The following is a 201604-nucleotide window of genomic DNA, read 5'->3' as shown; positions in this document are numbered from 1 at the left end:
ACCGCCCAGGCGGCGCAGGGCATCGTGGCCGAGGTGGCGCTGGCTGGCCTGGAGGGTGAGGAAGCCGAGCCGGCTGAACACGCCGAGCGGGAACTCGGTGGGACTGTCGTCGATCGATTCGGAGTAGTCGACGTAGTCGGCGTCGATCTGGTGGAAGTCGTGGTAGCTGAACCGTACGTCGAGCAGTCGGGTGTCCTGGCCGATCTCCCGTTGCAGGGTGGAGAGCGGGTAGCGGCGGTGCGGCCACAGCTCCAGCTCGGCGGCGAAGGTCCGCCGGATCAGCTCCGCCCAGGTGGCGGGCGAGCCGTCGTAGCCGATCGGCACGGCGTTCAGGTGCATGCCGTACACCCGGTCCGCGCCGGCCACCTCGGGCCGGATGTTGCAGACCAGGCCGGTGTAGAACCGCCCCGCGTCGGTGAGCTGGCTCATCACCTTCAGGTGCGCGGCGAGCATCACCGACTTGAACGGCACGCCGAGGCGGCGGGCCAGGTCCCGCAGCGCAGCTTCCAGGTCTTGGAGCGGCACCCAGTGCTCGTGCTTGGCCCCTTCCGGCGCGTCGGCGTCGCCCCAGCCGGCCGGCAGGTCGTGCCGGGTCCGGCCGACAAGTGCGCGGCGCCAGAACTCGCGGTCCACGTCGCCGGTGACCGACCGACGCTCGGCGGCGACTGCGTCGGCGAACCGCACCGCCGGGGCCTGCCGCGGCGCCTCCGGCGCAGCGGCGCGGATCCGGTGGTACTCGCGGAGCAGTTCCATGATCAGTGAGTGGTAGCTCCACCCGTCGAGGATCGGGTGGCACTCGGTAAGGGTGAGCCACCAGCTGCCGTCCGGGCAGGTACGGGCGTGCAGCCGCAGCAGCGAGGGCCGGTCCAGGTCGAACAGCCGGTTCCGCTCGACGGCGATGAAGTCGCGCAGTTCCCGGTCCAGCTCGGCCGGCTCGGTGGCGGCGCTCTGGTCGTGGCCGACGGTCAGCTCGGCGGTGGCGTGCACCAGCTGCATCGGCACCGAGTAGCTGGTCAGGTCGAACGAGGTACGCAGCACCTCATGCCGCTGCACCAGCAGTGCCGCGGCGGCGCGCAGCGCGTCCAGGGAGAACTCCCCCTCGCCGCGCACCCGGTAGCTGGTCACGTTGTGGTAGTGGTTCTGCTCGGTGTCGGCGAGCAGCTCGACGAGCATGCCGAGCTGGCCCTGGGTGCACGGGTAGGCGTCCACCAGGCCGGCGGGCAGCGCGGCCCGGTCCGCCTCGTGCACCAGCTCGAACGGGGCGACCGTCGGCTCCGGCCCGGCGGCGGGCCGCGCGGTGAGCAGTTCGGCCAGTTCGGCGATGGAGCGTCGCTCGAAGAGGTCGCGGACCTCCACGTCGAAGTGTGCCTCGCGCAGCGCGCCGGCAAGTGCCACCGCACGGATGGAGTCGCCACCGAGATCGAAGAAGCCGTCGTGCACGCCGACCCGGTCCAGCCCGAGGGTGGTCGTCCAGACGTCGGCGAGCTGCTGCTCCACTGTGGTACGTGGGGCCACGTACGGGCGGTCGACGGCGGCCACCGAGCGGTCCGGGGTGGGCAGCGCGGCCCGGTCGAGCTTGCCGTTGTTGGTAAGCGGGATCCGGACCAGCGGCACGAACGCCGCCGGAACCATGTAGTCGGGAAGCGTCCGGCTCAGCGCCGTGCGCAGCTGCGAGGGCCGCAGCAGCACCGCGTCGTCGCCGGTCACCAGGTACGCGACCAGACGCTGGTCGCCCGCGCTCGGCTCGTGCAGCACCACCACGGCCTCCCGGACGCCGGGCAGGGCGGTGAGCGCCGCCTCGATCTCGCCCAGCTCGACCCGGTAGCCACGGATCTTGACCTGCTGGTCGGCGCGGCCGAGGAACTCCAGTCGCCCGTCGGCGTGCCGCCGCGCCAGGTCGCCGCTGCGGTACAGCCGGGACCCGGGCGGGCCCCACGGGTCCGGGACGAAGCGCTGCGCGGTCAGTTCGGGGCGGCCGAGGTAGCCTCGGGCCACGCCGGGACCGCCCACGTGGATCTCGCCGGGCACGCCGAGCGGCACCGGCCGGCCGTCGGCGTCGAGCAGGTAGACGCCGAGGTCGGCCAGAGGCTCGCCGATCGGGCTGGCCGTACCGCCCACCTCGGCGGCGGTGACCCGGTGGTGGGTGGTGTGCACGGTGGTCTCGGTGATCCCGTACATGTTGATCAGCTGCGGCGCGTCCAGGCCCCGGCGGGCCACCCAGGGCGCCAGCTCGGCGAAGTCCAGCTTCTCGCCGCCGAAGGTCACCACCCGCAGGGCGAGCCGGTCCACCCTCGGGTCCGCGTCGGCGGCCAGGCCGACCAGGGCGCGGAACGCCGAGGGCGTCTGGCTGAGCACCGTGACCCGGTGCGCGATCAGCTGGTCGAGCAGTTCCTGCGGTGAGCGGATCACCGCCCGGGGCAGCACCAGCAGCCGGCCGCCGTGCAGCAGGCAGCCCCAGATCTCCCAGACCGAGAAGTCGAAGGCGTACGAGTGCAGCAGCGCGAAGACGTCGTCCGGGCCGTACCGGTAGTCGTCGGCGGTGACGGTGAGCAGGCGCAGCACCTGCCGGTGCGCCACCGCGACCCCCTTCGGGCGGCCGGTGGAGCCGGAGGTGTAGATGACGTAGCAGAGGTTGTCCACCGCCATCGGCACGGCCGGGTCGCCGGCCGGCTGGGCGGCCAGTTCGGCGGCGAAGCCGGGGTCGTCCAGCAGCACCACGGTCCCGTCGAAGGTGGCGAACCGGTCCCGCGCGGCGGTGGTGGTCAGCACGATCTGCGCGCCGGCGTCGTCGACAATGAAGTCCAGCCGCTCGGCCGGCGAGGCCGGGTCGAGCGGCAGGTACGCCGCGCCGGACTTGAGCACGCCGAGCAGGGCCGGCAGCAGTTCGGGGCCGTGGTCGAGGTGGACTCCGACAAGCCGCTCCGGGCCGGCACCGTGGCCGCGCAGCCAGTGCGCGAGCCGGTTGGCGTCGGCGTTCAGCTCGGCGTAGCTGCGGGTGGTGTCGCCGACGGTGAGCGCCCCCGCCTCGGGTTGCGCGGCGGCGACCGCCTCGAACCGGCCGTGCACGGTGCCGGTGACCGGGTCGGCGCGGCGCGGCCCACGGGTCAGCAGGGCCAGTTCTGCCTCGCCGAGCAGGTCCAGCGTGGAGAGCCGGGCCGTCGGGTCGGCCGCCACCTGGTCGAGCAGCCGTACCAGGTGCGCGGCTACCCGCTCGACGGTGGCGGCGTCGAAGAGGGCGGTGGCGTACTCGAACCGGCCGCGCAGCCGACCGTCGGTGCCTTCCACTACGTGCAGGGTGAGGTCCACCTTGGCCGAACGCAGGGGCAGCTCGACCGGTTCCACCGCCAGCTCGCCGCTCCAGTCGCTTACCGGCGGGTCGGACTGGAGGGTGAACGCGACCTGGTAAAGCGGGGTACGGGAGAGGTCCCGCTCGGGCTCCAACTCGTCGACAAGCAGTGCGAACGGGGCATCGGCGTGGTCGAAGGCGTCCAGCACGGTGCGCCGGTTCAGCTCCAGCAGGCTGGTGAACTCGGGGTCGCCGCTCCACCGGCCGCGCAGCACCAGGTTGTCGATGCCGTACCCGACCAGGTTGCGCAGCTCCGAGCGGCTCCGCGCGGACGACACCGTACCCACCGCGAGGTCGGTGCGGCCGGTGTAGCGCGACAGCAGCACCTGGAAGGCGCTGAGCAGGGTGACGAAGACGGTGGTGCCGGCGGCGCGGGCCACGCCGCGCAGCGCGGCGGAGGCATCGGTGGTCAACGTGAACGGTACCGACGAGCCGTGCCAGTCCCGGATCTTCGGCCGGGTCCGGTCGGTCGGCAGCTCCACCGGGGTCAGCCCGGCGAGCTGATCGCGCCAGTAGCCCAGCGACCGGGTCACCGGCTCGTCGCGGAGTCGGCCGCGCTGCCAGGCGGCGAAGTCGGCGAAGTGCACGGTCGGTTCCGGCAGCCGGGATTCGGTGCCCGCGCGCTGGGCGGCGTACAGCTCGGCCAGCTCGCCGATGAGCACCGCCACCGATGGTGCGTCGCAGGCGATGTGGTGCAGTACCAGGGCCAGCACGTGCTCGTCGGCAGCCAGCCGGACCAGTACGGCCCGCACCGGCCACTCCCGCGCCAGGTCGAACCCGGTCGCCGTGGCCTCGTCGAGGACCGCGTCCAGCGCCGCCGGCCGGTCGGTCAGGTCGACCACCGGCAGCTCAACCTGCGCGGGCGCGTCGATCATCTGCACCGGTGCGGCACCGGCGAGCGCGTAGCGGGTACGCAGGATCTCGTGCCGGGCGAGGAGTGCGTCGAGGGCGCGGCCCAACGCGTCGACGTCCAGCCGGCCGCGCAGCCGCAGCGCCGAGGAGACCAGGTACTCGGCGCTGGTGGGGTCCATCCGGTTGAGGAACCACATCTGCTGCTGGCCGTGCGACAACGGCAGCGGAAGCGAGCGGTCGACGGTCGGGATCCGGTTGCGACGCCCGGTACGGCGACCGGCCAGCCGGCGCTGGACGAGTTCTTCACGCAGGTTCGGCTCGTTTGCGGTGCTGGTCATGCCGGGGACTCCTCGGATCGCGACAGGTCGTGGGCGAGATCGGCGTCGGTGAGCGCGTCGATTTCGGCCCGGATCAGGTCTTCGATGGCGACCGCCTGGGTGCGCACCGTGGGGTGCTCGAACACCAGGCGGATCGGCAGGTCGAGATCGAACTCCTCCTGGAGGCCGGCGACCAGCCGGGCGGCGAGCACCGAGTGCCCGCCGAGGAGGAAGAAGTTGTGGGTGGCACCGATCCGGGCGTCCAACAGCTCCGCCCAGCAGTCGGCGATGCGCTTCTCCACCACGCTCTGGGGTGCGACGAACTCGGTGATGTCGGCGGTGCCGTCGGTGAGTGCCGCGTCGAGCCGGCGGCGCAACGCCTCCCGGTCGACCTTGCCGTTGGTGTTGAGCGGGATCCGCTGCACCGGCACGAAGAGGCTCGGCACCATGAAGTCGGGCAACTGCCGGGCGCAGTGCGTGGCCAGGTCGGCGGCCTCGCCACGGTAGAAGGCGACCAGCCGGTCCTGGTGGGCGAGGACCACGCAGTCGCGTACGTCGGGATGTTGGGCCACGACGGCGGCGACCTCGCCGGGCTCGATCCGGTAGCCGCGGACCTTGACCTGGTCGTCCACCCGGCCGACGAAGGCCATCGTGCCGTCGGGCAGCCAGCGGCCCAGGTCGCCGCTGCGGTAGAGCCGGGCGCCCGGCGGGCCGAAGGGATCGGGCACGAACCGGTCAGCGGTCAGCGCCGGCCGGTTGACGTAGCCGGTGGCCAGGCAGTTGCCGCCGATGTACAGCTCGCCGACCGCGCCGACCGGCAGCAGCCGCATCGCGTCGTCCAGGATCCGCACCACGGTGTTCGCCATCGGCGCGCCGATCGGCACGATCTCGCTGTTCTGCGGGACCACCACCGGGTACGCCGACATGATCACGGTGGTCTCGGTGGGACCGTACGAGTTGATCAGGCCACCGGGGCCGAGCAGTTCCAGCCACCGGTTCGCCACCGACCCGCGCAGCACCCCGCCGGCCACCCAGAGCTGACCGGCCAGCCGCTGCGCCTGCGCCCGGTCGACCTGTTCGGCAAGCAATTCCAGGTGCGGTGGCGTCATGATGAACCGGTCGTACGGCCCGGCGGCCAGCAGCAACGCGCCGAGTTCGGTGAGGTCGAACTCGGGCGGCAGCAGGGTCACCGGCTGCCCGGCCACCAGCGGTCCCCAGAGATTCGAGATCGACAGGTCGAAGGCGATTGTGGAGAAGAGCGGGGCACCGCCGCCGGCCGGGCGTCCGCCCCGGTCGCCGAGCGCCGCGGTCTCCGTCGCGCAGGCCAGGAAGTTCGTCACCGCCGCGTGGGAGAGCAGCACTCCCTTGGGCCGGCCGGTCGAGCCGGAGGTGAACAGCACGTACGCCGGCTGCGCCGGATCGAGATGGCGGGGCGGGGTGCCGGTCGGTTCGGCGCTGACCATGAGCCGGTGGGTGTCCACCTGGAGGGTGGGTACCCGGAACCGGTCGGCGTAGCGCGAGTCGGTGACGGCGAGACCGGCGCCTGCCGTGTCGAGCATGTACCCGATCCGCTCGGCGGGGTACGCGGGATCCAGCGGTACGCAGGCCGCGCCCGCCTTCCAACAGCCCAGGATCGCGGCGACCAGGTCGGGTCCCCGGTCCAGCAGCACGGCGACCGCCGCGCCCGGCTCAATGCCGGAGCGGCGCAGGTGGTGGGCGAACTGGTTGGCCCGGCCGTCCAACTCGGCGTAGCTGGTGGTCGCACCGGTCTGGCGCAGCGCCACGGCCTGCGGGGTCGCCGCCCGGCGCGCCTCGAACAGGTCGACCACGGTGCCGGCGGGGCGGGGCACCGTCGGCCCGTTCCACTCGTGCAGCAGCCGGTGCCGCTCCTGCGCCGAGTACGGGTCGAGTTCGTCGAGGCGGGCCTCGGGCCGGTCGGCGGCGGCCCGGAGCAGCCGGACGAAGTGGTCGGCCAGCCGCCGCACGGTGGTCTCGTCGAAGAGCGCGGTGGCGTATTCCACGGCGCCGGCGAGTGAGCCGTCCGGTTGCGGCCAGAGGTGCATGGTCAGGTCCGTCTTGGCCACGGTGGCGGCCTGCCGCAGCGCGTCGACCGCCGCCGGGTCGTCGGCCATCCGGCCGGTGATCCCGCCCTCCTGGTAGTTGAGCATCGCCTGGTAGAGCGGGGTGCGGGAGAGGTCCCGCTCGCCGAGCAGGTCGTCCACCACCCGGTCGAAGGGCAGGTCCTGGTGGGCCAGGGCGGTGACCACCCGGGCGCGGACCTCCCGGACCGACCGTGCGAAGTCCGCCGCCGGATCCAGCGTGCAGCGCAGCACCACCGGGTTGAGGAAGACCCCGGCGATCTGCTCGACCTCGGGCGGCCGGTGCCCGGAGGTCGGTGTGCCGACCGGCACGTCCCACTGTCCGGTGTAGCGGGCGAGCAGGGTGGCGAAGGCGGTGAGCAGCGGTACGAACGGAGTGGCGGCGCAGCGCCGGGCCAGCTCGGTCAGGGCGGTGGCGACCTGCGCCGGCACGGTGAAGCCGAGCATCGCGCCGTGCGCGTCCCGCTCGGCGGGGCGCGGGCGGTCCAGCGGCAGCGCCAGCTCCGGCAACCCGGCCAGCGCCTCCCGCCAGTACGCCAGTTCCCGCTCGACGACCTCGTCGGTGAGCTGCCGGTGCTGCCAGACCGCGTAGTCGGCGTACTGCACCGGCAGCGGGGGCAGGTCGGCCGGGCGTCCGGCCACTTCGGCGAGGCAGAGTTCCCGCAGGTCCCGTTCGAGGACCAGGGCGGTACCGGCGTCGGAGGCGATGTGGTGCACGGCCAGCACCAGCAGGTGGTCGCGGCCGGCCGAGGTGGCCAGCCCGGCCCGCCACAGTGGTCCGGTGCGCAGGTCGAAGCCCTTGCCGAGTTGGGCCGCGACCAGCTCGGCCAGTCCGCCGTCGCTGACGTCGCGGACCAGGAGCGGGGCCGGTCCGGGCGGCACCATCTGTTGCCGGGGCACGCCGTCGGCGACCAGGTAGCGGGTGCGCAGCGGTTCGTGCCGGGCTTCCAGGGCGTGTAGGGCCGCCCGGACCTGGTCGGGATGGACGGTGGCGGGTAGCCGCACGTAGAGCGGGACGACCCACTCCTTGCTGCCCGGGTCCAGCTGGTCGAGCATCCAGAGCCGGTGCTGGGCGGCGGAGAGCGGCAGTGGCCGGTCGCGTCCCACCGGCAGCACGGGTGCGGCCGGCGTGGCCGCTGCCACCAGCCGGGCCTGAGCGGCCACGGTGGTCGCGGTGAGCAGGTCGCGCAGCGCCACCGCGCCACCCGCCGCCGCGCTGAGCCGGTTCTCCAGCAGCAACGTCTCCAGTGAGGTGCCGCCGAGCTGGTAGAAGTCGTCGTCGACGCCGACCTCGTCGACGCCGAGCAGCTCACCCCAGATGGCGGCGACGGCGCGCTCCGCGCTGCTGCGCGGTGCCCGGAACGCCGACCGGTCGACCGGTTCGATGGCTGGCAGCGCGGACCGGTCGATCTTGCCGCTGGCGGTGAGCGGGAACTCCGCGACCGGTTGGAAGACGGCGGGTATCAGCGCCTCGGGTAGCCGGCCGAGGCAGAAGGCGCGCAGCTGCGCCGGGGTGGGCGCGGGCCGGCCGGCCACGTACGCGGCGAGCTGCCGGCGGCCGGCCGGGTCGGTGTGCCCCACCACCACGGCCGCGCGGACGTCGGGGTGGGCGGCGAGCACCGCCTCCACCTCGGCCGGTTCGATCCGTACGCCGTTGATTTTGAGCTGGTGGTCGACCCGCCCGACGAACTCCAGGCTCCGGTCGGCCCGCCAGCGGACCTGGTCGCCGGTGTAGTAGAGGCGGGCGCCGGGCGGCCCGTACTCGTCGGGTACGAACCGGTCGGCGGTGAGGTCGGGCCGGTTCAGGTAGCCGCGACCCAGGTTGGCCCCGCCGACGTAGAGTTCGCCGACCACGCCCACCGGCACCGGTCGCCGGTCCGCGTCGAGCACCTGGAGCCGGACGTCGGGCAGCGGACGCCCGATCGGCACCGGTCCGCTGTGCTGCTCCGGGTCGACCGGGTGGGCCGTCACGTCGATGGCGCACTCGGTCGGGCCGTAGGTGTTCCAGACCCGCACGTCGGGCGTGACCGCCAACCGCCGGCACAGCTCGGCGTGCAGCGGTTCGCCGGCCGAGAAGATCAGCCGCAGGCTGGTGCAGTCGGTCCAGCCGGGTTCGTCGACCAGCCGCCCGTACACCGACGGCACGCCTTGGAGGACGGTGATCCGGTGCCGGGCGACGGCGGCGACGAGGGCGGCGGGGTCACGGTGCGCGCCGGTCGGGGCGAGCACCACCGTGCCGCCGCTGGCGAGGGGGGCGAAGAACTCCCAGCCCGCCGCGTCGAAGCTGACCGAGGTCTTCTGGAGCACCCGGTCGGCGGGGCCGAGGTCGTGTTCCCGGATGGTCCAGGTGACCCGGTTGCCGATGCCGCGATGGGTGATCTGCACCCCCTTGGGGCGGCCGGTGGAGCCGGAGGTGTAGATGGCGTAGGCGACGGAGTCCGGGTCCGGTGCCGGTACCGGCGCGGTGGGTGGCGCGGCGGCGATCCGGGCCCGCTCGGTGTCCAGGCAGACCACCCGGGCGGGTGCCGCCTCGTCGCGCAGCGTGCTCTCGGTGAGCAGCAGGTCGACGCCGCTGTCGGTGAGGATCGCCTGCCGCCGCTGCGCCGGATGGGTGGGGTCCAGCGGCAGGTACGCGGCGCCGGCCCGCCAGATCCCCAGCAGCGCGACCACCAGGTCGACGCCACGCTCCAGGTTGACCGCGACAGGCGTTTCCGGGCCGACGCCGAGGTCGGCCAGGTACTGCCCGAGCTGGTTGGCCCGCCGGTCCAGCCCGGCGTAGTCCAGCCGCTCGACGTCGCCGCGGACCGCCGTGGCCGTGGGGGTCAGCGCGGCCTGTCGGGCGATCAGTTCGGAGAGGGTGCCCGCCCCCGGGGTGGCGGCTGCGGCTGCTGGCGCCGCCAGCGGGACGATGCTCATCGGTGCTCCTCCTCCAGGGGACCGGGCGCGGGCGTCTGGTCGGGTCAGCCGGTCAGGCAGATGCCGCCTGGGCGGCCATCCGCTGGCGCAGGCTCAGCGGTCGCATGTCGGTCCAGATCTCGCCGATGCGGGCCAGGCACTCCTCGCGGGTGCCTTCGGTGCCCTCGGCCCGCCAGCCGGCGGGCAGCTCCCGGTCGGTCCACCAGACCGAGTACTGCTCCTCGTCGTTGAGCACCACGCGGTAGCTGCGGTCGTCGGTCATAGCCACTCCTTCGGTGATCCGGTGGACGCCACGGTGGCGCCCGGCACGGGTAGGAAGTCGTCGACGCGTACGCCCAGGCCCCGCCGGGCGGCGGTGGCGCGGACGTGTTCGGCCAGGACGAGGTCAAGCACCCCGAGGCCGAACGGGGACACCACCACCGGTACGTCGTCGGCGGGCAGCCGGACCCGGCCGTCGGCGAGTTCCGCGATGGTGGCGGTGATGAAGTCCCGGCCGCCGGTGAGCTGCTCGGCCAGGTGCAGCGAGGTGCGTTCGCGGCAGACGTGGTCGGCGTCGTCGACCACGTTGCGGGCCGTCAGCAGCGCCTCGGGACGCAGGTCGCGCAGGGACAGGTGCAGCAGCACCGCGCCCGGGCGGCAGGCGTCCAGATCGAGGTGGGGTTCGGTGGCCGTGGTGGCGATCGAGACCAGCCGATGCGCGGCCAACGCCTCCTCGGCGGTCCCGACCACTGTGGTCGGCACGCCGGGTAGCAGCGCGCGGGCGGCCTCGGCGAAGGCCGCGGCCCGGGGCCGGTCGGTGTCGAACAGCGTCAGGGCCGGCGGCGGGGTGACCGTTTCGGCCACGAACCGCAGCACCTGCCGGTTGATCAGGCCGCAGCCGATCAGGGCCAGGCCGTCCGGGCGACGGTCGGCGGTGAGCAGGCCGGCCGCGAGTGCCGCGCTGGCCGCGGTACGGCGGGCCGAGACGATCGACCCCTCGACCAGAGCCACCGGGTGGCCGGTGTGCATCGAGTTCAGCACGATTGCGGCGCTGGCCCGGGCCAGGCCCAGGTCCAGGTTGCCGGGGAAGGAGGAGATCCACTTCATCCCGGCCACCGGCGGGTCGGTGCCGAGGTAGGCGGGCAGGCCGATGACCCGGTCGCGGGGTCGTTCCGGGAAGCGTAGGAAGACCGAGTGCGGCAGGCTGCTGCGGCCCTGCCCGTGCAGCAGGTACGCGTCCCGGACGAGCGCCACCACCCGGGCGTCGTCGCCGTCGAGGATGTCCCGCACCACGCGCTCGCCGATGATCAGCATGACTCGTCCTTCCACAGATGGGTGATCTCGCCGAAGTGCCGCACCACCCATTGATCGGAATAGATCGTGTCGAGGTAGCGGTCGCCGTTGTCCGGCAGGATCAGCACGGCGGTGGCACCCGCCGGGAGCTGCGCGATCCGCCGACGCAGCGCGGCGACGGTGGCACCGGAGGAGCCGCCGGCGAGGATGGCCTCCCGGTTCAGCAGCAGCCGGCACCCGACCACGCAGTCCAGGTCGGAGACGTGCACGATCTCGTCCGGTGCCGCCTGGGCCGCCAGCGGCGGCACGATCGAGGCGCCGTGCCCGGGGATCAGCCGGGATTCCGGCTGACCGCCGAAGATGGCGCTGCCCACCGCGTCCACCGCCACCACCCGGGTGGTAAGTCCCGCATCGCGCAGGTATCCGGCGCAGCCGACAAGCGTCCCGCAGGTGCCGGTGGAGCAGAACAGGTAGTCCACCTGCCCGTCGAGCGCGGCCACGATCTCGGCCATGGTCCGCCGCTGGGCGGCGGCGTTGAGCGGGTTGGCGTACTGGTCCGGGCGGTAGGCGTACGGGATGCGCTCGCACAGCTCGCGGACCCGGCGCTGGCGCACGGGCAGGTACTCACCGGTGACCGGGTCGGGCTGCTCGACCATCTCGATCTCGGCGCGGTACGCGGTCAGGATCGCCAGGTTCTGCCGGGTGGTCTTCGGGTCGACCACGCAGATGAACCGGATCGCGTAGTACGCGCAGACCTGGGCCAGGCCGATGGCGAGGTTGCCGGAGCTGGACTCGACGACCACCGAACGGCCCGGCACCAGCTCCCCGGATTCGATCTTGTCGCGCAGCATGCTCAGCGCGGTGCGGTCCTTGATGCTGCCGCCCGGGTTGAAGCGTTCGAGCTTGACGAAGATCCGGGAGGGGGACTCCGGAAACAACCGGACCAGCTGTACCAGCGGGGTGTTCCCGACCGTCGAGAGGATGCCCTCGCGCACCGTTCCTCCCTCCACAAGTGATCTTTTAGTGCCACGAAGTTGTCAAGCGGCGCTATATCGCCCCTATACCGGTGCGTGATCGCCGTCGCGCCGGCTAGCGCGTGCCGAGCGCCAGCAGGTCGCGCAGTTCCGTCTCGTCGACCATCGCGGCCCGGGAGACCACCGTCTGCGGTGCCGTGCAGGCCACCCGGAGCAGTTGGATGAAGTGCCCGGCCAGCCGCTGCACGGTCGGCTCGTCGAAGAGGTCGGCGTCGTAGCCGAACTCGGCCTCCAGCCGGCCGTCGTGGTGCTCCGTGAGGGTCGCCGAGAGGTCGAACTGGCCCTCGTCGTAGGGGATGTCCAACAGCCGGATCCGGTGCCCGGCGAAGGGGTGCCGCCCGCTGGCGAAGTCGTCGCCATGCTGGTGAACCAGCAGGCTGACGGTCGCTCGCACCACCGGCTCCTGGTTGCGCCGGCCCGCCTGGACCAGCGGGAACGGGTAGCCGGCGTGGGCCACGCTCCCGGCCACCTGCCGGCTCGCGGCGGCGATCGCCGCGGCGAAGGTGGTGTCCGCGGCGAACGACGCGCGCAGCGCGATCGTGTTGACCAGCAGTCCCACCACCCCGCGCAGCGCGCGGCCCCGACGCAGCGAGGCGGGACAGCCCACGGTGAACTCGGCCAGTCCGGTGTAGCGGTACATGGTGGCCTGGAACGCGGCGAGCACCACGCTGTACGGGGTGACCCCGGCCGCCGCCGCAGCCCGCCGCAGTTGGCCGGCGAGGTCCTCCGGGAGTGCCCGGCTGAACGCGCCGCCCCGGAACGAGCGCACCGGTGGGCGGGGCCGGTCGGTCGGCAGGGTCACCGCCGTGGCGCCGTCGCAGACGCCGTTCCAGTACGCGCGCAGCCGCTCGCCGCGCTCGCCGGAGATCGCCGCCTGCTCCCGCGCCAGGAAGTCGTCGTAGCTGCCGGTGACCGGCGGCAGCGCCACCGGTCGCCCGGCCTGCAACGCCCCGTACGCCTCAGCCAACTCCTGCCACACGATCCGCTGGGAGTGGAAGTCGGTGGCGATGTGGTGGATGACCAACATCAGCACGCAGTCGGTCCGCCGCAGCAGCAGCGCCACCCGCATCGGGCCGTCCTGCCCCAGTCGCAGCGGCCGGTCACCGAACTCCTTGCAGCGGCTCAGCAGTTCGTCGTCGTCCAGGTCCGGCACGTCGAGGACCTCGACCTCGCCGGGAAGGTCGGGGTCCACGATCCGCACCGGCCCCTGGTCCGTCTGCACGAACCGGGACCGGAGCAGGTCGTGTCGGGAGCGCACCGCCGTCATCGCCCGGCGCACCAGGTCAGGATCGAGTGCCGGCTCGACGCGCAGGCCGTGCACCACGTTGCTGGCCGGGCTCTCCGGCGCCAGCCGGTGGATCAGCCACAGCGCCCGCTGCCCGACCGACAACTGCCGGACGTCCTCGGTCACACCGAGGACCTGGCGGCGAGGACGAAGTTGGTCAGGTCCTGGACCTTCGCGAAGTTGCCGACCTCCTCGTCCGGTACCTCCAGATCGAAGTGGTTCTCCACGGCGGCGAGCAGGTCGACGAGCTTGAGGCTGTCCAGGCCGAGGTCGACGAAGGTGTCCTCGGGGCTGATCGTCCGGTCCACGTCCTCGGTCATCAGCTTGCGGGTGAGCCGCACGACGTCTACGGAAACCTGGTCCACGGTCATGGTCATGGTGCTGTTCCTTTCGAGGAAATGAGGTGGTCAGGGCATCCGGATGAGCTGGCCGGCGTAGGCGAGGCCCGCCCCGAAGCCGAGCAGCAGCACCCGGTCGCCGGGGCTGGTGCGGCCGCTCTCGTACAGCCGGCTGAGCGCCAGCGGCACCGAGGCGGCCGACGTGTTGCCGGTGTCGACGACGTCCTTGGCGACCTTTTCGGCCGGGATCTCGAGGATCTCGGCCAACTGGTCGATGATGCGCAGGTTCGCCTGGTGCGGTACGAACCAGTCGATGTCCGCCAGTTCGACACCGGCGGAGGCGCACACCTTGCGGGCCACCCTCGGCACGTTCTTGGTGGACCACCGGTAGACCAGCGGGCCGTCCATCTTGGCGAACTCGCGACCGTTGGCGTCCCACTTGGTGCCGAGGATGTCGGCCCGCCGGCCGTCGCTGCCCCACACCACCGGGCTGATGCCGTCGGTCTGCGCCGGGGAGACCACCGCCGCGCCCGCGCCGTCGCCGAAGATGACGTACGTGGCCGGGTCCTCCGGGTCGATGAACCGGCTCAGTTGTTCCGCCCCGACGACAAGCACGTTGCGGGCGCCACCCACCCGGATCTCGTTGGCCGCGATCCCGATCGAGTACGCGAAGCCGGCGCAGGCGGCGTTCAGGTCGAACGCGCCGGTGGCGGTGATGCCGATCCGGCTGGCCACCTCGGGTGCTCCGCCCGGGATGCGGTCCTTCTTCGTCGCCGAGGCGAGGATGACCAGGTCCACGTCGGCCGGGTCGACGTTCGCCATGGCCAGCGCCTTGCCGCCGGCCTCGGCGGCCATCATCGTCACGGTCTCCTCCGGCCCGGACCGGTAGCGCGACCGGATGCCGGTCCGCTCCTCGATCCATTCCGGGGTCACCCCGGTCTCCTTGGCGATCTCCTCGTTGGTGATCAACCTGCTCGGCCGGTACGCCCCGAGCCCGGTGATTGCCGCGCCAGTCATCTGTGCCATCGCTCCCTCCGCACCACGTCGGTCGGTGTCCTGGTGGCACCGTCTGGTGGGAGTGTTCGACGGCCTCCTCATAACTTCTCTACATCGCCTCCGGTATGGAAAAGAGATAGCCCGCACCGCGACCGTCCGGCGGGAGCCGGGTCGCCACCGGGGCGGCCCGCCGGATCGAGAGGGTGCGTGGATGAAGGATTTCCGGGGCAAGGTCGCCGTCGTCACGGGAGCTGGTTCGGGGATCGGTCGGGCCCTCGCCGTCGAGCTGGCCGCCCGGGGCGCCCGGCTGGCCCTCTCCGACGCGGCGGAGGATGGCCTGGCCAAGACGGCGGCGAGTTGCGCCGAACGGGGTGCCGAGGTGCGCAGCTACCGGCTGGACGTCACCGACCAGGCTGCGGTGCAGGAACACGCCAAGTTGGTCCGCGCCGACTTCGGCGGCGCCGACCTGGTGATCAACAACGCCGGGGTGAACCTGCTGGCCTCGGTGATCGAGGCCAGGTACGAGGACCTGCGCTGGGTGCTCGACGTCGACTTCTGGGGCGTGGTGCACGGCACCCGGGCGTTCCTGCCGCTGCTCGTCACGTCCCGGGGGCACCTGGTGAACATCTCCAGCATGTACGGGCTGACCACCGCGCCGGCGCAGTCCGCGTACAACGCGGCCAAGTTCGCCGTTCGCGGCTTCACCGAGGCGGTGTGGCAGGAGATGCGGGTCGGCGGGGTGCCGGTGACGGTCAGCTGCGTCTACCCCGGCAACGTACGCACCGACATCTTCACAAGCGCCCGGACCGGTCGAGGGCTGGGCTACGAAGGGGTCCGGGAGCGCTTCGCCCAGGAGGCGGCGACCTCGGCCGAGCAGGCCGCCCGGCTCATCCTGGCCGGGATCCGGCGCAACCGACTGAAGATCATCGTCGGGTCGGACGCCCGGCGGGTCGACCTCTTCACCCGGCTGCTCGGCACGCTCTATCCGAGGATCACCGCACACCAGGCCCGGACGCGGGCGAGCCGGCTCCGCCTGGAGGTCATGCGAAACCGGCTCGCCGCGCAGCGGCTCAGAACGTCAGACCACCGTCAACCGTGACCACCTGACCGGTCAGGTAGGAGGCCCGCCCCGACAGCAGGAAAGTCACCACCGGGGCGATCTCCTCCGGCTGGCCGAGCCGGCCGAGGGCGGTCCGCTGCCCGACGCCCTCGGTCAGCCCGGCGGGCAGGTCATTGAGCATGTCGGTCTCGATGAACCCCGGCGCCACCGCGTTGACCCGGATCCCGTACGGGCCAACCTCCTTCGCCAGGGCCTTGGTGAAGCCGATGATGCCGGCCTTGGACGCCGAGTAGTTGGTCTGGCCGGGACTGCCGGTGATGCCGGCCACCGAGGAGACCGCGACGATGGCCCCACCGCGCCGCCGCATCATCCGGCGGATCGCCGCCCGGCACACGTGGTAGACGCCGCCGAGGTTGACGTCGATCACCGATTGCCAGTCCTCGTCGGCCATCATCGCCACCGGCCGGTCCCGGATGATCCCGGCGACGGTCACCACGGCGGCCACCTCGCCCAGGTCCCGCTCCACGCCGGTGACGAAGTCGCGTACCCGGGCCGGGTCGGCGACGTCCACCTGACGGGCCAGCACCCGGGCACCGGCCTCGCCCGCCTCCGCGGCCACCTTCTCGGCGGCCTGCTGGTTGCTCTGGTAGCAGAAGGCCACGTCGTACCCGTCGGCGGCGAGCTGCCGGACCACGGCCCGGCCGATGCCCCGGGACCCGCCGCTGACCAGCGCGACGGGGCGTCGGATCTCACTCATGTGTTGGCTCCTTCACCTCGGATGTGCGGGCCGGGCGCAGCGCGGCGGCCGGGCGCACCGCGCCGACCAGCCGGCCGACCCGCATGACCACCTCGGAGCCGACCAGGCTCTCGCCCTGGACGAAGCCGGTGTCGGCGATCAGCCGGATCAGCTCCACCCGGTGCTCGACCGTCTCGCCGGGGCGCACCGGCCGGCCGAAGCGGATCTCCTCGAAGGCACCGGCGACCGGCACCCCACCGGTCAGCACGTCGGGCAGCGGCCGGTCGTGCCGGATCAGCACCAGCGCGGCCTGCCCCCACGACTCAAGCAACAGCACGGCGGGCAGCGGCCGGGTCCCGGTGACCGTGTAGCTGCCCACCAGCCGGCGCCGGGGCAGCAGCTCGCTGACCCGGTCGACCAGTAGCATCGGTGGCCGGTGCGGGATGAGCCGCCGGATGTCGTCGCCGTCGAGCATCACGCGCCTCCGTTCTGGTAGCGCAGCACCACCTCGGCGGCGGGGGCACCGGCCACGGTGATCGTGCCGCGGCGCGCCCCACCGTCGTTCCGGACGGTGATGACCAGCTCGTCGTCGAGGTCGATGGTCTGGAGGAACCGGCAGGAGACCAGTTCGATGAGAACCGCTGCCGGCGTGGCCGCGAGCACGGTGCGGTGCACGTACTCCACGATGTACACCCCCGGCAGCAGTGGGAAGCCGGGATAGTGCCCGGCGAAGACCGGGTCGTTCCGGTCCGGCCGGACCCGGGCGACGAGCTCGCCGCCGGTGTCCTGGGTCAGGTCGATCCGCGCGGTGGTCGCGCACTCGGGCGGGATCAGGCTGCTCACCAGCTGACCGTGCCGGCGTCGGCTATATCTTCTCCATACCGCCGACCGGCGGCCCGACGCGACCGGCGGCCCGTCAGGCGGGGACGCGCGACAGGTCCGCGAGCGGGAAGCGGCCGGCCATGGTCCGGCGGTCCACCGGATCGGCCTTCTCCCGGGCGAAGACCCGCACCAGGTCGTGGAAGCGGTGTCGCTGCCGCCGCGCGCCGTCCGAACCGGCGATCTCCAGCAGCCGGGCGTCGACCAGGCTCTCGGCCACCTCCTCCCCCACCCGGTGCGGCACGCCGAGCACCCGGGCGGCAGCCCCGATCGGGAACTCGGCAGTCGCCAGCAGGGCCAGCCGGCGCAACGCCACCTGGCTCTCGGCCGCCAGCTCCTGGTAGCTGCCGTCGATGCGGGCCCGGACGTCCAACGTCCCCAGCCGCAGCTCGTTGAGGCGGAACCGTTCGTCGGCCAGCCGCTGCGCGAGGTAGTGCAGCGACCAGTGCGGGCGAGCGATGAGCCGGGCCGCGGCCACCCGCAGGCCGATCGAGAGCCGTCCGCACAGCTGCACGATCCGGTGTGCGGCATCGGGCTCAGCGGCCACCCGCCGCGCGCCGACGATCGTGGCGAACAGTTTCAGCGCCTGCGCCGGATCGAGGATGCCCACCTCGACCCGGGTGGCGCCGGGCAGCTCGGAGAGGCGGCCCCGGCAGGTCAGGATCACCCGGCACGACGGGTCACCGGGCAGCAACGGTCGGACCTGTGCATAGCTGGCGGCGTTGTCGAGCACCACCAGCACCCGGCGACCGGCCAGCTGGCTGCGATAGAGGCACTCCCGTTCGTCGAGCCGTCTCGGGATGACCTGCTCGGCGTTGCCCAGGCCACGCAGGAACCAGCCCAGCACGTCGCCCGGGTCGATGGCGTTGCCCCGGGTGCCGCCCAGGTCGACGTAGAGCTGCCCGTCCGGGAAGTCGCCGCGGGACAGGTGGGCGGCCCGCAGCGCCAGCGCCGTCTTGCCGACACCGGCCATCCCGGTCAGCAGGGTTCGCGGCGGTGCGGAGGGCGACGGCTCGGCGAGCAACGCGACCACCTCCCGCAGCTCCTCCTCCCGGCCACAGAAGTCCTGCGCACCGGGCGGCAGCATGGCCGGGCGCACGTCCCGCCAGCCCGACTCGTCCCGGGACGTCACCTCGGCGGGCGGCCCGGGGCGGGCCAGCACCGTCCGGTACGCCTCGGTCAGGGCCGGCCCCGGGTCGACGCCCAGCTCGTCGGCGAGCGCCCGCCGGCCCTCGTGGTAGACCGCCAGTGCGTCGGCCTGGCGGTCGCAGCGCAGCAGGGCGGTCATCAGCAACCCACGCAGCTGCTCGTGCAGTGGCTGCGCGGCGACCAGGTCGGTCAGCTCGGGCACCAGCTCGGCCTGCCGCCCCAGCATCAGATCGGCCCTGATGCGGTCCTCCAGGACCGCCATCCGCGCCTCGGTCATCCGGTGCGCCTCCGCCTCGGCCAGGTGCTCGGTGACGTTCGCCAGCGTCGTGCCGCGCCACAGCCCCAGGGCCTCGTGCAGGCAACGGGCGGCCTCCTCGGGCCGGCCGGCGCGCAGCGCGTCCCGGCCCAGTGCGGCCAGCCGCTCGAACTGCTCGAGGTCGAGTCGGCTCTCCCCCAGCCGGAGCACGTACCCGGACCACTGCCGGAGGATCTCCACCTCGGCACCGAGGTACTTGCGCAGCCGGGAGACGTAGTTGTAGAGCTGGGCGGCGAAGGTCGCGGGCGGGTGCTCGTCCCAGAGCAGCTGGCAGAGCTGGGTGTCGGAGACGTTGCGTCCCCTGGCGAGCAGCAGCGCGGCCAGGACGGTGCGCTGTTTGGCACCATCCAGCGGGATCTCGGCACCGTCGCGCCAGGCGCGCACCGGCCCCAGTACGCAGAACTCCACAGTCGCTCCGATCGGGTCGCCGTCGACAGGTCGGAGACTCGGCCACCGGCGCACACCGGCGCATGTGTACCCGACACCCAAGTTCCGTCGCCCGGCCACGCGGGTCGGCACCGGGGCACCGACATCCGACGCCGGACCGACCGGCCCGGATACCGACACCGCCCGCCGGTGACGAACCCGCAGGTCACGCCCGGCATACCGTCCCGACCAGCCGGGACGACGAGAATTTGGGTGGATCCCACGCATGAGTTCGTCGGTGCCGCTTGGCACCCTCTATCCGGTGAACATCACGACGGCCGACGATCCGCACAGCCGGGTTCCGGGGCAGTCGCACCGGCTCCCCCCGGGGTGGTGGGCGCGCAGCCTGCCCCGGCACGAGCGGGCGGGCGACGACACCGGCCCGGTCGACGGCGCGCGGCTCGACCCGCCGTGCTGGGTGGAGCCGGTCGAATCCGCGGTACGCGCCGCCGTGCCACTGCCCCCGTCGGTTCCGGTGCCGACGGACTGGCGGGCCGCGTTCGCCCTGCCGTTACGCCCACTGGTCGAGCACGCGACGGCCCGCTTCCGCCGCGGTGCCCGGCTGGTGCCCACCGCCGCGCAGGTCGACCTGGCCGCGCTGGAGACCGAGCTGGGCGTCACCCTGCGATGGCAACTGACCTCGCTCGCCGTCCGCAGCTTCGTCGCGGAACTGCACCGCCAGCGGGTGGCCGGGCAGCTGAGCGGTGCCGACGGTCGCGCCCGCTTCGCCGACTTCGTCCGCCGGCTGGCCGGGCCGGCGGAGCTGGCCGCGCTCTTCACCGACCGTCCGGTCCTGGCCCGGTTGCTCGGCCAGGCCACCGGGTACGTCACCGAGGCGCGGCTGGAGTTGGTCGACCGGTACGCCGCCGACCGGGCCGAGCTGGTGCGGACCCTGCTGGACGGCATTGATCCCGGCCCGCTGGTGGCCGTCGAGGAGAACCGGGGTGACCCGCACCGCGCCGGTCGGACCACCGCCATCCTGCGGTTCGCCGACGGTCGGCGGCTGGTCTACAAGCCCCGCGACCTGACCCACGACATCCGACTGACCGCCTTCGTCGACTGGCTGAACGAGATGGTTCCCGAGGTGGGCCTGCGTACGGTCGCCTGCCTGGTACGCCACGAGTACGGGTGGACCGAGTTCGTCGAGGCCGCCGCGCTGACCGGCCCGGACGGCGCGGACCGCTTCTACCGGCGGCAGGGCGCGCTGCTCGCGCTCGCGCACGCGCTGAACACCACGGATCTGCACTACGACAACCTGATCGCCAGCGGCGAGGATCCCGTGGCCATCGACGTCGAGACGCTGTTCCGGCCGCGCTGGGAGAGCGCGACCGACAGCGGTGATCCGGCCAGCGACCTGCTCACCGCCTCGGTGCAGCGGACCTCGTTGCTGCCGATGATCGTCGTCGGCGAGCAGGGCATCATGGACCTCTCCGGCTCCGGCGGTGACCAGGGCCGGCAGAGCCCGGCCAGCCGGGTCGACTGGGCCGACCCGGGCACCGACCGGATGCGCCTGGTACGCCGGGCTGGCACCTTCGACGGCGCGTCGAACCGGCCCCGGCTCGGTGACCGGGTGGTCGATCCGGAGGAGCACGCCGCAGCGATGCTTGCCGGTTTCCGGCTCGGCTACGACGCCATCGAGGCGCACCGCGCGGAGTTCGGCCGGCTGGTCGAGGAGTCCTCGGCGATGACGGTGCGCCTCGTCGTCCGGCCCACCTGGACGTACCGGATGCTGCTCGACGAGTCCACCCACCCGGATCTGCTGCGCGACGGCCTGGACCGGGACCGTTTCCTCGGCCAGCTCCACGATCAGGCCCAGTTCCCCGGTGATCCGGCCTTCGCACACCACGACCTGGTGGCGCTGTGGCGCGGCGACGTGCCCTACTTCCACGCCCGGGCCGACGGCCGGCAGGTGTGGGCCGACGGCGAGCCGACCGCGGTGCCGCTGCACCGCAGCGGCGTGCAGACCGCGCTGGACCAGCTCGCCCGGCTCGGCGAGGCCGACCGGCAGGACCAGGAGTGGATCATCCTGGCCAGTCTGGCCACCCGCCGGCCGGTCGGCGGTCATCGGGACGCCGCCCCGCTGCCGGGTCCGTTGCACGGCACGGCAGCGCCCACCGAACGGCTGGTCGCGGCGGCGTGCGCGATCGCCGACCAGCTCGTGGCCCGGGGCGCGCCGGGCCGGGATCGGGTGAACTGGCTCGGCCTGGAGCTGGTCGACGACCGGCAGTGGCTGCTGCTGCCGATGGGCGCGAGCCTGGCCAACGGGTACCTCGGCGTCGCGCTCTTCCTCGGCCAGCTCGCCCAGGTCAGCGGCGTCGCCCGGTACGCCGAGGTGGCCCGCCGGGCGGTCACCGCGACGCCCCGCCTGCTCGACCTGCTCTCCGCGCGGCCGGAGCTGGTCACCGCGATCGACTGCGGCGGCCTGCACGGCCTGGGCGGGGTGGCCTACGGCCTGGCCCGGCTCTCCGTCCTGCTCGACGACCCCGGCATCGGCCGGTGGGTCGACCAGGCGGTCGAGCTGGCCGAGGTAGCCGCCGTCGACACCGCCGCCGACGACTGGGCCACCGGCCGGGCCGGCTGCCTGGCCGCGATGTCCGCGATCCACGCCGAACTGGGCCATGACCGGGCGGCGGCGCTGGCCGGCAGCTGTGCCGACCGGTTGGCCGAGGCGGTGGAGGGTTTCGACACTCCGCAGCGCCCGGCCGGCTTCGCGGCCGGCACGGCAGGCATCGCGTACGCCCTGCACCGGTACTACGACACCGGCGCAGGGTCCCCCCGGCACGCCGACGCCGCGCGGGTGGCGCTGCGGCACGCCGTACGCACACCGGCGGACTCTGCCGGGTGGTGTGTCGGCAGCGCCGGTCTGGCCCTCGCGCTCACCGGCTGCGACGCCGGTGCCCCCGGCGGAGCCGCTGTCCCGGAGCTGTCCCGCCTGGTCCGGGGGTTGGCCGACCGGCCACCGTCGCGCGACCTCAGCCTCTGCCATGGCGAGGCGGGCATCGGCGAGGCGCTCACCGCGCTGGCCACCGGGCCGGCCGGGCCGGCGGCAGCCGCCGCGCTACGTCGGCGGGCGACCCTGATCCTTGACGCGTTGCAATGGCAGACCCGCTACTGCGGTACGCCCGACGGAGTGCTCACCCCGGGCCTGCTGACCGGGCTCTCCGGCATCGGCTACGGGCTGCTGCGCTTCGGCCTACCCACGCGGATACCGTCCGCGCTGCTGTTGGAACCGAACCCACGGTCAGCCGAAGCCGCTGACCATCGTGCACCAAACCACCCGATTGAGGAGAAAGAACATGTCTGACGACCTCGCCACCGACCTCGCCCGTATCGACGACACCGCCGAGGCGCACCCGGTCGGGGAGCCGCGGACCAGCCCGCTGGTCACCTTCGGACTGCGTACGGCGGCGCTGGCCGGACTCGCCGTTCCGGTTGGCCTGCTGGTGGGGCAACTGATCGCCGGGGACGCCGCAGGTGGCGCCGACGTGTCCACCGCACCGGTCATCACCTGCTGCCCGACGTTCGAAATGTAACGGCGAAAACCGTCCGGTCAGCGCGGCGGTCCGTCCGATCGCGGCAGAAATCCGCCTGTTTGGATCCACTGTCGACCGTGGTGAATCACGGACCGCCTCGCTATCGTTACCGCCGTGCAGTGCCGATCCCGCATGATGGTAGGTCGCGATGCGGAACTCGGCGTGTTGCACGATCTGCTCGAGTCTGCCCGCGCTGGCCGCGGCGGAGCGGTCTTCGTCGTCGGAGAGGCCGGCATCGGCAAGTCGCGGCTGGCCGCGGCGGCGGTGGAGCTGGCCTACTCCGCCGAGATGAGCCTGTTGCGGGGGCGCGGCAGCACGCTCTGCACCGGGGTACCGCTGCGACCGCTCACCGAGGCGGTGCTCTCCCTGCTCAGGTCCGCCACAGTGGACGTCGCCGCGCTCGGCCCGTACGGTCCGGTGCTCGGGCGGCTGGTGCCCGACTGGGGCACCGTGTCCCCTCCCGACCAGGAGAACGGGTCGGTGGTGATCCTCGCCGAGGCCGTCCTCCGGCTCGCCGCTCTCGCCGGTCAGGACCGTGGCAGCCTGATGGTCCTGGACGATCTCCAGGATGCCGATGCCGAGACGCTGATGGTGGTCGAATACCTCATCGACAACCTCGACCACCAGTCCACGCTGTTGCTGGGGACCATCCGGGCCGACGACTCCCCGGCGCTGGAGGTCGCCCGCGCGGCGGCCCGCCGGGGCCGCTGCACCCTGCTGACGCTGGACCGGCTCGGCCCCGGTGACCTGCGTGACCTGGCCGGGGCGTGCCTGGACGTGCCGGGCGACGAGCTGCCGTCAGCCGCGACCGAGCTGCTCTGGGGCGGCAGCGGCGGCAACCCGTTCCTCATCGAGGAGATCCTCGCCTCCATGGTGGAGGACGGGCTGCTGCTGCGCGGGGCGCAGGGGTGGGAGCTCGTCTCGCAGCCGCCCGCCACACTGCCGGCCGCGTTCACCCGGAGCATGGCCCACCGGATCGGGAAGCTGGCTCCGCCGGCCCGTGAGCTGCTCTCCTGCGGCGCCCTGATCGGGCAGCGTTTTCCGGTGACCGTGGTGCAGGCGGCGACCGGCCTCACCGACCGTGACCTGCTCAATCATCTCAACGGTGAGCTGGTCGCCCAGTTGGTGACGCCGGACGACCAGTTGAGCGACTGGTACGCCTTCCGGCACCGGGTCACCCAGGAGTCGCTGCTGGCCCTGGTCGGCTCGGCCGACCGGCGGGAGCTGGCCCGCAGGGTCGCCGACGCGGTGGCGAAGGTCCATCCGGAGCTACCCGGGGAGTGGTGCCAGATCTCGGCCGCGCTGCGCCTCGACGCCGGTGACACCCTGTCGGCCGGTCAGCTCTTCGCCGAGGCCGGCCGGCGGGCGCTGGCCCAGGGCGCCGCCACCTCGGCCGTCGCCCTGCTCGACCATGCCTGGGAGTTGCAGGCCGGGTCGTCGGCCGAGGCCCGGGCGGACACCCTGGACACGCTGCTGCAGGCGCTCGCCGAGGCCGGGCTGGTCGGGCGGGCCCTTGACCTGGTCAACAGCCCGGAACAGGTCGGCGTCCTGCCCGCCCGGCGGCGGGCCCGGCTGCACACCCGGCTGGCCTGGACCGCGATGGTGGCCGGGCAGTTGACCGACGCGTTGGGCCAGGTGCGGATCGCCCGCGAGTTGCTCGGTCCGACGCCAGCTCCTGAGGACGAGGCGCCGATCGACATCGTCGCCGCGCACCTGGCCCTGGACACCCCCGGCAAGGACCAGCTGGAGGTCGCCGAGACCCTGACCCGTCGGGCCGCCACGGTCGGCGTGGCGGTGCCCCTGCCGGTGGTGGCCTGCCAGGCCTGGCAGCTGCTCGGTGCGCTGGTCCGGCACCGCGACCCGGCCGAGGCGACCCGCTGCCTGGAGCGGGCCCGGTCGATCGCGGCCGAACACGACCTGCCGATCTGGGAGGTCCACTCGCTGATCCGGCTCGGCAACGACGACGCGTTGCTGCACGGCGCGCTGGACCGGCTCGAACAGGCCCGGGAGCGGGCCCGACAGGCCGGCGCGGTGACCGCCCGTCAGCAGGCCGAGGCGAGCATCGCGCTGCACCTGATCATGCGAGGTGCGTACGACCCGGCACAGGACCTGATCGACCAGGTGCTCACCGCGACCACCCGCCTGAAGCTGATGGAAACCACCCAGTACACGCTGCTGCTGCGGGCGGTGCTCGCCGCGCATCGGGGCCAGCGGACGCAGATGCGGGACGCGTTGACCGAGTTCCAGCACTGGGGCGGCGACGAGAGCCTGCACATCCAGCGGGTCCACGGCCTGGCCGGCGCGTTCTGCGCGCTGCTGGAGGAGGACCGCCCGCAGGCGCTTGCCGAGTTGTCGCTGGCGGTCCGGGCGGAGGAGACCAGCCCGACCGTGTTCCACCTGAGCGGGCGGTTCGGTCTCCATCTGCTGCTGCGGGCCATGGCCGACGAGATCAGTTGGGCGGAGTACGAGCAGATCACCGCCACTCCCGCGAGCCAGCTGCGCTGGGATCGGCAGTTCGCGCTCTTCGCTCGGGCGGTCCTGCTCGGCCGCGCCGGCCGGCACGAGGCCGCCGCCGCCACCATGGTCGAGGCGATCCAGGTCGCCTCCCTCTACGCGATGGGGCGGCATCTGGCACTGCGGCTGGTCGCCGAGTCGGCGCTCGCCGACGGCTGGGGCGCCCCGGTGGAGTGGCTACGGGCCGCCGAGGACTACTTCCACCAGGCGAACGTCGCACCGGTCGCGCACGCCTGTCGTACGCTGCTGCGCCAGGCGGGCGCCCGGGTGGCCCAACGTCGGCGGGGTGCCGGGGAGATCCCGTCGACGCTGCGGGCGGTGGGCGTCACCGTACGCGAGCTGGAGGTGCTGCGGCTGCTGGCCGGCCGGTTGAGCAACCGCGAGATCGCCGAGCGGCTGCACCTGTCGCCCCGTACGGTCGAGCGGCACGTCTCCAGCCTCATCGTCAAGACCGGGCTGCCGAACCGGATCGCGTTGAGCGACGTCGCCGCCGAGGCCGAGAAGGACTGATCAGGACGGGCGACACCGCGGGTCGGTGCCCCGGCCGAACCGGGACACCGACCCCGCCGGAGGGTTATTTGAGGGCTTCGAGGATCATGTCGGCGACCTCGGTGGGCTGGGAGACGCTCAGCGCGTGTGAGGCACCCGTGATCTCGCGTACGGCGTGGGCGCCGGCCCGCTCGGCCATGAACCGGTGCAGGGCGACCGGGATGTTGCGATCCTGGTCGCTGAAGACGAACCAGGAGGGGATCGTCGTCCAGGCCGGTTGCTCGGCGACCAGGCCGGCAGCTAGCGCCTCCTGGGTGACCGGGCGTTGGGTTGCGGCCATGACGGCGGCCTCCTGCTCGGGCACGTCGGCGGCGAACTGCTGATGGAACGCGTCCGTGCGGATGGCCAGGTCGGTGCCGCCGGTCGAGAGCGGGTACGTGGCGAGCGCGTCGCCGAGGGTGCTGCCGGGAAACTTCGTCGACAGCTCCAGCGCGGACTCGCCGGTCGCCGGCGCGAACGCGCAGACGTAGACGAGGGCGGTGACGGCGTCGGAGCCGGCCGCGGCCTCGGTGATCACCATGCCGCCGTACGAGTGGCCGACCAGCACCACCGGGCCGCCGGTGCTGGCGATCACGTCGCGGACGTAGGCGGCGTCGCCGGCGAGGCTGCGCAGCGGGTTGGCGACCGCCACGACGTGGTGACCGGCCGCGGTCAGCTCCTCGACGACGCCGGACCAGCTCGCGGATTCGGCGAAGGCGCCGTGCACCAGAACAACTGTGGACATGTCAGTTCCCCTCTCGGCGGAAGGCCTTGCGCAGGACGTGGCTGGCCTGCTCGATCGCGGCGGTCGTGGCGGCGGTGCCACGGACCGGGTTGAGCATCATGAAGTCGTGGATCGCGCCGTTGTAGCGCGCGCTCGTGGTGCGGACCCCGGCTGCGGTGAGCTTGCGGGCGTAGGCCTCCCCCTCGTCGCGGAGCACGTCGTTCTCGTCCACGACGACGAACGCCTCCGGAAGGCCGGCGAGGTCGTCGAGGGTGGCCCGGAGCGGGGAGGCGGTGATCTCCGAGCGCCTCTCCACCTCCGGGAGGTAGGCGTCCCAGAACCACGCCATGCTCTTCGCCAGCAGGAACGGCCCGTCGGCGAACTCGCGGTAGCTGTCGGTGTCCTGTCCCGCGTCGGTGACCGGGTAGTACAGCGACTGGTGAATGAAGGTGACGTCGCCGCGCCGCTTGGCGAGGATGGCCAGTGCCGCGGCCATGTTGCCGCCGACCGAGTCGCCGGCGACGGCGAGCCGGGAGGCGTCGAGCCCTTCGGTCGCGCCCTTCTTGGTGATCCACTGCGCGGTGGCGTACGCCTGCTCGATGGCGACCGGATAGCGGGCCTCGGGCGAGCGGTCGTACTCCACGAAGACGACCGCGGCGCCGACGCCGACCGCCAGCTCGCGGACCAGCCGGTCGTGGGTGCCGGCGTTGCCGAGGATCCAGCCGCCGCCGTGGACGTACAGGATCGCCGGTAGCGGGCCGGTGGTGCCGACCGGCTTGACGATGCGTACCCGGACGTCACCCACCGCGGCCGGGACGGTGATCCATTTGTCGGCCACGTCGGGCTTGTCGATCGGCGCGGCCTGGAGGTCGTCGAGCACCTGGCGGGCGGCGTCGACACCGATCTCGTACAGGAACGGGGGTTTGCTTGTGGCGTCGGCGATCTCCTGCGCCGCCGGCTCCAGAACGTGCTCGGTCATGTGCCTGCCTCTCGCTGATGACGTGCCTGTCGATGGTGGAGACCGGGCGGCCCCCGGGTCTGTGACAGGCGGATAGCCTGTGCGCACGGGTGACCGTGGGGAGGAACGGTGGCGGGGGATCTCGACGAGGCTGCGTCGGTCTTCACGGCGGTACGACCACGCCTGTTCGGGATCGCGTACCGGATGCTCGGCAGCGTCAGCGAGGCCGAGGACCTGCTCCAGGACGTCTGGCTGCGGTGGCAGGCGACGGATCGCACCGTGGTGAGCAGTCCGCGGGCGTTCCTGGCGACGACCACGACCCGACTGGCCATCAACGAGCTGCACTCGGCGCGGGCGCGCCGGGAGACCTACCTCGGGCCGTGGCTGCCGGAGCCGGTCGACACGAGTGCGGATCCGCTGCTCGGTGCCGAGCGCGGGGAGGCGCTGGAACTCGCGGTGCTGAGGCTGATGGAGCGGCTGACGCCGCACGAACGGGCGGCGTACGTGCTGCGCGAGGCGTTCGTCTACCCGTACGCGCAGATCGCCGAGGTCCTGCACTCCACCGAGCCGGCGGTCCGCCAGCTGGTCAGCCGGGCCCGTCGGCACATCGCCGACGAGCGGAAGGCGACGGTGCCGGAGGCCGCCCAGCGGCAACTGCTTGCGGCCTTCCTCGACGCCGCCCGCAGCGGTGATCTCGACGCGCTGGAGCGGCTGTTCGCGGCCGATGCGGTAAGCATCTCCGACGGTAACGGCGCCCGACGGGTTGCCCGCAGGTCGATCGTTGGTGGAGCCCGTCTGGCGCGGTTCGTCGCGACGGTTTCGAGCTGGTTCTGGGTGGGGGTGGACGTCGGTTGGGTCACCACGAACGGGCAGACCGCCGCCGCGCTGCGCCGGGGTGACCGGCTGATCGGCATCCTCACGGTCATGGGCTCCGAGGCCGGCATCGAGCAGTTGTGGTGGCTGCTGAACCCGGACAAGCTCGGCGCCTTCGCCGACGCCGGCATTGACCCGAACGGCCCGTCCTAGCTGCGCTCCGCGGCCTTCGCCAGCTCGACGAGCGCGGTCGGGTCGCCGGTGTGCGCGACGTCCCAGAATGCCGCGAGCAGCCTGATCTGTTCCACCGGCGGGGCCGGTCGGCCGGTGTCGGAGGCCAGCCGGACCCGGGCCCGCCGGTGCAGCTGGCGGGCGTTGGCCTCGGTCAGTCCGAGCACGTCGCCGATCTGCCGGTGCGGATAGCCGAATGCCTCCCGCAGCATGTAGACGCACCGCTCCCGGGGTGCGAGTCGCTCGACGAGCAGCCGGATCGCGCCGCGCAGTTCCTCCGCCCGTTCCACAACCGTCGCCGGGTCGTCGCCCCGGTCCGGCCGCTCCACCTGCCAGGCCGCCGTCGAACTGCGGTGGCGTACGTGCGCCGTCTGGATCGCGTTGATCGACAGCAGGGTGGTCGTCCGGTAGAGAAAAGCCGGCGCGTTGCGGACGTCGCGGTGGTCCGAGCGATCCCAGCGCAGCCACGCGTCCTGCACGACGTCTTCGGCGTCGCCCTCCTCGCCGACGATGCGGCGGGCGATCCGCAGCAGCCGGTCGCGTACGTCGAGGAAGTCGGCGAGGTGGTCGGGGTGGGTCGATTCGAGAACGGCTTGGGACATCGACGCCTCCTGGTCGGTGACTCTCGGTGTCCCTGACGCTAGGAGCGCGCAGTGCGGAAGAAGTTCCGAAGAAGTGCCGGCGAAAGTGACCGCCAAGTGACGTCGGCACTACCCGCGACACCGGCCGGGAAGTATGGCCTGGATCACTCCCGGTTGGTGTCACAACCCGGCACTCCACCATGTCTCGGCTGCCGACAGCGGTGAACGGAGGCATCACGTGGGAACGACTCTTGACGACCGGCACCGTCCGGCTCGGGAAGGCGCACCCGGCGCATGACGGACGTCCAGTTCAGGATCCTTGGACCGGTACGCGTCCAGCGCGGCTCGACCGACCTCGACCTCGGCGGCCGGCAGCAGCGACTCGTACTCGCCCTGCTGCTGGCCGGGACCGGGTCGGTGGTGAGCCTGACCGAGCTGATCGACGCGGTCTGGGACGAGGACCCACCGGCGAGCGCGGTAAACGTCGTACACCGCTACATCGGTGCGCTCCGCCGGCTGATCGAGCCCGACCTGCCGGTCCGGGCCACCGGCCGATATCTGATCCGGCAGGCGGCCGGGTATCAGCTCCGGGTCGACGAGGATTCGCTGGACCTGCTGCGTTTCCGCAGGTTGACGGCACTGGCCAGGGCAGCGACCGATCCACACCAGGCGGTACGGCTGCACCTCGAGGCGTTGGCGCTGTGGCAGGGCCGGTGCGCCGCCGGCCTGGAACCGACCTCGCGTACCCATCCCACATTCGTGGCCCTGGAGGCCGAGCGGGCCCACACGGTGCGGGACGCCGCCGACACCGCGCTGCGGACCGGGCAGGTGCACCCGGTGATTCCGGTGCTGCGCCAGGCGACCGGCCAGGATCCGCTGGACGAGGCGTTGCAGGCCCGGCTCGTGCTGGCGCTGGCCGCCGACGGCCGGCAGGCGGAGGCCTTCGACCTGTTCCAGGAGATTCGCCGGCGGCTCCGCGACGAACTAGGCATCAGTCCCGGCCCGGAACTGCTCGACGCGTACGACCGGCTGCTGCACCAACGCGCCGCGGTGCCGGCTCCGGCGGCACCCGTACCGCCTCGACCGTCACCCGAGGCCCCTCGACGCAACGGCCGGGACGGCACCGGTCACGCGCCCGCCGCGTCGACGATGATCGGCCGGGACGTCGAGCTGCGGGCCATGCGCCGGCTGCTCGCCGAGGCGGCCGCCGGGCGCGGGTCGACGCTGCTGGTGCACGGCATGGCCGGCGTCGGCAAGTCCGCACTGCTGCGTACCGTCGCGGCCGACGCCACCGCGCACGGCTTCGTCGTGCTGTCGACGGCCGGGGTGGAGACCGAGCGGTGGTTCCCCTTCGCCGCGCTGCACCTGCTGCTGCAACCCGTTTCCCGCCACGTCGAGGAACTGCCGGAGGCACACCGGCTGGCCCTGCGCGGTGCGTTCGGTGGCGCGGAGAGCCAACCGGACGCGTACCGGGTGGCCTTCGCGGTGCTGGAACTGCTCGCGGACCGCGCCGACCGGCAGCCCCTCCTGCTGCTCTGCGACGACCTCCAGTGGTTCGACTCCCCCAGCCGGGAGGTGCTGGGCTTCGTCGCCCGGCGCGCCCGTGACCACGCCATCCTGGTGCTGGGCGCCGCGCGTACCGACGGCTCCGACTGGCGCGGCACGATGAACCAGCCGGAGCTGCACCTCGAACCCCTCGGCCGGACGGCCGCCGCCGAGCTGCTCGACGCCGGCGCGCCGGACCTGTCGCCGACGGTGCGGGCGCTGATCCTGGAACGTTCCGCGGGCAACCCGCTCGCCCTGGTCGAGCTGCCCAAGGCGGCGCAGGGCGCCCACCAGGGGGTGCGGGAACTGCCCCTGACCCAGCGGCTGGAGGCCGCCTTCGCCGCCCGCACCGACGAGGCCAGCGCCGCCTGTCGTACCTTCCTGCTGGTCCTGGCCGCGGAACCGACCGCGCCGATGGACCGGCTGTTGGCGGTGTCGAACCAGCTCGTCGGCCCGGTGGTGACCGAGGACGTGCTGCGGGAGGCCGTCGACGCGGAACTTGTCGCGTTCGTCGAGGGAAAGCCCGAGTTCCGGCATCCGTTGATGCGCTCGGCCATCTACGAACGGGCGGCGCTCGCCGACCGGCTCGCCGTGCACCGGGCCCTGGCCACGGTGCTGGGCGATGTTCCCGAGCGGCAGCTCGCCCATCTCGTCGCGGCCACCCTCGGCCCGGACGAACAGCTGGCCGACCGGCTCGAACGCTTCGCCGAAGCCGCGCAGGCCCAGGGCAAGGTGGCTGCGGCCGTACCGGCGCTGAGCCGGGCGGCGGGTCTGGTGACCGGTACCCGTCGCCGCACCCGGATCCTGGTCCGGGCGGCGGAGCTGTCCAGCGACCTCAACGACCGCCAGCACACCCGGATGCTGCTGGCCCGCGCTGACCTGAACGTGCTCGGTCCGGTCGAACGCGCCCGTCTCCTGCTGGTCTCCGACAACGCCGCGTTCGAACCGGACCAGCCCCGCCAGCGGATTCGGGACATGGTCCGCGCGGCGGCCGGCGCCTTCGACGAGAGGGCTCGGGACGTCGCGGAGAACCTGCTGTGGCGGGCCGCGGCACGCTGCTTCTTCCAGGACGGTGACGCGCAGACCCGGGCGGAGGCGGCCGCCGAGCTGGACCGGTGGGACGCCGACCGGGACAGCGCGCACGTGCTGGCGGTGGGGGCGTACACCGAGCCGTACCGGCGGGGCGCCGACGTGCTGGCCCGCCTCGACGTCGGCGCGCCGGAGCATCAGGACGGCAGGACCATGCACTTCCTCGGTACCGGCGCGATGGTTCTCGGCGACTTCACCCGCAGCACCCGGTACCTCGCCCAGGCTGCCGCGACCTGGCGGGCACAGGGGCGGCTCGGGCTGCTCGCCCGCGCACTGGCCGGCTCGTGGCCCCGCGTCTACCTGGGTCAGCTGGATCAGGCGCGGGCCGAGTCGGAGGAGGGTTACCTGCTGGCCAAGGAGACCGGCGAGACGATCGCACTGTTGGGGCTGACGGCGACGGCAGGGCTGGTGGCGGCGTTGCGGGGCGAGACGGCGACGGCACAGCGGCTGGTGCAGGAGCTACGGGCCGCCGAACTGTTCCGGTACATGCCGTTCGCCACCGTGATGGCGCAGCAGGTCGACGGCCTGCTCGCCCTCTTCGCCGGGCAGGCCAGCACCGCGTACGACCTCCTCGCTTGTGCCTTCGACCCGGCCGACCCGCACCACCACTCGGTGAGTCGCTGGCTGGTGGCGCCGGACCTGGCCGACGCTGCGGTGGCCGCAGGTGCCGTCGAGGCGGCCCGGGAACTCCTGGCCGACCTGCCCGGGCTGGCCCGGATGCTGCCCTCGGAGATGATGACGGCGGCGCACGCCTACACCAGCGCCGTGCTCGCTCCCGACGGCGAGGCGGGGCAGCGGTACGCCGCCGCGTCGGCCGAGCTACCGGCCGGCTGCCGGCTGATCCGGGCCCGGTTGCGGTTGCATCATGGGCGCTGGCTCCTCGCCCGACGCCGGCACCTCGACGCCCGCGAGCCGCTGCGCACGGCCCGCGACGAGTTCGACCGGCTCGGCGCCCGATACTGGGCCGAAGCGGCCCGGGAGCAGTTGCGGGCCACGGGTGAGACGGGCGGCCGGCGGCACCGGCACATCGGCGAGCGGCTCTCCGCCCAGGAGCTGCGGATCGCGGTCCTGGCCTCGCGGGGCATGAGCGACCGGGAGATCGCCCAGCGCCTGTTCATCTCGCACCGCACCGTCGGATCGCAGCTGGAGCACATCTGCCCCCGGTTGGGGGTGACCGATCGGAACCAGTTGGCCGCCGTCCTCGCCGGGGCCGGCGCGGCCGCGAGCGAGGACTGAACCGGCCGCGTGCGCCCGGCCGGTCAGCCGTCAACCCGGACGGCGAGCAGCGCGATGTCGTCCGAGCGACGATGGAGAGGCGCTCACCATTGCCACGCGATCTCCCGAGCCAGCCGGACCGCGTCCAGCACCTCCCCACTGGGACTGGCCGCGTCCACGAGGTCCGGCAGGACGGCGGCGAGCTGCCAGGCGACCGCGCCCGGGCTGCCCCGCATGAGCAGGGCAAGGTCGCCGATCGCCCGGTCGCCGATGGCCAGCCGGACCTGTTCGACGGTCATCGTCCGGTTTGGCGCGTCCGCCGACAACCAGCTGTGGTACTGCTCCGGCTCGGTGGCCTGGGCGAGCCGGAGGACGACGGCGCGCAGTCGCGGGGCACCGGGCCGGGCGGATGAGGTCGCGGTGACGACGTGCGCCAGCCCGAAGATCAGTTCATGTACTTCCGGGTCATCGAGCAGGGTGGACAGGGTGCCGAGTCGACTCATGACCATTTTCCGTTCCGGTGGGCGGGCCAGTTGGCGCCGGGGCTGCCGATGGTCGGTGGCCGGCAACGCGCAGGACGTGCCGGCCACCGCCCGCGTCGGTCAGCGGGTCGCCAGCCACTCCCGGTAGGCGGTCGACGCGAGGAACGCGTCCTCGGGGGCGATCAGCGCGTCGCCGGGCACCGCACCGAACATGCCGGCGGTGGGGTCGACGACGACGGGGCGGCGGTCGCCCTTGGCGGCCAGGGTGACCCGACCGAGTTCGGCGAGCCGGAAGACCTCGGGGCCGGCCACGTTCCGGATGCCGTTCAGCGGCGCGCCCACGGCGACCTCGGCCACCGCCTTCGCCACGTCGGCCGAGGCCATCGGCTGGAGCGGGGTGTCGGGCAGCCGTACGGTGTCGCTGTCGCTGGTCCAGGAGAGGATCGCGTCGACGAACTCGAAGAACTGGGTGGCGCGGACGATCGAGTACGGCAGCCGACCGGCCTTGAGCAGTTCCTCCTGCAACACCTTGGCCTGGTAGTAGGGGTTCTCCGGCACCAGGTCGACGCCGACGATGGAGAGCATCACGGCGTGCCCCACCTCCGCCCGCCGGGCGGCACCGAGCATGTTCTCCATCGTGGTGCGGAAGAAGCCTGCCGATTCCTCGTCGAAGGTGGGCGAGTTGGTCAGGTTCACCACGACGTCGGCGCCCTTGAGCCCGGTGTCCAGGCCTTCGCCGGTGAGCAGGTCCACCCCGTTGGCCGGGGAGAGCGGCGTGGCCTCGTGCCCCTTGCCCTGGAGGATCCTGACCACCTGCGACCCGATGAGCCCGGTACCACCCAGTACGGCGATCTTCATGTCTCTCACACCCTCTGTCTCGGTCGGGACGCCAGGCGTGTCCGCCCGGCGACGCCAACCAGGACCGGACAGCGCCGCCGGATGTGACGGGCGCGCTGCGTCACGGACCGGACGATCGCCCGACCCCTGACGCGTCAGCGCGACCGGTGGGCGTTGACCCGGGCGGCCTGACGGGTCAGGTGGTCGCGTTCGGCGAGGTTGGGTACCTTGCGGGCGGCCTCGGCGTACAGCCGCGCCGCCGTGGTCAGGTCGCCGTCGCGCTCGTGCAGATACGCCGCCACCGCCGCGTACCGTGGCAGCGTGTCGTCCAGCGCCGCGAGCGCCGCCAGCCCGGCGCGCGCTCCGTCGGCCTCGCCGACGGCCACCGCGCGGTTGAGCCGGGCGACCGGGCTGTCGGTGAGGCGCACCAGTTCGTCGTACCACTCGACGATCTGCACCCAGTCCGTCTCCTCGGCCCTCTGCGCGTCGGCGTGCAGTGCCGCGATCGCGGCCTGGGCCTGGAACTCGCCCAGCCGGTCGCGGGCGAGGGCCGCCTGGAAAATCTGCACTCCCTCGGCAATCGACCCGGTGTCCCAGCGGCCCCGGTCCTGCTCGGCGAGTGGCACCAGGCTGCCGTCGGGCGCGGTCCGGCTGGCCCGCCGGGCGTGGTGCAGCAGCATGAGGGCGAGCAGGCCCGCCACCTCCGGATGGTCGATCGCGGCGGCGAGTTGCCGGGTGAGCCGGATCGCCTCGGCGGCAAGGTCGACGTCGCCGGAGTAGCCCTCGTTAAAGACCAGGTAGAGGACCCGCAGCACGGTGGCGACGTCGCCGGGCTGGTCGAACCGTACGCCGGTGACGGTGCGCTTGGCCCGGCTGATGCGCTGCGCCATTGTCGCCTCCGGCACCAGGTAGGCCTGGGCGATCTGCCGGGTGGTCAGCCCGCCGACGGCACGCAGCGTGAGCGCGACCGCGGAGGAGGGCGTCAGCGACGGGTGGGCGCAGCGGAAGTAGAGCTGGAGCGTGTCGTCCACCTCGGGCACGGGCCCGGGCGGCGGCTCGTCGTCGACGAGATCCTCCCGTCGGCGGCGGGCCGCGTCCGCCCGGGTCGCGTCGAGGAACCTGCGCCAGGCCACCGCGACGAGCCAGCCCTTAGGGTCGCGCGGCGGGTCCGCCGGCCAGGCCCGGACCGCCTCGACCAGGGCGTCCTGCACGGCGTCCTCGGCCGCCGCGAAGTCGGCGCCGCGGCGGACGAGGATACCGAGCACGCTCGGGGTGAGGCGCCGGAGCAGGGCCTCGTCCATCGGGTGGGTCACTCGGTGATGGTGGGCGGCGCGGTCAGGAAGGGGCGCAGCTCGATCCACTCGTGGATCGGCTTCCCGCCCGCCCCGGGCGCGGCCGACAATTCCCCGACCAGCTCGACGGCACGCTCGTAGCTGTCGACGTCGATCACCATCCAGCCGGCGATGAGATCCTTGGTCTCGGCGAACGGGCCGTCGGTGACCGGCGGGCGCCCCGGGCCGTCGTAGCGGACGAACGTCCCCTCGGGGGCGAGCGCCTGACCGTCGACGAACTCCCCGGTCTTCTCCAGCCGGGCCGCGAAGTCGTGCATGTACTGCACATGCGCCGAGATCTCCTCCGGCGTCCACTTCTCCATCGGCACGTCGTTCACCGCAGCCGGAGCGCCCCGGTAGTGCTTGAGCAGCAGGTACTTGGCCATCGTGGTTCTCCTCGGTGCTGGTGCGACCCATTCTGGTCACTCGCACCCCTGGGACGGAGCCGACCACCGGTTCTCGACATCGCCGGCCAAAAATCTGCCGGACAGCGGCTGGCGTAGCGGAGGCGCCACGGTGCCAGGGGCGCGGGCGCGGGCGCGTCATCGAACAGCCGTGATTTCACAGGGAAATCAAAATTTCACAGTGAAATCACGCTACAGCTGACCATCGCTCCCCCGATGCCGGCCCGGCGTGGATGTTGGTCACCGAGCCGGTCGCGGGACCTGCCACCGTCACCGCAGGCTGTCCGCCTTGAGTCCCACGACGAAGGCATCTCCTACTTCTCGCCACGCGGCGACCAGGGGTCGATGGGCATCTCCCGCGCGACTCGGCTGCTACTGCGGGCTCGTGCCCGCCGCCTCGCGGAGCGCGGCGAGCGCGGTCTGCACCGCCGGGGTGTGCTCGACGGCGTCGTGCACCGCCACGTAGATCGACCGGATCGGCGTGGGGCGGAGCAGCCGGACGCGGGTCACGCCGTCGGGCAGCTTGGCCGTGCCGAGTGCGGGGAGCACAGTGAGGCCGATGCCGGCTGCGACGAAGGCCAGCGCGGTCGGGTAGTCGTGCGCCTCGACCTGGAAGGCCGGGCTGAAACCTGCGGCGGTGCAGGCTTCGATGAGGTTGGCGCGGCACCAGCCGCGCGCGAAGTCGTTGTCGATCCAGCGCTCGTCGGCGAGGTCGGCCAGGTCCATCTCCTGCCGGTCAGCGAAGCGGTGCCCGGCGGGCAGCACGGCGACGTACGGGTCGTCGAGGAGATGGTGGGCGGTGAAGCCCGAGCCGGGTTCGAAGCCCTGGGGTCCGACCACCACCTGGAGGTCGGCGCGCTCCTCGCGGCTGTCCGGGATGTGTTCACGCAGTTCCAGGTCGAGTCGGACGCCGGGCAGTTCGGTGGTGACCCGGCGCACCACGAGGGGCATCCACGCCGCGCCGACCGAGGCGAAGTACGCGATGGACAACGCGCCGGTACGACCCGAGCGCAGGTCCGCGATCAACGCCTCGGCCTCGCCGAGGCGGGCGAGCACCCGGTCCGCCTCGGCGGCGAGGGCATGCCCGGCGGCCGTGGGCCGCAGGCCCCGTCCGGCCCGGGAGAGCAGGGCCAGGCCCGTTTCGCGCTGTAGCGCGGCGAGATGCTGGCTGACCGCGGAGGGGGTGTAGCCCAGGTTGGCGGCGGCTGCCTGAACGGACCCGGAGGCCACGACGGAGCGGAAGACCCGGAGGCGATGCACGTCGAGCATCCGACAACTATAAAGCGCGGCTTAATCGTCGTGAAGAAATAGTCGCTGGTACTGAAGAGTCGCGCGGACGAGAATCAGCGCATGACCTACCTGGAGACCGTTGCCGAGGGGGCCGCCCCCACCCGGGCCGCCGCCGAGGAGGCCCGACCCCGGGCGTCCGCCCCGCCCGCCGGGCGGCCCCGTTCCTGGCCGATCGTGGCCGCCGCCGGCACGACGGTGCTGCTCTGGGCGTCGGCCTTCGTCGGCATCAGGTTCGCCGGGCACGACTACTCCCCCGGCGCCATGGCGCTGGGCCGCATGCTGGCCGCGTCGATCGCGCTTACCGCGTTCGTGGCGGTCACCGCCGCCCTGCGGCACCGCAGCGGACGATCCCGGCCCGGCACGGTCGAGCCGGATGGGCCGACGTCGCGGCGGCCCGGCGCACCCCGTGGCGGGACGCTGGCGCTTATCGCGCTCTGGGGCGTGGCCTGGTTCGGCGGCTACAACGTGGCGCTCAACGCCGCCGAGCGGCTGGTCGACGCGGGAACGGCCGCGTTGCTGGTCTCGGTCGCGCCGATCCTGGTCGCGGTGGCCGCGGTGCTCGTCCTGGGCGAGCGGCTCACCCGCCGACTCGGCGTCGGGGTGACGGTCGCCTTCGCGGGCGTGGCCCTGATCGCCGCCAGTGGCTTCACCGGGCACGCCGACAAGGTGGGCGTCGCGCTGGCGGTGCTCTCCGCCATGCTGTACGCCTTCGGCGTACTCCTTCAGAAGCGTCTGCTGGCCCGGGTGGACGCGGTGACGATGACCTGGCTCGGCGCGCTGGCCGGCACCGCGGCCCTGCTCCCCTTCGCCCCGGCGCTCCTCGGCGAGCTGACCGCGGCCCCGGCAGCGGCCACCCTCGGCATGCTCTACCTGGGCGTGTTCCCGACCGCGATCGGCTTCCTCACCTGGGGTTACGTGCTGTCCCGCTGGACCGCGGGCCGAACCACGGCCGCGACCTACCTGGTGCCGCCGGTGACCGTCCTGCTGTCCTGGACGTTGCTGGGCGAGGTGCCGGCAGTGCTCGCCCTGCTCGGCGGCGCGCTCTGCCTCAGCGGCGTGGTCCTCGCGACCCGCCGCTGACCGCCGTCATGTCGGAACGGCGATCCGTACACCACAATCGGCTGGTGAAGATCACCGAGATCGAGCCCGGCGGCGACGAACGCCTGGCGCAAGCGCTGCACTCGATACAGCAGGCGGCGTACGCGGTGGAGGCGTCGATCATCGGCGACGACCGGATCCCGCCCCTGCACGAGACGCTCGACGAGCTGCGCAGGGCGCCACTGCGCTGGCTCGGCGCCTTCCAGGAGCGGCGACTGATCGGCGCGATCGCATGGTCCGAGGAGCACGCGGAGGTGGACATCGACCGGCTCGTGGTCGATCCGGCGGCGCACCGGCAGGGGGCGGGCAGAGCCTTGGTGGGCGCGCTTCTCGCCACAGCCGGTCACCGTCGGACCATCGTCTCCACCGCAAGAGCGAACCTGCCGGCGAGGACCCTCTACGAGGCCCTCGGCTTCGTACCGGTCGCCGAGCAGGAGGTCATCCCGCGCCTCTGGATCACCCGGTACGTCAGGTCGACGCCGAGTCCTTCTGCTGCGCGTTGAGGTCGCGCAGCGCGAAGCGGAGGTGCTCCCACTCCTCGTGCAGGATCACGTGCAGGCAGCGCAGGACCGACACCTCGCGCTCGGGTGACCACGGGTGCTGACGCGGCTCGGTGAGCTGTTCCGGGGTGACGCTCGCGAGAAAGTCGCGCACCATGGCCTGCCGGTCGGCCCGCAGGTCGAGCACCTCAGCCAGACTCGGCCAGGGACGGAGCGGGTCTGCGTACCATCCGGGTCATGTCGATAACCGTCGACCGCCTCATCAGGGCCGATCGCGCCTCGCTGTGGCGGGTGATCAGCGACCTCGACCGCTGGGCGGAGTTCCTTCCCACCGTGGACGAGATCGAACGAGTCGACGGTCCCGGGCCGATCACGGTCGGCAGCGGTTTCCGGATTCGCCAGCCGGGCCTCCTGGCGGCAACCTACCGGATCACCGAGTGGCACCCCGAGGCGGACTTCACCTGGGTGGCCCAGTCCCCTGGGGTCCGGACCACGGCCACGCATCTGTTGCGTCCGGCCGGCTCCGCCGTGTCGTTGCAGCTCGGCATCTCCTGGTCCGGGCCGGGTGCCCCGCTGGTACGACTGCTGTTCGGCCGGCGGGCCCGACACTTCCTCGATCAGGAGGCCACGGCCTTCGCCCGGTTGGCCGAGCACCGCGCGGACGACTGACAGCCCCCGCGCGCGAACCGAAGTGGCGATGAGCGTGCCGGCGCTCCGCATGCTGTGGAACAGAACACCGGCCACCACCCATCCAAAAGATGTGTGCCGCCCCTCCGGGCGGCACACTTCAAAGTCTTACTACGCCATTACAGAGCGTCACTAAACCCACTTGATCCAGGCCAGGACCTCTACACCATCGTGGATGGTCGCCTGTTCCGCAGCAGGCAATGCGACGGCAGCAAGGTTGGCGGCGAGGTCGGCGGCGACGGCGACAAACGTAAAGATCATTACCACGGCGGAAGGCTATGCGATCGAGGCGACACATGCAAGATCCTTCACGATATGTGATGGCATAGCCCGTCAGGCGCAAACAAGGTGGGCAATAGCTGCACATGACTGATAATTGAAAGTCAACACTATCTGCACGTACGGTCAAAGTTCGGCTCACGCAGGGTAGGCTGACCGTCACGACACTGAGGTCGGCCTATCTCCAGCTCGGCCGGGGGGCGCCGATGGAAGATCAGCTCGTTCTGGCCGTCGCGACCACGCTCGCAACCAAGGGTGCCGAGGCGCTCGCGTCGGGCGCGCGCACGGCGACGGCTGCGCTCGTACGCGTGGTCCGGTCCCGCTTCCGGCCGGGGACCCGGGAGGGCGACGCGTTGACCGCCGCCATGGATCACCCGGACGAGCGGTCCCACCAGGCCACCCTGGCCGCGTTCCTGACGAACGAGATGTCCCGTGATCCCGCCTTCGCTGCGGCGGTGACAAGTGCCTGGCGCCGGCTGTCGAATTCACCGGGCGAGAATCACCAGCACAATGTGGTAAACAATTTCAACGGCACGGCAGAGCGGGTGGTGCAGGCACATGACATCCGTGGAGACATCAATTTCTAGTCTTCGACGGCGGATTTCTGGCCAGCCGCAGGCGAAGGGCGTCGTCGATTGGAATCCGAACATCCCGGAGTCGGGCGAGGCGCGCCTCAGGTGACGGCGAATGAGCTTTCCGGAACGGTGCTCGGGCCGAGTGTGCAGGCCGGGGTCATCCACGGTGACGTGCACGTCACCGGCCCGGTACGCGAACGGAACCCGATTCCCCGGCAACTTCCGGCAGCCTCGACGAATTTCATCGGCCGGTCGGCGGAGATGCGCGAACTGGATCAGACTCTCGGCCAGGGCGGGAACCTCGTCGTACTCTGCGGACCGAGCGGCGTGGGCAAGTCCGCATTGGCCAGACAGTGGGCGCACGGCGTACGCGAAAAATTTGTGGATGGGCAGATCCACGCCGACCTTCGCGGCTTCAGTGGTGACGCGCCGCTGGATCCCGGCGCGGCGCTCGCGGCTTTCCTGCGGGCCCTGGGAGTGCCGCCGGAGCGGATCCCGGTGGACCTGCCGGAGCAGGTCGCGCTCTACCGGACGGTCACCGCGAACCGGTCGATGCTTGTGCTGCTCGACGACGCGTTCTCCGCCGCCCAGGTCAGGCCGCTGGTGCCGGCGTCCGCGTCCGCGATGGTCGTGGTGACCAGCCGCCGCCGGTTGACCGGACTGGTCCCCGACGGCGCCCGGTTGTTCGAGGTGAACCCGCTTCCGTCGACAGCCGCCGTGGAACTGTTGGCGCGTACGGTCGGCCGGCAGCGGATCGCCGACGAGCCCGGGGCTGCTGAGGAGCTGGTCCGGATCTGCGCCGGTCTGCCGCTCGCACTGGTGGTGGCCGCCGGCCGCCTGGCCGGTCGACCACGGCTGACCGTCCGGCGGATGGTCACCGAACTCGCCGACGAGACCGAACGGTTGGCGCGCCTGTCCGCCGTGGAAGGGCTCTCCATCAGAGCGATGATCGAGGTGTCGTACCAGGCGCTGACGCCTGAGGGCGCGGCGCTGTTCCGCAGGTTGGCGCTGCATCCGGGGCCGGAGTTCTGCGCCGAGCTCGTCGCCGCGGTGGCCGGGGCCGATGCCCGGGTGGCGGGCCTGGTCGAGGAGCTGCTGGAGGCGAGCCTGTTGGAGGAGGTCGCCGAGGATCGGTTCCGCTACCACGACCTGCTGCGACTCTACGCCCGCGAGATGGCCGAGCGGCACGATCCGGAGGTGGAGCGGCAGGCGGTGCACCTGGCGATGGCCGAGTTCTACTTCGCCGCCGCGCACCGCGCCGATCTCGTGGTGACGCCGTATCGCCGCCGCCTGCCCTACGTCCACAAGCGGCCGCCCGAGGTGCTCCCGGATTTCGGCGACCGCGCCGCCGCCCTCGCCTGGTTGCAGCGGGAGCGGAGCAACCTGCTGGCTGCCGGGCGAGCCGCGTTCCGGCTCGGCTGTCACGAGCTTGCCTGGCAGCTCAGCGACGTGATGTGGCCGTTGTTCCTCTACGTCAAGGACTACACGGATCGCCTCGAAGTGGACGAGCGGGGCCTCCAGGCGGCGCGGGCCTGGGGAAACCTGCTGGCCGAGGCGAACATGCTCAAGCGGCTGAGCAGGGTGCACAGCAGGATGGGCAGGCACGACGCCGCGGAGTCGTACGGGCTGGCGGCGGTGGACCGGTATCGGGCCGCCGACGATGTGCAGGGGGCCGTCGACGCCGAGGAAGGACTGGCCACCCTGTACGCCGACACCGGCCGGGACCAGCAGGCGGTGGCGGCGTACACCCGGATCCTGTCCGCCCGCAGGGACCTGCCAAACCCGCGCAGTCTCGGCCTGACCTGCCTCAACCTGGGCATGTTACTGACCCGGACGGGTCGACCGGCGCAGGCGCTGCCGCTGCTGGCCGAGGCGGACGAGATCTTCCGCGGCCTGACCGAGATCGACCCCTACAACGGCGCGCGGGTGTTGCTCGGATTCGCCGATGCCGAACTCGGTCTCGGTCATCTCGATGCCGCCGCCGAGGCGGCGGCCGAGGCAGCTCGGCGGATGACTCAGCTCGGGTCCGCCAACGAGCGGGCAGAGGCACTGGACCTGCTCGGGCGCGTCGCCGAGCGGCGGGGTGACGACGAGCAGGCACGGCGCCACTATCTCGCGGCCGTCGAGGTCTTCGACGCGATCGGCTCGCCCCGACTCGCGGCGGTACGCGGTCGACTCGATCGACTCGACAACCCGTAGCGGGTCCCGCGGTCCCGGCGGCCGGCGGGCAAGCTCGTCGGTGACCCAGCGGTGGTGGAGTTCCCGGGCCAGGGCAGCCAGGGCCGGAACGGCCAGCCGTACCGGTGGCGTGCCGGGGTCGAGGCGGTGCCGGCGGCCGTCGCGGGTCTGCGCCACGACCTCGCCCCCGGGTCCCTGCGTGACCACGAGCGACACCCCGGGGTAGGCGCTGAACACGTCGTCGCAGACGGCGGCCGGAGCCCCGTGCTCGATCGTGGTGAGGACGACGTCGGCCAGTCTGGTGAGCCGGGACGTCGGCCGGAACGGCAGGAGAGCCATCACAACGAGATCAGTGCAAGGTGTCACGGCACGGCCTCCCGGCGGTCAGATGCGGCACGGGTACGGGATCGATTCGTCGGTGCCGACCCGGCTCGGTGAGCCCGAGAAGGCGGTACATGGTGCGGCGCAGCAGCGTGCCGGCCCGTCCCGGGTGGTCGGTCAGGGCGGCCAGCACCGCCTGTTTGTCGAGTACCCGGGACGCGTCGAGTTGAGGTGGCAGCGCCTGGTCCGGATCCAGGCGGGAGGCGGTGGCGGTGACCAGGTGTTGTGGCGACCCGGCGGCGGGTGCCGACCGCCGGCCGGGCAGCACCAGGATCGGTCGCCCGACGGCTGCCGCGTACGCGGTGACCGAACCGTGGTCACCGATGACGTGGTCGGCGGCGACGACCAGGGCACGCCAGTCCTGGGTGGGGTCGAGTAGCAGTAGCCCCGCCTCGCGGCAGTGCCGCAGCCACGCCCTGATCTGACGGTGTCCGTGCGCGTCCCAGACGGCCGGGTGCAGCAGCGCGGCTATTCGGTAGCGGTCGGCCGGAAGCTGGGTCATCAGCATCGGCAGCAGGTCGGGGCGGTGTCCGAACAGGCCGTCCGGGCCCCAGGTGGAGCTGACCACGACAAGCTCCTGATGGTCCTGCACTCCCATGCCGTGGCGGTAGGCGCGGCGCATCGGAAGGCTGGCGACGAGACGGTCGAGGCAGGGATCGCCGACGACGGTCGCGACCGCCAGCGCCTCCGGGCACTGGGCGCGCAGCACCTCCAGTTCGTGTGCGTGGGAGAGGGCGAGGGCGGTCGGCAGCACCCGGCCGCCATGGGTCAGCCGCTGCGGGTCGAGACCGTAGATCGCAGGTTCGGCAAGCGTCGGGCCGCCGTACGACCCCGGCCGTACCCGCTTGCTGCGGCCGGCGCCGTGCGCCATCACCAGCAGGGGGGCGTGCAACTGGGGCAACCCTCCCCAGGAGGCGGCGATGCCGAGGTCGAATCGTTCCCGTACCGCCTGCCGCCAGGGCAGCAGCAGCGCGCCGAGCCGTTCCAGGTGGCGGTGCACCTGCTGGTTGAACACGTCCGGTGCCACTGTGAAAACCACCTGCACCCGGGAATCCCCCTCGACGTGATCGATTACGTCGAGCAGCCGGTGGCAGCTGGCGATCGTGTGCGCCACGGCGAGCACCGTTCGGCATCCGGCGCGGGTAACCCACTTGTCTGCGTCGATGCCAACCGGCGCGGATAACCATTCCAGTGACGTCATTTCTTTCCTCCCCTGTCATGAAGCCGAGGAGGTCAGCGTCCGAAGGAGAACTTGCGATCACATTGCCAGCGACCCTGCAACCGGCTCACCCGACACTAGACAGTGGAATGTCCGGTTTCAGACTCTGAGCAGGAGGGTTGGCGCTCTCGACAGCATCGAACAGAATGAAAATAGCCGATCATTGATCAGATCCGGCGAGGGGTGAGGTCTATGGAGTTCACGATTCTGGGGCCCACGGAACTCAGGATCGGAGGACGATCTGTACCGCTCGGCACCGCGAAGCAACGCGGCCTCCTCGCCATCCTGCTCTATCACGCCGGCGATCCGGTACGAGCAGAGACCATCGTGGAATTTCTATGGCCGAATCGCACCATGGATGCCTGCCGTTCCATGCTTTACACGCTCGCCAGTCGGCTGCGTACCGTGCTGCGGACCGCCGGTCTGCCCGAGGCGCTGGAACGGGTACCCGGCGTCAACGCCTACCGCCTGGACGTCGAAGCGACCCTGGTCGACTACCACCGGTTCCGGCGGCTGGCCAGCCAGGCACGCCGGGCCGCCGCAGCGGACCAGCACGACCGGTGCATCGCCCTGCTCACCACGGCGGTGCAGTTGTGGCGGCACGACCCCCTGGCCGAACTGCACGGTGCGCGCGGCGAACATCTGCGGCGGGACATGCAGGAGCAGTTGCTCGCCGCCGAGAAGCTGCTCGCCGCGAGCGAGTTGGCCGCCGGCCAGCACGACCGGGCGTTGCTCCGGCTGGAGCCACTCCTCGCGGACAATCAGTTCGACGAGGCGTTGGCCCGACTACAGGCGACCGCACTATGCAATGCCGGCCGCAGCGATGACGCCCACCGATTCGTCGTCGCCTTCCGGCGCCGCTACCGGCGCAGGATGCGTACCGACCCGCACCTGGACATCGCTGAGTTGGCACCCTCCTCCCCTGGCCCGGATCGGGACGACCCCGCCCCGGCCCAGGAGACGGCAGTGCCCCGACAACTGCCGTACGACGTACCGGATTTCACCGGACACACCGATCTGTTGTCCGAGCTTGACGTTCTCGCCACTGACAGCGGCACCCCGAATGTGATCGCGCTGACCGGAATGCCGGGAGTGGGCAAGACGGCCTTTGCCACCCGCTGGGGTCATCATCGTCGCGACTGGTTTCCCGATGGTCAGCTCTACCTGAACACCGAGGCATACAGTCAGCTGTCCCCCGTACGCCCGGAGGACGCCCTACGACGCTTCCTGGTCGGCCTCGGTGTCCCCGCCGATCGGATCCCCGCCGACCCCATGCAGCGCGGCGAGCTGTACCACCGGCTACTGAGCGAGCGACGCATCCTCGTGGTGCTCGACAACGTCCTCGATTCCGATCAGGCACAACAGCTCATCCCCCGCTCCGCGACCAGCCTGACGATCGTGATCAGCCGCAATCGGCTCAGCGGACTCAGCGTCCGGCACGGCGTCCGGAGCCTGACCGTCACACCGCTGCCGTACGCCGACCGGCAGAACCTGCTCACCCGGATCATCGGATCGCAACGCGCCCACGCCGAACCCGCCGCGATGCGCACCCTGGGGCGGCTCTCCGGCGGGCTGCCGATCGCGTTGCGGATCATCGGCGAGCACGTCGCCTCCCAGCCCCGGGCCGCGCTCGGCGAGCTGGCCGACGAACTCGCGGACCGGCTGCTCGACATCGACGGCGACGACAGCAACGAACTCACCCTGCGTACCGTCTTCGCCTGGTCGGTCAATGCGCTGGCCCCGCTGCCGGCCCGACTCTTCCGCGGCCTGGGCCGGTTCCCGGGCACGACCATCGGGGTCGAGGCGGCAGCCGCGTTGCTGGGGACGGAGCCGACGGAAGCCGAACGGGCCCTGAACCGGCTCGCCCGGGCCCACCTGGTCAACCACGACGCCATCGGCCGGTACCGGATGCACGACCTCCTGCACCGGTACGCCGCCGACCGTGACCGGCTCGACGGGCCGGCCGACGAGCGGTGCGCCGCGCTGCGTCGGCTCTTCGACTGGTACCTGCTGACCGCCGTCAACGCCGTCAGGTGGTTGGCGCCGCAGCGGCCAGCCGTGCCGGACCTTCCCGAGAGCGCGGTCCGCCCGATGGAGTTCCCGACCGAGGGCGACGCGCTGCACTGGTGCGAGGCGGAACGCACAAACCTGCCCGGCGTGGTCCGGTCCGCCGCCGGTGCGGGCTTCGCCCGCCACGCCTGGCAGATCGTCGACACGCTCCATGAGGTGTACGACCGTTCCGGCCCGCAGGACGACGTGCGGGACATGCTGGAGGTCGCCCTCGACGCCACCACCGCGGACGGTCACCTCCCCGGCCGGGCCGGCACGTTGGCCAACCTCGGTGCCGCCCACTTCGCCAGCCACGACTACCAACGCGCCGGCGAACTCTTCACGCAGGCCCTCGACCTGGCCGTCGAGAACGGCTTCCCCGAGATCGAACTGGCCTGCCTGCACAACCTCGCCTCCGTCCACCTGCGCACCGGCCGCATCGCGACCGCCGTCGAGGTCTTCGACCGGGTGCTGGCCGGCTGCCGGGCGGCCGGCAACTCACACGGTGAGGCCTCCACCCTCCACCAACTGGGCGAGGCCCATCGACAGCTCGCGCGCTACGACCAGGCGCGCCGCTTCTACCAGGCGGCACTCGCCGTCTGTGACCAGGCGGGCGCGCTGCGCGGGCAGAGTCTCAACCATGTCCGGCTGGCCGAACTGAGCGTCCAGACCGGCCACCCCGAAGCCGCCCTCGCCCAGGCGCAGGTCGCACTGGACCTGCATGGCCGGGTCAACGACGACGTCGTCCGGTGTGACGCGCTCCTCGTCGCGGCCGAGGCCCGGCTGCGGATGGGGCAACACCGCGACTGCCTGACCGACGCCACCCTCGCCCGAGCCGTCAGCGAGGAGCTGACCGATTCCGTACGCCGGGCGCGGGCGCTCGACATTCTCGCGGAAGCCCTGGTCGCCGCCCGGCGATGAGCCCGGGCAGGCCGTCGGGTCGTCGGGACAGCTCCGATGGCGTCGCGAAGGTTACCGGCGCGTCGAACGCGGCCCGGCGGGCGGCACGCCGCAATGCGGCCAGGACGGCGGGTCCGACCAGGATGATCGCGACGGCGGTGGTGATGGCGCGGCCGGTGTCCCAGCCGAAGGTGGAGGTGACGGCGGTGAACACGGCGAAGCGGTGCAGGTTCTCCAGCACCGGTGCCCCGGCGACGTAGGAGAGTTGAGTCTCCGCGCCGATGCTGAACGGCCAGAACCAGAGGTTCATCAGCAGCCCGTAGCCGTAGGCGGCGATCGTGCCGTAGCCAGCCAGCACGGCGATCTCGACCCGACCGCGCAGCCGGGCCGGTAGCAGGCCGGCGCCGAGGCCGATCCAGGCGGCAGCCAGCATCTGGAACGGCAGCCACGGGCCGACACCGGCGGTGAGCAGGGCCGAGGCGAACAGCGAGATCGCGCCAAGCAGGAACCCGAAACCGGGCCCGAAGACCCGGCCGGCGAGCACGAGCAGAAAGAACACCGTCTCGATGCCGGCGGTGCCGGCGCCGAGCGGACGTAGGGCGGCGTTGACGGCGGCAAGCACACCCAGCATGGCCAGGGCCTTGCTGTCGATGCCGCCGGAGCTGAGTTCGGCCAGGACGAGAGCCAGCAGAACCGGCAGTACGACGATGAAGACCAGTGGCGCCTCGGCGGTACGAGCCATCGTCTCGGGTCGGGCGGGCACGAAGAACGGCCAGGTGAAGGTCGCAAGCGCGGCGACAGAGGCGAGGGTCAGGATGACAGCGGTACGCGGAGCCACCCGCAGCACGTTCACGCCGGCGGCCCGGCCAGCGCGGCGGTGACCTGGTCCACGGTCAGCCAGGGCTGCGGTGCCAGGACCTTGGCGACCTGTGGGGCGAAGGCGGGTGAGGCGAGCATGACCTCGGCAGTTGTGCCGTCGGCCACGATCTCGCCCTGGGCCATCACCACGACCCGGTCGGCGAGGGCGGCGACGAGTTCCACGTCGTGGGTGGCGAGCACGACCGCCCGGCCGTCGGCGGCCAGCCGTCGGACGATCGCGGTGAACTGTTGTTTGGCCAGGTAGTCCAGTCCCCGGGTCGGCTCGTCGAGCAGGACGGCCGGCGGGGCGGCGGTGAGCTGGACGGCGAGCGCGAGGGCGAGCCGCTGTCCCTCGGACAGGTCGCGCGGATGCTGGTCGCCGGGCAGCCCGGGGGTGAGCTGGTCGACCAGGGTACGGCAGGTGCCGGCGGGTGCCTCCGATTCCCGGTCGGCCTGGACGCATTCGGCCTCCACCGTCTCCAGGTAGAGCAGATCCCCGGGGGTCTGCGGGACCAGCCCGACGCGTCGTCGGGCCCGGGCGGCGGTGAGGGTCTTCGGGTCGGCGGCACCGTCCGGGCCGGTGACGGTGACCGTGCCGCCCTGCCGGGGGCCGCTGCCCTGCAACGCCCAGAGCAGACTGGACTTGCCGGAACCGTTGCGGCCCATCAGGGCGACGACCCGACCGGGGTGCAGGTCGAGGTCGACGCCGGCCACGGCCACGGTGCCGGGGTAGCGGACCACGACCTCGCGGGCGGTCAGCGCGGGAACGCCGTCCGGTGGCGGCGGTGCCGGCGGTGCGGTGGTGCCGGCGAGCCGCTGCCGGAGATCCGCCGCGCGGCGACGGGCGTCGCGTACGGACAGCGGCAAGGGTGCCCAGCCGGCGACGCGGCCCAGTTCGACAAGGGGTGGGGCAAGGTCGATGTCGGCGAGCACGACGGCCGGTTCGCCGTTGACGACGGTACCGTCGCCGGGCAGGTAGAGCAGCCGGTCGGCGTACTGCACCACGCGTTCGAGCCGGTGTTCGGCGATCACGACGGTGACGCCGAGGTCGTGGACCAGCCGGGTGACGGTGGCCAGGACCTCCTCGGCGGCGGTGGGGTCCAGGGCCGAGGTCGGCTCGTCTAGGACCAGCACCTGCGGATGGCTGGTGAGCACGGCGCCGATGGCGACCCGCTGCTGCTGCCCGCCGGAGAGGGTCCGCAGCGGACGGTCCCGCAACTCGGCGATGCCGAGCAGGTCGAGGGTCTCCTCGACGCGTTTGCGCATGACCGCTGCGGGCAGGGCGAGTTGTTCCATCCCGTACGCGAGTTCCTCCTCGACGGTGTCGGTGACGAAGCCGGCGAGCGGGTCCTGGCCGACGACGCCGACGACGTCGGCCAGGTCGCGCGGTGGGTGGTTGCTGGTGTTTCGCCCCTGCACGGTGACGGTGCCGTACAGGGTGCCGCCGGTGAAGTGCGGCACCAGCCCGTTGATGGCCCGCAGCAGGGTCGACTTGCCGGTGCCGGTACGACCGGCGACCAGGCACAGCTCGCCCTCCGGGATGTGCAGGTCGACATCGCGCAGCATCGGCTCACGCGCTTCGGCGTAGCGTACCGTGACCCGGTCGAACTCGATCATCGTTTCGCCTCCGGTCGGGGCGCGGGGTTCGCCGCCAGCACCGGCGGCGGCGCCAGCCAGGCCGGAGCCAGCGCGACCACGACGGCGAGGAGCACCAGCGGGGTCAGCTCGGGCCAGCTGAGCGGGCTGACCGGCGGGTAGAGCCGGGCCGGGTCCACGGAGCCGGCCAGCATCATCAGCGCGGCGGTGGCCACCCCGCAGCCGGCGACGGCGAGTTCCGTGCTCCGCCAGCGGTCCGGCCGGTAGCGGCTACGCCGGACCCGACGGCCGGCGAGCAGCATTCCGGCCACGGAGGTGGCCAGACCCGCCAGCAGCATGGGCAGGCCGAGGTGACCGGGCACGGTGGCATCGAGCAGCCCGTACGTGCCGACGCAGACGCCGACCAACCCGGCGAGCACCAGCCCACCGGTGAGGAGGCGCTGGCCGGCCGGTACCGCGGCGCTGCGGCCGTAGCCGCGCGAGTCCATCGCCGCCGCCAGCACGAGGGAGCGGTCCAGGGCGTCGGCCAGCACCGGCAGGGCGATCCCGCGTAGGGCGCGCACCCCCTGACCGGAGGCGCCCCGCAACCGGCGGGCCCGGCGAACCCGCAGCACGCTCTCCACCAACTGCGGAGCGACCGACAGCGCGACCACCACGGCCGTGCTGACCGCGTAGAGGGCACCGGGGACCGCCTTGAGCAGCCGTTTCGGGTTGGCCAGGGCATTGGCGGCACCCAGGCAGATGAGCATCGCGGCCAGCCGCAACCCGTCGTAGAAGCCGCCGAGGAGTTGTTCGGCGGCGACCGGCCCGAACAGCCGGATGCCGGCCGCCCACGCCGGCAGCGGTATCTCCGGCAGGTGGAACAGGACGAGGTCACCCTGTCCGCCACCGAAGACCAGGCGGAACACCACCCGCATGGTCACGATCAACGCGCCGAGTACCAGGTACATCCGGAACGACAGCGCCCACGGGGCGTCGCCGCGACGGCGGACGACCACGAGCGCGGCGACGGCAATGATCAGCGCCAGGGCCAGCGGGTTCGTGGTGTGGCTGGCCGTGGTCGCCAGACCGAGCGCCCAGCACCACCAGGCACCCGGATGCAGGGCCCTCGGCAGCCGCCCGGTCTCCGCTACGGCGGGCGGGGCCACCGGTGCCCGCCGGGCGACCCTGCTGCCGGTGGCCTGGTCAGTCATCCGGCTCGGCGGTCCGTCTACGGCGGGCCGCGACGATCCCTCCGCCGGCGAGCGCGACCAGCAGGAGCAGCCCGGCCAGGCTGCCCAACGGGAATCCCTCGGTCTCGCGGGCAGCGGTGACCTCGGTCGGCGGGAAGGAGTCCGTCGACCGGTCCGGCGACGCGGCGGGGTCGGCTCCGAGCGGTGGCACGCCGGCGTCCGCCGTCGGCACGACGGGGCCGCCGGTCGACGCCACGCTGGCAGCGGCGGTCGACCCGGTCGTACCGGCCGGTGTGGCAGCACCCGGCACGGTGGGTGCGGAGGCGGGTGCACCGGCGGCCGGTGGTGGTGCGGCCGGCGGCGGTGCCGTGGTGCGCGAGGGCGGCGCGGGCGGGGTGCTGCGCGGCGGGGCCGGTGGGGTGCTGCCCGGCGCCGGTGGCGTGGTGCGTGGCGGCGGCGCCGGCCGGGTGGGTGCCACCGCGGGTCGGGGGGCGTTGTCGGCGCTGCGGTTCAGCGAGAACGACCAGCCTTCGAAGCTGCCCGCCGGTGGCTTGCGGTTGAGCACACCCCTGTCGCTGTACGTCCAGGCACCACCGTTGGGTGCGTGCCAGTACGACCAGTAGGCGCTGGCCGGCGGCGTGTCGACGCATCGTTCCTCGCCGGCCGAGGGCCTCCCCTCGATCCGGCAGATGAACCCTTCGCCCCAGCGCAGCGTGCCGGCGATCTGGAAGCCGGCGTTCTTCAACGCCGCCAGGCCGGTGGCCTGCTCGCCGGGGGCGCAGCGGACGACCGTCCCGCCACCGAGTTCCTTGAAGTCCACCACGACGGTGACTCCGTTGGCGTCCGGGCAGTAGCCGGCGCCGCCGGCAGCCGCAGCCGGTCCCGGTGCGACGAGCGCACTGGCGCTGGCCAGGGTGAGGGCGAGGGCGACGCGGGTTACCCGGGCGGTCATGTGGCCCGCCGACGGCCGAGCGCCAGCAGTACCGCTCCCCCACCGACCAGAAGCAGCGCGGTGAGCACGTACCCGCCGATCGCTGTGCCGGTGGTCGGCAGGCGGCCCACCCCGCCCCCGCCGGGACTGCTGGCGGAGCCGGTGGGGGTCGGCGCGGTGGCGGTAGCGGTGGGCGTCGACGGCGAGTCGCTCGGCGTCGGCCCGTCGCTCGGCGAGTTGGTGGGCGTCGGCGAGTCGGTGGGGGTGGGTGACCCGGTGGGGATGGGTGACCCGGTGGGGGTGGGTGACCCGGTCGGCGTCGGCGAGCCGGTGGCTGAAGGGGAAGGTTCGCCGGACGGCGGTATGTCCAGGCCGATCCGTCCGAGCGGCACCTGGGCCAGCCCGAGCAACGCCTGGGCGGTGGCGCGACGCCACTGGTCCCGGAAGTTCGCGGTGATCCCGGTGTCGAGGGCCGCCGTCAACGCCTCGGTGTTGTACGCGATGGCGCCGGCATCTGCCGCCGCCGTACCACCGCTGTCGGCGGTGAGCTGGAGTGCCGCCAGGGCCTGCGCGGCCCGGGCCGCCTCGGCGTGGTGACCCGCTGCGGCGAGGGCCTGTCCGGCCAGGCCGGTGCTGTTGGAGTTCGCGCCGCTGGTAGGCCCGGAGCCACCGAATGATCCGTCGGCGCGTTGCTGCGCCACCAACCAGTCCGCGCCACGCCGCGCCGCCTCGTCCGCACCTGCGGCGAGGAGCGCTTGAACGGCCATCGCTGTCGAGTCGACGTCCAGTGTGGCGTTGGGCTGGGCGTCGCAGGACGGCGACGGCGCCCCGTCGGCGTCGGGATAGAGCCGGAAGCCACCGGCCGCGCACTGCTGGCGGGCCAGGAAGTCGACGGCCTCCTGCGGTGCGCCGCCGCTGCGGGCCAGGCCCAGCACGGCGAAGGACTGGTCGAAGGTGTTGCTCGGGTCCGGGCCGGTCTCCTCGGTGATCCGGCTGGTGATCCGGCCGTACCGGTGACCGGTCTGCGGCCCGGAAACCAGCGCGAGGGTCTCGGCGCGCAGGTCCCACCCGCCGAAATCGGTGGGATCGGCACCGGCGGCGGAGGCGGCGTAGAGCAGTTTCGCGGTGGCGCCACCGTCGGTGAAGCCCTCGATGCCCCAGTCGTCGTAGCTGTTGTACGACCGCACGTTCGCGGCGATCCGCGCCGTCGCCGCCTGCCGGGTCGAGGTCGCCACCCCGGTGGCTGCGAGGGCGAGCAGGCCGTCGATGCTCAGCCCCCAGTCATTTCCGCCGAACGGGCCGGGCAGGACCCCGCCGACGTACTCACCGGCGAGCCAGGTAGCGGCGTCGCGGCCAGCGGCGGTGTGCACGGGTGTGGGGGCAGCCACCCCACCGAGGGGTACGCCGACGGCGGTGGCGAGCGTCGTGGCGGTGACCATGGCGAGGCCGACGCCGATGCGCCGCAACGAGGACATGGACATGATGAGGGGTGCCTTTCGCAGCGGGATCCGGCAGGGGTACACGCCCGTCAGGGGGCGGTGATGCCGGGTGGCGCGCCGGCGCCGAAGGACCAGCCCTCGACCGTGCCCGGTGCTGGGTCGTAGCTGCTCGCTCCCAGTGTGCTGTAGGTCCAGGCGGCACCGGTGCCGGAGGCGTGCCAGTACGACCAGTACGCGCTGGCCGGTGGGGTGTTCACGCAGGGCTCCGTCGCGGCGGTCGGCTGGCCGTTGATCCGGCAGACGAAAGCCAACCCCCAGCGTTGCGTGCCGGTCACCGCGAAGCCGGCGCCCTGTAGCGCGGCCAGCCCGGTGGCCGGGTCACCGAGAGCGCACTCCACCTGGACGCCGCCGCCGAGTGGACCGTAGTCGACCACCACGGTGACGCCGGACGTGCCGGTGCAGGCTGCGGCCGCATCCGGTTGGACGGCACCGACCTGAGTAGGCGTGGCGGGCGCCGGTGTGGTGAGCGTGAGAGCGGCGAACACGCCGCAGATCAGGGAGAGCAGGCGGTACCGGCTGAGGCGGACGACCATCGGAAGCGCCTTTCCGGCCCGGCGGTCGTCAGAAACCCGGCCCGTTCGCCGAGCAGTCGGCTGGCCGGCCTCCGACCCGTGGGCCACGACGGGTGAGGAGCAGGGATTTCGCGGGTGCGGCAGGTATTCGGGCTCGCCACCGGGTACACCCCCGGCGGCCTACCGTTGCGGGCCAGCGCCGGACTTCGACCGGACTTCCCCCGCACGCACACGCGGTTGTTGAGTTGTCGGGCCAGTCTCGTCCGCCCGCACAGCCGCTGTCAATCGAGCACCACTTCAGCGCGAGCCCAATTCTCGCTGCCGCTCCGACATTCCCAAGGCCGGAGCGGCAGCGAGCCCCCGTTGATCAGGAACGCTCCTGGTGCTCGCGCGACCCGAGACTGGCCCGGACGCCCCCTTGCCTGCACCTCGTCCTCGAAACCTCGCGGAACATCTGCGGGCAGGACTCATCATAGGGCTCAGCCCGGAGAAGCTGTCAACGCCCGTTTAAGGGACACACAGATCACTACACGAGCGTTTATGCTTCCCCCGCCAGTTACGGCGACCCGGTGGCGTCGATGGACGCTGCGGACAGGCGCTAGCGCTCCACCGGCGGCACACCACCCCTCCCATCAAATCAAACATCCGTTTATCCTGCGGTCTGAGCACCTCACGGTTGTTGCGCAGCCGGGCAGGGGCTCATCCCGAGACGGCGGTAGGGTGGCCTACGCGCAGGCGCAGGACCCGGCGCGCACGCACGGCTGTCTCGCGCCGACACGAGGCTGAGGAGTGGGTGATGGTCGAGGATGTCCGAGGGGAGGGCGGGCCACCGTCCCTCGACACGCTCGCCGACAAGTTGAACTACCTGTTCGACAAGATCCGGCCGACGCGGGACGAGTTGGACGCCGACGAGTTCGGTCGCCCGTACACGAACAAGGAGATCGCCGACAAGATCAACCGCAGGTCCGCGACCTCCGGCGTCACGATCAGCGCCGCGTACGTGGGCGAGCTGCGGCGCGGCGTCGCCGACGACCCCCGGACCTCACACATCCTCGCCCTCGCGGCGGCGTTCCAGGTGGACCCGGCCTTCTTCGTCGACGACAAGGTGACCCAACGGGTCCAGGACCAGATCACGATGCTCACGCAGCTGCGGGAGATGAAGGTGCAACAGGTGGCGCTGCGTACCGTCCTCGCCGACACCGGGCTCTCCCCGGCGAGCGCCCTGGTGGTCGAGCAGATGGTCGCCCGACTCCAGGAAGTCGAGCGCGGCCGGGAACAGCCACCGTCCTGAGTGGCGCTCACGTTCTGCCTCGACACCACTTCCCACGGTCGTTAAGATCGCGCGGCACCACGATGACGGCGGCAGCTGCGATCCGGTCCGTGGAGGTGGCTCGGTCGACGTGGCGCGGTGCAGCCCGAGCGCGCGGTCGAACGGGAGGAGACGGGGAGCGTGCACGGCCGAGACCTGCGCAGTTTCTGCGGCGAGCAGGTACGGCGCCTTGAGCGCGAAGTAGGCATACCGGACCCGTTCGTCCTCACCACGCTCGTCCAGCGGATCTCGCAGTGGCGTGGCCGCCCCATCCACCTGCTTCCCTACGACCACGTGGCCGGCGCGATGTGCGGCCTCTGGATGGCTCTGCCCGACGCCGACGTGATCGGCTACGCGCGGACCACCCCGTTGCTCGAGGAACACACGGTGCTGCACGAGTTGGGACACATGCTCTGCGACCACCGGGGCGGCGGCGCCGGCACCGATCTCGCCGCGCTACTCGCACCGGATCTCGATCCGGCGCTGGTGAGCCGGTTCCTGGGGCGGGGGTCGTACTCGGACCGGGACGAGCAGGAGGCGGAGCTGATCGCGACGCTGATCATGAGGAAGGTGGCGGACCGGCGGCCCCGCCCCGCCGCCCCGGCCGACCAGAAGCTCGGCGCCGAGCTGGATCGGCTGCTCTCCACATTCGAGGGATAGGCCGCGCATGCAACGGGCCATCATGGTCACTGCCGGGTTGATCTCGCTGATCTCCGCCCTGCTGAAGATCCGCTCGGTACGCCGGCAGCCGCACGCGCCCGGCCCGAGAGCCATGTGCCTCGGGCTCTTGGCCTTCGGCACCGCCTTCCTCGTCCTCGCCCCGCCGCACACCGTGCTGATCAGCGAGTTCCTGGGCATACCCAACAGCGGGCGCCTGCTGGGCAACCTGCTCACCCTCGCCTCGGCCGGCGCGATACAGGTCATGATGCTGCATCTGGTGCATCCACCGCCGGTGGCGCGGCACCGGGTCCGGCAGCGGTTGACCCTGGTCGGCCTGGTGGCGCTCGCGATGACGGTGCTACTGATCTCCGCGAAGACCGAAAACGTCACGAACTTCGTCGAGCGGTACGCCACCTCCACCCCGATCGCGATCTACCAGCTGCTCTACCTGACCTGCCTGGCGTTGGCGGTGGTCGACCTGATTCACCTGTCCATCAGGTACTCCCGGCACGTCGGGCCGATGCTCCGGACCGGCCTGCGGATGGTCGCCACCGGTGGAGTCGTCTACGCCGTGCACACCACCTACAAGATGGCCCTGATCATCGCGGCCTGGTCGGGGAGTCAGCTGCCCGGCGACGAGTCGGCCATCTCCACGGCCCTGGCGGCGCTCGGCGGCGTGCTGATCGCCGGCGGCACCACGCTGCCGGTGTGGGGGCCCCGCGCGCTGATGCCGTGGCGGCTGCTGCGGCAGTACCGGTCCTACCGGCGGCTGGCACCACTGTGGCGCGAGCTGTCCGCGGCGGTGCCCGAGGTCATGCTGACGCAGCCCGAGGAGGCCGCAGAACCGGCCCGCTGGACGATGGACATCCGGCTCTACCGGCGCGTCATCGAGATCCGCGACGCCCAACTGCTGTTGCAGCCGTACAGCGATCCGGAGGCCGTCGGTGCCGCCCAGGACGAGGCCCGACGCAGCGGATTGCGCGGCGATCCCGCCCAGGCACACGTCGACGCCGTCGCGCTGGTCACCGGCCTGCAACGGTGGCGCTCGGACGGCACCGGCGCGACGCCGGCCGTCCTGCCGCCCCGCAGCGTCGGCGACGCCAGTCTGGCCAGGGAGAGTCGGTACCTCGAACAGGTCGCCGCCGCCTTCTCCCGCATCGCCGCGGACCGGGACAACTCCGGCGACCGGGTGGCCGACCGGAGCAACGCGGCCTGAGGCGGCCCGACAGCCGGCGGTCCGATCACCGCCCCCGAACCCACGACGGAGGAGACAGCCATGGCCGACAACGTGCCGCCCACCGCACACCGGCGGGTCGAACAGCCGATCAGATGGTGGGGCACGGCCAGTTCGGCGGTGCAGGCCGAGGGCGCCTACGCGGCCGACAACTGGTACGCCTGGGAACTCGCGGGTCGCGCCCCGAAGTCGGCGAGCGGCAACGGCTTCACCGAGCGGTACGCCGACGACCTGCAACTACTGGCCCGCTGGGGCTTCACCGACCACCGGTTGTCGGTCAACTGGGCCCGGGTGCTGCCCGAGCCGGACCGGGTCGACCGGGCCGCCGTCGACCACTACCGGGAGGTACTCTCCGCCGGGCGTGCCGCCGGCCTGCGGATGTGGGTCACCCTGTTGCACACCGCGCTGCCCCGGTGGTTGGCGGAGCAGGGCGGATTCCTCGGCCCCGAGGTCGGCGAGCACTGGCGCCGGTGGGTACACCTGGTGGCCGACGAGTTCGGGGACCTGGTCGACGGCTGGATGCCGGTGAACAATCCGACCAGCTTCGCGCAGAAGGCGTACCTGACCGGCACCTTCCCGCCCGGCGTACGCTCGCTGCCGGAGTTTCTCCAGGCGCTCATGGCCGTGCACCGCGCCGACTTCGACGCGGCGTCGTACCTGCGTGGTTCCGGCCGTCCGGTCTGCGCCAACGAGTCGCTTACCCACCTGGTGCCTGCGGAGAGCAGCCCGGAGGCGGCAGCCGCCGTCGCGCAGTGGGACGCGGTGGTGTGGGACTCCTGGTTGGGCCTCGCCCGCAGCGAGGAGTACGCCGACGCCTTCGACCACTACGGCTTCTCCTACTACGCGGCGACCGCCGTCGACAGCGGCGGTCAACCCCGGCCGTACCCGTTCGGGGCGTCGCCCGGACCGCTGGGCTACGTGCCGTGGGCAGACGGTCTGGCGGAGGTGCTGTCGCGGCTGGCCCGCGAGCTGCCAGGGCGGTCGTTCGTGGTGGCGGAACTCGGCTACGGAGGCGACGACGACGAGGCCCGGACCGACTACCTCGGCCGCGCCCTGCGGCACATCGACGACGCCCGGTCCGGCGGAATCGACGTCGACGGCGTCTTCTTCTGGACGGGGATCGACAACTACGAGTGGCTTGCCGGCGACGACGTACCTTTCGGCCTCTTCGACCGGGAGCGTCGTCCCCGGCGCAGCGCCGAACTGGTGCGACGGATGGCACCGGGTGCCCGAGGCCGGCTCGACGGTGCGGACGGCTCCGACGGCGGCTGAGATCCACGCAGTCCACGACGTACGCCGGTTGGTAGCGTGTCGCTCATGTCGGTGGCACTGGTGACGGGAGCTACCGCAGGCATCGGCGCCGCCTTCGCCCGCCGCCTGGCCCGCGACGGCACGGACCTGGTCCTGCTGGCCCGCGACGGCGCCCGGCTGGAGGCGGCGGCCGGCGAACTGCGGACCGCCCACGGCGTCCACGTGGAGACCGTGGTCGCCGACCTCGCCACCGAGGAGGGGCTCTCGGTGGCGGAGCAGCGCGCGGCCGAGGGCGTCGACCTGCTCGTCAACAACGCCGGCTTCGGCCATCAGGGCTGGTTTCTCGACGCGCCGCTCGACGTCGAGTTGACGACCATGCGCGTGCACTGCGAGGCGGTGCTGCGGCTGACCTACGCCGCGCTCCCCCACATGCTGCGCCACCGCACCGGCGGCGTCATAAACGTGGCCTCCATCGCGGCCTTCGTCGCGCGGGGCACGTACGGAGCCTCGAAGGCGTGGGTGGTCAGTTTCAGCGAGAGCGTCGCGGCGGAGACCGTGGGCAGCGGCGTACAGGTCACCGCCGTCTGCCCCGGCTGGGTCCGGACGGAGTTCCACCGCCGCGCCGACCTCGACGTCAACGACGTACCGCGCTACCTGTGGCTGGAGCCGGAGGCCGTGGTCGACGCCGCGTTGCGTGACTTCTCCCGAGGCGTCCGGGTGAGCATTCCGACCGCCAGGTACAAGGCCATCGTCGGGCTCAACCGGGCGGTGCCCCGCCGACTCGCCGCGGCGATCTCCGCCCGCGTCGGCTCCCGGCGGACCGGGCGCCGCAGCTGACTGATCAACTCTGTTCCGGCGGAATGGCGGCATTCCGGTGCTCGGGACACCACCATTCCGCTGCAACGGGGCGCGGGGGGTCGGCCGTTGTACCGCCTCAGCAGCCGAGGCGCTTGGTGGCAAGTGCGATGTCGTCGATCCAGAGGTCGAAGGCTCCCGGCGTGGTGCCGCCCTGGTAGAGCTGCCAACCGATCTTCACGGTGTTCACCGTCGGCAGGATGAAGGGCACGTCGTTGCCGCCGTGCTGGTTGGTGGAGGCGGTCAGCTCCGGGTTCGCCACCCCGTCGATCCAGACCGTGACGCGGTTGTCCGCCGGGTCGAGTTTCCACTCGAAGCACTGCCAGGTGTCCTCGACGACCGGCGCGGACTCCCGCCAGTTGGTCCAGTCGCCGGTCGGCCCGCCGTCCGCGCCCACGCCCCAGAAGATGCCGGGGACCGTCGGCGCGTACTGGCCGCCGATCGGGCGGACGATCTCCGAGCTGCCGCTGCCGGTCGCCTCGACCAGGGTGAAGTGCGCCCAGTCGGGGGCGGTCGGGAAGGCGTCCACACGCAGTCGCATCCGGCCGTAGAACCGGTTGCCCGGTGCGGCGAAGTCGTCGACGCGTAAGAAGGCGCGCCCGTTGTCGACGGTGTGGATGCGCAGCACCTGGTTGCCGCGGTGGGCGCGTTCCACGGTGAGCGTGCCGTTACGCGTGTCGACGCCCCAGTTCAGGCTGGCGGGGCCGCCGCGCGGCAGGCGCTCGAAGTCTTCGCAGAAGAGCATGTGGCGGGTGCAGGAGCCACGCTGGGCGGCACCTGCGGCGTCGGACGGGACGCTGCCGGCCGTGCCGCCGAGCATCAGCGCGGCGGTCAACGCGGCGAGAAGGTTGCGCATGGTTCTCCCTGGAGGACTCGGGGAATGAGGGCGTGGAAGCGTTCCCATATATAGCAGAAGTTGAATGCCTTCGGGTCCGCGCCGACGCTCGACAAGATCGCCAAGGTTCCACTCTCGGAGCAGGTGTTATACGGTCGGGAGGTGAAGACTGAGCGCCACTGGTGGAATGGCAACCGCACCGCACGAGGGCGTCGTGACGTGTTTATCCGCACCGATGGCGAGTCGTGGGAGGTGGAGGCGCGAGCCGGCGGCGACGCCGGTCGCTCCAAGATCTACCCATGCCCCGGCCGGCAGTCGGCGGAGATCCTGGCCCAGGCGTGGATGGGCGGCCAGAGCCGCTGGCAGATCGAGAAGCCCTGATCGACAAGCACCGATGCGCGTACCCCGCCTTCCGGCTGGCAGCGAGCACCGGCGGCGGCTTCGAGTAGACTGACAGCACGGCCCGCCCAGCATGGCGGCCGGGTTCGATGTCCCACGCCACGCGCCGCGGCCGGACGGTCAGCGCCGGGCGGGACGTCCCTTCGACGTTCGGAGCCTTCATGGCGGCACGCCGCCCACGCCAGACCACCTCGTCCGACTCCCGCACCTTCGCCGACCTCGGCGTGCCCGACGCGCTCAACAGCGTGCTGGCCGCGACCGGGGTGGACCGGCCCTTCCCGATCCAGGCCGCGACCCTGCCCGACGCGCTCGCCGGGCGGGACGTGCTCGGCCGGGGGCGCACCGGTTCGGGTAAGACCTATGCCTTCGTACTGGCGGTGCTGACCCGCCTGGCCGCCAGCACCACGCCCCGGCGGGCCGGGCGACCCCGGGCGCTGATCCTGGTACCCACCCGTGAGCTGGCCACCCAGATCGACAGCGTGATGGCGCCGCTGGCACAGGCGCTGTCGCTGCGCACGATGACCATCTTCGGTGGCGTCGCCGCCCGACCTCAGGTCACCGGGCTGCGCGCCGGGGTCGACGTGCTGGTGGCCTGCCCGGGCCGGCTCGCCGATCATGTCGAGACCGGCAACGCGCACCTGGACGCCGTCGAGATCACCGTGCTCGACGAGGCCGACCACATGGCCGACCTCGGCTTCCTGCCCACCGTACGGCGGCTGCTGGCGCAGACCCCGCGCGACGGGCAGCGGCTGCTCTTCTCCGCGACCCTGGACGCCGGCGTCGATGTGCTGGTGCGGCGGTTCCTCACCGATCCGGTCGTGCACAGCGTCGACTCGACGCTCTCGCCGGTCACCGCAATGGCGCACCACGTCCTGCACGTCAACGCCGACGAGCGGTTCGCCGTACTGGTCGAGCTGACCGCCGCACCGGGCCGGACCGTGGTCTTCACGCGTACCAAGCGGGGTGCGAAGACCCTCGCCCGCCGACTCGTCGCGGCCGGGGTGACCGCCGTCGAACTGCACGGCAACCTGGCTCAGGGCGCGCGCACCAGGAACCTCCAAGCGTTCTCCGACGGCGACGCGCACACGCTTGTCGCCACCGACATCGCGGCACGCGGCATCCATGTCGACGACGTGGCCCTGGTCGTGCACGCCGACCCGCCGGTGGAACACAAGGCCTACCTGCACCGCTCGGGCCGTACCGCCCGGGCCGGCGCGGCCGGGACAGTCGTCACGCTGATGACCGACGGGCAGGTGCCCGAGGTGCGGGAACTGACCCGCAAGGCCGGCATCACGGCGACCACGACCCGGTTGCGCCCGGGTGACGCGCTGCTCCGCGAAATCGCCCCCGGGGAACGGACGCTGGTTCCCCAGCCCGCCCCCCGCCCCGCCGGCGTACGGCACGAGGCGCAGCCGGCCTCCGGCGGCCGGGGCCGTCGCGGCGGCAAGCCGGCGGCGAGCACCTCGGCCCGGTCCGCACCGGCACGATCCGGTGCGGCGGCCTTCTCCGCCCGGGCCCGGCCGGCCGCTCGCCGCGGAGGCCGCTGACCCCACCCGCGCTGTCCGATCGGAGGTTGGCCGGCGCCGGGGAAGTCTGGCAGGGTGCCGAGCCATGGGTAGTCAAGTCATCGCGGTGCGCGTCGAAGACGTCGAGTTGCTGGTGGAGACGTCGCGGGTGGCCGGCACGGAGCAGACCTCGGCGCGCAGCCGCGCGCAGACGCAGGTGGTGAACGCGTTCGAGCAGGCGCAGGACGCGATCGTCGCGGTGTCGACGAAGGTGGCGCGGACGGTGACGCGGCTGGCGGCGACGGGTGCCCGCCCGGACAAGCTCGAGGTCGAGTTCGGGCTCAAGTTCACCGCCAAGGGCGACGTGATCGTGGCGAGCGGTTCGGGTGAGGTGTCGCTGAAGGTCGTCGTCGGTTACCACCCGGCGGGCACCTCGGCGGCGGCAGGAACACCGGACGGCGGTGACGAAGACGCCGCTTCGTGACTGACGACGCCGCCGTCCCGGGCTACCTCGGGCGGATTCTCGACGCGGCCGGCACGGCGGTGGGCACCTGCTTCCAGGTCTCCCCCGGCGTACTGGCCACCGCCTGTCATGTGCTCGACGACATCGACGCCGGCCGGGTCGACGTGGCCGTACGGGTCGACGCGCTGGCCGGCGGGTTCGCTCCCGTAGAGGCCCGGGTGGCCGGCTTGGATCAGCTGCGTGATCTGGCGGTGCTCACCACGGACACCCCGCTGCCAAGCGTGGTCGAGGGCCTTGACGCGACCGACACGGTGCCGTTGCAGACCGGCGTGGTGGTCACCGGCGTGGCGCACGTCGATGATCCGGGCCGGGAGTTGCGTTGGTTGACGGCACCTGGGCAGTGGCGCGGTGGCACCAGGCGCCACGACGACGTGTCGCTGGGTCGATTCTCGTCACCGGATCTGATGCCCGGGATGAGTGGCGCACCGGTGCGGCGGATGTCGGACCATGCGGTGGTCGGCGTGGTGTCGGCCCGGTACAACAGCGTCGACGGCTGGCTGCGCGACTCGGTGTGGGTGGCCCGCGCAGAGGACCTGGCAGAGCTGTTGAACAGCCTGCCGTGGATCCGATTCGGTCGCCGGCTCCTGCTCGCCGAGCCGGTACGCATGGTGCGCTCGGTCCAGGCCCCCGTCGCTCGTGCACTGCCGGTGCGCCAGGCGGCGCGCGCCATCGGCGGTCCGCGCGAAGCCGCCGTCGAGGCGGCCAGGGTGCTGGTCGCGCTGGACGACTCCGGGCGCGGGATCGGCGAGATCGGCGAGCTTGTGGAGTTGCTTATCGACAGTGCCGGTCGCGGCGGGCGGTACGGCGACGGGGCACTGCGCAGTTTCCGTACCCGGCTCCGGCTCCGTGGCCTGGATCCACGGCTGCTGCTGCCGTCCATGCCGCAGCACGACGAGGCGGTACGGCGGTGGATCGCGCCCCTGGTCGACGAATCCGAGCCGGACGTCGGATCCGCCACCATGCTGGCCGCGCTGACCCGCGCGTTGCTCGAGGAGTTGACGAACGAGACGTTCGGCAACCTCTCCCCGACCTGCCAGCAGTATCTGGGTGAGGCGCTGCTGAACGTACGCTCCATCGCGCAGTTCGAGTTCCTCGATGCCCTCGCCGCGCTCCTGCCACCGCTGCGATCGACATCGCTCGAGGCGGTGCCACTGCGCTCCAGCCGCGACGTCGACCCCGCATCGCCGCCCGCCGCCCAGCCGGAGGCGGCCACGTCCGGTCACGGTTCCGAGCGGTATCGCCAGCTCGAAATGAGCTACATCGCGGCGCAGATGTGCGGGCTACCGGACGCCGACCCGTGTGTTGCCGGTCGAACCGACCTGATCGCCACGATCGTCCGAGCGGTCAGCGGACGCGTGGAAACCCACCGGTCGGCCACCGCGTTCCTCTCCGGGCAGCCGGGCGTCGGTACGTCGACGGTGGCCATCGAGGCGGCCCGTGAGCTGATTCCGGCATTTCCCGGCGGCGTCCTCCACATCGACCTGCACGGTCTCCAGCCGGACGCGCGACGCGACGCCCTGACGGTGGTCAGGATGGTCGCCGAGGCACTCGACATGAACCTGTCGGAGGCGATGGACGACGCGAGCCGATTCGCCGCGTTCGCCGCGAAGCTACGCGACCGGCAGGTCCTGCTGGTGTTGGACAACGCGCTGGACGCGGCACACGTGGCGCCGCTGGTGAAGGCGCCGACCGGTTGCGCCATCATCGTGACGTCACGCGACCGCCTTCAGGGGTTCGCCGATCCCGGCCTGGTGTTCCGCGTCGAGCCACTGGACAGCCGGTCCGCGATCGAGGTCCTGGCCAGGTGCGATGAGCGGCGTACCCATGACCATGGGCTTCTGCACCGGGTCGCGTACCTGTGTGCGCAGGTGCCCCTGGCGCTACGCATGATCGGCGCGCGGCTGGCCAGTCGCCCCGATCTCGCCCTGGAGTACCTCGTCCAGGTGCTGGAGGAGGAGACCACCCGGCTCGACTACCTCGACGCGGGTGATCGGGCGGTCCGGGCAGCGATCCACCTGAGCTACGACAATCTGGATCCGGTCGCCAAGCGGACGTTCCGGCTCATCGCGGCGACGCCCGGATCCGCCGCGACCGGGCCGGAGTTCGGCTACTGCCTGGACACGGCGGCGTTGCGGCAGGAGATGCTGCTTAACCGTCTCGTCGACCGCAGCCTCGCCAAGCAGGAACTCGGCCGTACGTTCGGTGCCGGCATTCTCGCCACCTTCACCCTGTTCGACCTGGTCCTGCTCTTCGCCAGGGAACGCCTGGCCGAGGAGGAACCGGAGGAGGTCGTACGCGACTTCCAGTTGCGGTCCGTCAGCTATCTGCGGGACCGCCTGGTCGAGGTGGTCGACCAGGAGCCCGGCGCTGACCTCTCCGGCGAGCTGGACCCGGCCCGGTTCTATGCCGCGGTGCGTCTCTGCGAGGAGCGCGAGTGGTTCGACCTCGCCCTGGATCTGGCCGGCAGCCTGCACGTGCTGCATCAGGGGCGCGGCGAGATCGACAGTGTGGTCGCGATCAACGATATCCGCATCCAACTCCATCTTCGCGGGCAGGATCCGGAGGCCGCGGTGAATGCCTGCCTGCTCATGGCGGACCTCATGCGAGCCAACGCCCTCGATCAGGCCGTGGAATACAGCCGCCGGGCGGCCCGTCTCGCCCACGAGTACGGTCTGCCCGCCCGCGTCGCCGAAGCCGACTTCAGGTTGAGCATCCTGCTCTGGGAACAGGGACAGGCCACGGCCGCTCTCAGCGCTGGCGAGAGGTCCTTCACGCTGTTCATGGCGGCCGGTCAGGCGGCGGTCGCGGTGCCCGTGGCGGTAAACAACTGCCTCCTCGCCCGGGACACCGAGGCGGGCGGGGAGGCCCTGAAATGGGGCCGCATCGCCACGGAACTGGCCGATCAGTGGGCAGAGGCCACGCTGCGGGCCTCGGCGTGGTTCGAGCGGGCGCGAGCCGAACGTCAGGCCGGGCAGCATCTTGCCGCCGTGGCCGCCAACCGCCGAGCGGAGGCGCTGTACGCGTCGGTCAAGGACTGGTGGAACGCCGCAGTGGCGTGCGCAAACGGCGCACTCGCCGCCTGCGCGTCCGGCGACCTGCCGACGGCTGTCGAACTCGCACGCCTCGCGGTCGACCACTGGGTCCGCCAGGGCGATTTCCCACACCTGATGGATGCCCTGGTCCAGCTCAGCTCGCTGCATGTCCAGGTGGAGTCGTTCGACCTCGCCAGGCAATCACTGCACGAGGCCGTCGCGGTGGCGCGGGACAACTCCGATCCGGCCACCCGCCTGCTCTGCGACGAGGTGCTGCTACGGCACGCGGCGGTGCTGCTGTTCACCGCCGCCGGACGACCGGCCCCGGACAGTGAGGCACTTCAGCTGGCTCTGGCACCAGCGACCGCCTCGGGTACGCAAGGGGAGGAAGCACGCGACCCCGAGGTGGAACGGGTACGCGATCTGCTCAGGCGCTACCACGATGGTGGGTTGGGTCTCCGCGAGGCGAGGCGGCAGGCGCTGAGCCTGCTCACCGCGGGCACCCGCAACAAGCCTGCGGGGCCGGCACCGTGGCTCCACGAGCAGCTGAACGATCAGACGTCAGCTCGCCAGGCGCTCGGGCGGGTGGCCGAGGGACGGAGGGCAGCCGATGAGCGATCGTGAACAGTCACCGGAGCCGATGACGTCCGCTTCGCGGCGGGCGGTCGGGGCGTTGATCGCGCTCTCCATCTCGGCGTTCTGCTACGTCGCCATGGAGACGCTGCCGATCGGGATGCTCCCGCTCATCGCCGCCGACCTGAACGTGTCGCTGTCGCACACCGGCCTGCTCGTGACCGGGTACGCGGCCACCGTCGCGATCGTCTCGGTGCCGCTGACCTATGTCACCCAGCGGGTACCGCGTCGCCGTCTGCTGACTGTCCTGCTGGGCGTGCTGGTCATCGCCACCGTGGTCTCGGCTGCCGCCCGCGACTACCAGTTGCTGCTCTGGGCGCGCGTGGTCGTCGCGCTCACCCAGGCGCTGTTCTGGGCCATCGTGGCCCCCGCCGCCGCGGGCATGTTCCCCCGGCGGGTACGCGGAAGGGTCACCGCGGTCGTCTTCGCCGGGGCCTCCCTCGGCCCGATGCTCGGTGTGCCGGCCGGCACCTGGCTCGGACAGCACCTTGGGTGGCGGGCGGCGTTCCTGGCCCTGGCCGCGCTGGCGCTGGCCGCGTTCGGGGCCATCGTCACCCTGATGCCCCCGATATCGGAGACCGACACCCACTCGTTCACCGGCACCAGCCCGGACGCCCGCCGCTACGCGACGGTCGTGGTCGCCACCGCCCTCTCGGTGGGCGGGCTGTTCACGGCGTTCACCTACACGGCCGTGTTCCTGACCGACGTCACCGGGTTCGCCCCCGCGGCCATCGGCCTGCTCCTGCTGATCCGGGGGCTCGCGGACTTCGCCGGCATCACCGCCGGCGGCATCGCGAGCGACCGCAACCAGCGCGTAGCGATGGTGACGCCGGTGCTGCTCCTCGCGGTCGCCCTGGTCGGGATGTTCCTCCTGGCCGAGTCGATGCCGGCGATCGGGGCGCTGCTGGCCCTGTCGGGGTTCGCCATGGGTGCGCTCACCCCTGCCCTACAGAACCGGGTACTCGAAGTGGCACCGGGACGGTCCGATCTGGCGGCGGCGGGCAACTCCGCCGCCTTCAACGTCGGCATCGCCGGAGGCTCCCTGCTCGGTGCCGTGCTGCTGCCCGAGTTCGGGGTACGCAGCACGGCGCTGGCCGGCGGTCTGCTGGCCGTCGCGGCGCTCGTCGTCCTGCTGGCGGAGCCGCTGATCGCCAGCACCAGCCAGCCGGCCGCTGTCGCCCACCCGCCGACGACGGCTCTGTGGACCCAGGGAAGCCCTTGACTTCCGACCCTGCCTCAGCCGACCATCGAATTGACTGATGTCGATGGGCAGGGGTTGCCGATGAGGAAACGCCTCGCCGCGCTGGCCGCCGCCGCGCTCGCCGCCGCCTCGGGCGCCCTCGTCCCGGTGCTGCCGGCCTCCGCCGCCAACGGATGCGCCGTGGAGTTCAAGACGCGGTTCCACTACGCGTCGATGCTCCGCGGCGAGTTCACCATCCTCAGCATGGGCCGTCCGCTGCCCGAGTGGACGCTCAGCTTCCAGCTCCGGTACCCGAGTGTGCAGCTCAAACACGTCGACGGCGTGCACTGGGAGCAGCACGGCGGGCAGGTCACGCTGCGCAGCCTGCCCGGCGGCGACCTGCCGGCAGAGCAGCCGAGGTCCTTCTCGTACGTCATGACGTACGGGGTCAAGGGCAGCGCCCCGGACGCCTTCACCCTCAACGGCGTCAGCTGCGCTACCGCGCTGCCGCCATGGACTTCGCCCGGCCCGACAGCACCGGGCACGCCGAACCCCACGGCGAGCCTGTCCCCCGGTCCCAGCCTCTCCCCCAGCCCTGGGCCCGACCCGAACCGGCCGGTCGTGCAGATGACGCGGCCCGAGCACGGTGACCACTTCTTCGCCCCCGCGACGATCATGCTGGCGGCCAATGCCACGCCCGCGCCGGGCCGGCGGATCACCCGGGTGGAGTTCTTCGCCCTGGACCGTTCGCCGGAGCCGGTCCCGCTCGGCACCGACACGACCGCGCCGTACACCGCCCGGTGGCAGGACGTGCCGGCCGGCAGCTACACCCTGCTCGCCTGGGCGTACGACAACCAGGGCGCGAAACAGAGCAGTGCCGCCCCGCACGTGCGGGTGCTCACTCCCGGCGAGGAACGACAAGCGCCCTACGTCAGCGTGGTGCGGGACCGGCTCTGGGGCATCTCCCCGGTCATCGACGAGGTGACTCCCCGCCGGCTGGCACCGCTCGCGCGCACCGGCGCGGAGTCCCGCTGCGTGCAGGGGCGGGGCATCTGGGACGGACCGGTCGACGCGAACGCCGTGGCCCGGCTCGTCGCCCGCGGCATCCAGGCCGTCTACCTCCCGCTCAACGAGGCGTGCTGGCTCGGCCTGCCGTACGTCGACCCGCGCTACGGCGGCGAACCGTACCGGCAGGAGGTCGTGACGTACACGCAGCGGCTGACCGCCGTCGGCATCACGCCGATCGTGGCGCTCGCCTGGAGCCACGGCCGCTACACCGGTCCGGGTGCGATCTGCCGGGACGAGCGGGCGGTCTGCGCCAAGCCGATGCCGGACGCCGCACACGCCATCGACTTCTGGCAGAGCGTCGGCCGGACCCTGGGCACCGAAGCGGTGGTGTACGACCTCTTCACGGCCCCGTACCCGGACCGGGCGATAAACGACCCGGCCCGCGCCTGGACCTGTTGGCGCGAGGGTGACGAGGCGTGTGCCGCGCTCGGCTATCCGACGGTCGGCATGCGGTTGCTACTGGCCGCCGTCCGGACCGGCTCCTACGGCGTGCTGCTCGCGGCCGGCCTGGACGGTGGGAACGACCTCGCACAGTGGAGTCGCTACCGGCCGGAGGACCCGGTCCACAACCTGGCCGCGGCCTGGCGACCGGCGGCATCCGGTGAGTGCCGGCCGCCGGTGCTGGCATCGGCACCCGTCGTCGTCACGGCCGCCTGCCCTTGACGCCTGACCTCGCCACTTTCGGAAGCAGCTGTCGGAAACTGCCTACTCTGGTGGCATGGAGGCTCAGAGGGTCAGCGTCTGGCGGAACCGCTACCGCGTGACGGATCGAGGCCGTGAGATCGCGGTGTGGGACAGCTCGGTGTGGAAGAGCGGTGGCGAGTTCGAGCTGGACGGGCGACGCTATCAGGTCCGCTCCAACGCGTGGGGCAACAAGTACACGATGGTCGACGACGCGGGAACCCTTGTCGCCTCGGCCGACCGGGTGGGCCGCAAGCGGTGGAGCGTCGAGGCGGGCGGAGAGACCTACCAGTTCCGGCGTAAGTCCGTGTGGAGTGGCGAGGAGGAACTGATCCTCGGCGACACCCGGGTGGGCTCGGTCCGGAAGACAAGCGTCTGGCGCGGCGATGTCGCCATCGAGCTGCCGGGCCTCACGACCGCGTTGCAGCTCTTCGTCTTCGCCGTGGTCGTCAGCATGTGGGACGCACAGGCCGCAGCGGCAGGAAGCTGAGACCCCGGCCAGAGTTCGGGTCAGCGAGCCCACTGCATGGGCCGGCGCGCCCGGCTGACGCTGGGAAGGGCTTGACGCGCCGACCGCCAGCGCGCATCGTCAAGTTACATCGACAACCTCAGATGTTTCGACACGGGGAGGACTGATGAAGGCCCTCGTCACCGCCGCCTCGGCTGCCGCCCTGCTGCTCCTGGCCACCGCCAGCGCACCCCACAGCCGGCCGGCGGCCGACGCCCCCTGCGGCGGGCAGATCCACGCGAACCCGGGGTTCGAGCGCGGCACCACCGGCTGGACTGCCGGCCCCCGCATCGTCGTGCTCGGCGACGCGGCCCGGCCCGCACACACCGGCCGCGCGTATGCCGCCTTCGCCGGGCTGGACGTGACGCGTACCGACCTGCTGCGTACCACCGTCACGGTGCCGGCCGACTGCGACCTGACGATCCGCTTCTGGGTCCGGACCACCACCACGGAGATCAGCCGTGGCGACTACCTCAACGTCGGGTTGGCGGTCACCGGGACGCTGCCGAAGACGAGGTTCTCGCTGGCCTTCGACGGCGGGTCGCAGTGGCGGCAGTACTCCATGTCGACGGGTACGGCGCCGACCGAGCGCACCGCGACGGTCAGCTTCCTCGCCAGCGAGACGGCCGGCAACGGAGTCACGGCCTTCGACGTCGACGACGTCACCTTCACGTTGAGCTGACCACAGCGGGGGGACCGCCACGGTGAGCCACGCATCCGTGTTCGGCGGCGTGCCCGAGCCCTACTACGTCCACAACGAGCATCGCGGTGAGACCCTGCACCGCTCCGCCACCGAGTCCATCCACCGCGAGGTGATCGCCCTCGACGTAGCTGACGGGGCGCGCGTGCTGGAGATCGGCACCGGCACTGGATACTCCGGCGCGTTGCTGGCCGCCCTGGCCGGGCCTTCCGGTCGCGTGACAAGCGTCGACATCAGCGACCACCTGGTGGGCTGGGCCGTCCGGTTGCACCGCCAACGCGGCCTGAGCACCATCACATGCCATGCCACCGACGGCCTGGCCGGCTACCCGCCGCACGCCCCCTACCAGCGGGTCGTGGCCTGGTGTACACCGCCACGACTCCCCCGCGCGTGGGTGGACCAGCTGACCCCCGACGGTCGGATCGTGACCTGTCTACCCATCGCCGGGCAGCCATCCAGCACCCTGATCACGACCATCAACCTCATCGCAGGACAACCACGCGTCGACACGATCACCTTCGGTGGCTATGCCCAGAGCACCACAGGCCCGGTGGACGACGCGCTGACCATCCCCGGCCGCTGGGTGGACCACATCCGCCAACATCCCGACATCTGGGCGCCAGGGACGAGGCGTCCGGCGACCCCGGTCAGGAATCTGTTCGTGTTCGCCGGTAGTGCCGACGGGCCTTGAGGCGGTTTCCGCAGGTCGCCATCGAGCACCAGCGGGCGGTGTTCGCCCGGCTGCGGTCGACCAGGAAGAGGCGGCACTCGTCGTTCGCACAGGGCCGGAGGCGGCCTCGCGCAGGCCGGCCCAGGTGATCACCGCTCGGACCACACACCGCTGATCGGGTGGAGCCGTCAACGACCAGTCGAGTCGCGTGGCCGTCAGGTGGGGGATCTGGCAGGCCTCCGCCAGCAGCGGCGCGAGAGAGTCGGCCGTCAGCTCACCACGGGTGACGCCCTGGAGCAGGGGGCGGGCGGATCGGACGGCCGCCAGTTCATCGGGGGTGCCGGTGCCGCCGAACTCCCGCAGGGCCGAGCGGGCCGGCGACGGATCGGCGAGAAGATCGCGCGGCTCGCCGTCGAGCACCGGGGTGCTGTTGAGGATGAACAAGAGGAGGTCTTCGTCGGTCGAGCCGGCCACCACGTCCCCTAACAGTTAAGCCCGTCGGAGCCAGCGCTGACACCTCGGCGCCGAGGGCGCGGAACTGGGCTGTTCCGGGCCCTCGGCTGCTCCGGTTCGAGGTCAGTCGCCCCGGCAGGTCGTGTCCCTGGCCGGCATCGTCCCCTCCACCAGGTACGACGTGGTGAGGTTCAAGGCACAGGCGTTGCCGCTCAGCACGTAGACGCCGTGCCCGCTCTCGTTGGCGGTCACCAGCCGGGCCCGCTGCCCGAACTTCTCGCGCAGCAGCTTGCCACCCGCCAACGGGGTGACCGGGTCCTGCCGGTTCTGCAGAATCAGCACGTTGCGCCGGCCCTCATCCGAGATCTTGACGGGCGGCTCGGCCGGCTCGTACTTCCAGAAGGCGCACGGAGTGATGTTGGCGCTGGCCGCACCGAACAGCGGGAACCGCTCGCGGTCCTGCGCGACCGCCCGCCGGTAGCTGTCCACGTCCTCGGGCCACTCGACATCGTTGCAGGTCACGGCGAGAAACACCGTGAAGGCGTTGTCCGTAGGACTGGGCGTTGCCGCCGTCGCCCGCGGCGCCTGGCCGGGGTCCAGGTACGACTGCCAGATCCGCGCGAGGCTTCCGTACTGCCTCTCGTGGTAGAGGTGGCCGAAGGTGAGGAACCGGAAGATGGGGCCGGTGAGTCCGTCGGGTGTCGGCGTCTCGTCGAGACGTTCGGCGATGGTGAAGTAGGTCCTGCGCACCTGCTGCGGCGTGCGGCCCAGCCCGTAGGAGTCGTGTCGTGCCGCCGCCCACGTCGCGAAGTCGGGGAACGTCTGCTCCATGCCGAGCGCGAACCGGCGCAGACCGGCACGGTCGAGATGGGTGTCGCCGAGGTTGCTGTCCAGCACGACCCGGTCGGTGCTCTCCGGGAACATCGAGACGTACGCCGCACCCAGCGCCGAGCCGTAGGACGCCCCGTAGAAGCTGGCCTTCTCCGCGCCGAGCGCGGCCCGGATCCGGTCCAGGTCACGAGCCATGTTGGCGGTCGTCAGGTGCCGCAGCCGCCCCTCGGTGTCGTTCTCCGCACACCGGGCGGCGACCTCCTCGGCGATCTCCGCCTGCCGGGTCACCGCCGCGTCGTCTGGCGCGTACGGCGGGATGTTGGCCCAGTAGGCGTCGTCGGCGGTGAAGCCGCAGCTCACCGGCGCCGAATGCCCCACCCCCCGGGTGTCCATGCCGATCAGGTCATAGGCGTCCATCACACTGGCCGGCAGTCCCTGGCCGGCCAGGAACCCCGGCTGGTCCAGCCCGGTGCCGCCCGGCCCGCCCGGGTTGAACATCAGCACGCCGCGCCGCTTCTCCGGCTTCGTGCTCGCGATCCGCGACACCATGATCTCGATCTGGGTACCGTCCGGGTCGGCATAGTCCAGCGGAACCGGCACCGTCGTGCACTGCAGTGCCGCCTGCACCACGGGCGGCACCACCACGTCCTCCGGGCACGCCGCCCACTGCAGACCCGCCGTCGGTTTCCCTGCCCTCGGCTCTCCGGCAGTCGCCGGGATGACCGCGGCCAGTGCGCCGACCATGCCGACCATCCCCATCAGGGCGATGCCACTTCTTCGATGCACGTCCAGGTCTCCTGTCCCTCGTTGCGTTGGCCACTGGCTCAGCCGGGATCAGAGACCAGGTCGGTTCTGAATCCGTAGCCGAGGCGGACCTCCTCGATGACAGCGGCCCGCGCGGCATCGCGTCAGTGCCGCCACGTCACCGCCCCGTGTGACATGGCGACACTGGCCGCGGTCCAACACGTCGATAGCCTGAATACGCCGGTATCGACCTGGCCGCGCATGGCGAGGCTGGCCGAGCATGGCGCGAGGATCCGCTGGATCTCCGCTCTCACAGCCAGTCGTGTTCGCGGGCGTAGCGCGCCGCTTCGTGGCGGGTTCGGGTCTGGGTCTTGCGCATGGCGTTGGAGAGGTAGTTGCGGACGGTGCCCGGCGCGAGGTGGAGCCGGGCGGCGATGTCGGCGACCGAGTAGCCCTCGCCGGTGACCCGCAGCACGTCGGCCTCGCGGTCGGTGAGGGGGCAGTCCTCGGTGACGGCGAGCGCGGACACGTCCGGGTCGATCCAGCGTTTACCCGCGTGCAGGGTGGCGATGACCGAGGTGATGTGGGCCGGCTCGGCGGACTTGCTGACGAAGCCCTGGACGCCGAGCTTCAACGCCTTGCGCAGCACGCCGGGGCGGGCGTGCCGGGTCAGCATGAGGACCAGCTGCTCCGGGCGCGCGTGGCGGATCTGCTCGACCGCCTCGAGTCCGTCCATGCCCGGCATCTCCAGGTCGATGACCAGCACGTCGGGCCGGTGCCGCAGGGTGGCCTCGACGGCCGTCTGGCCGTCGGACGCCTCGGCGAGGACGGTGATGTCGCCCTCCATCGGCAGTAGCGCGGCCAGGGCCGTGCGCAGCAGCACCTCGTCGTCGGCGAGCACGATTGTCGTCATCTGCCGGCATCCTCCGATGCTGTCGGGGCCACACCCACCCGAGCCGGCGGAATGACCGCAGCCGTCAGGAACCGCCCGTTGGTCTGTTCCACGGTCAGCTCACCTCCGTCGCCCGCGAGCCGTTGCCTGAGTGCCGCCAGCCCTCGAAGCTCGGGGAGCGTGGCGGCGCTCACCCCGTCGTTGACGATTGTTATTCCCGCCTCGGCCAGGGTGATCTGCACCTGGGTGGCCTGTGCGTGGCGCAGGATGTTTGTGGTGGTCTCCCGCAGCACCTGGCCGAGCAGTTCGCTGGCGCGGGCGTCGACCTCGGCCTCCCGGGTTACCCGCACCCGGATGCCCGCGGCCTCGAACAGGTTCTTCGCGTTCTCGATCTCCGCGGTGAGGTTGAGTCGTCGCTGGGCGTACGCGAGTTCCTTGGTCTGCGCGATGGTGTCACTGACCAGCGCGTACGTCTCCCGCAGTTCCTTCTCCGCCCGCTCGGTGTCGCGGGACAGCAGTCGCTGGGCCAGGGCGATCTTCAGCTTGACCACGTGCAGGGTGTGGCCCTGAATGTCGTGCAGGTCGCTGGCGAACCGGACACGTTCCCGCACCACGGCCAGCTCCGCCGCGCGTTCCCGGGTCTGTTCGAGTTCCCGGATCAGGTCGTAGAAGCGCTCGCCCAGCACCGTGAAAACAGTCACCAGGACGGTGAGAACCGTCGGGACGAGGACGTACACGCGCAACACCTCGCCTACGTCGTCCCGCTCCACCAGCAGCCGCGCCGCGCCGACGGCGGCTACGTAGGTGAACAGGCCGGCAATCGTCAGCGCCCGATGTCGCCGCACCTCGCGCAGGGCGAGGGAACCCACGGCGCAGACGCCCCAGTAGGCGTTGGGGCTACCGGTCACCAGCACCCCCGCCGGCCACACCGCCGCCCCGACGATCAAGCAGGGCAGCGCGAACCGGGCCAGGTCGTCGGCCGTCCACCGTTCGAAGGCCACCACGGCCGCCACGGCACCCGGCGCCAGGATGGCGATGTGCCACCAGGCATGGGCGTCGACGTACAACAGGATCACCGCGGCGACCACCACGGGCGGCAGTGACGTGGCAAGACTGAGCCGGCGCAGCCGTCCCTGCGTCGACTCGGTGAAACGCGGTGATCTCGCCGTCACCACCCCATTATCCGGCAGCCACCGGCCGCGACCAGTGACACCACGTCACGTGCGGCCGTGACACCGCGCCACTGGCGGGCCGGCTACGTCCGCGCTGTCATGGGTGCATGTCCACCACACCAATCATCGAGGTCGACCGGCTGAACCTCACCTACGGCGACTTCCACGCGGTCAAGGATCTCTCCTTCGAGGTACGACCCGGGGAGCTCTACGCGCTGCTCGGTACCAACGGGGCCGGGAAGACCTCGACCCTGGAGGTTGTCGAGGGGCACCGGAGGCCGACCTCCGGCACCGTACGCGTCTTCGGGCACGACCCGCAGGACCGGCGCGCGGTCCGGCCCCGGATGGGTGTCATGCTCCAGGAGAGCGGGTTCTCCCCGGACCTCACGGTCCGCGAGTCCGTCGGCCTGATCGGCCGGCTCAGCGGGCGTACGGACGACGTCGACCGGGTGCTCGACGTCGTCGGCCTGACCGACCGGGCCGGCCGGCAGGTGTCCCAGCTCTCCGGCGGCGAGAAACGGCGGCTGGACTTCGCCACCGCCGTCTACGGCACCCCGGAGCTGATCTTCCTCGACGAGCCGACCACCGGCCTGGACATCCAGTCCCGCGACGCGGTCTGGGCGACGGTGGACCGGCTCCGCGAGAACGGCGCGTCCATCGTGCTCACCACCCACTACCTTGAGGAGGCGCAGCAACGCGCCGACCGGATCGGGCTGATGCACCAGGGCAGCCTCCACCGCGAGGGCACCGTCTCCGAGCTGACCCGCACCCTGCCTGCGGTGATCCGGTTCTCCCTCCCCGCGCCGGCGCCGTCGCTGCCGCTGCCGCTGCCGGCCACGGTCGACGCCGACGGAAAGGTCCTGGTGGAGACCTTCGCCCTCCAGAAGGACCTGTACCTGCTGCTGCGGTGGGCAGAGGACCAGGCGGTCCAGTTGCGGGACCTGCAGGCCGGGCCGACCCGACTCGACGACGTGTTCCGCGCCATCAACAACTGATCGTCCTGCCCCGTAAGGAGCGTCGCCATGTTCTCCATCGCTGCCAGCGAACTGATCCAGATCTTCCGCAACCGGCTGGTGCTGATCACCAGCCTCATCGTTCCGGTGGCCGTCTCCGCCCTCTTCGTACGCCAGCACGAGACCTTCGCCGCCATCGGCAGCCTCGGCTACATCGCGGCGATCGTGATGTTCACCGTCGCCGCGTTCGGGCTCTACGCCACCGCCGTCACCACCCTGGCCTCCCGGCGCCAGAATCTCTTCCTCAAACGACTGCGCTCCACCGCGGCCGGCGACGCCGGCATCCTCACCGGCCTGCTGCTGCCCGTCGCCGTGCTCGCCGTGATCCAGGTGACCGCGATCCTGATCGCGCTGGCCGTGGTCGCCGGTGGACCGGCCAACAGTGCCCTGCTCGTGGCGGCGATCCTCGCGACCCTGGCCATGATGATCGGCCTGGCCCTGGCCACTGCTGGTCTGACCAACTCTCCCGAACACGCCCAGGTCACCACCCTGCCCGTCACCCTCGGCGTGATCGCGGTGGCCAGTTGGGTGGGCATCAGCGGCACCGCGGACCTCGCCTGGCTGAAGCGGCTGCTGCCCGGCGGCGCGGCCACCGAACTGACAATGAACGCCTGGAACGGCGGCGTCGCGGTGACCGAATCCCTGCTCCTGCTCGCGCCAACGATCGGCTGGGTCGTCATCGCCGTCGCGCTGGCCACCCGACTCTTCCGCTGGGAGCCCCGCCGATGACCGCCGAGACCGGTCGGACCATTACCCTCGCCCATGACGTCGACGGCACCGGGCGCCCGCTCCTGGCGATCCACGGCATGACCGAGGACCGCCACTTCTGGGATCGGGTGCCACTGGCCGCGCACTTCCGCACCGTCCGCGTCGACCTGCGCGGCCACGGTGACTCCCCGCGCGTGGGTCCGTACGACCCGCTGACCATGGCCGCCGATGTGCACGAGGTCGTCCGTACCCTGGGCATCGCGCAACGCCCCCTGGTCGTCGGGCACTCCTACGGCGCGGTGGTGGCCACCGCCTACGCCGCACGCTTCCCGGCGCGCGGCGTGGTCAACATCGACCAGAGCCTCGACGTCACGCCCGTGCCGGCACGGATGGCCCAGGCCCTGCGCGGCGACGCCTTCGCCGACGCCATGACCTCGGCCTTCACCAGGTCGTACGGGAAACTGGACCCTGCCGTCGCCGACGACCTCCAGGCACGGCGGAAAATACGCCAGGACGTCCTGCTCGGCATGTGGGCACCCCTGCTCGACCTCGGACCGCAGGAGCTGACCGCGTACATGGCGAACCTGATGCCGACGCGACAACCCATCCCGTACCTGTCACTGCACGGTCTGCCCGTGGCCGATGACTACCCGGACTGGCTGCGCAGCCGCATCCCCGGCGCACTCGTCGAATCAGCGCCCGCCACCACCCACTATCCCCACCTGGCCGACCCCGCCTGGTTCATGGGACGGTTGATCGCCTTCGACGACGCCCACGTGCGGTAATCAGTAGTGCTCCTCGATCGGCCTACGGGCCTCGGCGAACAGCGCCGGCCCGGTCGGCGATGTCGATCGCCTGCCGGAGGAACGTCTCGTCGTCGGGGGTCATCGGTCCTCCATGGGTTGCTGGTCGACGCGGGTCCTGCCGACCCATCGCGTCGCCGACGGCAGTCAGCACCCGGGCGCGCGGGCTGACTGCCACTCCTCGGCCGGCGTGAACGGGACGGGTGCGGGACGTTCGACAGCCGTCGTCAGCTCGATCCGCCGACCCTCGGCGGCGGAACGGAGCAGGGCGGTCATGATGTCGAGTACGTGCAGCGCCACCTCACCGCTGGCCCGTGGCGGACGTATCGCGTCGGCCCGGACCAGGTCGATCAGGCCGATCCCGCGGGAGGCGGCGACGTAGCCGGCGCGCGGTTCGAGGGCACGCCACCCGGGGCCGTCGAGCGCGAGATGGCGGACCTCGCCGTCGAAGTTGTTCGGATCGGGTACGGCGAGGGTGCCGCTCTCCCCGTGCACCTCGATCGGTGCGGCCGTCGTCGCGACACCGTCGAAGCTGGTCGTGAGGGTGGTCAGGGCGCCGCCCGCGTGTTCCAGCACACCGGTCACGTGGGTCGGCACCTCGACCGGGATCCGCTGCCCCTGCCGGGGACCCGAGCCGATCACCCGGGCGTCACGCAGCTGGCTGGCCGCCCCGATCACCGCACGGACCGGTCCGAGCAGGTGGACCAGTGCCGAGATGTAGTACGGCCCCATGTCCAGCAGTGGGCCACCGCCCGGGGCGTAGTAGAAGTCGGGGGCAGGGTGCCAGCGCTCGTGTCCTGCGGTGACCATGACGGCCGATGCCCAGAGCGGGCGCCCGATCAGTCCGTCGTCGATCGCCGCTCGGGCGGTCTGCGTACCGGTGCCCAGGACGGTGTCCGGTGCGCAACCGACGCGGACGCTGGCCGACGCCGCCCGGTCGATGATCGACCGACCCTCCGGGAACGTGACGGTGAGCGGCTTCTCGACGTAGACGTTCCGGCCCGCGTCGATCGCCGCGCCCGAGATCTCGGCGTGCGCCGCCGGAATTGTCAGGTTGAGTACCGTCGCCACGTCGGGATGGTGCAGCAGTCGCTCGACGCTCACCGCCTCGGCGCCGGGAATCGTGGCGGCGGCAGCGTGCGCCCGGGCCGCGTCCAGGTCGGCCACCGCGACGACGCGCACGGTGGGATGGTTGGCGAGCGTGCTCAGGTACGCGCGGGAGATGACCCCGAGACCTACGATGCCGACGCCGTGCGGGTCGCCCACACCATCCCCCTTTCGATTACGGTACGGACGCAGGGGTGCTCCAGCACGTCGAGGCTGTGCCCCGGAGTCGTCACGACGATCCGCCCGGCGCCCCAGTTCCGGGTCCAGATCGCCGGCGAGGTGACCGGGCGGTGCCACGGGTGCCACGCCCGCGTCGGGTGGGTGGTGGTGGCCAGTACCTCGATCAGGTCGTCGTGCAGCACCCAGTACTGCTCGGTGACCAGGTCGAAGTCCTCGATCCCGGCGGTGATCGGATGCTCCCGACCGAGCTCAGTGATCTTGACCGAGTGGGGCAGGAAGTTGTCCTTCTCCCCGCCGCCACGCTCGCACGGCTGAACGCCCGGATGGGTGGCGAACTGGCCGCCCACCAGGTGCAGGTACTCCGAGCAGGCGCGGAACGAGTCGACGATGCCGCCGTGCCAGCCGGTGAAACCGGTCCCGGCGACGACCGCCGCGGCCAGACCGGCCGCCTGCTCCCCGGTGATCTGCGACATCGTCACGCACTGCACGATGAGGTCGGTGGCGGCCATTTCGGTGGCGTCGGCGTAGATCTCCGTCGACCCCTCCACCCGTACCGCGTATCCGCCGCGTTCGAGGAACGGGATGAACAACTCCGTCGCCTCGACCGGCCGGTGGCCCTCCCACCCGCCCCGGACCACGAGGGCTCTCCGCTGCACCACACCCGCTCCCTCCCCGGTCCGTCACCCGGGCCACCGCTGTCGCCCGGCCGACGCCCGCACCTTGCGATCATCGATAACCGTACCGGGCCGCCACACTGTCCAGCAGCACCAGACGACCGGCCGGCGTGACAGCGACCTGCCGGTGTCACGCCACCGATGTGCCGCAGAAGGAGCAGGACTCCCGCTCCGACCAGCTCACCCGGTCCGGGCCGTCGCCCCGCCGGCCGGCATTCGGCGGCGCGCGAATGCCGTTCCGGTCACTGAAACAAATGGGCAAAGAATGTTCGCGCAGCTCAATGCCGAGGACGACCGCGAGGATCCGGAGAACGGGGCCGCCGGCTTCAACGACGCAGGATGAAACCTTGACGACACCGGGCGTGTTGCATCCTGGAAAAGGGGCCCTACTCCGGGGCGCGGAACCATTTAAACGGCTGGGAAACCCGGTCAGAACAACGACAGGGGTCAGGGTGCGGGTACTGCTCATCGAGGATGACGAGGAACACGCCCAGGTCATCGCGGCCGGGTTACGCCGGATGCGGATGAGCGTCGACGTGGCGTTCGACGGGACGCTCGGCCTGGAACGCGCCGAGACCAACGACTACGACGTCGTGGTCCTCGACCGGGACCTGCCCGGCATCCACGGCGACGACGTCTGCAAGAGTCTGATCGCGGCCGGCCGGCGCAGCCGGGTGCTGATGCTCACCGCCGCCGCCACCACCGAGGACCTGGTCGAGGGATTCGGCCTGGGCGCCGACGACTATCTGCCGAAACCGTTCGACTTTCCGGTGCTGGTCGCCCGGATCAGCGCCCTCGCCCGGCGGGCCCAGCCCGCACACCCACCGCAGCTGCGGCACGGCGATCTGCTGCTCGACTCGGCCCAACGGGTGGCCTACCGCGACGGACGCGAGCTGGATCTGACGCCGAAGCAGTTCGGGGTGCTGGAGCTGCTGCTGGCCGCGCAGGGACGGGTGGTCTCGGCCGAGGAGCTCCTCGAGCGGGTCTGGGACGAGACGGCCGACCCGTTCACCCACGCCGTCAAGATCACCATCAGTCGGCTGCGGGCGAAGCTGGGTGATCCGCCGATCATCCAGACCGTCGCGAAGTCCGGCTACCGGATCTGAGGTTCGCCCATGCCCACCCTCCGCCGCCTGACCGCCGCGTTCAGCCCGCCCCGACCGACCCTGCGGCTGCGCCTCGCGCTACTGCTCGCCGCGTTGTTCACCCTCTTCGGCGCGGGCCTGCTGGCCGCGACCTACGTACTGGTCAACCACGCCACCCAGGACACGCTGAGCTATCGCGGCTCAGACGGACTGGTCGGCACGATCGACCTGGGCCCGGCCGGCGGGATCAACGGGCAGAGCCCGAGGTTGCCCAGCCCGCCACCCGGCGGACCGGACACCGACTCGCTGCGCGACCAGGCGATGGCCCAGCGGTCCGACCAGATGCGGATCCTCCTGGTCCAGTCCGGGGTCGCGCTGGCCGGGATGGCCGCGTTCTCGGTGCTGCTCGGCTGGTTCGTCGCCGGCCGGTTCCTGGCCCGCCTGCGCACCATCACCACGGCCGCGCAGACCATTTCGGCGACCAACCTGCACGAGCGGCTCGCCCTTGCCGGGCCGGACGACGAACTCAAGGAGCTCGGCGACACGTTCGACGGACTGCTGGCCCGGCTCGAGTCGTCCTTCACGGCCCAACGCCAGTTCGTCGCAAACGCCTCGCACGAACTGCGCTCCCCGCTGGCCCGGCAGCGGTCGATCTCCCAGGTCGCGCTCGCCGACCCGGACGCCGACGCGGACTCGTTGCGCGCCGCGCACCTACGCGTGCTGGCCGCCGGTGAACAGCAGGAACGGTTGATCGAGGCGATGCTGACGCTGGCCCGCAGTCAGATCGGCTTCGACACCACCAGCCCGTTCGACCTGCGGGACCTGGCCGAGCGGGCGCTCGAGGTCCGGCGCGGCGAGGCCTCGGCGCTCGATCTGCGCCTACGGGAGCGACTCGACGGGGCACCGGCGTCCGGCGATCCGCGGCTGGCCGAGCGGTTGATCACCAACCTCGTCGATAACGCACTGCGGCACAACGTGGCGGGCGGCGACATCGAGGTCACCACCGAGGTCCGCGCCGGTCGCCCGGTCCTGACCGTCGCCAACTCCGGCCCGGTGCTCACCGAGGACGCCATCCACCGGATGATCCAGCCGTTTCAGCGGCTGACCGCGGCGCGCACCCGCAAGACCGACGGGCTCGGGCTCGGATTGTCAATCGTCGAGGCGATCGCCAAGGTGCACAACGCGACGCTGGAGGCCCGCCCCCGCCCCGGCGGCGGGCTCACCGTGGAGGTGACCTTCCCGGCTCGCGCCCGTACCGGCAACGAGTCCGCCCCGGGCTGACCGGCCCGGTCAGCTCGGGGCGCCGGACTCGACGACCTTCGGCCCGCCGGCGACCCTGGACAGGATCGGCTGGCACTTGGCGTCCGCGTCGCGGAAGATCTGCCCGTTCGGATCGACACCGAGAGTGTCGCCGTTGATGTTCAGACCCCCCTCGGCCGTGGGGTCCGGGAACTTCGGCACGCCGTTCTCCCGCATACATTTTGCATACTCCAGGGTGGCCTTCGCGACGTCCGGCGGCGGTGCGCCCTGGCCGTTGGCCACGGCCGGTGGCAACTTCGACCGGCACGCCTGATCGGCCGACTTGAACTGCACCGAGTTGGTGTCCAGCTTGTTGCCGTCGAGGTTGAACCTGCCGTCCGCGTTCGGGTCCGGGAAGTCCGCGACGCCGTTGTCCCGCATGCACTTCGCATACTCGATCATGCTGCCCTCGCCGCTCGCGTTGCCCACGCCGGAGGAGGCGGCCGCCGACGAGCTCGGCACGGAGGCGACGTTCTGGCCACCGTCCGAGGATTTGTCGCCACACGCGCCGGCAAGCATCACCAACCCGGTGAGCCCGGCCAGCAGGCCGGCCAGCGCCGCTGGGCGGCGGCGCCCCCCGGACCGGAGGCCATGAACAGTGTTGCTACCCATCATCTTCACCTTTCCTAACGACTACCACAAATAGGAACTTCTTGGATATATCGACCTAATCACCGCGCCCGGATCCCACCCGTGACGTACGGCCGCCACGCCGCCGTCCAACCGTTCACTTTGTTCGCTGGACGATGCCCGCAGCCCGCCAGGGGCCGGGGCACGGCCGCCGCCGTGGGGGCAAGGACGGCGGCCGTACGTCTACCCGGTGCGGAGCGCCTCGGTGGGCGCCAGCCGTGCGGCCCGGATCGCCGGGAGCAGGCCGGCGACCGCACCGATCGCCACCGCCGCCCCCAGGCCTCCGCCCCAGGCCAGCATGGGCACCACGATCTGCCAGTTCCTGCTGGCTGCGTAGCCGGCGGTGGCGATGGTGCCGCCGAAGACGCCGAGCAGCCCGCCGAGTGTGGAGAGCAGCACCGCCTCGGAGAGAAACTGGTTGCGGATGTGGCCCTTGGTTGCGCCGAGCGCGCGGCGGAGCCCGATCTCCGAGCGCCGCTCCAACACCGAGATCACCATGGTGTTGGCCACCCCGATGCCGCCGACCAGCAGGGCGACCGCGCCGAGACCGAGGAACAGGCTGTTCAGCGCGGACTGCGCCGCGGCGCGGGCGACCAGCACTGCGGAGGGTTGGCTGACCGCGACCTGACTGGGATTCAGCGGGTTGGCGGTGGCGGCCAGCACCCCGTGCACCGCCTTCACCTGATCGGTGTCGGTGCGTACGTAGATGGTCGAGGGGTGACCGTCGTAGCCCAGGTACCTCTTCGCTGCCGGATATCCGACCAGCACCGAGGAGTCGATCTCCGGTGCCAGCACCGCGGGGTTGAGAATGCCGGCGATGTAGAACCATTGGTTGCCCACCCAGATCCGCGCCGACGGATGGACCCGCTCGATGCCCAGCCGCCGGGCCGCGGTCGCGCCGAGCACCGCGACCGCTTCCTGAGACGTCGCCTCGTTCAGGAACCGACCGCGTGCCACCGTGGTGCTCACCGCGGCCGGCAGGTCGAGGCTGGTGGCATTGACGTTCAGGCCGTTCGAGTTGACGCTGGGAATCAGTGGGCTGCGGTAGACGCTCGCCCCGGTGTCGCCGATCGACTGCACCTGGTTGACCGGCCCGATCCGGGCGATCATCGAGGGCGCCTCCGCCGGCAGCTTCGCCTCGGTGCCGGTCAGCGTGGTGCCGTTGCTGACCGTGAGCAGGTCGGTGCCGAGCCGGTCGATCTGCGCCAGCAGCCCGGCCTGCGACGACGCCGACAGGCCCAGGACCGCGACCATGGCGGCCACCCCGATGGCGATGCCGAGCGCCGAGAGCGCCGCCCGCATCCGCCGGCTGCGCAACCCGACGCTGGCGACCCGGGCGAGATCGGACAGCCGCAGCCGACCGCTGCCGGTCGCCCTCATGACTCCTCCTCGCGATGCTGTGCCCGGGCGCCGGTCACCTGCGAATCAATGTGCCCGGTGACGTCCTGTTCCACGTCCGCCACGATGTGCCCGTCGAGCACCTCGATCCGGCGTGGCAGCCGGGCGGCCAGGTCCCGGTCATGGGTGATCACGACGATCGTGGCACCGTCGTCGTGCAGTTCCCGCAGCAGCTGGAAGATCGCCGCAGCCGCGTTGCTGTCCAGGTTTCCGGTCGGCTCGTCGGCGAGCAGGATGTCCGGGTTGCCGATCAGCGCGCGGGCGATGGCGACGCGCTGCCGCTCGCCGCCGGAGAGCTGCGAGGGCCGATGGTCCAACCGGTGGGCCAGGCCAACGCGGGTAAGCGCCTTGGCCGCGGCAGCGTTGCGGTACGACCGGCGCACCCCGGAGTAGAGCAGGCCGTCGGCCACGTTCTCCAGCGCCGTGGCGTGCTCGGCGAGGAAGAACTGCTGGAACACGAAACCGATCCGGGTGGCCCGCAGCAACGCGAGGTCACGGTCGGACATGCGCGCGGCATCGCTGCCGACGACCCGTACGCTGCCCGCGCTCGGCCGGTCCAGGGTGCCCATCACGTGCAGCAGGGTCGACTTGCCGGAGCCCGACGGGCCGACGATGGCCACCAGCTCACCGCGGTAGATGGTGAAGTCGACGCTGTCCAGCGCGGTCACCGGCGTCGCGCCCGGGTAGGTCTTGCGGACTCCGGCCAGCTCCAGCACCGGAGTACGGGGAAACCCGTCTCCGTCCACGCCGGCGCCGATCCGGTCGCCCGTCTGCCAGGCCACGCTCGTCATGACGCCGGCACCACGATTGACTGACCGGCTTCGATGCCGTCGCCGATGATCTGGACCAGCCCCGCGCCGTCGTCGAAGAGCCCGAGCTCGACCGGCACCAGGGTGTGCGTGCCGTCGGTCTGCACCATCTCCACCGCGTACCCGCCGCCGGCCAGCGCGAGCAGCGAGTTGACCGGCACCGCGAACGCGTCGTCCACACTGCCGCTGTTGATCGCCACCTGGACCGGCGCCTGATCGAGCGAGTCGACGTCGCCGGGCCTGTTCAGCGAGATGTGGACGTCGATGGTGAGCGAGCCGGAGTCCGACTTCTTCGCGACGGCGCCGATGTGCCTCACCTTGCCGGGGGTGTTCTTCAGATTGGGCAGGGTCACGATCACGCTGTCACCGCGCTTGACGGTGGACGCCTGCGCCGCCTCCAGGGCGACCGTGACGTGCCGGTCCGTCGACGTGGCCTGCATGATGGTCCCGGCCGGCGCGGACGCGCCCCGCTTACCGCTGGTCTTGGTGATCCGGATCTTCTTGGCGCTGAGGAAGATCGCGTCGGCCGGGTCGAGCGTGCCGTCCCGGTCCATACCCAGCGCCTTCTGCATACGCAGCAGGCCGTAGTAGGTGGCGGCCCCGAAGTATTCGGAGTCCGGGTCCAGGTTCTCCTTGTCGGCATAGCCCAGCGCCACCAGTTCGGCGTTCAGCTGGCGGACGTCGGAGCCCTTCATGGCCCAGGACAGCGGCCGGTAGAGCGGCACCGTGGAGCCGTAGAGCAGCACCACCGGCTTGTCGGCGACCCGGTAGAGCGCCTTGCCGCGCGCCACTACCTGACCCTCGGACGGCATTTTGGTGACGGTGCCCTGAGCGGTGTTGACGATGTCGAAGGCCCCCGCATATCCCAGCGTGCCGTTCACCCGGGTCTGCGAGGTGAGTCGCTGCCTGGTGATCTGCACCGTGCTGCTGGGCGCGCCGCTGTCGATGGACGCCGGCTTGGCCGGCGCGCCGACGTCGAAGACCTGCGTAGCGCCCAGGAAGCCGGCCGTGCCGAGCAGGACGACGACGCCGGCTGCGGCGCCCCAGCGGGGTCTGCGTCGCCGTACGGGTGTCGCACGATCGGCTTCGTCCGCCGCGACCGGCCGGGTGACAGTGGTCATGTCAGTCATCTCCTCGGCCGTACGGATTGCCGTGATTTGGATTCATCGCTCCCACCTCGGCCAGGAATTGCCAGTTCGACACACGTTCTATCGAACTGACGGTTTCGGCGACGTATCGCGCCGACACCCCTTCCAGAAACCGAGGAAAAACCGCAGGAGGCGATTCCCCGCGCCCCGCCGACCGACCGGTCGTCGTCCGCCCGCTACCGTTCTTCTCGCCCCTGCGACAGCGCGGGCGGCCAGTTCTGCAGGACGGCGTCGACGATCAGCTCAAGGTCGGCGCGGTCGGCGCCGCCGGCAGCCTGCACCGCGACGCCGTTGCCGATCGTCATGACGTACCTTGCCAGCAGCGCCGGGTCGGTCTCCGCGGGCAGGTCACCCTCGTCGACGGCCCGCCGGAAGCGCCCACTCAACAGGGCGCTGGTCTCGTCGCGCCACGAGGCCAGCAGGTCGCGGATCACCCGCGTGTCCTCGCCGCCGATCAGGGAGGCCCGCAGGCTCAGGCACCCCGTCGGGTAGCCCGGCAGGGTGCTGCTGCGGACCGCGCCGTGGAGGAACACCGTGGCCACCCGGCGGGCGGTGGGCTCGGCCACCGCCTCGACACCGTACGACGCCGGGCCGGCGGCGTAGCGCGGGCGGTCTACCTGCTGACCGCCGCCCTGGCACCGAAGATGGCCGAGCGGGGCAGCGGCAGCGTGATCAACGTCAGCAGCGGGTCAGCCAGACTCGGAGACTTCTACAACGCGGTCTACGCCGCCACCAAGGGAGCGGTGGACTCCCTGACCCGCGCCTGGGCCGCCGAGTACGGCCCGTCCGGCGTACGCGTCAACGCCGTCGCACCCGGACCGGTCTACACAAGCGCGCCGGTCGAGTATCTGGACAGGTACATCCCCCTCATCCCGCTGCGCCGCGTTGCCCAACCGGAGGATGTCGCCGAGGTGATCGCCTTCCTCGCCAGTCCAGGCGGCTCGTACGTGAACGGGGCCGTTGTCCCCGTGGACGGTGGCCTCACCGCGGTCGAGCCCCCGAAGTCCCCCGTGTCGAACGGCTGAGAGTAGAGACGGACGCAGGACACCGGCGCCGGCTCGGGCAGACGCTCCGCACGTGAGTGCCGGCTCGAGCCGGCCGACCGGCTCACCGACCACGAGCTTCGATCCCGCCGGGCGGCCAGCGGAGCTGGCCGATGAGCGGACGTTGAGGTGGCAGCTCAATGCTCAGCCCTCGATGGTGAGGTCGGCCGTTCCCGTCAAGGTCGCGGTGACGTCGAGGAGGTTTCGCAGTACCGGTTCTTCCCGGTTGGGCATCCATGCGACGACGGTCTCGGCGTGTTCATCGGCCAGCGGCACGAACACGACCCCGGTGCGTCGGATGCTGCGGGCCGAGCGGGCGAGGCGGGTCACTCCGACGCCTGCGGCGACGAGGCCGAGCAGATTCGGTACGCCGGCGGCGCGTTGGACGACTCTTGGGGTGAATCCGGCGGCGGCGAAGTCCCGGTCGTACTTGGCGTGCCAGGGCAGCCACGACTCTCGCGGGGTGAGCACCCAGTTCTCGGCGGCAAGGTCGGCCAGGTGCAGTACGTCGCGGGTGGCGAGTCGGTGCCCGGCGGGTAGTACCGCGCAGACCGGTTCGACCGCCAGTGCTCGGGTCGCCAGGTCGGCGACCAGCGGCGGGCGGGTGAATGCGGCGTCGAAGCGCCCTGTACGCAGGCCGGCGACGAGTTCATCGATCGGGACGTTGTACGTCGTCAGTTCGAGGTCGGGGAACCGCTCACGCATGGCTCGCACGACCGGCGGCAGCATGTAGTTGGCGGTCGAGGTGAGAAATGCCAGGTTGAGGCGGCCCATCTCACCGCGGCCAGCGCGCTGCACGACTACGACGGCAGTGTCGAAGCGGGCGAGGACGACGCGTGCTTCCGGTAGGAACACCTGTCCGGCGGCGGTCAGCCGGGTGCCGCGGGTATCGCGGTCGAACAGGCGCACGCCGAGACCGCGTTCGAGGGCTCTGATCTGCTGTGACAGCGATTGTTGAGCCAGGTTCAGGTGTTCCGCAGCGCGGCTGAAGCTGAGGTGCTCCGCCACGGCGACGAAGTATCGCAGTTGCCGCAACTCGACGGTCACAGGCTCAGACTGTAACCGCTGAAGGAAGGCTGTGTTGGCGGTGTCTCGGGACGGTTGGGCAAGGTAGTTCCGAGATGTGGACGACGCAGGCGGGAGCGATCGTGACGATGACGGAGACGGGCCGGGTGTGGCTGATCACGGGCGCTTCGGCCGGATTCGGTCGGGAGCTGGTGTTGGCGGCCCTCGCCGCCGGAGACCGGGTGATGGCCACCGCGCGCCAACCGCACCGGCTGGCGGATCTCATCACCCTCGGACGAGGTCGGGCGCGGACGGCGCCGCTTGATGTCACCGACGATGCGCAGGTGGTTGCCGCGGTCGAACGGACGATCGCCGAGTTCGGCCGGCTCGACGTGCTGGTGAACAACGCCGGCCACGGCAGCGTCGGCGCCGTCGAGGAACTCGACCTTGCCGACCTGCGGGCCTTGATGGACGTGATGTTCTTCGGTGCTGTCGCGGTGACCAAAGCCGCCCTGCCGCACATGCGCGCCCAGCGCAGCGGAGCGATCATCCAGCTCAGCTCGATGGGCGGGCAGTTGAGCATGCCGGGCTTCGGAGCGTACTGCTCGGCGAAGTTCGCGCTTGAGGGCCTGTCGGAGGCGCTGGCGGCGGAGGTCGCACCGTTCGGCATCCGGGTATTGATCGTGGAACCAGGAGCGTTCCGGACCGAATTCGGCGGCCACCGGATGCACAGATCGCGGATTATTGAGGAATACGCCGTGTCAACGGCGTCCACCCGCGCCGCAGTCGACGCCATGGACGGCACTCAGCCAGGCGACCCGGCAAAGGCGGCACGGGCCATACTGAAGGTGCTCGACAGCGCTGAGCCACCGCTGCGGTTGGCGCTCGGCAACGACTCGGTCGACCACATCACCGCCCACCACGAACTGCTGCGGTCGGACCTGGCAAGGTGGGAAAAACTTAGCCGTTCGACAGACCTGGATTAGGTGCGGTCACGTCAGACCGATCTTCTGAGCCTGGCTGCAAGGAACGCGTGCCGAACTGCGGCACCGACGGCACAGGTCAGCGAGTCTTCTTTGTTGCCCGCTTGCGCGGTGGCGTCAACAGGTCAGCGATCGCGGCGATGGCGGACGGCACGAGCCGGTAGTACGCCCAGACGCCGCGCTTCTCGCGCTCCAGCAGGCCGGCCTCGGTGAGGATCCGAAGGTGGTGACTCACCGTCGGCTGAGAAAGCCCGAGGGGCGCGGTAAGGTCACTGACCGACGCTTCCCCCTCCGGGGCCGACTGGATCAGACTGAGCAGTCGCAGCCGGGCCGGATCGGCGAAAGCCTTCAGCACTCCCGCGAGCCGCTCGGCGTCGGCACGCTTGATCGGCTCGCCGGAAAGGGGCGAGATGACGGGCGTCGCAGTCTTCACAGTTCCCACGCCTTGCATCGTTGCACCAATAGCCACCGCGGAACGGTAAAACGAGGGCAGGATCACCATGGAACGCCGCAAACCGGAGCGCGACTTGCCGATCTGCTCGAACTCGGCCACCTCGCCAGCGGCTACGGCGCGGATGTCGCTGACGGCGCAGGGGCGCGGTTGACGGCGGCCGCGACCGCGGCGCCGATGCGCGTCAACGTTGCCAGTTCGTGGGGTTCGAGCTGGTCGATCAGGTACTCGCGGACCGCCGTGACATGTCCGGGCGCCGCGGCCACGACCACCTCGTAGCCGGCTTCGGTCAGGATCGCGTTTGTCGCTCTGCCCCGGCCGGGGATCCGGGCCCGCGCGAGCAGTCCGCTCTTCTCCAGCCGTCCGACGACGTGTGACAGGCGGGACAACGAGGCCGCCGTCCGTGCGGCGAGGCGGCTCATCTGCATCGTGCGGTCCGACTCCTCGGAGAGCACCGAGAGCACCATGTACTCGAAGAAGGTCAGCTGGGACTCACGTTGCATCCGCGCGTCCAGGGCGGCCGGCAGGCTGATCATGAGCGCGGAGTTGGCCAACCATGCCGCCCGCTCGTCGTCGCTCAACCACCGCGTTCCGGCAACGGGTCCGGTGGGCTTCCCCGCCTCCTTCTTGGTCATGAGCGTCAACGATACAAGCCATTTGTTGACGACTCAAGTTTGAGTGTGTAGAACTTGAAACGTCAAGTTTGTCGGGAGGGTCGGCAAAACCTACTGAGGAAGGACCACCGGATGCACACCACATCGCTGGGCAGGCTCGAGGTCTCGCGCATCGGCCTCGGTGCCATGGGGATGTCCGCGTTCTATACCGGCGCCGGCCGCGACGAGGCCGGGTCGATCCGTACCATTCGGCGCGCTCTGGACCTCGGCGTCACGCATCTGGACACCGCCGAGGTGTACGGGCCGTACGTCAACGAGGAGCTGGTGGGTCGCGCGATCAGAGGCCGCCGGGACGAGGTCGTCCTGGCCACCAAGTTCGGCCTCGTCTCCCATAGCGGCAGACCGGGACCGGACAGCACCCCGGCCACCATCCGCGCTGCCGTGGAAGGTTCGCTGCGGCGGCTCGGCACCGATCACATCGACCTGTACTACCAGCACCGGGTCGACCGCGAGACCCCCATCGAGGAGACGGCGGAAGCGCTACGCGACCTTGTCACCGCGGGCAAAGTGCGCCACATCGGGCTCTCCGAGGCATCGGTGACGACGATCCGACGGGCGCACGCGGTCCATCCGGTGGCTGCCGTCCAGACGGAGTACTCACTGTGGACCCGCGACCCCGAAGCCGACGTGTTGCCCGCGCTGCGGGAACTCGGTATCGGCCTGGTGCCCTACTCGCCGCTCGGGCATGGCTTCCTCACCGGCGACATCCGCTCGCTCGACGGCCTGGACGCCACCGACTGGCGGCGCACCAATCCCCGGTTCACCGGGGGCAACCTCACGTGCAACCTGCGCATAGTCGACGAGGTCCGCGACGTCGCCGACGAGGTGGGTGCCACGCCCGCGCAGATCGCCCTGGCCTGGCTCCTCGCGCAAGGCGAGGGCATCGCGCCCATCCCGGGCACCAGGCGCTTCGACCGGCTCGAGGAGAACTGCGCCGCCGACAGCATCCGACTGAGCGCCAGCCAGATCGCCCGGCTGAACAACCTGGCCCCAGCGTCCGGCGATCGCCATGCCGAGCCCGACATGGCCGCCATCGACGCTCGTCACGATGGTCCGTGAGCGCTGGTCGCCTGCCGACAGGCCGATAGACTGAACCTCACACGGACGTTAGGTTGAGCACGGGAGGCAGCGATGACCGCGACCATCAGGATCGGCGAACTCGCCGCCCGCACCGGGGTCAGCGTGCGATCCCTGCGCTACTACGAAGAGCAGGGGCTGCTGACCAGTCTGCGCAGCCCGAGCGGCCACCGCCGCTACCTGGAGGGTCAGGTCGAGCGGATCCTCTTCATCCAGCGACTGTTCTCCGCCGGCCTGAGCAGTCGGACGATCGTCGACCTGCTGCCCTGTGTCGAGTCGCCGAGTGCCGACACCTCCGAGGCGGCCCTGGAGCGGATGCGTCAGGAACGGGATCGGCTCGACCGGCACATCGAGGACCTGATCCGGACTCGGGCGGTCCTCGACGAACTGATCGCCGCCAACCGCGCGCACCGCAGGGAACTCACAAACGCATGAGCCGAGTCGTACGCGGTGCCCATGGTCGCCGCTCGCGCAGCCAGACCAGCACCACCATGGCGATGTTGACGGCGCCGAGGATCAGCAGGGACGCGTCACCGGAGTCGGTGGGCCGGTCGCCTCCCCGTCGGCCACCAGCGTGTTGACGGTCGTGAACAGGACGTTGTTGGCGACGTGGAAGGCAACCGGCGCCTCGATACCGCGGCTGATGATGGCCATCAGGCCGGTGCTGATGCCGACCGCCGTGTAGTAACCGGAGAGCCAGAGGTCGGTCGACCCGTGGACCACGGCGAAGCCCAGGCCGGAGACGACGAGCCCGACGACCAGGGCCGGGCGGACCGTCAATGCTTGGCGGCTCGCGCGATCAGTTCGGCGGTGGCCCGGGGTTGCGACATCATCACGACGTGCGAGGCTCGGACCTCCATGATGGACGCATTGGCCCGCTGGGCCATGAATCGCTGCCCAGCGACCGGAATGAGGTTGTCGTCGCGGGCGATCAGATACCACGACGGAACACGCCTCCAGGCCGGCACGCCGGATGGCTCGTCGAGCGTGTGAACGTCGCCCGGACGCTGCGTCGCCGCCATGACGTCAGTGGTGCTACGAGGCAGGTCACCGGCGAAGATGTCCCGGAACAGCGCCGCCTTGACATAGCCGTCGACGCTGGCCGTGCCATCCGGCAACGCGTACGGACGGAAATCCAACGCCTGTGGGCTGAGCTTTCCCGGGAAGCGCGTCTGCAACGACTGCACCGTCTCGTGCTGGTCCGGGGCGAAGGCAGCGACGTAGACGAGCGCCCGGACGCTCGGGTTGTCGGCACCGGCGTTGGTGATGACCATCCCGCCGTAGGAGTGCCCGACCAGGACGATCGGACCGCTGATGGTGGCGAGGATGCTCGCCAGGTACGCGGCGTCCGAGGCCAGTCCGCGCAATGGGTTGGCCGGGGCCAGCACGGGGTACCCGCTGCCAAGCAGGCGGCGGGTCACCTCGTTCCAGCCGGATGCGTCGGCGAACGCACCGTGCACGAGCACGACTGTCGGCTTCGCGGTGTTGCCGCCTCCGCCGGCAAACGCCGGTGATCCCGGCCCGAACGCGCCGGACGCGACGACTGCTGCGGATCCAGCGAGTACGGTGCGACGGGTGGCCTTCTGCGTCATCGTGTTGCCTTTCCTGTCGATGTGACTGTTGTTCAGCGCTCAAGGCGAAACAGATCAGGCTGACGAGGTGCGCCAAGGCTGGTCGGTGCGGGCGTGGTCGAGCGCCCAGTCCAGGGCGAGATCGGCGACCGCTTCCCAGCCGGGCGCGCCGCAGGTCCAGTGGTCGCGGCCGGCCAGTTCCTGGTAGTCGGTGACGGCGGGTGAACGGTGGTAGTGCCGGGCGTTGGACCTGTTCACCGACGGCGGCATGATGTGGTCCTTCTCCCCGGCGATGAACAGCAGCGGCGCCCGGTCGGCGTCGTAGTCGACCCAGGTGTCCTGATGGCCCGGCTTGAAGTTGGCGAACAGGCCGTACTCGAAGATCCAGTGCCCGGGGGCGGGAATCGCGTACCGCTCCCAGACCTGCTGGGACTCCTCCTCGGTCAGCGTGTTCGTGAAGGCGTAGTGAAACTCCTTCGGGGTGAAGCCAACCGCCCGCTTGCGGTTGGCGGGATTCTTCAGAGCCGGGAACAGGGACCGCGCCTGGGACAACGGCTGCACCCGTACGCCCTCGGTGGGTGCGGAGTCGATGACCACACCGGCCGCTCCGAGGCCACGCGCCAGCAGGAGCTGGGTCAGAATGCCACCGAACGAGTGGCCGATGATGATCGGCGGCGTGGCAACCGACTCGACGACGCTGGCGAGGTGGTCCACGGTCTCGGGGACCGTCAGGTTCGCGATGATCTCGGGGTTGGCGCGCAGTGCCTCGACCTCGATCTCGAAGCCGGGATAGGCGGGTGCCAGCACGGTGAATCCCTTGGCCTCGTAGTAGGCCACCCAGTCGGCCCAACTCCGGGGAGTGACCCAGAGGCCGTGGATGAGGACGATGGTGTCGGGTCGGCGGTTCGTTCCGGTCATGGTGGTACTCCTCAGCTGTCGATGAAGGTGATCAGGTCGTCGTGCAGGCGGGCGCGGTCGGTGTCCGGTAGGGCGTGTCCGCTGCCCTGGTAGACCTTGAGCTGCGCTCCATCGATCATCTGGGCCGAACGAGCGCCGCCGACCTCGAACGGAACGATCTGGTCGTCGTCGCCGTGAATGATCAGAGTCGGCACGTCGATCCTGGCGAGGTCCGGCCGGAAGTCGGTGGCCGAGAACGCCGCGATGCACTCGTACGCTGCTCGATGGCCGCAGGCCATGCTCTGCAACCAGAACGCGTCGCGAAAGCCCTGGTCGACGTCGCCGGTGCGGTTGTGGCCGAAGAACGGGCCGTCGGCGAGGTCCCGGTAGAGCTGCGAGCGGTTGTTGCGCTCGCCCTCCCGGATGGCGTCGAAGGTCTCGATCGGCAGACCCTCCGGATTGTCGTCGGTGCGCAGCATCAACGGGGGTACGGCACCGACCAGCACCACCTTCGCCACCCGCTCGGTGCCGTGCCGGCCGATGTAGTGCACGATTTCGCCGCCACCGGTGGAGTGCCCGACGAGGGTGACCTCGGTGAGACCGAGCTTCTCGATGAGGCACGCAAGGTCGTCGGCGTAGGTGTCCATCTCGTTGCCGTGCCAGGTCTGGCTGGACCGGCCGTGGCCACGGCGATCGTGGGCGATGGCCCGGTGGCCCCGCTCGGCCAGGAAGAGCGCGGTGGCCTCCCAGGCGTCCGAGTTGAGCGGCCAACCGTGGCTGAGCACGACCGGCGTGCCGTCGGTCCCCCAGTCCCGGTAGAAGATCTGCGCGCCATCGTCGATGGTCACATGTGGCATGGAGCCCTCCTCGTGTCTGGTATGAGCCGCTGTCAGCCTGCTACTCCGGATGGCGCTGGCGGACCACGTGCGACACGTAGTCGGTCCGGCTCAGCCGTTCCCCAACCGGTCCGCGAGCTGCCGCCGAGAGGAGATGCCGAACTTCTGGAAGACCTTGCGGAGGTGGTAATCCACCGTGTTGACGCTCAGGAACGTGGCCGCACCGATCTCGGCGTTGGTATGACCGCCGGCAGCGAGTTCGGCGACGGTGAACTCCTGAGATGTGAGCCCAGCGGGGTGTCGGGGCGTCGCCTCGATCCAGATGGTGTCGCCGAGGGCCCGCAACTCGCGTGTTGCGCGGCCCAGGAACACGTCGGCGCCTGCCTGCCTGAAGATCTCCGCTGCCCGCCGCAGGTGCGGACGGGCGTCGGCGCGCCGTTTCATCCGACGCAACCACTCACCGTAAGCGAGGTGCACCCGGCCCTCGTCGACCATGGCGCGGGAGTTGTCAAGGGCGGCAACGGCGGTACGGAAGTGCTGTTCCACCTCATCGCCGGAGGTTACGGCCTCGACCACCGCGCGAGACCTCGCGGCCACGCCCCGGATCCACGGTGTCTGACAGGCAGCGGCACGTTCCTCGATTTTGGCCAGGGTGATCCGAGCGTCGGTGAGGTGACCGCTACGGGCGGCGGCCTCTGTGAAGTCCGCCCATGCCATCGCGGTGACGTGCGGGACGGGGTCGTCGAGGAGCGGCTTCAGCCTTTCATAGGCGTCGGTGTCCCGCCCCTCGGCGATGTCGACCGTGGCGAGCACCGACATGGCGGCGTCGTGCACCCCGCCGAATCCCATCTGCTCCGTCTTCTCACCCAGGACCCGGATCTGGTCGCGTGTCGTTGAAGACCAGGCCAGCACGGCCGCATCGGCCACGTGCTCCGCCTCGCGGCCGGTCGCGCGGCGCAACTCGCGTGCCTGCTCCAGATACTGTGCTGCTCGCCGTGGCGTGCCACCGATCGCCTCGGCCAGCGACAACACCCACAGTGCGTTGTGCAGCGTGTGGTGAGCACCGGCAGCGCGGGCCGCATCAGCCCATTTCGTCGCCAGCCGATGCCGGGCCTCGACATCCCACACCACCGCGGCCAGGGCCACACCACTCTGACCGAACGTGAGAGTCTCGACGGTATCCATCCGTTCGAAGGTGCTCAAGGCGGCTCGGATCGGTGCCACCGCAGCAACATAGGGCTCGAGGATCAGCGTGCTGAGAGCCCGCAGGATCGTCGCGGCGTTTCCCTCTCTGGCCCGGGCGCCGACGGCGAGCCGGCGGCCGAGTTCGGTCCATTCCAGGCCGGTGGTCAACCGCGCCGAGGAAAGGGAACACTCCCACGCCCTGATCAGGGCGGCCTGTTCCCGGACGGCGTCCTTGCCGTGAAAGAACACCGCGGCGGCAAGCATGTCCGCAGCCGCATGCGTCAGGGCCGGCGCGCCAACGATCAGCGAGTAGTCGGCGCCGACGGCGACGAGCCGTCCTCGGGACACCGGGTCGAGCAGTTCCTCGTCGATCTCGTCGATCAGATCCTTGGCCAGTTGGCTGGTACCCGCTTTGAGGGCGGCCTCGGCGGCGCGTACCACCCGGGCGTGCCTGCGCCCGCCGGGCGGGGTCAGGGCGGATGCCTCGACCAGCACCCGGGCCTGCGAGGCGACCTCGCCGCGCTCGGCTGCCAGGTCGGCGACCAGTTCGAGCCGCTGCGCGACATCCTCGTCCACGCCGAGCGTCGCCTTGGCTGCGTGCCAGGCGGCCCGCTCCACGAGAGCGAGCTTTTCGGCCGCGTCGGCCAGGGCGCGATGCGCCCGACGACGTTCCACGCCATGGGCCGCATGGTAGGCCGCGGATCGCACGAGCGGCTGCCGGAACCGCATCGAACGGCCCAGCTCGACCAGGCCCGCCGTCTCGGCGGTTGCCCCGAGGTCATCCGGTAGGCCCAGTTCTCGGGCGGCCACGGTGATCAGATCCAGGTTCCCAGTGGACTCGGCAGCAGCAACCAGCAACCACAGCCGTACGTCGGCCCCGAGCACCTGCACCTGTTCCAGGATGTGCTCGTTGAGGTGACGCCCGATGGGAAGCGGCACATCGTCGAGACTGGACTCGGTGAGCTGCCGGGCGGTCAGCTCACCGGCCAGGTCGACGAGAGCGATCGGATTGCCGCCGGTGGCGGCCACCACCTTGACGGCGGCCACCGGATCGATGGGCGCGGGCAACGACCGGGTGAGCAGCCGGATGGCCGCCTCCTGCGGCAGGCCGGTCAGCTGTACCGTCGCGATACCCGCCGTGCGGTTCAGCAATGGTTCCCTGTCGCGTCCGGCGAGCAGCAGGGTCACCGGCCCCGCCTCCAGGCGACGGCCGACGAAGGCGAGGACGTCAAGGGACTCCGCGTCGAGCAGGTGCGCGTCGTCGACCATGCACACCACCGGGGTGACCCGACCCGCCGCACCAAGCAGGCCCAGCATCCCGAGGCCGACGAGGAACCGGTCCGGTGCCGGACCGGCGATCTCGCCCACACCGATCAACAGGGCCTGCCGGAGCCTGCGGGGTACTGCGGTCAGGTGTGCCCGCAGCGGGCGGATGAGCCGCTGCACGGCGGCGTACGGCATCCTGGCCTCGGCCCCGAAGCCGTCCACCGCAAGCAGTTGCCTGCCGGGAAGGTCACCCGTGGCGGCCTTGAGCAGGGTGGTCTTGCCGATCCCCGGCCCACCGAGAAGCAGCATCGAGCCGCCCTGGCTGTCCTGCCCGTCACCGAGGATCTTCCCGAGTTCACGCAGCTCCGCATCGCGACCGAGGATGTTCACGAGACTCCCCCACCGAAGGACTTCCGATGGGCACGACCATATGGAGATCAATGGGAAGGTCGGCATACGTAGGGTGACGTAATCTCAGCTCGCCGGGTCGGTACCGGGACGATCCTGGGGAACCACGTCGCGAAGCTGCATCCGAGAGGTCACGCCCAACTTCGGAAAGGCGTTGTACAGGTGCGTGGAGACCGTGCGGGCCGACAGGAAGAGCGATGCGCCGATTTCGCGATTGGTCATGCCGGTCGCGGCCAGCCGGACCACCTCGCGTTCCTGACCGGTGAGGCCGGCCCAGGCCGATGATGCGGGTTCCGCCGTCGCCACACCCGCCGCCCGCAACTCGGTGACTGTCAGCCCCCGCCACGGCCGAACGCCGAGCCGTTCGAAACCGGCAAGTGCCAGGTGGAGCTGCGCTCGCGCGTCCGTCAACCGCTGCCGACGGCGCAGCCAGGAACCGTACTCCAGGTGGGCGCGCGCAAGCTCGAAGGGCCACTGCACCGCGAGCGGATGGGTTATCGCCTCGCGATGGAACGGCTCGGCGTTCTCGGCCGCGAGCAGTGCTCGTGCCCGCGCGAGCTGAAGGCGGTGCCGGGGCCCGGCGGCGGCCAGGCGTCTTTCGGCCACCGCGACGACCGGCCTCAGCGCCTCAACCATCCCCGCCTGAACCCCCATGCGGATGTAGTGGGCCAGTTCGCGATAGGAGATGTGCTGATGTGCCGGCTCGCCATCCGGGTCGAAAAGCGGTCGAAGAGCATTCCAGGCACCCTGCGGATCGTGCTCGGCGAAAGCGAGGTGTGACTGGGTCACCTGGATGTTCGCCTCCAACGCGGCGAACTCACCGATCTCGAGAGTCCGCAGGGTCTGCTCGCACATCTGACGCGCTTCGTCGGTGTCTCCCCGCAGGGCCGCGACCCGGGCCCGCACCTCGAGCCCGTGTTCGCCGGCGTACGCGTGCCGGCCGGTAGCGGCGATGTCGACGAGCAGCCGCCCGGTCTGGTCCGCGGCGTCATAGTCGCCGACATCGACTTGCACCTGGGCCAGCGCGATCAGGGTGTTTGTCGTCTTCGCCGGTGAGTCCTCCCGCTGCATGTCGACCGAACGGCCCAGCCGCACCAGAGCGACACGGGGTTCGTCAAGGATCCAGGCAGCAGCACCGAGAACCATTTCGTGCGTGGCTCGCAGACTCGGCGGATAGTCCGGCACCGGTGCCGTTCGCACCGTCTCCAGGAGGTCCGGTGGCCGGACGAGCGGATTGATCTGGGCGCGAATCCAGGCCCGATTGGCGATCGCGATCTCGGGATAGGAGCCCGGGGTACGGGACCGGGTCTGGTCGTACCGGTCCAGCCACTCCTGGACCAGCTGGGTGCCGGACCCACGCCGGTACGCGAGCACCGCCAGCGTCGTCAGCGACGACCAGCCCCAGTGCGGATCATGGTCCACCGCCTGTTCCAACGCGTCGATCACAGCCCGGGTCGCATCGCGCTGCCGGAGCGTCTGAGACATCGCGTACGCCACCACCTGCGTGGCCGCCACTCGGATGGCCGGATCGGCGGTCTGGCCGCGCAACGGCCCGCCGACCTCGATGACCCAGTCGAAGTAGCCGCCGCCGGCGGCGAGCCAGACGGTGTCCAGGGTGCGCCTGTCCCGGTCGACGCGAGCGGGGCTGAGCTCGGCCGCCTTCTTCAGGGTGCTCATCGCCTCGGCGTTCGCGCCACGGCCGTGCAACCGGCCCGCCTCCTGCTCCAGCGCTGCGGCGACATCCTCGTCCGGAACGATCGTCGCCTCGGCCAGGTGCCAGATCCGGCGGCCCGGGTCGTCATCGTGAGCCGCCGCCAGCCGCTGGTGCGCGTGGATCCGTTCCTCGGTGGTGCCGGAACCGTAGGCCGCGGCCCGGGCCAGAGGATGCTGGAAGTGAACCTTCCCCTTGGTGATCGAGATCAAGCTGGCCAGCTCTGCGGGCACCAGCCGGCGCAGCAGATCGGCAGGATCGACGATCCGGCCCAACCTGCCGAGGTCGCCGTCCCCGGCAGCGGCCAGCAGCAGCAACTGCCGGGTATCGGCGGGCAGCACGGCCATCCGTTGGGCGAAAGCGCGCTCGACGCTGGAGGGCAGGGCGCTCAGCGGTGCACCCGTCCCAACCGCACGGCCGAGTTCGAGCAGGGCGAGCGGATTGCCCGCAGCCATGTCCAGCACCTTCGAAAGGGCGACGCCGTCCAGTGCCACGGCTGTGACGCGTAGCAACCGCCGCGCGTCTGTCTCCCCCAGGGGCGACAGTGGCACCACCGGAATGTCGGCCAACTGCTGCGGAATCTGTCCATCGCGGCACGCGGCCAGGAAGGACACACCACTTCCCCGCAGCCGACGAGCGATGAACCCGAGGACCGACAAGGAACTGACATCGCACCACTGAACGTCGTCGACAACGATCAGTACCGAAGTGTTCTCTGCCGTCGTCTCCAGCCAGGAGAGCACCTCGAGCCGCAGGCGCAATGGGTTCGGCGGTGGATCCTCGTCGCCCACGGGTGCGATCCGCCGCAGCAGGTCCATCGAATCCGGCCTGAGGCGGAGGAGATCAGCGAGCACCCCGAAGGGCAACTGCTGCTCGTTCAGGGCACCCGTGGCGGACAGGACCACGCTGCCCTGGTCGGCGGCGGACTGCGCCATCGCAGTCAGCACCGCTGTCTTACCCGCCCCGGACATACCCAGGACCAGCGCGACCGCATCGTCACCACACAGCAGGCCCGACAGATCCTTCAGTTCACGTTCGCGGCCGACCAAGGTCTCCGGGGTTCCACCGGTCGTACGGGGCACATCTCCGATCCTAGGCCGCATCCCCAGAAACGACGGGGTGGTCCAGCAGGCGCAGAACCTGGTACGGCTGGGCCACGTGCAGGTCCGCGCGACGTTTCGCGCACCCGGGGAGTTGGGCATGTTCGAGCCGCGACCGCTCGGGCCGCTCTCGGAAATGGAGAAACAATGACCGTCGGCTGTGCAGAAAAGCCGGTCGGGCAAGAGGACCTGCTCGACGCGTTCCGTGCGAGCGTGGCCGACGGAAGCCTCGACCTGCCGTTACCGGGAGGCGGACGCACCGGCGAACGGTTCCGGCGATTGATGGCGCTCGGCCGTAGCGACCTGGTGTTGGCCCGGCTGGGTGAGGGGCATGCCGACGCTCTCGCGATCCTCGCCGAGTTGGGGGCGGAGATCGACCCGGCGTGGCACCGCGAGCCGTGGGGCGTGTGGGCCGCCGCGCCGGCCACGGTCACCGCATCGAAGCAGGACAGCCACTGGCGGCTCAGTGGTGAACGTCCGTGGTGTTCCGGGGCGGGCCTGTTGTCGAAGGCGCTGGTGACCGCCGTCGCGGCCGACGGGATCCGACTGTTCGCGGTCGACCTCAATCAGCCCGGGAGCACGCCGCTCGCCGGCACCTGGCCAGCGATCGGGATGGCAGCCAGCGACAGTCGGACCGTCCGCTTCGACGGCGTCCTCGCCAGCCCGGTCGGCGATCCGGGCCAATACACCGCTCGGCCCGGCTTCTGGCACGGTGGCCTCGGCGTGGCGGCCTGCTGGTTCGGCGGAGCGGTCGCCATCGCCGACACCCTGCACCGCGCGGCGCGTCGTCGTCGCCTCGACCCGCACGCCCTGGCGCACCTCGGGGCGGTCGACGCGGCGCTGACGAGCACCCGCGCCTTCCTGTTCGACGCCGCCGACGAGATCGACGCGAACCCCACCGGCGACGCCGAACGGTTGGCGCGTCAGGTGCGCGCCACCGTCGAGGCGACCGCCGTAGCCGTCATCGACCGGGTCGGCCGGGCCCTGGGCGCGGGCCCGCTGTGCCAGGATGCCCGCCACGCCAGACGGGTCGCCGACCTGACGGTGTACCTGCGGCAGAGCCATGCGGAGGCGGACCTGGCTGAGCTGGGCGAACTGGTCGTCGCGGCAGAGGAGCCGGGATGGTGAGGCCGATCGTCGCCGCGGGCACCGAGGAGCGGCGGTGGCGGGCATGGCCAGCACCAGCCGGCTGGCCGGCGCTGGCGCTCGATGGCCGACCGCAAGCCGGGCCGCCGCTGATCGTCGCACCCCATCCGGACGACGAGGTCCTCGGCGTCGGCGGTCTGCTCGCCATGCTCGCCGAGCGCGGTGGCGCCGAGGTCTGCGTCGTCACCGACGGCGAGGCGTCCCATCCCGACTCGACGGTGTTCAGCCCGGCGGAGTTGGCCGCGATCCGGCGGGCCGAGACAACAGCCGCGTGCAAGCTGCTCGGTGTCGACGCGGCAGCCGTCGACCACCTCGGGCATCCCGACGGCGGCATCGACGAGGCGGCGCTCACCGACACACTGACCGCGCGACTGACACCGGGCAGGTGGTGCGTCACCACCTGGCGCGGCGACGGCCACCCGGACCACGAGGCGGTCGGGCGCGCGGCTGCGGCCGCCTGCCGGCGTACCGGCGCGAGGTTGCTGGAGTTCCCGATCTGGACGTGGCACTGGGCGGAACCGGACGATCCCGACGTGCCCTGGCAGCGGGCGCGCCGCGTGGACCTGACGGAGGCCGCCCGGAGGGCCAAGGCGGCGGCGATCGACGCCTTCCGCAGCCAGATCCTGCCGCTCGGACCGGAGCCGGCGGACGCCGCCATCCTGCCACCGCACGTTCTCGCCCGCTTCGCACGCCCCTACGAGACGGTGCTGGTGTCATGACCTCGCGTGCCACCCCGGCCAGCTATTTCGAGGAGATGTACGCCGCGACCGAGGATCCGTGGAGCTTCGAGAGCCGCTGGTACGAGAAGCGCAAGCACGACCTCACCGTCGCCTGCCTGCCGCGCCGGCGCTACCGGTCGGCCTTCGAGCCCGGCTGCTCGACCGGCTCGTTGACTCGCCGGCTCGCCGAGCGGTGTGACCGGGTGCTGGCCGTCGACCTCGCCACCGTGCCCGTGCGCAGCGCCCGGCGACGACTCGCCGACCAACCACACGTACGGGTGGAGCAGATGCGCATCCCCGAGCAGTGGCCCGCCGAGGCGACATCCCGCTTCGATCTGATCGTGCTCTCCGAACTCGGCTACTACTTCGACAACGCCGGATTCGACGTGCTGACGACCCGCGTGGTGGAGTCGCTCGAGCCGGGCGGCACGCTCGTCGCGGTGCACTGGCGACCACCGGTGCCCGAGCACGTACGCAGCGGCGACGACGTACACCGACGGTTGGGTGAGGTGGCGGCTCTGGTGCGGACGTCCCGCCACGAGGAGCAGGACTTTCTGCTCGACGTCTTTCTTCGGGTGCCGCCAGCGGCCAGGTCCGTCGCGCAGGTCGAAGGGCTGTGGTGAAGCGCATCGCGGTCGTGGTGCCCGCCCACGACGAACAGGCACTGCTGCCGGAGTGCCTGACCGCGGTGCTCGACACGCTCAGTCGCCTGCCGGTGCGCTCGGAGTTGATCGTCGTGGCCGATGGCTGCCGCGACGAGACGGCCACTGTCGCGAGGCGCCTGGGTGCCGCCGTCGTGACCGTGCAGGCCCGCAACGTAGGCCGAGCCCGGGCCGCCGGCATGGCGTACGCCCTGCGTGACGGTTCGTCCGGTCTGTGGCTCGCCACCACCGACGCGGACAGTCGCGTACCCCGAAACTGGGGTGACTGGCAGCTACGTCATGCCCTCGGCGGCGCCGACATTCTGGTCGGCACCGTCCTGGTCGACGACTGGACGCCGAGGCCGCGACAGGTCCGTGAGCGCTTCGAAATGCGATATCGACGTGGCTTGACCGGCGGAGGGCACCGGCACGTCCACGGGGCCAACCTCGGCTGCGCCGCCACCGCCTACGAGCGGCTCGGCGGATTCTCCGACCTGCCGCACGGGGAGGACCACGACCTCGTCGATCGGGGCCGACGCAACGCCATGCGGGTCGTCGCCGACGCCGGTTGCCCGGTGCTCACCAGCGCCCGGCGACGCAACCGCGCCCCGCACGGCTTCGCCCGCTACCTCGATGCCCTTGACGACCCGGCTCCGGTTTAGCAGACCGGTCCTGCCCCGGCGGGTTCACGTCCCGAGATCGGGCCGGTGCCTGAGTTGCCGCCGAGAGGTGATGCCGAGCTTGCGGAAGATGTTGCGCAGGTGGGCGTCGACGGTGCGCGGGCTGATGAACAGCTGGGCGGCCACCTCACTTGACGTCGCTCCACCGGCGACCAGCCGGGCGATGTGCAGCTCCTGAATCGTCAGCTGGTCGTAGGTGTGTGGTGACCGCTGACGTGGCCGCTCTCCGGTGGCGCGCAGCTCGACGGCGGCCCGCCTGGCGAACGCGTCCAACCCGGCCTCGGACAGCAGGCGGTGCGCGGTACGCAGGTGCTCTCGGCAATCCCGCCGGCGGCCCTCACGCCGCAGCCATTCCCCGTACACGAGATGGGCTCTGGCCCGGTAGGCCAACAACGGACTCTGCTCCAGGTACGCGACGGCGGCCCGATAGTGCTCCTCGGACCCGGTCACCAGCCCGCGGGCGTACGCGGCGATGCCCAGACCGGTGGCGGTCCCGCTGGCATCGGCGCGTTCGACAAGCGACTCCAGCGCCGCCGCGGCGGCGCTGGAGTCGCCGCAGCGGACCGCCGCTTCGACCAGTTCTGGCAGGGAGAAGCTGGCGAGGAAGAGGGTCCCGTCCGCGACGGCCCGACGGGCGGCGGCCAGCGCGGTCGGATAGTCGGCGAGACCGTTGTGCAGCATCGCAGACGCCCAGTCGATGTTGCCGATCAGGAGACCACTGCTGCTCGTGGTGGCTGCGACCACGGCTTTCTCGAACAGTGCGAGCGCCTCGGTGCGGCGACCGCGCATGGCCGCCAGATGGATCCGGTGATAGAGCATCGGCGGCCCTCCGATCGCGTCGGCGATCGCCTCCTCCTCGGCTATCGACGCCATCGCCAGCCCTAGGTCGGCGGTGAGCGCGCCGTACGAGGCGGTCTGCGCGAGCCCGAGACGCAGCAGCAGTGGCGAACCGGACTCGCGGCCGGTCCGCACCAGCCACTCGACGATCGCCAAGTACCGGTGCGGGTCCCAGATCTCCGCTGCGAGCATGAGGGCGAGCGCGGGGTGCTCGGTCCATCCCGCGCCGTCGTGACCGTCGAGGACCTGCCGGATCAGCGGGACCGCGCGGCGATGTCCCGCCGAGTTCAACAGGCTCAACGCGTCCAGCACGTCCGGCGGACGCGACGCGGTCACCGGCACCGACCGCACCGCGGTCAGCACCGAATCCAGCACGCCGCTGGCCCGGCCGACGAGGAAACTCATCTCGATCGCGTCCAGGAAGCACCGGCGGGCGCGTTCCGGATCCAGCCCGGCCAGCCGCCTTCCGGCCCGGATCATGAACTCCGGGCCGCTCTCGTCCCGCTGGGTCTGAAAGGCGACCTGGCCCCGCAGCAGGTCGGCATGCGCGAGTTGGAACTCGTCGAGCGCGCCGTGTTCGACCGCCCGGACCAGCGTGCCGGCCCGGTCGTGGCGGCCCGCGACGAGGGTGGCCTGTGCCGCCGCGAGCGTGCGTTCGACCCGGCGGGCGGGATCCTCGGAAAGCTCGGCCGCGCGTTCCAGGAAGGCCGCCGCGGCCACCATGCCGCCGCGCGCCTGGGCGCGGGTGGCCGACCGGACGAGTTCGGCGGCCACCGCGTCGTCGGGGCCGACGCTGGCCTGGGCGCGGTGCCAGGCTCGCCGGTCGGGGTCGGTGTCGGCGTTGGTCGTCTCGGCCAGTGCCCGGTGTGCCCGCTGTCGTTCCGGCCCGGATGCGGCCCGGTAGACCGCGGAGCGGGCCAGCGGGTGGCAGAAGCGGACGCCGGTGGAGAACTCGACAAGCCCCGTCGCGGCCACGCTGGCGCTGGCGGTCGACACGTCGACGCCCGCCAGGCGCGCGGCCGGCCACAGCAGGGTGGGGTCGCCCGTCGGGTCGGCGCTCGCCACGGTCAGCAGGAGACGGGCCTGGTCTGGCAGGTCCGACAGCCGGGCCCGGAAGCTGTGCTCGATCCGGGTCGGCACCGGCGCGGTGTCCGGCGGCCCGAAGCCGCCCGCCCGGGGCAGTTCGAGCAACGCCAACGGGTTTCCCCGGGCCTCAGCCAGCAGCCGGTGAAGCACCTGCTCGTCGAGCAGCAGGTGACGTTGGGCGGCGAGCAACAGTCGTGCCTCGGCGTCGCCCAGTCCGGTGACGTCGAGGCAGGGCAGCTCAGACAGTTCGTCCCGGGCGGGCTGCCGCAGTGCGAACAGCATGGCGATGGGCTCGGCGGCCACCCGCCGACCGACGAACGCCAGCGCCTTCGACGACGCCGCGTCCAGCCAGTGAGCGTCGTCGACCAGGCACAGCAGCGGGCGCATCCGGGCCGCGGCAGCCAGCAGCCCCAGGGTCGCCACACCGATGTGGAACAGGTCGGGTGTGCCCGCCGCCAGCCCGAACGCCACCCGCAGCGCGTCGGCGTGCCGGCTGGGCAGCTCCTCGAGGTGACCGAGCACCGGCACACAGAGCTGATGCAGCGCACCGAAGGGCAGCTCCCGCTCGAACTGCGCCCCGGACGCCTGGATGACGTGCCGGCCGGACGCCGCATCGCGGGCGTACGCCAGCAGCATGCTCTTGCCGATGCCGGCCTCGCCGCGCACCACAAGCGCCCCGCCCCGACCCGACCGGGCGCCCTGGATCAGCTCGTCGAGAACCTTGAGTTCGACGTCCCTGCCGACCAGCGGGCCCCGAGAGACAGCCACGGATCGCACGCCGGACAGGCTACCCCTGCGCGCACGGTGTCGGTTCCGTCGATCCGGTTCGGGAAGGCAGAGAAGTTCGGGCACCGGTTGGGTCGAGACATCTGTCAGATGGCGACGATCCGCGCCCGGGCGACGCCGTCCGCGATCACGCGGGCGACTACGTAATTCCCGCCGACGCGGTGCCGGGCCCTGCTGACGAATCGTCTTCCTGTCCACAGCTGTGTAGTGATCGAGCAGACAGGGAAGCTTCATGACAACCCACACCGACGTCGCCGCCACCCCGGCCGTTGCGGCACCGACGCGCTGGCAGGATCGGACGGGACGCATCCTGATGGCGATCACGGCAGCCGTCACCCTGGTGCCCTTCGTCGAGGGCATGTCCCGCCTCGGTGACCTCCCCGAAGACCTGATCCTGACCGAGTACTGGCGGACCTGCGCCTACATCGTCTTCGCCGGGATGTGGGCCATGCTGGCGGTTGCGCCCCGAAAGCAGCGCGGCATGTGGGAACTCCTGCTGTTCCACAAGATCGCGGTCACCATCCAGGCCGCTTTCATCCTTGATGTCCCCCGCGCGGAGCTGACCCTGGTCGCCGACTCGTTCGTCTCGGCGACCACCATCGCCGCCTACCTGCTCTGCCGTGGCTGGCACACCTGGCGCCGCGGGGCGCTGGGACCCAACGACAACCGCTGAGCGTAGGGGCGGCGTGTCCCCGCGCCGCCCTACGTCGTGGATCCGAGGTTTGCGAGACTGGTTCGGCACGGACGATCGAGGCTCTTGACGGCGTTGGGCAACCACGCGTGCCGGCCAGCGACACCACGTGCCCGATCGATGGGCCTGACCGCTACCCGAGGCAGGCCCGACATCGGCACGACCCGGACGGAGGCAAGGATGTCCCACACACCGCTGTCCCTGCCGCAGCCATCCGCGCGGGTGCCCGAGTTCGGCCGGGAAGCGCTCATCGTCTGCGAGAACCTGGTGCGGATCTACCAGACCGGTTCGATCGAGGTGCAGGCATTGCAGGGACTGGACCTGGCCGTGGAGAGCGGTGAGCTGGTGGCCATCGTCGGTGCCTCCGGGTCCGGCAAGTCGACGCTGCTCTCCATCCTGGCCGGTATCGACGCCCCCACGTGGTGCTGCGCGCGGACGTGGAGCGGGCGCAGCGAGTGGCTCCGCTTACCGCAGGGATACTCCGGCTAGCGTGGACGGCCGCCGCGGTGTTGCTGACGCTGGGACTGCTCGGCCTCATGCTCGCCGCCGCCTCGGGTGCGTCCGAGCGGTGGCAGACCCTGAGCCGGCTGCGGACCCTCGGCCTGCGGCCACGTGACGCCCGCTGGGTCGCCGCCGGAGAGTTGCTGCCGCCGGTCGTGGTCGCCGCGATGTGCGGCCCGCTCCTCGGGGCCCTGCTCGCCCGCCTGACGCTCGGCCCGCTCGGGTTACGGCTGCTCACCGGTCAAGCCACCGACCCGGCGGCGGTCTACCGTGGGGGCTGCTCGGCCTGGTGATCGTGGCGCTGCTGGCGGCGGCCACCGCGGTCGTACCTGTCGAGTCGGCGCTGCGGCGACGCGACCGGCTGAGTGAGGTACTCCGCGCCGGCGAGTGACCGGCTGGTTCGCGCCGGTGAGGGTGACCATGTAGGTGTACGACCGGACCAGCACACGCAGACCCGTCAGTGGGCGGGTCGGCGAGTTGCGACTCCCTCCCGGAAGGGCGGGCATCGGGCGCACCGACTTTGTCCGCGAACAACGGTCTCGGGTTGGTGTTTCAGGGGCCGTGTGGAGCCTGGTTCGCGGACTCAGGCTAGAAGATCGCTGCCAGCTAACTGGCGAGCACTCGGGACATGCGCGCCACGGCCTCCGTCAGGATGGCACGGGAGGTGGCCAGGTTCAGGCGGGCGAAGCCCCGGCCCTCCGCACCGAAGTAGAGCCCGCTGTAAAGGGCGACCCTTCCACGCTCCTGCAGCACGGCGGCTGGATCGTCGCCCACACCGCAGGCCCGCAGATCCAGCCATGCCAGATAGGTCCCTGCCGGAGGCTGATACCGCACGGTGGGCAGTGACTCGGAAAGCAGGCAGGAAAGAAGATCACTTCGTTCTGCGATGCCCGCTCGTACCTGATCGAGCCATTCCTCGCCATCGTTGAAGGCGGCTTCGCTCGCCAGCACTCCGAGCATGCTGGCACCGACTGTGAGTTCCTGGCGCATTCGCGACCGGTCCGCTTCCGGGCCGGGGCACAGCAGTGCCGCCTTCAGCCCGGCGAGGTTCCAGGCCTTCGAGGCGGCATGCACACTGAAGCCACGCGCCGCCGCCTCCGCATCGACTGTCGCGAAGGGCACATGCACGGCTCCGGATGCGGTCAGTGGCGCGTGGACCTCGTCGGCGATGACGGAGACTCGAAACTCGTCGGCCAACCGCCCGATCTGATGAAGTTCGTCCCGCGTGAAGACGAGGCCGGTCGGGTTGTGCGGGTTGCACAGTACGTAAGCCCGAGCACCTCGGGCGAAGTCCTCGGCCAGTCGTGCTAGGTCGAGACGGTGGACACCGGCGGCGTAGCTAAGTGGGCTCGAGATGACCTTCCGGCCGAGCATCTCGATGTGGTGGAAGTACGGGCCGTAGACGGGGGTCGAAATTACCACCGAGTCACCCGGCATGGTCACCGTCTGCAGGGCAACCTCGACGCCCGTCATGATGTCGGCGACCAACATCAGAGAACTCGCGTCGACGGTCCAGCCGAGGCGGCGCTCCGCGAACCCCGCAAACGCGTCGGGCAACCCGCCGGCCTCGGCATAGCCGGTGTCCCCACGCAGAACAGCATCAATCAAGGCTCTCTCCACCGGCGTCGCAAGCGGCACGTCCATCTCAGCCACCCAGAGCGGCAGGATGTCCGGCTCCAGCACGCGCCACTTGAGGCTGTGCCGCTGCCGTAGCTCGTCCTTAGTGAGAACTTCGAAGGGTGAGATCGCATTCGCTGTCACGGGATTCGTCCAGTCGGAGGTTCAGTCGTCGACAGTTCAGTTAGGTCGCGAAGGCGCTGCATCATGGCGTGCGTCAGGTCACGGAGGTGATCAGTCCAGCCGCTGGGCTGCGGAGCTTGAGCAACGAGTTCCAGCTTCCCGTCCTCGGTCAAGCAGAGGAGCACCTGTACCTCGAACTGCGAGCCGAGCGGTTTCGAGATCTCCGTACGCATCTTGGCCGGCCCTGCCTGGTATGCGGGACGCTGCCAACCCTGGTAGATGAGAGAGGTCTGCGCGAGCGGAAGTCGGCTGCGGCCGGCCGTCCGCGTCGCCGTCACGAGGTCCGCGAACGGCACGTCCGCATGGGAGAGCGCACCGGACTGGGCCTCCCAGATCCGCTCAACCGCCCCGGCGGACAGCGGTTGGCGCACCCGAACCGGCACGGTGTTGATCTCACAACCCACTTCGTGCATCCGCTCACCACCGCGCAGCGCCACGGCGACCGCCACGCAGAAGTCGTCGCCACCCGCGACATCGACCAGGGCCTGTCCGTAGGCTGTCAGCAGCAGGGTGAACGGCATGACCTTCCGCTGGCCCGCGATCAGTCGCAGGCGCCGCATCAGCGTTGCTTCGCATGTGGCCTGGTACTCCACGAGTCTGGCTTCGGCCAGTTCCCACTGCGACGGCAGAGCCCGCAGCGCGGGAAGGTCTGCCAGGCCTCTGAGTGCTGACCGCCAGTAGGCCAGCTGGGTGGAGCGTCGATGTTCCTCGATGGCAGCGGCCGGCATCCGCGGTCGCACCGGCAGTTCAGCGCCGCTCTTGGTCAGCCCTGCACCGTAGGCTCGCGCCAGATCGCGAGTGAAGATTTCATGCGAGAGTCCGTCGTACGCGATGTGGTGTGCCGCCACACACAGCAACGCTCCGTACTCGGTCGGCACGACACCGAGCCGGATGAGATCGCCGGTGTGCAGGTCGAACCTCGGTGTGAGCAGCTGGCTGACCGCGAAATCGGTAAGCGCCTCGGCCGGCAACAGGACCGGATCAGGGGGTGCCGTATCACGGGCTTCCGCCCGGACGAGGCGCCCATCGTGGTACCGAAAACCTGTGCGGAGCGCTTCGTGCCGCCGTACCGTCACCCGGAACGCCTCGGCCAACACAGCAAGGTCGAGGGGACCTTCCAGACGTATCGACTGGGTTGTCACGTTGGCAAGGGCACCAGGAGCGATTTGCTCGGCGAACCAGAACTGCTGGGCTTCACGGAGGTACCGGACCTGCGGACCATCCTGATCGACGCGTCCGGACCGGCGCTCGGGGTGGGCGAGGCACCGGTCCTCACCATCGCGGCGGCGCTGGCCAACGCGATCGAGGACGCGACAGGCGTACGGCTGCGGGATCTGCCCCTCACGGCCGCCCGGCACCTCGCTCTCAGCGGGCCAACCGATGCGCCAGCCAGGCCAGTGCCAACGGGTACCGATAGTTGAGGCTGCCGTGACCGGCATCGAAGAGCTCGAAGTGGATGCGCTCACCCGGCACACCGGTGCGATCGAGACCGGCCCGGAACGCTTCCGCGCCCAGATCCAGGTAGAAGTCGTCGTGGGTGCCGGCGTCGATCCAGATCGCCCGCAGCGAACGCAGCGCGTCGGCGTAGCGGTCTGTCATGCGCACCGGATCCCAGGTCAGCCAGCTATTCCACACCTCGGGGAGCAGCACTCCACTGCGGGGGTCGAACGGCAGCACCGGCGTGCCGTCGTCGGTCGCCGAGAAGCAGGCGGCGCAGCCCAGCAGGACCAGTAGATCCTTGTCCGCCTTGTTGGTGAACGCGGTCCGCGAACGGAAGTCGTCCCACCAGCGCTGGATGTCGTGGTCATAGGCGCGCAGGAAGCGCACGGATCTGGCGACCATCGGCAAGTAGAGCATCTCGTACTGGCTGTCGCCGGCATGGGTGGCGAGCGCGCCGAACAGATCGGGCCGCAGCATCGGGGTGATCATCGCTCCCAGACCGCCGGACGATTTGCCGGAGACGGCGCGCGATTCCCGATCGGATATCGTCCGGTAGTGCTCGTCAACCCACGGCACAACCTCGTCACACAGATACGAGTGGTAGCGGCCGGTGCCCGGAGAGTCGACGAACTGCGAGCCACCGTACGCGGTCCACGCATCTACGTAGATCAGGATGCAGCCGGGCACCTCGCCGGAGGCGAAGAGCGCATCGGCGGTCTCGATGAACGGCTGTCGAAACGGCGTGCGATTGGCCCACATCACCACGTGGCCGCCGTATCCCTGCAGGACGTAGATGGACGGGTAGCGGGTGTCGCCCTCGTCGTACCCGGGTGGGAGGTAGACCCAGATCGGGCGCTCGGCCGGGTCGCCAAGTGGGTTGTCCCGCAAGTGGCGGGAGGCGATGCTGGTGCGATCCAGGCGGCCGGCCAGCTCGCTTCCCCACGGCAGCATGGGACCATTCAATCACATTCGCCTATCTCTTGCCCGCAAGTTGCCAGGCCCACCCCGGCCCGCCCGTGCCGAATCAGGTGGTACGCGGCACGGGGCGCTGCGACAGCCGACTATCGTTTGGCGCCGTGGCGGGGCGCGGCGACGGTCGGGGCCAGGGTGTGTGCGCAGGGCAGCAGCACCTGCCGCTCATGGTCGCCGGTCGGGTCGTTGAGCAGAGCGGCGAGCATGCGTACGGCACGTCGGCCCATCGCGTTGCGGGGGATGTTCAGCGATGCCCAGCTGCTGGGGCTGAACTCGCCGTCCGGGTCGTCGACGAGCAGCACGACGGACAGGTCGGCGGGGATGGCCAGCCCGCGGAGGCTGGCCATCGCGGCCAGGACTCGCAGCAGGCTGACGGACTCGACCAGCACGGCAGTGGCTCCGCCGGTGATCGCGGCGTCCAGCCACTGCGCGGTGAGCTGGTCGGGATGGGTGAACGCCGGGGCGGGGACCGGTAGACCGAAGCGGTCCAGGGCGGCGGCGAAGCCCTCCCAGCGGTCCACCTGGGGTTCGTGTCGGGTGGCCTCGCCGAGATAGGCGAAGCCGCGGTGACCGAGAGCGACGAGGTCGTCGACGATCCGGCCGGTGGCCGAGCGGTAGTCGCCACCGATGTAGCAGATGTCGACTCCGGGCATCTCCCGCCGACCGATGTAGACGTAGGGATGGCCGTCCTGGGCGAGCCGAAGCAGGTCGTCGCGGTTGGCGTGGTGGCCGAGCAGGACACTGCCGGCCGCCTGGCCCAACGCGTTGACGCCGTCGCGGTAGATCCGGCGTACGCCGTTCTCGTCGCGGGCGGCGGTGAACAGCACGAGGTTGCAGCCTTCGAGTCCGGCCTGCTCCTCGATGCCCTGGAGGAACTCGAAGTAGTAGTCGCCGGCGCTGGTGGGGAAGATCGGCTCGAAGGTGTGCACCCCCATCAGGTACGGCGCGACGGCGCGCCGTTCGACGCCGGCCCGCGCCTGGCTGCCGTTTGTGGTCGGGTAGCCAAGGCGACGCGCGATGCCGAGCACCCGGCGTTGGGTGTCCGGTGAGATCCGGCTGATGTCGCCCGCGCCACGCAGCACCATGGACACGGTGGACTGTGACACACCCGCCTCGCGGGCGATGTCGGCCTGCCGCGAGGTCCGCCCCCGTCGATTACTCACGCCGTTTCCTCTCCGGTCATGCCGACGGCGGCCACGTCAGCAGCGATCCACCGCGTAGCAGAGCCTTACGCAGCGTCTCATAGTCGACCTCGGGTATCGAAACCCTGCTCTCGACCGCCTGGGCTGCGGCGTACCCGGCGGCCTCGCCCACCATCATGAACACCGGTTCCATCCGGGCCGATGAGAACGCCACATGTGATGCGGACAAGGCCCAGGTGACCAAGAGGTTCGCGCACTCGCCGGGCCGCGGGACGATCGAGGCGTACGGCACGCCGAACGGAACGGTGACCGGATGCTGGACGTTGCCCTCGTTGCGGGGCCGGCCGTCGACAAGTACCCGCTTGGTGTTGTGCGAGTCCATCACGTAGGAGGCGAGCGCGACCGGGTCGGCGGCGGCGACCCGGCCTGCCGCGTCGTGCTGGGTTATGACGTAGCTCGACACCATCCGCCGCGCCTCCCGCACGTAGAGCTGGTGCGGCCAGTGGGCGGTGCCGGTGAACTCGGCCGGGGCCAGGCCGTAGCGCCGGGTGTCCTCCCGGACCGCCGCCGGCAGCCGGGGATCGGTGGCCATGAAGTGCAGCAGACCCGCCTGGTAGCGGACGTGGTCCTGGAAGATCTCCTCGCGCCGGGTGTAGTCGGCCTCGGGCCAGTCGTAGTTGGCGCCGATGTGGTCGGAGGAGACCGCGCCGTGGTTGTTCATGTCGAAGACGCCCGGGCGGACCTCGGTGGTGCGGCCGAACAGCTCGTACCCGCCGGCCTCGACGTAGCGACGCAGCAGCTCGTACCGGTCGGGGTCGTAGCCCTCGGGCTCGGGGAACGGCAGCCGTCGGGCGGAGGTGGTGACGTGCAGCCGGAAGTTGTACGCCTGGACCCGGTGGTCGCCGGTGCCGATCGCGTCGTACGGGTCGGCGCTGATGCCTGGCAGTAGCCCACTGGCCGGCCGCCCAGGCTCCCGCCACGGGTCGACGTCGAGGGTGAACTGATGGTTGCCGCTGTACTGTACGCCGGCCAGCGGCTCGCCGTAGCTGTCTCGGGATTCCCGGCCGACCGTGTACGTCACGCCGGATGCCGCCATCAGGTCGCCCTCGTACGACGCGTCCACGTAGACGGTGGCCCGGTACCGGTTGCCATCGTCGGTGCGTAGCTCGGTGATCCGCCCATCGGTCATGGCGACGCCGGTGAGGTGCTGGCGGTGGCGCACCCGGACACCGGCGTCGCTCAGCCAGCGGGTGAAGATCTCCTCGGCGACGTGTGCCTCGACGCCCCAGTGCGGGTCGGACGTGTGATAGGCGGCGGCGACCTGGGCGTAGAACCGGCGAGCCAGACCGCCGACGGTCTCCGGGCGGCCGACATCGGTGGTGCCGAGCCCGGCGGCACTCATGCCGCCGATGTGGTCGTCGAAGGCGAGCAGCAGCACCGACATCCCGTCCTGGGCGGCACGCACGGCCGTGGCGACCCCGCCGGAGGTCGCGCCGTAGACGACCACGTCGGCGCGGGTCGGCTCGGCGTCGGGCGCGGTGACCGGTGGGAGGTAGTAGTGCAACCCGGGCAACGCTGGTGCGGTCTTCATGGTCTGCGTTTCTAACATGTTGCGGACCGATTGGGAATCGCTAATAAAAGCTAATCCGAAGTTACCGGATCTTGATCGGAACTCCTGGCAGTGAGCATCTTGACATGCCGGCGATGGCGAGATGTAACGTACTCGCAATCGATCGAGACCGAATCGATCAGCAAATATTAGCAGAGTCGAGGAGCGCGCAGCATGGGTCATCCCTCCGAACGGCACACCGACCTACTCGTGGTCGGCGGCGGGCTCGGCGGCGTCGCCGCCGCGCTGACCGCCGCCCGGCTCGGGCTGCGGGTCGTGCTGACCGAGGAGACCGACTGGCTCGGCGGCCAGCTCACCGCCCAGTCGGTGCCCTCCGACGAGCACCCGTGGATCGAGTCCGGGCACACCTCGCCCGGCTACCACGAGCTGCGCACCCGGATCCGGGACTACTACCGGCGCAACTACCCGCTACGGCCGGCCGCAGCCGAACTGCCGACCCTCAACCCGGGGCTGGGCAACGTGAGCCGGCTCTGCCACGAACCGCGAGTCGGTGTCGCCGTCATCGATGAGATGCTGGCCGGCTACCGCTCGGCCGACCGGATCAGCGTGCTGTACGAGCACGTCCCGGTCGCCGCGACCACCGACGGCGACCGGATCGCCGCGGTGACCCTGGAGAACCGCCGCACCGGCATCCGGACGACCGTCACCGCACCGTTCGTCGTCGACGCCACCGAACTCGGCGACCTGCTGGAGCTGGCCGGAGTCGAGCACGTCGTCGGTGCCGAGTCGCAGGCCGAGACCGGCGAGCCGTACGCGTCGCCGGTCGCCGACCCGACCGACCAGCAGGCGATCACCTGGTGCTTCCCGCTGGAGTACCGCCCCGGCGAGGAGCACATCGTCGACCGGCCGGCGTCGTACGACCACTGGAAGACGCACGTCGACCCGTTCTGGCCCGGCCCCCAGCTGTCCTGGGAAAAGATCGACATCCACACCATGAAGGGGCGGACCAACCGCATCTTCGAGGGCGACCTGGACGGCGTACACCTGCCGGACCTGTGGCACTTCCGCCGGATCCGGGCCCGCAGCCAGTTCGACCCCGATCTGATCGACACCGACATCACCCTGGTCAACTGGCCGAACATCGACTACTGGGAGTCGCCACTTGTCGGCGCGGACATCGACCAGACCACCCAGCAGACCGCGCTGCGCCGATGCCGCGAGCTGTCGCTGTCGTACCTGCACTGGATGCAGACCGAGGCACCCCGCCCTGACGGCGGGTACGGCTACCCGGGCCTGCGGCTGCGCCCCGACCTGACCGGCACCGACGACGGGCTGGCCAAGAGCGCGTACATCCGGGAGTCGCGACGGATCCGCGCCCGGTTCACGGTGCTGGAGCAGCACGTCGCCGTGGTCGACCGCCCAGAAGGCGCCGGCGCGGTCGTCTTCCCCGACTCGGTAGGCATCGGCCACTACAACATCGACCTGCACCCGAGCACGGCCGGCGTCAACTACGTCAACCTGGAGTGCTACCCGTTCCAGATCCCGCTCGGCGCGCTGGTCCCGGTCCGCGTCCGCAACCTGCTGCCGGCCAACAAGAACATCGGCACCACGCACATCACCAACGGCTGCTACCGGCTGCACCCGGTCGAGTGGAGCATCGGTGAGGCGGTCGGCGCGCTGGCCGCGTACTGCGTCACCGAGCGGAGCGAGCCACATGCGGTCGCCGACTCCCCCGACCGCACCGCCGACGTGCAGCGCCTGCTGAGCGACACCCTCGGCATCCCGATCGCCTGGCCGGACGAGATCCGCCGGATGCGACCGTCGCAGGCTGCCAAGGGGGCGACGCCGGTGCTGGCCAAACCGCGCCAGCGCAGCGTGCCGGCCGCGACCCGGACGAACTGACCCCCGCCCGCGAACCCGAACGCCGCGACCCGCGACGCCCCCGAGAGGATCCGCCCGGACATGCCAATCCCCGAGCCCACCCCCACCGACGATGGGTACGACGTCATCATCTACGGCGCCAGCCTCGCCGGCATCATGGCGGCGCTGCGACTGCGGCTGCGCGGCCTGAGCAGCCTGATCCTGGAACCCACCGGGCACGTCGGCGGCATCGTCGCCGGCGGCCTGGTCAAGACCGACACGCCGAACGTTCCCGAGGCCCTCGCCGGGCTCACGCTGACCCGGTTCTTCGAGGGCATCGGCGCGGAGTACGGCCTCGACGGCCCCGAGTACCGGTTCGAGCCGAAGGTCGCCGAGAAGGTCTCCCGGCAATTGCTCGACGAGGCGAAGGCGACCGTGCTGCTGCACCAGCGGATCCACGGACCCGACGACGTCGAGGTCACCGGCCGGCGGATCCGAGGCGTACGCACCACCCAGGGCTGGCGGCGGGCCCGGTTCTTCATCGACGCGTCATACGAGGGCGACCTGATGGCCGCCGCCGGCGTGCCATACACGTTCGGCCGGGAACCCCGCTCCACCTACGACGAGCCGTTCGCCGGCTTCCAGCCGGTGCAGGCGTACCGCAAGCGGGGGTTCACCCCCAACACTCTGTACCCGGTCAGGGCGGTGCCGGAGCTCGCCGCCGGTGACGGTGACGACAAGACGCAGGCGTACAACTTTCGGGGCGTGCTGTCGACGAACGCCGACCGGATCCCGTTCCCGAAACCGGAGGACTACGACCCGGCGCGGTACACGTACCTCGGGCAGCTCCTACGGCAGCGGCGACTGCCTGGCCTGTCGTCGATCGTCACGCACACCGCGCTGCTGCCGAACGGCAAGTACCAGACCAACCAGGCGCTCTACTTCGGCTTCGACCTGCCCGGCGTCAACTGGGACTACCCGGACGGCAGTTGGCGGCGGCGCGAGGAGATCATCGCCGAGCAGGTGGCCTGGCACCAGGGGCAGCTCTACTGGCTGGCCAACGACCCGTCGCTGCCGGAGTCGTTCCGGGCCGACGCGCAGACCTTCGGCCTGCCGCCGGACGAGTTCGTCGACAGCCCACACGGGCAGGGCTTCCCGCACGCCCTCTACATCCGCGAGGCCCGCCGGATGATCGGCGCCACCGTGCTGACCCAGCACGACCTGCTCAAACCGAACAACACAAAGGCCCGGCCGGTCTGCTGCTGGAAGTACGGCATGGACAGCCACCTGGTGCAGTACTACCCCGAGGGCGACGACACGATCGTCGGTGAGGGTACGCTCAGCGGCGACGAGACCAACCCGCCGGTCGACCTGTACCAGATGCCGGCAGAGTGCCTCTTCCCGGCGCGCGGCGGGATCGAGAACATCACCGTCGGCATCTGCTTCTCGGCCAGCCATGTCGGATACACCTCGCCCCGGATGGAACCCAACTACGGAATGCTCGGCGAGGCGTGCGGCGAACTCGCCGCACAGTCGATCGCCACCGGGCGGCCGGTGCAGGAGTACGGGTATACCGAGCTGGCCGCCGCCCTGGTCGAACACGGCAGCGTGCTCACACTGCCCGGACTGGACTGACGGCGATGTTTCCACTGATCCTCGCCGTACCCGGCATCGACCTGCCGGCGTTCCAGCCGGGGCCGCTCAACGCGTCCACCGGCTGGCAGCCGCACCGCGTCGAGCTTCCGGTGCGGATCGGCGCCGACCACGCCGCCGGTTACCTGCTGCGGCTGGAGTTCGCCGCCGGGCACGGACCCTGCCCAGATTTGGAGATCGAGATCGACGGCGTACACCGGGGGTTCTTCCACCCGGTGGTGCGCCGTGAGGACCGGTCGGAGACCTACCGGCACGGCCCGATCGCCGGTGACGTGCTGCTGGAGGTACCGCTGCCGGCCGGTTGGCTGGCCGAGGGCGACCACGTCGTCACGATCACCACCACCGTCGACCCGGCCGCAGCGACCGGGCCGGTGGAGCTGCCGGCCGGTGAGCAACGCCGGCACCGGGAACAGTTCGGCAACCACTTCGGCAGCGGCATCACCTGGCACCGGCTCAGCCTCGACGCGACCGCGCCGCACCCGAGCGGGGTAGCCGTCGACCTCACCGCGACCCCGCTCTACCTGGACCGCGACGGCGAGCTGCACGAACTGGTCGAGCTGACCGTCTCGGTACCGGCCGGCACACCCACCTGGCCCCGGGTGGCCCGGGTCGAACTCGCCGGCCACCACTACGAGTTCGACCTGCGCCGTCCCGGCCGCGACTTCGGCCAGGTACGGGTCAGGTTCGCCGTGCCCGCCTTCGACACGGCCACCGCCGAGGTGCGGCTCGACGACGTACCGGCGAAGGTCTTCGACCTGGTCGCGGCCCGGCGGTGGACGCTGCACCTGGTTCCGCACGTGCATCTGGATGTCGGTTACACAGACGTGCAGGGCAAGGTTCTCGAACTGCACAGCCGCAACCTCGACCGGGCGCTGGACGCGCTGGACCGCGACCCGGGCTTCGCGTTCTCCGTCGACGGGTCGCTTGTCGTCGACCAGTACCTGGCGACCCGCTCGGCGCAGCGGGCGGAGCGGGTGCTGGCCGCGTTGCGCTCCGGCCGGCTGGCCGTGAACGCGTTCCACAGCCTGTTCCTGTCCGGCATCGCGTCGCTTGAGGAGGTGTACCGGGCGGCATACCTGGCCAGCCGGCTCCGGCAGCGGCACGGGGTGCCGGTGACGTACGCGAACCTGACCGATGTGCCGTCGTACAGCGCGGCCGTGCCCTCGATGCTGCGGGCGCTGGGCATCGACGCGTTCGTCGGCATCGAGAACCACCATCGCGGCGGCAACGCGGACAGCGACCTGCAACACCTGGCCAGCCCGGTGCTGTGGGAGGGCGTTGACGGGGCGCGGGTGCTCACCCATTTCTCCGACACCTACTCCCAGTTGCGGTTCATGGTCGGTGACCCGCAGACGATCGTCGGTGGGGCGCACGCGTTCCCCCGGCTGCTGGCCCGCTACGACCGACCCGACTACCTGCCAGCCGACCTCGCGGTGATCGGCACCCACGCCGACAACGAAGACCTGGCCGACGGCGACGCCGGGTTCGCCGCCCGGTGGAACGCCCGGTACGCGTACCCGCGGATCCGGGTCTCCACAATGGAGGACTACCTCGCCACCGTCCGGCCACTGGCCGACCGGCTGCCGGTGTGGCGGGGCGACGGCGGCAGCTACTGGGAGGACGGCGTGGGCACCGGCGCGGCCGTCACCGCCGAGCACCGCCGGGTGCAGTCGCTGCTGCCGACCGCCGAAGGGCTCGCCGCCCTCGTCAGGCTGGTCGACCCGGTCTACCGGCCCAACCGGGCGGCGCTGGACGCCGCGTGGGAGGGTGCGCTCTACGGCTGCGAACACACCTGGACCTGGGCGCACGGCACCGCCCACCCGCACGGGCACCAGGTCGACGACCAACTGGACTGGAAACGACACCAGGTGCACGGCGCCTACCGGGGCGCGCTCGACGAGGTCCGCCGGGCCCTGAGCCAGCTCGGGGAACTCGTCAGCACCGACGGCCCGACGCTGCTGGTACACAATCCGCTGGGTTGGCAGCGGGACATCGAGGTGCTCGTGGAGACCGTCCGGGCCGATCCGGTCGGACCCGACGGGCCGCTGCCGGTCGAGGTGCTCGCCGAGTGCAACGGGCTGCGGACGCTGCGGGTGACCGTGCCGGACGTGCCCGCCTTCGGCTACCGGGCCCTGCCGATGGACGCCGCCCGGACATTGTCGCCGGGTGAGGAGGCGGGCACCCCGGCCAGCGACCCGGCGGCGATCGACTCCGCCAACGGCCCGGCGGCGATCGACTCCGCCAACGGCTGGCGTCCGGTGCCGCCGTCGCTGGTCACCGCGCGCTGGGAGGTCACCCTCGACCCCCGGACCGGTGCGGTACGCGGGCTGCGGCACCGGGCCACCGGCCGAGACCTGCTGGACACCACAGAGTGGACCCTCGGGCAGGTGCTGTACGTGCTCGACGGCCCGGAGAGCATGACCCGTGGCGACGGCCGTGCGGCGTCGGCCGCTGGCGACGGCATCGAGCACAGCGGGCAGCCCCACCACCATGCCCCCTACCCGCGCAGTACCCTGCTCGGCCGACGCCCGGACCAGAACCTTCCGGAGCTGACGGTGCTGCCCGCGACGATGCGGCCGGTCGGGCTGCGCCGCACGTACGACGGCTGGCGGCTGCGGACCGTCGGCGACGCGCCGAGCCTGCCCCGGATCGAGGTCGACGTGCTGCTGCGCGACACCGATGACCGGGTCGACGTGCTTGTCGATCTCGACAAGCGGCGGGTGCTGGCCAAGGAGTCGGTGTACGTGGCGTTCCCGTTCGCCGCCGCCGACCCGAGGTTCCGCTACGACCGGCAGCAGGGCTGGATCGACCCGGCCACCGACCACGCGCCGGGCGCCTGCCACGACTGGTTCACCACCGGCTACGGGGTGCTCGTGCAGGACGGCGTCGACGGGCCCACGGTGGCCTGGACCTCAGCCCATGCCCCACTGTTCACCGCCGGGGACATCGTGCGCGGGCACTGGCACGAACGATTCAACCCCGCCGGTGGAGCGGTCTTCTCCTGGGTGTTGAACAACTACTGGCCGACAAACACCCCGCCGGAACAGGACGGGCGACTGCGGCTGCGTTACGCCTTCACCCCGCTACCCACGCCCGACCTGGTGGCCGCCGGCCGGTTCGGCCGGGAGGTACGCGCCGCACCCGCGGTCTCCGAGGTGAACCGGCTCGACAAGTTCGACACCGAGCCCCGACCACTGCACCAGCCCACCGGAAGTCTGCTCGACCTGGGGTTGCCGGAGCACGTGCAGGCGAGTGTCGCGCCCGCGCGGGCGGGGGCCGGACTGCTGGTCCGGCTTCAGGACCTGTCCGGCCGGGTCAGCGAGTTCTCCGTGCGGCATCCGGCCGGCCCGCACGCGCCTGCCGCCTGGTGCCATGCCGACGAGCGCGTCATCGCACCCTGCCCGGCGGATCCGAGTGGCGCCGTCCCGGTCCGCCTCGGTGCCTGGCAAGTCGTTTCCCTGATCCTGTACCCCCTCGACGGTGCCGAGCCGGCCCCGTCCACCGCCGCATCAGATCGGAGAGTGGACCATGAATGACAACAGATTGAACAGACGCCGGTTCCTGGCCATGGCCGGTGGCGCCGCGGTCACCCTGGCTGGTGGCGGTGCCCTCGCCGGCTGCGGCGGCGCCACGTCGACGAGCGCCCCGGACGGCGCGAGGAGCGCCGTACTGCCCGACTACGTGCCGTCGCAACTGGTCCGCCCGGACCTGCCGCCGACCCCCGAAGGTGTCATGGCCGGCTACTACCGGTACCCGCGGCAACTGGTCGACGCGTTCGACGTCAAGCCGGCCGCCGGGCTCGGCGACGTCCGGATCCTGACCAACATGTTCAACCCGGTGCCGCCGGCGGCCGGCAGCAACCAGTACTGGCAGGAGCTGAACAACCGGGTCGGGGCGAACCTGGACATCACCATGACCCCGTCGGCCGACTACCTGAACAAGCTCTCGACCACGATCGCCAGCGGCGACCTGCCCGACATCATGCTGATCTCGGCTCGGCTGGCCCGCCGGGCCGATGTGCTCACCCGGCTCTGCGCGGACCTGTCGGAGTTTCTCGCCGGCCCGGCCGCCGCAAACTTCCCGTTCCTGGCGAACATCCCGCGCGACTCGTGGCTGTCGACCGCGTACGGCGGGGGGATCTTCGCCGTGCCGATCTCCCGGTCGGTGGTGGGGACGATCATGTTCGGCCGGACGGACCTGATCGCCCAGCGGAGCCTGAACCCGACGCCGGGCAGCTACGCCGAGTTCGTCGAGCTGGCGCGGGGCCTGACCGACGCGCGGGCGAACCGGTGGGCGTTCGGCAGCGCCAAGGGAGTCATCACCTTCGTCGGAAACATGCTCGGCGTACCCAACGCCTGGCGGGAGGAGGGCGGCCGGTTCGTCTCGGAGATCGAGACCCCGCAGCGCAAGGAGGCGGTCGCCCGGGTCGCCGAGATGTACCAGGCCGGGCTCTTCCACCCGGACGCGATCGGGGGCCGGCTGCAACTGCGCGACCTGTTCGGCAACGGCACCATCGCGCTGAACTCCGACGGCTACGCGGCCTGGGACATCCTCGCCGACACATACCCGGTGCAGGTCGGCGGGATTCCCGCCCCCGGCTACGACGGTGGCGAGCCGGTGCACCGGGCGGGCACGCCGACGTTCGCGCTGACCGCGTTCCGCAAGACCGAGAAGGACCGGCTGGAGAAGCTGCTGCGACTGGCCGACTGGCTGGCGGCGCCGCTCGGCACCAGCGAGTACATGTTCCGCAAGTTCGGCGTCGAGGGCCGGCACTACAGCTGGCAGGATGACGTGCCGGTCCGCACCGACCTGGGCAACGTCGAGGTCAAGCTCCCGCTGGAGTACGTCGCCGACTCGCCGCACGTGCTCGGTCCCGCCGAGCGCACCCGGGTCGACGCGCAACGCGCGTACCAGGAGAAGGTCGTGCCGAACCTGTTGCGTAACCCGGTCGAGGGGCTGAACTCGGAGACCTCGGTCAGCAAGTCCGGCGAACTCCTCAAGATCATCGACACCGCCGAGCTGGACATCGTGGCCGGCCGCAAACCGATAAGCGCCTGGGACGACGCGGTCGCCCAGTGGAAGGCCGCCGGCGGGGACCAGATCCGCGGCGAGTACGAGAAGGCGCTCGCCGACCAGCAGTAGGACCCGGTCGGGTCGTCTCGCCCACCCCCCAGCGGAACTCGGAACGGAGGCCGTATGGCTACCAGCGCGCCGGCCAAGCGCAACACCCGCTGGCAGCGTTTCAAGCGGGATCGCTTCCTGCTCCTGCTCGCGCTGCCCGGCGTCGCGCTGGTACTGCTGTTCCAGTACGTGCCGATGCTCGGCAACGTCATCGCGTTCAAGGACTACCAGCCGTATCTGACCATCTCCGAGTCACCCTGGGTCGGGTTCGCCAACTTCGAGGTGATCTTCAACGGGGACCCGGCGTTTCTCAACGCCCTGAAGAACACGCTGATCATCTCGTTCCTCCAGATCATCGTGGTGTTCCCGATCCCGATCGCGCTGGCCCTGCTGCTCAACAGCCTGCTCAGCGAGCGGATCAAACGCGTCGTGCAGTCGGTGCTCTACCTGCCGCACTTCATGTCCTGGGTGATCGTGGTTGCGCTCTTCCAGCACATGCTGGGCAACGCTGGCATCTACAACAACTGGGCCCGTCAACACGACCTGCCGCTGCTCAGCATCATCGGCGACCCGGAGCTGTTCTTCGCCCTGATCACCTCGCAGGCGATCTGGAAGGACGCCGGCTGGGGAACCATCATCTTCCTCGCCGCGATCTCCCGGGTCGACCTGGAACTGTTCGAGGCGGTCGCCGTCGACGGTGGCGGCCGGCTGCGCCAACTCTGGCACGTCACCCTGCCGGCGATCCGGTCGGTCATCGTACTGCTGCTCATCCTCAAACTCGGCGACGTGCTCACCGTCGGTTTCGAACAGATCGTGCTGCAACAGGGGCAGGTCGGCCTCGAAACGTCCGAAGTACTCGACACATACGTCTACAACCGCGGCATCGTCGGCGGCAACTGGGGCGTGTCGGCGGCGGTGGGGCTGGTCAAGGGCTTGGTTGGCGCGATTCTCGTGCTGGGCGCGAACAAGGTCGCGCACCTGTTCGGGGAAAGGGGGATCTACTCGAAATGGTGACCACTATCGATCGCCGGACGACGTCACCACGACCACCCGGTGGGCCCGGCCGCCGCCGCACCATCAACGGCGCACCCGTTCCCCACCCTGCGGTACGCGGCCTCAAAGGCATCGTGCTCCTCCTCTGCTGTGCCGTGGTGGTGCTGCCGTTCGTCGCCGTCATCTCCACCTCGTTCGCCGATCAGGAGCAGATCACCAACGCGGGTGGCTACGTGCTGTGGCCGACGAACCCGTCCTTCGACGCGTACGCGGCGATCTTCCGTGGTGGCGTGGTGACCCGGGCGACGCTGGTCTCGGTCGGCATCACGGTGGTCGGTTCGGCGCTGTCGGTGTCGGTGGTGGCGCTGCTGGCGTACTCGCTCTCCCGGCCCGGCAGCTGGGGACACCGGCCGATCCTGTTGCTGGTGCTCTTCACCATGCTGTTCAACGCCGGCATGATCCCGAACTACCTGCTGATGAAGGAACTCGGGCTGATCGACTCGTACTGGGCGCTGATCCTGCCCGGACTCACCTCCGCCTTCCAGGTGATCATCATGCGGGCCTTCTTCATGGAGGTACCCAGGGAGATCGTCGACGCGGCGCGGATCGACGGCGCGGGGGAACTGCAGATCCTCACCCGGATCATGTTGCCGCTGTCCAAAGCGGTGATCGCGGTCATCGCGCTGTTCAACGCGGTGGCCTACTGGAGCGCCTTCTTCAACGCGGTGCTCTACATCAACTCGACCGAGAAGTGGCCCCTACAACTGGTGCTGCGCACCTACGTCGTCGACAACACCCAGATCGGCACCGACCTGCCCGGCGAGGTCGTCCCGCCACAACAGTCGCTGCAGATGGCCATCCTGGTCGTCTCCCTGATCCCCATCTGCCTCGTCTACCCCCTGCTTCAGCGGCACTTCGCCAAGGGCGTCGTCATCGGCGCCGTGAAGGGCTGAGCCACCCCCCTCACCCCCACCCCTGGCCCGCGGCCGGCGCCGATCCGGCGTCGCGTCGCCGGCTGCCCGGAAACAGGAGAATCCCCATGGACGAAAGGTCCCCCGGCACCGTCCGGCGCCGCGCCCTGGCCACCTTCGGCCTGGCCGGCCTCGCCGCCAGCTCGCAGCTCGTACCCGGCACCGCCGTCGCATCCCCGGCGCGGCCGGGCCGGGCCTTCGCGGGCGCCAACGCCCGAGCCAGCGTCGCCGACCTGCGGAGCGCCGCCGGAACCAGCGACGGCGAGCAGGTCCAGTTGCTCGGCTACCACGCCGACCTGCCAGGCGTCGGCGGCGGGCCACTGTACTGGGACGCCGACGCCACCGAGGACGACAACGGCGGCACCGTCTTCGCCGTCACCGGGGTCACCACCGGCCGCTGGAAGCGTCCCCACGACACCCGGATCGACCTGGCCTGGTTCGGCTGGCGGGGCACCGGCACGGAGAACGACTCGCCGAAGGTGCAGGCCGCCGTCGGCGCGCTGCCGACCGGTGGCACCATCGCCGCCGGACCAGGCAAGGTACGCCTCGACGACACCATCGAGGTGGTCGGCGTGCCGATCGTGTTCCAGGGCGCCGGGGTGAGCGACAACGACGAATACTCCACGCAGTACGTGCTCGCCACCGGCGCCGAGGACGGATTCCGGCTGTCCGGGGTACGCGGCGGCGGCCTACGCGACCTCCAGGTACGCGGTGCTGGCCTGACCGGCGGCAGCATCCTGTCCACCAGCCGCAACGGCACCGACGGCAACTACATGCTGACGTTCACAAACGTCCGGTTCAAGGACGGCTACAACGGGTTGACGCTGCGCGCCTGCAACACGGTCCGGTTCGCCAACTGCGTCTGGAACGGCTTCAACGGTGAGCAGGTGATCCTGCTCAACGGGGTCAACAACGACTCACGCGCGGACCCGGTCGAGTTCGTCCAGTGCGGGATCGCCGCCGGCAGCGCCAACCCGGGCACCGACAACCTCGTCATCGACGGTCTCGGCGGCTCGATCAAGTTCCTTGCCACCGCGATCCTGTTCGGCCGAAACGGCATCTGGCTCAAGAACACGCCCGGCGCGTCGATCCCAAAGTTCCTCTACTTCGAGGGCGGCGGCTTCGAGAACGGCCACGGTGTGCCGGTACTGCTGGAGGCGGGCGCACAAGCCCAGTTCACCAACACCTACATCTCGGCTGACAACGAGGACGACAACGTCCGTATCAGCGCGGGCTTCACCGGTAGCGCCACCTTCAGCAACAGCATCATCCGAGGTTGCGGCCGTAACGGCCTGGACATCGCGTCAACCCGGATCACCGTCACCGGCTGCCTGATCGGCAACAACGGTCGTGCCGCACATCCAACCTTCGCCCGGACCATCACCGCCGCGGTCGACAACGGCTCCGGCAAGGTACGGCTCACCACAGCGACGGCCCATGGCTGGGAGACCGGGGACCGGATTTCGATCCAGGGGGTCTCCGGCGCCAACGGCACCCGGTCGATCGAGGTCGTCAACCCCACCACGTTCGACCTCCCCGATGTCGCGTACTCCGGTGGCTACTCCGGTGGCGGCACCGGCTACCGGTTCGGTGCGGGCATCAACATCCGCTCCACCGCCAGCCGGGTGGTGGTCGTCGGCAACGTCATCGGCCCGCTCGCCGATGGCATCTCCCGGCAGGACTACGGCATCGTCAACGCCGCCGCCGACGTGCTGATCAGCGACAACGACCTGAACGGCAACGCCGTCGGACCGTACCGGCTGACCGGTGTGTCGACCGGCCAGACCCGGATCACGGGCAACAAGGGGATCGAACAGATCGACGGATGGCTGACGGTGCGGATCGCCGGCCCGGTCGCCAACGGACTGCACGACTTCGGCAACCTGCTGTACCTCGACGCGCAGCGGATCCGGGTGGTTCGGGTGACCCGGGTGCTGGAGTCCGGCGGCTGCGACGTGCGCCTGGATGCCGACGGGGTGAGTGCCGGTGGCGCGGCCGTAGCGGCAAGCAGCACCGTACAGAGCACCAGCCTCAGCTCGCCGTATCTGGTCGACGCGGTCACCAGCCCGAAGCGGGTGCAGGCCCGGGTGCTGAACGCAACCGGTGCCGCCGGCCTGCTGGTGCAGTTCGGTTATCAGATCGTCAGCTAGCTACCGCTACCGCAGCACCGCGATCCCCAGCCCCTGGCCCTAGCAGCCAGCCTGACCCCCATCACAACTTCGTAGGTCGTCGCTACTTCCGGCCGCCGCCCGTCCAACCGGCTCAGCGCGTCCCAACCACGCTTCTATCGCCCGGCCAGTGGGCGGCATCGGGAGCCGCAAGGCCGATGAGCATCTGCTTGTAGGCGGTAGGATGCACGATCGGAATGCCGTACTGGCGGGCCTTCTTAGCCTTTCCGGACATGCTGTCCGGGTCGGCAGCAACAAGGAGCTGGGTCTTCTTCGTGACACGGTCTCCCACGCACAGACCGGCTGCTCTTGCCTCCTCCTCCCACTCCGACCGTTGAGGCCGCATCTCACCGGAGGTACCGCACGAGCAGTTGGCCGGCAGCTCGGGCATCATGCAGCGCGGAGTGCGCTCGGTGCGGCGGCAGTCCGGCCGCCCGGCAGCAGTCGTACAGACTTCGTCCGGCCGACGGCAGGAAATGCGACGCCAACCGCATCGTGCACAACCCGTCAACGGGGTCGATAGGCACCTGAAATCCCGCCCGCTTGTACTCAGTCCGCAGGAACGATGCGTCGAAGTGGAGGTTGTGCGCCACGAGAACACGACCGCGCAACAGCCCAGCGACATGCCCGGCGATCTGCTCGAACTTGGGCGCCCGCCGGGCCTCCGCAGCAGTGATGCCGTGAATGAGCTGCGGACCAAGATCCCGGTCCGGGTTGAGCGCGTACTTGAGCCGGGAGTCGACCTCCTTGCGGACCTGCGGGAAGTCGCCGGCGTCGGTCTGCTGGTCAAGGGCGAACCGCACCAGTTCGATGAGCAGAGACTTGCCCGCACCGGTTCCGCCAAGCAGGCAGTTAAGGTCGCGGGAGAACTGGAGTAGTCGTAGCCGGTGCTGCGGCTGATCGCGTTGTCCTGAATCAGCTGAGCCGTCCGGACGCCGTCGAGCAGCCACCGACCAGGAAGGCCGCAGCGTTGAAGAGGATGCTCATCGGCCGACCCCCGCAGCGGACAGCACCGGCGCCTCACCGGTCTCGATCGACGTCCGCGATGGCGGATCCTCCCGGTACAGGCCGGGTCCGCCGACGCGCAGCCGGTCGATGAAGCACGCCGCCGCGCGTTCGGCGGAACTGATCAGTCGCCGTGACTGGCCGAAGTCCCACGGGGCGGGCCACGCCTCCACACCGGTCGGCAGGACGACGGTCGGGATGTGCCCGGAGACCTCCTGCAGGTCGCGCTCGATCTGGTGGCGCAGGGACAGCAGTGCGGCCCGGATCGCGATCGATCCGGCCCGTCGGCGCGGTGCGGCCGGCCGCACCGGCTGGGTCTCCGCCCCGGTCGCCAGGACCACCACGCTGGCCGCCCCGGCCTGCCAGGCCGCCCGCACCGGGACGTAGGCCACGACCCCGCCGTCGACGAGCGTGCGGCCCTGCCGCGTCACCGGTGGCAGGAAGCCGGGAATGGCCGCGCTGGCCAGCAACGCGGACGGGAGGTCACCCCCGTCGAGCAGCGCCTGGGCGCCGGTGTCGAGGTCGGTGGCGACCGCGGTGAACGGCACCACCAGGTCGTCGATCCGGGTCGGCAGCCCGGCACGCGCGATCAGCCGGCGCAGTCCTCGATCGGCGAAGACGCTGGCCCGCGCCGGAAGGTAACCGACCGGGAAGACGTCGCGGCGACGCAGCGACGTCCACACCTCGGTCAGCCAGGGCGCCACCCGGTCGGGGTGGGCGGCCACGATCGCTCCGGTGAGGGCGCCCACCGACGTACCGATGATCAGATCTGGGCGGAATCCGCGGCGTTCCAGCGCGTGTCCGGCGCCCACGTGCGCCGCGCCGAGCACGCCACCGCCGCTCACCACCATGGCCACCGGGCGAGGCAGTGCGTCCAGGCCCGGAGGGTCCGCCGTCGCGGGCAGCCGGCTGGCGTATGCCGGTGAAACCCGTCCTCGGCGCTCGTCAACCGTCATGATCCACCTCTCACGATGATTGGAATGGTCCTGTCGTCCGGGGACCGGGAGGGCACCTCGGTCCCCGGACGACAGGTCAGGCCGTGGTGCCGAGCGCCTGCCGAAGGACGGCGATCGCCTGCGCCGTCGCGCCCCTCGCCGCGTGGGTGTCCTTCAGCGGGTTGAGCATCATGAAGTCGTGGCAGATGCCGTCATACCGGACGGTCGTGATCGGCACGCCTGCGGCGCGCAGCTTGGCCGCGTACGCCTCGCCCTCGTCACGCAGCACGTCGGCCTCGTCCACGCAGAGGTAGGCCGGGGGCAGTCCCCGCAGATCCTGCGGGGACGCGAGGTTCGGCGAGGCGGTGATCTCCGAGCGCACCGACGTGTCCGGAGCGTAGTTGTCCCAAAACCAGGCCATGCCCTTCGCCGTCAGGAACGGGCCGTCCTGAAACAGCTGGTACGACTCGGTGTCCTGCCGTGCGTCGGTCACCGGGTAGTACATCGACTGGTGCACGAAGCTCACGTCGCCGCGCCGCTTGGCCAGGATGGTGACCGCCGCGGTCATGTTGCCGCCGACCGAGTCACCGGCGATCGCCATCCGGGCGGCGTCAAGCCCCTCATCGGCGCCCTTCTCCGTCACCCACCGCGCCGCGGCGTAGACCTGCTCGATCGCCACCGGATAGTGCGCGTCGGGCGACGGGGTGTACTCGACGAACACCACCGCCGCGCCGACACCGGCGGAGATCTCCCGTACCAGGCGGTCGTGCGTACCGGCGTTGCCGAGCACCCAGCCGCCGCCGTGCACATACACCACCACGGGCAGGGTGCCGGTGCTGCCCCGCGGCCGGACGATCCGCACCCGGACGTCGCCCACGGCGGCGGGCACCGTCACCCACCTCTCATCCACCGCGGGCGCGTCGACCGGGCCCGCCTGAACGTCGTCGAGCACCTTGCGCGCCTCGACCGGGGTCAACTCGTACAGCAGCGGGGGCTTCGCCGTCTCCGCCGCGAATTCCTGAGCCGCGGGCTCCAGCACGATCTCCGCCATCACACATCCTCCAGGTTCGTCGTGGGCTGTGGTCGGCCACGCTAGGCACGAGCAGTGCCGACCCAGTGCGGTTCAAGTGCGTGAACACTTCCGCGGTCGTCGGCGCCGACGACCCGCTCGGCGTGGCCGAGGCCGAACGGCACTCGTGCGGCACTGGTCCGGCATCGCGTGAGCGCAGGGTGATCGTGCCGGTCCCGACTGCGCCGGGACCCACACCGACCAGACAGGAGACAGCCATGCGCATCACCACGCCGCCGATGGCCGGCGACGAGGCGACCGTCGTCCGCTGCGGAAGGGAGAGGTCCCGTGCTTGAGCTACGACCGGAGGTCGGTTGGATCGGCCTCGGTGACCAGGGCGCGCCGATGGCCCGCGCGGTCGCCGAAGCCGGCTATCCCCTGCACCTCTGGGCCCGCCGGGAAGCGTCGCTGACCGCCCTTGCCGGTCTCCCCTTCACCGCCCACGACACCGTCGCCGACCTGGGCGCGGTGTGTGACATCGTCGCGGTCTGCCTCGACGACGATCCGGACGTACGCGAGGTCGCCACGACCGGGGGGTTGCTGGCGTCCCTCGAACCCGGGGCGGTGTTCGTCAATCACGGCACCGGACTGCCGGCGTTCGCGGCCGAGCTGAGTGAGATCGCCTCGGCCCACCGGGTCGAGGTGCTCGACGCGCCGGTCAGCGGCGGACACGCCGCGGCGGTCGGGAAGCGGTTGACCATCACGGTCGGCGGGGACGCCGACGTGTTCACCTACGTACGTCCGCTCCTGCGCTCCTTCGCCACGACCGTCGCCCACCTCGGCGGTCCCGGGGCCGGCCAGCTCGGAAGGCTGCTGGACCACACGCTGCTGATGGCCAACCAGCAGAACCTCGCCGAGTTGTTCGAGGTCGCCGGACGACTCGGTGTCGACCTGCCCGCCCTGGTGGACGTCGTCCGCGCGGGCAACGGGTCCAGTGTCGCCCTCCAGTCGCTGGGCCGCACGGTCACCACGGAGAACGCCGAGCACCTCAGGCGGCTCCAACTCGTCGACGTCGACCTCCACCGTAGGGCCGTCGCCGGGCTCGGCGGCGGCGACGAGCTCACCAAGCGGGCGATAGCCGGCGCGGAGGCGCTGCCGGGCCTCGTTCGTCGCCTGGCGGGGTGACGGTCGGCGGCCGGGCAGCGGGTGCTGCGCGACGATGGCGAGGCCTACGCGACCAAGCTACGCGCCGCCGGCGTACCGATCCCCGCCGTCCGCTACGACGGCACCTGTCACGACTTCATCCCGGTGGAGCTGTTCCGGTTCCAGGTCGGACGGTCGGCTCCGCGGGCCGCCCACGAGGTACCCGGCGCCTCCCATGCCATCGCCACGTCCCAGCCGCCCCCCGCGGTCACGTCGACCATCCTCGAGGCCGTCGCCTGCAGCGCCCAGCTGAGAGGCCAGCTCCAGTGTATGCCCGTCGCCGGTCTCCGGCCGCGGGCACGCACTGCTGTGGGTCGGCTGGGCCAAGCTGATTCCGGTGGCAGTCTGGTCGGCGGCACCCTCTCCGGCCCGTGGGGCGGAGCCGGCCACGTACACCAGCGCCCTGACGTCCTTGTCGCCGGCCCGCGGCGCGGAAGTGCCGCGTGTGGGCCGTGGACCGTCACCGCTCCGTCAGTGAACGCGCACTGGCGCTTCCTACCGTGATGACGGGTACAGGTTCTGCCTCTCGGGGCTTCGACAGGAATGGGATGCACATGTCACATCACCTCGACTCAATGGCAGCTCGACGGGATCCTCGGCTCAACATCACCGATCAATACGTCTTCGACGACCGGGACGCGACCGCCTTCGTGGTGAACACGCGGACGTCGCTGGCCGGGGACGCGGCGACGGGCTTTCACGACGAGGCGCGCTACGAGATCCGGATTCACCTGGACGGTTCACCGGTGGAGAATCTGGCGTTCCGCTTCGTCTTCGACACCGGCGGCGTGGACGACCAGACGTTTCGTGTGTTCCGGCTGGAGGGGGACGACGCGGCTGACGACGGCGCCGTGGGAGTGGAGATCGCCCGGTGCCGCACAGGGCAGCAGAACATGGGCGCCGGTGGTGTGCGGGTGTGGGCCGGCCGGGCCGCCGAGACCTTCTACCTGGACCTCGGTCAACTCGCGGCGGTTGATCAACTCACGATCCATGGCAAGGACGCACAGATCACCGGCTTCCTACCCGGCACGGCGACCAACACGTTTGCGGGCTCCACGGTGCAGAGCATCGTGCTGCGGGTTCCGCACCACGATTCGCACCTGTTCGACGACCGGATGATCCGGGTGTGGAGCACGACCCGACTCGCCACCGACGCGGGTGGTTGGCGGCAGACGAGCCGGGCCGGCATGCCGATGATCTGGCCCCTGTTCCGTGACGCCGACAGTGAAGCGGCCAGCGCCGCGAACGAAACCCATCCTGCGAACGACTGGGCGAACTACTCCTCATCGATACGGGGTCAGGTCGCCGCGGCCGTCCGGCGGCTTGGCACCACCGCCCGTCCGGAGGCCTATGCCCTCGACGTCGTGCGACGCATCCTGCCCGACACCCTTCCCTACCAGGTCGGCACGCCCGCGGTGTTCGGGTTCACCGACATCAACGGTCGCGGGCTCGGCGACAACGCGCCGGAGGTGATGTTCTCGCTGGTCACCAATTCGGCAGTGGGCACCGGTCTACCGGCCGGACTGACCGAGGACGTCCGCAGCGCCACGTTCCCGTACGTGGTCCCGGGGTGAGGCGCGCAGGTCGCAGGGTCATGCCTCAGTGTCGGCGACGCGGGTCAGAGCTCGGAGGGCCGCCGCGGAATCACTGCCCGGTTCGACGGCCACCAGAGCTCGCAGGCTGGCCACCACGTTCGACACCACGGTCTCGTTCAATGGGTACGCCGACGGGGCCGTCGGATCGAGGAAGATCGCCCGCAACACGTTGGACGCCGGTCGTGCTCCGGGAGGCCCACGTCCGCCGGGCCGATCAGCTCCCGTCGGGCGCGCAGATATTCGCCGAGCCGGCCGGCCTTGGTCACCCGGGTCATCGTAGACGCCACTTCTATGCCTGGTCCTCGCACTATCACGAAAAGCGGAACTCCGGCTGGCTGGCGGGCGGTCCGGCACTGTGGTGAACATCAGCAGTCAACACCTGAGGAGCGACATGACGCAGCGAATCGATACCCCGTTCGGCTTTGCCTCGACCGCCGCCGAGGTCGTCGAGGGGGTGGACCTCACCGGCCGGCGTGCGCTCGTCACCGGTGGTGCGGCGGGAATCGGCATCGAAACCGCCCGGGCCCTGGCGGGCGCCGGCGCGGAGGTCGTGCTGGCCGTACGGCGGCCCGCCGCCGGTGCGCAGGCCGCCGCCGACATCACCGGCAGCACCGGCAACGCCGGGGTGACCGTCCGTGAGCTGGACCTGGCCGACCAGGATTCTGTACGCCGGTTCGTGGCCGGATGGAACCAGCCGCTGCATGTCCTGGTCAACAACGCCGGGATCATGGCGCTGCCCGAACTGGAACGCAGCCCGCAGGGCTGGGAGATGCAGTTCGCCACGAACTTCATGGGGCATTTCGCCCTGACCGTCGGATTGCACGACGCGTTGGCCGCCGCGCGGGGCGCCCGCGTGGTGTCGGTAGCCTCCACCGGACACCTGTTCTGCCCGGTGGTCTTCGACGACCTGCACTACCTGTTCCGGCCCTACGACCCGCTGACCGCGTACGCCCAGTCGAAGACCGCGAACGTCCTGCTGGCGGTGGCCGCGACGCGCCGCTGGGCGGACGAGGGCATCTACGCCAACGCGTTGAACCCGGGCGCGATCGCCACCGGCCTGCAGAAGCATACCGGCGGGTTGCGGACACCGCCGGAGCGGCGTAAGACGCCGCAGCAGGGCGCCGCCACCTCGGTGCTGCTGGCTGCGTCACCGCTGCTCGACCGCGTCGGCGGCCGGTACTTCGACGACTGCGCCGAGGCGCCGGTGGTCACCGAGCGCCTCGCCGACCACCGGGGCGTGGCGGACTACGCGCTCGATCCGGGAAACGCCGATCGGCTGTGGGACGTGGCGCTGAGGCTGGTCGGCTGAACCGCCCCTCACGAAAGGGGGGATGACAATGACGAACGTGGGATTTATCGGGCTCGGTGACCAGGGCGCGCCGATGGCCCGGGCCGTTGCCGACGGCGGGTACGAGCTGCACGTGTGGGTCCGCCGTCCGGCGTCGCTGACCGCCCTGGAGGGCACGTCGTACACCGCGCACGACAGCGTCGCGAGTCTGGCCTCGGCAGTGGACGTCCTGCTGCTCTGCCTACGCGACGACGATGACATCGCCGACCTGCTCGACGTGGACGTCCCCGCGCTGATCCGCGCCATCTCGACCAGCAGCGGCGCGAGCTTCGTACTGGGCGCCTTGGAGTCCGAGACCACGCCCGAGGTCGCTCCGCATCTGCAGGGCCTGATGGGCAAGGACATCGAGCACTTCGCCGCAGCGGTACGGAAGCACGGAATCGACCCGGGTGAGCTGTACGCACGAGGTGGTGGGTGGTCCGCCCACCACCCGCCGTCGGAGGAGGAAACAGGATGACGGGCAAGGCGAGGCACCGGGTAGTGATCGTCGGCGCCGGGTTCGGCGGGTTGTACGCCGCTCGGGCCCTGAAGCGGGCACCGGTCGACGTGACGCTGATCAACAGCACCAACCACCACATCTTCGAGCCGCTGATCTATCAGGTGGCCGCGGGCATCCTCTCCCCCGGCGAGGTGGCGGTGTCCGTGCGGGAGGCGGTCAGGCGCCAGAAGAACCTCAGCTTCGTCCTCGGCACGGTGACGGACCTGGACCCACGTGGCCGCACGGTCACCGCACGGGCGGGTGACGACGCCTCGGCCCATGTTCTGCCCTACGACACGCTGATCGTCGCCGCGGGTACCACCCAGTCGTACTTCGGTCACGACGAGTTCGCCCCGTACGCGCCCGGCCTCAAGAGCATCGACGACGCGCTGGAAATTCGTGGGCGAGTCTTCGGCGCCTTCGAGATGGCCGAACTCGCCGCCGACGCCGCCGAGCGGGAGCACTGGCTCACCTTCGCGGTGGTGGGCGGCGGGCCCACCGGCGTGGAGATGGCAGGCCAGATCGCCGAGATCGCCCACCGCGTCCTACCGGGCCAGTACCGCCGCGTCGATCCCCGGCAGGCCCGGATCGTCCTGCTCGACGCCGTCGACCGCGTCCTGCCGGCGTTCGATCCGCGGCTGTCGGCCAAGGCCGAGCGCCGCCTGCGCGCTATCGGAGTGGATGTCCGCCTCGGCGCGCGGGTGGTCGGCCTCGACGCGCTCCACGTCGCGTACGAGACGGCGGACGGTATGCGGTCACTGGACGCCATGACCAAGATCTGGGCCGCCGGCGTGTCCGGAACCGGCCTGGCCGCGCGCCTCGCCGCGGCCACCGGCGCCCCGACCGACCGGGTCGGTCGGATCCTCGTCGAGCCGGACCTCACGGTGCCCGGGCATCCCGAGATCTTCGTGCTGGGCGAGGCCATGAGCCTGGACCACCTACCCGGCGTCGCCCAGGTCGCCATCCAGGGCGGCCGGTACGCGGGACGCCGGATCGCCCAGCGCCTGACCGGCGCCGGTGCGCGTGCCGGGAAGCCGTTCGCCTACTTCGACAAGGGCAACCTGGCCGCGGTGTCCCGCTTCTTCGCGATCGCTGACCTCGGCCGCGTCCGGCTGGCTGGCGTCACCGGGTGGCTGATCTGGCACGGCGTGCACGTCTGGTACCTGTACGGCCTGCGCAACAAGACGACCGTGCTGCTGCGTTGGGCGGTCAGTTTCCTGGGCCGATCCCGCTCGGAGGCTGTGATCACCGCGCAACAGGTTGCCGCCCGCGACGCCCTGCGGCAGCGGGCGAGAGCCCGAGAACGCGCCTGAGCCCGGCTGCGGGCGGTCGACACTCGGACGGCACTGCCAGCGCACTGCCGCTGCCTAGCGTCCGACGCACCGATCGCCCGCCATGGAAGGTGCCCCGACATGTCCACCGAAACACCGGTCCGGCCGGACGGTCTCCCCGAGTTCCTCGCCGCACGGGCTCGACTGCTGGCCATCGCACAGCACATCGCCGGAGGTCACGCCGACGCCGAGGACATCGTGCAGGACGCGTGGCTGCGGTGGCAGCGTGTCGACCGCAGCGTCGTGGACAACCCGCCGGCCTTCCTGTCCCTCACGACGTCCCGGTTGTCGCTCAGTGCGATCCGCTCCGCCCGGCGGAGGCCGTCCGTGCCAGCCGGCGACTGGCTGGAGGATCTGCCGGTACCGGACGAGGATCCCGCCCGCGTCGCCGAACGCGCCGAGGACGTGCGTACCGCCGTCGCGTTGCTCACGAGCGTGCTGACGCCGCTGGAGCAGGTCGCCTACCTCCTGCGGGAGGCGTTCGGGTGGCCGTACCGACAGATCGGCACCGCCCTCGACCGCACCGACGGGTATGCCCGGCAGCTCGCCTATCGGGCCCGGTCGCGCCTGGCGGCCGCGCGCGGCTGCGCCGTGCCGCCCAGTACGCCGGACGAGCGATCGAGGTTGCTGACCGCGTTCCTGCACGCGTCGCGGACCGGTGACATGACCGCGCTGGTCGCCCTCACCGAGAAGTAGGCGGCGTCCGGCCCCGCCACCTCGGTGCGCCACCCACCGGACAGGAGACAGCCATGCACATCACCACACCGTTCGGCGCGAGGTCGACGGCCGACGAGGTGTCTGGTGGCGACGTCCCGCCGGCATCTATCAGCCGGCCACCCGCGCCGGTTCGGCGTCGGCTGGTTCTCTGCCGCCCCCCACGTCCTCACCGCCCGGACCCCCCACGTCCTCACCGCCCGGACGACGGGACCGCTCCCGTGCAGCCGCTCGCAGACCGAGCAGTCCGAACGGCAGGACGACGAACAGGTTGATCACCATCATCGTCTCGGCCATGGCGCGGTTGCTCCACACCACGCCGGACGGGTCGGTGACCGAGCCCCCGTCAGCGACCAGGAAGAGCGCCACCGCGTTCAGAGCCAGCGCCAGGTACACGATCGGGGCCGCCGCCAGCGTCGCCTCCCGCAGCACGGGCCGGCGACGCACCTGATAGATCGCGAAGACCTGGAAGAACAGCCAGGTGACGAACCACCAGCCCAGATAGTTGGTGAACGGCACGCCGAAGACCCCGCCGCCGTTCTCCCACTCCCAGACACGGTTGACCGTCGAGGCGGCGGAGCCACTGCCCAGGTCGAACACGGTCATCAGCACCGCCGCCAGTGCGGGCACCGCGACGACGTCGCCGGCCCGGCGCCCGCGGCCGGCGAGGATCAGCCCGGCGAGGCGCCAGCACCGCCGCGAGGCCGGCCAGGGCCCAGGTGACCGCGGACCAGCGGAACCTCATGCCGACCGCCGAGCGCTCGCCGTGGCGCCGGGCCCCGTCTGCCACGCGAGATAGAGCAACGAGATCGCCAGGACGACCTCGACACCGAGTCCGGTGCCGACGCCCAGCGCTGCCTCCGGCGAGAAGTGGGCGAAGTGCGTGAGGTGGTAGAGGAAATGCGCGCCCGCGTAGACCAGGTAGCCGGTGAGCGCCGCCGTGACGACCGTGTGCTGGAGGGCCCGGGCGGCGAGGAAGAGCACGGCGGCCAGTGCCAAACCCAGGCCGCCGACGTCGGACACCAGGTGCTCGTTGTACGGCGGATCGAGCTCCACCGTGGGGAAGTCGTCGTAGAAGGAGCGTGGGAACGCGTACTGCCAGACGGAGACGAGGGTCTGCAGGCCGGCCAACGTGAACAGCCCGCCGCGCAGCCATTTCCGCTTGGCGAGGACGGAAGCACCGGAAGATGGAGTGGTCATGCCGTCAAGACGCCAGGGTCCGCGCATCTGTTACTCCGCGCCGGCCGCGGCACCCGCGGTCGGCGGGCGACCTCCGGGGCTGACGCCGTGGCGCGCTGGCCTACCGGCTGAACTCGGCGACCGTCGCGCCGAGCACCTGCGCCAACTCGGTACGTGAGGTGATACCCAGCTTGGGAAAGACTCGGTAGAGGTGTGAACCGATCGTTCGAGGCGACAGGTACAACCGCCGCCCGATGTCGCGGTTGGTGAAGCCTTGGGCGGCGAGTGCGGCGATCTGCATCTCCTGGGGGGTGAGCCGGTCGACCCCGCCGGCCCGGGGAGCGGCGACACGTTCACCGGAGGCCCGCAACTGCGCGCGGGCGAGCTCGCTCCACGGCCCTAGACCGAGTGCGTCATAGGTCCGCATCGCGGCCCGCAGCTGCTGCCGGCTCTCCGGCAGCCGGCGCCGCTGGCGTAGCGACCGTCCGTACGCCAACTGCAGGTGCGCCCGACCGGCCGCACCGACTTCATCCGCGCTGAGGGCTTGGTGGAACGCCTCGTCGGCCCGTTCGTCGTCGGCGCGGACGGCGGCGGCGTAGCGCAGGCCGGCCACCAGCGCGGGAAATCCTGACTGCTCGGCCACCGGGGCCAACTCCCGGACCAGGGCGTCGAGTTCCTCGTGCCGGCCCGCCCGGACAGCGGCCTCGGCCAGATACTCGACGAGAAAGAGCCGGAAGTGGACGTGGAAGCCGGGCGCGCCGGCCGTGCAGATCGCCCGTAGCTGCTCGTATGCCTCCTCGGGGCGGTTGCCACCGAGCGCCGTGATCCCGCGCGCGAGCCGCACGAGGATCAGCACCTCGACGGCGCCCAGCGGCACCAGGACCTGTTCCGCCTCGGCGGCCAGGGCCTCGGCGGCGGCGACGTCGCCGCGCAGCCCCGCCGCCGCAGCGCCCAGTACCTGCCCCACCGCCACGGACAACGGCTGGCCGGTGTCCGGTGCCAGCCGGGTTGCTTCATCGGCGCAGGCCGCGGCCAGGCGTGCGTCGCCGAGCAGCAGCGCCGCGAGGCTCTGCGAGGTGAGCAGGTGCACCAGCAGGGTCAACTGCCCGGAGTCACGCAGGGCGGCGATCGCGCTGGCCTGTAGGCGAAGCGACCGGCTCAGGTCGCCGGCGACCTGAGCCGCGAGGCCGACCTGATAGAGGCCGACGGGACCGAGCGCCGACGTGTCGACGCCGCGCAGCCGCCGTAACACCGATGCCCCGCGCTCGACCGGCTTCAACATCGCCTCGGCATGCAGTCGTCGCGGATCGTCCGCCGGCATCGGCAGCCGGTCGACGATGTCCGCCAGCGCCGCGCGCAGCGGGTCGCTGAGGTCACCCGACCAGTAGAAGCGCGTCGCGACCTCACCGATGCTGACCAGGGCCTGCTCGTAGTCGGCAGCCGGTTCGGTGGCGACGGCCGCAGCCGTCTCGGCCATGATCGACACCTCCCCTTCGGTGCCCCAGCCGCCCTCGAGGAAACTCCTCCGCAACAGCGTGAGGAGCAGCCGGGACGGGGCATCCAGCCGACTCGGTTCGATGAGCCGGAAGAGCCGTCCCACCTCCTGCGCGTCGCCCAGGTCGGCGGCGGCGACGAGCGCGGCCATCAGTCGCCGCTGCCGCCGGTACGGCGCCACGGTGAGCTCGGCGGCGCGCAGGAACATCCGGTGCGCGACGGCGCCGCTGCCCCGGTCGCGCATCGGGTGGGCCGCGTTCTCCAGGTCCGTGGCGATTCGTTCGTCAGGCTCATCGGCTGCGGCCGCCCGGTGCCAGGCGCGCCGTTCCGGGCGGTCGGCGGTCAGCGTGGCCAGCGCACGGTGACATGACCGGCGCACCTGAGCGTCAGCTGTCTGGCTGATCGCGGACCGGATCAGGGGGTGCCGGAACCGCACCGGCTGTCTGGCATCGAGAGGTTCGATGATCCTGGCCGCCGCGGCGGCTTCCAGGTCCGACTGGTCCACTGGGTGGCCCGCCACCGCGCTGGCGGCGGTCAGCACCTCGTCCAGGCCGCCGTCCCCCAGGGCCGCCACGACGAGGGCCAGCCGGGTGGGTGTGGGCAGCGCCGCGGCCCGCGCGGTGAAGGCCTGCGTCAACCGCTCGGTGAGCGGCACCTCGTCGGGGGCCGTCGACGAGGGCGAACGGTCGGGGGTCCGGGCCAGTTCGGCCAGCGCGAGCGGGTTTCCGCCGGACTCCCGCAGGATGCGCTGCCGTCCCGCGGCTTTGAGGTGCGGCGCGTGCGCCCGCAGGACCCGGTCCGCCGCCGAAGGATCCAGCGGCGGCAGCGCGATCGTGGGTATGTCGGCGGCAAACGCCGGTTGGCCTTCTGAATCGTCCCGGTACGCACCGATGAGGACGACGGGATCCGAGGCGATCCGCCGGCCGACGAAGGACAGCACGACCGCGGAGGTCGGGTCCGCATGATGTAGGTCGTCGACCACCAGCACCACCGGCGCCTGCTCGGCAAGGGTGGTGGTGAGCTCCAGCGTGGCCCGCGCGACCGCGTACGGTGCCGCCGCGCTGCCGACGTCCCGCAGCAGGTCTTCGAGGATGGCGAACCGGGCGGCCTCGGCTGCCACGGGTCCGAGCAACTGACCGAGCATCGAATGACCGAGCGCGTACTCGGCTTGCGCGCCCGACCCGGTCAGCACGCGGGCACCGGCGGCCAGCGCCGCCTTGACGGCGCGACCCAACAGCGCCGTCTTTCCGATGCCGGCCGGCCCCCGCAGTAGCAACGCGCCGCCACGGCCCGCCACACCGTTGCGGATCAGCGCGTGCAGCCTCGCGAGCTCCTCGTCGCGGCCCGGCAGGAGGTCGGTCACGTGCCGACCTTACAAGCACCGGCACCCGCGAACGGACCGGCGGTGATCTCGCCATTTGAGTCACGCTCGCGGCCGACGCAGTCGCGCGACTGATGACCTAGGTGCCGGCGACGGCCAGTCTCGTAGTGGGGCGCGGACAGCGTCCATCGCCTCAACGAAGGTCGGCCGATTGACCCCCTTCGCGGGATGAAAGGAGTGTGACAGTTATGCGTTTCACTATCCTCGGCCCGGTCGGTGCCCGGCGCGGTGACGTCGAAGTCGATCTTGGCGGTCGTCAGCAGCGACTCGTGCTCGCCTTGCTGCTGGCCCGCCACGGATCGGTGGTCAGTCTCGCCGAGCTGGTCGACGCGCTCTGGGGCCAGGATCCGCCCACCAGCGCCGCCAATGTCATCCATCGGCACATCGGCCTGCTGCGGCGGATCATCGAACCGGATCTGCCGGTGCGGGCCGTCGGTGCGTACCTCGTCAGGCAGGCGGCTGGTTACCAACTGCGGGTCGACGAGGACGGTGTCGACCTGCTCCGCTTCCGTCGTCTCGCGGCCGAAGCCAGGCGCGCGGGCGAGCCCGGCCACGCGGTCGCGCGCTACGCCGAGGCGCTGGCCCTGTGGCGCGGTTCCTGCGCGGCGGGCCTGGCACCGGACCTGCGCAGCCAGCCCACCTTCGCCGCGATCGACGCCGAGCGGGCCCAGGTGGTCCGGGACGCCGCCGATGTCGCCCTGCTCACCGACGACGTGCGGCGGGTGATCCCGGCGCTGCGCCAGGCAATCGACCGGGATCCGCTCGACGAGGCACTACGGGCCCGCCTGGTGCTGGCGCTGGCGGCGGACGGCCGGCAGGCCGAGGCGCTGGCAAGCTTCCAGGAGATCCGCCAACGGCTCAGCGTCGAGCTCGGGATGGACCCGAGTCACGAGTTGAGCGAGGCCTACCAGCGCGTGCTGCACCAGCGGTTCAGGGCGGCCACCATCCACCCTGGCGGGCACCCGTCGGCGGGCGGAGTGGAAGAGATCCGATCGTTGGAGCCACCCCAGATACCGGCTCAGCTGCCACCGGACCACCCCTTCTTCAGCGGCCGCACGGACGTCCTGGCGCACGCCGAGCTGCTACTCGACGAGGACCGGCGGCAGGGGCGGGCCACCGTGGCCCTGGCGATCGACGGCACGGCGGGCATCGGCAAGACCACGCTCGCGATCCAGCTGGGGCACCGTCTCGCCTCCCGGTACCCGGACGGGCAGCTCTACGCCGACCTGCGCGGTTGCACCGCCGGGGGCGCCCCGATGAGCCCCGGCGAGGCGCTTCGTGGGTTTCTCTGCTCCCTCGGCGTTCCGGAGGGGGCGATGCCGACCGATCTGCACGCGCTGGCCGGCCGCTATCGCAGCATCCTCGCCGGCCGCCGGGTCCTGATCGTGCTGGACAACTGCCGGGACTTCGAGCAGGTGCGGCATCTGCTTCCCGGTGCTCCGGGCTGCCTGGCCATCGTGACCAGCCGTCAGCGCAGCATCGGCCTGATCACCACCGCAGGCGCCCATCCCCTGCCACTGACCCTACCCTCGGCCGACGAGGCGCGGGAACACCTGGTGCGGCGCCTGGGCACCGCACGGGTCGCTGCGGATCCGACAGCGGTCGAGGAGATCATCATCCGGTGCGGCCGGCTGCCGCTGGCCATCGCGAAGGTGGCCGCCCAGGCCGCCGCGCGCCCCGACCTGCCGCTCACGGTGATCGCCGCCGAACTGACCCGGGGCCACGACCGTTGCTTCGCTGAGCCGGCCGAGGCCGAGCCGGCGGTGGCGGTCGGTTCCCATCGTGGACCCGATTCACCGGCGACCCACCTGTTCCGGCTACTGGCCCCGCACGCCGGCCCCGGTCCGACCACCGCCTCGATGGCAGCCCTCGCCGCCGTGGACCACAGTCGGCTCGGGGCGGTCGTGGCCGAACTGGCCGGGCGTCACCGTACCCAGCGCCGGTCCGACGAGACCGAGCTGCACGGTCTGCTGCGGGAGTACGCCGCCGGCCGCGGGGACGAGGCGGACCTACACGAGGCTGCCCCGAGGCCCACCCGGCTCCGGTTAACCGGGAGGGACACGGTCGGCATCCGAGGCCACCGGCCGACGGATCGCGGGGCCACCCCACGTCCGCCGCAGGACCGACGGTGACGACAGCGGCGGTCGACGACCGCGGCTCGCTGTCCTATCGGCGTCGGTTCGCCCGTGAGCAGCGGATCAGCCATGCGTTGCAACACGCCATCCAGCCCGCCAGAAGCGCATTCGCCGGCGTCGACGGCCTCCGGGTGGCCGTACGGTACCGCGGTGCCGACCCCACGTTGCGCCTAGGCGGTGACTGGTACCTGATCCAGCGCTTGACCGATGGTGACCTGTTGATGGCCGTCGGCGATGTCATCGGCCACGGCCTCGGCGCCGTCGAGGTCATGATCGGGTTGCGGTACGCGATGGCGGCGTACGCCGCCGAGGGGCACCCGCCCGCGGCGATCCTGTCCCGGCTCAACGATCTGCTGTACGGATCCGGGGACGAGGCGACGGCGACCGCTGTCGTCGTGGCGTACCGGCCGAGCACCGGCCGCATCGAGTGGGCCGGCGCCGGACACCCACCCCTGTTGCTCGCCGACGGCCGGCGTGCCGTGGCCCTTCCCGCGCCGCAGGGCCCGCTGCTGGGGGTGTTCCGCGCGCCGCTGTTCGGGCAGGAATCCCGCCAGCTGCTACCCGGGCAGTCGGTACTTCTCTACACCGACGGCATGATCAAGCGGGGCACCTTCGACGTCGGCATCGACCTGCTGGCCGACCAGATCGCGGGCCTGGATCAGGACCACCCGGCCGACATTCTCGACCAACTGGACTTCGGCGTCGCCCGCGACGACGCCTGCGCCCTGCTCGCCCGACGCACGGCTGAACCGGCCCGATGACCGGATCAGAACCGACCGGTGGCCGGTCGCGCGGTGCACTGCCCGGTTGTTGGACGCCCGGGCCGGCTCAGGAGACAATTGCCGGACAGTGCTGACGCTGGGGAGAGGGGTCGCAGTCCGTGCCAGTCGTCTTCGACACCGAGTCCATCGCGGCCGCCGAGCGGGTCGACGCCTTTCGATCCGCGATCATCGACGCCACCGTGCCGTCCAGCGTCGCCCTCGATCCAGTGCCGCCGGGCGTGCCGCTGTCGGCCCGGCTCGTCACCTGGCGGCTGGGACGCGTCCAGGCGCTGCGCACCCGGATCAATCACCGCATGCAACTGGTGCGCAGCCCCCGGCAGACCAGGGTGGGATGCACGCCGATGATCTCGCTCGCCGTCCAGACCCGCAACGCCGGGTACCACGAGCAGTTCGGCCGCCTCCGGCAGGCACCCGTAGGCGCGCTCAGCTGCATCGATCTCACGTCGCCCTACCGGTTCACCCAGCTTCATCGGAGCGCCGGCTGCGCGCTGCAGATCCCCATCGACGAGCTGGACCTGCCGATGGACGTCGTCAGGCGGGCCGCTGCGGCGCTGCCCAGCAGCCCGCTCTACACGCTGATGACCGCCCACGTCACGGCGCTGGCCTGCGGCCCGGATCGGCTGGACCCGCAGGTGGCGGCGGGAATGGGACGGTCCGCGGTCGAGCTGGCACGCTCGTTGCTGCTGTCCGCGGCCGACCGCCCCTACCCGCCGGCCGACGGCGCCGCGTTGCTCACCCAGATCCGGGCATACATCGCCCAACACCTGACCGACGAGGATCTCGGCCCGGATTCGATAGCCGCCGCCCTGCACGTCTCGGTGCGGCACCTCTACTCCGTGTGCGCCCGCGACGGCTTCAGCATCGAACAGTGGATCATCGGGCAGCGGCTGGAGAACACCAAGACCGACCTGGCAAGCCCGGCGTACGCGAACCGCACCGTGGCCGCGATCGCCTATCGCTGGGGGTTCCGCGATCCCGCCCATTTCAGCCGCCGATTCCGGCTGGCCTACGGCATCACCCCGACCGGCTGGCGGGCGGCGGCAGGCGGCGGCAACCCACGTCACAGCTGATACTGCACAATGTTGTCCGTGACTGCACGATGATGCCGGCTGGGACGCCCACCGGGCCACCATCGCGACATTTGACCCGATCCGGATTGGCAAAGTTGCGGGCATGACAACCGTCGTGCGGGATTCTGACCATGGCGTACCCGTGATCATCGGCCGCGACGCCGAGTTGCAGCTGATGCGCCGCCTGGTCGGCGAGACCGCGGCGGGAGAAGGCACCGCACTGCTCGTGCGCGGCGGCGCCGGGGTCGGCAAGTCCGTCCTCCTACGGGCCCTGCGCACCGAGGCCACCGGCGTCGGCCTGACGGTTCTGTCAGCGGCCGGGGTGGAAACCGAACAATGGTTCCCGTACGCCGCACTGCACCTGCTGCTGCGACCGTTGGACCGGGCCGTCGAGCAGCTGCCACCCGGGCACCGGCAGGCGATCCGCGCGGCATTCGGTGCCGAGCAGACCCAACCCGAGGTGCACCAGGTCGCCCTGGCGGTCCTTGAGCTGCTCGCCGACGCCGCCGCTCGGCGGCCCGCCCTACTGGTGGTCGACGACCTTCAATGGGTTGACACACCGAGCCGGGACGTGCTCACCTTCGTCGCGCGACGCACCCAAGGTCATGCCATTCTGCTCGTCGGTGCGGCGCGGGCCGAGCGCGCAGAGCCGTACCGCTGGGGCGACCGGCCCGACCTGAACGTCGAACCGCTTGACCCGGCGGCCGCCGCCGTACTGCTCGACGCCGGCGCGCCGGACCTGCCGCCCCCGGCCCGGGCGCTCATCCTGGCCCGGGCGGCGGGCAATCCCTTGGCCCTGGTCGAGCTGCCGAAGGCGGTGCACGGCACGCCCGAGGAGAGCGACCACCTGCCGTTGACCCGCCGGCTGGAGGTCGCGTTCGCCTCACGTACCGACCCGACCAGCCCGGCCTGCCGGATGTTCCTGCTGGTCCTGGCAGCCGAGCCGACGGCGCCGCTGGACCGGCTGTTGACGGCGTCCAGCCAGCTTGCCGGCTCCGTGGTGACCCTGGACGCGCTCCAGGAGGCCACCGAGGCGGGCCTGCTGGCCATGGTCGACGGGCACCCCGAGTTTCGGCATCCACTGATGCGCTCCGCCATCTACGGCCGGGCCACGCTCACCGACCGGTTGGCCGCCCACCGTTGCCTGGCTACCGTGCTGGCGGACGACCCGGAGCGCCAGCTCGCCCACCGGGCCGAAGCCGCCATCGGTCCGGACGAGGACCTGGCCGACCGCCTCGAGCGCTTCGCCGACGCGGCGCAGGCGCGGGGCAAGATCGCTATGAGCGTCCCGGCCCTGCGCCGCGCAGCCCGGCTGGTACGCGACCCGCACCGACAGACCGGCATCCTGATCCGGGCGGCGGAACTGTCCAGCCAACTCAGCGACCGCGCCCATACCAGGGCGCTGCTGGCGCAGGCCGACCTGCACGGGCTCGGCCCGGTGGAACGCGGTCGACTCATGCTCGTGTCCGACAACGCCGCGTTCGAACCGGACGAGCCGCACCGGCGCATCCACGGCATGGTCGCCACGGCGGCTGCGGCGATGGACGCCGGGGACCGGCACGTCGCTGAGAACCTGCTGTGGCGGGCGGCGGCTCGGTGCTTCTTCCAGGACGGAGACGCGGCGACGCGCGCCGAGACCGCGGCTGAGCTAGACCGATGGAATCCTGACCCGGACGCTCCACACACGCTGACCGTGCGCTTGTACACCGAGCCGTACCGGCACGGACGCGATGTGCTCCGGCGGCTCGACGGGGTCGGCCCGGCCTCCCAGGACGGCTACCGGCTGCATTTCCTGGGCAGCGGAGCGATGGTCGTCGGCGACTTCACGCACGCCTCGCGGTACCTGGCGCATACGGCCGCGATCTGGCGGGCACAGGGGCGGCTCGGTCTGCTCGCCCGGGCGCTGGCCGGCAGTTGGCCGCGGTTCTATCTGGGCCGGCTCGAACAGGCTCGCGCCGAGTCCGAGGAGGGGCGGCTCCTCGCCCGGGAGACCGACGAGTCGATCGCCTGGCTTGGCCTCACGGCCACGGCCGCGCTGGTGGCGGTAACGCGCGGGGAAGGCGAGACGGCGGGCCGAATGCTCCAGGAGCTGCGCGCCAGCAGCCTGTTCCTCGGGATGCCGTTCGCCGCTGCGATCGCGCAGCAGGTCACCGGACTGCTCGCGCTCTTCGACGGGCACGCCGGCGAGGCTTACGACATCTTCGCGCGGGTGTTCGACCCGCACGACCCGCACCATCACTCGGTGAGCCGCTGGCTGGTGGCCCCCGACCTGGCCGACGCCGCTGTGGCCGCCGGCACCGTCGACCGGGCGCGGGAGCTGCTGGCCGAGCTGCCGGAGCTGGCCAGCCGGCTGCCATCGGAGATGATGCGGATGGCGGAAGCGTACTGCGACGCCGTGCTCGCCCCGGAGGACGAGGCGGAGCGGCGGTACCGCCGGGCACTGACCGCGCTTCCTGACGGGTGCCTGCTGATCCGCGCCCGGCTGCATCTGCAGTACGGCCGATGGCTACGCCGGCAACGGCGGTACCTCGAGGCCCGCGACCCGCTGCGGACCGCCCGCGACGAGTTCGACCGGCTGGGCGCGCGCCCGTGGGCCGAGGCGGCCCGCAGTCAGCTGCGGGCCGCCGGCGAGTCCACCGGACGGCGGTACGCGAACCTCGGCGAGCAGCTGTCCAGTCAGGAGATGCAGATCGCGCTGCTGGCCGCACAGGGGCTGAGCAACCGGGAGATCGGGGAGCGACTGTTCATCTCGCACCGGACGGTCGGCTCACACCTGTACCGGATCTACCCGCGCCTGGGTGTGACCAGTCGGGGGCAGTTGGCCGCCGTCCTGGCCGGCGGCCCCGGTTTGGTCGACTGACCGTCGAGGCGACCGCCGCCACCCGTGGACCCGAGTCTCATGGCCGAGTTGGTGACTCGTCGCCTCATCCAGGGCCGCTCCTACCGGCACGAGATGCTCGACCATGTCGGCGTCGATCAGCGCTGGTAGGCACAATGCCGCAGGATGGCCACCGGAGTGTGCGCGTAGTGCAGCACCGTGTGACTGACCGAACCGAGCAGCAAGCCACCCAGAGGGCCACGCCCACGAGCGCCGACGACCACCAACTGCGCCGCTCGAGACTCCTTCAACAGCACGGCTGCCGGTGCGCTGCGGTCAGCTTCGGGCTGTCGGCGAATCCACCGGCCGACGGTACGCGAAACGTCGGCGAGCGGCTGTCCAACCAGGAGGTCTAGATCACGCCGCTCGCCGTCCTTACCGGCACGTAGCAGGCGGGTGGCTGAGCATCGAGCGACTACCGGGACGCGAGGGCCTGCTCGGCGTACGCCCAGAGCCGGTCGGCGGCCGTTGGGTCGACGGCGTGCTCGGCCACCCCGGAGGTGGCGTCCGGACCACCCGGGACGACCTCCGCCTCCTGGTTGTCCTCGAAATAGCGACCGGTGACGCCGGCCACCAGCGGCGAGCCGGCCAGCAGCACGGAGGTCGCCGCGCCCTGTGCCGGAGTCTTGTAGTAGTCCGGCACCGTCTGGTTGCCCGCCTCGTCGACCGTCACCCCGAACGCGCGCAACGTGTCGTCGTCGAGATGCCGCTGCAGGCTGGTCATGACGTAGCCGGGGTTGGCGGCGTTGGCGGTGATCCCGTCGGCGGCCCAGTGCCGGGCGATACCGACCACGAGCAGGACGTCCGCGGTCTTCGACTGGAAGTACGCCGTCCAGGGGTCGTACGGCTGCCGCTCGAACTGCGGGTCGTCGAAGTCGACGGCCCGGCGCAGTTGCGCCCCGGAACTGACCACCACCACCCGTCCGGAACCGGCTCGGAGGCTGTCGCGTAGTCCTCGGGCGAGAGCGAAGTGGCCAAGATAGTTCGTGGCCAGGTGAAATTCCCAGCCCAGCGAGGTGACCCGGCGGTCCGGGACCGCCATGATGCCGGCGTTGGCGACCAAGGCGTGCAGCGGCCCGTCCCAGGCCGCGACGAGGGCGTCGACCGAGGACAGATCGGCCAGGTCGAGGGCGACCATCCGAACGCTACCGGGGCCGGATCCGGGAAACTCCTCAGCCAGCGTCACGGCGCGGCCGGGATCGCGGGTGGCGACTGTCACCTCGGCACCCGCGCCGGCCAGGGCCCGCACGGTCTCCACACCGATGCCCGAGGCGCCGCCGGTGACTATCATTCGGCGTCCGGTGAGATCCACGCCGTCGAGGATCTCGGCGGCCGTCGTCCGGGCGGTGAAAGGCGTGGTCAGGCGTGGAACTGCTGTCATGATGACAACCCTACGGTCGGGCCGGACGGGCCACCCATGGTTCAGCGTCCGCCGCTGTTTCGCAGGCGTCCGAAGGAGATCGCGGGTGGACCCGCTGGAAGACGTACTGGCGCTGCTCCGGGCGACGAGCCGGGTGTCGGCGGGGTTGGCCGCCGGCGGTCGCTGGGCGGTCCGGTTCCCGCCGCCGACCGGAGCCAAGTTCAACGCGGTTCGACGCGGCAACTGCTGGCTGCGCGTCGACGGACTGCCGAACCCTGTCCACCTCGACGAGGGCGACTGTTTCCTGCTGACCCGACCGGTGGCGTTCACGCTGGCCAGCGACCCCGATCTGCCGGCCGAACCGGCGTACCCGATCTTCGCGGCGGCCGGCGACGGTGTGGCCCGCGTGGGCGACGGCGACGGCGCCTTCCTCGTCGGCGCCGCGTTCGCCTTCACCGACCGCGCCCGCGACCTGCTGCTGGACGGCCTGCCACCGCTCATCCACGCGCCGGCTGCCGCGCCGGAGGCCACAACTGTGCGGTGGGCGCTCGACGAGCTCGACGCCGAGCAGCGGGGACGGCAACTGGGGGCCACTCTCGTCGCCGAGCACCTCGCCATCGTCATGTTGGTCCGGCTGCTGCGTCTGCATCTGGCCAGTGACCCGGATCGCACGGCCGGCTGGCTGGCCGGGCTGGCCGACCCGACGGTCGCCGCCGCGCTGCGGGCGATGCACGCCCGGCCGGCCCACGCCTGGACGGTGGCGGAACTCGCCGCGGTGGTGGCCGTCTCCCGGTCGACCCTCGCGTCCCGGTTCAAGCAGATGATCGGCAAGGGCCCGCTGGAGTACCTCACTCAGTGGCGGATCGAGCTGGCCGCGGACCGGCTCCGCCGCGGCGACGACACCATCGCCGCCATCGCCCGCACCGTCGGCTACGGCTCGGAGAGCGCGTTGAGCGTCGCGTTCAAGCGGGCCACGGGCCAATCGCCGGGCGCGTACCGCAGTCGGCCGACCGGCGCCCGGCGACCTTGATCGGCCCCGGGAGAACGGTCGTCGACCTCCATCGTGGGCTCCGTCGCCGGGCTCGGCGGGGCCGTCGACGCACCCACCGAATGGGCGATCGCCGGCGCGGAGGCGCTGCCGCACCTCGCTCGTCGCCCAGCAGGGTGATGGCCGCTGCGCCGGGTCGTCGGGGTTGAAGCCGTCGGACGGGCGGCCGGGCGGCTGCTGCTGCCCGGCCGTCGACGTGCAGCCTTCGACCGGTGGGGAGGCCCATCCGCCTGACACCCTCACGGGTCAGGGGAACTGTCATCCGAGGGCCTCCAGTGCCGTTTCCACGGCACGGTGGAACGTCGGATAGGTGTGGATCATGTGGCGCAGGCGGTCAACCGGCACCTCGGCCTGGACGGCAACGTGCAGGCCGTACAGCACCCCACCGCCCGCCGGGCCGGCCGAGGTCGCCCCGACCAGGACGGCCCGGTCGGCATCCTCGACCAGTTTGACGAATCCGTCATTGCCCGGTCCGTGGATCCAGCCGCGGGTCGACGTGGCGATCGGCACCAGGCTGGTACGGACCTGGCGGCCCTGGGCACGCGCCTGCCGCTCGGTGAGACCCACCGCCGCGATCTCGGGGTCGGTGAAGCTGGTGCTCGGTCGCCAGGTGGGCGAGGGATCTCGCGGCGCGACGCACGTGCCGGCTCTGGATCGCCGCGTCCGGTTTCTCACCGTGTTCCAGCAGGGCGTTGCCGCCGAGGGCGATGACGATCCGCACGGCTCACTCCGCCAGTGCCCGCACGAGCAGGGCCTTGATGACGTGCAGCCGATTCTCCGCCTGGTCGAACACGATCGACCGTTTGGACTCGAACACCTCTTCGGTGACCTCCGCGCCCTCGAGGCCGAACTGCCGGTGCAGGCGGGCGCCGATGGCCGTCCCGCGATTGTGGATGGCCGGCAGGCAGTGCATGAACCGCACGCCCGCCCGGTTCGTGGCGTCCAGCACCTCGTCGGTGACGCGGTACGGCAGCAGCGACGGCACCCGCTCCTGCCACACCTCGTCGGGCTCGCCCATGCTGACCCACACGTCCGTGTAGACGAAGTCGGCACCACGTACCGCGGTGTCCAGGTCTTCGGTGACCAGGATGCGCGCGCCGCTCGACCGGGCCGCGGCCTCGGCGGCCGCCACCACGCCGGGCGGTGGCTGCCGGCCGGCGGGTGCCGCGAGGCGGACGTCCATGCCGAGCAGGGCGCCGGTCACGAGCAATGAGCGGGCGATGTTGCCGCGGCCGTCACCGGTGAAGCAGAATGCGATGTCCTGGAGGTCGCCGCCGTGGTGCTCGGTCATGGTGAGCACGTCGGCAAGGCTCTGGGTCGGATGCCAGGCATCGGTGAGTGCGTTCCAGACCGGTACGCCGGAGTGCTCGGCAAACACTTCCACTGTGTCCTGGGCGTAGCCGCGGAACGCGATGCCGTCGTACATCCGGCCGAGTACCCGGGCGGTGTCGGCGGCGGACTCCTCCCGACCGAGGTGGGTGCCGTCGGGCCCGAGGTAGGTGACGTGGGCACCCTGGTCATGGGCAGCTACCTCGAACGCGCAACGGGTACGGGTGGAGTTCTTCTCGAACACCAGCACGATGGACCGTCCGCGCAGCCGCGGGATCTCGTCGCCGTGCTGGCGATCACGTTTCAACTCGGCGGCCAGGGCCAGCAGGTCGAGACGTCGGGGTTTGTCCAGGTCCAGGTCCTGCAGGAAGGAGCCCGGGCGAAGTTGCGAGGTCATGAGGGTTCTCCCCTGCTCAGCGCGGTTGACGGCGTACCGGGCAGCTCATGCAGCGGGCGCCACCGCGACCGCGGCCGAGTTCGCTGCCGGCGAGGGTGATGACGTCGATGCCGTTGCGACGCAGCATCGTGTTGGTGACGACGTTGCGGTCGTAGCCCACGACCACACCCGGCGCGACGGCCAGGAAGTTGTTCGCGTCGTCCCACTGCTCCCGCTGGGCGGTCAAGCGGTCCGCCTCCGCGGTCAACACCTTGACCGAGCCCGTGTCGAGGGCCTGGGCCAGCGCGGCCGGCACGCCCCGGCTCTCCGCCACGTCGAGGCCGTCGGGTTGCTGCCCGGGGTGAGGCGCCAGCAGCGCACCTCGTTCCGGCCCACGCGGTGATCCAGTAGCTCCACGCGTTGACGAAGCCGGCGAACTCCCCGAACCCCGCACGGGCGTAGAGGTACGGTCCGCCGGAGCCGGGAACCCGACGGTTCAACGCGCCGAACGTCAGGGCCAGCGCCACCGAACCCACAGTCGCCAGGACGAAGGCGACCAGCGAGATCGGGCCGAAGCCGGCCAGCGCCGACGGCAACGCGAACACGCCGGTGCCGATGACCGAGCCGACCACCAGGGCGGTCGCTGTCGGCAACCCGAAACGCCGCTCGTCGGGACGGCCCCGCGCCACCCCGTCGGGCTTCATCACATCAGGCATGACCTGCCTCCTCACCGAGTGATCTCTGTGTCGCCGGCAACGCTAGGAGGGGTCAGTGCCGAGCCAGTGGCAGATCAGTGCGCACGACCTGGCCCGCTGCGCACACCCGATGGCGTACGCCAGGCCGGGGCCTCGGCACGACCGCGCACTTCTTCGTCACTGGGACCGCACGGGCCGCTCCTAGCGTGGCAACCGTCGGCGGCTGTCCCTTCGCGCTTCGCGAGCAGGCCCGCCGAGCCTCCGGTGCCGATCAGGGCGACCTGACCGTCACCCCCACGAGTCGATGTGATCGGAGATGAGCAGGCCATGATGCTGACGTCGGAGCCGGAACGGCAGTTGGAGGTCACCGCACAGAACAACCCCCCGGGCCTGTACCTGCGCGGCGAGGTGGACCTGTTCACCGTGCCGGAACTGGAGGTCGCGCTGGAGACAGTCCTCGCCGCACCCGGCGACGTCACCATCGACCTGCACCAGCTCACCTTCATCGACGTGCTCGGGTCGCGCGCGCTCGCCCGGGCGGCGATCCAACTGCGCCGCGGCGGGCGACGGATGCGGCTGCGCGGCGCCAGCATGCAGCTGCGGCGGATGCTGCACCTGCTGGGCTGGGCCAGGCTGTTCGAGTTCCCCCTTCTCGATGACGTGGCCCGCCCGGCTCAGCGGGCCGTCGCGGTGCGTCTACGCCAGCGGCCCGAGCGCGTCCGCGCGGCCTGACCCGACCGGTCCGGCCACCTCACCGACGCCGCCACTGGACAGTCACTGGTTCGCCACTGCGGCCCGCTTCCATGGCGGTATCCGATCACCAAGGACGTGAAGGAGCAGCACGATGACATCCAGGAACATCAGCCGTATCGCCGCAGCCGCCCTGGCCGCGGCCACCATGGTGGCCGGCACCGGAGCGGCCGCGGTGGCCGACCGTGGGAACCGGCCGCGGTGGCCGACCGTGGGAACCGGCCGAAGCCGACCGTGGTGCTCATCCACGGCGCCTTCGCCGACTTCAGCGGCTGGAGCGACGTGGTGCGCCGACTCCAGCACGACGGCTACCCCACCGTGTCGACGCCAGCCCATTGCGGGGTGTCGCCTCCGACGCCGCGTCGGTCAAGGCGCTCCTCGACTCCATCGACGGCCCGATCGTGCTGGTCGGCCATTCGTACTGTGGCATGGTGCCCAGCCGGGCGGCGGCCGGCGACCCCGACGTCAAAGCCCTGGTGTAGGTGGCCGCGTTCGCGCCTTCGGCCGGCGAGCTGGCCGCACAGTTCCCCGGCGGTAGCCTCGGCGAGACGCTGCGCTCGGTGCCGCTGCCCGACGGCAGCGAGGATCTGTATGTCGACCGAAAGCTCCTCCCGAAGCAGTTCGCCGCGGATGTGCCGGGCGCCGAGGCGAATCTGATGGCCGTCACCCAACGGCCCATCACCGCAACGGCGCTGAGCGAGGACGCGACGGGGCCGCAGGCCTGGCAGAGGATCCCCAGCTACTTCCTGGTCGCCGAGGCAGACCGCAACATCCCGGCCGCGGCCCAACACTTCATGGCCCGACGCGCACACGGCACTGTCCGCGCGGTGGAGGGCGCCTCCCACGCGGTGTTCGTCTCCCAGCCAGCGACCACCGCGTCGTTCATCGAGAAGGCGGCGCGGGAGCACGTCTGACCGGTGGGGTGGCCGCGGGTGGCGGGACGGTCCACCCGCCACCCGCCACCCGCGGCCCGTCGGCGTACGGCCCGCATTACGTCCGGTCGACCTGAACCCACCCGGGTCAGGTGAGAAGCCCGGGTTATCCACAGTTGCCGCCCTGGCGAGCCGGTCGAGGTTGCGACGCAACATCTGCGGCGCTTGACGCGGAACGTAGCTATTCCGGGCTTGTAACTGCTTGCCAAAAGTTGACGCTGAGCTGCACAGATATGGCTGATCACCGGTCTCGCCTTGTCACTGATTGTCAATCATTAGCCCGAGTTTTCGGGGGGTAAACGGGGGGCGCGTGGGCAGGTAGCACGGCATCCTCACTATGGCGACCCCGCCTCAGCCCCAACGGCGACACGAGGTACCGACCGGTTCGTGCAGCATCAACCAGCGCGGGGTGACGGCGCTCATCTCCAAGTGGTCGTTGCCGACACGTGACCGTCCTCTGACACCTCCTACAGGCGATCAAGCATGGAAGTTCGTGTAGGTCGGCCACGAACCCTTCAGCCGTGTGAGTCTTCTGCGATCCGGCGGGCCAGACTCTCGACCCTTGTCAGCCGGGTGATGGCCACTTCGGTCAGCGATTTGCGCCCGTAGGTCTCCAGTGTGGCCCGGAAGACCGCAACTCGATTGCTCCAATCGATCTTCCTCGCATGCGCGGCCATGACCATGGCCAGCTCCGCGGGTGGGATCTCATTGAGGCTCCGCGGCCCGAGGGTCCTCAGCACCAGCCGGGGCTGGTTTGGCATCCGGTACGTACACGGTTGAACGCCGGACTCGCGAAGCGGATTGTCCTGCACGAGCAGACCGCGGCGGACCGCGGCGCTGATGACCTTGTTGACCGCGCTCGCTGACAATCTGGTGACGCGTTGGCCGCCGGCGGCCCTGACATACGCGGTCTGCAGACGCTCGCCGATCACCGGCCCTTCACACTCGACGATGGCAAGCAATGCGTCGCGCATCCCCGTCGGAGCTGGATCTGCCGGCCGCGGCGCCGCACCTTGATAGATTTCGTACGGCTCGAGCATTAATGATCCGACCATGGTCGAGCCTGGTCGGGGGCCTAAGGTCACGGTGACATCCGGTTGAGTTACACGCCCAGTATCGGAGCGCGCCATTTCCGTCTGTCCCGTCTGTCCATAAGACGCTCGACTGTTGACGGCGATGGCAGGGCCGGGAATCGGCCGCAGGAAGGAATCGCTCTGCGGTTCAGCTGCAGGCTCGACATGATGAACAGCCTCGCTCCCAACCGACTCATCCGCTTGCGCCGTTCGCTTGCTCGGTGTGGATTCCTGCAGAACCGTCGGCCGGGTTCCGGACTCGGCTGGTCGCTCCACGCCGGAAGAGAGATCGTCAGGACCTGGTTGGGATAGCTCTTCCAGTTGGCGGGCAGTCGGCCGACCGTCCATGCCCGCAGCCGAAGCGTGGTCAGCGGATCGAGAAGGGGTGGGACGCGATGTTGGCTCTCTGTGTGGGTCGGCCCAGTCGGAGGGGTGGATGCCCCGTCGCTTCAGGGCTGCCCACAAGTCGCGTAGCACGGACGCTTCGTCCACCACAAATGCCGACTCCGGGATGCGGAAGAACTGCCATCCGCAGCGTTCCAATTCGCGCTGCCGGGCCATGTCGGCCTCGTATCGGTCCGGGCCGTGCCACGTGTCACCATCGCATTCGATGGCGAGCCGGCCATGCGGGCCGACCACCACCAGGTCGATCGAGTAGCCGATGGCTTCATACTGCGGTACGACGGTGAATCCGCGCCCGACCAGCCGGTTGTAGACTCGCTGCTCGAAAAGTGAGTCGAACGGCGCGGTTCTCTCGTGCTCGGACACGTTGGTGGGCAGTTCGACGCCGTCTTGTTTGGTAGGTCGCGCGGACACCGCGTAGCAGTAGTCCAGCAACTGATGGCGCATGTCCTCTGGGTTGCCAAGGTCGTTGGACCGGACCGAGTGGAAGACCCACATCTGGTCCTTGGCGCGAGACGCCGCGACGTTGTAGCGCTGCAGGTACATCTCGCTCGTGGCCGCTCCGATGCGCGTCCCCGGCTCGATCGCTGTGACCATGCTGAGGAACATGACGTCGCGCTCGGATCCCTGGAAGTCTGCTGAGTCGCCGCAGCGCAGGTCACGCCGTTCCCACTCGGCCGGGTCGAGCTGTTCCAGCAGCAGTCTCTGGATCTGCTTGGCTTGGTGTGGTCCCTGCAGCGAGATAACACCGAAGGTCAGGCCGTCGTATCGAGGATCCTGAGTACACGCCAGAACCTGTGCGACGATCGCCTCGGCCTCGGGCTGATTCACCTTGCCGGTCGTTCCACGCACGTAACCGTTTTCGACGTATACGGGTTTGATCGGTTCGAGGCGGTCGGCGCCATACTGGCGTACCGGGATGAGTCGGATGTTTTCCGGCTCGTAGGCGATCCGGTTGGAAAAGTTGATGATCTCCGGAACACAGCGACGGTGCTCAGTCAATGCGATGAGGCCATCGAAGCGCATCTTCGCCTCGTCGAAGAGGCTCCGCTTCGGATCCTGCCAGGACGCTCGGTACGGGTCGTCATACAGATACTGCGAGGCGAGGTCACGCAGATGCTGTTGGTCGACACCGACCGCAGCGGGTGAGACCTGTTTGTCGTCGCCGACCACCACGATCTTTGGTGCGAGGTACTGAAGGAATGCTGCGGCCAGCCCGGCCTGCGATGCCTCGTCCACGATCACTACGTCGAACATGTTCGGCTGGACCTGTAGTTGTTCCGCGATACGGTAGATCGGCATGATCCAGACCGGCACCGAAGACCGACAACGGTCCATGGCCTGCCGGATCTCTGCACGGCGCAGGTGGGCGTACTTTCCGGTTCCCCTGCCAAGACCACGTACGAGTTGCCCGTACTGCTGGAGGTTGGCCCGAGCTGAGCCGCTGATCCGTTCGGGGGACGCGGCGTGCCGCCAGGCGCGTGCGGCGGCCAGTTCCTCGACGTGCTGGCGGATCGTCCGTTCGACGTCACTGATCTCGGCTTGCAGCCGATTGAGGTCTGCGACCTGCCGGTCTGCGAGCCAGGCCCCCACGAAGGCCCAGTCCCAGGACCGCTCCCACGAAATTAGGCGGCCGTCCCATAGCTCGTCGTCAGGGCTGGCGACAATGGTTTCGTGGACCCGCTCGGCTTGCTGCCGTAGTCGGGATCCAAGGTTGTCGCGGTACTGCACCAGCGTGCGAGCTTCGACCAGACGAGCGATGCGACTGACAGCGACGGCGTACCCGTTGACGTCCCGGTCGGCCACAGCTTTCGTCAGGGCAAGTAATACCGGAGACGCGCCGGGATCGTGTACCAAGGCGGCGACGGGTTCGACGACCGCATCGACGGCAGCCCGCGCGACGAGAAGATGGTCGTCAGCCGCTGCCGCGTCGACGAGTGAGGCGTAGGCACGTACTGCAGACAGGTCCTCCCACCGCAGGCGCGGCAAGCGCCATGCGGTAAGGCGCTGCTCCAGGTCGGCAAGTTCGATTCCGAGGGCCAAGACTCGTTGCAGCTGATGAAGTTCGGTGACGTGCCAGGCGAGACGCTCCTGGAAGGTGTCCTCGGGCGGTACGACGACGCTGGCTGGCCACGCGCGATCCAGCGCGGTCAGCAGGCGAGTGGCCTCCGTCCAGGCGACGAAAGCGTCGATCGTCTCCACTGAGGTCGGCGGGCGTCCGTCGACGCGGATGTGGGTGAACAAGTCACGTGCCGCCTTGACCGGTCTCGCGGCCAGCATTCCCAGTGCTGGCGTTCCGTCGGCGGCGAGTTTGATCTTTCCACCCGTGCACAAGTGTTCCCGCAGGTGGCGCGCGAGCGACACCAGTGGCGCCAGCTCGGTGCCGGTCGAACTGATCTCGGTAATGCCGAGAACCTGTACGTGTGGCTGCGCATGTTCGGCGAGCTGCTGCAGCTGGGTGGCGCGGTTCTGCCAGACCTGGCCGCGGCCGGAAGTGACGTCGGCCAGCGCCTCCGCCATCCACGCTTCCCGTCGACGAGCTAGGTCGTCGGCGGTGTCGGCAAGCTGGTGCAGTTCCTGCTGTAGCACAGCGCGTTCCGCTGGTGGTAAGGCACGGATCGCGGCGAAGGCGGGATGTTCCCGTCCAGCTTGGTGTGTTTCGTGGGCGGCGCGTGCCTGGGTCTCGGCAGCGACCGCGGCCGCGAAGTCGGCTGGCGGCAACAATGTCGCCGGATCGGCCAGCGTGTCCCGCGACGGTTCTTCGTCCGCGGTCAACCGCTGGTCACGGAGCAGCCTCAACCACTCGGTCATCTCCGCCGTCGTCAAGGGTGGTCGGTCGTCGGGCTTGGCGGGAGCCAAGGGCCCAAGCCACCCGTATAGTTGCGCGTCTGCGCGGTGGGCCGTGGCGATCGCCGCGAGGGTTCCGTGGTATGGGCCCTGGTCATGCACCAGCACCTCGGCGGACCGCACATCGACGATCCGCCGGTGAAGCAGGCTGCGCTGGCGTCGCAAGCGGTCGATGACGTCCAGGTGATGCCGGATGGTGCGGGCGACCTGATCGGCGTCGAAGTCGATGGCCCGTTGCGAGATGGTGTTGACCGCGACCTTCAGATCGGCCATGTCCTCGCGCGATGCGCCGACAACCGCGACCGACAACGGCCTGATCGCCTCGGGCAGCTTTGCCCGCACCTCTTTGAGCGCACGGTCCGTCTGTGCCGTGACCAGCACCCGCTTACCCTGCGCGAGCAGGTGACTGAGCAGCGCGGCTGCGGTGTGGGTCTTGCCCGTGCCGGGCGGTCCCTGCACCAGGGTCTGGGCGTGCCGGTCGACCTGCCGCAGGATCTGCAACTGCTTGTCGTTCACCGGCAGTGGTAGGTAAATCTCGTCGTCGACGGCGACCAGGGCACCCGGTGTCTGATCGGTCTCCACCGCCGGCCGGTGGTCCGGGTCCACCAAGGGGAGGATTCCCTCGGGTACGGTTTCCGAGTCGATCAGCTGCTCGCGGATCCGTTCCAACACCTCGACCAGGCCATGGTTCCGGCGTCGCAGCACAATCGCCGGTGCGAGCGTGACTTCTGCGGTTTCTGCAGCAGCCCGTCCGGGATTTTCCGTTTCGTAGTAGACCGCATCCGGATCGAGGCTGTTCGCGGTGCGTTGCAGCAGTTCGCCGATGGCGTCCAAGTCGAGCGGGTGATGCGCGTAGGTGCGTCCGAGTTCCCGCACCTCGCCGATGTGTCGGGATCTGGTCAGGTGCGAGTCCAGCATGTCGAGTTCGAGGCGCAGCGGTTCGACTGACTCGGCGGCGACGATACTCAAGGTCCCGCTCGCCGGGTCCAGTTCGATGCTTACCGGAACGGTGATGAGGTGCCGCCGCACCGCAGGGTGATCGACCGGGCGCCAAACGAGGCAACCGACGGCGAGCACTAGTTCTTTCTCCTCCGGGTTGCTGGCTGCTTCCGCCTGCATGGAAAAGAGCGCTCCGTACGCGTCACGCACCGGCCTGTCGGTGCGCTCCCGCTGTGCCCACTGCGTCCAGCCGATCAGCCACCGCTGGTACGCCTGCGTGACCCACGGGTGATCGGCCAGCCGCAATAGCTCGGGCTCGGCTTCCTCGTCCTCCGGCTCCGGCCCGGGGATCTCGAGGGCCAGATTCGGTTCCACATCCGCGTCTTCGTACCCGCCGTCCAACCATCGCATCACCTCGGAGCTCGGCATCGGCGCGCGGACCCGGTCCAAGCGGTCAACATGCCCGATCTCCGCCCCCTGCTCCGGCGTAACGTCCCAGTGCGCGAAATGCACCGCCGGGTGGCGGGGCATGTCTCGGGTCCAGGCAACCTCATATCCGTCCAACGTGCGCGGCGCCCTGACGGCGGACTGTTGAGCTCGTGCCAGGAACTCGAACAGTCGCACCGCGCGGTCGATACGGCTCGCTGGAGCGGTGTTCAAAACGGAGGTCCCTTCAAAGTGGTGACGGGCAGTTGCGGAGGGCTCGCCTACCTCCGAGGCGAACCGGCGGCGGTGTCGACCTGATCTACCCGGACACAGATGATCCGCCGTGAGCCACGCTCTGATCGCATGCCGCTCCATGCCTGGCCACTGCCATAAGCGAAGGCGACAGTGCCGGCCGTGGGCTGGCACGAACGTGCGGCAGAGGGCTGGGAAAAAGTGATGTCTTCAGTCATGGGAACCCCATCGAAACTACTCGGAACGCTACAGATGACGCTGCCGGTCGTTCGGAGAACTTCTCAGAGCCGTACGGAGGATCGCGGGCAGACTCACTCCATCGGGGCCCTTGACCTCGTTCTAGGAATCGGTCGCGTTGAAGGCATCGTCGGGTCCGGATGGTGTCCACCGTCGGTCCGGCGGGCGTAGCGGGGTGCCACGTGAGTAGGCGGCGATGCCGGTGATCAGGCGCTCCCAGCGCTCGGCGCGCCATCCGCTGCCCGACTTCGTGACCAGGAGCAGACGGCGCCCGTTCCACCAGCCGTGCACCGTCGGCTCGTCGTCGGACACCACTTGGACGTCGGGGAAGTCACGCAGAGCATCCAGGGCGGCGAGCACCGCCTGGCGAGTGGTCCGGCCGCGTGCGACGCGGACGACGGAACCGTCAAGTTGGGCGCCGGCGAGCCTGTCCACCGCGTCGTGTAGCGCAGATCGTTGCAGAATCCAGTCGAGTTCGGTGACAAAGTTGGTGTGCTCGAACAGCACGCCGAAGGTGTGTCCGCTCAGTCCTGCCGCATAGCGTCGGATCGTTTCTTCCGGTACCGCCGCGAGCCAGTCGGTCCACTCCGTGTATGCCTGCCGTAGTTCCTCGAACTGTGCGGTGAGTTCGCTGTCCGGTTCGTTGCGACGGTCGAGACCGTTGCGTAGCGCGATGAGTCCGATGGTGGCGAGGGCGGCATGCTCGTGGTCCAGGCTCTCTTCCTGGTCGGCCATCCAGAGTTGCAGCACTACCCAGTAGAGCAGGTCGGACCAGTCGGTTGCATCCTCCCAGAGTCCGCCGGCGACCACGGTCAGCACCAGTCGGCTGACGGCCAGCTTCGCCGGTAGCGGCCAGTCCTCCGATGCATCGACCAGTTCCCGGATTCCACGTCGTAGGCGGGTGCGTTGGCCTGTCGTGAGAGCGTCCAGCACGGTCGCGACGGTCTCCGGGCGCGCCGGTGAGGCGTGCCCTGCCGTCTCGTTCTCGCTCTGCCGGGTCGACGGCGAAGTGTCGTTCTCGTCGTTCGGGTCGTCGAAGATCTCACTGTCCGCCGGGGTGGGTCTGCTTTGGTGGTTGGTGCCGAGGGTGAAACGCAGCAGCGCGGGCCCGACGGCTGCGGTGATCCGGCTTTCCACCCGACGCCGTCGATTGGCAGCGGACGAGTTGGCGATACGGTCCGGGCGGACCGAGGCGAGGTGGGCGAGCGCCTCGAAAAGCGCGGCCTGGTGCGCTTGGTCAGCGATGACGATCGGTAGGGGCGTGTGTTCCAGCGGAGATGGGTTGTCGATGCGTGACAGCGCTGCGCCGACATCGGTCACCACGACGTCGCGGATCTGTGTACCCGTGTCCGTCACCACGTATGTGGTCGCATGACCATCGGACGCGACGGACCAGTCGGGATCCGGAAATCCGGCATAGCGGTGGAGTTTCCCGTCGCTGCGCTGATGGTCGAGTCGTAGCCCTTCCACCACGAGCCAAGCCGGGGCCTGGTTCTCGTCGGTGAGGACCGTGGCCTCCACGCTCTCTGCGCCTATTCGGACGCCGAGTACTCGCAGGGATGGCCCCGAGGGGAGGCGTTCGGCGGCTTCCCGAATGTGCAGGTCCGCCGGTTGTTCCAGGTCCACCGCGTGTACCGGCACGGCGGAGATCAATGGCTCCGATGTGCCGGTCAGCAGGCCCAACTCGCAATTGCCACCCGCAGCCATGGTCTTGATGAGGGCGGCGGCACTGCAGTTGGCGCTGCCGGTCAGCGCCCATGACTGCTGCTCCGTGCGCCATTCCACGATCTTCGCGTGGTGGTAGCGACTGCTCTGCGGGGTGACGACCATGCTCGTGCCGGCCCGTTTGACCACGTGGGCGAGGGCATCCGGATCGCACTGGACGTCCCGGGTGAGCAGGAGCTGCAGGTCGGCGGGTTCGAAGCGGTCGACCAGCCGGCGCAGCGCCTTCGCCTGCGGGTCGAAGAACGGAGCGGCGACCGCCAGCGAGGAGACAGGCGTCTTCGGCACCGGGAGTTGCTCGATGATCGGACGTGCCGCCGTCGTCACCAGCGCAGGCTGACCGGGCGCTTGTTCCGCCGGGCGGGAGGTGAGCAGCTCCGCAACGCGGTCGAGGCGTTCCCGGCCGAGGTCCTCCATCCAGACCGCGGCCGGCAGGTGACGTAGCCAGTCAGCGAGATCATGGAACAGCTGCGGCACTGTCGGGCCCGCGCCACGCAGCGTCGTCCAGACCTCGGCGTTGTGGTGCCAGCCCGAGGCGGTGGCGTTGCCGGAACCAATGGCCACCACTGCGTCGGTCTCGGAGGCGATCACCACGAGCTTCGGATGGAAAGCTCCGCCTGCCTTGCAGACGACCGGCAGGGCCAGGTAGTCGGCCCGGCCAGGTCGTTGGGTGAGCTGGTCGGCGTCGTACAGAACCGTGGTGCGGGCTCGAACGGCCTGCGCCTCCCGCAGGCAGACGTCCTCGAAGAAGGACAAGTCACAGGTGTATGTGAGGACGAGGATCTCCTCCACATCGGCAAGCAGACGGCCACGCAGCAGCGCGGGCGGTGCCGCGCCCCGCAGTTCCTCCCACGCCGTCACCACCTCACCTCAGCGGCGTACCGGCCAGCACTCCAGGTGTCACCGTCGTACGAGAGCACACCCAGTTGCCGCATCACATTGGTGAAGGTCGGCAACCGCAGAGACACCGCAGCCCGCCCTTCTCGGCCCTCCAAACGCCATCGGTCACCAACCCGCCGCAGCCGGGTGGGAAGCCGCAGCCCGTACCGGGTCCACTGCATCTTCTGCCGGCTCACCGACTCGGCCCGATGAAACAGCACCCCCGCGAGATCGGAGACGGCATCGACCAACGGCCGCTCACCATTGCGGGCCAGCCACGCGGTCACATAGCCAGGCCCCAGATCATCGGACAACGCGCCGACAAAGGCATCCCGGGTGATCGGGTCGAGGTGCTCCACACGCCGGGCACCGACGGCGAGCAGCCGCAGCATGCCGAACACCGTCCAGTCGTCGCTATTCAACGCCTCGTCGTCCAAGTCGTGTTCGACGGGCAGTGGGGTGCCGGCACCGTCAATCACCGGGGGAAGACCGTCGACGAGGGCCTCGCGAACGGTGGCGTCCGGAAGACCGCTGACGAACTCGGCGATCGCCTGTTCCAGGGTGCCGGTATCGGACAGCGGCGACACCAACCGCGCCCAGATCAGCCGCCACGCCCAGACCGACCAGTTACGCAGCAGCGCGCCGCGCCAGACAAGCGCATGAGCGTACAGATCCTCACCCACCAACTCCCGCAGACCCGGCCGGAAACAGCACCACCGGTCCATGGCCATGTCAACCGACTCACCGTCGACATGCTCGCCAGCCATCGCTCCCACCAGCAACGCCGCGCTGCTTCGATGGATTCGCGCGTGACCAGAGCGCTCCGTGCCGATAAAGTACGCATTCCGCACGCATTCACCGTCGGACGTGTCGCCCATGGCGCACACGCACAAGTGGTGCAAGCCGTCGAGGTCCGCCACCGAGAGCGGCTTCTCCCGTTCCGCCACACGCAACACCTCGTCGAGGGCAGCGAGCTGACCGGCATTCGCCGCCGGCCCGGGCAGCGGAACTCGTCCCCCATCGGTGAGACCGAGCACCGCCTCGATCCCCGCATACGTCTGCAAATAGCCGCCCCGGACCCGGCTGTACCTTTCAGCCACCCGACCCACATCGACGACACCGTGACGCTGCAGCTCAGGCCGGATCGTGTTCACACCATGCACCCCGAACGACTCCGCCCGCAGGTGGTGATCATCCTCCGCCTCACCGTGCGCGATCGACACCGCAGCAAGAACGACCTCACTACGCCGAACCAACGCATGGAAAGCGTGCACATCCTTACTACCGGTCCAGCCTCGCCGCTGCGCCTCGATCGCGAGACGTGCGTGCAGGGCCAGATAACGCGCGTGCGGAGTGGTGGTGATGACACCGGGGATCAGCGCTGCGGCATGCGCCCCGATCACGGTTTCAACAGCAAGCGGCTGACGGCCGGTGTCATCCGGAGTATCCGGCTTCAACGTCCACGCCGGACCCAACATCACGGTCACGAACACTCCCCCGCAGTCGCCCGCTGGTCGGACAGATCCACCGCGCTACCGAACCAGACAGCAAGGGCAACACCAGCGAAGTGACAGATAGCCGACCCATAGCCAGAAGGGCTGCATCGGTGCTGCCCTACGAGCCGTTCACGCGGTACGGAGGCCGACGACCAGTTCCACACGTCGGCTTGATCGGTGCCAGCGACACCTCATCAAGCAGCCGAGAGTCTGGCTCATCGCCCGTAAGCCAACGCTGCAACGCACATGCCACAGATCATCCTAGGATATCGACTGCAGTCGACTACTCTGCCGACAGAGCAGTCTCACCAGCCCATCAGGTTGGATTGATCGCGCATGCCCCGGGAGGCCGAGTGGGCATGAGGCGAACGGACTACAGCAGGACCACCCACCGGATCTGGTCCGTTGGCGAGGTGATCCGGGCTGCGGCTTCCACCCGGTCGGGCGCGCCGTGACCACGCACAAAGCATTCGCCGCCGAACTGATCGTGCGGATGGACCGTGACCAACAGGCACGATCCCAGACGGCCCGCCGAACGACCGGGGACGACCTCTGGGCTCGGGTACGCGAGATCGACACCGACAACACCACGTGGCCGACGCAGATCATCGACCGCCACGGCTGGCCACGGCTCAGCGACGTCGGGCCGGACGCCGCCACCTGGCTGCTCGCACAACACGCCGACCACGACCCCGATTTCCAACGCCGCTGCCTCCCCCTGTTCGAACAGGCAGTAGAGGACGGCGAGGCCGAACCGTCCCACCTGACCCACCTCACCGACCGCGTCGGCCGCGCCGAGGGCAGACCCCAGCGCTACGGCACCCAATTCTGGTAGGACCCGACGGCACCAGCCCGCAATGGGATCCTGTGGAAGCTGCGCACGGGGGCGCCAACGGGACATGGGACCGGATCCTCGCCGCGGCGCAGGTCCACGACGACGGCACACCGGTGCAGTGGACGATGGCGACTCTCGGCGAACCCACACCTGACGCACCTGCTCACCGCGAACGAGTTCTTCGTCCGCCTCACCGCCCACGCCCGGCAGCACCCAGAGGCGCGGTTGGACCGGTGGTGGTCCGAGTCGCTGACCACCAAGCAGTTCCGGACCATCACCGCCGACGGACACGGCCTGTGGAGCGTCGGCGATGCCACGCTGGGGTTCTTCCTGGAAGCCGACACCGGCACCGAACCCCTGCGGAGCCGGGTGGTGACCAAGCTCGACCGGTACGCACGCCTGACCCGGCGCGGCGGACCCCGCTACCCGGTGCTGTTCTGGCTCGGCAGCGAACACCGCGAAGAACACCTCCACCAGCTCCTACGCGGCGATCACGACGATGTTCCGGTCGCGACCGCCACCCACACCAGCGAGCCCGCCGAAGCGGTCTGGCTCCCGACCGGCGCCACCGGTCGGGCCCGGCTCATCGAGCTGCCCAGCGACCACGGCCAGCCGGTAGCGGACAACCCGAACTACCAAGACGACGGGGACTTCGTCTGCTGACAGACCCTGACAGGCACACGGCCGGTTCTGTCACCGCAGGTCAGAGGCATAGTCGTGGTCCTGATAGGGCTGGTGCTGTCAGGTCACGACGCTACGGTGCAGCTTCTTGTCTTTGCTCGCACCGCCGCCCGTCTGTTTTCCCTTTCGGATCTGCCCGCGCCAGCGGGATCACCCACAGCCCACCCTCCGGTCGGCTCGTGATCCACACCTCGCGCCCAACACGGCAGCTCTCCTGGTCCAGACGCCGCGATCCGGTGGCAGCACCGCCCCTGCACACCCAACCATCCATGCCCCGCCCTGTCGCGAAGGGAGCACTCCGCCATGCCCAAGCCCACGCCGCTGCCCTTCGCTGGCGTCTGTGGAACACCCGCGACACAGGGCAACCATCAAGACCACGCCATTACGCTCTGGTGTACCTTGATTACAAGATGATAGAATTGATCAATATACGACGATGGGGGCAGCATGAAACGTGCACTAGTTCGCGCCATTGCGGCCTTCTTGGGAATCAGCTCTGCATTCATAGGGCCAAGACTCGCGCAAGCATCGGTTACTGTGCCCCCAGGCGGATCAGGATCGACTTGTAGTGGCTACAGCTATGCAACGGTCAACCCCAATCGCTATTGGCAAACATGCGCTTGGGCAGACAATAATGAAGTGTATTTCACGGTTCACTTCGGAAATACCAGCTCCGTCACCTGGTACGTAGACACCGTTTATTTAGATCTCTTTCGTAACGGCACTTTTTACACTTGCAGCGCAGGATATTGGGAAAATTTTGAGGTTTCATCGCACTCGGTTCGCAGCACTCCCACCGCCGTCTGCGCAAGGCCTCGCGTAAGCGCGGCTTATGCCTCGCACGCCTCCGTTTACGATGGAGCATACAGCGATGCGGTGAGTAGCCCCACCCTCCAAGTTCAGTAGCCCACCAGAAATTCGCTGTTTTCGCGCCGACTTGCGCCACAAATGCAATACATCAACGCCACCACCCGGCCCGCCCGTGGGAGGAGTACCTCGCCCAGCACCACGCCGACCCTGGCAAGCTCACCCTGAGCGAGGCCCGCCGCCGCTTCGAGCAGCAACCCCGCGTCCTGGCGGTGGTCGCGGCCTCGTTCGACCCCTAGCTTGATCTTTAACCTGTGCGTCGTGGCCTCGGGTAATTCGAGGTTTTCGTTTTCTTGGTGCTGCTGTTGGGCTTGTTGCTGGTAACGGCTGTGACGATGTGGACATCGTGGCGGGTGGTTCGGTGGCGGTTGGGATGTCCGGGCGGTCGTCCAGGGCCTGGTCGGCTCGGTTTCGGTGCGGCGGCGGGGCAGCCGGCTTTGGCGCGTAGCCGGACTGCTCGACGTCGACCCGTCGACCATCCGGCGGTGGCGCACTCTCCAACCGTTGCAGGGTCCGCCGTTCATCCAGATCTCTGACCGGGTGGTGAAGTACGCGACGGGCCGATGTAGAGCAGTGGCTGTCCGCCCGTCGCGTCTACCCGCAGGCGGCCTGATGGCCACGCCTCAGCAACCACCGATCGGCGTACGGCTGGCCACCGATGTTGAACACCGGCCCGGCCGCGACCGGCCCTACCGGGCGCGGGTGCGCTGGACCGACCCGATCAGCAAGCGCCGGCTGTGCAAGTCAACGACAGTCGCCACCCCGGAAGAGGTTCAAGCCTGGCTTGACGGCATGGTCAGCGCCGCACAGGGCGGCGTCGACCCGGTCGCCGCGACCAAACGCCTCACGAAGTACGGCAAGAGCGTGATGACGCTGGCCCCACGGTGAAGAACAGCCTCGCCGTGCTGGTACGCGTGATGGAACAGGCCGTACGTGACGGCATCATCCAACGGAATCCCGCTCAGGTCACCGGGTGGCAGCGCGAATACCAGCGGGCCGCCGACGAGTTGGACGATCCGCGCTCGCTCGCACTGCCCGATTGGGAGACGCTGACCGCTCTTGCCGATGCGCTGGTCAACCGGTCCGCGAATCACTTCACCGGGTGGGCCGAGGTGGTGATATTCGCGGCGTGCACCGCCGCGCGGATCGGCGAGGTTTCCGGCGTCCGCGCCGAGGACATCGACCGGGAAACGTGGATGTGGACCGTACGCCGCCAAACCACGCCCGGCCCCGGTGGCCTCATCGACAAGGGCACAAAGGGCAAGCGCGCACGCACGGTGCCGCTGATCGAAGAGGTACGGCCGATCGTGGCTCACCGCCTGGACGCCGCGAGCAAGCCCGATTCCCGGCTGTTCACCGGGCCACGCGGTGGCCGAATCAGCACCGCCGTACTCCGCGACGCGACGCATTGGGATGAGGTGGTCACCACGCTCGGATACGAACACCTACGCCGACACGACCTACGGCACACCGGCCTTACCTGGATGGCTGACGCTGGCGTACCGGTGCACGTCCTACGGAAAATCGCCGGCCACGGGTCGCTGACCACCACTCAGCGCTACCTACACCCCGACCGGCAGCCGTTCACCGACGCGGGAACGGCGCTGAGCGCCCACTTGAAGGCCCGCCGGTCCCCAGGTGGTCCCCAACTACGCGCCGTCTAGATCAGCAATTCCCTACTACCCGCATACGAATTAGAGGCCGTTGACCAGGGCTTTTGCCCCGGTTCACGGCCTCTTTTCGTGCTGTCGGGACGGCCGGATTCGAACCGACGACCCCTTGACCCCCAGTCAAGTGCGCTACCAAACTGCGCCACGTCCCGATGCCGCCAACGGATCTTCCCCGCGACAGCCGGTACAGCTTAGCGCAGCTTCCCTCATCCGTTGCACAGCCCCCACCCCACGCCGCTCGCTGTCGGCCACGCCACCACCACTACGGCATCCTAGGAGGATAGGTTTGATGGGGATGCGTGAGCGCCCAGGTGGAGAACCACCTGGGCGCTACCGGAAGCAGAGCCGGGTCAGCCGTGTGCCTTGCCTCGGCCGCCGGGGCCGAGCTTCTTGCGCGGCCGTACCGAAATCTCGATCGGGCTGCCCTCGAAGCCGAACTCCTCGCGCAGCTTGCGCTCGACGAACCGCTGATAACCGGCGTCGAGCGGGCCGGTGGTGAAGAGCACGAAGCGCGGCGGCGCCACGCCTGCCTGGGTGGCGAAGAGGATCCGCGGCGCGCGTCCCCCGCGTACCGGGTGCGGGGTGGCCTGCACCAGTGCGGTGAGCCACGCGTTGAGCTGCGCGGTGGGGATCCGCGTCTCCCAACTGTCCAGCGCCCGGTGCAGCGCGGCGGCGAGCTTGTCCACCGCTCGACCGGTCTTCGCCGACAGGTTGAGCCGGATCGCCCACGGGATCCGGCGCAGCTCCCGGTCGATCTCCTTGTCCAGGTAGAACCGGCGGTCCGCGTCGACCAGGTCCCACTTGTTGAAGACGATCACCAACGCCCGGCCCGCCTCGGTGACCATGGACAGGATCCGCTGGTCCTGCTCGCTGATCGGCTCGCTGGCGTCGAGCAGCACCACCGCCACCTCGGCCGCTTCGATCGCCGAGGCGGTACGCAGGCTGGCGTAGTACTCGGTGCCGCTGGCCTTGCCCACCCGTTTGCGCAGGCCTGCGGTGTCCACCAGGTGCCACGTCTCGCCGCCGATGGAGACCAGGCTGTCCACCGGGTCCACGGTGGTGCCGGCGACCGCGTCGACGACCGCCCGCTCCTCGCCCGAGAACCGGTTCAGCAGGCTGGACTTGCCGACATTCGGCCGGCCCACCAGGGCCACCCGGCGCGGGCCGCGCGGGCGGTACTCCGCCACCTTCGGCGCCTCGGGCAGTGCGGCCAGGATCACGTCCAGCAGGTCACCGGAGCCCCGGCCGTGCAGCGCCGAGACCGGGTACGGCTCGCCGAGGCCGAGCGACCACAGCGAGGTGGCCTCCAGCTCGACGCTGGTGTTGTCGGCCTTGTTCGCCACCAGGATCACCGGCTTGGCGCTGCGGCGCAGCATCTTCACCGCCGCCTCGTCGACGTCGGTGGCGCCGACCGTCGCGTCGACCACGAAGAGCACCACGTCGGCAGTGGCCACGGCCGCCTCGGCCTGCGCGGCGATCGCCGCCGCCCGGTCCTTCGCGTCCGGCTCCCAACCGCCGGTGTCCACCACGGTGAACGCCCGGCCCGTCCACTGCGCGTCGTACGGGACGCGGTCCCGGGTCACCCCGGGTACGTCCTCCACGACCGCCTGACGGCGGCCGATGATCCGGTTGACCAGGGTGGACTTGCCGACGTTCGGCCGCCCCACCACGGCCACCACCGGCTGCGGACCGGTTGGCTCCTCGGTGTCGAGGTCCGGCTCGCGCAGCTCCACCCAGCCGTCGTCGTTACTCACGCCACTCCCCGATCGGTGAGCAGCTCGCGCAGCCGGGTCACGACCTCGTCGATGCCCAGCTCGGTGGTGTCCAGCACCACGGCGTCGGCCGCCTGGGCGAGCGGGTCGGCCTTGCGGGTCGAGTCCAGCCGGTCGCGGCGGGCCAGGTCGGCGGCGGTGGCCGCCACGTCGGAGGCGTCCTCGGCGCTCCGTCGCGCGGCGCGTGCCGCCGCGGAGGCGGTGAGGTAGACCTTCAGGTCGGCGTCCGGCGCCACCACGGAACCGATGTCGCGGCCCTCGACCACGATCCGGCCCGCGTTCGCGATCATCTCCTGCTGGCGGGTGACCAGCAGCGCGCGGACCGCCGGCACGGCGGCCACGGCGGAAACCGCGGCGGTCACCTCCGGTCCCCGGATCTCGGCCTCGACGCTCACCCCGTCGGCGGTCACGCCGTAACCGGCGGGGTCGGTGCCGATGCGCAGGTCGACCTCGCCGGCGACCTTCGCCACCGCCTCCGCGTCGGTCAGGTCGACGCCGGAGCGCAGCACCGCCCAGGTGATCGCCCGGTACATCGCGCCGGTGTCCAGGTACCGGGCGCCCAGGCTCGCGGCAAGCCGTCGGGAGACGGTGGACTTACCCGAACCGGACGGCCCGTCCACAGCGACCACGCAGCGCCCAGCCGGTACGTTTTCCTCCACCGTTGTCCTCCTCAGCCCGTACCTCGCGATCCGCCGTCATCGGCGGACGCGAGCGGTTGCCCACCTGTTCCATGATGCCCGGCGCCGCTGTCGTACGACCCCGCCGGGACCGCCAGGGAGCCTACCCTCAGCCGTACCCGCGACTGCGCGGTCAGTCACCCACAGCTTTGAACAGGGCGGCGACCTCCGCGTTGGTCAGCCGCCGGGTGCGCCCGGCGCGCAGGTCGCCGAGCCGGATCGGCCCGATCGCGGTACGCACCAGCCGGCTCACCGGGTGACCGACCTCGCCCAACAGCCGCCGTACGATGTGTTTGCGCCCTTCGTGCAGGGTCAGCTCGACCTGGGCGGTACGCCCAAGCGTGTCCACCACCCGGAACCCGTCGACGGTCACCGGGCCGTCCTCCAGCTCCACCCCGGCGGCCAGCCGCTTACCGAGGTTACGCGGAATCGGCCCGGCCACCTCGCACAGGTAGGTCTTCGGCACCCCGTACGACGGGTGCATCAGCCGGTGCGCCAGGGTGCCGTCGTTGGTGAGCAGCAGCAGGCCCTCGCTGTCCGCATCGAGCCGCCCGACGTGGTAGACCCGCTGCTCGACCCGGTTGCCGATGAAGTCGGCAAGCGCGGTACGGCCCTTCTCGTCGGCCATCGTGGAGACCACGCCACGCGGCTTGTTCATCGCCAGGTACACCAGCCGGGTGTCGGCGACCAGCCGCTCGCCGTCGACGTGGATGACCGCGGTGGCCGGGTCGACCTTGTCGCCGAGCTGCGCGACCCGCCCGTCGACCGTCACCCGCCGACGGAAGATCAGATCCTCGCAGGCACGCCGCGAGCCGACACCGGCGGCGGCGAGCACCTTCTGGAGGCGTTCGGGGCCGGTGTAGACGGGGGCGTCCGGGGAGGGGGTGCGGTTATCGCGTGGCATCGGCTAGCTCTTCTACGTCGTCGGGAAGGAACGGGGCCAGGGGCGGCAGGTCGTCGAGGCTGTTCAGGCCGAGCTTCTCCAGGAACATGATGCTCGTCCGGTACAGGTACGCACCGCTGTCGGTCTCGGTGCCGCACTCCTCGATCAGTCCCCGGGAGACCAGGGTACGGATAACCCCGTCGCAGTTGACACCCCGGATGGCGGAGATCCGCGACCGGGTCACCGGCTGCTTGTACGCCACCACCGCCAGCGTCTCCAGCGCGGCCTGGGTGAGCCGGACCGACTGCCCGTCCAGCACGAACCGTTCGACGTAGCTGGCGTATTCCGGCCGGGTGTAGAGGCGCCAGCCGCCCGCCGCGCGGCGTAGCTCGAACCCGTGTCCGGCGGCGACGTAGCCTGCGGCGATCTCGTCGAGCATCGGGCCGACCCGCTCGGCGGGCTGTTCGAGCACCTGCGCCAGGGTCAGCTCGCTGACCGGCTCGTCCACCACCAGCAGGATCGCCTCCAGCGCGCCGCGCAGCTCCGCGTCGTCGAGCACCGGCGGCGGCTCCGGCACCGGCCGACCCCGCCCCGCCCTCGGCTTGCGCAACGGAGAGTCTGCGGCCTGCGCCGCCGCCACCGGCCCACCGTCCATCTCGGCGGCACCCGCCCGCGCCGCTTCGACCGGCTCGGCGACCTGAGCAGGCCCCTCCGCGACCGCCTCGACCGGCTCGGCGACCTGAGCAGGCCCCTCCGCGACCGCTTCGACCGGCTCAACGACCTCGGCGACATCCGTCTGCGCCGCCTCGACCGGCGCGGCTTCCGCCTCGGCGACCCGGGCGTCGGCGGCTTCGGAGATGTTGGTCTCAGCGCGCCCCTGGGCGGGCACCTTCGCACCGGGAGCCACGGCATCGGCCTCGGTGGGCGGGGCGGGACGCTGCCACGGAGGGATCCAGGCGGCGGCCTGGTCGGCCAGGGACTCCGGGCGTTCGTCTTTGCTCATCCGGTTCGCTCCTCGGTCGTTGCCGTACCATCCGCGCCGGTTTCGGCGGCCTCGTCCGACTCGGCGGGAGTGCCGGCGTACTCGTCGACGGCCAGGGCCGGGGCACCCTCGGCGGGACCGGTCCAGCGTACGGTCAGCTCCTCCAGCGCCTGTTCCTGCACGAAGGCCACCACGCCCTGCCGGTACAGCTCGAGCAGGGCGAGGAACCGGGCGACCACCTCAAGGGTCGCCTCGCAGTCGGCGCAGAGCAGCGAGAAGGTGGCGGTGCCGGCCCGGCGCAGCCGGTCGGCGATGATCCCCGCGTGTTCCCGGACGCTTACCCGGACCATGTGCACGTGGGCGATGGAGACCTCGGGCACCGGCTTCGGGGTCATCGCCTTGACCGCGAGCTTGAGCAGGCGCTGCGGGCCGATGCCGAGCACCAGGTCCGGCAGCGCCTCGGCGTAGCGGGGCTCCAGGGTGACCGCGCGCGGATAACGGCGTCCCCCGACCTCCTCAAGCGCGGCGATGTGCGCCGCCGCCTCCTTGTACGCCTTGTACTGCAACAGCCGGGCGAAGAGCAGGTCCCGGGCCTCCAGCAGGGCCAGGTCCTCCTCGTTCTCGACCTCGGCGGCGGGCAGCAGCCGGGCCGCCTTCAGGTCGAGCAGGGTCGCGGCGATGAGCAGGAACTCGCTGGCCTCGTCGAGGTCCCAGTCGTCGCCCATCGCCCGGATGTAGGCGATGAACTCGTCGGTCACCTGGTGCAGGGCGACCTCGGTGACGTCGAGCTTGTGTTTGCCGATCAGTTGCAGCAGCAGGTCGAAGGGGCCGGTGAAGTTGGCCAGCCGCACGGTGAACTTGCCGCCGTCATCTCCGGCCGCGTCGCCCACAAGCGCGACATCGCCCACAGCCGCCGTATCCCCCGGGCCGGGCCCATCGCTCACGCCGGGCGCGAGGTCGTCGGCGGTCGGGTCGAGGGGCGGCGCGCTCACCCGACGACCGTAGTCCACGGCCTGCCCACCTGGGGTTACCGGCCTACCGCTCCGCCTGTGCGGCGATCACCTCGCGGGCCAACTGCCGGTAGTTGCGGGCACCGGAGGAGGCCGGGTCGAGCGTGGTGATCGGCGAACCGGCGACGGTGGACTCGGGGAACTTCACCGTCTTGGTGATCACCGTTTGGTAGACCTTGTCGCCGAACGCCTCCACCACCCGCTGGAGCACCTGCCGGCAGTGGGTGGTGCGGCTGTCGTACATGGTGGCGAGGATGCCTTCGAGTTCCAGGTCGAAGTTGAGCCGCTCGCGGACCTTGTCGATGGTGTCCAGCAGCAGCGCCACCCCGCGCAGGCTGAAGAACTCGCACTCCAGCGGGATGAGCACGCCGTGCGCCACGGTCAACGCGTTGATCGCCAGCAGGCCGAGTGACGGCTGGCAGTCGATCAGGATGTAGTCGTACTCCTTGCGGACGCTCTTGAGCACCCGGGCCAGCGCCATCTCCCGGGCCACCTCGTTGACCAGCTGGATCTCGGCGGCGGAGAGGTCGATGTTGGCCGGCAGCAGGTGCAGCCCGGCGACGTCGGTCTTGATCAGCACGTCGTCGGCGGTGACGTCGTCCTGCATCAGCAGGTTGTAGACCGACAGGTCCAGGTTGTGCGGGTTGACCCCCAGCCCGACCGAGAGCGCGCCCTGCGGGTCGAAGTCGACAAGCAGCACCTTGCGGCCGTACTCGGCCAGCGCGGCACCGAGGTTGATCGTCGTGGTGGTCTTGCCGACCCCGCCCTTCTGGTTGGCCATCGCGATGATCCGGGCCGGGCCGTGCCGGTCGGTCGGCATCGGCTCGGGGATCGGCTTGCGCATCGTGTAGGCGGCGGGGTCGGCCGGGCCCAGGTCCGCACTGAGAGAGTTCTGCTGCTCGCGGAGCTCCGACGTCCACGTCTCGGCACGGTCACCGTTGCCAGCCATGTCCTCGTTGCCCCCTCCCGACGACCATCCGGCGTCGGAGCCGCCCGACGTCCTTGCGGCGCCGCTGCGCACCCCGGTCATCTCGCCGCGAGGCCGCGCCGATCCCGACTGTACGCCACCGGCCAGCAGGCCGTTCGGCACCCGCTCGGCGTGTCGGCCGACGGCACCGGCCACGAGCTGCCCCGGACCCGACCAGGACCGGCCGGACACCGCGGCACCAGAACGGCCCACGGCCCGAGCGCCACTCAGTCGCGGGCCCGTGGATGGGCGGTCGCGTAGACCTCGCGCAGCCGGTCGACGGTCACCAGAGTGTAGACCTGCGTGGTGGTGACCGAGGCATGCCCCAGCAACTCCTGCACCACCCGGACGTCCGCGCCACCGTCGAGCAGATGCGTGGCGTACGAGTGCCGCAGCGTGTGCGGTGACACGGCCTGCGGACCGTCCACGGGCAGACCGGCGCGTTGCGCCGCGCGGCGCAGGATGGTCCAGGCGCCCTGCCGGGTCAACGGGCCACCCCGGGCGTTGAGGAAGACCGCCGGAGCGCCCCGGCCGCCGGCGGCCAGCCCGGGCCGGGCCCGCACCAGGTACGCGGCCAGCGCCCGCAGCGCGTGCCCACCGATCGGCACCAGTCGGTTTCGTCCGCCCTTGCCGCGCAGCAGCGCCACCCCGTCGTCGACGTCCAGGTCGTCCACGGCCGCGCCGACGGCCTCGGAGATGCGCGCCCCGGTGCCGTACAGGAATTCCAGCAGTGCCCGGTCGCGCAGCGCCAGCGGCGCGGCGTCCCCGGCGGCGTCCACCGCGCCGGCGGTCTCCACCAGCCGGATCACGTCGTCGACCGGCAGCGCCCGGGGCAGCCGGCGCGGCGGCACGGGTGGTCGCACGTCCCGGCTCGGGTCGGCGCCGGCGAGGCCCTCGCGCAGCGCGAACCGGTGCAGGCCGCGTACCGCGCTGGCGGCCCGGGCCGCGGAGGAGGCCGCCAGCGGCGGACGGCCGTCGTCGCCGGCTCGCAACCTGGCCAGGTGCTCCTCGATCTGCCCGGTCGAGACCGTCGCCAGGTCGCCCACCCCGGCGGCGGCCAGCGAGGCGAGGTAGCGCTCCAGGTCCCGGCGGTACGACGCGAGCGTGTTCGCGGCGAGTCCACGTTCGACGGTGAGGTGGTCCAGGTAGCCGCGCAGGGCACGGCTCAGGGCCGGCGCGGGCTGCTGACCCGCGTCGGCCCCGTCCGCTCCGGCGGTCGGTTGCCGGCCAGTCAGGCCAGCACCTCGGCCAGGGGCAGGGTGGGCAGGTCGTGCGCCTGGGCGACCGGCCCGTAGACGACGTGGCCGTCGTAGGTGTTCAGGCCCAGGGCCAGCGCCGGGTCGCGGCGGGACGCCTCCCGCCAGCCGTGGTTGGCCAACTCGAGGGCGTACGGGAGGGTGACGTTGGTAAGCGCGTACGTGCTGGTGTTCGGCACCGCGCCTGGCATGTTCGCCACGCAGTAGAAGATCGACTCGTGCACCCGGTAGACCGGGTCGGCGTGCGTGGTGGGCCGCGAGTCCTCGAAGCAGCCGCCCTGGTCGATGGCGATGTCGACAAGCACACTGCCGGGCTTCATCCGGGACACCAGCTCGTTGGTGATCAGCTTCGGGGCCTTCGCGCCGGGCACCAGCACCGCGCCGATGACCAGGTCCGCGTCCAGCACGGCCCGCTCGATCTCGTACGCGTTGGAGGCGACGGTCTGCAGGTGGCCCCGGTAGATGGCGTCGGCCTGGCGCAGCCGGGCCACGTCCTTGTCCAGCAGCAGCACCTCGGACTGGAGCCCGAGCGCGATCGCCGCGGCGTTCAGGCCGGACACGCCCGCCCCGATGACCACGGTCTTGGCCGCGTACACGCCGGACACCCCGCCGGGCAGCACTCCCCGGCCGCCCCCGGTACGCATCAGATAGAAGGCACCGACCTGCGGCGCGAGCCGACCGGCCACCTCGGACATCGGGGCGAGCAGCGGCAGCGACCGGTCGGGCAGTTCGACCGTCTCGTACGCGATTCCGGTGACCTTGCGGTCGAGCAGCGCCTGGGTGCAGTCGGCGGACGCGGCCAGGTGCAGATAGGTGAAGAGCACCTGCCCCGCGCGCATCCGGTGGTACTCCTCGGCGACCGGTTCCTTGACCTTGAGGACCAGCTCCGCGGTGTCCCACACCTCGTCGGCGGTGGCCAGGATCTTGGCGCCGGCCGCGGCGAACTCCTCGTCGGTGATGCTCGACCCGATCCCGGCGTCGGCCTCGACGAAGACCTGGTGACCGCTGCGGGTGAACTCGTTGACGCCCGCGGGCGTGATCGCCACGCGGTACTCGTGGTTCTTGACCTCGCGTGGGATGCCGACCTTCACGATGCAGACACCTCTCTTCGGGGAAGGCTCTCCCCGAGTGCGCGGTGCCGTGGTGGCCCCTTTGCCACCACGGTCAACCGGTCCCGCGGGCGGCAGTCTAGGCGCGCCCGTACGGCACCGGAGCCTGCACTGTGACACCCGGTGGCCGCGACCGCTGACGATGTGTCAGGTGTGCTCGCCAGCCGTCGGTGGGACGTCGCCTCAGCCGTCAGGACAGTGTTCGCCCATCATCGTGCCACTTCAGGTGGACCGGTGCCGACAGCGGCAGAGTGGATCACTATTGTGACGCCTCATGACCACTCCTCCCTACCAGCCCGGGTACCCCCAGGGCGTTTCCGACAAGAGCAAGGTCGTCGCGGGCGTCCTGCAGATTCTGCTGGGCGGCTTCGGCGTCGGCCGGTTCTACATGGGCGACACCAAGACTGGCGTCATCCAGCTGATCGTCACCCTGGTGACCTGCGGTATCGGCAGCATCTGGGGCCTCGTCGACGGCATCCTGATCCTGGTGAAGGGCGGTGTCGACGGGCAGGGCCGGCCGCTGCGCGACTGACGACACCGATCACGAGGGGGCCGTGCGGTCGATCCGCCCGGCCCCCTCGTCGTGTCCGCCCCTCGCGGTGTACGTGGATCAGCCCGGCGGCGGGGTGTCCGGCCGGCGCAGCACCGACCAGCCGGCGTCGCGGGCGCGGGCCGCGGCCAACAACCCGGCCACGCAGGGCGCGTTCGTGATCTCGCCGGCCAGCACCATGCCGACCGCCTCGTCCAGGTCGATCCGGACGATCTGGAGGTCCGCCTCCTCGTCGTGCCGGTCATGCCGCTGCTCCGCCGGCACCTCGCCGAGGTCACGGGCGAGGAAGACCCGGATCAGTTCGTCGGTGAACCCCGGCGAACTGTGCAGGTCGACAAGCATGTCCAGCCGGCCGGCGGTCAGGTCGGCCTCCTCGGCCAGCTCCCGCGTCGCGGTGACCGCGGGATCCTCGCCGGCGACATCGGTCAGCCCGGCCGGCAGTTCCCACAGGCGTCGGCCGACCGGCTGCCGGTACTGCCGGATCAGCACCACCTGGCCGGCGTCGTCAAGCGCCACCACCGCCACCGCACCGACGTGCCGGACGACGTCGCGCGCGGCGGTCCCGCCGCCCGGCATGCTCACCTCCTCGGTGACCACCTCGAAGATGCGGCCGCGGTAGCGCACCTGCCGGGAGCGCACCTCGTAGCGGTGCTCGATGGCGCTCACGACGCCGACGTCGCCTTCGTGGCCGCGCCGTTGCGGGTGGCCCGCTCCGGCGCGTCACCGTCCAGGTCGACCGGGAGCTGGTCGGAGCGCGAGTACGCCACGGCGGCCCGGACGAAGGCGGCGAAGAGCGGGTGCGGCCGGGTCGGTCGGCTCTTGAGTTCCGGGTGCGCCTGGGTGGCCACGAAGAACGGGTGCAGCTCGCGGTCCAGCTCGACGAACTCGACCAGCCGGCCGTCCGGCGAGGTGCCGGACACCTGCAACCCGGCCTTGGCCAACTGGTCGCGGTAGGCGTTGTTCACCTCGTACCGGTGCCGGTGCCGCTCGCTGATCTCGGTGCTGCCGTACGCCTCGGCGACGATCGAGCCCTCGACGAGCCTCGCCGGGTACGCGCCCAGCCGCATGGTGCCGCCCAGATCGCCGCGTCCGGCGACGATGTCCTCCTGGTCGGCCATGGTGGCGATGACCGGGTGCACGGCGTCGGCGTCGAACTCAAGCGAGTTGGCGCCGTCCAGCCCGGCCAGGTGCCGGGCCACCTCGATGGTCATGCACTGTAGGCCGAGGCAGAGCCCGAGCAGCGGGATGCCGTTCTCCCGGGCGTACCGGGCGGTGCCGATCTTGCCCTCGATGCCCCGCACGCCGAAGCCGCCGGGGATGACGATGCCGTCGACACCGGCCAGCGCCGTCGCAGCGCCCGACGGGGTGACGCAGTCGTCGCTTGGCACCCAGCGCAGCTGTACCCGGGCCCGGTTGCCGAACCCGGCCGCCCGGATCGCCTCGCTGACCGAGAGGTACGCGTCGGGCAGGTCGACGTACTTGCCGACCACCGCGACGGTGACCGTGCGCTGCGGCTGGTGCACCCGCTCCAGCAGGTCGTCCCAGCCGTCCCAGTCCACGTCCCGGAAGGAGAGCCCGAGCCGGCGCACCACGTACGCGTCGAGCCCTTCCCGGTGCAGCACCCGGGGAATGTCGTAGATGCTCGGCGCGTCCGGCGCGGCGATGACCGCCTCGGCGTCCACGTCGCAGTAAAGCGACAGCTTGTGCTTGAGCTTGTCCGGGATGTCCCGGTCCGAGCGGCAGACGATGGCATCCGGCTGGATACCGATGCTGCGCAGCTGTGCCACCGAGTGCTGGGTCGGCTTGGTCTTCAGTTCCCCCGACGGCGCCAGGTACGGCACCAACGAGACGTGCAGGTAGAAGCAGTTGTCCCGACCCAGGTCGTGCCGGACCTGGCGGATCGCCTCGAGGAACGGCAGCGACTCGATGTCACCGACCGTGCCACCGACCTCGGTGATCACCACGTCCGGGGTACGGCCGTCGTCGTCGGGGTCGGCCATCGCCCGGATCCGCGACTTGATCTCGTTGGTGATGTGCGGGATCACCTGGACGGTGTCGCCCAGATACTCGCCGCGCCGCTCCTTGGCGATCACGTCGGAGTAGATCTGGCCGGTGGTGACGTTCGCCTTGCCGGAGAGCGCCCGGTCCAGGAACCGCTCGTAGTGGCCGACGTCCAGGTCGGTCTCGGCGCCGTCCTCGGTCACGAAGACCTCGCCGTGCTGGAACGGGTTCATCGTGCCCGGGTCGACGTTGAGGTACGGGTCGAGCTTCTGCATCACCACCCGAAGCCCGCGGGCGGTCAGCAGATTGCCGAGGCTGGAGGCGGTCAGCCCCTTACCCAGCGAGGAGGCGACGCCCCCGGTGACGAAAATGTGCCTGGTCGTCCGTGCTGTAGGGGCCAAGGCCTGCTCCCGTGTCGTCCGTCGCGGTCATGCAGACCGCCGAGCCGATCAGCGAAGTGATCACGCGATCCACGGGATTCCACGGTAACACCTTCCCGACGGGGCCCCGGTGCCGCACCCGAGGTCCCCGTCGCCGGTCACCCGGTCGCGACCTCGGCCGACGAACGCATCGCCCCACCGCGCCCGCCAGCGGCCTCCGGCCCGGCCCCGCTGGGCCGCACCCCGGCACCGTCGTCGGCCGTCGCCCCGGCGCCGTCGGCCGTGCTCGTACCGGCCTCCTCGGGCCGGTCGGCGCCGGCCGAATCGTCAGGCCGGGCGGCGTCGTCGTCAGGCCGGGCGGCGTCGTCGTCAGGCCCGGCGTCCCGGCGCGCGGCCGGGCCGTCGGGCCAGCCCGCCTCCCCCGGCCGGGTCCGATCGGCCGCGTGGTCGAGCACCCGCAGCGCCGACAGCGCCGCCATCGGCACCACCACGGCCGCCGCCGCGCCGGCGACATCCAGCGCCGCGCCGCCCAGCACGCCACCGATCACCACCGCCACCCCGGTACCGGCCATCGCCGCCCGGATCGCCGGATAGATGCCGAACAACCGCATCAACCCACCCCAGGGCCGCAGCAGGGCGAACCACACCAGCAGGGCCCCCGCCAGGGCCAGCACGGTCAGTGGACTGTTCACAAGCGTCTCGAAGTTCGACGTGCCGGACCGCTGCACGGTCAGCCCACCGGTGCCGTCGCCCAACGCCGCCAGGAACCGGCCCAGGCTGCCCCGCTCGGCCGGCACCCGGCCCAGGTCCAGCATCGCGAACCCGACCGTCACCGCCAGCCCGGCCATCGCCGCCCAGGCCAGCCGGGTCAGGGTCAGCCAACCGCCGGCACTGATCGCCGCAGCGACGCTCACCCCCGCCGTCAACGCGATCGCCCCGATCGAGTCGGCACCGAGATACGGACTGCCGACCACCACCACCGCGAGCCCGCCCAGGGTCACCATGACCACCGGCCGCCACTCGCGACGCACCCGCTGGGCGAGCCAGCCCGCGCTCAGCAGCGCGGCGGCGACGAACACCCCGAGCCCGACCGTGCCGAGCCCGGCGTACCGGCCACCTTCCAGCGCCGAGTAGCCGACCACCCCGTTGAGTTGCAGCCGCGCCCCGGTGACCACGTCCAGGCCGATCGCGAGGGTGGTCAACCCGGCCACCGCGCCGAGCGGGCCGAGAGTGTCGCGGTAGCCCGGTGCAAGCCGCACCAGCAACGTCACGGCGGCCACCAGCACGCCGGTCAGCGCGGCGAAGGAGACCGCCGGGTGCGCGTACCGCCACCACGGCGCGGCCTCGGCGAGCAGGGCCGCCGGCATCGCCAGGGCAGCAGCGACGAGCAGCACCTCCACGATCGCCACCACCCGCGGGGAAACCGGCTTCGGGCCGTACGGCCCGGCGACCCGGCGGGCGCGGCGCAGCAGCGGCAACACCGCCACCGCGAGCGCCACCTGCACGCCGGCCAGCAAGGTGAAGAACCCGCCGGCCACCTCCTGCTGCGCGGCGGCCTCCCGGTCAGCGTCGGCCGGCTCGGCGATCGCGGCCGGCAGGTCGGCCGGGCGGCCACCGACCGACTCCGCTGGCCGGCCGAGAAACGGTCGGTCCGGCATCGGACGGCCCAACGCGGCCAGCGCGGTCGGCGCGAGGTCCACCAGTTGCAGGTAGCCCCGGCGGGCGGTGCTGGGCGAGGTCAGCCAGCCCTCCTCCCAACCCGGACCGTCGGCGATGGCCACATGCAGCCGCGACGGCCGTTCGGTGTCGGCGACCCCCGCCACGATCACCAGCGAGTCCGGCGGTCTCCCCGCCAACACCCGGGCGAGCTGCTCGTCGGCCGCACGCGCCGCCTCCGCACGCGCCGCCGGATCCGCGCCGGCCACGGTACCGAGATCGACAATGCTCAGTACGCAGGACCCGAGCAGCCCGCTCGGATCCTCGGGCAGCGTCGGCTCGTACCGGTCCACCCGACCGAACGGCCGCGCCGCGGCCACCGCCGCCCCCGGCCCGACCGCCACCGAGCAACGCACCGACTCCGACAGCGCACCCGGCACCGTGCCCCACGGCAGCCGATCCTGGTTGTGCAGGACCACGCTGTCCTGCTCCGGCAGGTACGCCCCGATGCCGTCCGGCCGCTCCACCGTCACCTCGGCGGGCGGGCACTGCTCGTCCGGGCTGCTGCCGCTCCACGCCGCGTAGCTGCCCGCGCCGAGGGTGAGCCAGCCGTCCAGCGGGCAGGTGGGCCGGTGTACCGACCGCACCGACAGCGAACCGATCGAACCCTCCCGGGCCATCCGCCACAACGTCGGAGTGGTCTGCGGGTCCACGTCGTCCCAGCGCAGCCCGGCCACCCCGGCCAGCACCACGAAATCGGCGCTCGGTCGCGGTGGCGGCGACTGCGGGCGGGCCGTCAACGCCGTGATGCCGAGCGCCACCACGAGCAGCGTGAGCAGGATCGGAGCGACGCGGCGCAGCATCAGCGGCGTCCCCTCGACGACGCGTCGGCACCCGGCGCGGCCGGACCGCAGGCCAGCTCCGCGTAGAGCGCGAGCAGCTGGGCGAGGGTCTCCGCCTCGGTGGGCCAGGTCGCCGCCCGCGCCGCACCACGCCGCGCCAGCTCGGCCCGGCGCTGTTCGTCGTCGAGCAACTCGCGTACCGCCGTGTCGACCGCATCGACGTCCCCCGGCGGCACCAGCACCACCGCGTCGCCGACCAGTTCCGGCAGGCCACCCACCGCGGTCGCCACCAGCGGTACGCCGGCCCGCATCGCCTCCTGGGCGAACAACTGGCGGGCCTCCCAGTCGCTGGTCACCACCGCCAGGTCCGCCGCGGCGAGCAGGTCGGCCACGTCGGTGCGGTGCCCGAGCAGGGTGACCGGGGCGCGGGCGGCACTGATCCGCGCCGCCAACGGCAGATACGCCGGACCGCTGCCGGCGATCACCACCGCCGGCGGCGGAGTGCGCTCCCGCCACCGGGCGGCGGCATCCACCAGCACGTCGTACCGCTTCTGCGGATGCAGCCGGCCCACGGACAGCACCAGCGGCTGGTCGGCGGCGACGGCGAACTCGGCCCGGACGGCGGCCCGGCGCCGACGCGGCGCGGGCAGCTCCGGAGCGGCGACCGGAGCGAGCCGGGCGTCCCGGGCACCCAGCGCTGCGGCCCGCTCCACCAGGTCGGAGGAGGCGCCGAGGGTCACCTGAGCGCCCCGGGCGACCATCCGCTCGGCCAGCCGGGACAGGCCACCGCGCAGCCCACCGGCCAGCACCGCGTTGTGCCAGGTCACCACGAGCGGCGCGGTGGGCCGGGCGAGCACCGTGACCAAGCCGGCGCGCAGCCCGTGCGCGTGCACCACGCCGACCTGCTCCGCGGCGAGCACCCGGCGCAGAACGAGCACCGCCCGGGCATCGGCGGGCGTGGGCGTGGCCGGGATCTCCACCGGCGCGAACCGGGCACCGGTGGCGACGAAATCAAACTGGTCCTGGGTCCCCGCCGGCCCGCAGACCAGCACCGACTCCCCGGCAGCGGTCAGCCCACGGGCCAGCGCCCGCACGTGCTGCCCCACGCCGCCCGTGCTGGAGGCCAGCACCAGCACCACCACACCCCGCCGGTCAGGCATCCTCTCCGCACTCACCGGACCAACCTTCCGTTCGCGACTGCGGGGCTCGCAAGCTCACTCCTCGCGCTCACCGGGCTGGCCTTTCGTTCGCGACTGCGGGGCTCCGCTGCGCTGCACTCCTCGCGCTCACCGGGACACCGTCTCCTTCCCGTCGCCCCGCTCCGGGGGGTTGCCGCCCTGCTGCCCGCGCCGGGTCCGGCCTCGACTCAGGCGCCGCCACAGCCCGGCCAGCAATGGGCGCACGTCCTGCCGGTCGACCAGCCAGAGCACGCCGAGGAAGACGAGACCGACCAGGGCTCCGGACAGCATGCCCTGCACCAGCGCCGCCCACCGCGCCGGGGGTGCGCCCCCGTCGTCGACGAACCCGAGCAGCGCCAACGCGGCGAGGGCCGCAACCGCGCCCGCCAGCACCCCGGCGCCGCCGGCCCGCGCGGCACCGGCGACCGCCGCCGCACCGGCCACCCGCCGCACGGCGAACAGCAGGAGCACGCCGAGCAGCAGCATCCCCACCGAGTTTGCCAGCGCCACCGCCAGCACCCGGTCGGCCACCGGGAACAGCGCCGACAGTGGCACCAGGACCAGCGGCACCACCAACCAGCCGGCGCTGATGGCGACACTGGCCGCCCGGGTCGCGCCCCGCGCGTACAGGGCCCGGGACAGCACCGCGAACAGACCGTACCCGAGCAGGCCGGGGGCGAAGCCGGCCACGGCCGCGGCGGTGGCTCCCGCGTCGAGCGGGAAGAACCAGCCGATCGGCCCGGCCGCACCGATCAGCACCGCCGCGCCGAGGCAGCTGAACAGCAGCACCCCGCGCAGCGTCGCCGACAGGGTTTCGCGGTAGGTCCGCTCGTCGCCGGCCGTCGCCGCCGCCGCCAGGGTCGGGTACGCGGCGGTGGCCAGCGGCACCGCCAGCACCGCCCAGGGCAGCAGGTAGAACGTCTGGGCCAGGTTGAACACCTGCGGCGCCTCGGTGGGGCCGCCGGCCAACTGGCGCAGGATCACCGCCAGCGCCACCTGCTGGGCGGTGACCGTCACCACACCGGCCACGGCCAGCCCGCCCACCCGGGCCCGCGCGTCGGCCGGGAAGGCGTACCCGGGACGCAGCCGCAACCGCAGCCGGCGCAGCGGGATCAGCAGCGACAGTGAGAGCACCACCACCCCGAGCGTGGTGCCGGCCGACAGGATCAGCTCCCCTCCCCGGCCCGCCTGCGCCACGCTCGCCCCCGGCCCGGCCACCGTCACGAACACCAGGTAGACGACGATCACCGTGAGGCTGGACAGCAGCGGAGCGATCACCGGCCAGGCGAACCGGCGGTGCGCCTGGAGCACACCGGTCAGCACGATGCCGATGCCGTACAGCGGCAACTGCGGCGCGAACACCCGCAGCATCCGGGCACCCGCCGCCAACTCCTCCGGCGACCGGCCGTCGGCGATCAGGGCGATGACCGGATCGGCGGCCAGCGCGACCAGCACCGCCAGCGGCACCAGCAGGGTCACCGTCCAGGTGAGCAGGGCCCCCGTGGTGGCCGCCACCGCCCGCCGGTCGCCGGCCGCCACCGCACCGGCGAGCAGCGGTACGACCAGGCTGGCCAACGCGCCACCGGCGACGATCTCGAAAATGATGTTGGGGATGGTGTTCGCGAGCACATACATCGCGCCCAGGTCGCTGCCCTGCACCACCCAGGTGAAGACGGCGGTACGCCCGAACCCGGCCAGCCGGCTGAGCACGGTGAGCACGGCGATGAGCGCGGCTGCTCCGGCCAGCCGGCCGGCGTCGGCGAGGGGTGCCGGTCTGGTCACGTCAGTCGGCGCGGCGGCCCAGCGCGTCGAGTTCACGCAGCCCCGGTGTGTTCGCGATGACCCGCGTGAAACTGATCTTCTCGCTGGCGGCGGTCAGGCCGGCCAGCACCGCGAGCAGAGCGGCCCGACCGACCGGGCCGGTCCGGGCGGCCAACGCCACCCCGAGCACCGCGCCGAGCGCGTTCGCACCGCTGTCGCCGAGCATCACGTCCTCGTCGAGGTCGGCGGGGAGCAGCCCGGCCGCCGCACCCACCGCACCGGCGGCGATCCCGCCCTGCCCGCCACCGACAAGCGGCGCACCGAGCAGCAGGCCGGACTTCAGCGCCCGCCCCGGCCGCAGGTCGAGCAGGTTGAGCAGGTTCGCGGTGCCGGCCACCACGCCCGCGCCGAGCAGCACGTCGACGCCCCGGCCGAACGCGCCCTGCCGCCGCCGGCCCCGGTGTGCGGCCACCCGCGCATCACCGGCGAGCAGCGCCGCGGCGCCCAGACCCGCCGCACCCACCCCGACGATCTTGACCAGGCCGGTGGTGACCCGTCCCTGCCGCAGCGCGGCCAGATGCCCGGCGAAGCCCTTGTCGCCCTTCTGCTCCGGTCGGGCGCCGACCACGTCGTCGTAGAGCCCGACGGCACCCGCACCGAGCCCGGCCACCAACGCCGCAGCTCCGGCCGGCACGCTCGCCGCGCCACCGGCCGCCGCGCCGCTGGCACCCAACGCGAGCGCCGGCCCGGCGGCCAGGGTGACCGTACGCCCACGGAAGTTTGTGCGTTCCAGGCCCGGCCCGGCCGGTGAGGTACGCACCTGCCGCAGCGCGTACCGGGCGGCAGCCGCCCCGATCCCCGCCACCACAAGTCGACCGAGCATGCTCATGCCGGCACTCCGCTCACGTGTGGCCCTCCCGCCGGCCGCCATGGTCAGAATCGCCCACCGGGCGCGTCAGGCGCGTCGGTGGCTCACTGGGGCAGTTTAGGCACCAGCGAGCCGGCGTTGTCGCCCACGCCGTACTGGCCGGCCTTGCGCTCGTTGAGCTGCTGCACCAGCGCCAGCGTGGTGACCAGTTGGCCCTGCACCGTGTTGGCGTTGTCGATCGTCGAGATGCTCTGGGCCAGCACGGCGTCCCCCCGGACGAAGGCCACCAGGTTGCCGCCGGCGGAACCGTTGCCGGCCACCACGATCGCCCCGGTCCCGTCGAACTGCTCGGCGATCTTGACCACCGCCTCGTCCTTCTTGGCGGAGTCCTTGTCCACGTACGGCAGGCCGCTGACGATCACCACGGCCTCGGCCGGAGCGGTGATCCGGTCCGCCGTGGTCAGGTAGTTGGCGTTGCTGTACGCGGCCAGCACCGCCCGCCGGTCGGCCTCGGTCACCGGCTCCGCACCGGCCGGCCGGTCCAGCAGCACGGTCGCCAGCAGCGCGCTGGAGGTCTCCACACCGTGACCGTTGCCGGGCAGCCCGGAGGTCGGCGCGCCGGTCGGGCGGGCGGCCGTCACCGCCAGCTCCAGCAGGTTGTTGTTGTTCTCCGGGTTGATGAACTTGTCCTGCAGATCGACCAGGCCGGTGAGGTCGGCGCCGGCCAGCCGGAGCATCTCCTGCACGCCCTCGGCGTGGTCGCGACCGGTCGGCGTGGTCATCACCAGCACCCGCTTGCCGCTCAGCGTGCCGGGCAGCGTCACCTGGGCCATCTCGGCCGCGAACTCCTCCTCCAGCTCCAACTCCCGCTGCATGTTCTGGACCGCCTGGCGCATCTGCTGGTTGTCCTTGCGCAGCGAGTTGACGGTTTCCTTCAGCGAATCCGCGACCGGACCGTTGAGGGCGGCTGTGCCGACGACCAGGCCGATCGCCAGCGCCAGGAAGACCGCGGTCAGGGACACCACGTGGTACCGGAAGTTGATCACGCCTACAGCCTCTTGATCGGTCGGGAGCTAGAAGAGCTGGCCGAGCTGGAACACAAAATTGTCCCACCACTCGGAGACCACACCCAGGTACGCCTTACCGACGGTGGAGACGGCCACCGCCGAGGCCATGGCCGCGACCGCCGAGAGCACCAGCAGCAACAGGGAGGAACCCGAGATGCCCTGCCGGTAGAGCCGGCTGACGCCCTTGGCGTCGACCAGCTTGCCGCCGACCTTGAGCCGGGTGAGGAACGTCGACGCCATGCCGCCGCGCCCCTTGTCGAGGAACTCGACAAGCGTGGCGTGGGTGCCCACCGCCACGATGAGCGAGGCGCCCTTCTCGTCCGCCAGCAACATGGCGAGGTCCTCGCTGGTGGCGGCGGCGGGGAAGGTCACCGCCGGCACCCCCAACGCGTTGACCCGGGGCAACCCCGGTGCCCGCCCGTCGGGGTAGGCGTGGACGATCACCTCGGCACCGCAGCGCAGCACGTCGTCGGTGACCGAGTCCATGTCGCCGATGATCATATCCGGCGTGTAGCCCGCCTCGACCAGTGCGTCCGCGCCGCCGTCGACACCGATCAGCACCGGCTTGAACTCCCGGATGTACGGGCGCAGCACGTCCAGGTCGGCCTTGTAGTCGTAGCCCCGTACCACGATCAGGCAGTGCCGGCCCTGGATCTCGGTGGCGATGGTCGGCACGCCGACCCCGTCGAGCAGGAGGTCGCGCTCCTGCTTGAGGTAGTCCATGGTGTTGGCGGCGAACGCCTCCAGTTGCACCGACAGCCCCTCCCGGGCGTCGGTCATCGCCTTGGCGACGCTCTCCACGTCCTGGAGGCTGCCGTGCGCCACCGGGTCGTCAGCCAGGTAGACCGTGTTGCCCTCGATCCGCACCGTGTCGCCCTCACGGATGCGTTCGAAGATGCCCTCTCCGAGGTCGTCCAACAGCGGAATGCCCGCCGAGACCAGCACCTCCGGGCCGAGGTTCGGATAGCGACCGGAGACCGACGGCTTGGCGTTGAGTACCGCGCCGACCCCGACGGCGACCAGGGAGTCGGCGGCGACACGGTCCAGGTCGACATGGTCGATCACCGCGATGTCGCCGGGACGGAGCCGGCCGACCAGGCGCTTCGTCCGGCGGTCGAGGCGCGCGGTGCCGAGGATCCGTCCCGGTTCCGTGTTTCGGATCCGGCGCAACGTGGGTAGACGCATCGTGACCATCCTGGCATGTAGGGCAGGCGAATCTGTCGCGACATGCCTGAGCAGGGCCGCCTAACCAGGGAAACACATGACGGCGAAGGCTGGTGTGCCTCCGCTCACAATCGCGGTCTCAGGACCGCCTTTCCCGGGCCGCCACGGCGAGCAACTCCTCCGCGTGAGCGATACCCAGATCCGAATCGGGCAAACCTGCCAACATCCGGGCCAGCTCCCGGGCCCGCTCGGTGTCCTCCACCACCCGGACCCCGCTGGTGGTCACCGCTCCACCGGTGTCCTTGGCCACCACCAGGTGCCGGTCGGCGAAGGCCGCGACCTGGGGCAGGTGGGTCACCACCAGCACCTGATGGCTGCGGGCCAGCCGGGCCAACCGCCGGCCGATCTCCACCGCCGCCTGACCGCCGACACCCGCGTCGACCTCGTCGAAGACCAGGGTCGGCGGGCCGCCGGAACCGGCGAAGACGACCTCGATCGCGAGCATCACCCGGGACAGTTCGCCACCGGAGGCACCCCGCTGCAACGGCAGCGCGGGCGCGCCCGGGTGGGCCAGCAGACGCAGTTCGACCTCGTCGCCACCCTCCGGCCCGACACCGACCTGCACCCCGTTGACCGACAACGTCGGGTCGGCCCGCCCGGCCGGCCGGGACAGCACCGCCACCTCGATGCGGGCGTGCGGCATGGCCAGCCCGGCCAGCTCGACGGTGACCTGCTCGGCGAAGCGTCCGGCGGCCTCCTGCCGGGACACCGACAGCCGGCCGGCCAACTCGGCCACCTCACCGGCCAATCGGGACGCCTCCCGGTCCAACTCGTCGAGGAACTCGTCGGAGGTGTCCAACTCGGAGAGCCGAGCCTTGGCCCGCTCCGCCCAGGCGATCACCCCGTCGATGTCGTCGGCGTACTTGCGGGTCAACGCCCGCAGCGCCGCCCGACGCTCGTAGAGCGTCTGCAACCGGGCCGGGTCGGCGTCCAACCCGGCCAGATATGTCGACAGCTCAACCGAGACGTCCGCGACCAGGGTGGCGGCCTCCTCCAACCGGGCCGCCAGCTCACCGAGGGCCGGATCGGTGCCGGCCTGCGCCTCCAGCGTCCGCCGGGCGGTGCCGACCAGCGTCGAGGCGTCCGGCGTGTCGTCGCCGGCCTCCAGACCGCCGGCCACGCACTGATGCGCCAGCTGCGCCGCGGTACGTAGCCCCTCGGCGTGCTCCAGCCGCTGCGCCTCCGCCTTCAACTCGTCGTCCTCACCGGGCTGCGGGTCGACCCGGGTGATCTCGTCGAGACCCAACCGCAGCAGGTCCGCCTCCTGGTGCCGTTCCCGCGCGTTACGCCGCCGGTCGGCCAGGTCGTCGACCACCCGCTGCCACTGCGTGTACGCCTCGCGGACGGCATCGAGCAGCTTCTCGTGCTCCGGCCCGGCGAACCGGTCCAGCGCGGCCCGCTGCTCGGCGGGGCGCAGCAGCCGCAGCTGGTCGGACTGGCCGTGCACGGCCACCACCTGCTCGCCCACCTCACCAAGCATCGCCACCGGCATCGCCCGCCCGCCCAGGTGCGCCCGGGAGCGGCCCTCCACGGTGACCGTACGGCTCAGCAGCACCGCGCCGTCCTCGTCGGGATCGCCGCCGGCGTCGCTGATCCGGGCATGCACCGTCTCGGCCACCCGGCCGGTCAACCGGAGCCGCCCCTCGACCACGGCCCGGCCTGGCACGGCGCGTACCCGCCCGGCGTCGGCCCGGCCACCGAAGAGCAGGCCGAGCCCGGTCACCACCATCGTCTTACCGGCGCCGGTTTCGCCGGTGATCACGTTCATGCCGCCGGTAAGCGGCAGCGTCGTGTCCTCGATGACGCCCAGTCCGGTGATGCGTAGCTCCTCCAGCACAGCAACCGACAGTAGACGCGAGCCCCGACACTTGACCAGCCGACGCGACCCCCGGCGTGCCTCGGCCGGCGTCGTCGTACAGTTCTGCCTCATGTTGCAGCTGATCGGCCTGACCTCGGCGGAGGAGGAGCTCTACCGCTGTCTGGTGCAGGTCACCAGTGCGCGGATCGAGGAGTTGGCCGAGCGGCTGCACCGCCCCCGTACGGACATCCTCACTGACCTCGACGCCCTGCGCACCAAGGGACTGGTGCAGCCGGTCGGCCCGGAACCGGACGCTCCGCTGCGCCCGCTCGCGCCGGATGTGCCGCTCGGCGGGATGCTGCTACGCCAGCAGGAGGCGCTCGAGACGGCCCGCGCCTCGGCCACCCAACTCGCCGAGGAATACCGGGCCGCGATGCGGCGGCACGACGCCGAGCACCTGGTGGAAGTGATCACCGGAGCGCGGATGCTCCGCGAGCGCCTGCGCGACCTGCAGAACGCCGCCCGGGTCGAAGTGCTCTGGTTCTGCCGGGCCAACCCGCTGGCGATGACCGGCCAGGACAACGTCGAGGAGTTCCACGCCCTCGCCCGGGGTGTGCGCTACCGGGCCATCTACGAACGCGAGATGCTCCTCGAACCGGGCGCGTTGCAGGACGTCGAGCGGGGCGTACGCGCCGGTGAGCAGGCCCGGGTCCGCGACCGGCTGCCAGTGCGCCTGGCCATCGTGGACGCGCGGACGGCGGTCTGCCCACTGGTACCGGATCGCGGCAGCGTTGAACCGAGCGCCGCGGTGATCGGTCGCAGTCAGCTGCTCGACGCGCTGCTGGCCCTCTTCGAGAGCCACTGGCGGATCGCCACGCCGCTGCGCGCCACCGCGCCAGCAGAAGACCCGGAAGACCCGGCCGCCGAGGGCTACCGGCCGGACGCCGACGAGGTGCGGCTGCTGTCGCTGTTCGTGGCCGGCGTACCGGACAAGTCCATCGCCTCGCAGCTCGGCGTCAGCCGGCGGACCGTGCAGCGCCGGCTCGCCGACCTGATGGCCGTCGCCGGCGTGGACACCCGGCCGGGACTGGCGTTCCAGGTCGCCCGCCGAGACTGGATCTGAACCGGACGGGCGGGGCGGGGCAGCCGCCCGGCCGCCCCGCCCCGGCCACGTCCGCGCAGCCCGTACGCGTCGATCACAGCCTGCTCGACTGTGTTTCCGGCCCGGTCGCTGGCGTGCACCCGCAGCGACACGGTGCCCCGGCCGGCTGGCACGGTGGCGGTGTAGCGGGTGCCGTGCGCCTGCACCGACGCCGTTCGCCAGGTCCGCCCGCCGTCGAAGGACACCTCGACCCGCAGGCTGGTGCCGGTCGGCGCGGCTACCCCGGCCGGCTGGCGCAGGGTCAGCCCGAGCTTGTGCGACCGCTTGCCGGGCACCGCGCCGTGCAGGTCGGCGGGAACCTGGTAGTCGACCTGGAGCAGGGGCAGCGGGGTGGCCTTGCTCCCGGCCGGGCGCGCCGAGGTGAACTGCCAGGACGTCTCGGTTCGGGTGGCGTAGCGCCACGTGGCGGAGGAGCGTCGGGTGGACACGTCCAGCCGGTAGCGGGCCGAACCGGCGGTGGTGGGCACCGGCACCCAGCCGGCGGAGAGGTCCGCGATCTGCCGCCCGTCCCGGCTGACCCGGGCCTCGACCGTCGCCGGCTCCTCGCCGGAGCCGGCGCCACCGAAGTGGCCGTCGGCGTCCACGAACTCGGCCACCCGCAGGTCCAGGGTGTCACCGGTCCGCCGGGGTACCAGGCCAGCGGCGCCGGCCGGCACGGCTGGGCGGACCACCGGGGCGTGCCAGGTCTCGGCCACCCGGTCGGTGGCGGCGTACCGCCGGGGCTCCTGGGTCAGACCGTCCTCCAGCGGCCCCCAGGCGAACACCATCTTGTGCAGCACACGATGCTGCCACAAGTGGTCCCCGGCGCTGACGAACTCCTTACGGGTGGTGCCGTTGCGGACCATCCGCTGGTTGTCGTTCCAGGAGTATCCCTGCCACGGACGCCAGCCGAACCGCTGCTCGGTGGCCCAATCCGCGCCGGTGCCGCCGTAGCTCACGCTCACCTCGGCGGTGTTCTTCGCCGTCACGGTGTGTACGACCCGCTCCGGCACCCATCCCTTCGACACCTGCCACACGTCGTAGAGGTAGGGGCTGTCCACGGTCAACGTGAGGTCCAGCGTCGCCCGGCCCGTGCGCGCCGCCGCGATCAGCCGCTGCCCGTCGTCGTGCGCCACCACCAGCGACGGAATCGGCAGCCGGTCTCCGTCCGGACGCCACACCGTCCAGGCGCTGACGTCGGCCGGCCGGACGATCAGCACTGCGGCGGCGCCGGCGGCCGCGACAGCGGCGACCTGTTCCTCCTCCGAGCGATCCGGATCGGTGCCGAGCAGCACGGCGGCGTCCCGCACCCCGGTCAACTCGCCGGGCTTGCCGGTGCCGGCCCAGGCCAGCGGCAGTTTCCGCCGGCCGGTCGGTGCCGGCGACGTACCCATCAAGTTGATGTCCGCCGGTCCCGACACGCCGCTGATCTTCGCGTCCACCATCGGCGCGACGAGTTGCCAGCGGGAGGCGAACTCGAACTCTCCCGTCCGCACCGGCCGGGTCGGCGTGACGTTTACCTGCTGCACGGTGCTGAACGCCATCACCCCGTGGGCGATCTGCCGGCCGTTGCCCAGCAGCCGGTGCACGTAGTAACTGAGCGATGCCCGCTGTTCGGCCGGTTTCGGCGTCTCGATCCGCACCGGGGTGCCCTTGCGCGCGTCCAGCACCACGGTCAGGTCCCGGTCGACATTGAGCTCCGGCTCGATGAGGGAGGTCAGCTGCTCGTCCAGGGGCGCCCCGTGCTCGACCAGCGCGGTCAGCAGATACGTGCCCTCCTCGACCTGCAGTGTGCCCTCACCCGGCCAGAAACCCCAGTAGTCCGACTCGGGTTGCTCGCCGAAAAGCGTCAGTGCCGGTGAGAAGGTCGGCTTGCCCTTCCGGTCCAGCACCTTGACGGTGACCGTGTGCGTCGGGCGGGCGAGGGTGAACGCGACCGGCGTACGCACCATGACGCCATCCGCGCCGGTCGCCACCAGCCAGCCACCGTGCGGCCCCGGGGCCAGCTTCGCCGGGTCGGCCCGCAGCGACACCGGCACGCTGCCGCCCGCCGGCACGGTGACCTGATTGGCCGCGACCGCGACACCGTCGGTCTCGGGCACGCCGGTGTCCGTGTTGCGCAGGTCCAGGGCGAGCCGCAGGGTCTGCGGGGCCGTCGTGCCGTTGGTGTACGTGACGTGCCGCTCGACCGTGCCGCCGTCGATCACCACCCGACCGAAGTCAGCGGTGGCCGAGGCGTACACCCGCTGGCCGAGCGCCCGGGCCACGTCGATCCGGCCACCGCCCTGCTCGAAGACGGTCAACTGCGGATTCGCCTGCGTGGTGCTGACCAGCGCGTCCTTGAGCTTCCCGGCGGCCCAGTCGGGGTGCTCCTGGGCGAAGATCGCCGCCGCGCCCGCCACGTGCGGAGCGGCCATCGAGGTGCCGGAGGCGGTCGTGTAAGCCTCGCCCACCGGCGTACCCATGCTGGAGCCGGCGGCCCGGGCGGCGACGATACCAACGCCCGGCGCGGTGATCTCCGGCTTCAGGCCGTTGTCACCGAGGCGGGGCCCTCGGCTGGAGAACGCCGCCAGATTGTCGTCGCGGTCCACCGCCCCGACGGTGAGGGCCGAGGTGGCCGCGCCCGGCGAGCCGACGGTACGCGGGGCGCCGGCGTTGCCGGCGGCGACCACGAAGAGCGCTCCGGTCTGCGCGGTCAGGTCGTTGAGCGCCTGACTCATCGGATCGGTGCCGTCGGTCGGGCCGCTGCCGAGGCTCAAGTTGACCACTTTCGCGCCGGCATTGGCGGCCCACTCCATCGCCGCGATGACGTCCGACTCGTAGCCGGCACCGCTGTCGTCGAGCACCTTGCCCACCAGCAGTCGCGCGCCGGGGGCGACGCCCTTGCGCAGGCCACCCGACGCCGCTCCGCTGCCGGCGACGGTCGCGGCGACGTGCGTGCCGTGACCGTGCCCGTCGCGGACGCTGCCGCTACGGGAGAAGTCCCGCGCCTCGGCGATCCGACCGACCAGGTCCGGGTGGGTGGCGTCGACGCCGGTGTCGAGCACGGCCACCGTGACACCGCTGCCGTCGCGGCCAGCCGCCCAGGCCGCAGGCGCGCCGATCTGCGGCACGCTGTGCTCCAGCGCTGGATGGACCCGTCCGTCCAGCCAAATGTTGGCGATCCCGGCACCCAGTCGCGGGGCGGTGACGGCGGTGGACTGACGGGCCGTCGGCGCGCCGGCCAACTGTGTCCACAGGCCACCGACATCGCCCTTGCCGACCCGTACGGCGGCGCCGTTGATGCTCGCCAAGGGGCGGGCCTCGGCGACGGCCAGCGGGCGGACGCGGCCGGCCGCCGGCTCCTGGTAGCGCACGATCAGCGGCAGGACGCCCTGCGCGGCGTCGCCATAGCCGTCCTCGGCCAGTTCCTGCACATCGAACAGGTTGGCGTCGAGCACGCCACTGGAGACGTACGGCAGGACGTCGCTGGGCAGCACCCGCAGCCCGCCGTCAACCTCCAGGCTATGGAAGATCACCCGTTCCCGGCCGGGGCCGGGGCGGACGGTGGCGGCGACCCGGCCGGATGCCGCCGGGGCGAGGTCGACCTGGTCACCGGTGATCAGGGTGATCCGTACGGGCCCAGTACCGGGGGCTGTCGGCCCTGGTAACGGGCCGCTGGGTTGAGCGGGCGGGTCGGCGGACACGGGGGTGGCGAGTCCGATGGCCAACGCGCCGGCCGCGCCGGCGATCAGCCAGCGTGAGGGCCTGTGCATGCGATGTGCTCCTCTGCTCCGGGGGCCGATCCATCGAAGATCGACCGCTCGGAGTCTGCGACGCGGTCCACCGCACGGTCACTAGTCTGGGTCCGCCGCACCGGCGACATGTCGCCAGGTGGACACCGAACGGACAGCTGACCGGCCGGTAGATGTCCGGCTGGTTACCAGCCGACGCGCGTCAGGAGGCAGTTGGTCAGCGGCGGTTGCCCCGCCAGCCATGCACCGGCAGGCCGAACTTGGCCACCAGTCGATCGGTGAAAGACCGGTCCCGCAACCGCACGATCCGCACCGGCAGCGTGCCCCGCCGCACGGTGACCCGGGCCCCCGGCGGCAGGTCGTACACCCGCCGCCCGTCGCAGGAGAGCACGGCGAGGGTGGTGAACGGGTCGACGGTGATCGAGAACGTCGAGGTGGGCGAGGTCACCAGCGGCCGGCTGAACAGCGCGTGCGCGCTGATCGGCACCAGCAGCAGCGCCTCCACCTCCGGCCAGACCACCGGACCGCCGCCGGAGAAGGCGTACGCGGTGGAGCCGGTGGGGGTGGCGCAGACCACTCCGTCGCAGCCGTAGCGGGAAAGTGGGCGCCCGTCGACGTCGACGAGCAGCTCCAGCATCTGGGCCCGCTCCCCCTTCTCCACGCTGATCTCGTTGAGCGCCCACGACTCGATCGTCGGCCCGCCGTCGAACTCAGCGGTGACGTCAAGGGTGAGCCGTTCGTTGACGGTGTAGTTGCGGCCCACCACGTCCCGGACCGCGACGTCGAGGTCGTCGATCTCCGCCTCGGCGAGGAAACCGACCTTGCCGAGGTTGATCCCGAGCAGCGGCACCTTCGCCGGCCGGGCCAGTTCGGCGGCGCGCAGGAACGTGCCGTCCCCACCGAGCGCGATGACGATCTCCGCGCCCTCGGCCGTCTGCGGACCCGTCACCGGCACCACGCCCGGCAGGTCGAGATCCTCGGCCTCCTCGGCCACCACGCGGACCTCGAACCCCGCGGCGATCAGATCGGCAGCGACCGTCCGGGCGTGTTCGGTACTGCGGCGGCGACCGGTGTGGGTCACCAGCAGCGCACTGCGGGTCACCGCACGACCTGCCCGACCCGGGCCGCCCGGCCCGCCGAACCGCCCAGCCTGGACGAGCTCGTCGCGGCGCTCGACGCCGGCCCGAGTGTCACCCGCACCGTGGTGATACCTTGCCCGCTGCTTCCGGTCACCCGGCCACCTCCTCCGTCACCTCGTCCGGCGCATCGCCGGACACCGTCGGGCCCTGCGGTCCGGCTGCCACCACGGCCCGGACCCGCTCCGGGTCGGCCGGCGGCGCGTCCCGGCGTAACCATACGAAGAACTCGACATTGCCGCTCGGTCCCGGCAGCGGACTCGCGGCCAGATCCATCAGCCCCAGTCCCAGCGCGGCGGCCGCCGCCGCGACATCGAGCACCGCCTCGGCGCGCAGCGCCGGCTCGCGCACCACGCCGCCCGCCCCGACCCGGTCCTTGCCCACCTCGAACTGTGGCTTGACCATCAGCGCCAGATCACCGTCGGTCCGGGTGCAGGCGGCCAGGGCCGGCAACACCAACCGGAGCGAGATGAACGACAGGTCGGCAACGGTCAACTCGACCGGACCGCCGATCACCTCGGCAGTCAGCGCCCGGACGTTGGTGCGCTCGAACACCCGCACCCGCTCGTCCGTACGCAGCGACCAGGCCAGCTGTCCGTAGCCGACATCGACCGCGACCACCTCGGCCGCGCCGGCGCGCAGCAGCACGTCGGTGAAGCCACCGGTGGACGCGCCGGCATCGAGGCAGCGTCGGCCGGCCACCGTCAAACCACCCGGAGCGAACGCGGAGAGCGCTCCGGCCAGCTTGTGACCGCCCCGCGAGACGTACTCCAAAGTGGGGTCGGCCCCGGTGACCAGCAGCGGGTCGGCGGGGTCGACCATCGCCGCGACCTTGCGGGCCGGCACCCCACGCAGCTGGACCCGACCGGCTTGCACCAGTGCGGCGGCCTGCTCGCGGGAACGGGCCAGGCCACGGCGGACGAGTTCGGCGTCCAACCGGTTACGACGTGCCATGGTGGGGCGGCCTCCTCAGCCCTGGTCGATGCTGGCGAGCGTTTCCCGCAACGTCTGGTACGCGGCCTCGTACTGAGCGATCTGGTCCGCCGGGGCCAGGGCGGCCGCGTTCGCCATCGCCCGCACCGCGGCGTCCACCGCCGGATGACCACCGTCGTCGCCCTCAGTCGCGGACCACCGGCTGGGCGGCGGGCCCGGGCGCGGCCCGGGCGGGGCGGGTCGAGGCGCCGTCATGCCGGCGGTTCCGGTCGACGCACCCCGTCGTCCGCGGTACGGACCACAGTCCCGGGCGCCTTCTTCGCCACGGCCTTCTTGGCGACCGTCTTCTTAGCCACGGTCTTCTTCGCCACGGCTTTCTTCGCCACGGCCTTCTTGGCGACGGTCTTCTTGGCGACGGCCTTCGTCGGCGTCCCCGCGCCGGGCGAGGTCGGACGCGGCGGCGCGGCGGCGGCCGTTTCGGGCGTACCGACCGACGGCACGTCGGCGTGCGCGGCGGCACCCGTCCGGCCCGGCCCGGCTGCGGCATCCAGCCGGCGTTCCAGCTCGCGTACCCGACGCTCCAACTCGGTGACCTCCTCGGCGGTGGCCAGGCCGACCGCGCCGAGTGTCCGCTCGACTTCGAACCGCACCAGTTTGGTCAACGCCTCCCGGTTGGCCGCACCGGTGGAGCGCAGTTCCTCGGCGAGCGTCTGAAGTTGGGCCGCCGTCGCTCCGGTCGAACCCATCACTCGACGCACCGCGTCCTGCGCCTTCTTCCGGGGCGCCTCCGTCAGGCCCATGGCCAGTTCGAGGTAGGCGCGCCACGCGTCCTGCATGCCTGAGTCCTTTCGCCCGGCGGCTTGGTGCAGGTGTCACGCTACCGGGCCACCCGAGGCACCCTGTGCGGTACGGTGCCGGGGGATGACGTGGTGTTGGCGAGGAGGCGATGGTGGCCACGGTGGACGAGTGCCGGCAGGCGTTGCAGGATCTGGCCGACCGGCTGGAACACAACGCGGAACACGTCCGCGACCGGGTCGACCTGGACCGCACGCTGGCCTGTCGGGTCACCGACCTGGAAACCGCCTTCCACGGCCGTCTCACCGGCGGCCGGCTGATCGACCTGGCCGACGGCGACGACCCGAAGGCGAAGATCGCCCTGAGCACCACCAGTGACGACCTGATCGCCCTGGTCCGCGGTGACCTCGACGTCACCCGCGCGGTCGCCAACCGCCGGGTGTCGATCAAGGCCAACCCGTTCGACCTGATGAAGCTCCGCAAGCTGCTCTGAGCGCGCGGGGCCGCGTCAGGTGGACAGCCCGAGCGCCTCCAGCGCCTGCGCCGCCGCCGGGGTGGCCGCCGTCGGCAGTCCCGCCGGACGGTGCCACCACGCCACCGCGCAGAGCGCCGCCAGCGCATCCAAGGGGCGTCCCGCCCCGGTGAGCTGCCAACCGTCCGCGCCGGTGACGACGTGCCAGCCGCCGTTGTCTCCCGAGGCCGCCGGCACCCGCACCACCTCGGTGGGATCGAAGAGTCCGGCCAGGTTCCGGGCGACGTGCGTGGGCCGACGATGCGACGGCGCGGCCAGCAGTTCGGGTACATCGCTGACGCCGGTGAGCACCAACAGGCTGTCCAGCCCGGCGCGGTTGGCCCCCTCGATGTCGGTGTCCAGACGGTCACCGACGACCAGGGTCCGGCCTTCGCCCGCCCGTCGCGCGGCGGTGGCGAACAGTTCCGGCGCGGGCTTGCCCACCACTTCGTCCGGTTCCCGGCCGAGCGCGGTCACCAGCGCGGCGACCAACGCGCCGTTGCCCGGCAGCGGACCACGCCCGCTGGGCAGGGTCCGGTCGGTATTGGTCGCGATCCAGGCCGCACCCGCCCGCACCGCCACCGCCGCCTCGGCGAGATCGGCCCAGCCGACCTGGGGGCCGTAGCCCTGGATCACCGCGACCGGCGAATCCTCGGCCCGGGACACCGGATTCAGCCCGACCGCACGGACCTCGGAACGCAGCGCCTCTGCACCGATCACCAGCACCGGCACCCCGGCGGGCAGTCGTTCGGACAACAGCTGCGCAGCGGCGGCTGCGCTGGTCAGTACCTCTTCCGGCCGCGCCGGTACGCCCATCCCGGTGAGCAGGTTGGCAACCTCGCTGGCCCGGCGTGAGGCGTTGTTCGTCGCGTACGCGACGGCCCGCCCCTCGCCGTGCAGCCGCACGACCGCCTCGACCGCGCCGGGGATCGGCCGATCGATCAGGTAGATCACGCCGTCCAGGTCGAACACGACCAGGGCGTAGTCATCGATCAGCCGTTCCCCGGTGTCGGTCATCAGCGTCGCGCCTCCGGCTCCTGCGCGTCGGCCGCCTCCGGGCGGTCCGCCGCTGCCGCGACGTCCGGCGTCGCGTTCGCGGCCACGTCCCCCTCGGCCAGGGTCTCCTCGATCGCGTCGTCGCCGCGCACGCTCTCCGCGCGCGCGTCGTCCCCGGCCGAAGCCGTTACCGCCGCGTCGGCCTCGGTCGACTCGTCTGCCTCGGGCAGTTCATCGGCGGCCGTCACGTCGTCGCCGGAGAGGTCGGCGTCCGGCCGGGCCGGCACGGCACCGGGCGTACCCGGGCCGGCGGCCAACTCCTCAGCCACCTCGTCGTCCTCGTCGCCCTCGATTACCACTCCGTCGAGTTCGAGCAGCCGTTCCGCCGCGTCCGTCTCGGCGTCGACGTCGACCTCGGCCGCGCGGGAGAACCATTCCCGGGCCTCCGTACGCCGCCCCACGGCCAGCAACGCATCGGCGTACGCGTACCGCAGCCGAGCCGTCCACGGCTCGGTCGCCTCGGTGGTCAGTTCGGGCACCTGGAGCATGGCCACTGCCGCGTCCCGCTGTCCCAGGTCACCCCGTGCGCCGGCGGCCACGATCAGCAGCTCGATCGCCACGGCCCGGTCCAGCGTCTCCCGATCCGCGCCCCGGAACAGGTCGATCGCCCGCTCGGGCCGGCCCAGCGCCCGCTCGGAGTCCGCGATGACCGCCAGGTGGCTCTGCACGCCGCTCATCCGGTGGTACGTCCGCAGCTCCGCGATCGCGGTCTGCCACTCTCCCGCGTGGTACGCCGCCAGTCCGACCGCCTCCCGGACCGCTGCGATCCGCGACGCGAGCCGGCGCGCGGCCAGCGCGTGCGCTAGTGCCTCGGCGGGATCCTCGTCGATCAGCTGTCCGGTCGCCACGAGGTGACGAGCGATGGTGTCCGCGACCGGCTTCGCCAGGGACAGAAGTTCGGCGCGGACCTCCTTGTCCAGGTCGGTCGCGACGATCTCATCGGGCAGTTCGGGCGCCGGCGTAGACCCACCTGCGGCCTCGTCGGCCCGGCCGTCCCTCGGCCCCGCACCGCGCTCCCGATCCCGGTCGTCGCGGAAGCCACGATCGCGACGGTCGCCGCCCCGCTCGTCGTCCCGCCGGCGGTAGCCGCCCTCACGGTGCTCGCCGTCGCGGAAACCACCCGGTCGGCGATCACCACCGTCCCGGCGATCCCCACCGCGGTAGCCACCCTCACGACGGTCGCCACCCCGGAAGCCGCCGCCCTCACGGCGGTCGCCACCACGGAAACCACCCTCACGGCGATCCCCGTCGCGGGAACCGCCCTCACGACGGTCGCCACCCTGGAAGCCGCCTTCACGGCGATCCCCGCTACGGAAACCGCCCTCACGACGGTCGCCACCCTGGAAACCGCCCTCACGGCGGTCGCCACCACGGAAACCACCCTCACGACGGTCACCGCCCTGGAAACCGCCCTCACGACGGTCGCCACCACGGAAGCCACCCTCACGGCGCTCACCGCCACGGAAGCCACCGCCCTCACGACGATCGCCTCCGCGGAAACCACCCTCACGGCGGTCACCACCACGGAAACCACCCTCACGGCGCTCACCGTCACGGAAACCGCCGCCCTCACGGCGCTCACCGCCACGGAAACCACCTTCACGACGGTCACCGCCACGGAAACCGCCCTCACGACGGTCGCCCTGGAAACCGCCCTCACGACGGTCGCCACCACGGAAACCACCTTCACGGCGGTCGCCGCCACGGAAACCGCCGCCCTCACGACGATCGCCGCCCTGGAAACCGCCTTCACGACGGTCGCCCTGGAAACCGCCCTCACGGCGGTCGCCACCACGGAAACCACCTTCACGGCGGTCGCCACCACGGAAGCCACCTTCACGGCGGTCACCGCCCTGGAAACCGCCTTCGCGGCGCTCACCGCCACGGAAACCGCCCTCACGGCGGTCACCGCCCTGGAAACCGCCCTCACGGCGCTCACCGCCACGGAAACCACCCTCACGACGGTCACCGCCACGGAAACCGCCCTCACGACGGTCGCCCTGGAAACCGCCCTCACGACGGTCGCCACCACGGAAACCACCTTCGCGGCGGTCACCGCCACGGAAACCACCTTCGCGGCGATCCCCACCACGGAAACCGCCCTCACGACGGTCACCGCCACGGAAACCACCTTCACGACGGTCACCGCCACGGAAACCGCCCTCACGACGGTCACCCTGGAAACCGCCCTCACGGCGGCCTCCACCGGACCGACGGTCCTCCGCGCCGTAGCCGCGGTCGCGAGAGCCACGCTCCCGGTCACGGTCGTCGCGGTATGACGGGCGGTCGCTCCGACGCGAGCCGGCGTCGCGGTCGCCGCCGGGCCGTCCCTCGTATCCCCGGGGACGGTCTCCGCCCTGAGGTCCTGAGCTCACAGGTACATCCTTCCTAAGTGCGCCGTTCTACGGCGCAACGCAGTCGAGGGCCGACCCGATTCCGGGCGGCCCTCGACTGTGACGTG

General features: G+C 71.1%; 163 protein-coding genes, 1 tRNA gene, 9 pseudogenes and 1 riboswitch. Of the genes and pseudogenes, 74 read left to right on the top strand and 99 right to left on the bottom strand.

Going from position 1 to position 201604, the window contains the following annotated elements; translation table 11 throughout:
• From AC507J_RS14335 to AC507J_RS14300, 8 genes are all read right to left on the bottom strand, one after another.
• A partial coding sequence (locus tag AC507J_RS14335) for an amino acid adenylation domain-containing protein (RefSeq protein WP_496289634.1) occupies positions 1-4536 on the bottom strand: 4536 nt, incomplete at its 3' end.
• Positions 4533-9530: an amino acid adenylation domain-containing protein gene (locus AC507J_RS14330; protein ID WP_496289633.1), complete on the bottom strand. Its 4998-nt coding sequence runs from the start codon at positions 9528-9530 to the stop codon at positions 4533-4535. The genes AC507J_RS14330 and AC507J_RS14335, both read right to left, overlap by 4 nt.
• Positions 9531-9582: 52 nt before the next feature.
• The gene (locus AC507J_RS14325) at positions 9583-9792 is read right to left on the bottom strand and encodes an MbtH family protein (protein ID WP_341716337.1); all 210 of its coding nucleotides are present in this window, start codon (positions 9790-9792) and stop codon (positions 9583-9585) included.
• Positions 9789-10823, bottom strand: coding sequence for a 2,3-diaminopropionate biosynthesis protein SbnB (sbnB, locus tag AC507J_RS14320; protein ID WP_496289632.1), 1035 nt, complete (start codon positions 10821-10823; stop codon positions 9789-9791). The genes AC507J_RS14325 and sbnB overlap by 4 nt, the downstream gene beginning before the upstream one ends.
• Positions 10817-11785 (bottom strand): 2,3-diaminopropionate biosynthesis protein SbnA, encoded by a 969-nt coding sequence (gene sbnA / locus AC507J_RS14315; RefSeq protein ID WP_496289645.1) that lies wholly within the window; start codon positions 11783-11785, stop codon positions 10817-10819. The genes sbnB and sbnA overlap by 7 nt, the downstream gene beginning before the upstream one ends.
• Positions 11786-11891: 106 nt before the next feature.
• A complete protein-coding gene (locus AC507J_RS14310) occupies positions 11892-13247 on the bottom strand; it encodes a condensation domain-containing protein (protein ID WP_496289631.1) in 1356 nt (451 codons plus the stop codon).
• Entirely contained in the window at positions 13244-13498 is a 255-nt protein-coding gene (locus AC507J_RS14305; RefSeq protein WP_496289630.1) for an acyl carrier protein, read from the bottom strand. Before AC507J_RS14305 ends, AC507J_RS14310 begins: the two co-directional genes overlap by 4 nt.
• A gap of 30 nt (positions 13499-13528) precedes the next feature.
• Complete coding sequence (locus AC507J_RS14300) at positions 13529-14476, bottom strand: beta-ketoacyl-ACP synthase III (RefSeq protein WP_496289644.1); 948 nt, start codon at positions 14474-14476, stop codon at positions 13529-13531.
• 190 nt (positions 14477-14666) lie between these two features.
• Here AC507J_RS14300 and AC507J_RS14295 point away from each other — a divergent pair, with 190 nt between their 5' ends.
• Positions 14667-15554 (top strand): SDR family NAD(P)-dependent oxidoreductase, encoded by an 888-nt coding sequence (locus AC507J_RS14295; protein ID WP_496289629.1) that lies wholly within the window; start codon positions 14667-14669, stop codon positions 15552-15554.
• Here AC507J_RS14295 and fabG read toward each other — a convergent pair.
• The 4 genes from fabG to AC507J_RS14275 all read right to left on the bottom strand — a co-directional run bounded on the left by fabG (position 15526) and on the right by AC507J_RS14275 (position 19003).
• Positions 15526-16272 carry a 3-oxoacyl-ACP reductase FabG gene (gene fabG / locus AC507J_RS14290; protein WP_496289628.1) on the bottom strand — a complete coding sequence of 249 codons (747 nt, stop codon included), beginning with the start codon at positions 16270-16272 and terminating at the stop codon, positions 15526-15528. The two genes, AC507J_RS14295 and fabG, sit on opposite strands and share 29 nt — an antisense overlap.
• Positions 16265-16726: a 3-hydroxyacyl-ACP dehydratase FabZ family protein gene (locus tag AC507J_RS14285; protein WP_496289627.1), complete on the bottom strand. Its 462-nt coding sequence runs from the start codon at positions 16724-16726 to the stop codon at positions 16265-16267. Before AC507J_RS14285 ends, fabG begins: the two co-directional genes overlap by 8 nt.
• On the bottom strand, positions 16726-17094 hold the full coding sequence (locus AC507J_RS14280) for an ApeI family dehydratase (RefSeq protein WP_496289626.1): 369 nt from the start codon (positions 17092-17094) through the stop codon (positions 16726-16728). Before AC507J_RS14280 ends, AC507J_RS14285 begins: the two co-directional genes overlap by 1 nt.
• 73 nt (positions 17095-17167) lie before the next feature.
• Entirely contained in the window at positions 17168-19003 is a 1836-nt protein-coding gene (locus tag AC507J_RS14275; RefSeq protein ID WP_496289625.1) for an AfsR/SARP family transcriptional regulator, read from the bottom strand.
• A gap of 244 nt (positions 19004-19247) precedes the next feature.
• Between AC507J_RS14275 and AC507J_RS14270 the strand changes: the two genes are divergently transcribed.
• From AC507J_RS14270 to AC507J_RS14260, 3 genes are all read left to right on the top strand, one after another.
• Complete coding sequence (locus AC507J_RS14270; RefSeq protein WP_496289624.1) at positions 19248-22325, top strand: type 2 lanthipeptide synthetase LanM family protein; 3078 nt, start codon at positions 19248-19250, stop codon at positions 22323-22325.
• Positions 22318-22554 (top strand): hypothetical protein, encoded by a 237-nt coding sequence (locus AC507J_RS14265; protein ID WP_496289623.1) that lies wholly within the window; start codon positions 22318-22320, stop codon positions 22552-22554. The genes AC507J_RS14270 and AC507J_RS14265 overlap by 8 nt, the downstream gene beginning before the upstream one ends.
• 132 nt (positions 22555-22686) lie before the next feature.
• The gene (locus AC507J_RS14260) at positions 22687-25578 is read left to right on the top strand and encodes a helix-turn-helix transcriptional regulator (RefSeq protein ID WP_496289622.1); all 2892 of its coding nucleotides are present in this window, start codon (positions 22687-22689) and stop codon (positions 25576-25578) included.
• A 64-nt stretch (positions 25579-25642) separates the two neighbouring features.
• On the opposite strand, the gene AC507J_RS14255 is transcribed toward AC507J_RS14260, so the two are convergent.
• The gene (locus tag AC507J_RS14255; RefSeq protein ID WP_496289621.1) at positions 25643-26341 is read right to left on the bottom strand and encodes an alpha/beta fold hydrolase; all 699 of its coding nucleotides are present in this window, start codon (positions 26339-26341) and stop codon (positions 25643-25645) included.
• Position 26342: 1 nt separating this feature from the next.
• Complete coding sequence (locus tag AC507J_RS14250; protein ID WP_496289620.1) at positions 26343-27299, bottom strand: alpha/beta hydrolase; 957 nt, start codon at positions 27297-27299, stop codon at positions 26343-26345.
• A gap of 108 nt (positions 27300-27407) precedes the next feature.
• Here AC507J_RS14250 and AC507J_RS14245 point away from each other — a divergent pair, with 108 nt between their 5' ends.
• Complete coding sequence (locus AC507J_RS14245) at positions 27408-28304, top strand: RNA polymerase sigma-70 factor (protein WP_496289619.1); 897 nt, start codon at positions 27408-27410, stop codon at positions 28302-28304.
• Here the strand turns inward: AC507J_RS14245 and AC507J_RS14240 are convergent.
• Entirely contained in the window at positions 28301-28924 is a 624-nt protein-coding gene (locus AC507J_RS14240; protein WP_496289618.1) for a sigma-70 family RNA polymerase sigma factor, read from the bottom strand. The genes AC507J_RS14245 and AC507J_RS14240 overlap by 4 nt on opposite strands.
• 273 nt (positions 28925-29197) lie before the next feature.
• On the opposite strand from AC507J_RS14240, the gene AC507J_RS14235 reads away from it, so the two are divergent.
• Positions 29198-32773, top strand: a complete 3576-nt coding sequence (locus AC507J_RS14235; RefSeq protein WP_496289617.1) for an ATP-binding protein — start codon at positions 29198-29200, stop codon at positions 32771-32773.
• An 83-nt stretch (positions 32774-32856) separates the two neighbouring features.
• Here AC507J_RS14235 and AC507J_RS14230 read toward each other — a convergent pair whose 3' ends face one another.
• Positions 32857-33255, bottom strand: coding sequence for a YidB family protein (locus tag AC507J_RS14230; RefSeq protein WP_496289616.1), 399 nt, complete (start codon positions 33253-33255; stop codon positions 32857-32859).
• Between AC507J_RS14230 and AC507J_RS14225 the strand changes: the two genes are divergently transcribed.
• Positions 33254-33382, top strand: coding sequence for a hypothetical protein (locus AC507J_RS14225; RefSeq protein ID WP_496289615.1), 129 nt, complete (start codon positions 33254-33256; stop codon positions 33380-33382). The genes AC507J_RS14230 and AC507J_RS14225 overlap by 2 nt on opposite strands.
• Here AC507J_RS14225 and AC507J_RS14220 read toward each other — a convergent pair.
• The 4 genes from AC507J_RS14220 to AC507J_RS14205 form a co-directional block, all read right to left on the bottom strand.
• A complete protein-coding gene (locus tag AC507J_RS14220; RefSeq protein WP_496289614.1) occupies positions 33355-34092 on the bottom strand; it encodes an SDR family oxidoreductase in 738 nt (245 codons plus the stop codon). The genes AC507J_RS14225 and AC507J_RS14220 overlap by 28 nt on opposite strands.
• A 134-nt stretch (positions 34093-34226) precedes the next feature.
• Positions 34227-35372, bottom strand: a complete 1146-nt coding sequence (locus AC507J_RS14215) for an RNA polymerase sigma factor (protein ID WP_496289643.1) — start codon at positions 35370-35372, stop codon at positions 34227-34229.
• An 8-nt stretch (positions 35373-35380) separates the two neighbouring features.
• Entirely contained in the window at positions 35381-35788 is a 408-nt protein-coding gene (locus AC507J_RS14210) for a YciI family protein (RefSeq protein WP_496289613.1), read from the bottom strand.
• A gap of 390 nt (positions 35789-36178) precedes the next feature.
• Positions 36179-37075 (bottom strand): LysR family transcriptional regulator, encoded by an 897-nt coding sequence (locus AC507J_RS14205; protein WP_496289612.1) that lies wholly within the window; start codon positions 37073-37075, stop codon positions 36179-36181.
• A gap of 81 nt (positions 37076-37156) precedes the next feature.
• On the opposite strand from AC507J_RS14205, the gene AC507J_RS14200 reads away from it, so the two are divergent.
• Positions 37157-38176, top strand: a complete 1020-nt coding sequence (locus tag AC507J_RS14200; RefSeq protein ID WP_496289611.1) for a DMT family transporter — start codon at positions 37157-37159, stop codon at positions 38174-38176.
• 44 nt (positions 38177-38220) lie between these two features.
• On the top strand, positions 38221-38697 hold the full coding sequence (locus AC507J_RS14195) for a GNAT family N-acetyltransferase (protein WP_496289610.1): 477 nt from the start codon (positions 38221-38223) through the stop codon (positions 38695-38697).
• On the opposite strand, the pseudogene AC507J_RS14190 reads toward AC507J_RS14195, so the two are convergent.
• Positions 38663-38905, bottom strand: a pseudogene (locus AC507J_RS14190) (DinB family protein); the annotation flags it as partial. The gene AC507J_RS14195 and the pseudogene AC507J_RS14190 sit on opposite strands and share 35 nt — an antisense overlap.
• A gap of 26 nt (positions 38906-38931) precedes the next feature.
• Here AC507J_RS14190 and AC507J_RS14185 point away from each other — a divergent pair.
• Positions 38932-39363 carry an SRPBCC family protein gene (locus tag AC507J_RS14185; RefSeq protein ID WP_496289609.1) on the top strand — a complete coding sequence of 144 codons (432 nt, stop codon included), beginning with the start codon at positions 38932-38934 and terminating at the stop codon, positions 39361-39363.
• A 150-nt stretch (positions 39364-39513) separates the two neighbouring features.
• On the opposite strand, the gene AC507J_RS14180 is transcribed toward AC507J_RS14185, so the two are convergent.
• Positions 39514-39648: a hypothetical protein gene (locus AC507J_RS14180; protein ID WP_496289608.1), complete on the bottom strand. Its 135-nt coding sequence runs from the start codon at positions 39646-39648 to the stop codon at positions 39514-39516.
• A gap of 218 nt (positions 39649-39866) precedes the next feature.
• Between AC507J_RS14180 and AC507J_RS14175 the strand changes: the two genes are divergently transcribed.
• Positions 39867-40247: a hypothetical protein gene (locus tag AC507J_RS14175; RefSeq protein WP_496289607.1), complete on the top strand. Its 381-nt coding sequence runs from the start codon at positions 39867-39869 to the stop codon at positions 40245-40247.
• 90 nt (positions 40248-40337) lie between these two features.
• Positions 40338-42434, top strand: a complete 2097-nt coding sequence (locus tag AC507J_RS14170; RefSeq protein ID WP_496289606.1) for a hypothetical protein — start codon at positions 40338-40340, stop codon at positions 42432-42434.
• Positions 42435-42762: 328 nt separating this feature from the next.
• Here AC507J_RS14170 and AC507J_RS14165 read toward each other — a convergent pair whose 3' ends face one another.
• Complete coding sequence (locus AC507J_RS14165; RefSeq protein ID WP_496289605.1) at positions 42763-43908, bottom strand: hypothetical protein; 1146 nt, start codon at positions 43906-43908, stop codon at positions 42763-42765.
• A 477-nt stretch (positions 43909-44385) separates the two neighbouring features.
• Here AC507J_RS14165 and AC507J_RS14160 point away from each other — a divergent pair, with 477 nt between their 5' ends.
• Positions 44386-46983, top strand: coding sequence for a tetratricopeptide repeat protein (locus AC507J_RS14160; RefSeq protein WP_496289604.1), 2598 nt, complete (start codon positions 44386-44388; stop codon positions 46981-46983).
• Here AC507J_RS14160 and AC507J_RS14155 read toward each other — a convergent pair.
• The 6 genes from AC507J_RS14155 to AC507J_RS14130 are packed head-to-tail and all read right to left on the bottom strand — an operon-like array spanning position 46901 to position 53551.
• A complete protein-coding gene (locus tag AC507J_RS14155) occupies positions 46901-47815 on the bottom strand; it encodes an ECF transporter S component (RefSeq protein ID WP_496289603.1) in 915 nt (304 codons plus the stop codon). The two genes, AC507J_RS14160 and AC507J_RS14155, sit on opposite strands and share 83 nt — an antisense overlap.
• Positions 47812-49437 carry an ABC transporter ATP-binding protein gene (locus tag AC507J_RS14150; protein ID WP_496289602.1) on the bottom strand — a complete coding sequence of 542 codons (1626 nt, stop codon included), beginning with the start codon at positions 49435-49437 and terminating at the stop codon, positions 47812-47814. Before AC507J_RS14150 ends, AC507J_RS14155 begins: the two co-directional genes overlap by 4 nt.
• Positions 49434-50609, bottom strand: a complete 1176-nt coding sequence (locus tag AC507J_RS14145) for a CbiQ family ECF transporter T component (protein ID WP_496289601.1) — start codon at positions 50607-50609, stop codon at positions 49434-49436. Before AC507J_RS14145 ends, AC507J_RS14150 begins: the two co-directional genes overlap by 4 nt.
• The gene (locus tag AC507J_RS14140; protein WP_496289600.1) at positions 50602-51540 is read right to left on the bottom strand and encodes an SCO2322-related protein; all 939 of its coding nucleotides are present in this window, start codon (positions 51538-51540) and stop codon (positions 50602-50604) included. The genes AC507J_RS14145 and AC507J_RS14140 overlap by 8 nt, the downstream gene beginning before the upstream one ends.
• Positions 51537-52994 carry a prenyltransferase/squalene oxidase repeat-containing protein gene (locus AC507J_RS14135; protein ID WP_496289599.1) on the bottom strand — a complete coding sequence of 486 codons (1458 nt, stop codon included), beginning with the start codon at positions 52992-52994 and terminating at the stop codon, positions 51537-51539. The genes AC507J_RS14140 and AC507J_RS14135 overlap by 4 nt, the downstream gene beginning before the upstream one ends.
• Positions 52995-53047: 53 nt before the next feature.
• Positions 53048-53551: an SCO2322-related protein gene (locus AC507J_RS14130; protein WP_496289598.1), complete on the bottom strand. Its 504-nt coding sequence runs from the start codon at positions 53549-53551 to the stop codon at positions 53048-53050.
• A gap of 102 nt (positions 53552-53653) precedes the next feature.
• Positions 53654-53774: riboswitch (cobalamin riboswitch) on the bottom strand.
• 552 nt (positions 53775-54326) lie between these two features.
• Between AC507J_RS14130 and AC507J_RS14125 the strand changes: the two genes are divergently transcribed.
• The 5 genes from AC507J_RS14125 (at position 54327) to AC507J_RS14105 (ending at position 58821) form a co-directional block, all read left to right on the top strand.
• On the top strand, positions 54327-54821 hold the full coding sequence (locus AC507J_RS14125) for a hypothetical protein (protein ID WP_496289597.1): 495 nt from the start codon (positions 54327-54329) through the stop codon (positions 54819-54821).
• A gap of 117 nt (positions 54822-54938) precedes the next feature.
• Complete coding sequence (locus tag AC507J_RS14120; protein ID WP_496289596.1) at positions 54939-55499, top strand: hypothetical protein; 561 nt, start codon at positions 54939-54941, stop codon at positions 55497-55499.
• Between the two features lie 7 nt (positions 55500-55506).
• Positions 55507-56715, top strand: coding sequence for an MAB_1171c family putative transporter (locus tag AC507J_RS14115; RefSeq protein ID WP_496289595.1), 1209 nt, complete (start codon positions 55507-55509; stop codon positions 56713-56715).
• 60 nt (positions 56716-56775) lie between these two features.
• Positions 56776-58005, top strand: a complete 1230-nt coding sequence (locus AC507J_RS14110; RefSeq protein WP_496289594.1) for a family 1 glycosylhydrolase — start codon at positions 56776-56778, stop codon at positions 58003-58005.
• Positions 58006-58050: 45 nt separating this feature from the next.
• Positions 58051-58821 carry an SDR family NAD(P)-dependent oxidoreductase gene (locus tag AC507J_RS14105; RefSeq protein WP_496289593.1) on the top strand — a complete coding sequence of 257 codons (771 nt, stop codon included), beginning with the start codon at positions 58051-58053 and terminating at the stop codon, positions 58819-58821.
• 97 nt (positions 58822-58918) lie between these two features.
• On the opposite strand, the gene AC507J_RS14100 is transcribed toward AC507J_RS14105, so the two are convergent.
• Positions 58919-59695, bottom strand: coding sequence for a hypothetical protein (locus AC507J_RS14100; protein ID WP_496289592.1), 777 nt, complete (start codon positions 59693-59695; stop codon positions 58919-58921).
• Between the two features lie 60 nt (positions 59696-59755).
• On the opposite strand from AC507J_RS14100, the gene AC507J_RS14095 reads away from it, so the two are divergent.
• From AC507J_RS14095 to AC507J_RS14055, 9 genes are all read left to right on the top strand, one after another.
• On the top strand, positions 59756-60055 hold the full coding sequence (locus AC507J_RS14095; RefSeq protein WP_496289591.1) for a hypothetical protein: 300 nt from the start codon (positions 59756-59758) through the stop codon (positions 60053-60055).
• Between the two features lie 179 nt (positions 60056-60234).
• Positions 60235-61620, top strand: coding sequence for a DEAD/DEAH box helicase (locus tag AC507J_RS14090; protein WP_496289590.1), 1386 nt, complete (start codon positions 60235-60237; stop codon positions 61618-61620).
• Positions 61621-61684: 64 nt separating this feature from the next.
• The gene (locus AC507J_RS14085; RefSeq protein WP_496289589.1) at positions 61685-62062 is read left to right on the top strand and encodes a CU044_2847 family protein; all 378 of its coding nucleotides are present in this window, start codon (positions 61685-61687) and stop codon (positions 62060-62062) included.
• Positions 62059-65757 (top strand): trypsin-like peptidase domain-containing protein, encoded by a 3699-nt coding sequence (locus AC507J_RS14080; protein WP_496289588.1) that lies wholly within the window; start codon positions 62059-62061, stop codon positions 65755-65757. The genes AC507J_RS14085 and AC507J_RS14080 overlap by 4 nt, the downstream gene beginning before the upstream one ends.
• The gene (locus AC507J_RS14075; RefSeq protein ID WP_496289587.1) at positions 65744-66988 is read left to right on the top strand and encodes an MFS transporter; all 1245 of its coding nucleotides are present in this window, start codon (positions 65744-65746) and stop codon (positions 66986-66988) included. Before AC507J_RS14080 ends, AC507J_RS14075 begins: the two co-directional genes overlap by 14 nt.
• 60 nt (positions 66989-67048) lie before the next feature.
• The gene (locus tag AC507J_RS14070; RefSeq protein ID WP_496289586.1) at positions 67049-68677 is read left to right on the top strand and encodes an Ig-like domain-containing protein; all 1629 of its coding nucleotides are present in this window, start codon (positions 67049-67051) and stop codon (positions 68675-68677) included.
• A gap of 55 nt (positions 68678-68732) precedes the next feature.
• Complete coding sequence (locus AC507J_RS14065; RefSeq protein ID WP_496289585.1) at positions 68733-69185, top strand: LURP-one-related/scramblase family protein; 453 nt, start codon at positions 68733-68735, stop codon at positions 69183-69185.
• A 145-nt stretch (positions 69186-69330) separates the two neighbouring features.
• Positions 69331-69885, top strand: a complete 555-nt coding sequence (locus AC507J_RS14060; RefSeq protein ID WP_496289584.1) for a hypothetical protein — start codon at positions 69331-69333, stop codon at positions 69883-69885.
• A gap of 22 nt (positions 69886-69907) precedes the next feature.
• Positions 69908-70594, top strand: coding sequence for a protein-L-isoaspartate O-methyltransferase family protein (locus AC507J_RS14055; RefSeq protein WP_496289583.1), 687 nt, complete (start codon positions 69908-69910; stop codon positions 70592-70594).
• Here AC507J_RS14055 and AC507J_RS14050 read toward each other — a convergent pair.
• A complete protein-coding gene (locus AC507J_RS14050) occupies positions 70551-70742 on the bottom strand; it encodes a CGNR zinc finger domain-containing protein (protein ID WP_496289582.1) in 192 nt (63 codons plus the stop codon). The genes AC507J_RS14055 and AC507J_RS14050 overlap by 44 nt on opposite strands.
• Positions 70743-70792: 50 nt before the next feature.
• Between AC507J_RS14050 and AC507J_RS14045 the strand changes: the two genes are divergently transcribed.
• On the top strand, positions 70793-71059 hold the full coding sequence (locus AC507J_RS14045; protein WP_496289581.1) for a hypothetical protein: 267 nt from the start codon (positions 70793-70795) through the stop codon (positions 71057-71059).
• A gap of 90 nt (positions 71060-71149) precedes the next feature.
• On the opposite strand, the gene AC507J_RS14040 is transcribed toward AC507J_RS14045, so the two are convergent.
• The 3 genes from AC507J_RS14040 to AC507J_RS14030 form a co-directional block, all read right to left on the bottom strand.
• Positions 71150-72643 (bottom strand): alpha/beta hydrolase, encoded by a 1494-nt coding sequence (locus AC507J_RS14040; RefSeq protein WP_496289580.1) that lies wholly within the window; start codon positions 72641-72643, stop codon positions 71150-71152.
• Positions 72644-72911: 268 nt separating this feature from the next.
• Positions 72912-73514, bottom strand: a complete 603-nt coding sequence (locus tag AC507J_RS14035; protein WP_496289579.1) for a response regulator transcription factor — start codon at positions 73512-73514, stop codon at positions 72912-72914.
• Positions 73511-74665, bottom strand: coding sequence for a sensor histidine kinase (locus AC507J_RS14030; RefSeq protein WP_496289578.1), 1155 nt, complete (start codon positions 74663-74665; stop codon positions 73511-73513). The genes AC507J_RS14035 and AC507J_RS14030 overlap by 4 nt, the downstream gene beginning before the upstream one ends.
• Before the next feature lie 107 nt (positions 74666-74772).
• Here AC507J_RS14030 and AC507J_RS14025 point away from each other — a divergent pair, with 107 nt between their 5' ends.
• Genes AC507J_RS14025 through AC507J_RS14015 form a run of 3 tightly spaced genes read left to right on the top strand, consistent with a single transcriptional unit; the run spans position 74773 to position 77171 of the window.
• A complete protein-coding gene (locus AC507J_RS14025) occupies positions 74773-75660 on the top strand; it encodes an ABC transporter ATP-binding protein (protein ID WP_496289577.1) in 888 nt (295 codons plus the stop codon).
• A 27-nt stretch (positions 75661-75687) separates the two neighbouring features.
• Complete coding sequence (locus AC507J_RS14020) at positions 75688-76407, top strand: hypothetical protein (protein ID WP_496289576.1); 720 nt, start codon at positions 75688-75690, stop codon at positions 76405-76407.
• Positions 76404-77171 (top strand): alpha/beta fold hydrolase, encoded by a 768-nt coding sequence (locus AC507J_RS14015; protein ID WP_496289575.1) that lies wholly within the window; start codon positions 76404-76406, stop codon positions 77169-77171. The genes AC507J_RS14020 and AC507J_RS14015 overlap by 4 nt, the downstream gene beginning before the upstream one ends.
• 165 nt (positions 77172-77336) lie before the next feature.
• Here the strand turns inward: AC507J_RS14015 and AC507J_RS14010 are convergent, their stop codons facing one another.
• Together AC507J_RS14010 and AC507J_RS14005 are read right to left on the bottom strand one after the other, a co-directional pair.
• Positions 77337-78455: a Gfo/Idh/MocA family protein gene (locus AC507J_RS14010; RefSeq protein WP_496289574.1), complete on the bottom strand. Its 1119-nt coding sequence runs from the start codon at positions 78453-78455 to the stop codon at positions 77337-77339.
• Positions 78425-79135 (bottom strand): ThuA domain-containing protein, encoded by a 711-nt coding sequence (locus AC507J_RS14005; protein ID WP_496289573.1) that lies wholly within the window; start codon positions 79133-79135, stop codon positions 78425-78427. Before AC507J_RS14005 ends, AC507J_RS14010 begins: the two co-directional genes overlap by 31 nt.
• Before the next feature lie 467 nt (positions 79136-79602).
• On the opposite strand from AC507J_RS14005, the gene AC507J_RS14000 reads away from it, so the two are divergent.
• Together AC507J_RS14000 and AC507J_RS13995 are read left to right on the top strand one after the other, a co-directional pair.
• Positions 79603-80256, top strand: a complete 654-nt coding sequence (locus tag AC507J_RS14000) for a response regulator transcription factor (protein WP_496289572.1) — start codon at positions 79603-79605, stop codon at positions 80254-80256.
• Positions 80257-80265: 9 nt separating this feature from the next.
• Positions 80266-81516, top strand: coding sequence for a sensor histidine kinase (locus AC507J_RS13995; RefSeq protein ID WP_496289571.1), 1251 nt, complete (start codon positions 80266-80268; stop codon positions 81514-81516).
• A gap of 9 nt (positions 81517-81525) precedes the next feature.
• Here AC507J_RS13995 and AC507J_RS13990 read toward each other — a convergent pair whose 3' ends face one another.
• From AC507J_RS13990 to AC507J_RS13970, 5 genes are all read right to left on the bottom strand, one after another.
• The gene (locus AC507J_RS13990; RefSeq protein WP_496289570.1) at positions 81526-82146 is read right to left on the bottom strand and encodes a hypothetical protein; all 621 of its coding nucleotides are present in this window, start codon (positions 82144-82146) and stop codon (positions 81526-81528) included.
• Between the two features lie 201 nt (positions 82147-82347).
• Positions 82348-83544 carry an ABC transporter permease gene (locus AC507J_RS13985; protein ID WP_496289569.1) on the bottom strand — a complete coding sequence of 399 codons (1197 nt, stop codon included), beginning with the start codon at positions 83542-83544 and terminating at the stop codon, positions 82348-82350.
• Complete coding sequence (locus tag AC507J_RS13980) at positions 83541-84278, bottom strand: ABC transporter ATP-binding protein (protein WP_496289642.1); 738 nt, start codon at positions 84276-84278, stop codon at positions 83541-83543. The genes AC507J_RS13985 and AC507J_RS13980 overlap by 4 nt, the downstream gene beginning before the upstream one ends.
• A gap of 71 nt (positions 84279-84349) precedes the next feature.
• Positions 84350-85492 carry a peptidoglycan-binding protein gene (locus tag AC507J_RS13975; RefSeq protein WP_496289568.1) on the bottom strand — a complete coding sequence of 381 codons (1143 nt, stop codon included), beginning with the start codon at positions 85490-85492 and terminating at the stop codon, positions 84350-84352.
• Between the two features lie 203 nt (positions 85493-85695).
• The gene (locus AC507J_RS13970; protein WP_496289567.1) at positions 85696-86052 is read right to left on the bottom strand and encodes a TetR family transcriptional regulator C-terminal domain-containing protein; all 357 of its coding nucleotides are present in this window, start codon (positions 86050-86052) and stop codon (positions 85696-85698) included.
• On the opposite strand from AC507J_RS13970, the gene AC507J_RS13965 reads away from it, so the two are divergent.
• Positions 86041-86544 carry an SDR family NAD(P)-dependent oxidoreductase gene (locus AC507J_RS13965; RefSeq protein WP_496289566.1) on the top strand — a complete coding sequence of 168 codons (504 nt, stop codon included), beginning with the start codon at positions 86041-86043 and terminating at the stop codon, positions 86542-86544. The two genes, AC507J_RS13970 and AC507J_RS13965, sit on opposite strands and share 12 nt — an antisense overlap.
• Before the next feature lie 162 nt (positions 86545-86706).
• Here the strand turns inward: AC507J_RS13965 and AC507J_RS13960 are convergent, their stop codons facing one another.
• Positions 86707-87609, bottom strand: a complete 903-nt coding sequence (locus AC507J_RS13960) for a LysR family transcriptional regulator (protein WP_496289565.1) — start codon at positions 87607-87609, stop codon at positions 86707-86709.
• Between the two features lie 74 nt (positions 87610-87683).
• Between AC507J_RS13960 and AC507J_RS13955 the strand changes: the two genes are divergently transcribed.
• The gene (locus tag AC507J_RS13955) at positions 87684-88553 is read left to right on the top strand and encodes an oxidoreductase (RefSeq protein ID WP_496289564.1); all 870 of its coding nucleotides are present in this window, start codon (positions 87684-87686) and stop codon (positions 88551-88553) included.
• Positions 88554-88629: 76 nt separating this feature from the next.
• Here the strand turns inward: AC507J_RS13955 and AC507J_RS13950 are convergent, their stop codons facing one another.
• Both AC507J_RS13950 and AC507J_RS13945 read right to left on the bottom strand, forming a co-directional pair.
• Entirely contained in the window at positions 88630-89001 is a 372-nt protein-coding gene (locus AC507J_RS13950) for an ArsR/SmtB family transcription factor (RefSeq protein ID WP_496289641.1), read from the bottom strand.
• Between the two features lie 113 nt (positions 89002-89114).
• Entirely contained in the window at positions 89115-89636 is a 522-nt protein-coding gene (locus AC507J_RS13945; protein WP_496289563.1) for a MarR family winged helix-turn-helix transcriptional regulator, read from the bottom strand.
• Between the two features lie 111 nt (positions 89637-89747).
• Between AC507J_RS13945 and AC507J_RS13940 the strand changes: the two genes are divergently transcribed.
• Both AC507J_RS13940 and AC507J_RS13935 read left to right on the top strand, forming a co-directional pair.
• The gene (locus AC507J_RS13940; RefSeq protein WP_496289562.1) at positions 89748-90734 is read left to right on the top strand and encodes an aldo/keto reductase; all 987 of its coding nucleotides are present in this window, start codon (positions 89748-89750) and stop codon (positions 90732-90734) included.
• A gap of 84 nt (positions 90735-90818) precedes the next feature.
• Entirely contained in the window at positions 90819-91187 is a 369-nt protein-coding gene (locus tag AC507J_RS13935) for a MerR family transcriptional regulator (protein ID WP_496289640.1), read from the top strand.
• Positions 91188-91268: 81 nt separating this feature from the next.
• On the opposite strand, the gene AC507J_RS13930 is transcribed toward AC507J_RS13935, so the two are convergent.
• From AC507J_RS13930 to AC507J_RS13905, 6 genes are all read right to left on the bottom strand, one after another.
• On the bottom strand, positions 91269-91532 hold the full coding sequence (locus AC507J_RS13930; RefSeq protein WP_496289561.1) for a CPBP family glutamic-type intramembrane protease: 264 nt from the start codon (positions 91530-91532) through the stop codon (positions 91269-91271).
• The gene (locus tag AC507J_RS13925; protein ID WP_496289560.1) at positions 91529-92344 is read right to left on the bottom strand and encodes an alpha/beta fold hydrolase; all 816 of its coding nucleotides are present in this window, start codon (positions 92342-92344) and stop codon (positions 91529-91531) included. Before AC507J_RS13925 ends, AC507J_RS13930 begins: the two co-directional genes overlap by 4 nt.
• A gap of 54 nt (positions 92345-92398) precedes the next feature.
• On the bottom strand, positions 92399-93241 hold the full coding sequence (locus AC507J_RS13920; RefSeq protein ID WP_496289559.1) for an alpha/beta hydrolase: 843 nt from the start codon (positions 93239-93241) through the stop codon (positions 92399-92401).
• 11 nt (positions 93242-93252) lie between these two features.
• A complete protein-coding gene (locus tag AC507J_RS13915) occupies positions 93253-94077 on the bottom strand; it encodes an alpha/beta fold hydrolase (RefSeq protein WP_496289558.1) in 825 nt (274 codons plus the stop codon).
• A gap of 90 nt (positions 94078-94167) precedes the next feature.
• Entirely contained in the window at positions 94168-96897 is a 2730-nt protein-coding gene (locus AC507J_RS13910; protein ID WP_496289557.1) for a helix-turn-helix transcriptional regulator, read from the bottom strand.
• 84 nt (positions 96898-96981) lie between these two features.
• Positions 96982-99708 carry an ATP-binding protein gene (locus AC507J_RS13905; protein ID WP_496289556.1) on the bottom strand — a complete coding sequence of 909 codons (2727 nt, stop codon included), beginning with the start codon at positions 99706-99708 and terminating at the stop codon, positions 96982-96984.
• Between the two features lie 165 nt (positions 99709-99873).
• Between AC507J_RS13905 and AC507J_RS13900 the strand changes: the two genes are divergently transcribed.
• Genes AC507J_RS13900 through AC507J_RS13885 form a run of 4 tightly spaced genes read left to right on the top strand, consistent with a single transcriptional unit; the run spans position 99874 to position 102894 of the window.
• Positions 99874-100854: an acyl-CoA dehydrogenase family protein gene (locus tag AC507J_RS13900; protein ID WP_496289555.1), complete on the top strand. Its 981-nt coding sequence runs from the start codon at positions 99874-99876 to the stop codon at positions 100852-100854.
• Entirely contained in the window at positions 100848-101591 is a 744-nt protein-coding gene (locus tag AC507J_RS13895; protein ID WP_496289554.1) for a PIG-L deacetylase family protein, read from the top strand. The genes AC507J_RS13900 and AC507J_RS13895 overlap by 7 nt, the downstream gene beginning before the upstream one ends.
• Positions 101588-102214 carry a class I SAM-dependent methyltransferase gene (locus tag AC507J_RS13890; protein ID WP_496289553.1) on the top strand — a complete coding sequence of 209 codons (627 nt, stop codon included), beginning with the start codon at positions 101588-101590 and terminating at the stop codon, positions 102212-102214. Before AC507J_RS13895 ends, AC507J_RS13890 begins: the two co-directional genes overlap by 4 nt.
• Positions 102211-102894, top strand: coding sequence for a glycosyltransferase (locus AC507J_RS13885; RefSeq protein ID WP_496289552.1), 684 nt, complete (start codon positions 102211-102213; stop codon positions 102892-102894). Before AC507J_RS13890 ends, AC507J_RS13885 begins: the two co-directional genes overlap by 4 nt.
• A gap of 24 nt (positions 102895-102918) precedes the next feature.
• On the opposite strand, the gene AC507J_RS13880 is transcribed toward AC507J_RS13885, so the two are convergent.
• The gene (locus AC507J_RS13880; RefSeq protein WP_496289551.1) at positions 102919-105612 is read right to left on the bottom strand and encodes an AAA family ATPase; all 2694 of its coding nucleotides are present in this window, start codon (positions 105610-105612) and stop codon (positions 102919-102921) included.
• Between the two features lie 241 nt (positions 105613-105853).
• On the opposite strand from AC507J_RS13880, the gene AC507J_RS13875 reads away from it, so the two are divergent.
• From AC507J_RS13875 to AC507J_RS13865, 3 genes and pseudogenes are all read left to right on the top strand, one after another.
• The gene (locus AC507J_RS13875) at positions 105854-106294 is read left to right on the top strand and encodes a hypothetical protein (protein WP_496289550.1); all 441 of its coding nucleotides are present in this window, start codon (positions 105854-105856) and stop codon (positions 106292-106294) included.
• 198 nt (positions 106295-106492) lie between these two features.
• Positions 106493-106747, top strand: a pseudogene (locus AC507J_RS13870) (ATP-binding cassette domain-containing protein); the annotation flags it as partial.
• A 71-nt stretch (positions 106748-106818) separates the two neighbouring features.
• Positions 106819-107106, top strand: a complete 288-nt coding sequence (locus tag AC507J_RS13865; RefSeq protein WP_496289549.1) for an FtsX-like permease family protein — start codon at positions 106819-106821, stop codon at positions 107104-107106.
• Positions 107107-107419: 313 nt separating this feature from the next.
• Here the strand turns inward: AC507J_RS13865 and AC507J_RS13860 are convergent, their stop codons facing one another.
• The 5 genes from AC507J_RS13860 to AC507J_RS13840 form a co-directional block, all read right to left on the bottom strand.
• Entirely contained in the window at positions 107420-108574 is a 1155-nt protein-coding gene (locus tag AC507J_RS13860; protein ID WP_496289548.1) for a MalY/PatB family protein, read from the bottom strand.
• The gene (locus AC507J_RS13855; RefSeq protein WP_496289547.1) at positions 108571-109971 is read right to left on the bottom strand and encodes a condensation domain-containing protein; all 1401 of its coding nucleotides are present in this window, start codon (positions 109969-109971) and stop codon (positions 108571-108573) included. Before AC507J_RS13855 ends, AC507J_RS13860 begins: the two co-directional genes overlap by 4 nt.
• 7 nt (positions 109972-109978) lie before the next feature.
• A complete protein-coding gene (locus AC507J_RS13850) occupies positions 109979-111004 on the bottom strand; it encodes an alpha/beta hydrolase (RefSeq protein WP_496289546.1) in 1026 nt (341 codons plus the stop codon).
• A 110-nt stretch (positions 111005-111114) separates the two neighbouring features.
• Complete coding sequence (locus AC507J_RS13845; protein WP_496289545.1) at positions 111115-112188, bottom strand: LacI family DNA-binding transcriptional regulator; 1074 nt, start codon at positions 112186-112188, stop codon at positions 111115-111117.
• 16 nt (positions 112189-112204) lie between these two features.
• Entirely contained in the window at positions 112205-113758 is a 1554-nt protein-coding gene (locus tag AC507J_RS13840) for an FAD-dependent oxidoreductase (protein WP_496289544.1), read from the bottom strand.
• A gap of 192 nt (positions 113759-113950) precedes the next feature.
• Between AC507J_RS13840 and AC507J_RS13835 the strand changes: the two genes are divergently transcribed.
• From AC507J_RS13835 to AC507J_RS13805, 7 genes are all read left to right on the top strand, one after another.
• Positions 113951-115639, top strand: coding sequence for an FAD-dependent oxidoreductase (locus tag AC507J_RS13835; protein ID WP_496289543.1), 1689 nt, complete (start codon positions 113951-113953; stop codon positions 115637-115639).
• 60 nt (positions 115640-115699) lie between these two features.
• Complete coding sequence (locus AC507J_RS13830) at positions 115700-117232, top strand: FAD-dependent oxidoreductase (RefSeq protein WP_496289542.1); 1533 nt, start codon at positions 115700-115702, stop codon at positions 117230-117232.
• A 5-nt stretch (positions 117233-117237) separates the two neighbouring features.
• The gene (locus tag AC507J_RS13825) at positions 117238-120786 is read left to right on the top strand and encodes a glycoside hydrolase family 38 N-terminal domain-containing protein (RefSeq protein ID WP_496289541.1); all 3549 of its coding nucleotides are present in this window, start codon (positions 117238-117240) and stop codon (positions 120784-120786) included.
• A complete protein-coding gene (locus AC507J_RS13820; RefSeq protein WP_496289540.1) occupies positions 120779-122392 on the top strand; it encodes an extracellular solute-binding protein in 1614 nt (537 codons plus the stop codon). The genes AC507J_RS13825 and AC507J_RS13820 overlap by 8 nt, the downstream gene beginning before the upstream one ends.
• Positions 122393-122446: 54 nt before the next feature.
• Positions 122447-123385 carry an ABC transporter permease gene (locus tag AC507J_RS13815; protein ID WP_496289539.1) on the top strand — a complete coding sequence of 313 codons (939 nt, stop codon included), beginning with the start codon at positions 122447-122449 and terminating at the stop codon, positions 123383-123385.
• Positions 123382-124317 carry a carbohydrate ABC transporter permease gene (locus AC507J_RS13810; protein ID WP_496289538.1) on the top strand — a complete coding sequence of 312 codons (936 nt, stop codon included), beginning with the start codon at positions 123382-123384 and terminating at the stop codon, positions 124315-124317. The genes AC507J_RS13815 and AC507J_RS13810 overlap by 4 nt, the downstream gene beginning before the upstream one ends.
• An 86-nt stretch (positions 124318-124403) precedes the next feature.
• Positions 124404-126485, top strand: coding sequence for a putative phage tail protein (locus AC507J_RS13805; RefSeq protein ID WP_496289537.1), 2082 nt, complete (start codon positions 124404-124406; stop codon positions 126483-126485).
• Between the two features lie 112 nt (positions 126486-126597).
• On the opposite strand, the gene AC507J_RS13800 is transcribed toward AC507J_RS13805, so the two are convergent.
• The 4 genes from AC507J_RS13800 to AC507J_RS13785 form a co-directional block, all read right to left on the bottom strand.
• Complete coding sequence (locus AC507J_RS13800; RefSeq protein WP_496289536.1) at positions 126598-126795, bottom strand: BRCT domain-containing protein; 198 nt, start codon at positions 126793-126795, stop codon at positions 126598-126600.
• Between the two features lie 55 nt (positions 126796-126850).
• Complete coding sequence (locus tag AC507J_RS13795; RefSeq protein WP_496289535.1) at positions 126851-127306, bottom strand: 3'-5' exonuclease; 456 nt, start codon at positions 127304-127306, stop codon at positions 126851-126853.
• 180 nt (positions 127307-127486) lie between these two features.
• Positions 127487-128464, bottom strand: a complete 978-nt coding sequence (locus tag AC507J_RS13790) for a patatin-like phospholipase family protein (protein WP_496289534.1) — start codon at positions 128462-128464, stop codon at positions 127487-127489.
• Positions 128465-128540: 76 nt separating this feature from the next.
• Positions 128541-129494: an alpha/beta hydrolase gene (locus AC507J_RS13785; RefSeq protein ID WP_496289533.1), complete on the bottom strand. Its 954-nt coding sequence runs from the start codon at positions 129492-129494 to the stop codon at positions 128541-128543.
• 306 nt (positions 129495-129800) lie between these two features.
• On the opposite strand from AC507J_RS13785, the gene AC507J_RS13780 reads away from it, so the two are divergent.
• Genes AC507J_RS13780 through AC507J_RS13770 form a run of 3 tightly spaced genes read left to right on the top strand, consistent with a single transcriptional unit; the run spans position 129801 to position 132229 of the window.
• Positions 129801-130637, top strand: a complete 837-nt coding sequence (locus tag AC507J_RS13780) for an NAD(P)-dependent oxidoreductase (RefSeq protein WP_496289532.1) — start codon at positions 129801-129803, stop codon at positions 130635-130637.
• Between the two features lie 21 nt (positions 130638-130658).
• On the top strand, positions 130659-131159 hold the full coding sequence (locus AC507J_RS13775; RefSeq protein WP_496289531.1) for a hypothetical protein: 501 nt from the start codon (positions 130659-130661) through the stop codon (positions 131157-131159).
• Complete coding sequence (locus AC507J_RS13770; RefSeq protein ID WP_496289530.1) at positions 131099-132229, top strand: DUF4331 family protein; 1131 nt, start codon at positions 131099-131101, stop codon at positions 132227-132229. Before AC507J_RS13775 ends, AC507J_RS13770 begins: the two co-directional genes overlap by 61 nt.
• An 18-nt stretch (positions 132230-132247) precedes the next feature.
• On the opposite strand, the gene AC507J_RS13765 is transcribed toward AC507J_RS13770, so the two are convergent.
• The gene (locus tag AC507J_RS13765) at positions 132248-132616 is read right to left on the bottom strand and encodes an MmyB family transcriptional regulator (protein ID WP_496289529.1); all 369 of its coding nucleotides are present in this window, start codon (positions 132614-132616) and stop codon (positions 132248-132250) included.
• 25 nt (positions 132617-132641) lie between these two features.
• Between AC507J_RS13765 and AC507J_RS13760 the strand changes: the two genes are divergently transcribed.
• From AC507J_RS13760 to AC507J_RS13745, 4 genes are all read left to right on the top strand, one after another.
• Positions 132642-133559 (top strand): SDR family NAD(P)-dependent oxidoreductase, encoded by a 918-nt coding sequence (locus AC507J_RS13760; RefSeq protein ID WP_496289528.1) that lies wholly within the window; start codon positions 132642-132644, stop codon positions 133557-133559.
• A 22-nt stretch (positions 133560-133581) separates the two neighbouring features.
• On the top strand, positions 133582-134055 hold the full coding sequence (locus tag AC507J_RS13755) for an NAD(P)-binding domain-containing protein (RefSeq protein ID WP_496289527.1): 474 nt from the start codon (positions 133582-133584) through the stop codon (positions 134053-134055).
• Entirely contained in the window at positions 134052-135389 is a 1338-nt protein-coding gene (locus AC507J_RS13750) for an NAD(P)/FAD-dependent oxidoreductase (protein WP_496289526.1), read from the top strand. Before AC507J_RS13755 ends, AC507J_RS13750 begins: the two co-directional genes overlap by 4 nt.
• Before the next feature lie 99 nt (positions 135390-135488).
• Positions 135489-136103, top strand: a complete 615-nt coding sequence (locus AC507J_RS13745; protein ID WP_496289525.1) for a sigma factor — start codon at positions 135489-135491, stop codon at positions 136101-136103.
• 129 nt (positions 136104-136232) lie between these two features.
• Here the strand turns inward: AC507J_RS13745 and AC507J_RS13740 are convergent.
• The 3 genes and pseudogenes from AC507J_RS13740 to AC507J_RS13730 form a co-directional block, all read right to left on the bottom strand.
• Positions 136233-136802, bottom strand: a pseudogene (locus tag AC507J_RS13740) (carotenoid biosynthesis protein); the annotation flags it as partial.
• A gap of 60 nt (positions 136803-136862) precedes the next feature.
• The gene (locus AC507J_RS13735; RefSeq protein ID WP_496289524.1) at positions 136863-137321 is read right to left on the bottom strand and encodes a hypothetical protein; all 459 of its coding nucleotides are present in this window, start codon (positions 137319-137321) and stop codon (positions 136863-136865) included.
• Between the two features lie 100 nt (positions 137322-137421).
• A complete protein-coding gene (locus AC507J_RS13730; protein WP_496289523.1) occupies positions 137422-140157 on the bottom strand; it encodes a helix-turn-helix transcriptional regulator in 2736 nt (911 codons plus the stop codon).
• A gap of 206 nt (positions 140158-140363) precedes the next feature.
• On the opposite strand from AC507J_RS13730, the gene AC507J_RS13725 reads away from it, so the two are divergent.
• The 4 genes from AC507J_RS13725 (at position 140364) to AC507J_RS13710 (ending at position 147022) form a co-directional block, all read left to right on the top strand.
• Positions 140364-142307, top strand: a complete 1944-nt coding sequence (locus AC507J_RS13725) for an AfsR/SARP family transcriptional regulator (RefSeq protein WP_496289522.1) — start codon at positions 140364-140366, stop codon at positions 142305-142307.
• Complete coding sequence (locus AC507J_RS13720; protein WP_496289521.1) at positions 142304-143071, top strand: PP2C family protein-serine/threonine phosphatase; 768 nt, start codon at positions 142304-142306, stop codon at positions 143069-143071. The genes AC507J_RS13725 and AC507J_RS13720 overlap by 4 nt, the downstream gene beginning before the upstream one ends.
• A gap of 119 nt (positions 143072-143190) precedes the next feature.
• Positions 143191-144162, top strand: a complete 972-nt coding sequence (locus AC507J_RS13715) for a helix-turn-helix domain-containing protein (RefSeq protein WP_496289520.1) — start codon at positions 143191-143193, stop codon at positions 144160-144162.
• A gap of 103 nt (positions 144163-144265) precedes the next feature.
• Positions 144266-147022 (top strand): helix-turn-helix transcriptional regulator, encoded by a 2757-nt coding sequence (locus AC507J_RS13710; protein WP_496289519.1) that lies wholly within the window; start codon positions 144266-144268, stop codon positions 147020-147022.
• A gap of 116 nt (positions 147023-147138) precedes the next feature.
• Here the strand turns inward: AC507J_RS13710 and AC507J_RS13705 are convergent.
• Positions 147139-147315 (bottom strand): annotated as a pseudogene (locus AC507J_RS13705) (universal stress protein); the annotation flags it as partial.
• A gap of 140 nt (positions 147316-147455) precedes the next feature.
• Positions 147456-148421, bottom strand: coding sequence for an SDR family NAD(P)-dependent oxidoreductase (locus AC507J_RS13700; RefSeq protein ID WP_496289518.1), 966 nt, complete (start codon positions 148419-148421; stop codon positions 147456-147458).
• Between the two features lie 85 nt (positions 148422-148506).
• Here AC507J_RS13700 and AC507J_RS13695 point away from each other — a divergent pair, with 85 nt between their 5' ends.
• A complete protein-coding gene (locus AC507J_RS13695; protein WP_496289517.1) occupies positions 148507-149430 on the top strand; it encodes an AraC family transcriptional regulator in 924 nt (307 codons plus the stop codon).
• Between the two features lie 276 nt (positions 149431-149706).
• Here the strand turns inward: AC507J_RS13695 and AC507J_RS13690 are convergent, their stop codons facing one another.
• From AC507J_RS13690 to AC507J_RS13675, 4 genes and pseudogenes are all read right to left on the bottom strand, one after another.
• Complete coding sequence (locus AC507J_RS13690; RefSeq protein ID WP_496289516.1) at positions 149707-150015, bottom strand: oxidoreductase dimerization domain-containing protein; 309 nt, start codon at positions 150013-150015, stop codon at positions 149707-149709.
• Between the two features lie 157 nt (positions 150016-150172).
• Positions 150173-151174, bottom strand: a complete 1002-nt coding sequence (gene argF, locus AC507J_RS13685) for an ornithine carbamoyltransferase (protein WP_496289515.1) — start codon at positions 151172-151174, stop codon at positions 150173-150175.
• 16 nt (positions 151175-151190) lie between these two features.
• Positions 151191-151607: an arginine deiminase family protein gene (locus AC507J_RS13680; RefSeq protein ID WP_496289514.1), complete on the bottom strand. Its 417-nt coding sequence runs from the start codon at positions 151605-151607 to the stop codon at positions 151191-151193.
• Positions 151549-151857, bottom strand: a pseudogene (locus AC507J_RS13675) (amino acid permease); the annotation flags it as partial. The gene AC507J_RS13680 and the pseudogene AC507J_RS13675, both read right to left, overlap by 59 nt.
• A 318-nt stretch (positions 151858-152175) precedes the next feature.
• Between AC507J_RS13675 and AC507J_RS13670 the strand changes: the two are divergent.
• The 3 genes from AC507J_RS13670 to AC507J_RS13660 all read left to right on the top strand — a co-directional run bounded on the left by AC507J_RS13670 (position 152176) and on the right by AC507J_RS13660 (position 153512).
• Complete coding sequence (locus AC507J_RS13670) at positions 152176-152580, top strand: STAS domain-containing protein (RefSeq protein ID WP_496289513.1); 405 nt, start codon at positions 152176-152178, stop codon at positions 152578-152580.
• A gap of 353 nt (positions 152581-152933) precedes the next feature.
• A complete protein-coding gene (locus tag AC507J_RS13665) occupies positions 152934-153080 on the top strand; it encodes a hypothetical protein (protein WP_496289512.1) in 147 nt (48 codons plus the stop codon).
• Entirely contained in the window at positions 153081-153512 is a 432-nt protein-coding gene (locus AC507J_RS13660) for an alpha/beta fold hydrolase (protein WP_496289511.1), read from the top strand.
• 533 nt (positions 153513-154045) lie between these two features.
• Here AC507J_RS13660 and AC507J_RS13655 read toward each other — a convergent pair.
• The 3 genes from AC507J_RS13655 to AC507J_RS13645 form a co-directional block, all read right to left on the bottom strand.
• A complete protein-coding gene (locus AC507J_RS13655; RefSeq protein ID WP_496289510.1) occupies positions 154046-159415 on the bottom strand; it encodes a PDDEXK-like endonuclease domain-containing protein in 5370 nt (1789 codons plus the stop codon).
• A 393-nt stretch (positions 159416-159808) separates the two neighbouring features.
• Complete coding sequence (locus AC507J_RS13650) at positions 159809-162289, bottom strand: hypothetical protein (protein ID WP_496289509.1); 2481 nt, start codon at positions 162287-162289, stop codon at positions 159809-159811.
• The gene (locus AC507J_RS13645) at positions 162286-163794 is read right to left on the bottom strand and encodes a hypothetical protein (RefSeq protein WP_496289508.1); all 1509 of its coding nucleotides are present in this window, start codon (positions 163792-163794) and stop codon (positions 162286-162288) included. Before AC507J_RS13645 ends, AC507J_RS13650 begins: the two co-directional genes overlap by 4 nt.
• A 460-nt stretch (positions 163795-164254) precedes the next feature.
• On the opposite strand from AC507J_RS13645, the gene AC507J_RS13640 reads away from it, so the two are divergent.
• The 3 genes and pseudogenes from AC507J_RS13640 to AC507J_RS13630 all read left to right on the top strand — a co-directional run.
• Positions 164255-164638 carry a DUF6624 domain-containing protein gene (locus AC507J_RS13640; protein ID WP_496289507.1) on the top strand — a complete coding sequence of 128 codons (384 nt, stop codon included), beginning with the start codon at positions 164255-164257 and terminating at the stop codon, positions 164636-164638.
• Positions 164639-164659: 21 nt separating this feature from the next.
• Positions 164660-164769, top strand: a pseudogene (locus tag AC507J_RS13635) (IS5/IS1182 family transposase); the annotation flags it as partial.
• Positions 164770-164785: 16 nt separating this feature from the next.
• Positions 164786-165301: pseudogene (locus AC507J_RS13630) on the top strand (replication-relaxation family protein); the annotation flags it as partial.
• A 917-nt stretch (positions 165302-166218) separates the two neighbouring features.
• On the opposite strand, the gene AC507J_RS13625 reads toward AC507J_RS13630, so the two are convergent.
• Positions 166219-166383, bottom strand: a complete 165-nt coding sequence (locus AC507J_RS13625; RefSeq protein WP_496289506.1) for a hypothetical protein — start codon at positions 166381-166383, stop codon at positions 166219-166221.
• 415 nt (positions 166384-166798) lie between these two features.
• Between AC507J_RS13625 and AC507J_RS13620 the strand changes: the two are divergent.
• Positions 166799-167850 (top strand): annotated as a pseudogene (locus AC507J_RS13620) (tyrosine-type recombinase/integrase).
• Between the two features lie 84 nt (positions 167851-167934).
• Here the strand turns inward: AC507J_RS13620 and AC507J_RS13615 are convergent.
• The 9 genes from AC507J_RS13615 to ald all read right to left on the bottom strand — a co-directional run bounded on the left by AC507J_RS13615 (position 167935) and on the right by ald (position 176494).
• A tRNA-Pro gene (locus tag AC507J_RS13615) sits at positions 167935-168008 on the bottom strand.
• 198 nt (positions 168009-168206) lie between these two features.
• On the bottom strand, positions 168207-169610 hold the full coding sequence (gene der / locus AC507J_RS13610) for a ribosome biogenesis GTPase Der (RefSeq protein WP_496289505.1): 1404 nt from the start codon (positions 169608-169610) through the stop codon (positions 168207-168209).
• Entirely contained in the window at positions 169607-170287 is a 681-nt protein-coding gene (gene cmk, locus AC507J_RS13605; RefSeq protein WP_496289504.1) for a (d)CMP kinase, read from the bottom strand. The genes der and cmk overlap by 4 nt, the downstream gene beginning before the upstream one ends.
• 151 nt (positions 170288-170438) lie before the next feature.
• A complete protein-coding gene (locus AC507J_RS13600) occupies positions 170439-171209 on the bottom strand; it encodes a pseudouridine synthase (RefSeq protein ID WP_496289503.1) in 771 nt (256 codons plus the stop codon).
• Positions 171196-172191 carry an SMC-Scp complex subunit ScpB gene (scpB, locus tag AC507J_RS13595; protein WP_496289502.1) on the bottom strand — a complete coding sequence of 332 codons (996 nt, stop codon included), beginning with the start codon at positions 172189-172191 and terminating at the stop codon, positions 171196-171198. The genes AC507J_RS13600 and scpB overlap by 14 nt, the downstream gene beginning before the upstream one ends.
• A complete protein-coding gene (locus AC507J_RS13590) occupies positions 172188-173180 on the bottom strand; it encodes a segregation and condensation protein A (RefSeq protein WP_496289501.1) in 993 nt (330 codons plus the stop codon). Before AC507J_RS13590 ends, scpB begins: the two co-directional genes overlap by 4 nt.
• A 25-nt stretch (positions 173181-173205) precedes the next feature.
• Positions 173206-174129, bottom strand: coding sequence for a ParA family protein (locus tag AC507J_RS13585; RefSeq protein ID WP_496289639.1), 924 nt, complete (start codon positions 174127-174129; stop codon positions 173206-173208).
• 245 nt (positions 174130-174374) lie between these two features.
• Positions 174375-175382: a site-specific tyrosine recombinase XerD gene (locus AC507J_RS13580; protein WP_496289638.1), complete on the bottom strand. Its 1008-nt coding sequence runs from the start codon at positions 175380-175382 to the stop codon at positions 174375-174377.
• Positions 175379-176494, bottom strand: coding sequence for an alanine dehydrogenase (ald, locus tag AC507J_RS13575; RefSeq protein ID WP_496289500.1), 1116 nt, complete (start codon positions 176492-176494; stop codon positions 175379-175381). Before ald ends, AC507J_RS13580 begins: the two co-directional genes overlap by 4 nt.
• A gap of 292 nt (positions 176495-176786) precedes the next feature.
• Here ald and AC507J_RS13570 point away from each other — a divergent pair, with 292 nt between their 5' ends.
• On the top strand, positions 176787-177044 hold the full coding sequence (locus AC507J_RS13570) for a TM2 domain-containing protein (protein WP_496289499.1): 258 nt from the start codon (positions 176787-176789) through the stop codon (positions 177042-177044).
• Between the two features lie 78 nt (positions 177045-177122).
• Here the strand turns inward: AC507J_RS13570 and AC507J_RS13565 are convergent, their stop codons facing one another.
• From AC507J_RS13565 to recN, 9 genes are all read right to left on the bottom strand, one after another.
• Positions 177123-177728, bottom strand: coding sequence for an NUDIX domain-containing protein (locus AC507J_RS13565; protein ID WP_496289498.1), 606 nt, complete (start codon positions 177726-177728; stop codon positions 177123-177125).
• Complete coding sequence (pyrG, locus tag AC507J_RS13560) at positions 177725-179464, bottom strand: CTP synthase (protein WP_496289497.1); 1740 nt, start codon at positions 179462-179464, stop codon at positions 177725-177727. Before pyrG ends, AC507J_RS13565 begins: the two co-directional genes overlap by 4 nt.
• A 137-nt stretch (positions 179465-179601) precedes the next feature.
• Positions 179602-181962 carry a hypothetical protein gene (locus AC507J_RS13555; protein WP_496289496.1) on the bottom strand — a complete coding sequence of 787 codons (2361 nt, stop codon included), beginning with the start codon at positions 181960-181962 and terminating at the stop codon, positions 179602-179604.
• Complete coding sequence (locus AC507J_RS13550) at positions 181962-183101, bottom strand: glycosyltransferase family 4 protein (RefSeq protein ID WP_496289637.1); 1140 nt, start codon at positions 183099-183101, stop codon at positions 181962-181964. The genes AC507J_RS13555 and AC507J_RS13550 overlap by 1 nt, the downstream gene beginning before the upstream one ends.
• A gap of 126 nt (positions 183102-183227) precedes the next feature.
• On the bottom strand, positions 183228-184901 hold the full coding sequence (murJ, locus tag AC507J_RS13545; protein ID WP_496289636.1) for a murein biosynthesis integral membrane protein MurJ: 1674 nt from the start codon (positions 184899-184901) through the stop codon (positions 183228-183230).
• A gap of 1 nt (position 184902) precedes the next feature.
• Positions 184903-185769, bottom strand: a complete 867-nt coding sequence (locus AC507J_RS13540) for a hypothetical protein (RefSeq protein WP_496289495.1) — start codon at positions 185767-185769, stop codon at positions 184903-184905.
• A gap of 83 nt (positions 185770-185852) precedes the next feature.
• Positions 185853-186794, bottom strand: a complete 942-nt coding sequence (locus AC507J_RS13535) for a copper transporter (protein ID WP_496289494.1) — start codon at positions 186792-186794, stop codon at positions 185853-185855.
• Positions 186795-186821: 27 nt separating this feature from the next.
• On the bottom strand, positions 186822-188000 hold the full coding sequence (steA, locus tag AC507J_RS13530) for a putative cytokinetic ring protein SteA (RefSeq protein ID WP_496289493.1): 1179 nt from the start codon (positions 187998-188000) through the stop codon (positions 186822-186824).
• 118 nt (positions 188001-188118) lie between these two features.
• Entirely contained in the window at positions 188119-189876 is a 1758-nt protein-coding gene (recN, locus tag AC507J_RS13525; protein WP_496289492.1) for a DNA repair protein RecN, read from the bottom strand.
• A gap of 91 nt (positions 189877-189967) precedes the next feature.
• On the opposite strand from recN, the gene AC507J_RS13520 reads away from it, so the two are divergent.
• Positions 189968-190960, top strand: coding sequence for a helix-turn-helix domain-containing protein (locus AC507J_RS13520; RefSeq protein ID WP_496289491.1), 993 nt, complete (start codon positions 189968-189970; stop codon positions 190958-190960).
• A gap of 2312 nt (positions 190961-193272) precedes the next feature.
• Here AC507J_RS13520 and AC507J_RS13515 read toward each other — a convergent pair.
• The 5 genes and pseudogenes from AC507J_RS13515 to AC507J_RS13495 all read right to left on the bottom strand — a co-directional run.
• Positions 193273-194733: pseudogene (locus AC507J_RS13515) on the bottom strand (S8 family serine peptidase); the annotation flags it as partial.
• A gap of 196 nt (positions 194734-194929) precedes the next feature.
• Positions 194930-195814 (bottom strand): NAD kinase, encoded by an 885-nt coding sequence (locus AC507J_RS13510; RefSeq protein ID WP_496289490.1) that lies wholly within the window; start codon positions 195812-195814, stop codon positions 194930-194932.
• Positions 195815-195941: 127 nt separating this feature from the next.
• Entirely contained in the window at positions 195942-196802 is an 861-nt protein-coding gene (locus AC507J_RS13505; RefSeq protein ID WP_496289489.1) for a TlyA family RNA methyltransferase, read from the bottom strand.
• A gap of 15 nt (positions 196803-196817) precedes the next feature.
• Positions 196818-197036: a hypothetical protein gene (locus AC507J_RS13500; RefSeq protein ID WP_496289488.1), complete on the bottom strand. Its 219-nt coding sequence runs from the start codon at positions 197034-197036 to the stop codon at positions 196818-196820.
• Complete coding sequence (locus AC507J_RS13495; protein ID WP_496289487.1) at positions 197033-197617, bottom strand: phasin family protein; 585 nt, start codon at positions 197615-197617, stop codon at positions 197033-197035. The genes AC507J_RS13500 and AC507J_RS13495 overlap by 4 nt, the downstream gene beginning before the upstream one ends.
• A 113-nt stretch (positions 197618-197730) precedes the next feature.
• Between AC507J_RS13495 and AC507J_RS13490 the strand changes: the two genes are divergently transcribed.
• Entirely contained in the window at positions 197731-198069 is a 339-nt protein-coding gene (locus AC507J_RS13490; protein WP_496289486.1) for an SCP2 sterol-binding domain-containing protein, read from the top strand.
• Between the two features lie 15 nt (positions 198070-198084).
• Here the strand turns inward: AC507J_RS13490 and AC507J_RS13485 are convergent, their stop codons facing one another.
• Entirely contained in the window at positions 198085-199104 is a 1020-nt protein-coding gene (locus tag AC507J_RS13485; protein WP_496289485.1) for an HAD-IIA family hydrolase, read from the bottom strand.
• Positions 199104-200006, bottom strand: a complete 903-nt coding sequence (locus AC507J_RS13480; RefSeq protein ID WP_496289635.1) for a tetratricopeptide repeat protein — start codon at positions 200004-200006, stop codon at positions 199104-199106. The genes AC507J_RS13485 and AC507J_RS13480 overlap by 1 nt, the downstream gene beginning before the upstream one ends.
• A gap of 234 nt (positions 200007-200240) precedes the next feature.
• On the opposite strand from AC507J_RS13480, the gene AC507J_RS13475 reads away from it, so the two are divergent.
• Positions 200241-201422 (top strand): hypothetical protein, encoded by a 1182-nt coding sequence (locus AC507J_RS13475; protein WP_496289646.1) that lies wholly within the window; start codon positions 200241-200243, stop codon positions 201420-201422.
• The last annotated feature ends 182 nt before the right edge of the window (positions 201423-201604 follow it).

The sequence above is a fragment of the Micromonospora sp. PRAS1 genome (genome assembly GCF_059553435.1).
Note: the sequence above shows the minus strand (reverse complement) of the source record. Positions and strands in the feature narration are given on the sequence as shown.

What these genes read in the sequence shown, in the direction of transcription:
- AC507J_RS14330 (WP_496289633.1), bottom strand. Translation starts at nt 9,530, where the DNA reads ATGAGCATCGTCCCGCTGGCGGCGCCAGCAGCCGCAGCCGCCACCCCG.
- AC507J_RS14325 (WP_341716337.1), bottom strand. Translation starts at nt 9,792, where the DNA reads ATGACCGACGACCGCAGCTACCGCGTGGTGCTCAACGACGAGGAGCAG.
- sbnB (WP_496289632.1), bottom strand. Translation starts at nt 10,823, where the DNA reads ATGCTGATCATCGGCGAGCGCGTGGTGCGGGACATCCTCGACGGCGAC.
- AC507J_RS14305 (WP_496289630.1), bottom strand. Translation starts at nt 13,498, where the DNA reads ATGACCATGACCGTGGACCAGGTTTCCGTAGACGTCGTGCGGCTCACC.
- AC507J_RS14300 (WP_496289644.1), bottom strand. Translation starts at nt 14,476, where the DNA reads ATGACTGGCGCGGCAATCACCGGGCTCGGGGCGTACCGGCCGAGCAGG.
- AC507J_RS14295 (WP_496289629.1), top strand. Translation starts at nt 14,667, where the DNA reads ATGAAGGATTTCCGGGGCAAGGTCGCCGTCGTCACGGGAGCTGGTTCG.
- fabG (WP_496289628.1), bottom strand. Translation starts at nt 16,272, where the DNA reads ATGAGTGAGATCCGACGCCCCGTCGCGCTGGTCAGCGGCGGGTCCCGG.
- AC507J_RS14285 (WP_496289627.1), bottom strand. Translation starts at nt 16,726, where the DNA reads ATGCTCGACGGCGACGACATCCGGCGGCTCATCCCGCACCGGCCACCG.
- AC507J_RS14270 (WP_496289624.1), top strand. Translation starts at nt 19,248, where the DNA reads ATGAGTTCGTCGGTGCCGCTTGGCACCCTCTATCCGGTGAACATCACG.
- AC507J_RS14265 (WP_496289623.1), top strand. Translation starts at nt 22,318, where the DNA reads ATGTCTGACGACCTCGCCACCGACCTCGCCCGTATCGACGACACCGCC.
- AC507J_RS14260 (WP_496289622.1), top strand. Translation starts at nt 22,687, where the DNA reads ATGATGGTAGGTCGCGATGCGGAACTCGGCGTGTTGCACGATCTGCTC.
- AC507J_RS14255 (WP_496289621.1), bottom strand. Translation starts at nt 26,341, where the DNA reads ATGTCCACAGTTGTTCTGGTGCACGGCGCCTTCGCCGAATCCGCGAGC.
- AC507J_RS14250 (WP_496289620.1), bottom strand. Translation starts at nt 27,299, where the DNA reads ATGACCGAGCACGTTCTGGAGCCGGCGGCGCAGGAGATCGCCGACGCC.
- AC507J_RS14240 (WP_496289618.1), bottom strand. Translation starts at nt 28,924, where the DNA reads ATGTCCCAAGCCGTTCTCGAATCGACCCACCCCGACCACCTCGCCGAC.
- AC507J_RS14235 (WP_496289617.1), top strand. Translation starts at nt 29,198, where the DNA reads ATGACGGACGTCCAGTTCAGGATCCTTGGACCGGTACGCGTCCAGCGC.
- AC507J_RS14225 (WP_496289615.1), top strand. Translation starts at nt 33,254, where the DNA reads ATGACCATTTTCCGTTCCGGTGGGCGGGCCAGTTGGCGCCGGGGCTGC.
- AC507J_RS14230 (WP_496289616.1), bottom strand. Translation starts at nt 33,255, where the DNA reads ATGAGTCGACTCGGCACCCTGTCCACCCTGCTCGATGACCCGGAAGTA.
- AC507J_RS14220 (WP_496289614.1), bottom strand. Translation starts at nt 34,092, where the DNA reads ATGAAGATCGCCGTACTGGGTGGTACCGGGCTCATCGGGTCGCAGGTG.
- AC507J_RS14215 (WP_496289643.1), bottom strand. Translation starts at nt 35,372, where the DNA reads ATGGACGAGGCCCTGCTCCGGCGCCTCACCCCGAGCGTGCTCGGTATC.
- AC507J_RS14210 (WP_496289613.1), bottom strand. Translation starts at nt 35,788, where the DNA reads ATGGCCAAGTACCTGCTGCTCAAGCACTACCGGGGCGCTCCGGCTGCG.
- AC507J_RS14205 (WP_496289612.1), bottom strand. Translation starts at nt 37,075, where the DNA reads ATGCTCGACGTGCATCGCCTCCGGGTCTTCCGCTCCGTCGTGGCCTCC.
- AC507J_RS14200 (WP_496289611.1), top strand. Translation starts at nt 37,157, where the DNA reads ATGACCTACCTGGAGACCGTTGCCGAGGGGGCCGCCCCCACCCGGGCC.
- AC507J_RS14185 (WP_496289609.1), top strand. Translation starts at nt 38,932, where the DNA reads ATGTCGATAACCGTCGACCGCCTCATCAGGGCCGATCGCGCCTCGCTG.
- AC507J_RS14175 (WP_496289607.1), top strand. Translation starts at nt 39,867, where the DNA reads ATGGAAGATCAGCTCGTTCTGGCCGTCGCGACCACGCTCGCAACCAAG.
- AC507J_RS14160 (WP_496289604.1), top strand. Translation starts at nt 44,386, where the DNA reads ATGCTTTACACGCTCGCCAGTCGGCTGCGTACCGTGCTGCGGACCGCC.
- AC507J_RS14150 (WP_496289602.1), bottom strand. Translation starts at nt 49,437, where the DNA reads ATGATCGAGTTCGACCGGGTCACGGTACGCTACGCCGAAGCGCGTGAG.
- AC507J_RS14145 (WP_496289601.1), bottom strand. Translation starts at nt 50,609, where the DNA reads ATGACTGACCAGGCCACCGGCAGCAGGGTCGCCCGGCGGGCACCGGTG.
- AC507J_RS14140 (WP_496289600.1), bottom strand. Translation starts at nt 51,540, where the DNA reads ATGACCGCCCGGGTAACCCGCGTCGCCCTCGCCCTCACCCTGGCCAGC.
- AC507J_RS14135 (WP_496289599.1), bottom strand. Translation starts at nt 52,994, where the DNA reads ATGTCCTCGTTGCGGCGCATCGGCGTCGGCCTCGCCATGGTCACCGCC.
- AC507J_RS14130 (WP_496289598.1), bottom strand. Translation starts at nt 53,551, where the DNA reads ATGGTCGTCCGCCTCAGCCGGTACCGCCTGCTCTCCCTGATCTGCGGC.
- AC507J_RS14125 (WP_496289597.1), top strand. Translation starts at nt 54,327, where the DNA reads ATGGTCGAGGATGTCCGAGGGGAGGGCGGGCCACCGTCCCTCGACACG.
- AC507J_RS14115 (WP_496289595.1), top strand. Translation starts at nt 55,507, where the DNA reads ATGCAACGGGCCATCATGGTCACTGCCGGGTTGATCTCGCTGATCTCC.
- AC507J_RS14110 (WP_496289594.1), top strand. Translation starts at nt 56,776, where the DNA reads ATGGCCGACAACGTGCCGCCCACCGCACACCGGCGGGTCGAACAGCCG.
- AC507J_RS14105 (WP_496289593.1), top strand. Translation starts at nt 58,051, where the DNA reads ATGTCGGTGGCACTGGTGACGGGAGCTACCGCAGGCATCGGCGCCGCC.
- AC507J_RS14100 (WP_496289592.1), bottom strand. Translation starts at nt 59,695, where the DNA reads ATGCGCAACCTTCTCGCCGCGTTGACCGCCGCGCTGATGCTCGGCGGC.
- AC507J_RS14090 (WP_496289590.1), top strand. Translation starts at nt 60,235, where the DNA reads ATGGCGGCACGCCGCCCACGCCAGACCACCTCGTCCGACTCCCGCACC.
- AC507J_RS14085 (WP_496289589.1), top strand. Translation starts at nt 61,685, where the DNA reads ATGGGTAGTCAAGTCATCGCGGTGCGCGTCGAAGACGTCGAGTTGCTG.
- AC507J_RS14075 (WP_496289587.1), top strand. Translation starts at nt 65,744, where the DNA reads ATGAGCGATCGTGAACAGTCACCGGAGCCGATGACGTCCGCTTCGCGG.
- AC507J_RS14070 (WP_496289586.1), top strand. Translation starts at nt 67,049, where the DNA reads ATGAGGAAACGCCTCGCCGCGCTGGCCGCCGCCGCGCTCGCCGCCGCC.
- AC507J_RS14065 (WP_496289585.1), top strand. Translation starts at nt 68,733, where the DNA reads ATGGAGGCTCAGAGGGTCAGCGTCTGGCGGAACCGCTACCGCGTGACG.
- AC507J_RS14060 (WP_496289584.1), top strand. Translation starts at nt 69,331, where the DNA reads ATGAAGGCCCTCGTCACCGCCGCCTCGGCTGCCGCCCTGCTGCTCCTG.
- AC507J_RS14035 (WP_496289579.1), bottom strand. Translation starts at nt 73,514, where the DNA reads ATGACGACAATCGTGCTCGCCGACGACGAGGTGCTGCTGCGCACGGCC.
- AC507J_RS14025 (WP_496289577.1), top strand. Translation starts at nt 74,773, where the DNA reads ATGTCCACCACACCAATCATCGAGGTCGACCGGCTGAACCTCACCTAC.
- AC507J_RS14020 (WP_496289576.1), top strand. Translation starts at nt 75,688, where the DNA reads ATGTTCTCCATCGCTGCCAGCGAACTGATCCAGATCTTCCGCAACCGG.
- AC507J_RS14015 (WP_496289575.1), top strand. Translation starts at nt 76,404, where the DNA reads ATGACCGCCGAGACCGGTCGGACCATTACCCTCGCCCATGACGTCGAC.
- AC507J_RS13995 (WP_496289571.1), top strand. Translation starts at nt 80,266, where the DNA reads ATGCCCACCCTCCGCCGCCTGACCGCCGCGTTCAGCCCGCCCCGACCG.
- AC507J_RS13990 (WP_496289570.1), bottom strand. Translation starts at nt 82,146, where the DNA reads ATGGGTAGCAACACTGTTCATGGCCTCCGGTCCGGGGGGCGCCGCCGC.
- AC507J_RS13985 (WP_496289569.1), bottom strand. Translation starts at nt 83,544, where the DNA reads ATGAGGGCGACCGGCAGCGGTCGGCTGCGGCTGTCCGATCTCGCCCGG.
- AC507J_RS13975 (WP_496289568.1), bottom strand. Translation starts at nt 85,492, where the DNA reads ATGACCACTGTCACCCGGCCGGTCGCGGCGGACGAAGCCGATCGTGCG.
- AC507J_RS13955 (WP_496289564.1), top strand. Translation starts at nt 87,684, where the DNA reads ATGTGGACGACGCAGGCGGGAGCGATCGTGACGATGACGGAGACGGGC.
- AC507J_RS13950 (WP_496289641.1), bottom strand. Translation starts at nt 89,001, where the DNA reads ATGCAAGGCGTGGGAACTGTGAAGACTGCGACGCCCGTCATCTCGCCC.
- AC507J_RS13945 (WP_496289563.1), bottom strand. Translation starts at nt 89,636, where the DNA reads ATGACCAAGAAGGAGGCGGGGAAGCCCACCGGACCCGTTGCCGGAACG.
- AC507J_RS13940 (WP_496289562.1), top strand. Translation starts at nt 89,748, where the DNA reads ATGCACACCACATCGCTGGGCAGGCTCGAGGTCTCGCGCATCGGCCTC.
- AC507J_RS13925 (WP_496289560.1), bottom strand. Translation starts at nt 92,344, where the DNA reads ATGACGCAGAAGGCCACCCGTCGCACCGTACTCGCTGGATCCGCAGCA.
- AC507J_RS13920 (WP_496289559.1), bottom strand. Translation starts at nt 93,241, where the DNA reads ATGACCGGAACGAACCGCCGACCCGACACCATCGTCCTCATCCACGGC.
- AC507J_RS13915 (WP_496289558.1), bottom strand. Translation starts at nt 94,077, where the DNA reads ATGCCACATGTGACCATCGACGATGGCGCGCAGATCTTCTACCGGGAC.
- AC507J_RS13900 (WP_496289555.1), top strand. Translation starts at nt 99,874, where the DNA reads ATGACCGTCGGCTGTGCAGAAAAGCCGGTCGGGCAAGAGGACCTGCTC.
- AC507J_RS13895 (WP_496289554.1), top strand. Translation starts at nt 100,848, where the DNA reads ATGGTGAGGCCGATCGTCGCCGCGGGCACCGAGGAGCGGCGGTGGCGG.
- AC507J_RS13890 (WP_496289553.1), top strand. Translation starts at nt 101,588, where the DNA reads ATGACCTCGCGTGCCACCCCGGCCAGCTATTTCGAGGAGATGTACGCC.
- AC507J_RS13875 (WP_496289550.1), top strand. Translation starts at nt 105,854, where the DNA reads ATGACAACCCACACCGACGTCGCCGCCACCCCGGCCGTTGCGGCACCG.
- AC507J_RS13850 (WP_496289546.1), bottom strand. Translation starts at nt 111,004, where the DNA reads ATGCTGCCGTGGGGAAGCGAGCTGGCCGGCCGCCTGGATCGCACCAGC.
- AC507J_RS13840 (WP_496289544.1), bottom strand. Translation starts at nt 113,758, where the DNA reads ATGAAGACCGCACCAGCGTTGCCCGGGTTGCACTACTACCTCCCACCG.
- AC507J_RS13835 (WP_496289543.1), top strand. Translation starts at nt 113,951, where the DNA reads ATGGGTCATCCCTCCGAACGGCACACCGACCTACTCGTGGTCGGCGGC.
- AC507J_RS13830 (WP_496289542.1), top strand. Translation starts at nt 115,700, where the DNA reads ATGCCAATCCCCGAGCCCACCCCCACCGACGATGGGTACGACGTCATC.
- AC507J_RS13825 (WP_496289541.1), top strand. Translation starts at nt 117,238, where the DNA reads ATGTTTCCACTGATCCTCGCCGTACCCGGCATCGACCTGCCGGCGTTC.
- AC507J_RS13820 (WP_496289540.1), top strand. Translation starts at nt 120,779, where the DNA reads ATGAATGACAACAGATTGAACAGACGCCGGTTCCTGGCCATGGCCGGT.
- AC507J_RS13815 (WP_496289539.1), top strand. Translation starts at nt 122,447, where the DNA reads ATGGCTACCAGCGCGCCGGCCAAGCGCAACACCCGCTGGCAGCGTTTC.
- AC507J_RS13805 (WP_496289537.1), top strand. Translation starts at nt 124,404, where the DNA reads ATGGACGAAAGGTCCCCCGGCACCGTCCGGCGCCGCGCCCTGGCCACC.
- AC507J_RS13790 (WP_496289534.1), bottom strand. Translation starts at nt 128,464, where the DNA reads ATGACGGTTGACGAGCGCCGAGGACGGGTTTCACCGGCATACGCCAGC.
- AC507J_RS13785 (WP_496289533.1), bottom strand. Translation starts at nt 129,494, where the DNA reads ATGGCGGAGATCGTGCTGGAGCCCGCGGCTCAGGAATTCGCGGCGGAG.
- AC507J_RS13765 (WP_496289529.1), bottom strand. Translation starts at nt 132,616, where the DNA reads ATGTTCACCACAGTGCCGGACCGCCCGCCAGCCAGCCGGAGTTCCGCT.
- AC507J_RS13760 (WP_496289528.1), top strand. Translation starts at nt 132,642, where the DNA reads ATGACGCAGCGAATCGATACCCCGTTCGGCTTTGCCTCGACCGCCGCC.
- AC507J_RS13755 (WP_496289527.1), top strand. Translation starts at nt 133,582, where the DNA reads ATGACAATGACGAACGTGGGATTTATCGGGCTCGGTGACCAGGGCGCG.
- AC507J_RS13750 (WP_496289526.1), top strand. Translation starts at nt 134,052, where the DNA reads ATGACGGGCAAGGCGAGGCACCGGGTAGTGATCGTCGGCGCCGGGTTC.
- AC507J_RS13745 (WP_496289525.1), top strand. Translation starts at nt 135,489, where the DNA reads ATGTCCACCGAAACACCGGTCCGGCCGGACGGTCTCCCCGAGTTCCTC.
- AC507J_RS13735 (WP_496289524.1), bottom strand. Translation starts at nt 137,321, where the DNA reads ATGACCACTCCATCTTCCGGTGCTTCCGTCCTCGCCAAGCGGAAATGG.
- AC507J_RS13725 (WP_496289522.1), top strand. Translation starts at nt 140,364, where the DNA reads ATGCGTTTCACTATCCTCGGCCCGGTCGGTGCCCGGCGCGGTGACGTC.
- AC507J_RS13710 (WP_496289519.1), top strand. Translation starts at nt 144,266, where the DNA reads ATGACAACCGTCGTGCGGGATTCTGACCATGGCGTACCCGTGATCATC.
- AC507J_RS13700 (WP_496289518.1), bottom strand. Translation starts at nt 148,421, where the DNA reads ATGACAGCAGTTCCACGCCTGACCACGCCTTTCACCGCCCGGACGACG.
- argF (WP_496289515.1), bottom strand. Translation starts at nt 151,174, where the DNA reads ATGACCTCGCAACTTCGCCCGGGCTCCTTCCTGCAGGACCTGGACCTG.
- AC507J_RS13670 (WP_496289513.1), top strand. Translation starts at nt 152,176, where the DNA reads ATGATGCTGACGTCGGAGCCGGAACGGCAGTTGGAGGTCACCGCACAG.
- AC507J_RS13600 (WP_496289503.1), bottom strand. Translation starts at nt 171,209, where the DNA reads ATGCCACGCGATAACCGCACCCCCTCCCCGGACGCCCCCGTCTACACC.
- scpB (WP_496289502.1), bottom strand. Translation starts at nt 172,191, where the DNA reads ATGAGCAAAGACGAACGCCCGGAGTCCCTGGCCGACCAGGCCGCCGCC.
- AC507J_RS13585 (WP_496289639.1), bottom strand. Translation starts at nt 174,129, where the DNA reads ATGGCTGGCAACGGTGACCGTGCCGAGACGTGGACGTCGGAGCTCCGC.
- AC507J_RS13570 (WP_496289499.1), top strand. Translation starts at nt 176,787, where the DNA reads ATGACCACTCCTCCCTACCAGCCCGGGTACCCCCAGGGCGTTTCCGAC.
- AC507J_RS13555 (WP_496289496.1), bottom strand. Translation starts at nt 181,962, where the DNA reads ATGCTGCGCCGCGTCGCTCCGATCCTGCTCACGCTGCTCGTGGTGGCG.
- AC507J_RS13550 (WP_496289637.1), bottom strand. Translation starts at nt 183,101, where the DNA reads ATGCCTGACCGGCGGGGTGTGGTGGTGCTGGTGCTGGCCTCCAGCACG.
- AC507J_RS13540 (WP_496289495.1), bottom strand. Translation starts at nt 185,769, where the DNA reads ATGAGCATGCTCGGTCGACTTGTGGTGGCGGGGATCGGGGCGGCTGCC.
- steA (WP_496289493.1), bottom strand. Translation starts at nt 188,000, where the DNA reads ATGCGTCTACCCACGTTGCGCCGGATCCGAAACACGGAACCGGGACGG.
- AC507J_RS13520 (WP_496289491.1), top strand. Translation starts at nt 189,968, where the DNA reads ATGTTGCAGCTGATCGGCCTGACCTCGGCGGAGGAGGAGCTCTACCGC.
- AC507J_RS13505 (WP_496289489.1), bottom strand. Translation starts at nt 196,802, where the DNA reads ATGGCACGTCGTAACCGGTTGGACGCCGAACTCGTCCGCCGTGGCCTG.
- AC507J_RS13500 (WP_496289488.1), bottom strand. Translation starts at nt 197,036, where the DNA reads ATGACGGCGCCTCGACCCGCCCCGCCCGGGCCGCGCCCGGGCCCGCCG.
- AC507J_RS13495 (WP_496289487.1), bottom strand. Translation starts at nt 197,617, where the DNA reads ATGCAGGACGCGTGGCGCGCCTACCTCGAACTGGCCATGGGCCTGACG.
- AC507J_RS13485 (WP_496289485.1), bottom strand. Translation starts at nt 199,104, where the DNA reads ATGACCGACACCGGGGAACGGCTGATCGATGACTACGCCCTGGTCGTG.